The sequence below is a fragment of the Paraburkholderia domus genome (assembly GCF_905220705.1).
Taxonomy (GTDB): Bacteria; Pseudomonadota; Gammaproteobacteria; order Burkholderiales; family Burkholderiaceae; genus Paraburkholderia; species Paraburkholderia domus.
Map to the genome: position 1 here is coordinate 1 of NZ_CAJNAT010000016.1, position 163,259 is coordinate 163,259.

A 163,259-nucleotide genomic window follows, 5' to 3' on the forward strand; every position below is an offset into this window, starting at 1 on the left:
TGTCTCATCCAGTGGTGGCCGCAAGCAGGCGTATTCGAATACGTTTACGGCGATCCCGTCCGACCGGGTCTGGCGTACGCCGGTCATTCCGGCCGCGCGACCGGTCATCAACGGCATCCTGCCGGCACGCATCACATCGCCCGGGGACTACACGCGGGCGTACCTGACGGAGGAAGGCTGGTATGTGATCCGGCTGCCGTTCGACCTCGATACGTGGAGTCCGGGCGGCACGAGCCGCCCCGTGCGGCTTGCGAAGCCGTACAGCGGTGACAACTACGGCCATCACTTTCCGCTGATTGACGGCGCGGAGGTGGCGGTGATTCACACCGACGGGGATCCGGATCGACCCGTGATTATCGGGGCAATGCACGACAGCCTGCATCCGGATCTGGTCAACAACCTGAACCACACCCGTAACCTTATCCGTACCGTCGCGCAGAACGAGATGCGCATGGAGGACAGGGAAGGCCACGAGCACATCCATCTGACCACGCCGTTCCAGACCAGTGAGCTGAACCTGGGGCACATGGTCGACGGTGACCGCAAGGAGCGAGGACAAGGCGCGGAGCTGCGCACCGACGAACATGTGGCGGTACGGGGTGCGAAAGGTGTGCTGGTGTCAGCCGAAGCGCAACCCGGAGCCACCGGTCAGCAGCTTGACATGGAGCCGGGCATAGCACTCTTCGAGCAGGCACTGCAGCAGATGCAGGCCCTTGCTGACGCGGCCGAGGCTGCCCAGGCAGTCGCCGCTGATTATACGCAGCAAAAGGCACTCCTTGAGGACACGCTCAAAGACCTTAAAAAAGCCGGGATCCTTGTGAGCGCGCCGGCTGGTGTCGGGATCGTCTCAGGCGGGCATTTGCAACTGAGCGCGGAGCAGAACCTGATTGCGACCGCTGGCGGCAATGCCGACGTCGGCGTCATGAAGCGCCTCACGGTCGCTGCGGGTGATTTGTTGTCGTTCCTGGCTCAAAAGTCCGGCATAAAGATCTTCGCAGCGAAGGGCAAGGTGGAGATCCAGGCGCAGGGCGATGAGATGGCACTGGCTGCGCTGAAGGACATCACTATCAGCAGTACAGACGGCAGGCTTGTGTTGACCGCGGCCAAGGAGGTCTGGATCGGCGCAGGGGGATCGTACATCCGGATCAATGCCGAACGTATCGAAAACGGCACTCCGGGCGACATACTTGAGAAATGCGCGTACTGGGGCAAGCAAGGACCTCAAACGCAATCCCTTGCAGCGAACGGGTGGGAGGGAACCCCCTTCAATGAACATTTCCGCGTCCAGTTGCCCAACGGTGAAGCTGCGAAAAACAGGGCGTACATCCTGACCCGTGCCGACGGCGGCGAGATTCATGGCGTCACGGATGCAGAAGGCTTGATCGGCCTGCAGCAAGGCGTATCTGTGGAAGGTCTGCGCATTCGCTTTCCTAACTCATCCAATGGAGGGATCGCGTCATGAGCGATAGTGATCAAGCGAGGTACGCGCCTGGCGGCCTTGGGACTGACGGAGGGCATGAGTTCCGCTGGCAGTTGACCTCCACTCGATTCGCCGATCCGGTCATCCTGGAATTGCCGCCGGACCACGTGCTACCGGTGATCTTTGTGCCGGGCATTATGGGATCGAATTTGCGTGATACAGAGCAGAAGACTCCGGTGTGGAGGCTGGACGGTTTTGTTGGAGCGCCCGGAAAACTTGTGTGGGACATGTCCGGGAAGAACTCTGGAGAACGTCAGAAGGTGCTGGATCCTGCGAAGGTGGAGGTGGACCCGGGCGGCGCTGTGCCGAAACAACCAGCGGGATCAGTTTACGATCCGAAATCGTACACGGCTCGTGGCTGGGGGGAGGTTGGCGAGACTTCTTATAGTGGCTTTCTGGTTTGGCTTGAGCAGGTTCTCAATGGTCAGGGTTTTAACCCGGCGAAATGGCCGCAGTTTTCTTATGTTGCTGTTAGCGCCACTCCCGTGCCGGGTCACTCGCGCGACGTCCCGCCGTTGACAGGCGGCATCTGCATGTCTATGCGTCAGCTTGACGGGTTGTCAAAGCTGGCTGAGAAGGGCTCTGCTGATCTGTATTCCGATGATCTGATCGCACGCGCACGGTTTCGGATGCCAGTGTATGCGTGCGGCTATAACTGGCTAGACGACAATATCGTGGCAGCGCAGCATTTGAAAGATCGAATTGTTGCGGTGATCAAGGAAAACAACAGGCGCAAGTCGCGCTGTTCGCAGGTAGTACTGGTGACGCACTCGATGGGCGGTCTGGTGGCGCGGGCCTGTCAGCAACTTGACGGCGTGCACGAGTTGATCGCGGGTATCGTTCACGGTGTGATGCCGGCTATCGGAGCCCCGGTGGCGTATCGGCGTTGCAAGGTCGGCATGGCAGACGAGAGTCAACCTTCCTGGTTGCACCCGAACGACAAACTCAAGGCTCACGTGGGAGCTCGCACGATCGGGTACACCGGGCCCGAGATTACGGCCGTTTTCGCACAGGCACCGGGAGCGCTACAGCTATTGCCAACAGCTCAGTACCGTCCCGGGTGGCTCACCATTGACGGGCCGTCGGGAAAGTCCGTAGCGAGCGAACCTGGTACGGGTGACCCGTACCAAGACATCTATATGCGCGAGGACCGGTGGTGGGGATTGATCCGCAAGGAATGGCTGGCTCCTCAAGGCGGGACTGGCCTGAAATGGGGCGCATATTCATGGAACCTCAAATTTGCCAAGGATTTCCACGACTCCATAAAGGACGCCTATCACCCCAGTACCTACGTCTTCTACGGGAAAGACAAGGACGTGCCCAGCTTCGCGGGCGTGCACTGGAAACTGAAGCGTAGCATGCTTCCTCCCGACGCGAAGACGCCACCGACACCTCAACAGGTAAGTAATATGGGTTTTGGCGCCGTACGAGATGAAGGGGTTAATCCGCTTCATGTGGGAGGGGGGATCGCGGTGCTACCAGGTTTGGAGAGTCCCAATGTTGTGAATACGAGCTATTGGGATCTCGTTTGTGCGAAACAGGACGGCGGCGGCGACGGTACGGTGCCGGCCAACTCGGGAGCATTCCCCGTTCATAGTGGTGGAGCATCGATTAAGCAGCAGTTCGGCTTGACCGGCATCGAGCACGAGCCAGCCTATCAAGACCATACCGCACAACTGGTCACGCTGTATGCACTGCAGAAGATCGCCTCAAAGGCTAAGGCGGATACATGAGACGAACCCTCCAAGCAGCAGTAACTGTTGTGATGGTTGCATTGTTGCTGGGATGCGGTCCCACTGAGAAGGAAAAGAAAGTGATCGAAGAATTGACCTCAAACATGAAAACGGTCTGCATGGGTCGGCTCATGATGGACGTCCCACAAGACGGAAATGTCGGTGGACGTGTCAAGCTGTTTTACGGCTTGGACGAGAGTTTCAAGACTGTTGATGTTTCAATCGAAGCGCCCGATAGCACGGTGGAGTCGATGAGAGCGACGGTAGACGCTGAGGCCGAGAAGATCGACAAGGGTGACAAGAACTGGAAAACCAAGGGGTCGATGTTGATCGACTATCGTGTGATCGATAATCGCACGCTTTACCTGCGGCAATATGGTGCGCTTACGAGCGCGGCTGGCAGCAAACACGAATTGCATCTGCTGGTTGGAAAGACGCAACTCGTGCTAACCGCCGATTCCTATGAGGGAGTCCCCGAGGCAGGGCGATTCGAGCCAGGGGGCAAGGTAGAGTCGCCGGAGCAGGTGGCTGCCCGACTGTTAAAGATCGCACGCGAGGTCCGCGCGTACGACAACCCTGAGAAAGCCGGTCCGGGCTACTGCCTCGGACCGGTCGTGATCGACAGCGACCAGGATGAAGAAGAGGGGAACACCTACATGACCCTCGACCGGTATCCGGACTTTCTCCTGACAACCTATAGCAGAGGACTCGTGCCAGATCAACCTTCGGATCAATTGGCGCAGCGCGTCAAGGCTACCGAGGGTTTCCCGGAAATCCATGTGTTTCGAAACCGGGATGCAACGCTGGGAGGAATGAAGGCGCACGAGTGGTTGGCTAGGAGGACGGACAGCGACCATGACGACATCACGCTACTAAAATTTGTGGCGGAATCGATGCGTCCTGATCCAGCGCTGATGCGGCCTTATTTGAATATCAACCTCAATACAGGGGGGCAGTTGACTCGTGGGCCCGAGGCGGGGACGTATGTCAGTTCTTCTCTAACGCCCAAGGAAGCGATGGGCCTGTGGGACGCCATGATTCCCTCGATCCGCTTGAGACCGGATGCGATGCGTCTGAAGGGGAACGGAAACTGGACGTCGCCTTGAAGCGAGCCTGCCTGTCATGGTCGAACCGCACACCTCGTCGCACTGTACTCGCTGCCGAAAATCGCGGCACAGTCGGGCGCATGAGGCGAGTCGCCGCCATAGCAATGGCCTCCATCGTCGTTGCAATGTTGCTGGGATGTGGTCCCACCGCCAAGGAGAAGAAAGTGATCGAAGACTTGACCTCGAAAATGAAGACGGTTTGTGTTGGCCGGTTCCTGATGAACGTTCCGCACGACGTGAAAATTAATGGACAAGTCAAACTGTTTTACGGCCTGGACGAGGCTTTCAAAACTGTTGATGTCTCGATCGAAGCGCCCGAGAGCACGGTGGCGACGATGAGAGCGACAGTAGACGCTGAGGCGGGGAAGGTGAACAGTGACAAGAATTGGATGACAAAAAAGTCTATGTTGCTCGAGCATCGGGCGATTGACGATCATTCCATTTACCTAAGAAAGCAATATTCGTTCGAAAGCGAGGCTGGCAGCAAACACGAATTGCATCTGCTGGTGGGAACAACGCAACTCGTGTTAACTGCCGATTCTTATGAGGGAGTCCCCGATGCGGGGCGCTTCGAGCCAGGGGGCAAGGTGGAGTCGCCGGAGCAGGTGGCTGCTCGACTGTTAAAGATCGCACGCGAGATCCGTGCGCATGACACCGCTGAGAACGCGGGACCGGGCTACTGTCTTGGGCCAGTCGTGATCGACAGTGACCAGGACGAAGAAGAGGGAAACGCCTACATGACCCTCGACCGGTATCCGGACCTTCTCCTGACAACCTATAGCAGAGGACTCGTGCCAGATCAACCTTCGGATCAATTGGCGCGGCGTGTTAAGGCTACCGAAGGTTTCCCGGAAATCCACGTGTTTCGAAACCGGGATGCAACGCTGGGAGGAATGAAGGCACACGAGTGGTTGGCTCGGAGGACGGACAGCGACCATGACGACATCACGCTACTAAAATTTGTGGCGGAATCGATGCGTCCTTATCCAGCGCTGATGCGGCCGTATTTGAATATCAACCTCAATACAGGGGGGCAGCTGACTCGTGGGCCCGAGGTGGGGACGTACGTCAGTTCTTCTCTAACGCCCAAGGAAGCGATGGGCCTGTGGGACGCCATGATTCCCTCAATCCGCGTGAGACCGGATGCGATGCGTCTGAAGGGGAACGGAAATCGGACGTCGCCTTGAAGCGAGCCTGTCTGTCATGGTCGAACCGCACACCTCGTCACGCTGTACTCGCTGCAGAAAATCGCGGCACAGTCGGGCGCATGAGACGAGTCTCCGCCATAGCAATGGCCTCCATCGTCGTTGCAATGTTGCTGGGATGTGGTCCCACCGCCAAGGAGAAGAAAGTGATCGAAGACTTGACCTCGAACATGAGAACGGTCTGCATGGGTCGGTTCGTGATGGGCATCCCGAAAGAGGGAAAAATTGGTGGGCGTGTCAAGTTGTTTTACGGTCTCGATGAGAGCTTCAAGACAGTCGATGTTTCAATCGAATCTCCTGACAGCACGATGGCGTCGATGAGAGCGACATTAGACGCTGAGGCCGAAAAGACTGACAGGGATGACAAGAACTGGAAGACAAAAAAGTCCATGTTGCTCGAGTACAGAGTAATTGACGATCACACGATCTACCTGAGGAAGCAGGACTCGATCGAAAGCGCGGCCGGCAGCAAACATGAATTGCACCTGCTGGTGGGAACAACACAACTCGTGTTAACTGCCGATTCTTATGAGGGAGTCCCCGATGCGGGGCGCTTCGAGCCAGGGGGCAAGGTAGAGTCGCCGGAGCAGGTGGCTGCTCGACTGTTAAAGATCGCACGCGAGATCCGCGCGTACGACACCCCTGAGAAAGCCGGTCCGGGCTACTGCCTCGGACCGGTCGTGATCGACAGTGACCAGGACGAAGAACAGGGGGATAGCTATATGACGATCGACAAACACCCAGACCTTCTCCTAACCGCCTATAGCAAGGGGCTCACGCCAGATCAACCTGATGATCAACTGGCGCAGCGCGTAAAGGACGCAGCCGATTATTCGCAAATTCATGTGCTTCGCAACGGAGATGTGGCGCTGGGTGGAATGAGAGGGCACGAATGGATAGCGCGGGTCACTGATGAACACGACGATACGCTGCTTTGGCTCGTCGCGGAATCGATGCGCTCTGATCCCGCGCTCGTGCGGCCGTATCTCTCTGTCAATGTTCACACGGGCGGACAGCTAGTCAGAGGACCGGATGCCGGGACGTACGTCAGTAGCTCTCTAACACCCAAGGAAGGGATGGCACTGTGGGATGCCATGATTCCCTCGATCCGCTTGAGACCCGATGCGATGCGTCTGAACGGGAACGGAAACCGGACGTCGCCTTGAAGCGAGCCTGTCTGTCACGGTGTGAACCGCACACCTCGTCACTTTGTATAGCTATTTGAAGAGAAAAAATCATGGCAGAACTTATTCGCCTAGGCGATGCGACGGACCACGGCGGCAAGGTCATCAGTGCGTCGCTGACGATGGACTACGACGGGCGCCCCCTTGCGCGCAAAGGAGATGAGGTCAGTTGCCCAAAGCATCCCGAAGTGCGCCCCAACCTGATCATCGATGGCGATGAGTCAACGACCGACGACGGTGTGCCGCTCGCGCGACATGGCTACCGCGCCATGTGCGGGTGCCGGTTGATCTCAAGCCTCATCTGAAGAGTAAGTCATGGCGGTAGAACTTCCTGTATCCAAGCTCGGTGGAGCGACGCCCACGCCACCTCGTCCGTTCGTGTGGCTGACGCTGTTCGTCGTTTTTATGCTGGTTGGGGTCGTTAGCACCTTGTTGTTGTGGCCTAAGACTGAACCAACTGGCTCGCTATGGTTCTGGACCCGGCTGCTTGTGCTCCCTGCCCTGGCGTGGTGTATCGCATTTGGCCTACGTCTGCACTATTTTGATGAAGAGAACGATCGACTCCGCGCGGAAGAAGAAACAACCGAGGTGGATCGCGCTACCGCGCTACGGTTCGCGCAGGAACCTCTTGCTGTGCTTGGGTTCGCCTATATCAGTGCGCTGGGCCGGGCCAATGCGGGTGGCCGAATCGTTCTCGGAGAGAAAGCTCTCGCTGCAGTAACGCCGCACTCTGGTGGTAAGGCGATCCGACACACTGCTGTGAAAGTCTCGGTCAAAGACAAGGATCCCGAACGATATCGTGCATGTTTCGTCGACCTGCTTGAGCAGATGTCTAAAGTCCTAGCCGAAATTCCCTGCACAGTACCCCTGAACGTTCGCCTCCATTTGCCCGAAAATATTGATAAGAAGCGCTTGCTTGATCTGTGGAAAGCGTGCTGGCGCCAGGCTGAACGCCGTTCTGCGCCAGCTTCATTGCTTTCGGGTGATCAGGGAGTGATGGCGCTCGACGAGTGGCTGGACATTAAAGGCGGCCCTACGCTCGAAAAGTTCACCTTGTTTGTTTCTGTCCAGTTGCACGACAAGCCGCCCGAAAACAGCGCGGAAGCCGCGGTTGCAATCCTGCTGGGATGGGCGCCGCTGGCGGAGCGACGTGGCCTGAGGCCGCTCGGCATGCTGCATCGGCCGGTCGAGACGGGCGATTTGCCATTAAACGGCGCGATATCGAAAGCATTGCTTTGGGGCAAAGCGGACGCGGCCCAGATCAACAATCTTTGGCAAGCTGGACTGGAAAAAAATGACAAACCGGCGTTGATCAACAGCGCGTCGGATCTTTCACTCGGCCTTGCAAAGGCCGACGACTTTGCCGGTATCCATGACCTCGACGTCGCTTTGGGTTGCCCCGGCATTGCCGCCGGATGGCTCGCGACGGCCCTTGCAATTGAACACGCAGCGCAAACCAACGGGCCCCAACTAATCGCATGGCGGGAAGGATCGTTGCGGCTCGCTATTGCACAACCAATGACACCAGCAGGTGAAGCGGAATCCAGAGCATGAGTGGACGCAAGATTTCGGGATACTGGATTTTCGTTATCGCCGCCACGGCGACAGGCGTGATTCTCGTTTACTTTTTCGGTGCCAGCCTCGACCCCTCGCCTTTCCGTCGCATTGGCGGTGTGGTTATGGTGGGTGCCTTTTTGGTGCTTCTACGCGCTCACTTCTCCGCGGCATGGCGGTTCGCCGCTAGACACGCACCGGGTCGCAAGCCGGACCGGTATCAACGCGATCCCATGGCCAGAGTCGGTGCCGGAGGACAACAGAACAGTGCTCTTGTCGCGAATCGCCTCGACAGCCTCCGCATGACCCTGCAGGACCGCCACGGCTGGCGCTGGCGATATCGCGACCGTTGGGTCGTGGTGGCTGGAGACGAGCCGCTTGTCGAGAGACTGGCGCCAGGCCTGACCGCGGCCGGGTACGCAATCGCGGGCAACACCGTGCTCCTGTACGCAAACCAGATTGGTGAGCGATTCGACAAAACGTGGCTCGACCAGATCCGCCGTCTGCGCCGGCGTCGCCCGGTTGACGCCATCGTGGGGGTCGTGCGGACAGAGACTTCGGGCAGCCAGCCATTAGACGGGGAGCGCACAGCGCAGCGGCTTGCGCGCCATGCCCGTGCACTGCGCTGGGCTGCGCCGGCTTATCTGCTGAATGCGACGGACTTCGGCATCGACACCACCGGGCCGGACGAGGTGATCGGTTGTACGTGGTCAAACGCGCGGACCCGCCTGGAAGAGATCTACGGCTCATTGCGTGCTCTTTCGACCGATCTGGCTGATGCGGGCGTCGTCCGTCTCACGAAAGATCGGACAGACCGGTATGCGGGAGAATTGTCCGAACACATCGCGCGATATGAGCGATTGTTATCCGAACTAGTCGTGCAGATTGGCCAGTCGCGTATCTGGCGCAGTGCCGTGCATGGCGTACTATTTGCCCCCCTCTTCAAGGAGCGCACTGCAACGGCTGTTGACGCCGCGAGGGATGAGGAAAAAACGAATGACGATGCAACCGTTGACGGCCCACAGAGCCATGTTGAGGAACATGCCGTCCCCCGTGGCGTCTGGCAGACGATCGCTGAGCACAGCCGCCACATCCACGGCCGCCGCTTCGGCTTCTCGTTCTCGACGACCGCCGCGTGGATAGCGACCGCGCTGGTTGGCCTATGGATCGCGGGCACCATGCTGTCGGGCTTCACGAACCGCTCGGCGATTGCGGGCGCCGCCAACACGGCTTCGAACCTCTCGACCATACAAGACCCTACCCAGGCCGCGTTAGCCCTCGACGCCCTGCAAAAGCAGCTCGACACCCTCGAAGTCCGCCAGCGCGACGGCGCACCTTGGTACACCCGCTTCGGTCTGAACCGCGGCGCGGCACTCTTCGCTATGCTGTGGCCAAGCTACGAAAGGGGAGCAAGCAGCATTGTCGTCACTCCCATACGCGCGAAGCTTGAAGAGCGCCTGCGGCAGCTCGCGTCCCTGTCGGATGCGGAAATTGCGAGCGGCGGGGCTGCACAGATCAAGTCGGCGTACGACACGCTAAAGACGTACCTGATGCTCGCGAAGCCTGAACATGCCGATGCGAAATTCCTCACGCCGCAACTGTTCGCTACCGGCGAGCCGACTCGCCCGGTCGACTCGACCCTGAGCGAAGGAGCATGGCAGGATCTGCGTCAGCATCTCGTGGTGTTCTACGCGAACCACCTCGGACAACGCGTATCAGCCATCGGCACGTCGCTCGTGATCATCGCTGACGCATCGCTCGTCGGCGGTACGCGACAGACGGTCATCGGCGTGAGAGGCATCCAGAACTCGACTGACACCCTCTATCAGCAAATCATCGATGACGCAAAGCCCAAGTATCCGCCGGTGTCCCTTTCGACGCTGTTGGGCGACACCAGCAGTCGGGGGCTGTTCAGCACAACAGCGACCGTACCGGGCGTTTTCACACGCGCAGCCTGGGATGAACGGATTTCGAAAGCAATCGACGAGGCGAGCGAACAGAGCAGCGTCGCCGGAGACTGGGTACTGTCCGACACCCGCACCAGTTCGCCAGCGACGGCGTCGCTGAAAGCCGAGCTACGGCAACGCTATTTCGACGATTACGCACGCGCATGGCAGGAGTTCCTAAACAACATCCGCTGGCAGCCGACACCAACGCTCTCCGGCACGGTCGATCAGTTGACGCTGCTCGGCGATCCGCAACGCTCGCCGCTCGTCGCGTTGATGAATGTCGTTGTGTACCAGGCTGGCGCCGGCGCAACGACACAATCGCTCTCGGACACGCTGCTCAGCAAGGCGCAACAACTCGTCGGTACCGACGAAAAGGATCCCTCGAAGGTTGCCCAGCCGCAAAACGTTGCACCGCTCGCTGCCGCCTTCGGTCCCCTGTTGCGGCTGACGGGCAGCGATCTGGCCACCGGAAGCGCCAGCAACGGCAAGGCCTCTGTGCAGATGGCCGCGACAGGCGATCTGAGCCTTGCGCGTTTCCTGGAACGCGTAACCGCAATGCGCCTGAAGCTGCAGCAGATCATGATGAGCAACGACCCGGACGCAATGTCACGCGCCGCGGCACAAGCCGTGCTGCAGGGCAAGACCTCAGACATCGCCGACAGCCGCGACTACGCAAGCCGCGTGGCTGCGAGTCTAGGCCAGCAATGGGCGGGCTTCGGCGACCTGTTCCAGCAGCCGCTCGATCAGACGTGGCAGGTCGTGCTACAGCCGGCGGCCTCGAGCCTGAACGACACCTGGCGCACCGGCATTCTCACCGACTGGAATCGGAGCTTCGGTGGCCGCTACCCGTTCGCCGACTCCGACAACGATGCCTCGCTACCTGAAATGGCCCGCTTCATGCGTCCCGACAGTGGCGTAATCACCCAGTTCGTAACAACGCAGCTTGCGGGCGTCGTCGAGCGCCAGGGTGACCGTTGGGTAGCCGCGCAGGGATCAGGCCATAACTCGCTGACGATCGACCCGGCCTTCCTCACCGCGTTGAACATGCTCATGCGCGTGTCGACCTCGCTCTTTCCATCTGGCGATGCGCGCGTGCGCTTCGAACTGCGCGCAGTGTCGATGCCGGGCGTCACCGACATGAAGTTCGTGCTGTCGGGTCGGGAGCTGCATTACTTCAACCAGAAGGAAGAGTGGGCGCCGTTCATCTGGCCGGGCGACACACTGGAGAACATCTCGCGCATCGAATGGCAAACGCAGGACGGTGGCCTGCGCTCGGCCCTCGATACGCAGGGCCGGTTCGGGCTGATCCGGCTGCTCGAACGCGCGACGGTCACGTCGCAGGACAACGCGCGCTATCTGCTTGCCTGGACGCCGGACCAGAGTCAGGGCATCCCGCTGAAAGTGCAACTGCGCAGCGAAGCCGGGGCGGGGCCGCTCGACGTGCTCGCCCTCCGGCACTTCTCCCTGCCGCAGCGGATTTTCCTGACGGGGCAGCCAAACGGCGCCCAGAGGCAGGCGCTCAGCGGGCTTCCGCCACTGCCGGCAGCGATGCTGGAATCAGCAAGGCTTGCGGAGGTGCCGCTCCCCTCGGGCTGGCCAAGCGGCATCAGCCAGATCGGCAACGCTGACACCGTCTCTCTGAATACAAGCCCCCATCCGGCAGCAACGGTCAGTGCACCGAAGCAGGCCCAGCAGGTCACGCCTAAAGTCACGGAAAGCCGCGCAAAGCCTGCGGCCAGCGAGGCGGCAGCGGTGACGGCGACGTCGATGGAATCCAGCGAGGGCAGGCCGCTGTCCGATTCGAAGCCCCCCCGGGCACGCCGGTCGAAAGCGGGAGTGACCCGCGCGAATGGTCTGCTGGCCGATGCATTTGTTTATTGAGGTCAACCGGTGCTGACTCATTTCGTCAAGAATCTGCTGGGCACGAACCCGGCTCCTTCGTTGCCTCCCGCACGGGCCGACATCTGGTCGTCGTGGCTCGTGCCATTTCCCGGGGAACATCCCTGCGGCCGCGATCCCGGTTACGAGGACGCGTTCTTCGAACTGAAGGACGAAGCCGCGAAGCTCGGGGACATAGATGACGCCCTGATCGTGCGTTCGTGCGAGCAGTTGATCAGAGAAACGGGCAAGGATCTGCGCGTGGCCGGCTACTACACCTTCGCGCGATTACGCCAGGACGGACCGGCGGGCTTTGCGGACGGCCTGGAACTGATCGCGGCGTTGGTCGATCGCTTTGGCGATGCGCTGCTGCCGGCACGTGCCGAAACGAAGAAGGGTGCGCTTGAGATACTCGCGACCACGCGCATGGTCGATCTGCTCGAAAGCCGGGGCGAGTTCGTGCCGGCAGACCTTGAGCGCGCGATCGCGGCGCTCGACCTGCTCGTCATGCGTACCGGCGAGTGGCCCGAAGCGGCGCGTCCGAACCTGCAGCCGCTCGTCGCACGCTTTGAACGCAACGGCGAGTCGTCGCGCAGTGCCGATCAGGATGCGGACTCACCCCAGCAGGCAGCGCAAGGCGCCACGGGCAAGGCAACAGGCACCGTGTCTTCAACGCGCGATCTGCTCGATCAGGCGCGCACGATGGCGACATGGCTGCGCGATCAGGAAAACGGCTACCTGCCGTCAGTGCGGCTCGTGCGCAGCGTGCGCTGGGACACGCTGCACGAGGTGCCGCCCGCCGACGTGCAGTTCCGCACGCGCCTCGTCCCCCCGCGCGCTGAACTGCGCCAGCAGATGAAGCGGCTCGTGTTGCAGAAGCACTGGCACGAACTGCTCGAACGGGTCGAAGGCGCATTCATGGAAGGCGTGAATCACCTGTGGTTCGACCTCCAGTACTTCCAGCACGTCGCGCTCGACCATGTCGGCGCACCGTATCACGCCTGGCGCGAACTGTTGCGGGCTGACTTCGCGCTCTTTCTTGAACGCCTGCCCGGCGTCGAACGGCTTGCCTTCAACGACGGCACCCCGTTCGCGGACGACACCACGCTCGAATGGATCGCCCGGCACGCGGTCGTACGCAACCTCGAAGCGGGCGAGACGGTCGCGCCACTACCGGTCTCGACCGACAGCGACAACGATGCGACCGGTGACTGGCCCGAGATCGAGGCACAGGCGAGAGATCTCGCCGCGAGCCAAAGCCTCGAGGCCGCGTTCGTGTGGCTGGAAGCGCTCCCCGGCCTAAGGACCGAACGCCAGCGCTATCTGCAACGTTTCGTGATGGCACGCATCGCTGATCACGCAGGCCGCACTGATGCCGCGTTGCCGCTGCTGACCGAACTCGATGCCGCCACGCAAACGGTGCCGCTCGTACGCTGGGAGCCGGCGCTCGCCTTTGAGGTGAAGCGCCAACTGATCAAGGCGCTCAAGGCGATGAGCAACCGCAAGGACGCGGACAGGTCCACGCTCGCCCGCCGCATCGACCAACTCCAGGGCGAGCTGACGGTGCTCGACCCTGCGCGAACCCTCGCGCTATAACAACGACGAGTTTCCATGGACCAAGACGATTCAATCCTGCGCTACTACGAAGCCGAAATGCGCTACCTGCGTGAGTCCGGCAAGGAATTCGCGCAGGCACATCCCGACCGCGCGCGCATGCTCAACCTCGATCGCGTCGGCGATCGCGATCCCTCCGTCGAACGACTTTACGAAGGCTTCGCGTTCCTGACGGGGCGTCTGCAGCAGAAACTCGACGACGAACTGCCTGAGCTGACCGAGGGGCTGGTGAGTCTGCTGTGGCCGCACTATCTGCGCATGATTCCGTCGCTGTCGATCGTGGAACTGTTTCCGCTTGCCGAAAAGCTGCAGAAAACGGAAACGGTGCCCGCCGGCGTGCCGGTACGCTCGGCGCCGATCGTGACGCCACCGCCGCCCGGCATGGAAGGCACGACACCGAAAACGGTGCAATGCGTCTACCGTACGACGCAAGCGGTGGCGCTCCAACCGGTGCGCCTCGCGCATGCGGGACCTGACGTGCGCCACGACGGCCGTTCGGTGATCCGGCTGCGCTTCGACATCGACCACTCGGCGCAGCGTGAAGCGACCGATCTGTCGAGGCTGCGCCTATACCTGAACGCGGATCTGCCGACGGCGTTCGCAATGCACCTCGCGCTCACGCGCCAGGTCGACTCGATCGACTGGCGCATTCCTGAGGCACATCAGGATCGGGCGGCCGGCCAGGCACGTCTGCTGGAAGGCGTGAGCGTCGAACCCGCTGGCTTTACCACTGAAGAGCGCCTGTGGCCAAAAGCAGAAGCCGCCTTCTCCGGCTACCAGCTGCTGCTCGAATACTTCACGTTCCGCGAGAAGTTCCTGTTCGTTGATCTGTGCGGTCTGGATATCGCGAAGCTGCCGGCCAACGCGTTCAGCTTCGAACTGGAAATCCTGCTCAAACACAGCTACCCGTCCGGCCAGCGCTTCACGGCGGAGAACGTGCGGCTCTTCTGTACGCCGGTCATCAACCTGTTTTCGCTCGACGCCGAACCGATTGACGTCACCCACCACGAGACGGAATACCGGGTCGTGGCCGCCGGCCACCAGGGGGCCAACGTCGAAACCTACTCGGTCGACGCGATCGAATCGTTCGATCACGCCAGCGCGCAGCGTTACGAGTATGTGCCGTTCGCCACGTTCCGGCACCGCGGCGGGATGCTGCGGCATGAGGCACCGGAGCGGTACTTCCATACCCGTGTCAGGCAGGGCGTGACAGGCCTGCGTGACACGTGGGTCATCCTCGGCGGCCACGCGTGGGAGTCGATGGAAGATCTGCCGGCGGAAAACCTGTCGCTACGTGTGACGGGCACGAACGGCATGCTGCCGCGAAAGGGTCTGCGCGAAGCGAGCATCAACGAACTGGGTGAGAGCACGCCGAACGTTTCGGCCGTGCGCAATCTGGCCGCACCGACGCTGCCGCTTTATCCGCCCACCGGCGACCGCTTCCAATGGCGGGTGCTGTCGCACCTTGCGCCGAACTTCCTGTCGATGATGGACGCGGAAGTGCTGCGTGGCGCACTGGCGCTCTATGACTGGACCCACGACGAGCTGAATCGCCGCCGCCTCGCAGGCATCCTGCACGTGTCGGAGGAACTGCTCGAAGAGGTATCGGGTGGTTCGGTTGAACGGGGTGTGCTGATCGAGGTCACGCTCGACAGTCATGCATTCGCGGGCGAGGGCGACGTGATGCTGTTCGGTGAACTGCTGCACCGGTTCTTCGCGCTGTATGCGGAAATCAACCTGTTCACGAAGCTCGCGATCGTGAGTCTGCCGTCGCAGCAACGCACTGAATGGCCGCGCAGCAAGGCGCTGCGCTCCCCGCTATGAAGCTCAGAGCACTACCTGACCTGGAGCCGCTGGTCGCGTCGCTGCTCGCACGCGCTCCGATGATGAACTTCATGCAGTTGTGTCGGCTGCTCGAAGTGCGCGTACCGGAGGATCCCGACTTCGGCACGCGTGACACGCCCGAACACGAACCCGTACGATTCCGCCCGCGAGCTCGGGTCGGCTTTCCTGCCGGCGAAATCGCCTCAGTCGAGTTCGACGAGGCGGATTTCACACACGGACCCGGCGTCCCGCCGACCGTGCGCACGACGTTCATGGGTCTGTACGGCGTGGACGCGGCAATGCCGTCGCATATGATCGACGACATCGTGCTGCGAACGGAAGGACACGAAGCGCTCGAAGCGTTTCTCGACCAGTTCAATCACCGGTTTGTCACGCTGCTGTATCGCGCGTGGAAGAAGTATCGCTACCCGATCGGCTTCCGTCCTGGCGGCACCGATGCCCATTCGCGCAAGCTGCTGTCGCTGGCAGGTTTCGGCTGGGGTGAGAAACCCGCGCGCGCCGGATTGCCCGATTCGCGCGCACTCGCGCTGCTGGGACTGCTGATCCAGCGCACGCGCACGCCGGAAGGTCTTGCCGGAGTCGTCGCACTCGCCGTGCCCGGTGTGGACGTTCGTGTCGACGAGTTCTTCCCGACCCTCAAGGGCGCGGGCAAGCCTCAACCGCTCACGTCCGCGGGCAGTGCCGGCAGCGCACAGGGCAACGGCAGGCGCCGGGGCATCGGTGGCGGCTACGTGCTGGGCACGCGCCTCGCGTACCGGAGCCGGGCTGCCCGCGTGACATTGCGGCCAGCGAGTGCGGAACAGGCTCACGACCTGTTGCCCGGCGCGTGGCTGCATCGCGAGCTGATGGCCTTTATTCGCCTTTACGCGGGTACGAAGGCCGACGTGTTCCTGCGCATGGAAGTGTCGTCGCGAATCGCACCCGCGCCGCAAATCGGCACGGCGCACGATGGTCCGGCGCCGCGTCTTGCGTGGACCACGGTCCTGCCTTCAGGCGACGAACGTCTGATCATCATTCCGCTCGGTTCTTATGAAGCATTTCCGGCGCCGGGACCGAACCCATTCCTCGCGTCACCCGCCTGAATCTGGAGTACCTCTATGCCCATCCGTTTAACCACGATCGTCCTTGCCGCCAGTCTGCTGCTCAGTGCATGCGGTGCGTGGCAGAGTGTGTCGGACTCGACCTCGAGCGCGTATCACGCGGTCTTCTACAAACAGGTCAAGGTGCTGAACGTCGACCTGACCGCGCGTGGCTCGGTCAATCCCGACGAAGCGATGCGATCCACTTCGGTCGCAGTGCGCGTGTACCAGCTCAAGGATCGAAAGCGCTTCGACAAGGCGTCGTATGACGATCTGCTGAAGAACGACAAGACCGTCCTCGCCCAGGATCTGCAGGCCAGCATTGCGACGGTAGTCAGTCCGGGCGCTTCCGCTAGCGTGTCGCAGCCGATGCAGCCCGACACGGAATACGTGGGCATCGTGGCGTTCTACCGTGACCCGGATTCGAATGGGACCTGGCGTCGTGTGGTCCCGAAGAAGAAACTGTCGGCAGATGTGCCACTGAAGCTCGAACTGGTCGACCGGGAGCTGGTCGCGTTGAGCGACGTGGCAAAAGAAAGGCCTACGCAGTGAGGCGGGCGGCGCCGTGTCAACGTTTTACCTGCCTTACCAGCCTTGAAAGCGCCTCCACTCGACACTGTTGCCATCCGCCGAAACCGCGTGATACTCGGGGAACTGCGCGCCGGTCGCGCACGCATGATTCGGCAGGATGCGCAGCTTCATGCCGATCGGAAAGCGCTGCGCGATGTCGTCGACATGCGCGCCTTCCTCCGATGACGACAGTATTCCGTGCTCCTGATTGGCGCCGCTCACCATAAAACCGCCAAGCGGTGTTCCATTCAGCAGGCATGGCTGGCCATAGCCGAAATCGTGCGGCTGCTTCGAGGTGCCGCGATCGCGGCTCATCGCCATCCAGCCTGCGTCGAGAATCGCCCAGCCTTTATCCGCCTGATGGCCGATCACGGTGGCGAGCACGCTGAGCGCGATATCTTCAAGCGCGCACACGCCGACGTTGTGCATGACCAGATCGAAGAACACGTAGACACCCGCTCGCACTTCGGTCACGCCGTCCAGTTGCTCGGCGGCCAGCGCCGTGGGCGTCGAACCGACGCTGACGGCTGGGCACGGAATGCCCGCGTCGCGCAGCCGCTCCGCCGCGCGCACGCAGCCCGCGCGTTCCTGCTCTGCTAGTGCGGCGAGCGCCTCCGGTGTATGAAGCTCGTAGCTGGAGCCGGCATGGGTCATCACGCCACCCACCTTGACCCCGTTCTCATGCAGAATCCGGCCGACTTCGAGCAGCGTGTCCTGTTCCGGCGTGATACCGGAACGGTGACCGTCGGTGTCCACCTCGATCCACACGTCGAAGGTTTCGCCGTGCTGGTCCGCAAATGCGGCGATGGCTGCGGCAGCGGTCGGATTGTCCACCACCAGCTTCAGATCGCAACCCTGGCGGCGCAGCGCCAGCGCTCGCGGCAGCTTTGAAGGCGCGATGCTGACCGCGTAAAGGATATCGCTGACGCCAGCCGCAAAGAACGCCTCCGCTTCTTTCAGGGTCGAGACCGTGATGCCGCGCGCACCGGCGGCGATCTGCGCACGGACCACGTCGATGCACTTGGTGGTCTTGACGTGCGGACGGAAAGCGACGCCCAGTGTGTTCATATGACCCTGCATTCGCGCGATGTTCTTCTGCATCCGGGGGATGTCGATCAGCGCGGCAGGGGTGTCGATGTGGTCGAGTTTCATACTTTCACCGGGGAGTAGAGTGGCTTTGCGCGTGGCCGAAACGGCTGAGCCACGGGACCAGCGGGTCGAGCGTCGGCGCTTCGATTTCGGGCGGCTGTGCGCCCGCCACCAGCGGCAGACCCACGCGGTTGTGCCAGTATGTCCGCAAACCGACCGCGGCCGTGCCGAACATATCGTAGCTGGAGCCGGCCACGAACGCGGCCTCATGGGCGCCTACGCCGAGTTTGCCGAGCGCGAGCCGGTAAGGCAACGGGTCCGGCTTGTACATGCCGGCTTCTTCAGCAGTGACGATAGCGTCCCAGTTGATCGGGAAAAGGTTGGCGGCCTGCGTGCCGAGGTGGATGGAGCAGTTGGTGACGATCGCCAGTTTGCAATGCGGGCGGAGCGCCTGCAAGGCGTCGAGGGCACCGCTCCATGGCGCAAGTTTCAGCCAGTCTGCTTCGAGCGCGAGCGCGGCGGATTCCGGCAACCCAACTTCGGCGGCTGCCTCGCGCACCAATTGTTCATACGCAATGTATCGGCCGCAGCCGTAGGTCAGGCGCAGATAGGCGGCACGCCACGCGCGGCCTGCCTGTTCGGAACCCGCGGCGTGATTCCATGAGGTCCACGAGTCGAGCAGGGCGGTCAGGAGATCGAAGAGAACCGCCTTGGGGTACGCGGTTGGGGGCGAGATGGAGGTCATGATTAAACCGGCGATGGACGGTAAGCCGATTATAAAGTTTCATTACCCGCGCGGCGTTCAGACAGCGTAACTCTAAGATTCAGTTTCAATGAACGCGCCATTCACGACCTGATTCACCAAGTTTCACGCTCTATCTTCTCCACGGCGGCAACGGTCTGAATCTGCCCTGCAGATACTGCATGAAATGCCGCGTGCGCGCCGGCAGTCCCGCCCGCTGATGCGTCAGCGCGATCACGTTGGCATCCGGTGTTTTCCAGCCCGGCAGCAGCCGCACGAGTCTTCCCTTCGCGATGTCGTCGGCCACGTCCCATTCGGAGCGCAGGATCACGCCGCGGCCTTCGCAAGCCCATTGGCGGATCACGTCGCCGTCGTTGCAACTCAAATGTGAAGAAACACGCACGCTGCGACGCGTGCGGCCCTTGCTGAACTGCCACAGCGAGACATCCTCGTTGTTCTCGCGCAGCACGATACACGGCAGCTTGCTCAATTCATCCGGCGATTCCGGCTGGCCAAACCGCTTGAGCAGTGCCGGCGCGGCGCATACGAAGCGCGCATTCGGTGCGATCGTATAGCCGACCAGATTCGATACCGGCAACTCGCCGATATGCACGACGATGTCGAAGCGGTCTATTGCCTCAGTCAACGGCTGGTCGGACAGCGTGAGCGCGACATCGATATCCGGGTTCTGCTGCTGGAAATCGGCGACGGCCGGCGCCAGGTGGCGCCGGCCGAATCCCAGCGGCGCATTGATTTTCAGGGTGCCGATCAGACCGCCCCGGCGCGTCTGCAAGTCTTCGAACAGCGAGTCGAACTGCTTGACCAGTTCGGCGCCGCGTTCACACAGGAGCGTACCTTCTTCCGTGAACTGCAAACGGCGCGCCGTTCGATTCACCAGTTGCGTGCCCAGTTTCTTTTCGAGTTGCTGCAGCCGCTGGGTTACCGCCGAAGGCGACAGTCCCAGTTTTCGCGCTGCGGCGATCAGGCTGCCACTTTCGCGGATGGTCAGCAGAAACCGGATATCGGCCGAGTCGTTCATGGCAGTAACGCTAGAGTTCGGGAGTCTGGCAGCTTAAAGCGTTTGGATGCGCTGTTCCAGTGCATCACAAGGCGTTGTGCAAGGTAAACTGACCCATCCGTAACGAAGCCGACAGCTTGACCCGCTAAAGTGTGCGTTTGAGCCAGGTGGGGCAGGCTGCACCTGCCGTCCATCGAGTCGTTGTCGCTTCCATTTGAAGAGAAGTCCAAATGCCGTTGCCACATGGACCGTCGAGCGGTCCCTCAGGTCCATCAAGCGCCGCTGGCGGATTGACCAGCATATCGAATGATCCGGCTGGCAGTCCGGGCGATGCCTCGCAGAAAAGTGCCCGGAAACAAGGGGTATTTCTCCACACGGGCTGGCGCAGTGCGGGAACGTGGATCTGGTCGCGTCTGCGCGCACTCGATTCCGTGACCGGATTCTATGAACCGTTCAGCAACGTGCTCGCCGATCTGAGCCTCGCCGACGTTTCCGCGTCCCGTCCTACGCTAACCTCTGGACACCCGCCGCTCGCTGCACCGTATTTCGAAGAATACCGGCCGTTTCTGCAAGAGGGCGCGAGAGGTGTAGCCGGATACAGGAAGCGCTTCGGCACCGATCGCTTCTCACCTGTACCCGACGCGGAATTCCCCGCATTGCAGGCCTATCTGACCAATCTGTGCGAGCGCACCGCCGAGCACGGCAACGTGCCCGTCTTCAAGTTTTGCCGGTCGTCGGGCCGGCTGCCGTGGCTCAAGCGCGCCTTCCCGCACGCCATGCACGCGGCCGTGCTGCGCAATCCCGCATCGCAGTTTGCCTCGGGGTGGCTGCTCAATCAGCAATGGAGCAACCCGTTCTTCGTGGCGGCACCGTTTCGCGTGCTGGGGCTGAATCAGTCGGAGCCGTTGGTCCGGCAAGCCATCGAAATCTGCGGCGTGAGCTTGCCGCCTGTTGTGCCGGCTTCGGATGACGCCTACGCCATGGCGTGCGAGCAATATGCGCGCACGGCGGAAGGCAACAACGCGTATCGGGCGTTTGTCGCGCTGTGGATCCTCTGTGCGGCCCGGATGGCGGATGGCGTCGATCTGACGATCGACGTCGACCGGTTGGGGCAGTCGCGCGAATACGCGGCTGGATTACGCGCCGAGTTTCAGGCGCAGAGCGGTTTGTCACCTGACTTCGGCAGTGCGCGCGATCTGGTCGAGGAAACACGTCGCAGCGCGGCCCGCATGGTGGGGATCGACGGCCGCTCGATGCGAGCCGTTCATTCCGCAGCGCTGAAATTCCTCAAGTCGCAGAACGCAGCGGATGCCGGCTTTACCGAACTCGTGCGGGAAAAGATGGTGCTGGCCAACGAATTGACCGAGCAATGGCGCTGAGCCTGCGTAACGGTTCCGTACTGCGCGGGGTCGCGCTTGCCAGACATGCTGGACGCGTGCGTCGCGTGCGGAGACCGCCCTGGCATGGGATAGGCGTCCTTTCCTGAGGTTGCGCCAACCTCGCCGGCCAATACAGTTGCCGCGCAAAAAACAATACAGTGAGGCGCGGTTTTATTGTGCTGTATCGGGAATATGACCGGCGCCGTCGATACAGTTGGCGGGTCAACTCTTGCGGCCTATCCCGAACACGAGGTAACGAAATGAATGCAGTGAACGAACAAGCGAAGCTGTCGGTGCAGCAACTGGGCCATTACATCGGCGGTGCGCCGGCTGCATCGGCCAGCGGCCGGTTCAAGGACGTGTTCAATCCCGCCACCGGCCAGGTGACCGGCTCGGTCGCATTGGCATCGGTCGAGGAAGTGGACGCGGCGGTCAAGGCTGCGAAGGCCGCGTTCCCCGCCTGGAGCGAAACCGCGCCGATCAAACGCGCTCGCATTCTGTTCAAGTTCAAGGAACTGCTGAACAAACACCACGACGAACTGGCGATGCTGATCACGCGTGAACACGGCAAGGTGTTCACGGACGCGCAAGGCGAAGTGGTCCGCGGTATCGAGGTCGTCGAATTCGCGTGCGGCATTCCGAACCTGCTGAAGACCGATTTCACCGACCAGATCGGCGGCGGCATCGACAACTGGAATCTGCGGCAGGCGCTGGGCGTGGTGGCGGGGATCACGCCGTTCAATTTCCCGGTGATGGTGCCGATGTGGATGTTCCCGGTTGCGCTCGCCTGCGGCAACACGTTCGTGCTGAAGCCGTCGGAGCGTGATCCGTCGGCGGCGTTGCGCATTGCTGAACTGTTGAAGGAAGCCGGTTTGCCGGACGGTGTGTTCAACGTCGTGAACGGCGACAAGGTAGCCGTGGATGCGCTGATCGAACACCCGGACGTCGCGGCGCTGTCGTTTGTGGGTTCCACGCCGATCGCCGAATACATCTACACGGAAGCGTCGAAGCGCGGCAAGCGCGTGCAGGCTTTGGGCGGTGCGAAGAATCACCTCGTGGTGATGCCGGACGCCGATCTGGATCAGGCTGTCGACGCATTGATCGGCGCCGCCTACGGTTCAGCAGGCGAGCGCTGCATGGCGATCTCGGTCGCGGTGGCGGTCGGCAATGTCGCTGATGAACTGATCGAACGCCTGGTGCCGCGCGTGAAGTCGCTGGTGATCAAGAACGGCGAAAACCTCGACGCTGAAATGGGTCCGTTGGTTACCGCCGAACATAAGGCCAAGGTGGCCGGTTATATCGACTCGGGCGTGGCGGAAGGCGCGAAGCTGATCGTCGATGGCCGTGCGCACCCGGTCACGAACGAGGACGGCTTCTTCATCGGCGGTACGCTGTTCGACCAGGTCGGCACCGAGATGAAGATCTACAAGGAAGAAATTTTCGGCCCGGTGCTGGCGGTGGTGCGCGTGCCCGATTTCGCGAGTGCGGTCGAACTGATCAACGCACACGAGTTTGGCAACGGCGTGTCGCTCTTCACGTCGGATGGCGGCGTGGCGCGTGCGTTCGGCCGGCAGATTCAGGTGGGCATGGTCGGTATCAATGTGCCGATTCCGGTGCCGATGGCGTGGCACTCGTTCGGCGGCTGGAAACGTTCGCTGTTCGGCGATCACCACGCGTATGGCGAAGAAGGCGTGCGCTTCTACACGCGCTACAAGAGCATCATGCAGCGCTGGCCGGATAGCATCGCGAAGGGTGCGGAATTCACGATGCCGGTCGCGAAGTAAGCCATCAAACGGTATTGCTGTAGTGAAAGAGCCGCGCCTGATTTTTTCAGGTGCGGTTTTTTTTTACAGTGTGTCGGCAGCGTTCGCGCGGCGCGCAGCGCCAGCCGACAAACAATCAGGCCTGGTTCAGATACCAGCGCCAGTCCTGCTCACCGACCTCGCTCATGAACTGACGGTACTCGGCGCGCTTGATCGCCATGAAAACCTTGAGGAATTTCGCACCGAATACGTCCTTCGCCCAGTCCGATTGTTCGAGCGCGTTCAATGCGCTGAGCCAGTCGGTCGGCAGCAGCGTCGTGGCTTGCGCGTAGCCGTTACCTTCGATCGGGGCGCCCGGATCGAGCCGTTCGCGAATGCCGTGATGCGAGGCCGCGAGAATCGCCGCTGCCGCGAGATACGGATTCGCATCGGCGCCGCACACGCGATGTTCGACATGCCGGCTCGGCGCCGGACCGCCCGGCACACGCAGACTGACGGTGCGGTTATCGACGCCCCACGTCGGCGTGAACGGCGCGTAGCTGTTTGCCTGGAAGCGGCGGTACGAGTTCGCGTTCGGGCAGAACATCAGCATCGAATCGAGCAGGCCATGCAGCATGCCGCCCACTGCCTCGCGCAGCAGCGGCGTGCCGGCCTTGTCTTCGGAGGCGAACAGGTTGTCGCCGGCTTCATTGGCGAGGCTCACGTGCATGTGCATGCCCGAACCCGCGATGTCGGCGAACGGCTTCGCCATGAAGCACGCGTTCATGCCGTGCGCGTTGGCGACGCCCTTGACGATGCGCTTGTAGCGCACGGCGTGATCCATCGCTTCGAGCGCGGGACCGTGTTCGAGTGTGATCTCGACCTGGCCGGGTGCGTATTCGGAAATCGCCGTGCGCACCGGGATGTTTTGTTCACGGCATGCGTCATACAGGTCTTTCAGGAACGGTTCGATCTGTTCGAGTTCGCGCAGGCCATACACCTGGGTAGTGCGCGGACGGCGGCCGTCGGTATCGAGCGCGGGTTGCGGACGGCCCTGTGCATCGAGCTTGGCGTCGAGCAGATAGAACTCGAGTTCGCACGCCATCACCGGATAGAAGCCATCCGCTTGCAGACCGTCGACGATGCGCGCAAGCAGTTGTCGCGGATCGGCGACGCCCGCGGGCAGACCTTCTTCGGGATGCATCTGCACCTGCACGGCGGCGGTCGGCATCTTGCGCCACGGCAGGCGCACGAGGCTGCCTGGCAACGGATAGGCGCGGCAGTCGATATCGCCGACGTCCCAGACGAGGCCGCTGTCTTCGGTGTCGTCGCCGTTGATAGTCAGATTCATGATCGCGCTCGGCAGCGGGCGGCCGCTGCGATACACGGCGAGCAGTTCCTCGCGATGCAGCAGCTTGCCGCGCGGCACGCCGGCGGCGTCGACGATAAAGAGTTCGAACAGATCGATGTCGGGGTTCTGTGCGAGGAAATTCAGCGCTTCCTGTTCATGGGCGAATTGCATGTCGGTTCTCTCTGCGCGTTGGCGCGTGCGTCGTCCTCCGCATCAGGCGTGCGGAGTGACGAAAAAATCGGAAGGGCGGCGCGGATGGCGGCCTTGGATTCAGCTCAGACGAGCGGATGCAGAGAGAGCAGCGGAGGGCGCGCGTGACGGCAATGCCAGATCGCCCAGAAAGCGAGAATCACGTTCAGCAAAGGATTGAGGCGCGCCATGGCGAGGCGCACGCGCGCGCACGCCGGATCGGCGTGGTGACTGCGGCTGATGCGGCTGAGTGACAATGTGGCGCGCTTCATGATGCTGCTGAGTATAGCTGCGGGGCGCGCGCGCCGCTCGATGAATTGACCGGGCACTTCACCGCGCCTCACGCAGCGACCCTTAAACGCCAGCGGATGAATCCTCTTCCGCTTCACTCAGCACGGCATTCTGCACTGCCGTGACGGGACTGACATAAGGCGGCGCCTGGCGCGGGTCGTCGATGCTGTAACGCAACCGGCCCGACTCGACATACACGCGCAACTGGCGATACTTGACCAGATACATCAAACCGACGATCGCCGCCGCGAAACCCGATGCAGCGCCGACCCCGAGCGCCCAACGCGGGCCAAAACGATCCGCGACCCAGCCCACGACCGGCGCGCCGAGCGGCGTGCCGCCAAGCGCGATGGCGAGCAGGATCGCGATGACCCGGCCGCGCATGGCGGGTTCGGTGGAGATTTGCACGAGGCTGTTCGTCGAGGTGTTGAACGTCTGCGTCGCCGCGCCGACTACGACGAGTGCCAGGCCGAACAGCACATAGTTCGGCATCAGCGCGGCCACCGTGCAACTCACGCCGAAAATCGCCGCTGCGCCAAGCAGTATCGCCATGCGAGGTTTTGCTCTGCGTGCGGCGAGCAGCGCACCGGTCACCGAGCCAATCGCCATCGTCGAGCTCAACACGCCGTATTGACTCGCGCCCGCATGAAACGCGGTGACCGACATGGTCGAGATGAAGATCGGGAAGTTCAGCCCGAAGGTGCCGATCAGAAACAGCATCAACAGCGCGGCCTTCAGATCGGGACGCGTCCACACATACTTGAAGCCTTCCACGAAACTGCCACGCGTGCGTGTCGCACGCGGTTTCAGATTCAGTTCGCTGAGGCGCAGCGTGCGCAGCGAAAAGAGCACGGCGATGAAAGAGAGCGCGTTGATCAGAAACACCCAGCCGGTGCCTACCGAGGCGATCAATAGCCCTGCGACGGCGGGCCCGATCATGCGCGCCGCGTTGAACGAGGTGGAGTTCAGCGCGACCGCGTTCGACAGATCGGCTTCTCCCACCAGATCGGAGACAAAGGTTTGACGCGCCGGTGAATCGAACGCGGTGACGCAGCCGAGCAACCCCGCAAACACATAGACCTGCCATAGCTGAACGAGGCCGGTCACGGTGAGAATCCCGAGACCCAACGCCAGCGAACCCATTGCCGCCTGGGTGGCGAACAGCAGCTTGCGGCGGTCGAAATGATCGGCCGCATAGCCGGTTAGGGGCAACAGGAGCATTTGCGGCCCGAACTGCAGCGACATCACAATGCCCACGGAGGTTGCATTGTGATGCGTGAGTTCCGTGAGCACGAGCCAGTCCTGCGCCGTGCGCTGCATCCATGTCCCGATGTTGGAGACGATCGCGCCGCTGGCCCAGACCCGGTAGTTGAACGTGCGCAGCGAACGGAATGTGCCACTCATCGGAACATCCCCGTGTGGACGATCTGCGCCATGCAGCGGTTCAAACGTCGGGTCATACGCGCGATGTTTCGAGCAGATCGAGGACGTCCTGCGTCGTGCCGGTTTCACCGAGGCGCGGGAAGATTCGCGCGATGCTGTTGGTATGCGCGTCGAGGTTCATGTCCGTCATTGCGTCGACCGCGAACGTGACGTTGAAGCCGAGTTCGTGTGCGAAACGCGCGGTGGATTCGACGCCGATGCTGGTGGCCACACCGACGAGCACCACCTGCGTGACGCCTTGTTTGCGCAGATAAGCTTCGAGGTCTGTATTCGTGAACGCGCCCCAGGTGCGCTTGGTCACCAGATGATCCGACGGCTGCCGATTCAGTTCAGGAACGAGGTCAGCGAAGCCGGCGGGGAAGTCACCGGCAGGACGCGACTGTTCCGCGCGGCCGGGCGCGCCGCCCGCCACATTGACGAGTACCACGGGCAGACCGTGACGGCGAAATGCATCCGCCAGACCAACGGAGCGCTTGACGACTTCGCCGGTGGGGTGGGCGGTGGGCAGCGCGACGATGCCTTGCTGCAAATCGATGACGACCAATGCGGTGTTTGCGTCGAGCGTGGTGAGGGCCATGGTGTTTTCCTGGGAGTTACGAGTCGATGAGACGTTTGAGCAAGTCGACGCCAATCGCGAGTTGTTTCTGTTCAGCGGCGCTGAAGCGGGTCTGGATGCTACGGAATAGCCAGTCTTCGCGTGCCGCGCGGCTTGCCTTGATCTTTTTGCGGAAGGCCGGCGTGAGGGACAGAACGGTTTGCCGCCCGTCGTTTGGGTCTGGTGCGCCGCTCACGAGTCCGGCAGCTTTCAGAACCGAAAGCGTCTCGCCCATGGATTGCGGACGCATGCCATGGAGGCGGGCTAGCGTAGTGACCGTTGCCGGACCTTCGCGTTCCAGCAGGAGGAGAACCTGCACCTGCGACGGCGTGAAATCGCCCACATGCGCTTCTTCGCGCAACCGGCGGCGCAACTTGCCGACGAGGACGCGCAAGTTTTCCGCCGTTGCGTGCAGGGCGTCGGGATCAGAGAGGGGCCGTGCGGGCTGAGTGTCGTTGCTGGACATACCGGCAGATGTGAAGGTTACCTTCGTAGGTTACCTTCGCATCTGCCGGGAGTCAAGTTGACTGAGTTGACGGTGGAGTGCGGGGCGAGCCGCGCATTCCATGTCTGGCTTGAGTGTTGGAGTCGAAGCGTGGCGCGGCGTCTAGAACTTATGGCGAAGTGCCACGCGCGCCACGACCTGATTTTGCGTCGACGAGGGAGACTGTGTGCCTGGGATGAACGCGTCGTCGAGAATCGAATTAGTCGAACTGCCGGCGACCTTCTGGTACTCGCCCTGAACGTAGACGTCTGTGCGTTTGGACAGGTTGTAGTCCGCCATCAGTCCGACGGAGTGGATTTTGGGTTTCACGCTGCCTGTCGACGCGTCGTAAGTCTCCATCGTGTAGACATACTGTGCGCCGACAAAGAACGCTGGTGTGATCTGGTATTTGCCGTTCACTTCGAAGTTCTGGTATTTGAGCGTATTCAACAGGACCCCGTTCGCGGCGAGCGGAATGCCGATATAACCGTTGCCGGTGGGATCTTTGTAATTCGAGTTGGTATACGCGAAGCCAACGGTAGCTGAGCCGAACGTGTAGTTGATCCCGCCGCCGAACACGCGCATGCGGCCGGCGATGAAACTTGCGTCGTTTGCGGTGATTGCACCGTTCGACCCGGCGCCGGGATTATTCGCTTGCAAATAGGCTGCGGCGAGGAGCAGACCGCCGTTTGCGTATTGAGCGCCGAAGCTGTACTGACGATTGTTGGCGAAATTCGTATCGTTGCTGAAGCTATAGGTGCCCCCGAACTGGAACCCCGAGATATCCGGGCTGGCGTATTTGATGGTGTTATCGACACGGAACGAGTTATCGGTATTGTCGTTGTCGTAGGGGTGGGCGAACAGATAGCCTGCCCAATTGCCGTTGGCGGTGGTCTGCGCGAGATAGTCGACCACCGAGTCGTACTGGCGGCCTAGTGTCACGCTACCGAAGCGGTCGCTGCTCAGACCCACATAGGCTTGCCTGCCGAACATGCGGCCACCCTGATTGAGTCGCCCGGAATTCAGATCGAAGCCGTTTTCGAGTTGAAAGATTGCTTTGAGGCCACCGCCGAGATCTTCCGAGCCTTTCATGCCCCAGCGACTGCCTTGTGCGTAGCCGCTTGCGAGTTCCACGACGCTACCGTGCCCGACGTTATTGGTGTAGTCGATACCCTCATCGATGACCCCGTACAACGTCACACTGCTCTGTGCGAAGGCGGGGGAGGCGACGGCACTGACCAGGGCGATAGCGATGACTTTCTTTTTCATAAGATCTCCAGAATAGTTTGGCAAGTAGCCGACGCACGATTTTCCGGCCAATACTTTTTGCAAAGCGAGGAATTCTGATGGCATCAATCGGAAACGCCGATGGAGCAAGCACCGGAGCGCTCCAACCGAATAGCGGCACATTTGCGATCCGAATTACTCGGAGGGCAAGGGAGATCGAACAACGCGCGAAGTGGGGCGCAGCGAAGCGTAGTGCACCGAAACGAGATGAGAGAGGGGAAGCGAAGCAGACGGTTTAAGAAAATGCGCATCGGCGCGCGCAGCGCCGCCGGAAGCATGACGGCTTTGTCACCAGGGCTGAATGTGCGAGAGCACAGATTCCAGATGGACCACTACCGCGCTGTGCGGGGGACCCGCTTAAGAGCTGGCGGTTTGAGCCGCTTTCTTTTGCCTACTTTTCTTTGCGGCAGGCAAAGAAAAGTAGGTGCCGCCCCGCACAGGGGCAACGCTAATAGACCACTAACAATTCAAGGAAAGGCCAAAGAATCCAGATCAAGGAACCACCAAAACCGCAAAACTAGGCGGTAATAGGAACCGCCACATTCCGCCTCTCCTCCACCATCTCCTCAATCAAACCCGCGAGCACATCCACAGCCGGATCCCGATTAACAGAAGCCCGATGCAACTCCAGATCCGCCGCAGGCAAAACCGGCAACCCATCCTGAACCCCAAGCACCCGCCAGTTATCCGGCAAAGTACACCGATCGATAATCGTGACGGCAGCGCCGTGATTAACCGCAACCTTAATCCCAGTAGGACTCTGACTCGTATAAACAACCTGATACTGCCGATCAAGCGCGGCAAGCGCTTCAAGCCCCCGCTGCCGATAACAGCAGGTTTCAGGAAACAAAGCCAGTGGCACAGGCGCGTCAGCCTCCAGAACAAAATCCCGATGCGCCGCCCACACCACCTCCTCACGTCCCAGATGCCGCCCGCTGGTCTGCGACCCATGCCGCACCACCAAGGCGAGATCCAGCTCCCCAGCCTGCAAGCGCTCCAGCAATTCCAGCGACATCCGGCAATGAATATGCGGCCGCGCGCCCGGCCTCAGCGCATAAAACTTCTTGAGCAACTCAGGCAGCCAAAGCTCGGCATAGTCCTCGGGCAAGCCAAACCGGATGACCCCATCGCTACTACACCGGTTCAGTGCGGCGATGGCCTCGTTCTGCACCTGAATAATGCGCCGCGCGTGAATTAGAAAATTCTCGCCATCGCGCGACAAGGCCAGCCGCCGGCTGTTACGCAGAAACATATGCGTTTCCAAGCGCTCCTCCAGCGTGCGGATCCGCAGACTGATCGTGGATTGTGTGCGGTGCAGCAGTTTGGCCGCCGCGGTAAACCCGCCGCTATCGACCACGGCAACGAACGCCCGCACCAGTTCGGGATCCAGAGAACTCAGTTTTGACCAATCGGGTCCGCTGATGGAAGCCATCGGAATTACTCGCTTTCCAAAGAAATTTGGCGATCAAAACATGGGGGCGTCAGTGAGGTGATTGTTGTCGAAAACAATTCGCGTCACAAATCAGTCCGAACCCCTATCTGGAGTCCCGCCGTGTCAGTCCGTCTTCCTCTTGCCGATGCCGAATGCAACGATTTGAGCGACATCGTCGATACCGGGCGCTATCCCTTGCACGATCCGGACCATCCCCGCATGCGCGAGCTGATCGCGAGCTGCCGCGCCCACCTGGCGGGCAACGGCAGCGCCGTGCTGCACAACTTCCTGCGGCCCGAGGCGCTGGCCCAGGCGCGGGCCGAGGGCGTGGCGCTGGCGGCCAAGACCTACTTTTCGACTCGCAAGGTCAACGCCTACTTCACCGCGGATGATCCGTCGCTGCCCGCCGATGATCCGCGGCGCGTCTTCATGGACCGCACCAGCGGCTTCGTCACCCGCGATGTGATTCCCGCCGACGCGATTGTGCACCGCATCTACGTGGCCCAGGCGATGAAACGCTTCGTTGCCGCTTGCCTCGGTGAAGCGCGCGTCTGGGAATACGCGGACCCCTACGCCGGACTGGTGCAAAACGTCATGCCGCCGGGCACCGAGCAGCCGTGGCACTACGACACCAACGAATTCATCGTCTCGATGATGACGCAACAGCCGGAAGCGGGCGGCGATTTCGAGTATTGCCCGAATATCCGCTCGCCCCAGGGCGAGAACTATGGCGACGTGGGCAGCGTGGTGCGCGGCGAAACGCGCGCGCCGATCAATGTGATCACGTTGCAGCCCGGCGATCTGCAACTGTTCAAAGGACGCTTTTCGCTGCACCGCGTCACAAAGGTGCAAGGCGGAATCGACCGGCATACGGCGATCTTCGCGTATTCGCAGAAGCCGGGCGTGATCGGCCGCCTCGAACGCACGCGCCAACTGTATGGCCGCGTGTCCGAAATGCATCTGGAAGCCGAGCAGCGCCTCGTGCGTGCCGACAATCTGGTCGATTGAAGCTGTCCTCTCATATAACCCACGTCCCCTCAAAAAACATGACGATTATTCGCCCGACCCACCGCCCGGAAGATTGCGAACCGACTGCCGAGGAAATTGCCCAGATTCAACGCGACCGCCTTGCCGCCGTGCGCCGCGAGCTGAAAAAGCGCGATCTGACCGCCGCGATCCTGTTCGACCCCACGCACATGCGCTATGCGACCGGCTCGCGCAACATGCAGGTCTATTCGATGCGCAATCCCGCGCGCTACCTGTTCGTGCCGGCCGAAGGCAAGGTCGTGCTGTTCGAATACGCCGGCTGCGATTTTCTTGCCGACGGACTCGACACGGTCGATGAAGTACGGCCCGCCACCGCGATTTCCTATTACTTCTGCGACGATATGCTGGGCCGCGTCACCGAACGCTGGGCCGATGAAATCGATGAACTGGTCAGGCAGAGTGGCGGTGGCAAACGCATCGCGATCGAAAGCGCGACGTCGGCTGCTGCCTTTGCGTTGCAGGCACGCGGCTATCAGATCAGCGACGCGCAGGAACCGCTCGAACGGGCACGCTCGATCAAGGTGCCCAACGAGATCAAGATGGTCCGTTCATCGCTGCGTGCCGCCGAAGAGGGTGTGCGTAAGCTGGAAGCGGCACTCGTGCCCGGCATCAGCGAAAACGAACTGTGGTCGCATCTGCACAAGCACATCATCGAAACGGACGGTGATTACGTGGAAACACGTCTGATCAGCTCGGGTCCGCGCACCAATCCATGGTTCCAGGAGAGCAGCCCGCGGAAGATCCAGACCGGCGAACTGGTCGGACTCGACACGGACGTCGTGGGGCGCTTCGGCTATTACGCCGACTTCTCGCGCACCTTCCTGTGCGGCGACGCTCCGGCCACGGCGGCACAGAAGACGCTCTACAAGCTGGCCTATGAACAGGTGCATTCGAACATGGAGAACGTGCGCGCCGGCACGACCTTCCAGGACTTCATCGCGAAGGCGTGGAAGATTCCTGGTCCCTATCAGGCGCGCCGCTATTTCGCGCTCGCGCATGGCGTCGGCATGACCGGCGAATATCCGTACATCGTCCATCGCGAGGACAACGACGCCAAGGGCTATGACGGCGTGATCGAGCCTGGTATGACGCTGTGCATCGAAAGCTATATCGGTCATGAAGACGGTGGTGAAGGCGTCAAGCTGGAAGAGCAGGTGTATGTGCGCGACGACGGCCGCGTGGAACTGCTGTCCGACTATCCATTCGAGAAGCGCCTGCTCGCTTGAGCGCACGACGTGTCCTCACCGGCATGTGAGGCAGAGGTTTGGCCTCTCGCGCATGTCGACTCAATGCAATTCAACACTCCAAGGGTGATCGACGATGCAATTCAGACAACTTCGGGTGGTACTGTGCGCCGCCGCCATGGCTTTGACCGGGACGGCCGCGCACGCTGCGGATAGCTGGTGCGCGCAAGGCAAGACGGTGCATTTCGCAGGCATTACGTGGGAAAGCGGCTCCTTCGCAACCGAGGTGCTGCGGCAGATTCTGGAAAAGGGCTACGGCTGCAAGACCGATGTCGTGCCGGGCAGCACCGCGGCCACCGAAACCGCGCTCGCACACAACGACGTGCAGGTGTGGGCGGAACAATGGACCGGGCGCAGTGAGATCACCGCGAAGGCCGTGGCCTCGGGCAGTGTGAAACTGGTCGGCGACACCTTGCCGGGTGGCACGAAGGAAGGCTGGTTCGTGCCGGAATACGTGGTGAAGGGCGATCCGAAACGCGGCATCAAGCCGGTCGCCGCGGGCCTCGTTTCGGTAACCGATCTGCCCAAATACAAGAGCGTATTCGCTGACGACGAGGAACCGGACAAGGGCCGCTTTCTCAACTGTCCGACGGGTTGGGATTGCGAACGCGTCAACACACGTTTGCTGAAGGTGTTGAATCTCGACGCGAGCTACACCAATTTCCACCCAGGCACCGGTGCCGCCCTCGATGCCGCTATCGCTTCCGCGTATCAGCGCGGGGCGCCGATCGTGTTTTATTACTGGGGACCGGCTGCATTGATGGCGAAGTACAAGTTCGTCGAATTGAAGATGCCTGCCTATAACGATGCATGCTGGAAGACGTTGCGCGACGAGAGCAGCACCTCGCAATGCGCATCCTCGTACATGGTCTCGCATGTCACGGTAGGTGTATCTACACCGTTCTACGACGCCGACCCGCAACTCGTGGCGATGCTCGGCAAGGTCAAGTTTCCGATGGACTTCCTCAATAGCACGATCCTCGAAATGAGCACGAAGAAACTCGACGGCTCAGCCATGGCCACGCAATTCCTGCGCGAGCATCCGGAGATGTGGAAACAATGGGTGCCTGCCGACGTCGCGTCGAAAGTGCAGGCCGGACTGGCGGGCGTCTGACGGGCAGTAACGTCAGGCAGATTTCGACGGCACGAGGTCTTGATACCTCGTGCAGGACAGCAGGTGTCGTACAGCCTGTTGTCCACCTGCAGTGGAGGGTTGATCATGAGTTCGTTTTTTCTGCATCTTTCGATTGCCGATTGGGTGAACGATGCCGTGCAATCGTTCGTTACCCGCTATGGCGACAGCTTCCATCAGTTCAGCATCACAGTGTTGCGCTATGTGCTCGTGCCACTCGAAGGCGCACTGCGCGCGTTACCGCCATGGCTGATCCTGCTGGCGGTCGGCGCGGTGACGTGGAATGCGACGCGGCGCCTGAGCATTGCCGGCTTCTTCATGCTGCTGCTCTATGCGATCGGTTGCTTCGGCCTGTGGGAAAAGCTGATGCAAACCCTCGCGTTGATGCTGGTGGCGACGGTGCTATCGGTCTCGCTCGGTGTGCCGCTCGGCATTCTCACCTCGCGTAGCGCATGGCTGCGGCGCGTGCTGTTGCCGACACTCGACGTCATGCAAACACTGCCGAGTTTCGTCTATCTGATTCCTGTGCTGATGCTGTTCGGCCTAGGCAAGGTGCCGGCGATTCTCGCCACGATCATCTATGCGTTGCCGCCGCTGATTCGCCTGACTGATCTCGGCATCCGTCATGTGGATAGCGAGGTGGTCGAGGCGGCGCGTGCGTTCGGCACGACACGCTGGCAATTGCTGGTGAATGTGCAGATGCCGCTGGCGCGGCCCAGCATCATGGCCGGCATCAACCAGACGACGATGATGGCGCTCTCGATGGTGGTGATCGCCTCGATGATCGGTTCGCGCGGGCTCGGCGAAGACGTACTGGCGGGCATTCAGACGCTCGACGTGGGCAAAGGAATGCAGGCGGGGATTGCCATCGTGATTCTCGCGATCGTGATCGATCGCATCAGCCAGGGCTATGGCCAGGACCGCCGCACGCGACGTCTGGTCGCGCAGCGCAGAAAGGCCAAGGCTGCCTCTCGCATTCCGTATCGCGTGAGCACCACGAATACGGATGAAACGTCGACGGCTGACGGTGGGCTCGAAACCCGTACGGCCAAGTAACAGGAAAAAGCGAGGAGAGCGACATGGCAGCGATTGAAGTCAACCACGTGTACAAGCTTTTCGGGCCGCCGACCAGTCATGCGCGCGTGCTGGATCTGTTGCGAAACGGCAAGGGCAAGGCGGACGTGCTGGCCCAGACCGGTTGCAATGTCGGTCTGAACGACGTCAGTTTGCATATCGGCGCCGGAGAAATTTTCGTGATCATGGGACTGTCCGGCTCCGGAAAGTCGACCCTGGTGCGCCATTTCAACCGGCTGATCGAGCCGACGGCCGGCGAGATCGTGATCGACGGCTCGGACGTCATCAAGCTCGGCGCACAAGGTTTGCGTGACCTGCGGCGCTACAAGGTCAGCATGGTGTTCCAGAATTTCGGACTGTTGCCGCATCAGACCGTGCTCGACAATACGGCGTACGCGCTGCGTGTCCGTGGCGAAAGCAAGTCTGAGGCTAATGAGAAAGCCCGGGTCTGGCTCGGCAAGGTGGGCTTGAACGGTTACGACGAACACTATCCGGACGAGTTATCCGGTGGTATGCGCCAGCGGGTCGGGCTGGCCCGTGCGCTTGCCGCGGATACGGACGTGCTGCTGATGGACGAAGCATTCTCCGCGCTCGATCCGCTGATTCGCACGGAAATGCAGGATCAGCTGCTGCAACTGCAGGCTACGCTGCAAAAGACCATCGTGTTCATCACGCACGATCTCGACGAAGCACTGCGGATCGGCAACCGCATCGCGATTCTGCGCGACGGCAAACTCGTGCAGGAGGGTACGCCCAACGAGATTCTGACGCGCCCTGCGGATGATTACGTGAGGCGCTTTGTCGAGCGCCGTTCGGATCGCGGCACGGCTAGCCATTGATGCTTACTTCGTCTGCGCATCGACGCGCGGACGCCGGGTTTCACGGCGCAACCTGCGCGAAGTCGGGCAAGCCATCTCCGGGCGGGAGCCTGTCGTCGACCGAGAGGCCGCTGCAATCCGGTACCGGAGCGGCCTTCGTTGCAACGGTCTCGATTCCGGCGTGGCTATCCGGGTTGGCAACCCGGATCGTTTCAGCTTGCATGGCGACGCTGCAACCGAGCGCCTCGAGTAGTGAGGTCGAGTTAGTCGCGCGGCATTCCTCGTGCAGGTTGTCGGCCCAGCTCGCATAGTCGAGGAGCTTGCGCCGTTCTTTCTGATCCCCGAATAGTTCGGCATACCTGGCATAGGCGAGTCCCGCGTGTGTCGGATCCATCTCGATGGCGCTCACGTATTCTCGGCGCGCGCCCTTGTCGTCGTCGAGCAGCTTGAGCGTTTCCCCCAGATTGACGTGTGCCTCCTGGTAGTCCGGTTTCAGGTAAACCGCTACGCGGAAATCGTCGCGCGCGTTTTGCAGGTCGGTTCTGGCCTCGGTGGAATGACGGTCCGGCGCCTGTCTGGCGAGTGCCAGCCACGCGCGGCCAATGGCATTGAACGCAGCCTCCCGGGACGAACGCAAGGCGATGGATCGCTCGAATGCGCTGATCGCCATCTTGTGACAACCGAGTTCGCCGAGTGCGACGCCCCAGTTATAAAAGCTCCAGGACGAAGGGTATTCGGCGGAGAGGCGGCTGACCGCGTCGATTTCGCCGTTGTAATCGTGGTACGCCTCATCGATCTTCGATAGTGCGAGCAGGGCCCATTTGTAATTCGGCTGTTCGTCTCCAGCGTCGACAATGCTCGACAATACCCGCTCAGCCTCGGAGAAGTCGCAAACTCCCTTACCGGTGTAGCAGCGCGCCTGAGCTTCGGCCGACTCATACGACGCGTAGATATAAGGGCTGTGCTTCTTCAGCACATCGAGGGCGAGATTGGAAAGATTCTGCTCCAGATCGGCGATCGAGCCTTCGGGCGTGTCAAAACGATACACCGCGCCGCGCTCCGCCAGGACCAGATGCAAAACGTAGTGATCCGGATTGCCGGTTACGCTGCCCGAAATGGTCGAGACCGGAAGCGGCAGCGCCTCGCGCACGTATTGCAGGATCGTCTTTGCGGAAATGGACGTGCCGGGCACCGAGAAATCCGGCATGTCGGAATCGAGCTTGATTTCTTCCTTGGCCGAGGCGGGTATCACATCTGCCGCGCGCTCTTCGAGAGCGATCAGATGGCCCGCAACGAACGACTGGAACGCCTCGCCGGAATAGCCGATTCTGGTGAACGCCTCCGGCACGTCGATGTTTTCAATGAGCGTCTCGCGTGCGAATACCAGCTTCCACAGCATGGCTGCGGCAAGACATGCGCCGATAAGCAGCAGCACGTTCATCGACACCATGCGCAGGTCGGTCGTGAAGGTGGCGAGCTTCGCGAGGCGGCCTTCGTGCGAGGTGCTCGTTTTCTTCGGCGTCGGCTTTGGCTTCTGTTCCGGCTCGGGCCCGGCTCCGGGATGCGCTTGATCGGTTGGCTTGACCGCTTTCAGATGCGAGGGGCGATGAACTCCGCGATGATGTTTCTGTGCGTGCACGCTGCCTCCCCTCGATGAGCCGGCTTCAACAAAACGAACCGGCAGGGCGGGGATTTAACAATTGAGCGGATGCAGCGAGAGTGTTTCCCTAATCAGCTTTGCAAGCTTCGCGCACGATGCCGAAATGTTGATTGAGCCCATCCCATCCGAGCGTTGTGATGGTCACCGACCGCGTAGTGGGCGACCTGCGCATCCAGCCCCACGCAAGGAACGCGTCCATGAGCCGGGCGCCTAACGGCCCCGCGACGTGATACTGCCGCTCGGTCCAGTCGAGACATTGGCGTGCGTGTTCCGGTTTGTCGAACGCCGGATCTCCCATGTCGATGCCAAGTTGCTGCAGCCATTCGCGACCGGTCGTGGTGAGTGCATAGTGACGCTCGCCGGCCTTGATGATGAGGCCCCGCGTGAGCATGCCCTGAGTCACCGCGACGCCGATCTGCCCCGCCAGGTGGTCGTAGCAGCAGCGTGCAAAACGCAGCGCCTGGGCCGAGCGACTTGGTGTGTTGCGCCACGCCGGCGTGACCGGCCCGACCGACGCGAGGCTTTCAAGCAAGTGCGAAACGTGCGCGCCGGCGAGCCGGTAATAGCGGTGCCGGCCCTTGCTCTCCACGCTCAGCAAACCGCCGTCGAGCAGCTTGGCGAGATGTGAGCTGGCGGTCTGCGCGGTCACGCCTGCCGCTTCCGCCAGCGCGCTGGCCGACAGGGCGCAGCCGTCGGAGAGTGTGATCAGCATCACCGAACGAACTGGCTCTGCGATCAGGTGCGCAACGCTCGAAATATTGTGCTGGCCCATTTTCTGGAACGTCCGTCGTTGATGCGTGGTTGGTCGCTGCTGGCAGGCAAAAAACCGTTGAGTGGAACACTTCGATACAGCCCGAAGCATTCTCGGTGCGGGCCACCTTATAGTCAACGGTGAACCGATAAATAGGGGCTGGAACTCTTGAACAATGAACGTGAATATCAGAAGCGGGTACTCATCGCGACGAGCCTCAGCTACGTCATTGTCATACTCGATACGTCGATCGTAAACGTCGCGCTGGAGCCGATTGCAGCCAGTCTGGGTTCGGATATCAGCGGCCTGCAATGGGTGGTCAACGCCTATACGCTGACATTTGCCAGCCTGCTGCTGAGCGGCGGCGCATTGGGCGACCGGATCGGCGCGAAGGCGGTCTATCTCGCCGGATTGTTGATTTTCGCCGGCGCGTCCGCGTTATGCGGGGGGGCGCCGGATTTGCAGATTCTGGTTGCCGCCCGCGTCGCGCAGGGCGTCGGCGCGGCATTATTGGTCCCGTGTTCGCTGACCCTTATCAATCATGCTTTTCCGGTTGCGCGGCAACGAGCCAGCGCGATCGGGGTGTGGGCCGGATGCGGCGGGATCGCGATGGCGGCGGGGCCCCTCGCCGGTGGTCTGCTGATTCACCTTCTCGGCTGGCGAAGCATTTTTCTGGTGAACGTGCCGATCGCGCTGATCGGCGCCTGGCTGACCACGCGCGTCGATTCGGTCCGTCCGGCCGCGTCGGGCCGGTCGATGGATGTCATCGGTCAGATGCTCGCCATCGTGGCGCTTGGCGCGTCGGTGGCCGTGCTGATCGAGGGAGCGAAGCTCGGGTGGCACGCTGGCGTCATACGCACGGGCACCGTGATTGCGCTCGCCGCCTGGATTGCGTTCGTGCTGGTCGAGACAAGGCGCAAACAGCCGATGCTGCCACTGGGCTTCTTTCGGAGTCCGGTATTTTCGGCGTCGGCGTTCGTTTCGCTGATTTCTGGCCTGGTCTTCTATGGGTTGTTTTTCCTGCTGAGCCTGGTCTTCCAGTCGGCTCGCGGATGGACGCCGTTGCAGACCGGCCTGGCCTTCCTGCCGCTGACCGCGATGGTGACGATTGGCAGCTTCGCATCCGGCGCGTTGAACCGGGCGTATGGCGCGCGAGTCCTCGTCTGGCACCATCGAAAGGACGCCGCTGGCACTACGCGAAGTTTCGGAATACTGCGACGATACCGGCCCTCTCCTGAAGATGTCGTCGTGCGCGAAACGTAGCAATCGATCTGACTCTCGATTCTCCGTTTAATGCGAACCAACGACTCATGAATGTTGCCGATACTCCTTCCATACTGGGGTGCCTTGCCCTGGTGACTTTGGTGGCGGGCATGGCAAAAGGTCTCACCGGTTTCGGCGGCGCGCTCGTCATGGCGCCGCTGTTCGGCCTGTTGATGCCCGCGCCCGAAGCCGGCGTGCTGATTGTCCTGATCCATTTTGCGACCTCGCTGCAAGGCGTGTGCAGCTGGGCGAGCGCGGTGCGCTGGCGCACTGTGATTCCGCTTGCGTTGGTCGCCATGGGTTGCACCGCCGTCACGACCCTGTGGATGGCGAGTGAGAACGCGGTCGAGCTTCGGCGGCTCGTAGCGGTCGCTGTTCTCGCTTCCACGGTGATGCACATGAGGGGCTGGCGCTGGCTCCACAATAGCGGCTGGCGACCGACCTTCACAGCAGGTGCAATGAGCGGCGCGCTGACCGCGCTGGGCGGTATCGGCGGCCCGCCGGCCGTCTATTACTTCAACGGCATCGGCAAAGGTTCGACGCTGCGCGCCAATCTTCTCGCTTATTTCGCGGTGCTCTACGTGGGTGTGGTGGCCCTTTTTGTGGCCGAACATCAGGTTCACACGCCCCAGCTCGGCTCGCTGGCGCTACTCGTGCCGGTGTTCGTGCTCGGCGTTTCCATGGGGGAGCGTCTGGGTCCACGCGTGCCTGTGCGCCGGCTCGAACATCTCGTGAGCGCTTTGCTGCTGTGTTCCGGGCTGGTCGCCCTGGTCACGTAAAAGCGCGTAAAAACGACCTTGCCACGTCCCTGCGAGCGGGTGCAATACCCGCTCATGGTCCCGCATGTGGACCAGGCGATTTATTATCGCTGGTACTAGTCAGGTGCATTTTCGGCCACCGATACTGAATTCGTCTGCTATGGCCGCTGTGCCATATCCGCCAGCCGCGGACCGCTACTGCCAGGTCCGGTCGTTCAATAACAGGCGGATTCAGCAGACATGATTTCATCGACCACGAAAAGCAGACGGAGAATTCATGCTCAAGTTCCTGATCGGGATCGGCATCCCCTACATTGGCGTGATAGGCCTGCTGCCCTGGGTCGCTTCGGTCGATCGATTCGTCCTGGGTGTGCCGTTCATCTATGCGTGGATTTTCGCGTGGTTTGTCCTGACGTCGCTCTGCCTGCAGGTGTGCTGGCGTCTGTTCGATCGCCGCGCGGACGATGCAGATCCGCAAACCCACTGACGCAGCAGGAGAGCCAGGATGTCCACCGTTGTCTTTCTCGGTTTGATTCTCTTCTCGCTGTATCTGGCGATACGGTCCAAAAAAGGGCATGGCGCGCAAAGCGTTCATGACTTCTTTGTTGCGTCCCGGCAGTTCGGCGCGTATCTGGTCTTTTTCCTCGCCGCGGGCGAAATCTACAGTATCGGCACGATGGTCGGCTTTCCAGGCGGCATCTATGCCAAGGGACCTACTTATGGGGTCTGGTTCCTCGGATATATCCTGCTGGCGTATCCCGTCGGCTATTTCATCGGGCCGAAAATCTGGGAGGCCGGCAAGCGCTATAACGCCATTACGCTGCCCGACCTGTTCAAAGGCTATTTCGGCAACCGCGCGCTGGAGGTCATCGTTGGCGGATCGGCGATCCTGTTTTTGCTGCCTTGGGGTGAGTTGCAATTCACGGGGCTCGTTGCCGCGTTCAAGGGCCTCGGCTGGAATTTCCAGCCGCTCTATCTGATTCTGATCTCGGCGATGCTGGCCTTCACCTACATCGCCATTTCGGGGGTGCGTGCGTCGGCCTACATTGCGATCCTGAAGGACGTGCTGATGGTCGTGGCGATTGTGATCACCGGCCTCGCGGTTTCGTGGGAATCCGGCGTCACGGAAGTTTTTCACGCCGCGAGCCTGCACGTCAGCAACAGCATGAACGCCAATCAACTGACGTTCTCGATGAGCACCATGCTGTTCCAGTCGTTAGGGTTCTACGTGATGCCGTTCGCCGTGCAGGTTTTCTTCACGGCCACCAGCCCGAACACGATCCGGCGCACCCAGGTTTGCATGCCGCTGTACATGCTGATGTATCCGTTTCTGGTCATCGCTTCGTACTATGCAATCAGTCAGAACCTGCACCTTGCGTCGCCGAATGAAGCGTTCTTCGCGGCGGCGATCCGGCTGCTGCCGAGCTGGTTGCTGGGTCTGGTCGCGGCCGGCGCCGCGCTATCGGGGTTGCTGGTGCTGACGGGTATCTGCCTCGCCATCGGCCCGCTCGTGACGCGCAATCTGTTACCGAAGATGCCCGAGAGCAAGCAGAAAGCCACCGCGAAAACAGTGATCGTCATTTACCTGCTGGTCTCGATCGTGATGACCTTGCTGACGCCGAATCTGATGCTCACGCTGATCAATACCGCGTACTACGGCGTGACCCAGTTTTTCCCGGGCGTGATGATCATTCTGTTTTCGCTTCGAGTCAAACCGGCCGCCGTGGCAACGGGTATTCTGACCGGCCAGATACTCGCGATTATCCTTTACCTCTTTCATGCCGAGCTCGGTGGATTCAACCTGGGCCTGCTGTGTCTCGTGATCAATATCGCGGTGACTGCCTTGTTGAACCATAGCTGGAAGCGTAAGCCGGTGCATGCTCTGTCCTAATCATTCGGGGCCGCGTCCTGAATCAAAGAACACTATCTATGAATCCAATTGAACGAGGTCCCATCACCGTCTTCGTCGCCAGAAAGATTCTGACGATGAATCCGGCTCAGCCGCAGGCCACGCATGTTGCTGTGCGCGACGGCAAGATTCTCTCCGTCGGCGCGCTGGAGGACGTCAGTCAGTGGGGCGAGGCTGAGATCGTCGACACGTTCCAGGACAAGGTGTTGATGCCGGGTCTCGTCGAAGGGCATTGCCATCTGATGGAAGGCGCCATGTGGGACGCCGTGTATCTCGGCTACTACGACCGACGTGGTCCCGACGGTAAGGTGTGGCGAGGTCTGAAAACGCTGGACGAGGTGATCGGGCGGCTCACGGAAGCGCAAAGCGCCATGACGGACGCGGCGGCGCCGCTGCTCGCGTGGGGCTTCGATCCGATTTTCTTCGGCGCGAGCCGCTTGTCGGTCAAGGAACTCGATACCGTTTCGACCCGCCGGCCCATTGTCGTGCTGCACGCGAGTGTGCACCTGATGAACGTCAACACCGCCATGCTGGCGCTCGCCGGTATCGACGAGAACACCGACATTGACGGGATCGACAAAGACGAAGACGGCCAGCCGACCGGCGAACTGCAGGAATTCGCCGCCATGTTTCCCGTGTATGAGGTGATCGGCAGCCAGCTGTCCATCGCGGCGAGTGAAAAGACCGAGGCCATCTGGAATTTCGGCAAGGTCGCCCAACTCGCCGGCGTGACCACCGCGACGGATCTGGTCAACGATCTGTCGGCGCTGGGCAATCGCAACCTGCGCGAAGTCACGGCCGACCCGCAGTATCCGGTGCGAATCGTGCCCGCGTTTGCACCGCAGCGAAGCCCCGACGGCGGCGTCGAAAAAGTGCTGTCGGCGATTCGCGACAGCACGGAGAAATTGACGTTCGGCCCGGTCAAATTCATCGTCGACGGGTCGATTCAGGGTTTCACGGCGCGGCTGAAGTGGCCGGGGTATGTCGGCGGGCAGCCAAACGGGTTGTGGCTGATTCCGCCCACCCAGTTGGAGGCGGTGTTCACGCCGTTTCACCGCGCCGGGCTGCAGCTTCATATTCATACGAACGGAGATGAAGCGACTGAGGTCGTCTTGAGCGCCATCGAGAAGATGCTCGACGCCTGTCCGCGCAGCGATCACCGTCACACGCTGCAGCACTGTCAGATGGCCGACGCGAGCCAGTTGGCCCGTGCGGCGAAACTCGGCATGTGCATCAACTTTTTCTCCAACCATATCTACTACTGGGGCGACGCGCATTACGCGCAGACCATGGGCCCCGACCGGGCGAACCGGATGAACGCGGCGGGAACGGCGCGGCGACTGGGCATTCCCTTTGCTTTTCATTCGGACGCACCGATCACACAGTTGAGCCCGTTGTTTACCGCATGGTGCGCGGTGCAGCGCAAGACCGCCACCGGTCGCGTGCTAGGCGCGAGCGAGTGCATTCCCGTGGCGGACGCGTTGCGCGCGATCACGCTGGGTGCGGCCTATACGCTCAAGATGGATCATCTGATCGGCAGTATCGAGGTGGGCAAGTTCGCGGACTTCGCCGTGCTGGCGGACGATCCGACCGAGGTCGCGGCGGAGAAGCTGAAAGACGTCGAAGTGTGGGGGACGGTGCTGGGCGGCCGCGTGTTCCAGTCGCCGGAAAAATGAACGACGCTGCGCAGTCGACGGTCCGGCCGCCCATTCCGCTGGTAGTGCTAGGCGGTTATCTGGGGGCGGGCAAGACAACCTTGCTCAACCATGTGCTGTCGATGGCGGGGCAGCGCCGGGTGGCGGTGCTGGTCAACGATTTCGGCGATATCAATATCGACGCCGCGTTGATCCGCGAACGCACGGATGATGTGATCAATCTGGAGAACGGCTGCATCTGCTGTTCCATCGGAGGCCGCCTCGTTGACGCGCTCGTGAAAATCAGCGCACGTCCCGAGCGTCCCGAGTTGTTGATCATCGAAGCCAGCGGCGTTTCCGATCCCGTGAAAATCGCGCAGATCGGTCTGCTCGATAGGGCGTTCAGGCTATACGGGATCATTGTTGCCGTGGATGCCGAGCGAATCGGCGCAACTTTGCTCGACCCGTATGTCGGCGATATTGTGCGCCGGCAGATCGGCGGCGCAACAGCCCTTGTGCTCACCAAGACCGACCTCGTGACAGAGCAGGAAAAGATCACGGCAACGGAAGCAGTGTTGGCGCTCGCGACCACGTCCATCCTGCTCGAGTCGGTCAATGGGCAGATACCGCCCGCGTTGATTTTCGACGCGAGTGTGGTGCCGCGCCACCGCGCGGCTGGGCTCGGCGTGACGACGGGAGGCGCTTCGAACCGGCATCTGGATATCTGTAGTTTTTCCTTCCGGTCGGACTTTCCTCTCGATAGCAAGAAACTCAGAGCGGCGCTTCGCAACCTGTCCGCAACGCTACTGAGAGCGAAGGGCATCGTCTGGCTGGGACACGACGCCTCACCTCAGGAACTCCATGTGGTTGGCGGCCGCATTCTCATCACGCCCTTTGCGGGTCACGCAGCGGCGGAATCGACGATTGTCCTGATCGGCCGTTTCACCGACGAAGACGAGCGCGCGATAAAGCGTTGCCTCGAAGGCACGCAAGCGCTGAACTAGCACCCACCTCGCGCCAGCGTGCCACGCTCATCGCGCTAATGGCGCCAGGCGTATCGATCGCACGGATCACACCAGACATACCAGCGGCCCGAATCCGAAAAACCGGTTCGAGGGCAGTCAACCCGCGTCTTCTCGACCCACGCTGCACCAGGCGAAACCAGCGCACTGGCCCTACCGTCGAGTGGACACGAAACTTACACTTTTCCATAAGAGATCGCCACTTAGGCAAGCTCACGAGTCTCACCCAATTCACTAAGCAGGAGACATGCATGGCCACAACAGAAACGTCCGCATCAAAGGTCACCGCGGACACGCTCGCCGCATTTTCCGCTGCGTTCAATCGTCATGATGCGAACGCGCTGATGGGCTTTATGACCGAAGACTGTGTGTTCGACGCCGCGGGCGGAAGCGAAGTCTATGGTGCACGCTTCGTCGGTCGCGACGCGGTGCGCGCAGCGTTCGAAGCGGTCTTCAAGACCTTCCCGGATGCACATTGGGGCGACGGCCGTCATTACGTCATCGGAGAGCGTGGCGTGTCCGAATGGGTGTTCACGGGGACGCATGCAGAAGGCTGGCGTATTGAAGCAGAAGGCTGCGATCTCTTCGAGTTCCGCGATGGTCTGATCGCAGTCAAGCGCGCGTTCCGCAAGGAACGCCCGAAGCAGAACGTTTGACGCCGACGAGGAGCTTCACATGGCGCAAAGTGTCATCACACGGGTCGGCGAAGGTCTCTCTGCAGAGCGGGACAGCGCGACACAATATGACCCGAGATACGACCCGCTGGTCTCACCGGGACCGGGCCACGGCAAGCAATACGCACCGACCTACTGGGCCGCGACTGCCGGCACGCCGCCGCCCGACGATGGTCCGATCACGAAAGACATCGACGTGGACGTGGCGATCATCGGCGGCGGGTATACGGGGCTCGCAACGGCGCTTTGTCTGGCGCGCGATCACGGCATCAAGGCCGTGGTGCTCGAGGCCAACAAAACCAGTTGGGGCTGCAGCAGCCGCAATGGCGGGCAAGGGCAGAACGCGTCGGGCCGTCTGTCGCGCTCCCAATGGATCGAGCGTTGGGGTAAAGACGTCGCGTTGAAAATGCACGACGAGATCCAGGAAGGCTTCGACAACTTCAAGTCGCTGGTGGCCGAAATCGATTGCGATCCGCAGCCGGGCGGCCACTTTCTGATTGCGCACCGGCCGCGCATGATGGCCAAGCTCGCCGCCGAAGCCAAGGTCTGGAAAGACGTGTTCGGGTACCCGTCCGAGCTTATCGACCAGGCCACGTTTCGCCGCGAGTATGTCAACGATTGCGAGGCGGCCGGCGCGCTTCACGAACCGGAGGGTATCGGCATCCACGCGCTGAAACTCGCGTTCGGTTATCTGCGACTGGCACGCGAAGCGGGTGCGCGCGTCCATCCGGCGAGCCCGGTAATCGGCTGGGAAACCATCAACGGCATTCATCATCTGCGTACGCCGGGTGGCATTGTGCGGGCACGGTCCGTGGGTATCGCGACCGGCGCGTATACGGCGCAGAACCTGCATCCTTCGCTGACGAGCAAGGTGATGCCGATCCTGTCGAATTCGATGGTGACGCGTCCGCTCACGCAGCAGGAAATCGCCGACTGCAATTTTCGAACGACCCAGGTGCTCACCGATACGCGCACCTTGCGGTTCTACTATCGCTTCCTGCCGGACAACCGGCTGCAGATCGGCAGCCGTAGCGCGATCACCGGTGCGGATGCACCGAATCCGCGCCACTACGAGTTGCTCGTCGAAGGAATGGGGCGCAAGTTCCCGGCGTTGCGCGGTGTGCAGATCGACTACTCGTGGTGGGGCTGGGTGGATGTGAGCCACGACATGATGCCGCGGGTGTGCCAGCCGGATCCGAAGCAGTCGGTGTTTTACGCACTGGGTTACGGCGGCAATGGCGTGTCCTATTCCCAGCAGGCGGGGCGCCGCCTCGCCGAACGGATAGCGGGTAAAGGGGCGAAGCAGACGCTGCCGATCTTTACTACGCCGTTGCCCGGCCATCCTTTCGCACCGTTCCGTCGCATCGGACAACGGATGCTCTACCAGATGTATTTCCGGCGCGACGAGAAGCCTTGAGCGCGCTCTGCGTGCCGCGCCACCCGCGGCACGTCATTCGCCAGTCGTCGTGCCCCACGGGCACGGCGCTGCGCAGCCAGACAGGGCTGCGCGTTAAGTCATATGAAAAGATACGATGAAGCGAGGCGCGCAAGCGCCCTCGCTCGATCCGAATTGGCGGCGCTCAGGTTCCGGGAATGCACGCAACTCCGCATGCAGCCCCGCGCGACCGGCGCCGACATCAACAGGATGTGGAGGTGACATGGAAGTATCGAACAAGAGTGAACTGAAGACCGGCCTCAAGGAGCGCCACATGACAATGATCGCGCTGGGCGGCGTGATTGGCGCGGGCCTCTTTGTCGGCAGCGGTGTGGTGGTCCAGCAGGCCGGCCCAGCGGCGGTTCTGTCGTTTCTGATTACGGGCGGCCTGATCGTGCTCGTGATGCGCATGCTCGGAGAAATGGCGTGCGCCATGCCGGCGGTGGGGTCGTTCTACGAATACGCGCGGCTAGCCTTTGCCGGCAAGCGCGGGCCGGGCAAACTGGCCGGCTTTCTGACCGGGTGGATGTACTGGTATTTCTGGGTCATCGTGGTGGCCGTCGAGGCGGTGGCCGGCGCGAAGCTGGTTCAATTCTGGCTGCCGGATACGCCGGCGTGGGCAATCAGCCTTGTCTTGCTGGTCGTGTTGACCGCGACCAATCTGATCTCTGTAGGCAGTTACGGCGAGTTCGAGTTCTGGTTCGCGTCCATCAAGGTAGCGGCGATCGTCGTGTTTCTGTTCCTCGGCGGGCTCTATGTACTGGGTCTGTGGCCCGCGTCGATGCATACCACGGCCGTGATGCCGACGTTGCTTTCGCACGGCGGGTTGATGCCGAAGGGGATCGGACCGGTGCTGAGCGGGGCCGTCGCGGCGACGGGTTTCTACTTCGGCGCGGAGATCGTCACCATTGCCGCTGCGGAAGCGCATGAGCCGGTCAAGGCTGTCGCCAAAGCCACCAATTCGGTGATCACCCGCGTGCTGATTTTCTATGTCGGCTCGATCCTGCTCGTGGTTGCGCTGGTACCGTGGAATTCGCCGGGCATGGCAACGCCGTATGTGAGCGCGCTCGATGCAATGGGTATCCCGGCCGCGGCCAATGTCATGAACGCGATCGTGTTGACCGCGGTGCTGTCCGCACTCAATTCCGGCCTTTACGCGGCGTCGCGGATGATGTTTGCGCTGACCCGCCACGGCGATGCGCCGGCTGGGCTCGCCAAGGTCAATCGCCGCGGCGTTCCCGTTCGCGCGATCCTGATCGGCACCTTGTTTGGCTATGTGTCGGTCATCATGTCTTATGTATCGCCCGACACGGTGTTCGCATTCCTAGTTAATTCTTACGGCACGGTGGCCATTTTCGTCTATGTGCTGATCGCCGTGTCGCAACTGAAGCTGCGCGCGCGGCTCGAGCGCGAGGCACCTGAGAAGTTGCGTGTGAGGATGTGGTGCTACCCGTATCTGACCTGGTTCGCGATCGTTGGCATGATCGGCATTCTGGTTGCGATGGCGTTCATACCGGACCAGCGCACGCCGCTGTGGCTCGGGGTGGTGAGCCTCGGCGTGCTGCTCGTGGCGTATGCGTGGCGGGCCCGGAAACGGGGCGCGGCTTCAACTGAACCGGAATTCGTGGACTATCGGCCTCGTACCCATTGATGCCTGCCTGACGCTTGCTGTTTGATGTGCAGCGGTTGATCGTTCGAGATCTCCGCTGCACCCATGCTAATGCCAGGGTGGCGGCGCGTTGTCGCTATTTCGACATGGCCATTGCGGCCGCCGTTGCGGGCTGAAGCAGCGGTCCGATGCGCACGGCTATTTCCTTGAGCTTCGGCACCGCTTTCAACAGATCCTCCAGACTGGCCCGCGCCGTAGGGGAGTGAACGGCCAGCGCCGCGAGCACACGGCCATCCTCGACGTTGCGCACCGGCACCGCGACCGCCACCATCCCGCGCACGAATTCCTCGTTGTCGACACCGATGCCGCGCATGGCGAGGCGGTCGAGTTCCGCTTCCAGCAGATCGACATCGGTCAGGGTGCGATACGTCATCGATTTGAGCGGCAAGCGCCTGATGACTTGTCCGCGCTCGGTCGCGTTCATCTGCGAAAGAAACAGCTTGCCGCTGGCGGTGCAATGCAGCGGGACGCGCGTGCCCGGTTGCAGATGCAGACGCAAGGGTTCGCTCGTCTCGACGCGCTCGACGTACAGCACGGTATCGCCGTCGAGCACGGTGAGATTGCAGGTCTCGCCGAGCGCGTCCACAAGCGTGCGCAGCAACGAGCGGCACGCACGCGTAAACGTGCTGTTCGCGAGCGTGGTCAGGGCGAGCTGCGTGGCGCGCGGCCCGAGCGCAATGGCGCGATCGGCCCCGCGCGAGTCCGGCATGTGCGTGACGTAACCGCGTGCTTCGAGCGACTCGATCAGCCGCATCAAGGTTGCCTTCGGAATCTGCAGACGTAAGGACAACTGGGAGAGTGAAGACGGTTGTCCGGCGGAGGCAAGTTGTTCCAGCACGTTGAGCGCGCGCAGGACGCGGGTGTCGTCGGCGGGCTCGTGAGGGGGTGAGGGGAGATGCGTGGTGTCTCTCATTGTCCTTCCCGAGGCGGATGAAGGTGATTGCAGCCCGAACGGATCAGTGACAACCCGGATAAACGCGCACGGACAGATTGAATAGTGAAACGAAAAAGTCGGTTTTCGTACCGGTTCATTCAATCCTAACCGGATTTGCTTGAAGTCGAAACTCTCATCCAATAAATTGAGACGAAATGATCCGGTTTTAAAAAACAACGGCATCGGCTCGGAGACATCAATGGTACGGAGTTTCGACTACGTGGTCGTCGGCGCGGGATCGGCTGGCTGTGTATTGGCCAACCGACTCTCTGAAGATGGCCGTTACTCGGTATGCCTGCTCGAAGCGGGGCCGCCAGACCGCTTCCTGTGGATCCATATCCCGATCGGTTACGGCAAGACCATGTTTCATCCGGTCTACAACTGGGGCTTTTACACCGACCCGGATCCGAACATGCACGATCGCAAGCTCTACTGGCCGCGCGGGCGCACCTTGGGTGGCAGCAGTTCCATCAACGGGCTGATCTACATTCGCGGTCAAAAAGAGGATTACGACCACTGGGCCGCACTCGGCAATCGCGGTTGGAGCTGGAATGAGTGCTTGCCGTACTTCCGGCGGCTCGAACACAACGAGCTCGGCGAGTCGCCGACACGCGGCGTGGACGGCCCTTTGTGGGCCTCTACCATCAAGCAGCGCCACGAACTCGTCGATGCGTTCATTGCTGCGTCGAATCGCCTGGGCGTCCCAACGGTCGACGACTTCAATCAGGGTGATCAGGAAGGGGTCGGCTATTACCAGTTGACCACGCGGCGCGGCTGGCGTTGCTCGACTGCCGTCGCTTACCTGAAACCCGCGCGCAAGCGTCCGAATCTGCAGATCGAGACTGACGCGCTGGCCTCGAAGATCCTCTTCGAAGGCACACGTGCGACGGGTATTCGCTATGTGCAACACGGCAAGGTGCATGAAGTGCGCGCGCACCGTGAGGTGGTGCTGACGGCAGGCGCGCTGCAGTCGCCGCAATTGCTGCAGGTGTCGGGCATCGGGCCGGCGAAATTGCTCAATGAATTCGGTATTCCGGTGGTCGCCAATCGAGCCGGTGTTGGGGAGAATCTGCAGGACCATCTGCAAGTACGCCTGACCTATGAAGTGACGCGGCCGATCACGACAAATGACTTGCTACACTCCTGGACGGGCCGCGCGAAGATGGGTCTGCAATGGGCGCTGTTTCGCGAAGGGCCGCTGTCCGTCGGCATCAATCAGGGCGGCATGTTCTGCCGCGCATTGCCGGATGAGGCGAAAACGCCCGACATTCAGTTCCACTTCTCCACGCTCTCAGCCGACACCGCGGGTGGCGATGTTCACGCGTTCCCCGGCTGCACCTATTCGATCTGCCAGTTGCGGCCGGAGTCGCGCGGAAGCGTGCGGATCCGCTCGAGCGACATGCACGACGCGCCGTCGATCCAGCCGAATTATCTGGCGACCGATCTCGACCGCCGCACGACGGTCGCGGGTGTGCGTTTCGCGCGCCGCGTCGCCGCCGAGGAGCCCATGGCATCCCTGATGAAACGTGAAGTGCGTCCGGGCCGCGAAGCGCAGAGCGATGAGGAAGTGTTGGATTTTTGCCGCGAATATGGCCAGACGATTTTTCATCCGTCCGGCACCGCGAAGATGGGCGTCGCGAGCGATCCGGGCGCGGTGGTCGACGAACGATTGCGCGTGTATGGCACGCAAGGATTGCGGGTGGTCGATTGCTCGATCATGCCGACCCTCGTTTCCGGCAATACCAACGTACCGATTGTGATGGTCGCCGAAAAGGCGTCCAGCATGATTCTCGAGGATGCCCGTGCCGGCGACCGGCCGGCTGGGCAAGTGCAGTCGCGGAGCACGGAAGCGCATTACTGACGCAGAAGCAGAAGCAGAAGCAACGAACCGAAGTCGCTTCAAGAAGTAAATCGATTGCTACCTGACTCGCTGCACTCGAAGTCGATAAAAGCAGCGTGCAGGCAGTGAAATTCGTGCCCCAGGAGGAGACAGACAGGGGCTCAAAGACTGCTGCGTTGCCGGGACGGCGCGCGGCCACCCATCGGAGGAGACGCTATGGCAATCGATAAGCGAGTTATTCGCCGCGTTGCATTCGCGAGCGTGATTGGCGCGACGGTCGAATGGTATGACTTTTTTCTATACGGCGTCGTCGCCGGCATTGTGTTCAACAAGCTTTACTTTCCCGCTCACGATCCGCTCGTCTCGACGATGCTGGCCTACGGCACGTTCGCCGTCGGCTTCGTGACGCGACCGCTCGGCGGCGTGATCTTCGGTCACTTCGGCGACAAGGTCGGACGCAAGTCCGCGTTGATCTGCACACTCATCATCATGGGGATTTCGACGGCGGGGGTCGCCTTCGTGCCGACCTTTAACCAGATCGGCATCTGGGCGCCCATTCTGCTGCTCTTCCTGCGCGTGTTGCAGGGCATCGGGCTCGGTGGCGAATGGGGTGGCGCGGTGCTGATGGCCTATGAATATGCTCCGCCGAACCGGCGCGGTCTGTTCGCAAGTTTGCCGCAGATCGGCCTGGCGATTGGTTTGTGTCTTGCGTCGGGCATCGTCGCGGGCATTTCCCGGCTGCTGCCGGAAGCGGCGTTCCTCTCATGGGGGTGGCGGCTCGCGTTCGGCGCTTCGTTGCTGCTCGTGGTGCTCGGCCTCTACATCCGCCTCAAGGTGATGGAGACACCCGAGTTTCTCGCGCTCAAGCGCAATCGCCGCGACGTGAAAATCCCTTTCGTCGACATGATCACGCGCTATCGCAGTTCGGTGCTGCTCGGCATGGGCGCGCGCTGGATCGACGGGGTGTTTTTCAACATCTTCGCGGTGTTCATGATCGGCTACCTCACGCAACGTCTTTCGATGAGCCGCACGGAAGCACTCACTGGTGTGATGATCGCGGCGATGGTGATGTGTTTCTTCATCCCTGTCTTCGGCAGGATGTCGGACCTGATGGGACGCGCGCGCGTGTATCGCTGGGGCTCGCTGATCTGCGGCGCCTCGGTGCTGCCGGCGTTCTGGCTGATGGAGACGCAGGCCGGCAACACGCTGGCCATCTGGCTCGGTGTGGTGATCCCGTTCGGCATCTTCTACGCCATGGTCTACGGACCGGAAGCTGCGCTCTTTGCCGAACTGTTCGATCCTGAGGTGCGCTATACGGGCATCTCGTTCGTGTATCAGTTTTCGGGCATCTTCGCGAGCGGCCTCACGCCGATCATCGCGACGGCGCTGCTGCGGCTCAATGGCGGCAAGCCCTGGTACGTGTGCGTCTACGTGATTTTGTCGGCGCTGCTGTCGGCATGGGCGGCGCGAGCGATGGAACGGCGCGCGAAACCTTTCGACGAGATGGCGGCCGCGCGTTGACGGCGTAGCCCGCCGGGTGGACGCGGACAAAGCGCCGCTCAAGGTGCGAGATTCTGTTTATAATAAAAACGGAACAAATCGTACCGAAAATTGACGCCGCCCGGCGGCCGTCAAACGATGCCCCGGAGTGGGGAGGAGAATGAAGTGACTGATATCGTGACTGGCAAACCCGACAGAATGGTCGCGGTACGCACCGTTTTCGGCATCGATTCGAGCCTCATGGTGCCAGCTTTCAGTGAGCGCGACGACCATGTGCCGGAGATCGACGAGGTCTACCGCTTCAATCCGGAGGTGACGCTGGCGATTCTGGCCGGCTTCAGCCGAGACCGCCGGGTGATGGTGCAGGGCTTGCACGGGACTGGAAAGTCGACGCACATCGAACAGGTTGCGGCCCGCCTCAACTGGCCGTGCGTGCGTGTCAATCTCGACGGCCATATCAGCCGCCTCGATCTGGTCGGCAAAGACGCGATCGTGGTGCGTGACGATCTGCAGATCACCGAGTTTCAGGAAGGGATCGTGCCATGGGCGTTGCAGCGCCCGGTCGCCCTGATCTTTGACGAATACGATGCGGGGCGTCCGGATGTGATGTTCGTGATCCAGCGCATTCTCGAGCGCGACGGCAAGTTCACCTTGCTCGACCAGAATCGGGTGATTCATCCGCATCCGTACTTCCGCATGTTCGCCACCACCAACACGGTGGGGCTGGGCAATCTGAACGGTTTGTATCACGGCACGCAGGTGCTGAATCACGCGCAGATGGACCGCTGGAACGTGGTGGCCACGCTCAACTATCTGCCGCGGGCGGAAGAGGCCGGTATCGTGCTCGCGCGCGTACCGGAACTCGCTGACGAGGCGGGACGCGCGCTGATCGAATCGATGGTGAGCGTGGCGGAACTCACCCGCAAGGGTTTCGCCAGTGGCGATCTGTCGACGCTGATGTCGCCGCGCACGGTGATCAACTGGGCCGAGAACTGCCAGATCTTCCACGATCCCGCGATGGCGTTTCGTCTGACCTTCCTGAACAAGTGCGATGAGGCCGAGCGCTCGATCGTGGCCGAGTATTTTCAGCGCTGCTTTGGCACCGAACTCGAGGCCGAAGCCAACGTTGAAAACCACGCGGCGGGCATCCGTTGATGACGCTGGACAAGCAGGTGGCCTCGCGGCAATCGGACCGGGGTGAGGCGGCCCAGCGGCAAGCGCCCGCGAGCCAGGCAGCCCTTCAGCAATCGGACCAAGACCCGGCGACCCAGCGGCAAGCAACCCTGCGCGCGGAGCAACGCGAGGCGCTGTGCGCAGCGACCGTGCGCGCCCTCACCGGCGACGCCGCTTTGCACTACCGCGAAGGCCGGTTGTGCCGCGATCTGCGGCCTTTGCCGTTGCACGCGCCACATCTGCGCACCGACCCTCAGCAGGACGATTTCGCGTCCCTGCGCGGCGCCGCCGATGGCGCGGCTCTGCGACTCATTCACTCCGACGCGGCGCTGCACAGCCGGCTATGCCCGACCGATCCCGTCGAGCGCCTGGTGTTCGAACTGCTCGAGCAGCTGAGGTGCGAGACACAGACACCGCCTGGTATGCCAGGCCTGGTGCAGAATCTGCGCGATCGTTTCGAGGCATGGTCGCGTGCCTTCTATCGCTCCGGGCTTGCCGAGGACCACCTTGGCATTCTCCTGTACACCGTGGCACAGATTGCGTGGTCGCGCCTGACGGGCTGGCCCGTGCTCGAACAGACCGAAGGCCTGATCGAAGCCACGCGCGCGGCCATCGTGCCGGTGTTGGGCGTGTCGCTGGCGGGCTTGCGCCGGCATCGGCAGGAGCAGGGCGCGTTCGCTGTCCATGCGCTGGAACTGGCGAGGCTGGTGGCCGAGATGATCCGCGCCGCCCGTGCCGAGGCGCTGGACGATGCTCAGGATGACCCGCAGGAGAGCGACGACAAAACCCCGCGCACGGCGTTCTCGCTCTGGTTCGACGTCGAGGACGACGAGTACAAGGACATGGCCGTTGCGCTCACCGGCAAAAGTCGCGTGCTCGAAGCCTCGGAACAGGGTTATCGCGCCTATACGACGCGCTATGACCGCGAGATTTCCGCGGGCGCGCAGGTGCGCAAGGCGTTGCTCAGCGAGTTTCGCGAGCGGCTCGACGAACGCGTCGCTGCCCAGGGCATCAACGTAGCGCGGCTCGCGCACGCGCTCAAGGCGGCGCTGGCGATACGGCAACGCGATGGCTGGTCGTTCGGTGAAGAGCATGGCCGCATCGATGGGCGGCGCCTCGCACAACTGGTCAGTTCTCCCGCTGAACGGCGTCTGTTCAGGCTCGAGCGGAACACGCTCATGGCGGACTGCGTGGTCGGTTTTCTGATCGACTGCTCGGGCTCGATGAAAGCGCATATCGAACCGGTGGCGATCGTGGTCGATATCCTCACGCGCGCGCTTGACCAGGCGGGTGTAACCACCGAGGTCCTGGGTTTCACCACCGGCGCCTGGAACGGCGGCCGGGCGCGGCTCGACTGGCTGGCACAGGGCCGCCCTCATCATCCGGGCCGGCTCAATGAAGTGTCTCATCTGGTCTTCAAGGATGCGGACCGAAGCTGGCGACGCGCCCGCGCTGACATTGCCGCGCTCTTCAAGGCGGACCTGTTTCGCGAGGGTGTCGATGGCGAAGCGGTCGACTGGGCCTGTGTGCGTCTCGTCGCCCGTCCTGAGGCGCGGCGGATCCTGATCGTGATCTCGGATGGCAGTCCCATGGACAGTGCAACGGGCCAGGCTAACGACGCCTTCTATCTCGACAACCATCTCAAGGCCGTCGTGGCGCGCCATGAAGCCTCGCGCGACGTGGAGGTGCTGGGGTTGGGTGTCGGGTTGGATCTCAGTCCGTATTACCGCCGCTGCCTGGCGGTGGATCTCACCGTGCCGCCGGACATGAAGCTGTTTGCGGAAATCGTAGGATGGATTGGTGGGCGCGGGCAGGCTGGCAGGAGGTAGCCGGTCCCGCAGCCTTGCAGGAATAGCTTGCACAGAGAACACAGGATAAAGAGCGCAATCGATCACAACCAGCACGCCGAACCCACGGCGCCGCTATTGTGACCAGCGCGGACACGGCGAGCGTGGCCTGTTTCCACACGCCGGCGCGCAGTGGTCCGTTTTACGCGCCGAATAGCGAATGCGTGGTCGAAGTTGCCGTAAACACGCGTCGTGTTATGACGCGAGCGGCGTCGTGTGTGCGTCCTGCGACGCTTCTGCGGTTTGCGCCTGCACGGCGGTCACCGCGATCACGTAGAAAATATCGTCCGCGCTACAGCCGCGCGAAAGATCGTTGGCCGGCTTTTTCAGGCCCTGCAACAAGGGGCCGATTGCCTTCGCATCGCCGATCCGCTCAGCCAGCTTGTAGCCAATATTGCCCGCTTCCAGGCTCGGGAAAATCAGCACGTTGGCGTGTCCCTGCACCTGTGAATGGTCGATTTTGCGCATGGCGATCTCGGAGACGAGGGCCGCGTCCAGTTGCACGTCGCCGTCGATCGCCAGATGCGGGCGCGCGGCTCTCACCTGGCGCGTCGCTTCCACGACCTTGTCGACGGCCGCGTGCCGTGCGCTGCCACTGGTCGAAAACGACAGCATGGCCACGCGCGGCTCCTCCATCAGCAGGCTTTGCGCGCTATCGGCCGCCGCCATCGCAATCTGAGCGAGTTCACCAGCATCAGGGTCCACCACCAGCCCGCAGTCGGAGAAAATCAGGCCGCCTTTGAGCGTGTGGAAGGGCTCGCACAACATCATCAGGAAGAAGCTCGACACGAGCTTGAACGACGGATGAATACCGATGATCTGGATCGCCGTGCGGACCACGTCGGCGGTCGTGTGGACGGAGCCGGCCACCGAGCCGTCGGCATGACCGAGCCGCACCATCAGGTTGGCGAAGCAGAGGGGCTTGATGATTTCCTGCCTGGCTTCCTCCAGCGTCATGCCTTTCTTGCTGCGCAGTGCGAAGAGCGCTTCGGAAAACGACGGGGCGAGCGGCGAGGTTGCAGGATCCACCAGTTCCATGCCGGACAGGTCGATGTTTTGTTCGGCAGCGGCCGTGTGAATGCGCTCAGCCGGACCGACCAGCACGATGCGGGCGATGCCTTCACGCGTGGCGCGTTGCGCGGCCTCCAGCATGCGGGGATCTTCCGCTTCGCAGAGCACGATGCGTCTTGGCGAAGTGCGAGCGCGCTCGATGATGCGATTGATGGCTTTCATGGCACTGGGCAGTGGTCACGGTTGAAATCACGTTGAAAAGCGGGAGTGGCAAACAAAGAGACCGGAAACGGCAGGGGAAACCCCGTTTCCGGCCCGCCGGGCAGCGGGAATGCATCTCCCGGCGCCCGGACCGTCAGACAACGGTTGGGTCAGACATAGTCCTTGTACTTGTCGAGCAGGCGCACGGGCTTGGCCAGCGCATCGCGGCGGAACGGATCGCCGAGTTCGCGGGTGCACATGATCTCGATGATGGTGGTCTTGCCGTGGTTCATCTGTGCATCGATCGCCCGCTTCAACGCGGGGCCGACGTCCTCGAGCCGGTCCACCGTGATACCCTCCGCGCCCATCGCGCGAGCGATGTCGGCGAAGCTCTGGTTGTCGAGTTCACCGGCGACGAAGCGGCGGTTATAGAAGTCGACCTGGTTTTTCTTCTCGGCGCCCCATTGGCGGTTGTGGAAGACCACCGCGGTGACCGGAATGTTGTGACGCACGCAGGTCATGGTTTCCATCAGACTCATGCCCCAGGCGCCATCGCCGGCGTAGGAAACAGCGGGGCGATGCGGTGCTGCAACCTTGGCGCCGATGATGGTCGGGAACGCGTAGCCGCAGTTGCCCCAGCTCATCGCGGCGAAGAAGCTGCGCGGCTTGTTGAAACGCAGGTAGCTGTTGGCCACGGAGTTGATGTTGCCGATGTCGGTGGAGACCATCACGTCTTCCGGCATGGCCTTTTCGAGTTCGCGCAACACCTGGCGCGGATGCAGATAGTTGCCGCCGCCAGGCGTGCGCTCGTTCTTCTGCTCCTCGATCATGTCCAGGCTGTAGGGGTCGCGCTCATGCGTCCAGCCGTCCAGTTCCTTCTCCCATGCAGCCTTCTCGGCGGCGATCTGGCCGGCGCGCTCTTCACGCGTGGCGTCGCAGGCGAGGGTGCGGCCGTCGAGGCGCTGCGTGAGCGCAACCGCGGCGGCCTTGGCATCGCCGCAGATGCCCACGGAGATCTTCTTCACCAGGCCGAGCATCTTGTGGTCGGCATCGATCTGGATGATTTTGGCGTTCTGCGGCCAGTAGTCCATGCCGTGCTGCGGCAGCGTGCCGAACGGTCCCAGACGTGAACCGAGCGCGATCACCACGTCGGCGCGCTGGATCAGCTTCATCGCAGCTTTGGAGCCTTGATAGCCGAGCGGGCCGCACCACAGCGGGTGGCTGGCGGGGAAGGAGTCGTTATGCAGGTAGCTGTTGACGACCGGCGCGCCCAGACGCTCGGCCAGCGCCTTGCATTCCTCGATCGCGTCGGCCATGACCACGCCGCCGCCGGAGATGATGACCGGGAACTTGGCCTCGGCGAGTAGTTCGGCCGCTTCGTTCAGGCGTTGATCGCCACCGGGGCCGCGGTCGAGACGCTGCGGTTGCGGAATCTCGGCCTTGATCTGGCCGTAGAAGTAGTCGCGCGGAATGTTGAGCTGGGTCGGGCCCATCTCGGCCAGCGCGCGGTCGAAGCAGCGGCCGGTGAATTCAGCCATGCGCGCAGGATGGGTGACGTGGCCCTGATACTTGGTGAACTCCTGGAACATCGGGAGTTGCTTCGCTTCCTGGAAGCCGCCCAGACCGATGCCCATGGTGCCGGCCTCGGGCGTGATCATGACCACGGGGCTGTGCGCCCAGTAAGCCGCGGCGATGGCGGTCACGCAATTGCTGATGCCCGGGCCGTTCTGGCCGATCACCACGCCATGGCGGCCCGACACGCGGGCATAGCCGTCGGCCATGTGGCCGGCGCCCTGCTCGTGCACCACGGGGATGAGACGGATGCCGGCGGGCGCGAAGATGTCCATGGCGTCCATGAAGGCCGAGCCCATGATGCCGAACATATCGGTCACGCCGTTTGCGGCCAGGGTTTCGACGAATGCTTCCGACGGGGTCATGGCCTGCGGGCCGCTGATGGGGGTGTGATCGCTCATGAGGCTTGTCTCCGCTGTTTAATGAAACCGGAACATTTTGTTCCGAAAAGTGGTTATCTAAAATGTAGAGCATGCACCCGTGATGGTCAATAGGTGATGCTAGATAAATGGAACAATTCGTCTCGAAAATTAAAGAATGCGATGCTGCGGAAGATGCATGGGGCGCGGCTCAATCCCAAGGCAGCGAATAGGTCTTCACGTTGGTGAAGCTTTTCATCGCTTCCTGGACCCCTTCCTTGTAGCCAAGACCCGAATCCTTGATGCCGCCGAACGGCGTCAACTCGAGTCGGTAACCCGGCACTTCGCGCACGTTCACACTGCCCACCTCCAGTTCGGCGATAAAGCGCGTGATGTAGTCGAGGCGATTCGTGCAGACCGAAGACGAGAGCCCGTAGTCAGTCGAATTGGAAATCCGGATCGCATCGTCGATATCGCGAAAGCGGATCACCGGCGACACGGGACCGAAGGTTTCGTATTTGACGAGCGGCATGTCCGGGCTCACATGATCGAGAACCGTCGGCGAATACAACGCGCCTTCGCGAAGGTTGCCCAGCAGCAACGTCGCGCCGCGGCTGATCGCATCGTTCACCTGAGCTTCGAAAAATTTCGCTGCCGCTTCGTCGATGACGGTGCCCATGTCGGTCGCCGGATCGGTAGGGTCGCCGTAACGTATGGCCCGGCTCTTCTCCACGAGCAGTTCGACGAAGCGGTCGGCCACTGCCTCGTGCACCAGAATTCGCTTGACCGCGGTACAGCGCTGGCCGGAGTTCTTGTAGGAGCCGGAGACGGCGAGCGTGCTGGCTTCTTCCAGGTCGGCGTCTTCCATCACGATGATCGGATCGTTGCCGCCGAGTTCGAGTACTGCGCGTCGATAGCCCATCTTGCTGGCGATATATTTGCCGATCTGCACGCCGCCCGTGAACGTGATCAGATCGACGTGTTCGTTTGTGATCAGTTCGTCGGCGATGTCTTTCGGGTCGCCGGTGATGACCTGCAACATTTCTTGCGGCAGGCCGGCCGCGTAAAAGATATCCGCGAGCAGGAAGGTGGACAGCGGCACCTTTTCGGAGGGCTTGACGACGATGCGGTTGTTGGTCGCGATGGACGGCACGATTTTGTGCGCAACCTGATTCATCGGATGGTTGAACGGGGTGATTGCGGAGATGACGCCGAGCAGGGGATCGCGCTGGGTGTAGACGCGGCGCTTCTTGCCGTGCGGCGTGAGATCGCAGGAAAACACCTGGCCGTCGTCCTTCAGCGCTTCATTGGCGCCGAAAGTCATGACGTCGGCGACGCGGCCTGCTTCGTACAGCGAGTCTTTCTTGCACAGGCCGGACTCGGCGGTGATCAGATCGGCGATTTCTTCGGTACGCCGACGGACCATGTCCGCAGCACGCAGCAGGATCTGTGAGCGCTCGTAGCGCGTGAGCCTCGCCCGATATTGGTGTGCCCAGGCAAACGCGTGTTGCACGTCGGCCAGTGTCGCCTTGGGCACCGTGCCGACCAGTTCGCCGTTATAGGGATTGAAGACTTCGATGATCTCCGTGCGCCGGATCTTTTCTCCGCCGATACGCAGCGATTCATGACGGACCTGCAAACCCGGTACTTCCGCAATCGAATTCATGTTGCCTCCAGCGATAACAGACAGCTGAAGTATTGCGGAGGGCACCACTAGCGGAGTAGTGCCAGCCGCCGCCAATCGCTGAGTCCAAGCTGGCGTGGGGCGCTGTATGGCGCCGACGCTAATTCCCCCTCGCCGCGGTGTGCGCCTCGAACGCGATCAGCTGGGAGACGCCCCGCACCATGGGACGAAAGCGGCCGCTATCGGGCCGCTCTCAATCGATTGCACTCGCCACTCGCCGGTTACACGCGGCCTTTCCACGGCACCAGCACGCGCTCGAGGTGGCGCATCAACAAGTCAAAGCACAAAGCAAAGAAGCCAATCACGACGATGCCCATGATCACCACGTCGCTGGCAAGGAACTCTGCGGCGTTGAGCACCATGAAGCCAAGGCCGCTCGTCGACGCCACCATTTCCGCGGCAACCAGTGTCGTCCAGCCGACGCCAATGCCTATGCGCATACCCGTGAAGATCTCCGGCAGCGCGGATTTCAGAATCACATACAACACGACCTGCGTGCGCGAGGCGCCCATCGAATAGGCCGCGTGAATCTGCTCGATCGACACGGAACGTACGCCGGATCGTGCGGCAATGGCGAGAGGCGCGAAGATGGCGAGATAGATGAGAAAGACTTTGGAGAATTCACCGATACCAAACCAGATGATGATGAGCGGCAAATAGGCGAGCGGCGGAAGCGGCCGATAAAACTCGATCGGCGGATCGAAGATGCCGCGCGCAAAACGCGAGACACCCATCATCACGCCGATTGGAATCGCGGTCAGACAGGCGAGCGCGAAGGCGCCGAACACGCGCAGCAAGCTGATACCGGTGTGCTGAATGAGCGTGGAGCCGGCGAAACCCTCGGTGGCGACAAACACGAACTTTGCATACACCGCTTGCGGCGATGGCAGAAAGAGCGGCTTGATCCAGTGAAGGTTCGTCGCGACAAACCACAGACCGATGAATAGGCCAACGGTCACGAGGCTCGCGACGATGCTGCTGCCTTGACCCGGCACGCCGAATGTATCGCCTGGCTTGGCGGGTTTCTTGGCGAGAAGCCGTGGACGTCGACCGGGCGTGCGTGGTGGCTCGACCTGCGTGTCGGATCCCAGCGGGGCGTGATGGCCGTGCGCAAGGACATGAGCCCGTTTTGAACTAAACATGTGTCACCTCGGCCTCGGCGGTGTGCATTTTCTCGTCGCCGTAAATGATGCTGAGCACGCGCTCGCGCATCTCGATGAAATCGGGGCTCGACTTGATCGCGCGCGCGTCGCGTGTTTCGAGAAAGCGTCGATTGAAATCCAGCTCGTAGGTGTGCGTGATGCGCCCGGGACGCGGCGACATCACGACCAGGTGGCTGGCCAGAAAGAGCGCCTCCTCGACGCTGTGCGTGATGAAGAAAAACATCTTGTTGGTCTTCGTCCAGACGTCGAGCAGCAGCTCCTGAATGGTTTCACGGGTGAGCGCGTCGAGCGCGGCCATCGGCTCGTCCATCAGCAGCATGGCGGGGTCGCAGGTCAGCGCGCGGGCGATGCCGACGCGCTGCTGCATCCCGCCGGAGAGCTGATAGATCATGTGCTTGTGAAAGTCCTGCAAGCCGACCAGCGCCAGATTGCGCGTGGCGATGTCGCGCCGCTGTGCTTTCGGCACGCCCTGAAGCTTCAGGCCGAACTCGGCGTTATCGATCACGTTGAGCCACGGCAACAGGGCGTGCTTCTGGAACACGACGCCACGGTCGGCGCCCGGTCCGGCGATCGGCGAACCGCCGAGCAGCAGCTCGCCGCTGGTCGGCGCGATGAAGCCGGCCATGAGCGAGAGCAGGGTGGTCTTGCCACAACCCGATGCACCGAGCGCGACCACGAAGTCGCCCGAGTTGATCGTCAGATTGATGTTGTCGAGCGCGTGCACCGTCTGACCGGCCTTGCGGCCCGGAAAGACCACGCTCACATTCTTGACTCTCATGCTTTCCATGTTGCCTCCTGATTCGACAGAACCGGCTTAAGTCGCTTAAATCATTTGAGTTTCATTGCCGCTTCGGCATAAGCGGGGGTCACGAACTTCGAGTAATCGGGCAACACCGCGCTGATCTGTTTCTGATCTTTCAGGAAGTTGGCCGTGTCCTTCAGCGCAAACGTCGCGCGGCCCGCACTGCCGCCGCCCAGCCATTGCGAGGACGCCTGCTCCTGGAGCGTCGGGAAGGCATAGAGCGAGAGCGATTCCGGCACGTCGGCCGGCGAGCCGCCGATCATCTTCGCGATAGCGGCTGCCTGCGGCGAAGTGGCATTCCATTGCGCCGGATTCTTGCGGTACTGTTCGTCCGCGTCGGAAATCGCTTTCACGAGTTTTGCCATGAAGTCCTTATGCGCCTCGCCCCATTGGCGATCGACAGCAATACCGTCGAATGTCGGCTTGCCGAGCTTCGACAGGTCGCCGGAAGTAATCAGGACCTTGCCGCTCTTCTTCAATTGGGCGAGCGCCGGATCCCACACGTAAGCGGCGTCGATATCGCCGCGCTCCCATGCCGCGACCAGCTGGTTCGGCTGCATGTTGAGGATCTTCACCTCGGACGGATTGATGCCCCAATGTTGCAGCGCGAACATCGTGTGATAGTGCGTCGTCGACACGAACGGTACGCCGATTGTTTTACCCTTTAGATCAGACGGTTTGTTGATGCCGGAGCCGTTGCGTACGACCATCGCTTCGGCCTGGTTAATGTTGTCCAGAATCCAGAAGAGCTGCAGGTCGAGACCCTGGCTCACCGCTGCGGCGAGCGGGCTCGAACCGATCACGCCGACCTTCACGTCGCCTGAGGCCATGGCGGTCGCGACCTTTGCGCCGGATTCGAACTGCCGCCAGTTGATCTTGTAGCCCGTCTCTTTCTCGATGGAGCCGTTGGCGATGGCAACGACCCATGGGTCGACGATCTGCTGATAGGCTATCGTGACCTCCTTGTCCTGCGCGTGGCTGGCTGGCGCCACCATGCAGGCGAGCGCGGCGAACGCCGCGACGGTCACACGGCGCGTCAGAGCGCCGAACCAGCGGGACAACTTCGGTTGCATGTCGCTTTTCATTGTAGGTCTCCAGAATGGCCTTGTGGGTACGCGAGTACACGTGAATCCAACGCCCGCCGACGGGGACTTGTCCCAATCGCCGGCAATGGGATGATGCGAGTATCGTCAGTAAAAAATGTTGCAGGTTAGGGCCAGACGTGGCTGATCGTTGAGTCCACACCGCTGCACCGGAATGGGCCGCGGCGCCAGTCCCGCCCGCAGCCGCCTCGGGGCGGCTGGCAGGCGCTTTTTTGCACGTCCACAATGCCGGTGTCCGCCTTCGTGCGGGCGGGCTCCGCCTACAAAAATCAGGAGAAAGCATGGCAAGTCGCACCTCGGTGGCCCTATGGAGTCAGCGGTTCCAGCGTTCACACGACTCAAATATGAGCCTCCAGGGCCAAATCCGCCAGATGCTGGTTGCCGCGATTCTGGACGGCCAACTGCTGCCGGATCACGCATTGCCGTCCAGCCGCGAGTTGGCCGACCAGCTGAGCGTTGCCCGTAATACGGTCGTGCTCGCTTACCAGCAACTGGTTGAGGAGGGCTATCTGATTTCGCGTGAACGAAGCGGGCATTTCGTCAATCCAGCCATCCTCGAAGGGCGGCACAAATTTGCGCCGCTGCAGACAGTGCCCGGCCAGGCGGCCAATGAGGCGCTTGCAAAGCCGGACTGGGACCAGCGCCTCAGAACACGGCCGTCCTCGCAGCGCAATATCGTCAAGCCGGGCAACTGGCTGAGTTACGAATATCCCTTTGTCTACGGACAGTTCGACCAGTCTCTGTTTCCGACCAATGACTGGCGCGAATGCTGCATGAAAGCGCTGTCGGTGATGGAGATCCGCAATTGGGCGCCGGATTTGATCGAGCGCGACGACGACACGCTGATCCAGCAGATCCGCACCCGCGTGCTGCCGCGGCGCGGCGTGTTTGCCATGCCGGACGAAATCGTCGTGACGATTGGCTGCCAGCAGGCGCTCTATCTGATCGCGGATCTGCTGGCGAGCGAACGGACCACGATCGGTTTTGAAAACCCCGGCTATCCGGATGCCCGCAATATCTTCGAGAACCGCAATGCGCGGCTGCAGCCGCTGCCCGTCGATAGTGGCGGCGTGCGCCCGGTCGAGGACGCCGATCTGGTCGCGCAATGCGACTACGTCTATGTGACGCCAAGCCACCAGTGCCCAACCACGGCCACCATGCCGATCGAGCGGCGTCATGCGCTGCTGGAACAGGCGCAAGCCCATGACTTCGTGCTGATCGAAGACGACTACGAGAGCGAAAACAACTTCTCAGGCATGCCGCATCCCGCATTGAAGAGTCTGGATACGGCGGATCGGGTGATCTATATCGGCAGCCTCTCGAAGACGTTCGCGCCTGGACTGCGGTTGGGTTATATCGTCGGGCCGCGTGAACTGGTTCGCGAGTTGCGCGCCTTGCGGCGTCTGATGGTGCGGCACCCGGCAGCCTATATTCAGCGCGCGTTCGCCACTTTTCTGGCACTCGGGCACCACGATGCGCTGCTGCGACGGCTCGCTCACGCCTATCGGGAGCGCGCTCAGGCGTTGATGACGGCGCTCGACACGCACCTCCCCGAAGCGCGCTATTTGCCGGTGGGGGGCGGCGCGTCGTGCTGGGTCGAGGGGCCGCCGTGGCTCGATGCGACACGCCTCGCCGCGGATGCGCAGGCACACGGCATCCTGATCGAACTGGGGCGAGTCTTTTTCATGACCGGACTGGAGCAGAACCACTGCTTCCGAATGGGCTTTTCGGCCATCAAGCTCGAAAAGATCGATGAGGGCGTGCGCTTGCTAGCGGAGCTCGTGCGCGCGCAGGCGCCCGAGGAATAGGCGGCTGAACGAGCGGCGCCGCAAGCGCCGCAATCAGCATCGCCACAAACGGCACAACAAGCGGGCTAGAACGTTTTGGCGAGCTGCTGAGCGGCTTCCTGCAGACGCGGCACGAACTCGAGGGCGCGCGACAGCGGCGCCCGCGAGACCGGCGCATGAACGGCGATTGCCGCGATGCAGGTGTTGTTCTCATCCATTACTGGCGCGGCCACGCACGCGATACCGGCGACAAATTCCTCATTGTCGATGGCGATGCGCTTGTGCGCGGTGCGGTCGAGTTCCGCTTCGAGCAGTTCGGGATCCGTGATGGTATTCGGCGTGAAGCGTTCGAGCTTCAGCGTGCGGACGAGGGCGCTGCGTTGTTCGCGTGGCAGCATGGCCAGCAGCAGCTTGCCGCTCGCGCTGCAATGCGCCGGCACGTGCGAGCCGGGCTTGAGATCGAGCCGCAACGGCCAGGGCGCTTCAAGCCTGTCGAGATACAGCACCTCGGTTTCGTGCAGCATCGTGAGGTTGCAGGTCTCGCCCAGATCGGCAACCAGGTTCGACAGGATGGCATGCCGCAGCCGGCGGGCACCCGAGTGCATCATGACGCCCAGACCGAGTTGTGCGAGACGCGGGCCGATCACGTACGCGTTTTTTTGACCCGGTTCGCGGATCACAAGGCCACCGGCCTCGAGCGAAGCCAGCATGCGGTGCAGCGAGGCCTTCGGCAGGTCGACGTCCTGGGCAATGTCGGCAAGCGACACCGGACCTTCGGCGCGCACGAGATGCTCGAGCAGGGCGAACGCGCGCAGGGTAGGAGTATCCGCTTTAGTCATGTCTGCCGTTCCGGAAAATGGATCGGCATCATTGTAGCGCGTGGCCTTACCGGTGGTGGTTTTGGCGGGGCTGGGGCGGTTTCGGGGCGTAATTTCAGCGCGGATCATCCCGTTTTTCGGAATGTGGTGCGGCGCGACAGCACGGGGTGTGAATGCGCGTTTGAAGGGGGGGCGGAGGGGTTTCCGGCCCTGCGTTGCGGGTCGCTACTCCTATTTCGGCCGCCATCTCCTGCGCGCTACTGCCGGAATGTCTTGGCGGTTTCCTCCGCGGCGAGCCGCAAATCGGGCAGGAAGGCCAGCAGATCGTCGAGTACGACCCGCCCGACCGGCGCCTGCACGGCGATGGCCGCGCAGGCGCGATTGCGGTCCAGCATGACCGGCACGGCGATCGCGATGAGCCCTTGTAAGTGTTCCTGATTGTTGATTGCGAGCTGGCGCCGTCGCGTGATGGTCAATTCCTTGCGCAACTCGCCTCTGTCCGTAATCGTCCGCTCGGAATAGGCGCGCAGCGGCAAGGTTTCGATGACCCGTTCGCGCCTGTCCTTGGGAAGAAAGCTGAGCAACAGCTTGCCGCTTGCCGAACAGTGCAGCGGAACATGCGAACCCGGCTGAAGGTGCATGCGCAGCGGCCACTCCGTTTCCACCCGGTCCACATAGACTACGTCGTTGCCGGCCAGCATCGTCAGATTGCAGGTCTCGCCGATCTTAGCCACCAGTTGTTCAAGCAGCACATGGCGGGCGGCGGCCGGCCCCGCATGCATCAGCACATTGACCGCCAGCATGCGCACGCGCGGCGAACACTCGTACAGCCGGTCGCCGGCGCTGCGCGTGACCAGCCATGCATCCATCAACTGCACCAGAATGCGGTGCACGGTCTGCTTGGGCAGTTCGAGGGCATGGACGAGATCCGTCATGGAAAGCGGGCCGCTTGCCTCAGCCAAGGTTTCGAGTACGCGAAATGCACGTACGGCTGCCGCATTCGATTGATTCGACGTCGCCACGCTGCCTCCTCCATGTCGGATTTATAAGTTGGATTGTGCATCGGTCTGGTTAGTTTTCGGGACTATGGAAAGTCCCGAAAATTGCACTTTTCGATTCTCGCCAGCTTGGCGCGAGGGATAGTTCAGAAAACGGGACTCCGAAGCATGAACGGAACATTAGATTGGTATCAACACCCATCTTTTCCGTCCGGAGTGAATCGTATGAACGTCAGGGCCACAGAAGCCGAAGCCACACATGCCAGCGCGCACGGCGAAGTCGAGCGCGTCGTTGCGTCGCTGGTTGCGCGTGCGCGGGCCGCACAACGCGTATTCGAGGTCGCGGGACAAGACGTGCTCGATACCGCCGCCGCCGCCGCCGCGTGGGCGATCATGGAGCCCGCTCGCAACCGGCAGCTTGCCGAACTGGCGGTGCGCGACACCGGTCTCGGCAACGCGGACGACAAGTTTCGCAAGAACTACCGCAAGACGCTCGGCCTGTTGCGCGATCTGCGCGGGCAGAAGACCACGGGTGTGATCGAACGACATGACGCCACCGGCATCGTCGAGATCGCGCGGGCTGTCGGCGTGGTGGCGGCGATCACGCCGTCCACCAATCCGGCGGCCACGCCCATCAACAAGATCGTCAACGCCCTCAAATGCGGCAATGCCGTCATTGTGGCGCCGTCGCCCAAGGGCTATTCGTCGTGCGCGCTGCTGATCGATTTCATTCACGCGCAATTCGCCAGAGTCGGGCTCTCGGCCGACCTCGTCCAGATGTTGCCCACGCCGATCAGCAAGGCGGCCACCGCTGAACTGATGCGGCAGTGCGATCTGGTTGTGGCAACCGGGTCGCAGGCGAATGTGAGGATGGCCTACGCAAGCGGGACGCCCGCGTTCGGCGTGGGCGCGGGGAACGTGGCGTCGATCGTCACCGCGTCTGCCGATCTGCACGATGCAGCGCACAAGATTGCACGCTCGAAAACGTTCGACAACGCCACGAGCTGTTCATCCGAGAACAGCGTCGTCATCGAAGCCGCGGTGTACGCAGACATGCTGGCCGAGCTGACCGCCTGCGGCGGCGTGATGCTCGACGCCGCGCAAAAGGCACGGCTGCAGGCCGCGATGTGGTCAGACGGAAAGCTGTCGGCACACTGCACCGCGCGCTCGGCCACGGAGATTGCGCGGGCGGCGGGCCTCGACGACATTGCCGCACAGGAGCCCGCTTTCATGATGGTGGAGGAAACCGGCTTCGGCGCTGACTACCCCTTCTCAGGCGAGAAGCTCGCGCCGGTGTTGACCGTTTATCGCGCGGAAACCTTCGACGCCGCGTCCGACATCGTGCGCGGCATCTATGGCTACATGGGAGCAGGGCACTCGGTCGGCCTGCATTCCACCGACCCTGGACAGGCGGAGCGGCTCGGTTCGACGCTGCCGGTTGCGCGCGTGATCGTGAATCAGGCGCATTGCCTCGCAACCGGCGGCAACTTCGATAACGGCTTGCCATTCTCGCTCTCGATGGGATGCGGGACATGGGGCCGCAACAATTTCTCGAGCAATCTCAACTTTCACCATTACCTGAACATCACGCGCGTGGCCTACCCGATCGAGGAGCGCGTGCCCGAACTCGACGACGTACTCGGCGATTTCTTCGGGAGGTATGGAAAATGAAGACGCCTCGCACAATTCGCGCACTGATTGACGCGCGCGCTGCGCAGTATCCCGACCAGCCGTTCCTGCTGGCGGCCCCTGAATGCGCTGAGGACGGCGGCGCTTCCCCGCATGCCGATGTGTTGACCTTCGCGAAACTGCGCGACGATTGCCGCGCGCTTGAGCGGTACTTTCACGAAGCAGGCTTGCAGGCCGGCGATGTCGTTTCGGTTTATATGGGCAACGGTATCCATACGGCAAGGCTGCTGCTCGCGGCGATGTACAGCGGGCTCGTCGCCAACCCGCTCAATCTGTTGTGCCAGCCGTCGCAGTTGCGCTACATCGTGGAGCATTCGGACACGCGCATGGTCTTCGTCTCCAACGATACGCACGCGGCCATGGCGAGCGCGATCGCCGGGTTGCGCGAGCAGGGCATTACCCGCACCGTAGCGCTGATCCAGACAGCGCCCGATGCCACCGTTGCGCCTGCGCCGGCTTGCGTCGAACCCGCGCTGGTGGAAACGGCAGGGGCTGCCGTCGCGCACATGGCATCGACAGAGGATGTGCGTTGTGCGCCACCAATCGCCGCCGGGGATGTTCAAGCGTCGTCAACCGGCGAGCCAGATGCGAGCGATGTGGCGCTGCTGATGTATACGTCCGGCACCACGGGCGCGCCGAAGGGCGTCCTGCTGGCCCATCGAAACCTGCTGGCCAACGCGCGCAATATTTCGCACGAACACCGGCTCGGCACCAGCGACCGGGTCTTCGCCGCGTTGCCGCTTTATCACATCAACGGTCTCGTCGTCACGCTGCTTGCGCCGCTGTTTCATGGCGGCTCGGTGGTCATGACGCCGCGCTTTTCCGGCCGTACCTACTGGCGCGACGTTGCGCGCCACGGTTGCACATGGATCAACGTGGTGCCGACGATCGTCGCCTATCTGCTCAACAACGACGAACCGTGCACGTTCGACTTGTCCGCGCTGAGATTCTGCCGCAGCGCATCGGCGGCGCTGCCCGTCGAGCATCATCGCGCGTTCGAGGCACGTTTCGGGGTCGGCATCATCGAAACGATGGGGATGACCGAAACCGCCGCACCTGTGTTCAGTAATCCATATGAACAGGAGAGCCGAAAAATAGGCAGTATCGGCCTGCCTTCAGGTGGTGAAGCAAAGGTGATCGACCGTGATGGCCGCGAATGCGCGCCCAACGAATGCGGCGAACTGGTGTTGCGCGGCGAGCAGGTGATGAGCGGCTATTACAAACGCCCTGGGGAAACGCGCGAGGCCTTCACCGCCGACGGCTGGCTGCGCACTGGCGACCTCGGCTATCGCGACAGCGACGGTTACTTCTACATCAACGGGCGTGCGAAGGAATTGATCATCAAGGGTGGCGAAAACATTGCCCCGCGCGAGATCGATGAAGCGTTGCTCAAACACCCCGGCGTGCTGGATGCGGCGGTGGTGGGCGTGCCGGATGCCGCTTACGGGCAGGAGATCGTCGCTTTCATCGTGCCTCGCGCAGGGCTTGGGCAGGAGCAGGGCGCGCTCGATATCGCGGATCTGCGTGAGCATTGCGTGCGCGAACTGGGCCGCTACAAGACGCCGAAGGAGTTTCGCTTCGTCACGGAACTGCCTCGTGGACCCTCGGGCAAGGTGCAGCGCCTGAAGCTCGTGCCTACCTGACGGCACGCGGCGGCAAGCATAGGAGGAGGGCGCGCGTCTAGGCGCACGCGACTCGACGCAGTACGACGTGCGAATCGAACACCACAGACGCGAACGGCGTCACATAAGAGATACAGGAGACAGCATGCAAACGCACAAGCGGCGTGTGAAGACGCGCCACATCATCCTGGCCGTCATGTGCCTGATGTATTTCATCTCGTACATCGACCGTGTGAATATTGCCGTGGCCGGCCCTATCATCCGGCACGAAATGGGGCTGACGACGGTCCAGCTCGGCCTCGTGTTCTCGGCCTTCGCTTATCCGTACGCGTTCATGCAGGTCATCGGCGGCTGGCTGTCGGACAAGTACGGACCGAAGCTGGTGCTGACGGTGTTGTCGTTGATCTGGGGGGTGGCGACGCTCGCCACCGGATTCGCCGGCAGTGTGGCAATGCTCGTCGCGCTGCGGTTCGCGCTGGGAATCGGCGAGGGCGGTGCATTCCCGACGGCGACGCGCGCATTTACCTATTGGATGCCGGTGGCGGAGCGTGGTTTCGCTCAAGGCATCACGCATAGCTTCGCCCGCCTCGGCGGCGCGGTCACACCGCCGCTCGTGCTCGCCGTAGTGGTGGCGGGCGGCTGGCGCGACGCGTTCATTCTGCTCGGCGTGGCGAGTCTCGCGTGGACGGTGCTGTACCTCTGCGTCTTTACGAATTCGCCGGAACAGAACCGTCGCGTGACGCCTGAGGAAACGGCCGAGATCGGTTATCGCGCCGGCGACTGCGAACGCGCCAAGCGCGCGGCCACGCCGTGGCGCAAACTGATCCGTCGTATGTGGCTCGTGACGTTCGTCGACTTCTGTTACGGCTGGCTGCTGTGGGTCTATCTGACCTGGCTGCCTTCGTACCTGAAGGAGGCTCGTGGCTTCGATCTCAAACAACTGGCGCTGTTCACGGCGTTGCCGTTGCTCGCGGGCGTGATCGGCGATACCCTGGGCGGCGTCGTCTCCGATAAGCTCTACAAGCGCACCGGCCGGCTGCGCTTTGCGCGCTGTGTCGTGCTGGTGGTGGGCATGGGCGGCTCGCTCGTGTTCCTGCTGCCGATGGTGTCCGCGACCAATCCGCTGATGGCGGTGTTGTTCCTGTCGGCGTCGTTCTTCTTTCTGGAGATCACGAACCCGGTGTTGTGGACCTTGCCGCTCGATATCGGCGGTCGCTACGCCGGCACGGCGGGCGGCATGATGAACACGGGCTTCGGTGTCGCCGGCATGATATCGCCCGTGGTGTTCGGCTATCTGATCGAGACAACGGGCAGTTATAACGTGCCGTTCACGATTTCCGCATGTTTGCTAGGGGTGGGGATTGTGGCCGCGCTTTTCATCGATCCGGCCAAGACGGTCGAAGCCGACGAGGAGCGCGAGCGGCTCGAAGGCAGGCAACTGGACGGCATGCCCGGGTTAATTCCGGCGAGCGCCGCGGTGCGGCTGGAGCGGCACCATCTGCGCCGTCCGCTGCGCTGGCGCAGATAAGGCGTGCTTAGGCGAGTGGGCGGACGGCAGGCGCCCGCTCACTCGCCAACGCTCGCTAATCGGTACGCGCTAGGCAGCACGCGTGAGCTTGCGCAGACGCCAGATGAGACTCGAGGTGTCGTAGCGGTTGCCGCCCAGCGCCTGAACGTCGCCATAGAACTGATCGACAAGCGCGGTGACCGGCAGCGACACGCCGACGCGCTTCGCTTCGTCGAGACAGAAACCGAGATCCTTGCGCATCCAATCGACGGCGAAGCCGTAATCGAACTTGCCTTCGATCATTGTCTTGCCGCGGTTTTCCATCTGCCAGCTAGTCGCCGCGCCCTTGCCGATCACCTCGAGGACGCGGGCCATGTCGAGGCCTGCGTTCTCGCCGAAATGGATGGCTTCGGACAGACCCTGCACGATGCCGGCGACACAAATCTGATTGACCATTTTGGCCAGTTGGCCGGCGCCGGTCGCGCCGATTAGCGTGACGGCGGCCGCGTAATGGTGGAGCGTCGCTGCAGCACGGTCGAACGCCGCTGCGTCGCCGCCGCACATGATCGTCAGCTTGCCGTTTTGTGCCCCTGACTGGCCGCCGGAGACCGGCGCGTCGATGAAATGCAAACCTTGCGTGCCCGCGATGTCCGCGAGTTCCCGCGCGACGTTAGCCGAGGTGGTGGTGTGATCGACGAAGGGCGTGCCACGTGCCATGCCCGCGAACGCGCCCTGGTCGCCGAGGGTGATGCTGCGCAGATCGTCGTCGTTGCCTACGCATGCCAGCACCAGCTCGGCACCGTCCACGGCCTCGCGTGGCGTGCTCGCAGCGCGTCCGCCGTACTCAGTGACCCATTGCTCCGCTTTTTGCGCGGTACGGTTGTAAACCGTCACGTCGAGGCCCGCTTTTGCCAGGTGCCCGGCCATCGGATAACCCATGACGCCGAGGCCGAGAAACGCGACGCGGCGCACGGCATTGCTCGAGGAGGGGGCTGATGGATGGTTCATTGGGGTTCCTCAGTGCGGGGGAAGTGTGGGGAAATCCATTATGTCAGCGATGCCTGCGTGGTGCGAAGCGTCACTCGTCACTCGTCGCGAGTGCGTAGAGGCAGCGCAGTTTTGTACTCGACGCGACGCAGCGCGACTGACGTGTGAATGTCGCGTACGCCGTCGACCTTCGTGAGTTTGGTCATGACGAAGCGCTCGATTCCGGCGATGTCGGCCGCGACGACTCGAAGCATGTAGTCGAAGGCGCCGGTCATCAGATAACACTCCATCACTTCCTCGAAGTTGGCGATGGCGCGCTCGAATGCCGCGAGCCGTGTCTCGTTCTTCTTCTCGATTGCCACGGACACGTAGGCGTTGACGGGAAAGCCCGCCTTTTCCTGATCCAGCAGCGTGACGTATTGGGTGATGACGCCGGACTCTTCGAGCATCCGGATGCGCCGGTAAAACGGCGACAGTGAAAGACCCAGCGACTCCGCGAGGTCGGCTGCTTTCGTATGGGCATCGCGCTGCAGTGCGCGCAGGATCGCCACATCGGTACGGTCAAACTTCATTGGCTAATTTTCCCTGAGAAGGGTCGGAAACTGGCGTAGTTTGCCAAACTGGAGAAATTTTGCGGCTCAGTTTGGCACGAATTTCCTCTATCGGCTACCTAAAATGGCTTGCATGCCACCCCTACGGGCAGAGGAGACAAACAATGAATATGCGAGCAGTGGAGCTGGGGCGCCAGATCGACATGGAGTACGGTCTCGAGGACCGTTACCGCCGGGAGAACGGAACCGTTTTCCTGACGGGCACCCAGGCGCTGGTGCGAATTCTGGTTGAACAGGCGCGTAGCGATCGCGCTGCCGGCGTCCATACCGGCGGCCTGGTGTCGGGCTACCGTGGCTCGCCGCTGGGTGGCTTCGACCAGGAACTGTGGCGCCAGAAGAAACTGCTCGCCGAGCACGCAATCCGCTTCGAACCGGGCTTGAATGAAGACCTGGGCGCCACCATGCTGTGGGGCGCGCAACAGGTCGACGCATTTCCGGGCAAGCGTGTCGAAGGCGTTTTCTCGATGTGGTACGGGAAAGGTCCAGGCGTCGATCGAACCGGGGATGTCTTCCGTAACGCGAACATCATAGGCACGTCGCGGCAGGGCGGTGTGCTCGCCGTCGCGGGTGATGACCACGCGGCACAATCGTCGATGTTCCCGCACCAGACGGACCACGTTTTCGAAGGCGCGATGATGCCGATCCTCTTTCCGGCATCGGTTGAGGAATATATCGAGTTCGGCCTGACGGGTTACGCGATGTCGCGTTTTTCGGGCCTGTGGGTCGCTTTCAAGGCGATCACCGAAACCGTTGAAAGCGGGCGCTCGATGGCCGTGCAGACGCATGGTGCCAGCGGGGTGCCCCGCTTCACGCAACCCGTCGACATCCACGTGCCGGACGGCCGTGGTTTCAACTACGACCCGAATCTTCGCTGGCCGGCCGAGCGCAGCGAACTTGAACGACGCGTACTCGACGAGCGGCTGCCTGCCGCACTCGCTTTCATGCGTGCGAACCCGGTCGATCGCACTTTGGTGCGGCCGCGCGGCGCACGGGTCGGTATCGTCACGGTGGGTAAAGCGCACGGTGATGTACTGGCGGCTTTCCAGGCTCTCGGACTATCGCCGAAGGAGCTCGAGCGCCTGGGCATTGGCGTCTATAAAGTCGGGATGATCTGGCCGCTTGAGGCTGAGGGCATGCGCGCATTTGCACGCGGCATGCAGGCCCTTGTCGTCGTCGAAGAGAAGCGCTCTTTCGTCGAGCGTCAGATCAAGGAAGCGCTGTTCAATGTGCGCGCGGACGAACGTCCCGCCGTGTTCGGCAAGGATCTGGGCGAAGCAGGACCGCTGCTGCCCGCAGCGATGGAGTTCGCGCCGGAACAGGTGGCCGCCGCCCTCAAACTTTTCTTTGCCCACACCAAGGTTGAACTCACGGCACTCGCTCCGCGCGTTGCGCCGGTTCAACGCAGCGGTTCGCGCGTCATCCCGCTTACGGCCAGCAAGGATGAGCAGCCGCTGACCCGCAAGCCGTTTTTCTGTGCAGGCTGTCCGCACAATACGTCGACTAAATTGCCCGACGGCTCTTACGCGGCGGCCGGCATTGGTTGCCACATCATGGCCTTGGGCGAAGCAGGCGATACCGCCACGTTCTGTCAGATGGGCGGGGAGGGCGTGCAGTGGATCGGCATGTCCACCTTCATGGATATGCCGCACATGTTCGTCAATCTTGGGGACGGCACCTATCAGCACTCAGGGAGCCTCGCGATTCGCCAGTCCGTTGCGGCGAAATCGAACGTCACCTACAAGATTCTCTTTAACGACGCGGTAGCGATGACCGGTGGCCAGCCCACCGAAGGCAGTCTCACCGTTCAGCGCGTGGTGGCCCAGGTGATCGCAGAGGGCGTGGCCAAAGTGGTTGTCGTCTCCGACGAACCCGAAAAGTATGCCGGCCCACTGAGCCTGCCGGCCAACGTCGACATTCAACATCGGGATGACCTCGATGCACTCCAGCGAACGTTGCGTGCGGCCAAAGGCGTCTCGGTCATTGTGTACGACCAGACCTGTGCGGCCGAGAAGCGCCGTCGGCGTAAGCGCGGCAAGCTGATCGACCCGCCCCGGCGCGTGGTGATCAACCCGGCCGTTTGTGAAGGCTGCGGCGACTGCTCGGTGCAATCGAATTGCATCGCGATCGAACCGCTCGAGACTGAACTGGGTCGTAAGCGCGCCGTCAATCAGTCGAGCTGCAACAAGGACACGTCGTGCCTCAAAGGGTTTTGTCCCAGCTTCGTGACGGTGGAAGGGCTGCAGCCTAAACAGCCGGATCAGAAGCGCATTGGCGCCATCGAAGCCGAATGGCGCGCGAAACTTCCCGCGCCCGCGGCTGTGCCAGCGGATGTGGAGGCACATGCCAACATCGTCGTCACCGGCATCGGCGGCACGGGCGTCGTCACGATCGGTGCGATTCTGGCGATGGCCGCTCATCTGGAAGGCAAAGGGGCATCCACGCTGGATTTCACGGGTCTCGCGCAGAAGAACGGTGCGGTGATCAGTCATGTACAGATTGCGGCCAGCCGCACACAGATCGTGACGTCACGCATCGGCGCGCACGCCGCGAATGTTCTGCTCGGCTGCGATGCGGTGGTCGCGGCGTCAGCGGGCGCGCTTTCACGGGTCGCTTCGGGTGTAACGCGGGCAGTCGTGAATGAACGGATTACGCCGACGTCGGACTTTGTGCGCGATGGCGATTTGCCGGTTAGCAAAGCGATTCATCAGCGCGCGATCGAAGGTGCGATCGGTACGGGTTCATCCGTGTTCTGGGACGGCTCCGGTGCAGCAGAGATCCTGTTCGGCGATGCGATTGCATCGAACATGATGATGGTGGGGTACGCGTATCAACGAGGCCTGATTCCGCTTTCGGAAGCGGCGATCGGGCGGGCCATCGAGCTGAACGGGACGGCCGTGAAGATGAACGAGCGCGCCTTCTTCTGGGGGCGGCTGCTGGCTCACGACGCGACGGTGATCGAGCGGGTTACCGGCGCGGCTGCGGCCGCGCCCGGCGAGTTCGAACTTGAGCGTTTCGTCGCCGATCGCGTGCGTGATCTCGAGCTTTACCAGAACGCCGCATATGGCCGCCGCTTCATGGCGCTTGTCGATCGCGTGCAGCAAGCAGAGCAGCGCGTTTCTGGCGCTGCCGGCGAACTCACGGAAGCGGTAGCACGCAACTACTTCAAGGTGCTCGCATACAAGGACGAGTACGAGGTCGCCCGGCTTCATACCGACGGCAGTTTCGGCACCTACCTGTCGAGTGCCTTTGACGGCAGCGGCAAACAAACCTTCCACATGGCGCCGCCGCTTCTGACGCGTCGCGACCCTCGCACCGGCCGTAGAAACAAGATTGCGCTTCGTGGCGCATGGCTCACACCGCTTCTGCGCGTGTTGAAGCATGGCAAGGTTTTGCGTGGCACGCCTCTCGACCTGTTCGGTCGTCAGCCGGACCGCGTCATCGAACGCGCGTTGATTGGCGAATTCGAGGAAGACGTCAACCTGGCTGTTCAAAGTCTGACACCCGGGACGATTGAGGCGGCGGTTGCGCTGCTGCGCGTTCCGTCGTCGATTCGCGGCTTCGGTGTCGTCAAGGAGCGGAATTACGCCAATACCCAGCCGGTGCGTCAGCGTTATCGCGCGATGTTGCTGGCGAGCGGCCGGTAGCGAGCCACTGATTGCTGAATCAACCAACCACCTAACCCTCATTTGAGTTATTCCATGAACGCAAAAGTTGACGCGCAAAATCTTAATGCTGTTTCACGCCTGTTCGAGCTCGACGGTGAGCCGCCGCACGAGAAGGTCCTGTTCGTGTCGGATCCGAAAACTTCACTGAGGGCAATCATCGCCGTACACAATACGACGCGAGGGCCTGGGTTTGGCGGCTGCCGTATGTGGCAATACGCGAGCGATGAGGAAGCGCTTCGGGATGCGCTGCGTCTTTCGCATGGGATGAGCCTCAAGAACGCCATGGCCGATCTGCCATACGGCGGCGGCAAGTCCGTCATTATTCGTGGCGACCGGCAGCTGAATCGCAAGGAACTCTTCGAGGCGTTCGGCCGCGCGGTGCATTCACTCGACGGTCAATACATTGCGGGCGAAGATGTCGGAACGACCGTGGACGACCTGCTGGCCGTCAGGAGTGTGACGCCCTATGCAAGCGGTATTCCGCGCGACGGGGGATTCGGTGGCAATCCCTCACCGAAGACCGCTCTCGGGGTGTATGTGGCCATTGAAAGGGCAGCCAACGTCCTGCTCGGTGCGGCGTCGCTCGACGGCGTGACGGTGGCGGTGCAGGGGCTGGGCTCCGTCGGTTGGAATCTTGCCGAGCGCCTGCATGCCGCCGGCTGCAAGCTCATTGTGGCGGACATCGACGCTTCGAGGGTCGCTGCAGCGCAGACCCGTTTCGGGGCGCAGATCGTCGATGTGAATGAGATCGTGACGCAGCAGGCCGATGTGTTTGCTCCCTGCGCGCTTGGTGCCGTGCTCAACGTGTCCACCATCGCGGAGATGCGCTGCAAGATCGTAGCCGGCGCCGCGAATAACCAGCTGGCGATGACCGAAGACGCGCAACGCTTGCATCAAAGGGGCATCGCGTATTTGCCGGATTACGTCGTGAACGCTGGCGGTATCATCAGTTGCGTGCGCGAGTATGAAGGTAATGGAGACGATGCGGCAGTCGACGCTGAGGTGATTCGAATTGCCGACCGTATCGCAGATCTGATGGAGGAAGCTGGCGCCGAGGGTAAGTCAGTGGCTGATGTGGCCTATCAGCATGCCCGCCGGAAGATCGGTGCTCCCGTCTAAGCGGCAAGGTAACGTGCAGGGTGCCGCGGTGCCGCAATGCGACGCCCTGCGCGATGAACCGTCCTACTTCTAGAACCGCTCCACCCTGAACGGCCGCGTGTCCACCAGCGTCTCTTCAAGGGTCATCATCTCGGCGATCAGCCGGCCCGTGACCGGGCCCAGCGTCAGCCCGTGGTGCGCGTGGCCGAACGCGAACCACAAGTCCTCGTGATTTTTCGCGGGCCCGATGATCGGCATCATGTCGGGCGTGCAGGGGCGTCGCCCCATCCAGGGCTCGTCGTCGAGACGCGCGCCCAATGGAAACAGCGTGCGCGCAATCGGCTCGACTGCCGCGAGTTGCGTGGGCGTTTTAGGCGCATCGCAGTGCGCGATCTCCGCGCCTGTGGTCAAGCGGATGCCTTTTGCCATGGGCGCCAGCAGGTAGCCTTTCTCGACGTCCAGTACCGGATGATTCAGACGGGCCGCTGCCTGGGCGGCATAGTGCATGTGGTACCCGCGTTTGACGGCGAGCGGCAAGTGATAACCGAGCCGCGAACTGACGCGGTCCGACCACGGCCCCAATGCGACCACCGCTGATGAAGCCGTGATCGTTCCCTCTTGCGTATCGACCGCCCAACCCTCACGAAACGAGTCTGCATCGCCGATGAAAAATCGTCCGCCGAGCGCTTCGAAATACTTCGCGTAGGCCGTGACGAGCGCGTTCGGGTCGCTCACGGAATCGGACGCCGTGTAGCGCAAGCCGCCGGCCAGGGTCTTGTCGAGATGGGGCTCGTGCTGTTGAAGGCGCGCGGCGTCGAGCGCTTCGAACTCGACGCCATACTCCCGATGCCACTGTTCAGCGAGCCGGGTTTCCGCGTCCCGTGCCTTGTCGGTGCGAAACACCTTGATCCAGCCGGTGTGGCGCAATAACGCGCTCGCGCCGGCCGCGGCGGCCAGCGCGCGGTGCTCGTCCACGCAATGCTCGATCAGTGTCGCGTACGACTTCGCGATAGCGGCGTGTTTTGCCGGATGAGAGTTGCGCCAGTATTGCCACAGGAACGGCGCTGTCTTGAGCATGGCATCGGCATGGTAGCGGACGTCCGGCGACTGGTTGCGCGCGTACCGAAGCAAGGTGCCGAGGTCGCGTGGAAACGCATAGGGATACACGCCCTCGCGCTGGATCAGCCCGGCGTTACCGAACGACGTTTCGTTACCTGGCAGTTTGCGGTCGACTAGCGCGACGTTGCGGCCGCGTTTTTGCAGATGCACGGCAACGCATACGCCGACAATGCCCGCGCCGAGCACAACGGCATCGAATTTCATGGTGCTCATGAACTCACCTGTTGTTGATAAAAGGCCAAGCGGCGTGAGTCATCATAGGCATTTTCGGCAGGCGCGCAAGGCGCGCGGGCTGACATTGACGGCATTATCGGCGCGTTCGGGCATTGCGGTGTCGATGATCTCCAAGGCCGAGCGCGGTGATATCGCGCTGACCTACGACAAGGCCCCTGAGGCGTTACCGCTGCCGGAGGTCAGTTGCACGTCTGTAGTTTGGTTAAAAGACGCGCTGCAGCCATCGCCCACAAGACGTACCTCTTTTGGCATAGGCCGCATGTTTGCGCGATTCGCCGTCGTTTTGCTCGCGAGTTGGCTGCGAAGTGTCGCCGACACCCCGACAGGGTATGCAAATCGACGTCTGGCGCCTGATGTGTTGTGCAAGAAACGGACAGAACGATTGAGCCCTGGAGCCGATTTCGGATAGCCCTGTTACACCCGTCCCCCTAGACTTCTATCAACAGCAGTGCCATCCGGTTCCTGCCCGCAAACGCAGTAAGTGGGCGGTTGGCCGAGCGAAGACGCGAATGCGAACGGAACTGCGATAACGGCACCCAAGATTGGAGACAAGGTAATGAGCTTTGACATCGCGCTCAATTTCGAGGACGGCGTAACCCGCTTCATCAATTGCGGCAGGGCGGAATCCGTGGTGGACGCGGCATATCGCCAGGGAATCAACATTCCGATGGACTGCCGTGAGGGCGCTTGCGCCACGTGCAAGTGCCGTGTCGAATCAGGCGACTATTCGCTCGGCGACTATATCGAAGATGCCCTCAGCAGCAGCGAAGCGGACCAGGGCTACGCGCTGGCATGCCAGATGCGGCCGACGTCCGATTGCGTCGTGCTTGTGCCGACGAGCTCAACCGCGTGCAGCACGAGGCAGGAAAGCTACGTTGCCCAAATCAAAGAAGTGCGCCGACTCTCCGAAAGCACGTTCTCGCTCGCGCTTCAGGGCGATGGCCTGAAGGACCTGGTGTTCCTCCCGGGCCAGTACGCCAACCTGCAGGTTCCGGGCGAGGAGCACCGTCAACGTGCCTACTCGTTCAGTTCGATGACGGCGCGCGGCAACAGCGTGACGTTCCTGATCCGCAATGTCCCCGGTGGCCTGATGAGCAGCTTTCTCAAGGAGCGCGCGACGCCGGGGGGCGAGATGATCATGAACGGGCCGTTCGGGAGCTTCTACCTGCGCCCGCTGGTGCGCCCGCTCCTCATGCTGGCAGGCGGCACGGGACTCGCACCGTTCCTTGCAATGCTCGACAAGATCGTCGCGGCCGGCGGCAGTCCGTTCCCGATTCACCTGATTTATGGCGTGAACACCGACCGGGATGTCGTAGAGATCGACAAGCTCGAGACCTTCACGCGTCTCATCCCGAGCTTCACTTTCGAAGTCTGCGTTGTGGACGCAAACAGCGAGAGGCCGAAGAAGGGATACGTGACACATCACATTGAACCGGCGCACCTTAACGACGGCGATGTCGATATCTACCTTTGCGGCCCGCCGCCCATGGTCGAAGCGGTTGCCCAGCATCTACGCGACGTGAACGTGAAGTCAGCATCGTTTCATTTCGAGAAATTTGCCGCCAGCATCAGCTAGCTAACCTTACTAACCGGCCCGCGAGGTTCCTCGATCTGCCCGGGTTCGGGTTGCAAGGTCAGAAGGTACTACGCAGCGGGTTTAAAGCAGGAGTGCAGATGGATATCGCCGCCGATCTGGATTGGAACGACCGCTATTTGATTGGGCATCAGGGGATGGATGACAGCCATCGGGAGTTCGTGACGCTGGTCAACGCGATCCTCTGTGCGGACGATCAACAGCTCCCTGCAGCGCTGGAGGCTTTTGTCGGTCACATCGAAGAGCATTTCCGGTTTGAAGAGCATCTGATGAGGAAGTTCGGCTATCCGGCAACGGATTGCCACATCGAAGAGCACGAGAAGGTGCTGGCGTCAGTGCCCGAGGTGCGCGCGCTGGTGAACGCCGGCCAAGTCGGCGTAGGCCGCGAGCTGGCGCAGGCCCTGGCGGACTGGTTTCCGGGGCACTCGGATCACATGGATTCGGCGATCGCGGCCTGGGTCGTGAAGAAAACCTCTGGCGGCGCGCCCGTTGTGTTGCGCCGCGCAATGCAACTCACTTGACCTTGCCTGGTGAAGAAAAGGTAACGCCGGATGCGATCCCGGCACCAGGCATAGGCCGTTCAATCTATCGCAGCACCGTCATCGGCAGTTGAAAGGAGATTTCATGTCTATCGCACGAACAGAGAAGGAGTGGCGAGAGTTCGTCACAGGTTGCCTGGACTTCCGTCCGGATGACAACATCTATCGGGTGGCGCGCGCCATGTTCACCGAACCTGAGCTGTTCGAACTCGAGATGGAGATGATCTTCGAGAAGAACTGGATTTACGCCTGCCACGAGAGCGAGATCAGCAAGCCACATGACTACGTCACCATGCAAGCCGGGCGTCAGCCGATGATCATCACGCGCGGTGCGAATGGAGATCTGAATGCGCTGGTCAACGCGTGCGCACATCGGGGCGCGACGCTGACCCGGATGAGCAAAGGCCATCAGTCAACGTTCGCGTGCTCTTTTCACGCCTGGACGTTTCGCTCCGACGGCAAGCTGCTGAAGGTGAAAGCACCGTCCGAATACCCCCAGGGATTCGACCTGTCCCAGCGCGACTTGAAGAAGGCGCGCGTCGCGAGCTACAAGGGCTTCGTCTTCGTGAATCTCGATAACGAGGGCACGATGTCACTGGAGGATTACCTTGGCGACGCCACGGCTTTTCTCGACCTGATGGTGGCGCAGTCGCCAACGGGCGAGCTCGAGGTGCTGCCGGGCAAGGGTCACTACACGTATGCCGGCAACTGGAAGCTGCAGAACGAAAACGGCCTGGATGGCTATCACGTCAGCACCGTGCACTACAACTACGTCGCCACGGTGACGCATCGCATGGAGATCAATGCCAAAAATGGCTCGGACGTCAACGATACGCTCGACTACCGCAAGCTCGGTGCCGGCGACGACGCGACCGACGACGGTTGGTTCTCGTTTCCCAACGGCCACAGTGTGCTGTTCAGCGAGATGCCGAATCCGGAGGTGCGTCCTGGCTACGCGACCATCATGCCTCGCCTCGTCAAGGAATATGGCCAGCGGAAGGCGGCATGGATGATGAACCGGCTGCGCAACCTGAACGTTTATCCGAGCCTGTTCTTCATGGATCAGATCAGCTCGCAGTTGCGGATCATTCGACCCGTCGCGTGGAATAAGACCGAGATCATCAGTCAGTGCATTGGCATCAAAGGCGAGTCCGATGCGGATCGGGAAAACCGCATCCGCCAGTTCGAGGACTTCTTCAATGTTTCCGGTATGGGGACGCCCGACGATCTGACTGAGTTCCGCGAAGCCCAACGCGGCTTTCAAGGCCGGATGGAGCGGTGGAACGATATCTCCCGAGGCTGCGACAAGTGGATTACCGGCAGCACACCGAATGCCGAAACACTCGGTATCGCGCCTGTTCTCACCGGCGCCGAGCTGACTCACGAGGGGCTCTACGTCAACCAGCACAGCGCGTGGCGCGATGCCCTTGTCAAAGGGCTCGAAGCCAGGATCCGTAACGCAGAAGGAGCGAAACAATGATGGCCGATTTGCAGCGTAGCGTGGAACAGTTCCTGTACCGGAAGTCGGAACTGTGCGACCGGCGCCAATGGGTTGACTATCTGGAACTGTTCGACGAGAACTCGGAGTTCCACATTCCCCAGTGGGACTCCGAACATGTGTACACGACCGACCCGAAGCGCAGCATGTCGCTGATCTACTATGCGGACCGCGCGGGTCTGGAAGATCGCGTGTTCCGCCTCGGGACAGGCAAGTCAGCGGCGTCCACGCCGTTGCCTCGCACGCTGCACCAGATCAGCAACGTGATGATCCAGCAGGTTTCCGATTCGCAATTGGAGGCGAAGTGCAAATGGGTCACCCACGTTTATCGGTTCGGGCAGTCGTCGTATTTTTACGGAGATGCGACGTATCTGCTGAAACCGGTCGGCTTTAGCTGGGTGATCCTTAAGAAGCATGTCATTTTGCTTAACGACACGATCGATTCCGTCCTCGACTTCTATCACGTTTAAGCGGGCAGGGTGTGGCCGGCAAGAAGCGGATGCGACCCAGGCTCAGCGTTCTCGCCGTTTCTGGGTTTCACGCGGCAATTCATTAAATCGCGTGAAATAGTACGCGGAGAAGCGCCCGAGATGCCCGAAGCCGAACATCAGTGCGGTGTCCGTGACGCTCGCTGCGGCGTCGAGCAGCAGGCGGGCCCGGACGGCATCGAGGCGCATGTTGCGAAGCAACTCCATCGGCGTAACGCCGTGATAGCGATGACACATCACGTTGAGCGTACGAAGACTGACGCCGGTCACGCGTGCCAGATCTTCCAGCGATATCGGCGCGTGAAGGCGCGACTCGATATATTCGAGCATGGCGTCCATCTGCCTGACGCCGCCGTTGTGCGCTCCGGACTCGCTCCGCGTGCTGCTGGAGTCGGCGGGTAGGAGCGCTGCCTGCGACGTGGAGAGCGGGGCGTGATGGAGAAACAGGAACAGCGCGAGATTACGTTCGAAGTGATCACGCCATTCAGCCCGTATGCTGGGATCGCCGGACATTGACGAGATGTTAAGCAACGACTGAACTAACAGGTCCCATTGCGAGCCGAGGTGCCGTGGGAGAAGAAGGCCTGGCATGAGGCTGGTGGTCTCGTCCTCCACTTTCCCGGAAACCTGCTGGATGAGCGAATTGGGAATCCGGACGATCAACTGTTGGGTGCCTGCCATCCAGCGAAGCCGGACGTGCTGCTTGGGCGCCAGGACTGCCGTGCGGCCTTCGGAGACGCTCATGACGTGCCCGTCGCACTCGAATTCCGCGCACCCGGAGAGTGAGGTATGCAGCAGGGTGAAGCCGTCGAACGGGCGCGGCGTAACCTCTACTTCGGCGCCATACCGCAACTCATATATCTTCAGTTGATTCAATTCCCCCTTGAAGAGCGCCGCATCCCGTGCGCCTTGCTTCCAGCGCAGCACGTGATCGGTCAATTCCCGCGTGACATGGTCGTGCGTCTCCACGTGCTTGTCGGACCTGAATAGGCAGTTCCGGTGCAGCGCCTCGAGTACCTCGGTCTTGGGGGACAATGCCATGTTCGCTCCGCTGAGTTTCGAACTACAGGAGGCACCCGCACAGTCAGGGATGCTTGCCCGTTAGCTCAATAATTGCGCGCAAGGCTCCTATCCGGATCATAAGGTTTGTGCATGAGCTTGTCATAGATTCTGCAAATAATGGATAGGTCAGGATGTCGGGGCTGCACTATTCGGATAGTGAAAGCTAGTGTGAATTCCTAAGCTCCGAAGATCCCCATGCGGAGACAATGTCCGCGATCAATCGCTGATCAGCATATTTCAACAGTGCCGGTGCGCAGACGAAGCAGTCTATGTGCCGCCCGGCCAGGTGACGGTCGATAAAATGATGAGTATTCCTTTGAAAATAAGAGAATCAGATTATCTGGAAGGGTTTGATGGCGACGTGGGTCTTCACGGTCCCGACGGCGATCTGCAGGTCACGCGCGAACGCCGACCTGCAAAAGCGGCTCCGCAATGCATACGAGTACCGCGACTCGCTGCTCGGTTTCGTGCTGACTCATTTCACTCTCCTTGGCGTTGGCAAGTGACTTTGCCGTACCTTCATCTTTGCCGGGGAAGGCCGAAGCGTCGAGTTATCCGTTGTTGGTACTTGCGAGGCGCGCGTGAACCGGACCCCTCGTCGTACACGCTCCGCGGGAAATGGTGCTGGATAAGCCTCCCGGCAGTGCAGACTGCCGGTAGTCCCGTTAGATGTTGTTAGCGCGTTCGTTAGCGCGGAAAACGGGAGCGAACGTTTCATGGTTCGATGAACGGACAGTAGGGTAAGGGCGTCCTTGCCTTTTCGATTTGTTTAACTATAGTGTTAAATATTAACCGAAAGGTTTATCAATGGAGGTAATCATGAACGAGCCGTTTCATCGTCCTTCGCTGGGCGCGTCGGTGTACTACAAGGACCCGTTTGCCGCGCTCGATTGGCTCGAGAAAGCGTTCGGCTTCGAGCGTCAATTGGTGGTCACGGATAGCGACGGCCAGTTGGGCCACTCGGAAATGCGTTTCGGCGACAGCTACATCATGATCTGCCGCGAATGGTCGGAAGACGCGGCGAGCCCGGCTTCGATCGGCGGCAAGAATACGCAATCGGTGCACGTGCAACTGCGCGAGGGGATCGACGAACATTGCGCCCGCGCGTGCGCCGCGGGCGCTGTCATCACGCGCGAGCCGGCGGATCAGTTTTACGGCGACCGTGTCTACGCGGCGCGCGATCCGGAAGGGCACGTCTGGAGCTTCGGCCAGACCGTGCGAGAGGTGTCGCGCGAGGAAGCCGAGCGCGTGAGCGGCCTGAAAATCGAAGGATGGGTTTAAACCGATGGGTAAGCCGATGGCATTGCCTGCCAGCGCCTCGCTCGACCGTACGCTGGCCGCGCTAGCCGATCCGAACCGGCGTCAGGTGGTCGATCTGCTCAGCCAGCAGCCGATGCGCGCGGGCGAACTCGCGCAAGCCACCGGCCTTTCGCCGCAGGCGATGAGCCGGCATTTGCGTGTGCTGCGTTCGAGCGAGCTGATCGAGGAATCGCACGACGGCGTCGACGCGCGCGTGCGTCTCTACGTGCTGAGATCGGCGCCGATGAGCGAACTGAAGGCATGGCTCGAACAGACCGAAGCCTTGTGGTCCGAGCAATTGCTGGCGTTCAAGGCACATCTGGAGCAGCAGGAATGAGTTCGCGCGTGCAGGTGTCGCTACGCGTCGCGGCAACCCCGCTGCGTGCATTCGATGTGTTCACGCGCGAGATCGGCAGATGGTGGCAGGCCTTGCTGGCGTCTCTACGGACTGAAGTGCAAGGCACTGCGCCGCCACGCTGAAAGGCGGCGCGTTCTCTGTCCCATTCGCGTCAGCGTGTGGCGATAGCGGCGGCGACACCCGCCATGACCGTGGCACTGGCGCGGTTGGTGATCCTGACCGCGCGGCGGGTGCTCAGCAGCTTGCGCGCACGTGTGGCGAGCAGGGCCCAGCCGAAGTCGACGGCCATCAGCACGATCAGCATGGTGAGCGTCAGTTCGAACCACGCGACGGTGCCGATGCGTGACAGATCGATGATGGTCGGCAGCAACGCGAGATAGAACATCATGATCTTCGGATTGCCGAGCGTCACTAGCAAGCCGGCGACGAACATGCGCCACGGCGACTGGCCGCTCGGCAAGTCGCTGCCTTGCACGTCGGCCGGTGCGCGCCACATCTTCCATGCCAGGAATAGCAGATAGGCGACGCCGACGAATTTCAGCGCGATGAACACCATGCCGAAGCTGCGCGCGATCACCGCGAGGCCCGCCACGGCACAGGTGAGCCACAAGGCTTCGCCGAGCCACATCGCGGCGAGAAATGGCAATACGTCGCGAAAGCCGTTGGTTAGCACGCGCGCGACCAGCGCGGCGATGCTGGGGCCAGGTGTGCCGGCGGCGATAATCAGCGCCAGTGCGAAAACGAGCAAAGCAGACAGCGACATAGCGTTACTCCGCGAATTTCAGTGCGCGCGCGCAACCGCCGGTTTAGTGGGCTCGCAACCGCCGGTTTAGTGGGCTCGCAACCGCCGGTTGACGAAGCGCCACACGGCACTCACCAGCAACGATCCGACACCGAGCGAGACGCCCAGCAGCACGATCGAACTCATGTGGTCGCGCACCAGCGGCACGTTGCCGAACAGATAGCCGGCCGCCACCAGCGACACGATCCACAGTGCAGCGCCGGCCGTAACGAACGAGACGAAACGCGCAAACGTCATGCGCGAAACGCCGGCGACGAACGGCGCGAAAGTGCGCACGACGGCAATGAACGGCGACAGCAGAAAGGTCAGGCCGCCGCGTGCCTCGTAAAACGCGTGCGCCTTACGCAGCGCATTCTTGTCGAGCCACCGGTAGTCGGCGGTATAGACCTTTTCGCCGATCGCGCGGCCGATTGCGTAGCAGACGATGCTGCCGGCCACGGTGGCGGCGAACAGCACGGGGATCACGAGCCAGACGTTCAGCGCGCCGGTGGCGGCGAGGCCGCCGCAGATGAAAATCAGCGGATCGCCCGGCAAAAAGAATAGCGGCAGGAAGCCGATCTCGACGAACACTACGAGAAACAGCATCGCGTAGACGGCCGTGCCGTATTGCACGATCAGACCGCTCAGGTGCTGGTCGAAGTGCAGGGCGACCTGCAGCACATGCATGAGATCCATCTTGGTCCGAAAGGGATTTGGGTGATCAGGATTTTAGTCCCGCGGTGGCATGGGCACTTGTTTATTTCGCGGTCGCGATGTCAATATCGGGGCGAGTCTTCCAGATTTCCCCTAAAAAACCTACGAAACGCTTATGCAACACGCCTTCAACGTGACGTTCCGACTTGCCGCGCCGCACGATGCGAATGCTATCCGCACGATCGAATTCGAGGCCGGCCAGCGCTTTGTCAGCGTCGGCATGATCGGTATTGCCGATGCACCGCCGATGGAGCTGGAACTCGTCAACAGCAAGATCGATGCGCAGCAGATTGTCGTCGCCGTGGATGCCGACGAGACCTGTGTGGGGTTCGTAATGTTCGAGCCGCAGCCCGCGCGCTTCTATGTTCAGGAGCTCGACGTGTTGACTTCGCATGCCGGGCAGCGCATCGGCGCGGCGCTGATCGAGCAGGTCGCGCAACTTGCGCGCGCGCAGCAGGTGATGCAACTTATATTGTCGACGTTCCGCGAAGTGCCGTGGAACGCGCCGTACTATCGGCGCCTCGGATTTCGCGATATCGAGGAGGCCGATCTCGATGCGGCGCTGATCGCACGGCGCGACGCGCATATCGCGCGCGGACTCGACGAATCGAAGCGCGTGTTCATGCGGCGTGATCTGGCATGAAGGTGGGCGTGAGCGCCTGGTTTGCCTGTCGTGCGGGTAGCGTGCGCTGTACGCAACGGCCTGCTCATGAAAAAACGCGGCGGGTATGGCCGAATACCGTTCCGGTCACACCCGCCGCGTGGTCTTGCAGCGTACTACTGATAACCAGCCGCTTTAACGAAGCGATGCTGATTTCAACCGCTTATTCGACCGTTTCCAGCGTCGGATAATCGACGTAGCCGGTTTCGCCGCGTGCATAGTACGTTGCCGGATTCGGCTTGTTCAACGGCGCATTCGTCTCGAAGCGGCGCACCAGATCCGGATTCGCGATGAACAGTTGACCCCACGCCACCGCGTCCGCTTCACCTGCGTCGAGCACGTGCTGCGCGGTTTCCTTGGTGAACTTTTCGTTCGCGATGTACGGGCCGCCGAATGCTTTCTTCAATTGCGGGCCGAGGCGGTCGTCGCCGAGCGCTTCGCGGGCAGCGATGAACGCAATCTTGCGCTTGCCGAGTTCGTGTGCGACGTAACCAAAGGTGGCCGCGGGATCCGAATCGCCCATGGCGTGCGCGTCGCGGCGCGGTGCGAGGTGCACGCCGACACGATTCGCGCCCCAGACGTCGATACAGGCGTCGGTAATTTCGAGCAGCAGGCGGGCGCGGTTTTCGATCGGGCCGCCGTAGGCGTCGGTACGTTTGTTGGTGCTGTCCTGCAGGAACTGATCGAGCAGATAGCCGTTCGCGCCGTGTACTTCCACGCCGTCGAAACCGGCTGCCTTCGCGTTTTCAGCGCCCTTGCGGAACGCGTCGACCACACCGGCGATTTCATCGAGTTCCAGTGCGCGCGGCGTCACGTACGGACGCTCCGGACGCACCAGGCTCACGTGGCCTTGTGCCGCGATCGCGCTCGGCGCGACCGGCAGTTCGCCGTTCAGGAACAGCGGGTCCGAAATACGGCCGACGTGCCACAGTTGCAGGAAGATCTTGCCGCCAGCTGCATGCACGGCGTTCGTGACGATCTTCCAGCCTTCGACCTGTTCCTGCGACCAGATGCCCGGGGTGTCGGCGTAACCGACGCCTTGCGGTGTGACGGAAGTGGCTTCGCTGATGATCAGGCCTGCCGTGGCGCGTTCGGCGTAGTACTTCGCCATCAGCGCGTTCGGCACGCGAATGTCTTCAGCGCGTTGCCGCGTGAGCGGCGCCATGATGATGCGGTTCGACAACGTGATGTCGCCAATCTGGAGCGGGTCAAAAAGAGTCGACATATGAGTTCACCTTAGGTGGCGGGCGCGTGGCCCGAGCCTTAAAAAATTGCGTGATGAAAGAAGCGCGGCGATGCGGATGAAGCGCTCAGAGCCCGGTATTCATGTACTCGAGAAACGCCTGAATGACGGCCTCATTGCGTTTGAAAAACACCCATTGACCGACCCGCTTTGACGTGACGAGCCCCGCGCGCTGCAGCGCCGCGAGGTGCGCCGACACGGTGGACTGCGACAGGCCGCAGCGCGCGTCAATCTTGCCGGCGCACACGCCGTGATCGAGCGTGAACTCCTGATCGGCGAAATGCGCGTACGGCTCGCGCAGCCAGCCGAGAATTTCCCGCCGTACAGGGTTGGCAAGCGCTTTGTGGATCGCGTCGATATCGAGCGTCATGTGGGTCGGTTTTCAGGTCATCAACAACTGGCAGATGTGGCGCCGGTTAGCGGCCACGGATCTGCATCGCTACAGGACGAATCATATATCGGAATTTAACGATATGCAGGAAGCCACTACTCACAATGGGGTCGATAGTGTGGGCGCACAAATAAGCCTGCACTTTCAACATGGACCGCATTTCGCACAAAAAAGAACGCAGCTCCAATTCCATAACGTGAAATTCCGCTCGGAAATCACCTGCAGATGGGCCTAGGCGGTAGACAGTAAGAACTTTGGTTCTTGGGGGGCGCAGCGCGAAAAACACGACTCCAATACCAAATTAAATTCGGAATCCTATATTTAAGTCTGCACTTGGCAAGCTGGACAGACTAGTTCGCGATGATTTCATTTTGCTTCGTTTTTTCCGGTCAATCAGCGCGTTTTGCACGGCGATCACGCTCGAATCCCGATTCTGACGCTGTCTGCACGTCTGTTTTCCGCTGGCGGGATGGATGTGGGCATCGTGAGCTGATTAGACGTAATGCACGATGAAGCTGTGAACCTTGCGGCAGTTGTGGCTACGGGATTTACTAGGGCACGATGGAAAGCGACCGCGCAGAAGCGCTGCATTCGCAAATTCTTGCGGTTAAGGGGTAGGCCGCATCAGGCACAGACGTGTCGCTGCGCACAGAGTTATTCCGATTGAGCGGCCTCCAAACCCAGTCGAGGGTGTCGGACGCTTGCAGCTAGGTTGGACTCTGATCTGAACGATATAGAGTGCCACTCCAATGTCGTCAGCACCGGGGCGGGTGCATCCGTCTCTCGGCGCCTTGCCAAAACTTTTTGAAGCACGAGCCGACTAGTTACCTCGCCTATCAGGCTATTAAATCCTCTGTGCGTTATCAGGGTTGGAAGGGCGTAAAAAAATGGCCCGCACCTTCGCGGACCCGGTTCTGGCGGAGCAAGGACGGGCGGCCAGTCTCCCGCCAGCCCCGCCTTGCCCCGTTTTGCGGTCGCGTGTCGCTAGCACGGACCACATCTACATCATAGTCACTGCACCGGCACGCGGCAGGGTTTTTCATCCGCACCGCAGGCGGGCACCGACCTCAACCGTTCCTTAGGATGGGGACTTGCGAGGCATAGGGAATTGAGAAAAAACGCAAAAAATGATGTAAATGAAGGCCCCGATAGTCAGAACTACCATACCCTTCATTTCAGGACACTGGCCCTTACAGGAACCGCATGACATCTGGGGTGACGACGCTGTGCACCGACAGGTAGCCGGCGTGCGCGCCACTGGATCGCCGCGATGCGGCCCGGCCCCCGGACAGCATGCCAGGTGCAGACGCAAAAGGCGCGGATCGGAAGCAGGCGGTCCATCAGACTTACGCGACGGTGCGCGCGGATGTGCCGGGAGCGACCGCGTTTCCCTCCGATGCGTCGCCGGGGCGGTTGCGCCCACTCGTTCATCAAACCCGTACCACTGACACGGGTAATCGCCAGCACCATGATGCGCCTCGATGCGCAGGCCCGGTTTAACGGCGGCGTCATGCACCACTCACGCCTGGGACATGCGTGCAGTGCCCTGTGATCGCGGATCAGTTCGGCGCGCGCCAATTGCGCAAAGGCGCGCGGATCGGATAGGGTGGCGTCATTCACAACCACAAAGAGGAAAAGCAATGAACAAGCAGGAACTGGTGGATGCGGTCGCCGCGAAGACGGGTGAGAGCAAGGCAGCAACCGGCCAGACGATCGATGCGTTTATTGGCACAGTCACGGCCGCCGTCAAAAAAGGTGACACCGTGCAACTGATCGGCTTCGGGTCGTTTTCCACGGGCGCGCGCGCCGCGCGGGTCGGCCGTAATCCGGCGACCGGCGCCGAGATCCAGATCCCTGCTGCGAAGGGGGTGAAGTTCACGGCGGGCAAGGCGTTCAAGGACACGGTGAACGGCGCCTGAGACCGGACGCACGCCGTCGCCCGGATTGTTGCCAACGGCGCCGCTGCCGGGAGGGCCGCCGCTACAGGTGCTGGCGGCAGCAACAGCACGGAGTGATCGGGCAACGGCTGGACCTCGGCCAGCCGGCCTGGTAGCATCAGGGCGAGACGCCGCGACGTACCGCGGCCCCTGCGATTCGCTGCATGTCTCTATAGATAGCCGTATGGAAAAGAAACGATCGCGGACCGGGCGCGAAATCTCGTGCCCAACGATTGGTGCGTTACTGCGCTACCGGACGCGCATCGTGCGCGTCATTGCGGAAGCCCGCGGGCAACGCGCGATGATCGAATCGCTCGACACCACAGGCCGGGCCTTCGTGAGCACGGTGAAGTGGGTCAGCCTGTGTGAGCTGGGTAATCAGCTTTTCTGAAGCTGGATATCTTCGCGGGCCGAGCGGTCAGTCATTCCGGGATGCCTGCGGATCAGATACCTCGACTCTCCAGCGTCGATATGGCCGCCGGTGCCCGAACGTCGCACGCGCGTGCTCATCCCATCACACTGGATGCGGAAATTTGCTGCCCGTATATTGGCGCTGACATCGGGAAAGGAAAGAGTATGCGGCGCGTGATTGTCCGGCGGTCTCCAGTTCACGGCAAAGGTGTGTTCGCCATGCATGCGCTCGCGGCGGGCGAGCGCGTGCTTGAGTACAAGGGTGAAATCACTTCGTGGCGAAATGCGGTGCGCCGTCATCAGCGTGAAGGCGTCGAAGGCCATACGTTTCTTTTCGGCCTGTCGGATGGGCGGGTGATCGACGGCGGCCGTGGCGGCAACAGCGCGCGCTGGCTCAATCACGCCTGTGAGCCGAACTGCGAGACCATCGAGGATGAGGGACGGATTTTCATTCACACGTTGCGGGCAATCGAGCCGGACGAAGAACTGTTCATTGAATATCTGCTGTCGATTGACGATTCTGCGAATGAAGAGGTTCGGGCCCAGTACGCCTGCCGGTGTAAGGCATCAGGCTGCTGTCAGTCGATGCTGGCGGACGCAGCGTGAGCGAATTGGCTTAGGAAAGGAGGGGCGGCCCCGCCGCCTTCGAAGTGAGGTCGACCGTCCATCTCAAACCCCAGTTTTCCAGTGATCGCGCAACAGATTTTGCAATAACGGCACGGCCTGATTAAGCAACGGTCCATGCGGACGCTGGGCAGAGGTCGCTATCCACAGCGTGGTTTCCAAAGTGGGTTTCCGGATGGGGCGCACGTGAAAATCACCCTCCCGTCCGCTCGATCGAACTGCTTTTAGAGACAATATGGCGTGTACACCTTCGTCGCGTACAAGAGTCAGAATTGCCGGGATGCTTTCGATTTCGAGCGCGATACGTGGCTTCAGCGACGCTTGCGCCATCGTCGCTTCAACCAGCATACGAATCGAGTGCGGCCGGCTTGGCATAACGAGATTTCGCTCAGCGACTTCTGCCAGACTGATTTCGTCGTAATTTGGTGGGTCGGTTGGCGACGTTCCGGCTCCGCGGCCGGACACTAGATAGAGTTGTTCGTTAAGTACCGGCGCAAGTTCTACGCCCGAAGAAGTGGGGACCGTATAAACCACGGCGCAGTCAGCACGACCGATTGTCAGCCATTCCAGTACATAAGTTGACAGCCCCTCAAGCACGCAAAGCGTCGCTTTGGGGAAGCGCTCACGAAAGGCTCTTACCAGCGGTGCCGTCAGAATAAGGCTCACACTCGGCGGTAGCGCCACAACAAGGCGCCCTGTCGAGGCGCCCCGACCTTCCTCCATGTCGAGCTGGGCTCGTTCAATCTGTGAAAGAACGCCACGGCCGTGCTCCAGAAAACGCTTGCCCGCCTCGGTCAACGTCACGCCGCGACCATTGCGCTCCAGAAGTGCCTGACGAAATTCGATCTCCAGCGCGCGCACCTGCCGGCTGAGTACGGGCTGCGCGATGGAAAGGAAATTCGAGGCCCGCGTAAAGCTTCCTAGCTCTGCGACATGGACGAAGTATTCAAGTTGCCGAAGCTCCATGACGATCTCCAGAGTTGCATTTTATGCATATCTAATATATCGGATATGTCATTGCAGAATGGCAGATAAAGTAAAAAAATACAAGAACAACAACGGAGCCAGGTCAAGAAAGTCCATGCAACACGCCATATCCTGTCTGTTTATGCGCGGCGGCACGTCGCGCGGGCCGTTTTTCAATGCGGCCGATCTTCCGTCCGATATCGCTGCACGCGACCGCGTGCTGCTCAACGTGATGGGGTCTCCTGACCGTCGACAGATCGACGGGTTAGGCGGTGCACACCCGCTGACGAGCAAGGTGGGAATAGTCGGTCGTAGCAGCCGGCCAGGCGTGGATCTGGAGTTTCTGTTCGCGCAACTGCAGCCGGACGGCGATACGGTCGACACCACGCCTAACTGCGGCAACATGCTGGCGGCCGTCGTGCCCTTCGCGCTGGAAACCGGCTTGGCAACCTCACAGGGAGATGTCACGACGTTGCGCGTGTTGACGCTGAACACCGATATGGAATGCGATATCAGCGTGCAAACGCCGGATGGGCAGGTGCGCTACGACGGGGACGCCCGCATCGACGGCGTGCCCGGTACCTCGGCGCCGATCTCGATCAAATTCCTCGATACGGAAGGCTCGGTCTGTTCGGGTCTGTTGCCCACAGGGCATGTGCGCGATCACGTTCAGCTGGAGGCGACGTTGGCGATTGACGTGACCTGTATCGACAACGGCATGCCCATGGTGCTGCTGCGTGCCGATGCGGTGGGCCGAACCGGCCAGGAGTCGGTTGCCGCACTGAATGGTGACGTTGAGCTGAAGTCCACGCTCGAGGCGCTGCGCTTGCGGTGTGGTGAATTGATGGGTCTGGGTGATGTGACCTCAAAAACGTATCCCAAGATGTGCCTGATCGCTACCCCAACGGCGGGGGGGAGTCTGGCGACGCGGTGCTTCATCCCGCACGTGTGCCATGACGCTATCGGGGTGCTGGCTGCTGTGACTGTCGCGACCGCCTGCGTGCTCGAAGGCAGCGTTGCACAGGGCCTGGCATTGGTGCCGCCGGGTGTCATCAAGCAGATCTCGGTTGAACATCCGTCAGGCGAATTCAGCGTCGAGCTTGAGACCGATCCCGCCGATCCTCAGACAGTACGGCGTGCCGCACTGCTAAGAACGGCGCGCCTGATTATGCGCGGCGAAGTCATGGTGAGCAAATGGGCATTTATGGAAGGGGACACAGCATGATCATCGATTGCCACGGCCATTACACGACAGCGCCCAAGGCGCTGGAAGAGTGGCGTAACCGTCAGATCGCGGCGTTGAAAGATCCGGCCCAGAAACCGAGGGTCGCTGATCTGAACATCAGCGATGACGAACTTCGCGAATCTATCGCTAGCAACCAGTTGAAGAAGATGCAGGAGCGCGGAAGCGACCTGACGATTTTTTCTCCCCGTGCCAGCTTCATGGCGCACCACATCGGTAATTTCGAGACCAGTTCGACGTGGGCCGCGATCTGCAATGAGCTGTGCTATCGGGTTTCGCAGCTGTTTCCCGACAACTTCATTGGCGCTGCAATGCTGCCGCAGTCTCCAGGTGTCGATCCGAAGACCTGCATTCCGGAGCTTGAGCGCTGCGCCAAAGAGTACGGCTTTGTTGGCATTAACCTGAACCCTGATCCATCAGGTGGCCATTGGACTTCACCGCCTCTGTCGGATCGCCACTGGTATCCCATCTACGAGAAGATGGTCGAGTACGGCATCCCGGCGATGGTCCACGTTTCGACCAGTTGCAACGCCTGCTTTCATACCACGGGCGCCCATTATCTGAACGCCGACACAACAGCATTCATGCAATGCCTGACCTCGGATCTGTTCAAGGATTTCCCTGAATTGAAGTTTGTGATTCCGCATGGCGGTGGGGCTGTCCCGTATCACTGGGGGCGCTTCCGGGGCCTTGCTCAGGAATTGAAAAAGCCTTTGCTGAAGGAGCATCTGCTCAACAACATCTTCTTCGATACCTGTGTCTATCACCAACCCGGCATTGACCTGCTGACCAAGGTCATACCGGTCGACAACATCCTGTTTGCCAGCGAAATGATCGGTGCCGTACGCGGCATCGATCCCGAGACCGATTTTTACTACGACGATACCAAACGCTATATCGAGGCATCGACGATCTTGTCGCCGGAGGACAGGCACAAAGTCTACGAAGGCAATGCCCGACGCGTTTATCCGCATCTCGATGCCGCACTCAAACGCAAAGGACTGTGAGCACCATGACTGATACCAACCTTGGCACACAGCTCGGCGTTGTCAAACGCAACATCGTTCGTACTGACGCAACCGTCGTCAGGCAGCTTTCAGGTTTGGGCGTTGCGACCGTTCACGAAGCGATGGGCCGTATGGGGTTGATGAAGACCTACATGCGTCCGATTTACGCCGGCGCACACGCTTGCGGCACTGCGGTAACCGTGCTTCTACATCCGGGCGACAACTGGATGATGCATGTCGTGGCCGAGCAGATTCAGCCGGGCGACATAGTCATCGCTGCAGTAACGGCCGACACCACGGACGGATTTTTCGGCGATCTGCTCGCTACCAGTTTTCAGGCACGTGGCGCCGTAGGCCTGGTGATCGACGGCGGATGCCGCGATGTCAAAGACCTCACGGCCATGAAGTTTCCCGTGTTCTCCAAGGCAGTTAGCGCAAAGGGGACAGTCAAGGCAACTATCGGCTCGGTGAATATCCCAGTCGTTTGTGCTGGAGCACTGGTCAATCCTGGCGACGTGGTGGTTGCCGACGATGACGGTATTGTCGTCGTCCCGATCGGCCTGGCCCAGAAGGTCGCCGAAGCAGCTGCCGCGCGTGAGGCAAACGAAGCCGAGAAACGACGGAAGCTCGCGGCCGGTGTGCTTGGCCTTGACATGTACTCGATGCGCGAGCCGCTGGAACGGGCTGGTCTCAGGTACATCGACTGACCTCCGATTGCGCTAACCGTGCGCAGCATTTTCCTGCATGGGCTGACAGCGATCTGTCGGCGTTGAAGGGTATGCAGAAATCAATTCAAAAATAGCTTGGGATGGTGCGAGAAAGAAGATGACTGAGCGTTTCGAAAAAACACCTGGCTGGCTGGACTGGTACCAGGGCCCCTCCAGACCGCGGTTCCAGCTGCCGGCCGGAGCAGTGGATGCCCACTGCCATGTTTTCGGTCCGGCCGGGCAGTTCCCCTATGCGCCTGAGCGTAAGTACACCCCCTGTGATGCTGGCAAGGAGCAACTGTTCGCGCTACGCGATCACCTGGGCTTTGAGCGCAATGTAATCGTGCAGGCCACCTGTCATGGCGCGGACAATCGTGCGTTGATCGACGCCTGCGTGAGTGCTGGCGGTCGGGCGCGTGGCGTTGCGACCGTCAAGTGCGACGTGAGCGATCAGGAACTGCAGGAGTTGAATGCCGCTGGCATACGTGGAGTGCGGTTCAATTTCGTCAAGCGACTGGTCGACTTCACACCCAAGGAAGAACTGATTGAGATTGCGCACCGCATCGCCAAACTGGGCTGGCACATCGTTGTCTACTTCGAGGCTGTAGATTTACCCGAACTGTGGGACTTCTTCAGCTGTTTGCCAACTGGTCTGGTCGTTGATCACATGGGGCGCCCCGATGTTTCCAAACCCGTAGACGGTGAAGAGTTCGAATTGTTCGTGAGATTTATGCGTGAGCATCCCAACGTGTGGTCAAAGGTAAGTTGTCCAGAGCGTCTATCGGTGTCAGGAAAGCCGGCACTCGACGGCGAACAAGCCGCCTATCACGACGTGGTGCCTTTCGCCCGGCGGCTGGTTGAAACGTTCCCCGATCGAGTGCTCTGGGGGACCGACTGGCCTCATCCCAACCTGAAAAATCACATGCCCGACGATGGTTTGCTTGTGGACTTCATCCCTCGAATCGCCACTACGCCGGAGCTCCAGCGCAAGCTCCTTGTGGATAATCCTTTACGACTGTATTGGGGGAAATCATGAATGCACCCACCGGGCGTGACTATCGCCAGATTCCCGGCACATACGTATTCGATGGCGAACATTGCCGCAAAGGATACGCGTTGAACATGTTCTGCAAATCGCTGGACTCGGAGAGCAACCGCATGGCTTTTCGGGCCGATTCCACAGTCTATCTCGACAAATTCGAACTGAGCGTCGATCAGCGCCGTGCGGTACTCGATCGCGACTGGATCGCGATGCTGCGTTTGGGCGGCAACATTTACTACACCTTCAAGCTCGCCATTTTCGACGGTTTGACAATGCAACATGTGGGGGCCGCCATGTCGACTGATGGGATGTCCGTGGACGAGTTTCGCGCAATGATGATCTCCGGTGGCCGCCCGATCAAGGGCAATCGCAACGTGGAGGAGTGGTCCCATGGCTAGGTTTGTTGGAGGCGTCGGTACCTCACATGTGCCGTCGATTGGCGCAGCCATCGATCACGGCAAAACTCAGGAGCCGTACTGGAAGCCGCTATTCGATGGGGTGAAGGCGGCACGCGACTGGATCGACGAGGTCAAGCCCGACGTGGTCATCGTTGTCTATAACGATCACGCATCCCGATTCGGGCTCGATGTGACGCCCACATTTGCAATCGGCGTGGCCGACCAGTTTCCACCGCACGACGAGGGATATGGGCCTCGGCCCGTACCGGCATGCCAGGGAGATCCGGCGTTGGCGTGGCACCTGACCGAATCGCTGATACTGAACGACGAAATCGATTTGACGATGGTCGGCGAGATGTCGGTAGATCACGGTCTCACTGTGCCGCTGTCGCTGCTATTTGGTCAGCCGGATCTGTGGCCCTGCCGCGTGATTCCCTTGTGTGTCAACGTGATCCAGTATCCGCAACCGACCGCCCTGCGTTGCTTCAAGCTCGGACAAGCGCTCCGACGGGCAATAGATTCGTATGGTCCCGACATCAAGGTCGCGGTGCTTGGAACCGGTGGCATGTCGCATCAACTGCAAGGGGAGCGTGCCGGACTGATCAATGCACCTTACGACAATCAATGGCTCGACGGCATGGTCAGCGATCCGCTATCGCTGACGAAGATCGGACATACCGAACTGCTGCGCGAGGCGGGATCGGAGGGGCTTGAGATCATCATGTGGCTAATCATGCGCGGCGCGATGAATGAAACAGTGCGTCAGATTCATCGTTTCTATCACGTGCCTGCGTCGAACACGGCCTATGGCCTGTTAGTGCTGGAGGACGCGTGACGAGGCCGCTGAAGGTCGCACTTGTCGGTGCCGGCGCGTTCGGAATTCAGCATCTGGATGCGATCTCGAGCCTGGGCGGCGCGGACGTGGTGTCGCTCGTGGGTAGGGACCTGCAAAAGACGCGCGAGATTGCTGAGCGCTACGGGATCGCGCGTGCCTGCGTCGAACTGGACGACATTTTGACTCAGCCTGAGATAGAGGCCGTGATCCTGTGTACGCCGACGCCGTTGCACGCAGAGCAGGCAATCGCTTGCCTGCGGGCTGGAAAGCACGTGCAAGTCGAGATCCCTCTGGCTGACTCCCTCGTGGACGCTGAAACGGTGGCGCTGTGGCAGCAACGCACGGGCATGATTGCAATGTGCGGACATACGCGACGTTTCAATGCGGGGCATCAATGGTTGCGCGAGCGCATATTGACCGGAGAGTTCACATTGCGCCAGCTCGATGTGCAGACGCATTTTCTGCGTCGCTTCAATACGAATGCACTGGGTCAACCACGAAGCTGGACTGATCATCTGTTGTGGCATCACGCGGCTCATACGATAGACCTGTTTCAATATCAGACCGGCGAAGAGGTGATCGCCGCCAATGTACTGGAGGGACCGATCCATCCAACGCTGGGGATTGCGCTCGATATGTCCATCCAGCTCAAAAGTCTTGGTGGCGCGTTGTGTACGCTATCGCTTAGCTTCAACAACGACGGACCACTGGGATCGACATTTCGATATATTGGCGACGGCTTGACCTATATCGCCCGCTATGACCAGTTGACCAACGGCATGGGCGAAAGCCTTGACCTTGATCTGCCCGAGCCCGCACTGAGCGGAGTAGCGCGGCAAGATCGGGAATTCTTCGCCGCGATCCGCGAGCGCCGCGAACCGAATGCGAGCGTGGCAAGTGCGCTTCCGTGCTATCGCGTATTGGACCAGCTTGCCCGGCAACTGGGCTGAATTCCCAGTTTATCGTTCGCACCTGACATGGCCGATCGGTTCATTTGATGGTGCTGACATAGCAGTTATGCAAGTCAAACGATTTATCCGGCGACGTTATCCGAATACTGTAATTCATGTCGTATCGGCGTAATGATTAGTACGACAAAAAATCAATGGATCGTCAGGCTGTCTAGTCCGAACGCGATACGGACTTCCCCGTCGTGCCGGTTATGTGGTTGGTACGTAGAAGTGACTCCCGCTCCATGCTCGCGAGTCACGAAAATATAAAAAATATTTTTCTAAAGGATTGGAGACATGAAAAAAGTTCTGAGCGCGGCGATACTCGCAACCGCCCTCCTGGTGTCCGTTCAGGCCCATGCACAGGGCAGCGTGACACTTTACGGAATTATCGATACCGGTGTGGATTGGGAGAGCCAGGCGGCCAAGGCACCGGGTCAACAGAGCGCGTCCGGCTCGGCTGTCAGGATGACTTCGTTATCCGGCTCGCTCCCTTCGCGATGGGGATTGCGTGGCAAGGAAAACCTCGGCGCGGGACTGAACGTCATTTTCGAACTGGAGAGCGGCTTTGCGCCGAATTCCGGCGCGCTTCAGAACGGTAATCGGCTTTTTGGCCGGTCTGCGTGGGTGGGACTTGAAACGCCTTACGGCACGGTTCGCGCGGGTCGTCAGATCAACATGACGTACATCGCGTTGATGAAATCGACCGTCATGGGGCCAGCCCTATACTCGTTGGCGGCGCTCGACCCGTACCTGCCCAATAGCCGCTCGGACAACGCCTTAAGCTACTTCAATGATTTCCATCATTTCGTGATTGGGGCGACTTACAGCACGGGGCGAGATGCTGCAAGTAGTCCCGGAAGTGCGGCGGTGAATGGAGGGGCGACATTTAATCCTGGCGCCACGAATTGTCCGGGCAATGTTGCAGGAAGCTCGACAGCATGCCGTCAGATTACAGCGCTGGCCGGGTATTGGGGACAGGAGTTTGGTCTGCAGTTTGTTTACGATCAGTTGCGCGGTGGGCCCGGCTTGTCGCCCGGCAGCGTCTCCTATGACCCGTCGATGCCACTATTGCTCCCGAGCGCCAGTGCGAAGACTACTCGCTATATGGTCAGCGGTTACGTTCAATTCGGTGATCTGTCAATTCGCGGCGGTGCAATCCATCGAATGACGACTACGGCAACGGATTACCAGACGAACATTTTTTACGGCGGCGCATCGTATATGCTCGCGCCGGATGTAGAGCTGGACGGCGAGATATCGAGAATTGCCACGACGGATCAGAAGAACGCCAACTACTATGTGATGCGCGCGACGTATCTTTTGTCTAAACGAACCTCCATCTACACGATGCTCGGCTTCATGCAGAACAATAGTCGTGCGTCATATTCCGTTGGTGCGGGCTATTACACGGTGGCGAACGCGAAACAGACCGGCGTCCTGTTCGGTATTCAACACCGCTTTTAAAAAGCTACCCGTCGCCCCCGGCACGGGGGCTTCGGTACGACACGCGGTGTCGCGAGTGACGTCATGCGTCTATGGCTTTCTCGACATCTGCGTGAAATTGCACGAGCTGCTGTCGAACGACGTCGCGCACCAGCGACGTCCCTTGCCCGATCAGCGAGTCGTTTAGCGCGCGCACCGGGGTCGCAACGGAAAGACTACAACGTAAAAGAGGTTTGCGGATGCGATGCAGCCGCAACTTCGGGTCGCCGATACACGGGTGCACCCCACTCAACGGAATCACGGCGCACCCATAGCCCTTGCGGACCAGGTCGAGGATCGCCGTGAGGTTCTCGATCTCATGCGCAACTTGCGGCTTCAGACCGAGCGCGGCCATCGCGGTCGCGAGTGCCGCGTGCACGGCGTTCGTGGTACCCGCCGTCACCAGCGGCAAGGTGGCCACGTCTGTGAGTGTCAGCGAACGCGGCAGCGCCTTTCCCGCATGCTCGATCAGCGGCCCGGAGACGAGGTACAACTCCTCGTCAGCCAGCAGCCGCAACTCGGCGACATCGCTGGGCGGTTGGTTATAGACCACGGAACAGTCGAGCTTGCCGGTACCGACCAGCTCAACCAGATGGGCCGACAAACCGTCAACGGTGCGCAGCGTCACTTCAGGCAAGTGCTCGCGGAAGGCATCAATTAGCGGCACGACGACCGTACGTGCAAGGCTAGGTGGCAGTCCGAGCACCAGAGCGCCCTGTACCGGACCAACACTGCCTCTGACCGCGCGTTCGGCAAGTGCAATCTGACGAAGGATCAAGGGGACGTGGTCAAGCAGTCGCTGACCCGCCTCGGTCAGGACAAGTCCGCGGCCGTTGCGCCGGAATAGCTCCGTGCCGAGTTCCGCTTCGAGTTGTGCGACCTGGCGGCTCAGGGCCGCCTGGGTCAAGCCGAGGACGCTGGCCGCCCGTGTCAGATTGCCAATCTCAGCGATGCGTGAGAAGTGTTGGAGCTGTTTGATTTCCATGCGTCGACCCCTACCGAAAGGGCATAGCAGATATGCCAAAAAGACGATTTTTTTAAATCAGATATCAATATATCTTAACACTCGTTGACGCCGAGTGAACTGGCAATGGATCTGCAGCGATGGATCATTTTATGGCGGCGCGGCCGGACAGTTATCAGGATGGGGCTGTCCTGCTCATTTCTGACCTGCCTCGCGGGCACGCTGCTCAATGCGCTCGGAGTTCTAACGACGGCGCGTAGACCTGCCAGTTCCAGTCGGGTGCACCGACCTTTTACTTCGATTGCCCTTTGAACAGAACATAGGAGACATCATGGACACCTCCACTCATCCGATCACGATCAAACCGCGTCCGCGCGGAGCTGATCGTTACCAGTACCTGACGCAGACGAATGCAGGCACGCCTGCTGGTGAATTGCTTCGCCGTTACTGGCAGCCGGTGGCATTGATCGATTCATTGCCGGCCGGCGCTGCGCCACAGCCGATCCGCATCATGGGCGAAGACCTGGTGTTATTCCGCGATGAGGATGGCCGCGTCGGTCTGATCGACCGGAAATGTGCCCACCGCTGCACCGACCTTGCGTTGGGTCGCATCGAATCTGGCGGTATTCGTTGTCCCTATCATGGCTGGTTGTTCGACGTGAATGGCCGCTGTCTGGATCAGCCCGCCGAAGCTTCAGCGACCGCCAAAGACCGGATCCGGATGAAGTCCTATCCGCTTCATGAGGCGGCCGGGGCGTTCTGGGCGTATATGGGTCCTGGCGAACCACCGCTTTTTCCGAATTATCCCGCGCTTGCCGGCGGTAGCGAATATCGCTACACGACGCGCTGGTTCGGCGACTGCAACTGGATGCAAGCGAGCGAAGGCAATATTGACCCGGTTCACACGTCCTATCTGCATCAGTTGGAGCTGTCTAGCGCTGATATGCAAGCCCGCTGGGGCGTGTTTTCGAATCAGGCCAGACCGGAGCTGGCTGTCGAAGACACTCGCTTTGGGGTGAGGCTATACACGCTGCGCAAGATCGAAGGTGCCGACCGGTCGTCGATTCGCATTACCAACTTCGTGATGCCTAACGCCTGTGCTGTTGGCGGCTTCGAGGGCTACCTGGGTGACGGTGGCGTCACGATGCTGTGGGACGTTCCTATCGACGATGAACATCACTGGCGCTGGGAGTTCATCTTTCATCGCAGCGGCAAACTGGATAAGGCTGCACTCGAAGAGCAATACGAATCCGAGAAGGCCGAAGGTGATCGCATGCGACGCGCCAAGGACGACCTGTATTCGCAGGATCGTGCATCAATGGAGCGCCAGGCCTACCTGGGTTTGGGTGAGTGTTTTTCAGTGCACGATATTGCGATCACTCAGTCGCAAGGCACGATCCACGAACAAAGCGGTGAGCATCTTTCGTCGTCCGACATCGCCATCGTGCGCGCGCGTCGCATGCTCGATGAGGCGGCACAGGTCGTCGCCGAAGGGGGAGATCCTCGCGGCGTGGTTCGCGACCTGGCGGACAACGATTTCCGGGACATGGTCGTGATAACCGGAGAGATCGGCACTGGGGAGTCGAAGGAAGCGTATTGCGCCGGTTACAGCGAGAGCGCGGAGTTGTTCACGCTGCAACCAACCACGGCGTAACGTAGCGCCGGCGCGTCTCGCCGTTTCGTCCGGCGGGACGCGAGCAGTCTTTGCCGCAATGACTTCGTCTTTGTGTTACCCGAATCTTCCTGAAGTATCTTGCCATGAATACCATCCCCGTTCGAGTCGTAGCCGCCGAAACCATTGCAGAAGGGATCCGCTTGCTGAAGCTGGCGCCCCAGGACGGATCCATGTTGCCAGCGTGGGAGCCTGGCTCGCATATCGATTTGCATCTTGGGCAGGGGATCACCCGACAGTATTCGCTGTGCGGATCGTATGCCGACACATCGACCTACGAGGTTGCCGTCAAGCGGGAAGCCGAATCGCGCGGTGGATCGAAGATTGTCCATGAAGCGTTGCGCGTCGGCAGCGAGCTAACCATCTCTGCGCCGCGCAATCATTTCACGATGAGTGACGAAGCGGGCCACAGCCTGCTCGTGGCTGGCGGGATCGGCATTACACCGATTATCAGCATGGCGCGCCAGTTCCACGATCGGGACCATACGTTCGAGTTACTGTATTTCACCCGATCCGAAACCCACACGGCATTCCGCGACGAACTGGCCAATGGGCCGCTCAACGCCTCGTGCCGGCTGCTGTTCGGCCAGGAGCGCGATGCCGTCGAGGAGACGCTGGACAATGCGCTTCGCAAGCGTCGAGATGGTGGGCACCTGTATCTGTGCGGACCTCAACCGTTCATGGACACGGTTCGCATGGTCGCCGCGCGTCATGGCTGGCCCGACGACGCGGTTCATCTCGAATACTTCGCCGCTGCGCCGTCGTCGGACACCGAGCCGAAAACGTCATTCGACCTGAAACTTGCACGATCGGACAAGACGTTCACGATCCCTGCCGACAGGACGATTGTCGATGTGCTCCGTGAGCATGGGACGGACGTCGAGACGTCCTGCGAGCAGGGGGTCTGCGGAACCTGCGTCGTGAAGGTACTGGAAGGATCCCCCGACCATCGCGACTGCTTTCTCACCGCGCAGGAGCACGCACGGGGAGATTGCATGGCCGTGTGCGTATCACGCTCGCATTCGAAGTTGTTGGTCGTCGATCTGTAAATCGGGGCGAGAGCGTGCAAAAGCTGGGGAGGCTCCCAAGGAGGGCCGGTTATTCTTCCGGTAGCAGCATCGGTTTCGTCTGGAGTAGGCTGATCAGTCTCGCAACGGTGGGAGCAAGCCATGCGGTTGATCATCGAAGCAAGGTTGGCCGACGGAGACAATGATACGGTCGAGGAAGGTGACGGAGTTCTGGCGGTGATTGAGCGTCCTGATTGCTGTCTTGCCGAGCTGGGCCTGACTCTCGCGGAAGGGCGGTCGCTGCTTGCAAAGGTGCAGGCCGGGTTCATTTCGAAACAGGTGCAGTCATGGCTCTCAGGCCAGATCCATTGTCGGAGCTGCGGTGCGGCCTTGAGTCATAAGGATAGTCGCTCTACGGTGCTGCGCACCGTGTTCGGCAAAGTGATGGTGAAGAGTCCGCGGCTGTGGTCGTGTGCTTGCCAGCGAACTGCGCGGACGCCGCGGCGTGTGGTGCATCCCTTGTCCCAAACCCTAACCACGCGCGTTACACCGGAACTGGAATATCTTCAGGCGAAGTGGGCAGTCCATCTGCCATACCGGCAGGCCGCGGCCATGCTCAAGGAAGTGCTCCCGCTGGACAAGGGCATTTCGTTCAGTGGCACCCGGGATCGGATTCACACTCTTGGAAAACAGCTCGACGCTGACATCGAACGTGACATCGCGAAGCTACCTCAAGCCGTTGCAGACGTGCAGGTTCGCGAATCCAGCCATGTCGCGGCCGTGAGTGTCGACTCGGCGTGGTTGCGTAATTGCGACTCAGGGAGAGGCCCTGGCCGCCACGTGAATATCGTCGCCGGGCGGGCGACGTTCACCGATGGTCCTCCAAAACTTTATGCGTATGTGCATAGGGAAGTCACCTCGGCTGCAGCGCGACTCGATCAGGTCCTCAGCCGGAACGGTGTGGCGAGCGATGAACGCGTGACCGTGATCAGCGACGATGCTGGTGAATTTGCAAAGACCGTCGAGGGCAGTCAGCTGGCTCGCGGCCGGATCCTCGACTGGTTCCACATCGCGATGAAGTTCCAGGCGGTGGAGCGTTCCGTATTCGGCAGCAAGATGATCGACTCGATGGACCAGGAGTCGGTGGAGACCGAAATCACCCACGCGAAGTGGTTGGTCTGGCATGGCAAGGGCAGCAAGGCGGTGGAGCGGATCAGGGCACTGGACAGTCGGCTGCTTGCGAGAGAGGGATACGAATTCAAAACGCTGTGGTGGAATCTGAACACCGTCTCCAGTTATCTGAGGAACAACGCGCACACGTTGGTCAACTACAGCGCCCGGCATCGCAAAGGTCTCCCGATCAGCAGCAGCATTGCCGAGTTCGCGGTGAACCAGGTCGTCAGCCACCGTATGGCCAAGAAGCGACAGATGCGCTGGACCGACGAAGGGGCGCACTGCATGGCACAGGTCAGAGTCGCGGTTCTGAACGGGGAATTCTCGTCCCATCGCATTCTGGCGCTCAAAATTGCCGACTCGCGTTACGGGAAATGCATCGGGCAAACGTCGGCAGGCGGGCGCCGACGAACGGCCAGAACAGAGAGTGCAGTCATGTCGTAAGCCAGGGGTGCCTGACGAAATGCACCTCCCCAACTTTTGCACGCTCTCCTGCGATGCGTGTGCAATTGGGCCTTGGTCCTATTGCACACTGCACTGTCGCGCGCAAGATGTTGAATCGCCAAGTGTGTGACCAGAAACGGAGGACTGCAGGGTGAACCACCTCGTCGACGCGGCAATCGTATTCGCATGCGTCTTTGGCAGTGCGCTGCTCGGCTCGTATCTGCGCCGCGTGTTGCCGCAGCACCACCTCAGCGATGAATCCATCGGTGTCGTCAAACTGGCGACCGGCCTTGTCGCAACCATGGCCGCATTGGTGCTAGGCTTACTGATTTCGTCGGCAAAAAGCTCGTTTGACACCACGAATACGGAGCTTTTGCATAGCGCAGCCGCTATCGTTCGCCTCGATCGTGTGCTGGCTCACTATGGTCCGGAGACGCAGGAGATTCGCAGTGCGCTTAAACGTACAACCGAGGCTTCGGTCGCGGCGATGTCTTCCGGCGATCCGGCACAACTGGCCAAACTGAGCAGCCCCGAAGTGGTTACCCGCGGAGAAGCATTCCAGCGTCAAGTGGAGGAACTCTCGCCGCACACCGACTTGCAGCGTCAGTTGCAGGCTCGGGCGCTACTAATCGTCGACGATGTACTCGCTACGCGGTGGCTGGCGCTTCTTCAGCAAACCGGCTCGATTCCGGTGCCTTTGCTAGTGGTCCTGGTATTCTGGCTGGCGATCCTCTTCGGCACGTTCGGCCTGGTCGCGCCCCGCAACGGCACGACAATGACGGCGCTCGTGATGTGTGCGCTGTCGACTTCCGGTGCGATCTTCCTGATCATGGAGATGAATACACCGCTCGGCGGGGTAGTCAAATTATCCTTTACACCGATGCGTGCGGCGCTCGATATTCTCGGGCATTAAGCGCGGAGCGCCGCGCTTTGCGCGAATCCGTGACATAGGCCAGCGTGCCTGACCGGGTTCAACGATTGAACCAACGGTATTGAAGCGCGATCGAGATGGTCTGGAAATTGCCGCCCACACGCGTTACGAGGCCACGCGACCACGCGAGCTTGGCGGACCATTTCGCGGCCAACGGAACGGATAGCGTGACACCGTATCGCGCGCTGAGTTGATAGTCCTGATCCTCGACACCGTCGACGTGGGTGCGCCCACCCGTAAAGTACGTCACATCCGCGGCGAGCCATAGTCCGGGGCGCCACGTATAGCCTCCGTGCCATTGGAAAGTCGGCATCGGATCCTGGCTGCGCCGATGGCCGCCGAAAAAATCGTCGTTGGCGGTGAAGAGCCACACGCCTGCCGCTGCGTCCATGAACCAGTTGCCGAAGGGTTGGGACAGCCCGACCTCGGGTTTGAACGACCAGCGGTTGGCGCCGATGTTGATGAGACGGGCGGGCACGTACTGGCCCGTCGGCGCCACCACGCTCAGACTGACGCCGAGGACGGTGCTGGGTGTGCGTCGAGCGAATTCCTCCGGAGAGAGCGCCGGGTCGCCGAGCAGGTTCGCTGCGATCCTGAAGTGCACGTCGCCGAGGCCTGAGCGGTATTGCTGCTGATAAATACCCTTTACGTCGCCACTTACATTGGCGTTCGCATACGGCTCCGATACCGCAACACTCACGGTATGTCCCGCGACGCCGAAACTGTGCGAATACCCGAGCGAAAAGATGTTGATATGCGCCTGCACGTTGGTGATCGGCAACGACGGATCGAATGACACGTCGCCGCTCGATCGCTCATAGTCGAACACCACGAAATTGGTGCCCACCGGCACAGCCGAATAGGTGCGTGGCTCCATCTCCTGCGCGTGAAGCGGGGGGGCGGACATCGAATACAGCAGAGCGGCACCGAACCACGCGAGCCGAAAGCAGCGTGATCGTGGGACTGTGCGGTTCGAATCGATCAATGCATGCGGCATTGTGGTCAAGTCCGAGACTCTGGTTGCCTGATGGGCCGGACGACGCGCTGCAAGCTGAGGCGTGCAGGCGTTGAGCCAGCGCTCCCGCTGCGGAACCCCCTCCATGAGGCGGCTGGAATGTCGTTGCTTGCAATAGGGCCAAGGTCCGATAGGCACGCGAGCGGATGCGGCTAATCTGAAAGACGAGGCAGGCGAAAGCCGTGCCTGTGCCTGCTGCCTCAGGAGACGACCATGAAAGTGTTGCTCGTGTTGATAGCGTTTGCGCTGTCTTCCCGCGTATTCGCGGAATGCGCCACAAACGCGCGCGGTATGACCGAATGCAACAACGGGCAAACAGCCGGCGGGTACAACCCGAACACCGGCAACGCATGGAAGGCGCAAAAGAATCAGAACGGTGTCACGACCACAACGACGAGCAAAGGCGGCGAAGCCAAGACCAAAAACGGTAAGGGTGTATATAAGAGTCCAAGCGGAAAGACCTGCTATCGCACAGCCAATGGTCAAGGCTGCAATTGAAGGGATTCGAGATGGTGTCTGACGCGCCCGCTAAACGGTCAGGTCGTAGACGTGAACGCCATTGCCCAGATCGGTCGCTTCCTGCCATTTTGGATCTGAGAGCGACTTCTGTGCGTCGCGATATCCGAAGTCCCATAGTTCCGTGACAGTGGCGCGTGAGAACTCGTAATCCTTGAAGTTTGACGATTGCGTGGTGTGCCTGTTGATGAAATGGACAAGAGCGACCGCGCCCCGTGTACTGATTGCGTCGAGCTTCTGCACATCTGCGTCGGTCTTGAGAGAATCAGGCAATTTGTCCAGCACGCGGCGCAGCGAATTGCGAAGTGCCTCGATCTCGCTGATTCGCGTGGTATTGAAACGTGTCTTGCTGGCGTATTGAATGTCCTTGCAGCGCTCCTGTACCTTTCTGAGGTTGGTAGGCAATGCCCCGGCGCCACTGAACACGTCCACCTGCAGAATCAATGCACTCATTCTGAAATCTTCGTCGAGCACGTACCAAAGCGGTGAATTACACGCGATGCCGCCGTCCCAATACCATTGCCCATCTATCTGCACAGCGGGAAAACCCGGAGGCAGCGCGCCGCTTGCCATGACATGCTCAGGACCAATCTCTGTTTTTGTATTGTCGAAATAGACCGAGTTACCGCTCTGCACGTTAACCGCGCCGAGAGACAGGCGCACGGCATGCTGGTTGATTAATTCGAAGTCGACCAGTTCTTTGAGTGTCTGCCTGAGCGGATAGGTGTCGTACATACTCAGCGTTTCGATACTTGCCTGCGGCGCTACAAATGGCCCCGTCGTTCGTGGCGCAAAAAAGCCCGGCACACCGAAGGCAACACTGGACGCCGCGCTCATGAAGTTCAGGAGCGGGCGGATGGGATCGAGCGACGGCGATGGCACGAAAGGAGCGTGAGCCGATATGCGCTGCCAGAATTCGCGCAGGCGCTCGACGCGTCGCTCAGGCGGATTCCCGGCTATCAGCGCGGCGTTGATCGCGCCAATCGACACACCGGCAATCCAGTCGGGCGCAACTGCCGCTTCGGCGAGACCGGCGTAAACACCGGCCTGATAAGCACCGAGTGCGCCACCGCCCTGTAAGACCATGACGGTATGGTCGAATTTCCCCCAATTCGAGCGGGTGTCAGGATGGTCCGTTTCGCGTGCCTTGCGCATGAGCATCTCGCAATCGGATAACGATTGTGTCGGCGACTTCGGCCAGAAAGGCGAACCGTCGGGTAATCAAATCTATCGCCAGCGAAGCACACGGACAATCGGACTTTGGTCTCATTCGCCGGTTGAGATGAAATATGTGCAAAAGAAATGCCTCAATTCACGTTTACATGTTCAACTGTCCGTACTACGATTCATTTTGCCGGTTGGAATTCCCCCTGGCTGTGACCCTTACCGGTGCGCTCGCTCAGCCGGCATTCACATTCAGAGCGCGTCTTCGTTAATTCGTTAACTGTCTAACGAGACGATGAGCCTGCTGTACAAGAGGCATAGTCTCACGCCGGTGTTCAGCACGACTTTTGGCAGCCAATCTCGCAGTGCCGAATCTTGAGAGGCCGTTCGGTCATGAGCATCGTTATGCCTGCGATTGTCATTTTGCAAACAGCGATCATTCTTGGATTACTGGCGATCGGATTGCGCCATCGCGCTTCGGCGCCGCTCAGCAGTGCTTATCCGCCAATTAACGGAGCGAATTATCGCCAACGCGGGATGTCCGGTGGACGTGCGGCGCATGCGGCGCTGCGCGAATTTGCGGATAAAGCGGGTCTGCACGAATCCTTGAATCAACCTCGCCAGTCGGAGCGTCCGCGTCCCGAGCATCTTCCCACCTCTCCCGAGATGTCCGGCGCGCCGGACAGCGGTTTGCCAGCATCGCGCGCGAGAGCGCGCGCGGATTTCGGGCGGCACGGTGTCGGGCATCGGTACCCTGATCTCCGGGTCGTTCATCGGCATGGACGTGGGCAGCTCACTCACGCCCCGGCGCGACTACGTCGGGCTCGAGTCGCCGCCGGTGTTCGCGAGCGGTGTGCCGGGCCGTGAGTTCATCCTGAAGGGCGCCGACATGGGGTCGCTCGATGTCGGCTCGCCGATCTTTTTCAGACGCTTGCAGGTCGGCCAGGTCACGTCGTACAAGCTCGATGACAACGGTAAAGGGGTGACGATGCATGTGTTCGTCAACGCGCCGTACGACAAGTACGTGCAGAACGACACGCGCTTCTGGCAGGCGAGCGGTATCGACGTCTCGCCCAATGCAACCGGCGTGAAGGTCAATACGCAATCGCTGGTGGCCATCCTGATTGGCGGCCTCGCTTTCCAGGCGCCTGACGATGCGGTTGGTGGGCCGGAGGCGGATGCCCGCACTGAGTTCGCGCTGTTCTCCGATAAGACCGAGGCGATGAAACGTCACGACACGATCATCGATAACTACATGCTCAATTTCAAGGAGTCGGTACGCGGTTTGACGGTCGGTGCGCCGGTCGATTTTCTCGGCATCGTGGTAGGTGAAGTCTCAGGGATTCGTACACGATTCGATCCGATCACGAAGCAGTTCAGTATTCCTGTTGATATAAAACTGTACCCAGAACGGTTCACGTCGCGCTATGCATCCGGCGCACCCGCCGCACCCGGCGGCAGGGTCGTTACGGATCGGCGGCAGCTGGCGAAAGCGCTTCTGGATCACGGGTTGCGCGCACAATTGCGAACCGGCAATCTGCTGACGGGGCAACTATACGTCGCGCTCGACTTCTTCCCGAATGCGCCCAAGGCGGAGATGGACTGGAGCGTGACTCGTCCTTCGATGCCGACCGTGCCAGGCGGGCTGCAATCGCTGCAGGATTCGGTGACGGCGCTCATCGCCAAGCTGAACAAGATCCCATTCGAAGGCATCGGCAAGGACGCGCAAAAGACACTAGCCGATGCGGATGCGTTGCTCAAGGAGTTGCGCACCGAGGTCATGCCGCAGGCGCATGACACACTCGCAGCCGCGCAGACGGTTCTGAATTCGGCGAATAACGCGTTGCAGCCGGACTCCCCGCTGTCGCAGAACACCGGCGACGCAATGAAGGAACTGGCGCGCACGGCGGCGGCCTTCCGTACGCTTGCGGATTATCTCGAGCGCCATCCAGAGGCACTGATCCGCGGCAAGCTGGAGGATAAGAAATGATGCGCTCATCCTTGAGCGTAGCCGTGGTGTTGGCGCTCGCCGCGTTGTGCGGTTGCGCTTCGTCGCCCAAGTCGGACTTCTACACGTTGAGTTCAGCCGCGCCGCAGACGGGCAACCCGCCCGCCGCGCCGATCGCGGTGCTGATCAGCTCAGTGACGGTGCCCGAACTCGTCGACCGGCCGCAGATCGTGGTGCGAAACGGTGACAACACGGTGAATATCGACGAATTCGCCCGCTGGGCCGATCCGTTGAAAAGCCAGATCCCGCGCGTGGTGCGCGCCGATCTCGGGCAGTTGCTGAACAGCGCGCTGGTGTCCACCTATCCGATGGGTGGCGATCTGGCGTCGGCTTACCGGGTCCAGCTCGATATCCAGCGCTTCGATGCGGCGCTCGGCGATGCGGTGACGGTCGACGTGCTGTGGTCGGTTGCGCCACCCGGGAAGAAGCCACCGCTAAGCGGCCGGAGCACGGTCCACGAACCTTGCGGCGCCGCCGGTTACGATGCGGTGGTGGCGGCATATAGCAGGGCGCTCGGAACGGTGAGCCGCGATATTGCCACCACAATCCGACCGGCGTCGCCTTGATGCGTGCTCAGGCATGACGTCGCGCGTAGGGCGCGGCATCGGTGAATCGTACGCCTTGGCGGCGTGATGCGGGGGAGGTACCGTGAAACGAGTGGGAAATCGGTGTTGTAGCGGCGTGCTTCTCAGCCTTGTGCTGATGGTATGCGCCAATGCACGCGCTCAATCCGCGGTGGCGGGGCTGATCGAAGAGCAACACTGCATGTTCTGTCATACCACCGAAGGGGCTGACCTCGCTCCGTCATTCCCCAAGATCGCACAACGCTATCGCACGTCGCCGCAGGCGAGTGTCATGCTGGAAAAGAAGCTGCTGGCCGGCGGAAAGCCCCACTGGGGCGATATCACCATGCCGGAGGCCGATCCGGTTCCGCCGCTTTCAAGTGCCGATGCCCACCTGCTCATTCAGTGGGTGTTGCGCCAATGATCTCATGACAAAGTTGCTGATCGATGTGGTCATTTTTCTCATCGCGGCGCTGATCGCCGTTCCGCTCGCGACGCGGCTCGGTTTCGGCGCGGTGCTCGGCTATCTGGTGGCACTGAAAGCCATCGCGATGCTTGGGATCGTGCTGGTGGGGGGGCGCTATGTACTGAAAGCGGTGTTGCCTTTAGTTTCGCGCACCGGTGTGCGTGAGATCTTCACGGCGTTTGCACTACTCTGGGTGATCGGCATCGCGCTGCTCATGGAGAGCGTGCATCTATCGATGTCGATGGGTGCGTTTGTCGCTGGTGTGATGCTCGCGGACTCCGAATTTCGTCACGAGATCGAAGTCGATATCGCACCGTTCAAGGGCCTGTTGCTCGGCTTGTTCTTCATCGCGGTGGGCATGTCGATTGATTTCGAAGTGCTGGCGCGCGAACCCGTGCGGGTTGCGGGGCTGGTGGTGGCACTGGTCGGTATCAAGACGATCGCGCAGTGGTTTCTGGCGAGCCGCTTTGACGTACCGTCGGCCCAACGCGGCTATTTTGCGATTCTGCTTTCGCAAGGCGGTGAGTTCGCCTTTGTGGTTCTGGCGGCGTCACTGGCGGCGCGTGTCGTGGATCAGCGTCTTTCCTCGCTTGTAACGCTGGTCGTCGCGCTCTCGATGGTCTCTACGCCATTGCTGCTGCTTTTGCAGCGCCGCTTCTCACGTTTCGGCGGTGATGACGGACTGGAAACGGCCACTGAGCGCAAGGCCTAGACGCGTTCAACACGCAATGGACGCAAATCTTCACGCGCCCTGAATCTTCACTTCCTTGCGATAGTCGCTCGGCGAAACGCCTTCCCAGCGCTTGAACGCGCGCGTGAAGTTGCTCGAGTCGCTAAACCCCAGCAGGAAGGTAATTTCAGTAATTGACAATGCCGATTGCTGGACATAGCTGGAGGCCAATTCCTTGCGGGTTGCGTCGAGCAGCTCATTAAAATTCGTATCGTGCTGCGAGAGCTTGAACTGCAATGTTGTCGGACTGATGCACATGGCGTCGGCAACCTTGTCTCTCGAGCAGTCGCCGTTGGGCAGATATTCGATGATTTTCTGCCGCACCGTGCTCACCACATCGTGTTTGTCGAGGCGGGCGATATAGCTGGTGGCGAGGTTGTCATGCAACTGCGCCAGCTCAGCACACGCACCGGCTAGCGGCTGGTGCAAATCCGATTTGGAAAACACGAGTTCTGGCGAAGCCTGATCAAACTCGACAGGGGAACGAAACAGTTTCTCGTACGGGGTGCTGCCTTCGCGCGGCATCGCGTGAGAGAACGCCACGCGAAGCGGATTGAAATCGGCGTGGTAAAGCTGGCGCATGGACAGCACGACAAATCCCATCAACGCATCTTCCGTTTCAGCGCAGACAGGTACCAGCACTCTCGTGCGCAGCGAGACTTCGGCGCCGTTGTCGATGAGGTTGATTTCGCAAGCCTGGGAGGCGAGCCTGAAGAAACGTTCCAGCCGTTGGCAGAATGCCATCAGGTTCGAACTGGCGGCGAGCGCGTAGCCGAGCGCGTGCAAATTCGAAACGTGAATGAACCTGGCGACCGTCAATCCGAAGTAGGGGTTATGCGTCACGTCCACACAGACTTTATAAAGCCTGGCCATCGTGGCGACCGGCAGCCGCGTCATGGGATCGTTCTTCATCAGCGACGGTTCGATGCCGGCCGCATGAAAAATCCGGGCGCTATCGATCCCATTGTGCTCGAGGGCGCGCGAAATGGCGAGCGCGTAGCCGCCGATCGTCGTGAGAACGGCGTCGCTGTCGAAGCGGGAGGGAGCGGGTTTCTGCATGATGGACGGCAATCATTGCTGGGCCGGCGTGCTGTGTATCACCGGCAGGCAGGCTGTGGGAGAAATACGTCTTGAGAGACGGTGCGATCGCTACGCTATCACGTCAATGTCGCGATAGCGTAGCCGCGATTGCACCGCAAACTCCATCGGCGTAAATGCCAGGTCAGCGATCGTCACGCGCGTTACGGGCTATTTTGCACCAAGGTCAAACCGCCTGACATGCGTTTTGCGCGAAGCGTGCAAACCGCTTGCATGCATCTGACTTACGCTCCGTGTTTACCCGTCTCGAGCGCCACGTTGCGCGCAACGCAACGCGCAAGACCACTGGATTGTCTTCAAAGACCAGCGTCTCGCGAGTCGCCGTTCATAAAATGCCTCCGATTTGTCTATGACCCGAGAGACCCGCGATCCGGCGGCTGGCGTCACGTAAGAGACATGACAGGAGACCCTCATGACCCGCGAATTCAACCCAGCGGCATCCGATTCCGCTCCGACGGAGCCGTCTTCCGAAGAGACGGGCACCGTCGAGCAGCCCCGTCTCACCGGTACGGCTGTAGCAGGAACGCAGGATCTGCCGTTTCCCAAAACGCCGACAGCCAGTCTCGCCGCGCGTACGCTGGCTGAGTCGAAGCACCAATGGCGCAGCAAAGCCACCCATCTGCGCGCTGACGCGCCGAACGTACTGATCATCATGCTGGACGACGTCGGCTTTGCGCATGCCGATACCGTTGGTGGTGCGATTCATACGCCGACACTCAGCCGCATTGCCGATTCCGGCGTGCGCTACAACGCGTTTCACACCACGGCTATCTGCTCGGCGACCCGCGCGTCGCTGCTGACGGGGCGCAACCACCATCGCGTGGAATCCGGAACGATCACCGAACTGGCGAGCGATTTTGACGGCTACACCGGCGAGATTCCGAAGACCTCGGCGACCATACCGGAAGTGCTGCAGCACTATGGCTACAGCACGGCTGCATTCGGGAAGTGGCATAACACGCCGGCCCAGGACGTCTCCGCAGCAGGACCTTTCGACCGCTGGCCGACCGGGTGCGGATTCGACCATTTTTACGGGTTTATGGGGGCGGAGTCCTCGCAATACGAGCCGAATCTGTATCGCAACACCACACCGATCGAGCGGCCCAACGATCCGAAGTATCACCTGAGCGAAGACCTGGCGACTCAAGCCACAAGCTGGTTGCGCCAGCAACATGCGCTCGCGCCGGACAAGCCATTTCTGATGTACTGGGCGCCGGGCGCGGTGCATGGCCCGCATCAGGTCTTCGGCGAATGGTCGGATAAGTACAAGGGACAGTTCGACGGGGGGTGGGATGTCTACCGCGCGCAGGCCTTCACGCGTCAGAAGGCGCTTGGCTGGATTCCTGCCGACAGCGTGCTGACGCCGCGCCCGGACACGATGCCCGCGTGGGATAGCCTCAGCGACGATGAAAAGCGGTTTCAGGCGCGCCTGATGGAGGTGTACGCCGGGTTCCTCGAGCATGCCGACACACAGGCCGGCAAGGTCGTGGATGAGCTTGAGCGGCTGGGTCTGCGTGACAACACGCTGATCTTTTACGTGCTGTCGGATAACGGCGCCTCCTCGGAAGGCTGGAGTGGCACCATCAACGAAATGCTGACGCTCAATGGCGTGCCGATGCCTTTCGCGCAGCAGATGAAAATCCTCGAAGAGGAATATGGCGGCCTGCCCGCGTTGGGCGGTCCGAAGGTGGCGAACATGTATCACGCCGGCTGGGCCTGGGCTGGCGAAAGTCCGTTCCAGGGCACCAAGCTGGTGGCGGGATATTTCGGTGGGACCCGTGTGCCCATGGCAGTTTCCTGGCCCAAAGGCATCAAGGCGGATGCCAACGTGCGTGGGCAGTTTCACCATGTCAACGATATCGCGCCGACTATCTACGACATCATCGGCATAACGCCACCTGAGTCGGTCGATGGCCTGAAGCAGGATCCGCTGGATGGTGTGAGCCTCGCGTATACGTTCGCCGACAGCGAGGCGGCTACGCAGAAAACGCATCAGTACTTCGAAGTATTCGGCAGTCGCGGGATCTACTCGGACGGCTGGATGGCGTCTGTTTTCGGACCGCGCGTGCCATGGTTGCCAGGCGCCTATGCCGCCTACGCGAACTGGAATCCGGATGACGATGTGTGGACGCTCTACAAGCTCGACGACGACTACTCCCAGTCGAACGATATTTCGCGCGATTACCCGCAGAAGCTCGCGGAATTGAAGCAGAAGTTCGATAGCGAGGCGCGCGCCAATCACGTCTATCCGATCGGCGCGGGGTTGGGGCCGCTTCTCAATCCCGATGCGCGTGTCGGAACGACGCAGACTGAATGGCACTTCAATACAGAGGTCACGCGCCTGCCCGAATTCTGTGCGCCTAATCTGCGCGCGCGCAACAACCGGGTAACGGTCGACGTCGAGGTGGCCGCCGCGGGCAGTGGCGTGCTCTATTCGCTGGGTGCGGTAGCCGGTGGTCTGGTGCTCTATATGGACGACGGTTACCTCCACTACGAATACAACTTCCTGGGCGTGGTCAGAACGCGCTTGCGTTCAGCTGACCGGATCGCGCCGGGTCCGCATCGGTTCGATCTCGAAACCGTGATGAGCGGACCGGCACCAGGAGGGGCTGCAACGTTGGTGATGGGCGTCGACGGTGCGGAAGTGGCGCGGGGCACGACACCGTTCACCGTTCCGCTAGCGTTCAGCGCGAGCGAAACCTTTAACGTCGGCGTCGACCTGGGTTGTCCGGTGACGCTGGATTATCGTGACCGTGCGCCGTTCCGGTTCGATGGCCAGATCAACGATGTCCATATCGTCTACCTGCCATGATCGATTACATCGTCATTGGCGGCGGGTCGGCGGGCTGTGTGCTGGCAGCCCGCTTGAGCGAGGACCCCCAGGTTCAGGTTTGCCTGCTCGAAGCTGGCGCATCGGATAACAACCCATTGATTCAATGTCCGGCCGGTCTCGCCGCGTTGATCCCGTATCCGATCTTCAATTGGGCGTTCAAGACGATTCCGAATCGCGGGATGAACGGCCGGATCGGCTACCAGCCGCGCGGCAAGGCGCTGGGCGGGAGTAGTTCGATCAACGGGATGATGTATATCCGCGGTGACCGGACCGACTACGATCAATGGGCTGAAGCGGGCAATGTCGGGTGGAGCTATGCCGAGGTGTTGCCGTACTTCAGGAAGTCGGAGAACAACGCGTTCTGGGGCAGCAATGCGTATCACGGCGCGGGCGGCCCGCTCAACGTAGCGGATGTACTGGAGCCGAGCGTCTATGCAAGAGCGTTCGTCGAGGCCGGCTTGCAGGCGGGTCATTTGCCCAATCCTGACTTCAACGGTGATCATCAGTTGGGCGTCGGACTGACGCAAGTCACGCAAAAGAACGGCGAACGCTGCAGTACGGCCAAGGCTTTCCTGACACCGAATCTCGGCCGGCCGAACCTGAAGGTCATCACCGGTGCGCAGGCGACGCGAATTGTGATGGAAGGCAAGCGTGCGGTCGGCGTCGAGTATCGACAAGGCAGCGCAATCAAAGTCCTGAAAGCCACGCAGGAAGTGTTGCTGTCGGCCGGCGCATTGCAGTCACCCCAGATTCTGATGCTGTCAGGCATAGGACCTGCCGCGAATTTGCAGCAGCACGGCATTGACGTGGTCCACGATTCACCGGGCGTCGGTCAGAACCTGCAGGACCACATCGATATCGTTCACAGCTATGAAGCCGGTGCGTCGCGCGGGCTGTTCGGACTGTCGCTGTCAGGTGTGTGGTCTGTGGCGAAGGGCATTCGCACCTGGGCGAAATATCGGCGCGGTGTGCTGACGTCCAACTTCGCCGAGGGCACGGGTTTCGTAAAGACGCGGCCGGAAGAAGCGCGCCCGGATGTGCAGCTCGTATTCATCGTTGCAAAGCTGATGGACCACGGCCGGAAGATATTGCTCGGCAATGGCTATTCGGTTCACTGTGGCCTGTTGCGTCCCAAATCCCGCGGCAGCGTTTCATTGGCGAGTGCCGACCCGTTGGCGCCGCCGTTGATCGACACGAACTTCCTCTCCGATCAGGATGATGTGAGCCGTCTGATTAGCGCGCTCAAACTCACGCGCGTAGTAATGCGTCAGCCGGCTCTGGCGCGATTTGGCGGCAAGGAGTCCAGAAACTCGGCGCGCGCACAGACCGACGCACAGATCGAAGCGTTCATTCGTAATCACGCTGACTGCGCCTATCACCCTGTCGGAACCTGTCGCATGGGTAACGGTGCGCTCGATGTGGTCGACGATCGGTTGCGCGTGAAAGGGGTGCAGGGTTTGCGCGTTGTCGATGCGTCGATCATGCCGAACATCGTGTCCGGCAACACCAATGCACCGACCGTCATGATCGCGGAGAAAGCCGCCGACATGATCAAGGCGGCGGCATCGGCGGCGACCCGAGAGGGAACATGCTGCGCGTCCTGAAGGCGGCTTGCCTCGCGATCTATGGATTTGCGCTGGCAAGCCTCGTTATGCCATTCGCCAGGCGCTGCGACGGCTCATCATCTTTATCTCCAAAGGAGCAGAACCATGGGTGTTCTCGACGGCATTCGCGTCGTGGAAATTGCCGGAATTGGCCCGGGGCCATTTTGTGGCATGTTGCTCGCTGACATGGGTGCCGAAGTCATCCTGATCGAGCGCGCCGACGCCAACGATGGCGGCATGCTCGATCTCGGCAAGAGCGCTATCGTCAATCGTGGCAAACAGTCCATTGCGCTGAATCTGAAGGACGCGCGCGCGATCGATGCCGTCCTGCGGCTTATCGAGGGTTCGGATGCGCTGATCGAAGGGATGCGCCCAGGTGTGATGGAACGGCTCGGACTCGGGCCGGACATGTGTTTGGCGCGCAATCCTCGCCTCGTGTACGGGCGCATGACGGGATGGGGGCAGACGGGGCCGTTGGCACAAGCCGCCGGACACGACCTGAATTACATCGCGCTCTCGGGCGCGCTGTGGTTCGCGGGCGAACCCGGCAACCGCCCTATGCCACCGCCCACGCTAGTGGGCGATCTGGGCGGCGGCGCGCTGTATCTTGCGATGGGCGTACTTGCCGGCATCCTGGGCGCTCGCCGTACCGGTCATGGCCAGGTGGTGGACGCAGCGATCGTAGACGGCAGCGCCAATCTGATGAACCTGCTCCTGTCAGTGCATGCCGCGGGGCATCAGCCGATCGAACGCGGCAGCGGCCTTCTGGACGGTCCGCACTGGAGCGGCACCTATGCGTGTGCCGATGGCCACTTTGTCAGTGTGCAGGCGCTGGAGCCGCAATTCAATGCGCTGCTCTTCAATAAACTCGGGCTCGGTGACGATCCGGATTTCCGGCAGCCGTATCACCCGCACCGATGGCAGGCCCTGCGTGAACGGTTGGCCGCCGTGTTCGCGACGCAACCCCGCCAGCATTGGGTTGACTTGCTCGAAGGCAGCGATGCCTGTTTTGCACCGGTGCTAACACCGGTCGAAGCCATGACGCATCCGCATATGGCCGCTCGCGGCGTCTATGCCGAGCGCGACGGCGTGTTGCAGGCCGCCCCGGCACCGCGTTTCTCCGCGACGCCGTCCGGCGCCTCTAACGCGGTACCGCAGCGTGGCGAGCATGGCGCTGCGATTCTCCGGACCATTGGTCTCAGCGAGAACGAAATCGCGCACCTGCTCTCCGTTCACTGAGGCCAGATCACACGCGACATATCGCCGGGACCTGCGACTTCATTCCAATGACCTGTCGCAAGTCGCAGTTCTCCATACGATCAGTACATTCGCCAATTTCTTGAGACCGGCGCATTCGTCGAGTGTCCTGATCACTAAAAAAGTATGGAGATGTCGTGAACGAAGACGTTTTGCTGTACGACGTCGATGGGTCCGTTGCCCGTTTGACGCTGAATCGCCCGAAGGCGATGAATTCGCTGAACCTGGCCGTGCTGGCTGAGCTGGATCGCCGTCTGACGCAGATCGAAGCCGACGATGAAATGCGCGTGCTGGTGCTCACCGGTGCTGGCTCCGCTTTCTGTGCCGGCGCGGACCTGAAGGAAGTGCTGGCGGGCCAAAGCCTCGGTCCCGGTGAAGCGGATTTTCTCGACCGTGCGAACCAGGTATTTGGCCGGCTGCGCAATTTCCCCAAACCCGTGATCGCCGCACTGAACGGCGTCACGATGGCGGGCGGTCTGGAACTGGCCATGTGCGCGGACCTGGTGATCGCCGCTGAAAGCGCCACGCTCGCTGACGCGCATGCCAACTTCGGCGTGTATCCGGGCGCAGGCGGCGCGGCCGTTCTGCCGCGGCTCATTCCGCTCAACATGGCGATGTATCTGCTGCTGACCGGCAAGTCCCTGTCGGCCACCGAGATGAAGGCGTGTGGTCTCGTCTGCGAAGTGCATCCGGATGCGGAGCTGGCCGAGGCCGTGCAGAAACTCGCCTCGCACATCGCGCGAAAGAGCCCCATCGCATTGCGCCGCATGAAAGAAGTGGCGCGGCAATCCGCCGACAAAACGCGCGACGACGCCCTGCTGCACGAGCAGGTGATGCTGCGCCAGCACATGCGCACATTTGACTTCCACGAAGGCTTGCAGGCCTTCGCCGAAAAACGCGCGCCCCGGTTTCAAGGCCGCTGATTCACATCGTAACGAGAACGGAAACATGAGTGATATTTATGTGGTCGGCGTCGGCATGACTGCCTTTGGGCGTCTGCTTGAAAAGTCCGTGTACGACATGGTCGGAGAGGCCGTAGGGCTCGCGTTGAAAGACGCTGGTTGCGACGCGGCCGACATTGGCTCCGCGTATTACGGGACCATGACGAACGGCCTGTTTCAGGGCCAAACCGCCATCCCCGGTCCGATTGCGATGCGCCGCCTCGGCATTGAAGGCGTGCCGGTATTCACGGTGGAAAACGCCTGCGCCACGGGTTCATCGGCGTTCAATCTGGCGACGCTGGCGTTGCGCTCGGGCACCTGCGATATCGCGCTGGCTGTCGGCGCGGAGAAGATGAATATCCCGGACAAGGCCAAGATGTTCTCGGCGTTCGACGGCGGCTGGGATGTGTCGACGGTGGAGCGGAACAAAGCAACGCTGCTCGCCATGGGCGAGGGTGTGACGCCGCCGCCAGGCACCATGTCGGAGCGTCCGTACAGCGTCTTCATGGACGTGTACGCCGCCATCTGCCGCAACCACATGCTGCGTTACGGCACCACGCAGCGGCAGATTGCTGCGGTTGCTGCGAAAAACCATCAACACTCGGTGCACAACCCGCTGGCGCAGTTTCAGCAGCCCTTCAGCATCGACGAGGTATTGGCGTCACCGCCGATCGCCTATCCGTTGACCACTTTGATGTGCTCTCCCATTAGCGACGGCGCAGCGGCGGTCGTGCTGTGCAACGCAGCGGGCTTGAAGCGCCTCAACGGCGCGGCTCGCCGTGCGGTGCGCGTGCTCGCCAGCGTCGTGCAAACCGGCACCACGCGCGGCCTCGATGAGCCGCACAAGATCATTGCCCATCTCGCGGCCAAGAAGACCTACGAACAGGCCGGCGTGGCGCCTGCAGACGTCGATGTCGCGGAAGTTCACGACGCGTCCGCGATCGGCGAAATTCTCAATGCCGAGTCGTTGATGCTGGTGCCTTTCGGCGAAGGCGGACCGGCAGCGGAGCGGGGCGAATTTACGGTCGGCGGGCGCATGCCGATCAACCCGTCCGGCGGCCTCGAATCGAAGGGGCACCCCATCGGCGCAACCGGCCTCGGCCAGATCCACGAACTGGTGACCCAGTTGCGCGGCGAAGCGGACAAGCGCCAGGTGGACAACGCGCGCATTGCGATCCAGGAAAACGGCGGCGGTCTTTACGGTATCGAAGAAGCCGTGGTGGCCATCACGATTCTCGCCAAACAGTAAGTCATAGAAGGAACCTGAGAGATGGGATACGTATTCAGAACGGAAGAGCAACAAGGCGCGGTAGACGGACTGCGGCGCTATCTGGCAGACAAGGCCGATCCGCTGTTCAACAAGGAGTATCGCGACCGGTTCATGCCGAAGGAGCAGATGGGTGAGTTCATGCGTGAGCTGAGCGAATTCGGCCTGATCTCGGGTGTCGTGGGAGAGGAGCACGGTGGCCTGGGCCTCGATTGGCTCACCATGATCATGTTGTTCGAAGAAGTCGCGGCCACCTCGATCGATTTGTCCGTGCCGGTGTTGATCAACAGCTTCGGTGCGCAGATGATCGCGAGGCTGGCTCCTGCGCACCTGCGCGAGCGCTATCTGCCGGGATTGCTCAAGGGTGAACTGTTCTGCAGCGCGGGTATCTCCGAACCGGACGTCGGCTCTAACGTGCTGGAGATCAAGACCCGCGCCCGGCGAGATGGCGATCATTACATCATCAATGGCGAGAAGACTTGGATCAGCAATGGCTCTTACTCGGACATTCTGATCTGCACGTGCCGGACCGGTGACGATCCGCGCCGCGGCCTGACGCACTTTCTGCTCGACCGCAAAGAGCATCCGTATGAGGTCCGGGACATTCATAAGATCGCCTGGAACAGCCAGTCGACCGCGCAGATTTTCCTCACCGACGTCCGTGTTCCGGCCAGCAACATGCTCGGCAACGAAGGCGAAGCGCTGAAGAACACGCTTACGATGTTCGAACGCTCGCGCGTTTTCGTGGCCGCCCAGGGTTTGGGTATTGCCCGGCGTGCGTTGGAAGAAGCGACGCGTTACGCCACGGAGCGCAAGCAGCACGGCAAGGTGATCGCCGGGCATCAGCTGATCTCAGCGATGCTGGCTGAAATGGCCACGAACGTCGATGCGGCGCGTCTCTTGACGCAACGCGCGGCGTCGATGATCGAAGCGGGTGTGCCCGCCGAGATGGAAGCCGCTATGGCCAAATATTTTGCCTGCGAGGCCGCGGTGACAATCGCCCGCCAGGCGGTGCAGATTCACGGCGGCAATGGGGTCACCAAGGAGTTCCTGGTCGAGAAGCTGGCACGCGAAGCGATTGTTGCGCCGATTCCCGAGGGCACGACCCAAATCCAGCAACTGATCATCGGGCGAGCGCTGACTGGGGTCAACGCGTTCTGATGCGTGGCGGCGCTCACGGCGCCGTCAGTACCCGACACTTTCAAATTCTCAATTTCTATTCGGATATCCCATGCGTATTCAGGACAAAGTCGTCGTTATCACGGGCGGCGCGTCGGGGCTTGGCTTGGCCACTGCGCTCTACCTCACACAGGAAAAGGGCGCACGTGTCGCTATTTTCGATTTGAACGTAGAGGCCGGTGAAAAGGCGGTAGCCGACATCGGCGCCGATCGCGCGATGTTTGTACATACGGACGTCAGCAGCGAAGAGTCGGTGCAAAAGTCCGTCGGCGAGGTGATGGCCCGCTTCGGCGCGATTCATGTCTGTATCAACGGCGCCGCAGTACCGACTCCGTTCAAGGTGCTAGGCAAGGACGGCAAGGCCGCACCGCTCGCCAGGTTTGCGCAGACGACCGCGGTCAATCTCAACGGCGTGTTCAACGTCATGTCCAAATGCGCGGAGCAGATGGCGCAGAACGAAGCGGAATGCGGCGAAGAGCGTGGTGTGGTGATCAACGTCTCGTCTGGCGCCGCGTACGAAGGCCAGATCGGGCAGAGCGCCTATGCGGCGACGAAGGCAGGCGTGATCGGTCTGAACATGCCGGCCGCGCGCGAACTTGGCGCGATTGGCGTTCGCGTCAATGCGATCGCCCCGGGCCTGTTCCTGACGACCATGGTGGCAGGGCTCGACGAGAAGGTGCTGACGATGCTCAAGGAGCAGATGGAAGCGCCGAAGCGTTTAGGCGACATGCGCGAGTTCGCTCACTGCTGCGCGTTCATCATTGAAAACGCGTACCTCAACGGTGAAACCATTCGTCTCGATGCTGCGTCGCGCATGCGTGCGAAATAAGGATCGGTTGATCCCGAACGTTTCAGCGTTGGTGCTGGAGGAGATTGAAAGAATGAGATTGGCAGACTATTTCGATGCGGTAGCGCAGCTTCACCCGGACAACCTGGCGTTTGTCGACGGTGCCACCCGCATGACGTACGGCGAGGCGCAAAAATACGTTCATGCAGTCGCACATGGCCTGACTCGCGCGCGCGTGGCGGGCGCGCATGCGGCAATTTATGCGCCCAACGACTATCGGGTCAGTCTTCTGCATCTGGGTATCAACCTGGCTGACTCCGCCTGGTTGTCTGTGCACATTCGTAATTCGGTTGAGACCAATGCCGAGGTGCTCGAATACTTCGACACCGACATTGTGTTCTTTCACAGTTATTTTGAAAGCAGCGTTCCGGTGCTGAAAGCGACGCTATCGAAAGCCAGACTGTATGTCTGTATCGACGGTGCGTCAGAGCATGGGGTATCGATGGACGAATGGTTGAAGGATTGCTGGACGCCATTCCGCAATCAGCCGGAAGACCCGGCCACGCGCGCTTTCCTGCAGCCGACTGGCGGCACCACCGGGCCGTCCAAGGGCGCGGTGCACACGCATCGAAGCCTCGAATTCATGGGGCTGGGGCTGGCTTCGGCTTTCGGCATTTCATCCAGTTCGCGTCACTTGTGCGTGGCGCCGCTGACGCATGCCGCCGGCTTGCTGGCGCTTGGCTTCACGATCAAGGGCGGTGTCAATATTCTCATGCCGGGTTTCGATCCAGATGCCTTGTTGAACTTGATCGAAACGGAAAAGGTCACTCACCTCTACCTGCCGCCCACCGCAGTCTACGGCCTGCTGGCGCATCCGAAGACGAAGGAGACGGACTTCTCGTCGCTGCAGGCGTTCATCGTGGGCGCGGCGCCGATCGCTCCGGACAAGTTCAAGGAAGCGGTGCGCGTGTTCGGCCCCATCATGTATGAAAGCTTCGGGCAGACCGAGACGCTGGTGCCGATTCTGGTCAAAGGCCCCGCCGACTATCTGAAGCAGGACGGCAGCTTCGACGAGGACGTGGTGAAGGCGGCAGGCAAAGCAGTCGACGTCGCATGCCTCGCCATCATGGACACGGAAGGCAACCTGTTGCCAGCGGGCCAGCGTGGCGAAATCGTCGTGCGCTCGTCGATGGTCATGCAGGGCTACTACAAGAAGCCTGACGACACGGCCGCCGTTTCAGCGTTCGGCTGGCACCACACCACGGACGTCGGCGTGCGGGATGCACGGGGCTACGTCACCATCGTGGACCGCATGAAGGACATGATCGTCACCGGTGGCTTTAATGTTTTTCCCGTCGAAATCGAGAAGGTCATCCAGGGCCATCCCGCCGTTCTCGACTGCATTGTGATCGGCGTGCCGGATGACAAATGGGGCGAGGCGGTGAAAGCGGTGGTTCAGCGCAAGCCGGGGCAGAGCGTTTCCGAAGAAGAGATCATGGCGCTCTGCAAGGAACATCTGGGCAGCACCAAGACCCCGAAGAGCGTCGAGTTCTGGGCCGACCTGCCGCGCAGCGCCGTGGGCAAGTTGCTCAAGAAAGACGTGCGGGAAAAGTACTGGGACGCGCAGTGGCGCTCGGTGTGAGTGCTGTTGTACCGATGCTGCGGCTGCATCGCGGCTGAAGCGCAAGGTGCGGCGGGATCAGGTACTCGAAGGAGCGCGAGCGAGAGCGCGTCGAGAACGCGGGTGAACGGGAAGGCCAAGATGAAAGACGCGATTGAGAATCTGCGGGACGTGTTGTCCCGGCAACGTGAGGCATGCCTCGCCAGCCCCTATCCTGAACTCAGCCAACGCAGACGCACGTTGAGAGAGGTGCGAGAGGCGCTGAGCCGCTACCAGGACCAACTCGCTGCGGCGATGAGCGACGATTTCGGTCGCCGCTCCGAGTTCGAATGCAAGACATTGGACGTGATGTTTCCTGCGTTGCAGATCGACCACGCGCTTGCCAACCTGCGGCGCTGGATGAAGCCGCAACGGCGGCGCACGGACCTGCTGTTTCGCACCAACATCGCCAAGGTGGTCTATCAGCCTAAAGGCGTCGTCGGCGTGATCGCGGCATGGAATTTCCCGATCGTCGAGGCGATGGGGCCCATGATCATGGCGCTAGCAGCGGGCAATCGGGTGATGATCAAGATGTCGGAATTCTCACCACGCAGCACAGCCGTCCTGCGCGAGATGCTGGCCGACATATTTCCAGAGGATCAGGTGGCGGTGTTCGGCGGCGGCGTGGAAGTCGCTCAGGCCTTCGCGAGCTTGCCGTTCGATCACATCGTGTTTACCGGTTCGCCTGGTGTCGGCAAGGAGATCATGCGTGCGGCGTCAGCCAATCTGACACCTGTCACGCTGGAACTGGGCGGCAAATCGCCGGCTATCGTTGCGCCGTCTGCGAGCATCGCAGCCGCAGCGCGCTCGATCGCGCACGGCAAGGCATTCAACGCCGGGCAAGCTTGCGTCGCGCCGGATTACGCCCTGGTGCCGCGCAATCGGATCGACGCGTTCGTCGCCGCCGCGGTGAGCGCGTTTCAGCGCATGGTGCCCGACCCGGTCCACGATCCTGAGTACACCTGCATTGCGTCCGACCGCCACGCGAAACGCGTGCATGAACTGCTCGACGATGCGCGCGCCAAAGGCGCCACGGTGACCTCGTGCGGCACCGGAAACGGCTGGCGAGTCGTGCCCATGCAAATCGTGACAAATGTGACGCCGGATATGCGCATCATGCAGGAAGAGCTGTTCAATCCGATCCTGCCCGTGGTGGCCTGCGATTCGTTGGACGAAGGCATCCGGTACATCACAGCGCGGCCTCGTCCTCTGGCGTTGTACTACTACGGTACGGACGCGGGCGAAATCAAACGATTGGAACAGGACGTTCACGCCGGTGGTATGACGGTCAACGATTGGGCATGGCATGTGTTCCAGAGTGACCTGCCGTTCGGCGGCACCGGCAATTCGGGAATCGGAAGCTGGCGTGGACCGGAAGGATTCCGGGCGCTGTCGCACGGTAAGTCGGTGTTGAGGATGAAGCCCTGGTTCCCGATCGGTCTGTTTCGTCCGCCATACGGCACGCGCGTTCAACAACTGGTATCGACGCTATTCCTTGGACATGCCGACCCGGCGTTGAACATTCCGTGTTCGGCTGGGAATGAACCCCGCCGGTATGGCTCGACGGCGCAAGACACGACGAGGGAGTCGACATGAGAGCCCTGCATCTGATCCAGACCCGTGGGGTTTCCGGCGCCGGCGCGTACCAGGGCTCGAAGACCTATGCGTGGACCGTGTTCGCATTGAGTTTCGGGTTGATCCTCTCGGACTACCTGTCGCGTCAGGCGGTCGGTGCCGTATTTCCGTTTCTCAAACCCGTGTGGGGCGTATCGGATTCGCAACTGGGCGCGCTCGTCAGTGTCGTGTCGCTGGTGGTCGGCGTGATGACCATTCCGTTGTCGCTGATCGCGGATCGTTGGGGCCGCGTCAAAAGCATTACGCTGATGGCGTTTGTCTGGTGTTTTGCCACCATCGCGTGCGGCCTCGCGACCAGCTACACGCAGATGCTCGTGGCGCGTGCCATGGTGGGCTTCGGCGAGGCCGCTTACGCGGCGGCGGGCGCGGCTTTGCTCGCCCACACTTTCCCGGAGAACAAACGGTCCGCGGTGCTGGGGGCATTTCAATCGGGTGGCGTGTTCGGCTCCGTCATGGGCGTGGTGATTGGCGGTGCGGTCGCGAGCCAGTTCGGCTGGCGTTACGCCTTTTTCGCTGTCGGCGCACCGGGCCTGCTGCTCGCCGTCCTTTACCCCTTCTTTGTTCGCGATTACCAGACTCCTGCCTTGCAACAGGGTGCTTCCGGCCATGACGTCAAGGGGCGGCTGCGGTTTGCCGAAGTATTCAAAAACGTATTCGCCGCACGCTCCGGCAACTTTACGTTCGCCGCGTTCGGTCTGCAGATGGGGATTCCCGCCATTCTGATCGCCTGGGTGCCGACGTACTTCAATCGCTTCTACGGCTACGACCCGAAGAAGGCGAGCATGATCGCGGCGGCGGTGGTGCTCGTGCTGGGCTTGGGCATGCTCTTCGGCGGCGGCGTGGCCGATCGGCTGAGCAGGGGGCGGCCGCGTTATCGGGCGCTCGTGCCCGCCGCATACGCGCTGCTTTCCGCGTCGATGCTGTTTGCGGCGTTCGCCTTGCCGCCTGGCGTAGCGGGGCTTGTGCTGCTGCTCGGCGGCGCGCTCTTCGCGGCGGCGCATGGGGGCGCCGCGGTGGCGATGCTGATCGACGTCACCCATCCCGCCGTTCACGCCACCGTGACGGCAACCGCGGTGTTGGGCGCCAATTTGCTTGGCACGGCGCCGGGTCCTTATCTGGTGGGGCTCCTTTCCGACGTCGCGAATCTGCGGACAGCGCTCACTGTTGCGCCGTTGATGTCGCTGGCCGCGGCGGTTCTATTTCTGCTTGCCGCGCGCTACTACGAAGCGGATATCGCCGCGAGGAAGGCTGCCGGTTAGGACCGGCAGCCGTCTCTGCCCGCGCCGCATGCCAGGTGCCACATGCGGTACGTCGCGCGATTCTGGCAACACTCTGAAAGACCACTCTATTGGCCGCAATGACAGGCGCGGGATCTGCTCGCCCCGTACGATGAATCATCGATGCAATACCGCCGGAACCGGCTGGTTTGCGGGCTGATTTAGCCAAATCTCAAGCGGGTTGCTTGTTCGTCCAAGGTCATCGCCATGATTTCTACTTCGCATTTCCGGGTGGCCTACGGCTGCTGTCAATCATGAATGCCGACACCGCGGTATCGCTGACTGGCATTCATCTGATGGCGAAGCCCATCGGCGCGCTCTGCAATCTGGATTGCGGCTATTGCTTTTACCTTGAGAAGCAAAACGCGTTTCCTCCGCGCGAGCGCTTTCGCATGTCCGATGAAGTCCTCGAAGCCTATGTCCAGCGATATATTGCGGCCCAGTCGGCGCCGGAGGTCGAATTCACGTGGCAGGGCGGTGAGCCGACCTTGCTGGGGCTGGAATTCTTCGAGCGCGCCGTCGCATTGCAGCGCAAGTTTGCTCGGGGCAAGCTGATTCGCAACACCTTGCAGACCAACGGCACCTTGCTCGACGACGAGTGGGCTGCGTTTCTTCGACGTGAGGGTTTCCTTGTGGGCGTCAGTCTGGACGGTCCGCGTGCCCTCAACGACGTGGCACGCCCTGACAAGCGCGGCCATTCGAGTTACGACGATACCGTGCGTGGCTTGGCCGCCTTGTCGCGTCACGGCGTGGATTTCAACGTGCTGGTCACGGTGTCCAGCGCCAATGTGCATCAGCCGCTGGAGATCTATCGTCATCTGAAGGAACTGGGGGCGAGTTTTATCCAGTTCAATCCGGTCGTCGAGCGCACAGCGCAGCCGGAGGAAAAGATTATCGGACTGCATTTTGGCGTTCCCCCGGCGCTTAGTTTGCCTGCCGTAGCGAAAGCGAAGCCGGTGGCGCGGGTGGCGCGGACGGAAACAGCCGTGACGCCGCACACGGTGAACGCGCTTGCGTACGGCACATTCCTGTCCGCAGTATTCGATGAATGGGTTCGCCACGACGTCGGTACGATTCACGTGATGAACTTCGAATGGGCACTTGCGTCGTGGTGCCAATTGCCCGCGGGCGCGTGCATTTTCAGCCCGCGTTGCGGCAAAGCTGCCATCGTCGAGCACGACGGCAGCGTCTACGCTTGCGACCATTTCATGTACCCGGAATATCGCCTCGGCAACGTCATGTCCGACGAGCTGGGCAGCATGATGTCCTCGCAGGCGCAGATCGACTTCGGCATGGCGAAGGAAACCTCGCTCCCAGGCGAATGTCTTCGCTGCGAATTCCGCTTTGCATGCCATGGCGAGTGCCCCAAAAACCGCTTTATCGAAACGGTGGATGGCGAGCCCGGCCTCAACTATCTGTGCGCCGGCTATAAGGCCTACTTCCGCCATATCACGCCTGCGATGAACATCATGGCGCGCTTGCTGGGGCAGGGGAAGCCGGCAGACGAGGTGATGGAGATCATCCGGTCCTGACGCCGAACCCGTGGTGTCTCGCCGACGATCGCGGCGGGACGTCCGGTTTGAATGACCTTCCGATACCGCTGACGAGAATGACTTCAGGCGCGTATCGGACAGCGGTGCTTTGACGATCTGTCGTGCGGCGCTGCCCGTCGAGGGCTGATGAGCGGCTTACACAAGCCGTTCGATGGCTGACTGCTGACCACGAGTCTCGCAGGTTGCCGGTTTTAGAAATTAATGCAGCACAAAAATTTCTGGTTGCCACGTGGACGCCGGATCGGGTAACCCAAGGAGACAAAATGAAAAGAGGTTTTGCAGCAGCAATCGCATTGGCAACAGTTGGTAGTACTGCGCATGCACAATCGTCGGTGACAATGTATGGAGCAGTGGACACGGGGTTGCTTTATCAGAACACGTCAGCGGCTTCGTACAGTCCGCTCGCGCCGAATACCGGCCATCTTTTCAAAATGAAGGACGGCGGTATTTATACCAGCATGCTCGGGTTTAAAGGAACGGAAGACCTGGGAGGCGGGTGGAAAACCAACTTCAAATTGCAAGGCGCGTTTGACAGTACCAGTGGCAAATTTGGCTTGAGCGGCACCGCCGGCGCGACGGCGCAATTCAATCAGGAGGCGTCGGTTGGTCTCGCTGGCCCGTACGGGTCGCTCACCATGGGCCGCCAGATTATCCCGCTGACCTACGCGATGGCCTACACCGATGTGCGCCAGGGTGGCTACTTCGGCAGCATCTTTACCGCGCTGGTCAGCATGAATTCCGCTGCCGGCTGGCCAGGGACCAGTACGAACGCACAGCTCGGGGCGGTGTTCGACGACAACGCCATCGTCTATGTCTCGCCGAATTTCGGCGGCGTGACGGCGAGCCTCGAATACGCACCGGGTGGTGTAGCGGGGCAGGCACAGGGCAGCACGCGCGAATCGGCGGTTTTGCAATACGACAACTACGGACTGAAACTCGCGGCCGCCTATTACAGCGGGCACGATACCAATCCCACTCCGACAAGCGTGGCGACCGGATTGGACAACAACCGGTTCTACTACCTCGGCGCGCTGTATGCGATCAACGGCTTTACGGTCAGCACATCGTTTAGCAACGGCCGCAATCCCGCGCATCCGAAGACCACCAATTTCGACATGATCTCCGGCGGCTTAGGCTATCGGTTCACGCCGGCTTTCGAGGTGACAAGCGGCGTTTATTACATCAAGGACGAGAATAATTCAGCGAACAAATCGACCGAATTTGTGCTCGGCGCGAACTACAGTCTGTCCAAGGCCACCACGGTGTATGCGCAGGTGGGCTACGTGGACAACCAGGGCAAGATGAATCAGTCGATTGAATATGGGCAGCCTGTCGCGCCAGGTCTCAATACGACGGCGGCGATGATCGGCATCAGAAAGCGGTTCTGACGGCAACTGCTTACGTATTCCTGGGAGGGGCGCGTCAAGGGGCTCCTCCCAGTTGCCGTCATGATTCGCTTATGCAAGCAGACGGAGCGCCGTGGTGCCTGGTTCACGGGCAGTCGGGCGGCCTGGTGGGGCACCGTTAGCCTCCCCGTGTTGCGCCGGACAACATTGCGCGGGGTTATCCACAGAAAATGTTCATATCCTTGTGGACAAGTCGTGGCCATACCCGCCAAGTGATTGAACGCAGAGCGATTTCCCGATTGAACCGGCGAACATGCGCATCCAGGCAGACAGCCGGCAAGGTGCCGGTCATTGCGCCGCAGAGGCCAGCAGCGAAACCGGCACGCCATGGCAGCTGACCTTGGCCACGAGCGCCGCGCCGAGGTCTGCGCTCGTTTTCATGTGAGCGTCGAACAACGGCGTTTCCCTGTCGACCCGCAGAATGTTGATCGGCCACGATGCCCGGGAGAGCCGCTCGTGCGCGAACGCCCCAACCCACAGCGGGGTGGCTGACGCGCCGTTTTGCACGGCATAGCCGCTCGGCCAGAAGCGCAGAACGTCGCGTTCGTCGCGGGACTCGCCGGGACGCATGAAGACGAGCGACGAAGGCACGCCATTGTTCAGCTTCGGCAACACCGGCAGCGACACCGCCGCGACGTTCGGCGAAGCGAGCGAGAGCAGGCTGTGCGCGGACAGGTCGGTGCCCTCGATCCACCCCTGGGCGCGCAGTTGCCCCTTGATCGAATCGAGGTTCGACACCCATTGCAACGTGAGCGGTTCCTTGTGATCGCCGCCCATGTCCGAGCGATAGCATGGCAGTCTCTTCCACAAAGAATCCGTCCACTGCGCCTGCGTGACCAGCATGGGCGACGGGCGCAGCATGTTGTCCGGGGGCGCTGCCGGTGGATTGACGCTCAGTTGCACCCCCACGCTCCCGAGCATCACCAGCAGAATCACGACCGGCATGAAGCCGCGTGAAGGCGGCACTTCCGGATGCCGCAACATTGCCGTCAGCGAGACGATGGCCACCCAGATGTACGCGAGCGCGGCACCGCCGATTGCGTCGGAGACCCAGTACCTGCCGAAGTAAAGTCCCGCCAGCGCGACCAGAATCACGACGACCGTACTCGCGGTCGCCACGAGCAATCCCCCCAGCATGCCGACCCGTCGCGCGAGCAGGAACGCGAGGAAGCCGTAGACGATCACCGTCGCGGCGACGTGATTGCTCGGAAACACGTAGGCGTCGGCCATGAGTTCATTGGGCGGCGCGCGGTGCATCGCGAACTGCAGGGCGAAAATCAGCAATTGGGAGAACACAACGGCGGCGAGCCAGTAGCCGATAGTGCGCCAACGCCGTTCCAACAGCATCCACGCCACCACCGTCACCACCAGCGCCGTCAACGTGAAGACGCTGCCGAGCGTCGCCAGTCCGGCGAGGACCGTGTCACTCCACGGCGTGCGCACCGATTGCAGGAAGTGATAGACGGACAGATCGACGCTCACGAGCGGATCGCCGCTGATTACGTCTTCGAGGACCCCGAAGAACAGCGCGCCCGACACCAGCACGATCAGCGACGTCACCACAATGCTGCTGGCATCCGGTTGTTCGGGGTCCAGCAGCCGCCGCGCGAGACGGCCGAGCGGTCCTGGGTGGCAGTAAGCCCAGTTTCCCAGGTAGCGGCCCGCGGCGCTCGACCACGCACTGGCATGCGAGAACAGGAAACCTGTCGCGCGAAAGCTCAGCCAGACGATACCCACTAACAACACGATGATGACGACGAGTCGGAACGACACTGCGCCGGCCAGCAGCATCGAAGCGCCGAATACCACGCCCGGCAGGATATGCGCGGGCGCCCATAGCACCGCCGAGAGTACGTTCATCGCGTAGAAGCGCAACGGCGTCATGCCCAGCATGCCCGCCACCACCGGTACGATGGCCCGCACTGGTCCGATGAAGCGGGCGAACACGACGCTCCTGGCGCCATTTTTCTGAAAGAAGCGGTGGCCCGCGTCGAGTATCTGTGGGTGTGTGCGGAACGGCCAGAGCTGGACGATCCTGTCCTTGTAGCGGTTGCCGATCCAGAAGCTGATGCCGTCCCCGGCGATGGCGCCGGCGATCGCCCACAGGAGCGCCCAGCCGAGGCCCAGTGAACCTGTGCCGACCAGCGCACCGGCGAGAAACATGGCCGTGCTGCCAGGGATGAAGGTGCCGATGACGGCGATGGATTCCAGGAACGCAGCAAGGAAGACGACCGTGAGCGTCCAGGCCGAGTGGCCGGCAAGCAGGTGCAACAGGTGGATGTAGGCGTGCTCCATCGTGCGCGTTTTGATCAGCCGTTCTGGCGTAACGGTTGATCATAACGCGCACGGCGCGGCCCCACATTTTTGCAAACCGGCATCCGGTGAGATGCCTGCGTAAAACCTCACGACGCCGTCAGCGAATCGCCGGATACGTGGACTCGCTCGCCGATCTGGACGTCCGGCTGCGTTGGGTAGCTGAAGTTGCGGTAGCTGCCGTCCTGCATGTGTACCTGGACCTGATAGGTGGTCTGCTTGCGCACGGCGTGCTCGATTCCGTTGCCGGCAAGACCTCCGCCGACAGCGCCCGCGATGGTGGTGAGAATCTTGCCACGTCCGCCGCCGATCTGATTGCCGACAAGGCCGCCCGCGACTGCGCCACCTAACGCGCCGAGCCCGGTGGTCTGCTCAGGCGTCTGCACCGTGTTGATGGCGACGACTTCGCCTGCATAAGGGGCGGCGACCGGCCGTGCCGGTGTGGATTCATACGGTGCCTGGTAGCCCTGATTGTTTGCGTACCTTGGCGCGTCCGCGGCGGGCGCGCTGTGCGTGTGATGGACGCGCGGCCGTGCCGGTGCGGCTTGCTGGACCGTTTGCTGAACCGGGGCCGCCTGGGGCACGGCGAGCGGTCCGCTCGCAACTTGCGCCGCGACCGTGGTGGCCGGCTGCGCGGACTCGGTAACGACGTGCGAGGTAGGCAGAAGGCCCGTCATCGCGGCGATGCCAGTAGCGCTCGCAAGAATGACTGCCACCGCCGCGCCGGCGACCAAGGGGTGAATGCGGCTGCGTTGCGGATTGCTGGAAGTGAGGTTCGTGTTCATTGCGGGCTTCGCGGGTAGATGCCTGCAATAACGCCGCAGCGGCGCGGGCGGTGCACGTCAGACATATGCTGCTTTGTAAGCATTTGTACAACTTGCCGACGGAGATGCGGCCCGCTCAGATTTCGTCGGTAAATTCGTCAAGGAAGCGCTGCAAGCGGTCGTGGCGAATCTTCGCCAGACGCGCGCCGGTTGCCGTCTGGAATCCGGATGCCAGTTTCAGCAACTTTGTGTGGAAGTGATCGAGCGTGTACGCCGTGTCGTCCAAAGGACGCGCCGTCGCGTGCGGGTCGGCCGGGTCGTACAAGGCGCGGCCCATCCGGCCTGCCACGTAGAAGCAACGCGCGACGCCCAGCATGCCGATCGCATCGAGCCGGTCGGCATCCTGCAGCGTTTTTGCTTCGAGCGTGATCGGCGTTACGCCGGCTGAAAAGCTATGCGCCTCGATGGCATGCGCCGCGGCCTGAACTTTCGTGTCCGGCCAGCCTAGCGACGCCAGCACGCGGGCGGCTTTTTCCGCCGACAGGCGTGAAGCCTGCGCGCGCAGCGGTGAATTCTTCTCTACCGCGACGCAGTCATGCAGCAGCGTCGACGCGAACAGCACCTGCGCGTCGCCGCCTTCTTCCGCCTGGATGGCTGCCGCGTTTTTCCAGACACGCTGCAGATGCGAGGTGTCGTGCGAGCCATCGCCGTTGTCGTCGTATGCGTGGGGCAACAAGCTTGTGGCCAGGTCATGGAATGGGGCGAAGGCGGGTTTCGTCATGGGTGTCGGGCGAGAAAAGGAGCCGCAGATTATCGCCGATCGTCGATTAATCCCTGATTTTCGACGATGAACAAACGCGACCGGCAGCCAGTCTTACTCTTTGACCGGCTTCGTTCATGAGCGTCGTTCGCTCGATATCGCTACGATGGCGTGAGTAGTTCGGTCAGGCAATTCGACGGTATGACGGAGTGCGCTATGAAGATCGTGACAAAGGGTGTTTTGACGTCGGCGCTAGTGATGGGTTTGACGAGTGCGGCATATGCCCAATCGGCAAATCTTGGCGCGACTGGAATGTACGGTTTGCAGGCAGGCGGGACCAATGGCGCGGGCGCGGGGCAGGGAGGCCTGAACCCAACGCCCGGCTTGGGTACGGTGGGCACCCCTGCGATTGGGGGAACCGGCGGTGTGGGATCAGGCCCGGCGCTCAGCAACATGCGCGCGAACGGCACCAGCCTGAATATGAGCCCGGACCCTCGAGCGCCGAACGTGACGGGAAAAGCGTTCGGACAGTAGCCGTCACTCAGCCCGAACCCGTTGCAGCACGATACGCTTCGCCGACGCGAGATGTTCCACTGTCATCGATCGCGCGAGGCGTGCGTTACCGGTTTCGCATGCTTCGAGAATCTTTAGATGCTCGTCCTGGAAGGCCGCTGTATCGGCGAGCAGCGTGCTTTGCAATCGTTCGTAGCGCTCGACCTGGGCGCGCAACTCGCGGATCGTTTTCAATTGCCGTCCGTTTGCACATGGGCGATATAGCAGTTCATGAAACTCGCGATTCAGTTCACCCTGTCTTTGCGCCGTGTCGGCGTCTCCCAGAAGCCGATGAACGAGTTCGGCGCGCGATAGCGTCTCACTGTCCATGCGTTTGACCGCGTGGAAGATGGCGTCTCCTTCGAGCAACATGCGCAGGCTGTAAATCTCGTCCACGTCGGACTCCGTCAGAGTTCGCACGACGGCTCCGCGATTGCGCATGAGCTCGACCAGTCCTTCACCTTCGAGCTTTTGTATGGCCTCTCTCATGGGCACCCGGCTCACCCCGAATCGATCGGCGAGTTCGCGCTCGATCAGCCGTGCGCCGTCTTCCAGTTCGCCGGCCGCGATCAGTTCGCGTAGTGAGACGGCAATGGCGTCGGCCGTCGAATCCAGTTTGTGTTCCATGCGTGTGGGTCCCTGTCGTTTGGAATAATGGTATACCAAAACGGCCACCCGCATATAGAATCCGTGTGTTGCGAATTTAATTCCGGGTCAACAGCAAAGGAGATCGGCATGGCGCATGGCGAGCATAAATACACGGTGTCGGTGCAATGGACGGGCAACCGCGGCAGCGGCACCTCGGGATACCGTGAGTACGGACGGGACCACATCATCACGGCGGGAAGCAAGCCCGACATTCCCGGATCATCGGACGCGGCGTTCCTCGGCGACGCGAACCGGTGGAATCCGGAAGATCTGCTGGTCGCCTCGGCGTGCGCCTGCCACAAGCTCTGGTATCTGCATCTTTGCTCGGACGCCGGCATCGTTGTCCTCAGCTATTGCGACAACGCCGAAGGCACGATGCTCGATAGTCCGGAGCAGGGCCGCTTCTCGCAGATCGTGCTACGCCCGCGCGTTGTCATTCGGGCTGGCGGCGACCTCGATTTGGCCGAGCGTTTGCATCACGTGGCGCATGAGAAGTGCTATATCGCGAACTCGGTCAACTTCCCGATTCTGTGCGAGCCAGTTATCGCGACGGATGGGGCGTGATGGATGCGAGGCCGTCACCGGCATTCGCTGGAGAGATCGCAGCGCAACGGATCAGGTAAAGCCGTGTGGTCTGTAGTGCTGAGCCAGCCGCTTGCCCGCCGCTCACCGAAACAGCCGGGAGCAGGCGGGCAGCATCAGGGTGACGGGCGGTCCGGCCTTTCGATAATTCGATTTCCGGACGCCAATACGCAACTAACGGTCAAGTCCAGCTAGCGTCTCCGAATGACGCGACGGCCGCCTCGATGGAAGCTGAAGACGGCCGCCGCTCGCGTCCTACGCAGCAGCTATGCAGTGAAGAGACCGGCTATGCCACTCAACGGTTGCCGTCAAGCAGATCGCCAAGCAGTTCGTCGAATGCGGCTTGGGCGTCTTCGAGTTCCTGCAGCGCAGCGTCGAAAGTTTGCAGCGCGAACTGCGAAGGCTGGCCGCTGCCGGCGGGCGGGAATTGCGATTGCAGCGACGCGAAAGCCGCCTGTACCCGCTGCGTTGCGGTCAATACGCGCGCCATCGCGGCTGTTTCTTCGGCTCTTGCCTTTTCGTGATCCATGAAAACTCCGTGCTCGTCTGGTCGGCTCGCGCCGTATCAAATGCGTGACTATGCCATGTCCGCGTTCAGGACAGCGGCAGGCCGCCGTTAGCCTTGACTTCACGTAGCGACAACGCCGACTCCACCGACGTCACGCCTGGCAGGCTGCGCATCTCGTCGCGCATGAACGTGCCGTAGTCGTCGAGATCCCGCGCGACCACTTGCAGGATGTAGTCGGCGCTGCCGGACACGTTGTGGCACGCCAGAATTCGCGGGATTGCCTGCACCTCACGTTCGAAACGGGTGGCCACCGCGCGGTCGTGCACGGCAAAGCGCACGTAGACGAACGCGACGACGCCGAGGCCGAGAGCGGAACGCGAAAGCATCGCGCGGTACTGGTCGATATAGCCGTCGTTTTCAAGGCGCTTGAGACGTCTCGCGCAAGGCGTCTCGCTTAGGCCAACCATGTCGGCGAGCCGTGCATTCGACATGCGGCCGTCTTTCTGCAGCGCGGCGAGGATCGCGCGATCTGTTTTATCGAGGTCGGTTGTCATGGCTTTGGGGGTGCTTACTGCGCGTTAGAGGAAAACATGACTCGGGGATTGAATGTTAGCGCATTCCTCCAAAGATAATGCACTTTCCCCTGTATTTCGCCAGCAAACCCTCCGCCGACGATAGCAAGATAGAGCCCTTAAAAACAAGAGGCATCTATGATTTCCGCACACCTTCTGGTCGTCTATATCGCTGCACTGTTTGTGGTCTATGCGGTGCCAGGACCCGACATGGCGCTGGTTCTGCAGACTAGTATCGGACGCGGCGCGCGCAGTGGCTTCGCGGCGGCCGGCGGGCTGGGGTTAGCGCGTGCAACGCACGTCACGTTGTCGGCATGCGGGGTGGCAGCGCTGCTGCGCAGTGCGCCGTGGCTGTACGACGTGGTGCGTTACGGCGGCGCGGTCTATCTCGCGTGGGTCGGTATCCAGATCTTCCGTTCACCCGTGTTCGCGTTGCCCGAAGGCGGTGCGGTGGGTGTCGAGTCCCAGCCGTTGCGGACCGCTTTCGTGAAGGGTTTGCTGACCAATCTGTTGAACCCGAAGGCGCTATTGTTCTGCTCGGTGCTATTGCCGCAGTTTGTGCGCCCTGAAGCGGGGCCGGTTGCACTGCAGATGGTCGAACTGGGTTTGGTGCTGCTCGCCATCGGCGCGTGTTTCGACGCCATGTATGCAATCGGCGCGTCGCGGATCGCCGACTGGATGCGCGCCCATCCGCTTGCGCAGACACTGCAGCGGTGGACTTTCTCAGCGGCGCTGATCGGCTTTGCGCTGCGGCTCTCGTTGGACTGATACGCGATTGCGAACCGGCGCGCTGCTGACTTGCTCAACTTATGCTCAGGGCGCGCGCAATCCTTCACGACAGGTAGCGAACAGGAATCAGATGCGACGGTTGTCGCATGTGCCATGCCCGCGCGCAAAGTGATTGTGTTAATAAAGCAGATAGACAGCCGCGCGCGGTCCCGCGGCAACACAACCACTCGCTTCTATCTGTCGATGAAAACTTTTCTGCTTTATGCCGTGACCGCCATTGCCGAAATCGTCGGGTGCTATTTGCCCTGGCGTTGGCTGAAGGAGGGGGGCTCCATCTGGCTGCTGGTGCCCGGCGCGCTTAGCCTCGCATTGTTTGCCTGGCTTCTGACGCTGCACGGCACCGCCGCAGGCCGCGTGTATGCGGCTTACGGCGGTGTGTACGTGGCGGTGGCGATCGCGTGGCTATGGTGCGTCGACAAAGTGCGCCCCACGCTGTGGGATGCGGCCGGCGCAGCATTCACGTTGGCCGGCATGGCGATCATCGCGTTCCAGCCGCGCGTTTGATGCCGCTGCGCACTGCTCATGCGCGATTCATGCCTGGTTCGCGCACGACTCAAATGCAGTCCACGTGCTGCTCATGCCGCAATCACGTGGCACTCATGCTAAAGCATGCCCGCCGTCTTACTTGATGCCGCCCAGATAGTCGAGCTTGCCGAGTTCGACGCCGTTGTGACGCAGAATGTCGTACGCCGTCGTGACGTGAAAATAGAAATTTGGCAGCACGAAACCGAGCAGATAGGACAGCCCCGTGAACTCGATTGGGCCGCTGCGCATTTTCAGCGTGATCGGACGTTCTTCCGATCCGTCGATCTGTTGCGCATTGAATTCCTTCAGATAGTCAATCGTCTTTTGAAGGCGGGCATCGAGCTCGTCGAAGGTCTGTTCGACGTCGTCGTACTTCGGCGCTTCGACTCCAGCCAGACGCGCGGCGCAGCCCTTCGCCGTATCGCTCACGATATAGACCTGGCGCAGCAGCGGCAGCATGTCCGGCGCTAGCCGGGCGTTCGTAAGCACGGAGGGGTCGATCTGCTTCTCGGCAGCGTGCGCCTCGGCCTTGCCAAGGATGACCTGCAGGTTGGTCATGCCGCGCACCAGCACGGGCAATGACGCTTGATACATCGAAATGGACATGGGGGTTCCTCTGATTCTTTGATCGTGCGCGCGGGCGGCGCGCGAGGCGCTGCAACGGCTGGATTGCCGCTTCAGCATCATAGCGCGGGTGCTGCACGATGCGCATTGATCCAAACCGCGTTAGCCATTCGGACAACTGCCGCGCACTCCGGAACTGTGTTCGAATGCAAAGGTCGGACGGTTTGGCGAAGTCCTTGAAACAGCAACCCGCCGCTGGTCGCGAGGCGGTGAGTTCGTGCAGGCGCGTGCCGTGAGCAGAGTCCGCTTTGCGCCCCGCGCCGTCACGCTAACAGGAGAATCGACACCATGGTCAACAGACAACCGCTGCCGGGAAGCGAGCGAACGGCAGAACAAGGTTCGACAGTCGTTGGGCAATGCGATCCAGCAGAACGGATCGAGGTTTTCGTGATATTGCGCCGTCAGCGGCAGGCGCAGTTCGACGCACTGATGAGCAAGATCGAAGCGGGTGACCCGAGCGTCAAACCGCTGTCGCGTGAGGCGTTTGCAAAAGATTACGGCGCTTCGCCGGACGACATCGCCAAGGTCAAAGCCTTTGCCGTCGCACACGGCTTGACGGTGATGCGGGAAGATCCGGCCGCGCGCCAGGTGTTACTGAGTGGCACGATCGCTCAGTTCCAGACCGCGTTCGGCGTCAAGCTGGAACATTACCAGCATCACACCGCGGGCCAGTTCCGCGGCCGCACCGGCACGATCAGCGTGCCGGACGATCTGCACGGCATCGTGCAAGCCGTACTCGGACTCGATAACCGGCCTCAGGCGCGGCCGCACTTTCGCATCCGGCCGCCGTTCCAACCGGCCAAGGGGCATCCGGTGTCCTTTACGCCGCTGCAGCTCGCGTCGTTATATCAGTTTCCGCAAGGCGACGGCAGCGGCGAATGCGTCGGCATCATCGAACTCGGCGGTGGGTACAACACGTCCGACCTCAAGAGTTACTTCGCGAGCCTTGGCGTGGCTTCACCAAAAGTGACACCGGTCGGCGTCGATCAGGGTAGCAATCAGCCGAGCGGCGACCCGAATGGGCCCGACGGCGAAGTCACGCTCGACATCGAAATCGTCGGTGCCATCGTGCCTGGTGCGGCAATCGCGGTCTATTTCACGCAGAACAGCGACGCCGGATTCATCGACGCGGTGAGCCGCGCAGTGCATGACACGACCAACAATCCCTCGGTCGTCTCGATCAGTTGGGGTGGCCCGGAGTCGAGCTGGACCAGCCAGTCGCTGCAAGCTTTCAACAGCTTGCTGCAAACAGCGGCGGCCCTCGGTGTGACGGTCTGTGCGGCGTCGGGCGATAGCGGTTCGAGCGACGGCTCCGGCAGCGATCAGGTCGACTTTCCTGCGTCGAGTCCTTACGTGCTGGCATGCGGCGGCACGAACCTGAGCGCGTCGGGTACCTCGATCTCGCATGAGGTGGTGTGGAACGACGGTGCGCAAGGCGGCGCGAGCGGTGGTGGCGTGAGCCGGACCTTTCCGGTGCCGGTGTGGCAGCAAGGTCTGTCGGCCACTTCATCGCATGGCGGCAAGACCGCGCTCAGCGGGCGCGGCGTGCCGGATGTGGCGGGCGATGCGTCGCCTGTCACGGGCTACAGCGTGCTAATCGACGGCACGCAGACGGTGGTCGGCGGCACCAGCGCGGTCGCACCGCTGTGGGCGGCGTTGATTGCGCGGATCAATGCGGCGAAGGGCCACCCGGTCGGTTTCATCAACCCGAAGTTGTACAAGGTGCCGGGTGCGTGTAACGACATCACCCAGGGCAACAACGGCAGCTTCGCCGCGTCGCCGGGCTGGGATGCGTGTACGGGACTCGGCAGTCCCGATGGTCAGAAGGTGGCGGCGGCACTATAGTCTGATGAGTCGCGGACCGGTTCGGATGGCGCCTGGCTGACCGGCAACTCAGGCGCTCACCTGCCGCCCGCGCTTAGTCCCGAGGTGCGCTGCTTTCAGGCCGCAGGCGGTATGGTGCATAGCTTCAAGAGACGCAAGCAGCACAGGACACACAAGAGACATCAAGACGTTAACGTACCCATGGAGCGATCATGACGAACACCGAGTCAGCTTCCGTTAGTCCGCAGTCGTCACACAATACGCATGCTGCGGCCGCAACGGCCGCCGCCGGCGCGTCGCACAAAGCAGGGGATCAGCCGTTCTTCGATCCGGTTGCCTATGGCAACGGGCCGGACGATTCCGTCACCGATACCACTGAAACCGCCGCGATTACGCACCATTCGATCGTGATCGGCGGGCAGAAGATCAACTACACGGCGACTGCCGGTCACCTCGTGATTGTCGACCCGAGCAGTTCGCAGCCTGAAGCCAAGATGTTCTACGTCGCGTTCACGCAGGACAATCAGAAGGAGGAAGCCCGTCCGGTGACTTTCTTCTACAACGGCGGCCCGGGTTCGTCTTCGGTGTTCGTGCTGCTGGGCTCGTTCGCGCCGCGCCGCATCAAGACGTCGATGCCGGGCTTTACGCCGCCCGCGCCGTACTCGATGGAAGACAACCCGGACAGTCTGCTCGACAAGAGCGACCTCGTCTTCATCAATCCGGTCGGCACGGGCTACTCGGCTGCCATTGCGCCGAAGACGAACCGCGCCTTCTGGGGTGTCGACCAGGACGCAGACTCGATCAAGCAGTTCATCAAACGCTTTCTCACCAAGAACAATCGCTGGAATTCGCCGAAGTACCTGTTCGGCGAGTCTTACGGCACGGCGCGCAGTTGCGTGCTGGCGTACCGGCTGCACGAAGACGGCGTCGATCTGAACGGCATCACGCTGCAATCGTCCATTCTCGATTACACGCAATCCGGCAACCCGGTCGGCGCGCTGCCCACAGCCGCCTCGGATGCCTGGTACCACAAGAAACTCGGTATCGCGCCGCGGCCGACCGACCTTGGCACGTTTGCCGAAGAAGTGGCGCAATTCGCTCGCACCGACTATCTGGCGGCGCTGCGCAAGTTTCCGACTACGGATTCCGCAACGGTCGAAAAGCTTAGCGAATACACCGGTATCGACAAAACCACCTTGCTCGCCTGGAGCCTGGATATCTCATCATACGACAGCCGAGGTAATTCGCTGTTTTTGACCACGTTGCTGAAATCGCAGGGTCTCGCGCTCGGCGAATACGACGGCCGCGTGACGGCGATCAACACCGGCATCGCCGGTAAGATCGATCCGAATTCCGGCGGCAACGATCCAACCATGACGGCGGTGACCGGCGTCTACACGACGATGTGGAACGTGTATCTCAACGAGCAGTTGAAATACACGTCGAATTCGGCGTTCACCGACCTCAACGATCAGGCGTTCCAGTATTGGGACTTCAGTCACATCGATCCGACCGGCGCGCAAAAGGGGCTCGACGCGAAGGGCAACATCATTCTGTACACCGCCGGTGATCTTGCCGCCGTGATGGCGCTCAATCCTGACCTGAAGGTGCTGTCGGCGAACGGTTTCTTCGATTACGTCACGCCGTTCTATCAGACTGTGCTCGATCTGCAGCAAATGCCGCTTCTCAGCCAGCAGGTCCGGCAGAATCTGTCGGCGCGTTTTTACCCGTCGGGGCACATGGTCTATCTCGACGGTGGCTCGCGTACCGCGCTCAAGGGGGATCTTGCCAAGATGTATGACGCAACGGTGTCCAATACTCAGGCGCTCGGGCGTATTCGCGCCTTGCAGGCTCGGGTGGTGCATCAGGCGAAGTAGTTTGCTGCCGAAGCTTTGCGTGAGCGGCACGCGGGCAGAGGCGTGTGCCTTTATCCAGCGGTTCGGTGCGGGCTTGCAATGTGGCTTCAAGCACGGCAAGACCGCGCCGGCAATCACCTGCGAGCGCATCTGGACGCATCTTCACCAACCTGTGCAAGTGCGCGTTCTTCACGCGAGAATATTGAATGTGTTTTAATTAGTCTGCGAATAGAACTATTGCGTGCCGCAGCCGGCGCGCCGACGAATGAACGCAGGCATTGCAGACAGGCGTCGCATCATCCATTACGGCGACGCAACCAGCAGTACATACCAGGCGATTCCGCCGACGCTCGCGCGCCGGTGCGGCGCCGCGCGTCCTGCCCGCAAGATGCGCGTTGTGCTCCTGCTCGGCTTCGCCGCGGTACTTGCATTGCGCGTCGGTGAAGCCCACGCCCAGGTTTCAGCGATGCTCGACGAGCGCGTCACGCAGGAGTCGGTCGGCGAAACGATTTGCCGGCCCGGCTACGCCGACACGGTCGCACCGCCGTTCGACGAGCTGATGGCGCACAAGGAGCGCATGCTTGCCGCGCGTGGCATCGACGCCGATAACGGTTTCGCTTTCGCGCTGGACAGGCGCGTGCCCATTGTGCTCGGCGGCTCGCCGAATGCCCCCTCCAATCTCGATCTTCTGCCGTGGGCAGGCCAGCAGGGCGAGCGTCGCAAGGCGCGCGCCGCGGTCATGCTCAAGCGCTGCGTTTGCGAAGGGAAGCTGAGCCTCGCGGAGGCGCAAGCCGCGATTGTCGGTAACTGGTCGGTGGTCTATTCGGGCTTCAGCCAGACGTCTTGCGACGTGAGCCGTCTCGATGTCGCGACCGGCGACAGCAACGGGCGAGGTGACGGTGGCGACAACGCACCATGATGCCGCCCGTGTTCGCCTGCGTTGCCTTCGTGGGTCGTTCGCGCGTATTCAGCCGCGCCGCTCGCAGCGCGCTGCCCCAACTTATTCCCGGAGAATCACCATGATCCATTCACGCCTTGCCGCATTGGCGCTCACGGTCGGCTGTTTGTCCGGCAGCGTAGCGGCGCTTGCCGCCGAACCCGTGCGCTGTGGCGGCGCCGACTCGCTACGGATTCGCGGCGACGTGCCCGCGGCAATCAGTTTCGACGTTTACCAGCAATTGCAGCCGGCGAACGCGCAGCGCGTCGCGCTGTTCCAGGCGGCAGGCGAGGTGAAACGTCTGTCGGACGGGTTGGCGGTGTGTGAAATTGCCGACGACGGCGTCGACGATCCTTCCGCGGTGCTGGTTCACGTGCCTCAAGGCAAGAATGCGTGGTGGGTGAGCGCGGCCAACGTGCAAGCGGCGGACTGATCCCGACGATCAGCCCGCCCTTTGCGCACGTCCCCCGCAGGATGCCAGCGGCGATGCGTATCGCGGCCCGGTTTTTTCGCGTCCAGCGTCCGCGTCGGGCGCGTGCGCCGGGTCTGCACCACTGAATGAACATGTGTTTTGCTATTTTTACCGCTGCTTATTCAGGTACAGTGCATAAACGGAAGTTTTAAAGTCCGTTTTTACGACTTTGTGTCGCATCGCTTTTGTTGTCGATTGTGGCTATCCTGAAAACAGGACGAATTTCGAAGGGGAGATTTAAATGGTTGCCTTCTATCTGACATTGGCTGCTTTGGGTGCGGCTGGTGCTGCATTGATCCGCCAGCTCGCGGCTGCTCAGGCAAAACAGCGTGCCGCGCTGCGCCCGGTGCGTGTGCATGCCGCGGATCGCAGTACGCGCCGAGGGTAGGCGGCATGAACCTGATCGTGCGCAATATCGCGGAATCGTGCAGCGAGCAGGAAGTGCGGGAATTCCTCAAGCGTGAGCTTGGGCATTACGCGAAACATGTCGAGGTGGTCGACGCCGGCAAACCCAGCGCCTACGCGACCGTCGAGTTGGACGCGGACGTGCCGTATGTGGGCGAGGTGATCGCGCGGCAGATTCAAGGCAAGCATTTGGGTGGCCTGGCGCTCGAGGCGAGCGCCGATCTGTTTAGCGACGACGCATCGCCGCCTGCTCACTGAGCCGGTCGCCGCTGCGTTCGCCGAACGCGTCGGATGCGTCGAATGCGTCAATTTGGAGAGAAAGCGCGGCGTCTGGCGTATTCATGACGCGCATCCTCTCCGCGCATTCCGGTTGTTACATTCCCTTTCTCATTCCCCATTTGCCTTCAGCGGCCAATCGAACGGCGTGTAGGGCAACGCCCGCTTGTGCCGAGTGACATCGTAGAAGCGCAAAACCGTCTCGCGCGCGGCGTCGCTCACGGGTTTGCCCTCCAGAAAGTCGTCGATATCGTCGTAAGGGATGCCGTACGCGTCTTCGTCCGGCCGTAGTGGACGCAACATTTCCAGGTCGGCGGTCGGCACCTTGTGCGCCAGCGCTTCGGGCGCGCCCAGGGCTTTGGACAGTGCCCGCACACGGCGTTTGTTCAGTCCGGTGAGCGGCAGAACATCGGCGCCGCCGTCGCCGAACTTCGTAAAAAATCCCATGACCGATTCGGCCGCGTGGTCCGTGCCGATCACCACACCGGCCCTGGCGCCGGCTACCGCGTATTGCGCGATCATTCGCTGCCGCGCCTTGATATTGCCGTGGATGAAATCCTGCTGTGAATCGTCGTTAAATCGCACGCCGCTGTTATCCAGCGCGGCGAGCATTGCATCGGCGGCGGGTTTGATATCAATGATGAGATTTTCGTCGGCGCGAATGAAACTCAAGGCCAGCAGCGCGTCGGCTTCATCTTTTTGCACGCCGTAGGGTAAACGGATCGCGACGAAACGCGCGTCGTAATGTTCGGCGCGCAGCCGTTCGACCGCGAGTTGTGCAAGCCGCCCGGAGGTAGTCGAATCGACGCCGCCGCTGATGCCGAGCACGTAGGTTTTCAGGCCGTTGCTGCGCAGATAGTTCGCCAGAAAAGCGACCCGGCGCTCGATTTCCCGTGCGGGGTCGAATTCCGCGGCAACGTGCATTTCCGCTGCGATGCTTGCCTGGCGTGCGGCTGGGTCTTGTTGCGTCATATTCCTCTTTCCTCCGTGTGCGATGTCGCGGGTGTCGACCACGAACGCTCGCGCGGATTGCACGAGCGGCCGACCGACGAACGGGCCTGTTCTGCGGGCGTGATAAAGCGAATCAGTTTCACGGTTTTATCGCGGCTATTGGCTTTACGTTCACGTTGCGCTGCTTTTAAACCGCTGCGCAGCGAGTTAAATATTGCCGGCCTTTGCAGTGATACTGGTGAATTAGCCGATTCTTCATCGACAGATGCCAATGTGCTTAGTAACATCCTCGTTCCGAGCGCCGCATGAGCCGGCGAGCAGTCAATAATAATCAGGTTTGCTCAAATACGCGATGAACTACCCCAATCGGCCTGGCCCGCCTGCACCGGACCGCAGTACTTCTGCGTCCGTAGATCGTCGAAGCGAAGTAGTGTCTATGTCGGATTTACTCTCTGCGCCGTGTTCCGCGCGCGCAGTTCGTTCAGTACGCTATCTGACGCGCGCGTTGGGGGCCGTCTTTTGTGCGGTGTCGTGTGGCGTCGCTATTGCGGCATCGGGCGCGGCTTCGGCTTCAGGCACCGCGTCCACCCGGGCATCGGCATCCGCAGCGGCGAACCACCCGGCGCGCGCCATCGACGCGTCGGCCGTTGCCGCGGCCGACGCGGTCGGCGTGGTCGACCCGCGTCGCGCGTTCCTGTTGCGGGACATGTTCGCGCAAGACGTGACGCGTCGGCTGAAAGTGCCGGCTGCGGAGCAGCGCGCCTATGCCAACCGCCTGCAAACGGCGCTGGGCGAGCATATGCTCGGCAATCTGTCGGGCGAGTATGTCGTGATGGTGGATCGCAACGCCAACGTTCAGGCGCTGTTCATCTATTTCCGGGCAACCCCGGCCGATAGCTGGCAGATGATCGGTGCGTCGCCGGTTTCAACGGGCCGGCCCGGTGAGTACGATCACTTCATCACACCGCTCGGCGTGTTCGAACATACGCCGTCCAACATGGATTTCCGCTCCGAAGGCACGCTGAACGAGAATCACATCCGCGGCTACGGCAAGCGCGACATGCGGATCTTCGACCTTGGCTGGGCCGAGGGCGAAAGGGGTTGGGGCAAGGGCGGCATGTCACAGATGCGTTTCCAGATGCACGCCACCGATCCGGACCGGCTCGAGCCGCTGCTCGGTATTCGCCATTCGAAGGGCTGCGTGCGGATTCCCGCGTCGCTCAATGCATTTATCGACCATTACGGCATTCTCGACGCCGAATATGCAGCGCTCGTCGAGTCAGGCAAATCGCTGTGGGTGTTGAAAAGCGATCGTCAGGTGACGCCATGGGCGGGGCGCTACATCGTCGTGGTGGATTCGGAACGCAAGAGCCGCCCAGCCTGGGCACCGGCCCCGGGCAGCAAAGTGCGCGCAAAAGTGCCGGCCGGCGCCGATACGGCGGATTGATCCGCGAGTTGACGGACGGGCCCAACAACCCCTCACGACCGCGCCAGCAGCACACCCACCAGCGCCACGGCAAATCCGGCGATCTGCACCGGCAGTAGCGTTTCGCCGAAGCCGACATACCCTTCGAGCGCGGCGAGCGGCGGCGCGAGAAACATTAGCGCGGTTGCGCGCGCAGCGTCGCCGCGCCTGACCATCCACACCAGCAAGGTGACGCTGACCCCGGACAGCATCACGATGCCCCACGCAAGCGACCCCCATAAAGTGACCGATGCAATCCAGCGATGCTCGCCGAGTGCCATCGCAAGAGTCGCCGCAACGACCGCAGCGCCGAAATTCTGCACCGCACTTGCGCTACGGATATCGGCCCTTGCCAGCGACGTCTTCTGAAACAGCGTGCCGGCGGTGATCGCGCCGATCGCGACGATCGAGATGAAGACGACCAGCCAGGGCGGCGCGTTGCCATGTTGGGTGGACGGTGCAGCCGCGGCGAGTTTCGGTTCGAGAACCAGCACGACGCCGGCAAGGCCGAGTGCCATCCCGGTCCAGCCGCGCCGCGACAGGCGCTCGCCAAACAGAGGCGCCGCGACGGCAGCCGTTGCGAGCGGCTGCAGCGCGCCGAGCAAGGCCATCACACCGGCGCTCAAGCCCTGTGCGACGGCCCAGTAGCCCGCGCCGAGATAGACACCTTGCAGCAGCGCGCCCGCAAGCAGATGCTTGCCGAGATCGCGCCCGGTTGGCCACGCGGCACGTGCGGCGAGCGCGGCAAGCGCGAATATCAGCGCGGTGCCGCCAAAGCGCGCGAGCAGGAACAGATTGGGATCGGCATAGGGTGTGATCGCCCGGGCGACCACGAAACCGGTCGACCACAACACGACAAATACGGCGGCGATTGAAAAAGCGAGCATCTGGAACGGGTAGCGTCGAAAGCGGCCATGTTGCCGGGACACGCGCGGCGCGTCTTGTTCGAAGCTGCAATCATCACCACATCAACAACACCGTCCCCGCGCCGAGCACCCCGCCGCACACCGCGCATGCCCACAGCAGGATACGAGTACGCCGATACTCGCGGCCGATATCCAGCATCAGCTGTGCATTCTGTTGCGGCGTGCGGGCGCGATCGTGCTCATGCTGCAGGTAGCGCACGGCCAGTTGCGGCACGCGCGGCAGCATATGCGCCAGGTGCGGTAATTCGCGCGCGATGTGTTTGATCCAGCCGCGGTGATCCATGTCGCGCCGCGCAATTCCCGCCAGCACGCCCCGTGCGACATTCCACGTATCGACGCCCGGATGCAGCGCGCGCGCCAGCATTTCCGCCTGCTGGAACGAGCGCTGCGCGGTGGCGAGCCGGCCGGGCACGGCGCCGTCGAACGGATGGACCGCGTGCAGCAGATGATGAAACAGCGAACCCGCCGACCGGTCTTCCGGCTCGGCCGCGAAGTGCGCTTCGGCGCGTATGCGCAACTCGGCTTCGAGCATCTCCGGGCGCGTGTCGTGCGGCACATGCCCAGCGTCGCGATGGAGTTCAGCGAGCCGGCCGTAGTCCTGGTTGAAGAGTGCGGTTGCGCCGTGCACGAAGAATTCACGCTCGCCGGTGGACAGGCTCGACATGATCGAAAACTCCGCCAGCACGAGGCGTCCCAGCGTGTCCGGTTCGATGCTCACGCGCACCCGGCGCGCATCGAGCGTCGCGTGAAAGAAGCCGTGCTCGAACGCCTGCTCAGTCACCACCTCGACGATATGCGCGGCCAGCGGCGCGAGCTTGATGTGATGCGCGTGCAGGCCGGGCGGGTCGCTTGCCGGCAGGGTGCTGACGCGTTGCATCGTCAGCGTGTGGTCGGTGCAGAGGTCCCAGATCACATCCGGCACGACGATGCGCGCATCGCCGTCGAAATGATGGCCGGTCTGGCTCAGATTGGCGGCTTCGGCGCGCAGATCGAAGCGGCGCAGGATATCGTCGGTGAAGGTCTGCGCCAGCGTACGCACTTGCAGGCGGCGGGCAGAGCCGGAAAGCTTCTCCAGCCAGCGCGCGACCCAGCGTAGAAGCGCGAGTTCGTCGCCGATCTGTTGCAGTTGATCGGCGCGCACCAGCTTGATGGCCACTTCGCTATGGCCGTTGACCGGTACGAGGAGCCGCGCGAAGTGCGTCTGTTCGGCAAAGCCGCCGCGTACCGGCACCAGATCGACCGCGCTGAAAATCGTGGCGAGCGGCCGGCCGAACGCGCGTGCCAAGGCCTGTTCGGATTCCTGCGGTGGCAGCGGGGCTTCGAGATGATCGATCGCGTCGATGGCATCGTGCAGGGTGCCGGTCGCAAGTTCGGGCCGTTCAGCCAGTGTCTGCGCGAAGCGGCTCGCGAGCGGCCCGAGCGCGGGCAGCACGCCGTGCAGGCTCTCGCTGCGCCCGGACGCATGCACGCGGCTGACCAGGTCGATCATCCAATGCAGTTTGTGGTCGGGCGGGGCGGCCCGCCAGAGCAAGCGCGCGCCATAACGCAATGCGTGGGACAGCAGCAGTAAACGGCGAAACAGTGGCGGCATCGGCAGTTCGGTTGATGGACTACGCGGCATCGACAGGTGCCGGGCGCGCAGCCAGGGCGTTCAGGTTAGCAGGTAAGGGCGGCAAGAGGAGCATCCCCGCGCCGCGCGTAATACAATACGCCGGCCTTTCAACCGTGGCGAAACCTAGGCGCGCCGGCTTCCGGCCCTCAACAGATGCTCGCAGAACAACGTCACCAATACATCCTGGCGCAAGTCGCCAAAACCGGCGCGCTCTCGGTCGCTGAACTGGTGCGCGAATTGAATGTGTCGCGCGAGACGATCCGCCGTGATCTGAATGCGCTGGCCGGGCGCGGCCTGCTGGTCACCACCCACGGCGGCGCGCTCTCCAGCGACCGGCGCGAGCCGGACCTCGATACACGCGAAGCCGCCAACGCCGGCGCCAAGCGGGCGATCGGCGAACGCGCGGCCGAGTTCGTACCGGACGGCGCCTCGCTGATCATCGACTCGGGCAGCACCACGCAAGCGGTGGCCCGGGCGCTGCTCGACCGGCATCGTCTGTCGGTCTATACGAACGATTGGCGTATCGCGCTGCTGCTCGGCCGCCGCAACGATAACCGCGTGACGCTGCTTGGCGGCGAACTGTCGGATATTGAAGACGCCACCTTTGGCCTCGACACGGTCCATCAGTTGACGCAGTACCACGCGGACTTCGCCTTCATCGGCGCGGGCGGCATCTCGCCGGATGGCTATCTGACCGACTACAGCCGCATGGCGGCCGAAGTGCGCAGCCGGATGATCGCCGCCGCCGACATGGTGGTGATCGTCGCCGATCACTCGAAGTTCGGCCGCGTGACGCCGGTGCGCATCAACGGCATCGAATCGGCGCGTTATCTGGTCACTGAACTGGCGCCGGAGAAGGCGCTCGGCAAGGCGATCACGGCGCATGGGCCGGAAATCCTGATCGCCTGAGCATCGAGGGGTGACGGGCTGAGTGCATAAGCGAATGCCTTGTGCGCCTCATGCATCACGGGTTCTCCGCGGCGTCCGCGTCACTTCACGCGAATCCCAAGCCGTTTCAGCGTACGGTCGATCGCCGCTACCGCGTTGTGCAGTTCGTTCGCGTCGATCGCGCCGATGCAACCCACACGGAATGTTTCCACCTGCGTGAGCTTGCCCGGATACAGCACGTAGCCGGCCTCGCGCACGGCAGCATAAAAGTCCGCAAAACGCCACGCGGGGTCACGCGGCGCGTGGAACGTGACGATCACCGGCGCCTGCACTTCAGGCTTAAGAAACGGCTCGAAACCGAGTGCTGTCATGCCGCTTACCAACGCCGCACAGTTCTGCGTGTAGCGCGCGCCGCGCGCCGCTTGTCCCCCTTCCGCGATGAACTGATCGAGCGCTTGACGCAAAGCCGCGACCACATGAGTCGGCGGCGTGAAGCGCCATTGCGTCGTCTTCTCCATATAGACGTATTGATCGTGCAGATCCAGCGCAAGCGACGGTGAGCGTCCTTCGCACTGCTCCAGCACGCTGCGCCGCACAATCACGAATCCCATCCCTGGCACGCCTTCCAGGCATTTGCCGCTTGCCGAGATCAGCGCGTCGATGCCGCCGCGCCGTAAGTCGATCGGCAACGCGCCGAACGAACTCATCGCGTCGACGATCAGGCTCTTGCCGTGGCGCTGACATACCGCGGCGATATCGTCGAGTGGATTGAGCAGGCCGGCGCTCGTTTCCAGATGGACTTGCGCGACGTGGCTGATGCGCGAGTTGCGGTTGAAGGCGTCTTCAATGGCGGCGGCGCTGACCGGTTCGTCCTCGCGCAGCGGCAGTTCGACATACGCGATCCCCATCCGCTGCAATATTCGGATCAGACGGGCACAATACGCGCCGTTGTTCGGAACCAGCACACAGCCTTGACGCGGCACCAGTGTGCCGAGCGCCGCTTCGACGGCAAAGGTGCCGCTGCCTTGAAGCGGCACGCATACATAGTCACTTTCGCCATGTACGATCTTCACGAGTTCGGCGCACACGCTATGGGTCATGCGGTTGAACGCGGCGTCCCACGAACCCCAGTCGCGCAGCATCGCCTCGCGGGTTTGCGGCGAGGTGGTGAGCGGCCCTGGGGTCAACAGGATTGGGTCGTTTCCAAGAATCACACAGCCTCCGTCATCAGATGAATGTTCGTCGCCCGGGCGGGGTGACGAAAAGATGGGTTTGGATATTATTGGCGAATTGTGTCAATTTTTGGAATTCGACAGAATAGTCATGGCGTTGTCATGGAAACCTGTAATCCTTGCTGTGCCCGATCAGGCATGGCAGGCAGCGCGAGTGTCGTAGGTGAGCTGTAAGTCAGGCTGGAGAAGAAGCAGCAAAGTTGTCGGCAATCTGCAATCCGCACGAATCTGCACGGCAACTGGCTGCGGGCAACACGCAAGCGGCACGGCGCTACCGCCGTTCAATCACAACAGGTATCGGGTTATCCCGACCGTCTGGTTTTTTGCCTTTCGGAGAGAGCGACATGACAAAGACGAATTCCCTTCACGCCACGGCTGGCCTCGCACGCAAACTGTTGCCGGCGCTGATCGCCGCTGCAGCGTTCGGCGGCACGGCAATGCAGGCCCATGCGGCTGACGCAGTGGTGCTGTACACCGCCGACGGCCTCGAAAACCTCTATAAGGATGTGCTGCCGGCCTTCGAAAAGAAGGAAGGCGTGAAGGTCAACATCGTCACGGCAGGTAGCGGCGAAGTGGTGAACCGTGCCACGATCGAGAAGGATCAGCCGAAGGCCGACGTGATCGTCACGTTGCCGCCGTTCATCCAGCAAGCCGATCAGGCCGGCCTGCTGCAGGCTTACCAGAGCGCCAACTACAAGAACGTGCCGGCGATCGCCAAGGCGCCGAACGGTTCGTGGGCGACTTTCGTGAACAACTACTTCTCGTTCGCGATCAACCCGGACGTCACCAAGAACCAGCCGAAGACGTTCGCTGACCTGCTGCACCCGGACTACGCCGGCAAGGTCGCCTATTCGAACCCGGCCACGGCTGGCGACGGCATGGCTGTGATCATCCTGACCACGTCGCTGATGGGTGAAGACAAGGCGTTCGACTATCTGAAGAAGCTCGAAGAGAGCGCCAAGTTCCACACCAAGGGCACGGGCTACCTCGACGTGCTGCTCTCGCGTAACGAAATCGCCTTCGCCAACGGCGACCTGCAAATGGATCTGGACGATGCAGCGAACGGCGGACTGTCGCTCAAGCCGATCTTCCTCGCAGCCAAGGCGGGCGACAAGCCGACCACCTTCCAGTTGCCGTACGCGATTGGCCTGATCAAGAACGGTCCGAACCAGGCAGAAGGCAAGAAGCTGATCGACTACCTGATGTCGACCGACGTGCAAGCCAAGGTACCGGACATCTTCGGTATCCCGGGTCGCACCGACGTGCCGCTCGCAGGCAAGAACGGCGAAGCGGTCAAGCAGGCGATCGCCGGTGTGAAGCTGATTCCGGTGGACTGGAACCATGTGATGGCGAAGAAGGCTGACTGGACGGCGCGTTGGAAGAGCGACGTGATCGGTTCGTCGGGCAAGCAAATCGAAGTGGTCAAGCCGAAGTAAGCCGCAGTTCGCAATTGAGTCAGGCGGCGTCCCTTGCATTCGCATGAGGCGCCGTATCAGCATTAATCTAGTTGGAGGATGAACCCGGTGAATACGGCCAGTCTTGCTCACCCAGGCGCGCTCGGCGCCTCACCGGACGCGCTCGACGCCGCGCGTTCGAACACGCCGGGCGGCGTGCAGATCGACCATCTGACCGTGCGCTTCGGTTCGCGCACCGTGCTCGACGATCTGTCGCTGACCATTCAGCGCGGCGAATTGCTCACCGTGCTCGGCCGCAGCGGTTGCGGCAAGACCACGCTGTTGCGCTTCATCGCCGGGTTCATTGAAGCGGACGGGCTGTCCGGCACGCTGACCGTTGCCGGTCACGACCTGACGCACGTGCCGCCGCATAAGCGCAATCTCGGCTTGCTGTTTCAGAGTTACGCGCTGTTCCCGCATCTGTCGGTGTTCGAAAACGTGGCTTTCGGGTTGCGCGCGCGCCGCACGCCGGCGAAGGATGTCGCGCGACGTGTCGCCGATGCTTTGAAACTCGTGCAACTGGGCGACGCCGGGCATGTGATGCCCGCGCAATTATCGGGCGGCATGCAGCAGCGCGTAGCCTTGGCGCGCGCGCTCGTGATCGAGCCCGATGTGCTGTTGCTCGACGAACCGCTTTCCGCACTCGACGCCAATCTGCGTGCTTCGGTGCGTTCCGAACTGAAGACACTGCATGAGCGCCTGCCGAATCTGACGATCGTCTGCGTGACGCACGATCAGGACGACGCGTTAGTGCTTTCCGACCGCACGCTGCTGATGCGTGAAGGCCGCATCGCGCAACTCGGCACGCCGCAACAGTTGTACGACACGCCGAACGATGGTTTTGTCGCGCGTTATCTGGGTGCGGCCAATCTGTTGCCGCCGCAGGTTGCATTCAGCATGGGCGATGTGCGCTACAACGAGCGTGAGCGGGTCGCGTGCCTGCGTCCGGAAGCGCTGCGTATCGTGCCGCTCGGCGAAGGGCAGTTGCATGGCGCGATTACGTCAGTCGAATGGTACGGCGCGGTGCTGTCGGTGTCGGTCGTTCTCGACGCGATGCCCAACGAGCCGGTGCTCGTCACCATGCAGCGCGGCAACGGCATGATGCCGGAGAAGGGCGCGCGTGTTTCCCTGCGTTATGAGGCTGACGATGTCGTCCTTATCAACCCCTGATACCCCCAATCCGCTCAGCGCCGCTGCCGCCGAGGCTCGCCGTGCCGCCAGCGCGGCCTCGCATACGGCCTCGGTGAAGCGCCGGGAACGCGCCGCGCAATGGCATCTGCTGTTCATCGCGGTAGTCGTGCTCGGTCCGCTGGTCATTTATCCGCTGGTGCGGCTGGTGCTATTGAGTTTGACCAGCCAGCACGGTTTGAGCCTGCAAGCGTACTCGGCGTTCTTCGGCAACCCGGAAACGCGCGGCGTAGTAGGCACGACGCTGTGGATCCTGTTTGTCAGTGCCGGCCTCGCCTCCTTGCTCGGCGTCGCGTTGGCGTCGCTATTGTTCTTCAAGCCGTTTCCCGGCGCGCGGATGATCACGCGTTTCCTCGAACTGTTCGTCGCGTTCCCGTCGTTCCTGGTCGCGTTCACGCTGATCTTTCTGTACGGCTCGCAGGGCTCGGTCAGCATCGCCTTGCAGCAGCTGTTTCATCTCGAAGCGCCGCCGCTCAATTTCCTGTTCGGCGTGGGCGGCGTGATTCTCGCGGAAGTGGTCTTCTACGCGCCGTTTGTCGTGCGTCCCACGCTTGCTTCGTTCGCCACACTCGATATGCGTTTGATCGAGGCCGCCCGCAGTCTCGGCGCAAGCGGCTGGATGGTCGCGTACAAGGTGATTTTGCCGCTCGCGTGGCCGGGCATCGCCGCCGGCACGATCCTGTGTTTTCTGCTGACGTTGAACGAGTTCGGCATTCTGCTCGTGCTCGGCAGCGCGCATCTGATCACACTGCCGGTCGCGATCTACAGTTCCGCGACCGTCGACCTCGATCTGCCGACCGCCGCCGCCGGCGCGGTCGTGATGCTGATCATGTCTTTGTCGCTGTACGCGTTGTACCGCCAGGTCAACCGTCGCAAGGTGAAAGGAGCGGGCCATGGCCGTTGAACTCGACCCGACCGTTTTGCCGGTCATGCACAAGAAGGCGCGGCCGGTCCGGCACAACCTGCTGGTGCGGATGTTGGGCGGCCTGTTTCTCGGCTTTGCCGCGTTACTGTGCTTCTGGTTGTTCGTCTTGCCGGTGCTGGTGGTCGCGCTATCGAGCGTGGCCGGGCACTGGTCGGGCACGATCCTGCCGGACAGCCTCAGCATGCGCTGGTTCGAACGGCTGGGTTCCAGCGACTTCGACGCGCTGACTACGAGCCTCGAAATCGGCATGGGCGTCGCCGTGCTCGGCACGATTCTCGGGTTGTGGCTGGCGTTGGCGCTCGAAGGGCGCGACCGGCGTGGTCTCGGCGCGTTCGTCGACACCATCGCGATGATGCCCAACGGCGTGCCGAGCGTGGTGCTCGGGCTGGCCGTGCTGATTGCGTACCACAAGCGTCCGTTCGATCTGTCGAGTTCGGCCGCGATCGTCGTGTTCGTGCAGCTCGCACTCGTGCTGCCGTTTTGCTACCGCTGTGCGGCCGCCGCGTTGCGTCCGGAGCTGACCATTTTGCGCGAAGCGGCAGCCAGTCTGGGTGCGCCGCCGTCGATGGTGCTACGCCGCGTCGTGCTGCCGCAACTGGTGCCGGCGATCCGTGCGAGTCTCGCGCTGGGCTTCGCGCTCTCGCTCGGCGAACTCGGCGCCACACTGACTGTGTACCCGCCGGGCTTTGCGACGGTGCCTATCGTTGTGGTTGGGCAGGTGGAGCGTGGTTACTACCTGCCAGCCTCCGCGTTGTCGCTGATTCTGCTGATGGTCTCGCTTGCCGCGCTGTTGCTGATCGCGGCGCGTGTCCCGCGTCGCCGGGCGGACTGACGAGTATCTTCTGATGGTGGTGTTTGCGTGCCTTGAAGGCGCGCAAGCGCATACCCATATCGATGTGGCGAAATTTGTCAAAATGACCGAATATATGCAAACTGCTTCTGTCGATCCGATTGAGGTTGTGCGCAGGCATTCGCTGACGACGCTGGTCCGCGACGAAATCGAACGACACATCATCGATGGGGCGCTCACGCCCGGCGACAAACTCAACGAAGCCGACTGGGCCGCGCGTCTGCAGGTATCGCGCGGACCGGTGCGCGAGGCGTTTCGCGCGCTGGAACAAGCGGGCCTTGTGCGCACCGAGAAAAACCGCGGTGTGTTCGTGCGAACGGTATCGCTGGCGGAAGCCGACGAGATTTACGCCGTGCGCGCGGTGCTTGAAGAAGCGGCGTGCCGGATGCTGGCTTCGAGTATTGATGCGAAGAAGCTTGCCGTGTTGCGCGAGTGGCTCGACGCGATGCGCGGCGCGCTCGACGCGCAGGATCACGATGCTTATGCACGCGCTAATGTGGCGTTTCACGACGCGATAGTGGCGGCGTCGGGCAACGTCAAACTGTACGAGACCTATCGGCGGCTGGTGAGCGAGTTGAGCCTGTTTCGCCGTGCCGCGCTGGTGGTGCATGCCGGCGCGATGGAGCGCTCGCTCGCCGAGCATCGCGCGATTCTGACGGCGCTGGCCTCGCGCGACGCCGAACATGCCGCCGCGTTGATGCACGCGCATGTGAACGGCGGCCTGAAGCGCGCCCGTGAGGCGTGCGAACCGGCGGGGACGTTGGGCGCGGTGCAGATGTCGGCGGCATCGAACGATTGAAACTGGTTGCAACAGATTGACTAGAGCACACGTGCTCTTAACGCATGGAAGGTAATGATGGCAAACGCAAGCGAACGTACAATCGAAGTCAATGGCCGCAGCTACCGGCTGCCCGCGCAACCGACTGTCGTGGTGTGCGTCGACGGGTGTGAATACGATTACCTGGAAGCCGCGGTTGCGGCGGGCGTCGCGCCTTTCATCGGCAAGATGCTCAAAAGCGGCGCGGCTTTCAAGGGCGACTGCGTGATTCCGTCGTTCACTAACCCGAATAATCTCTCGATCGTGTGTGGTGTACCGCCCTCGGTGCACGGCATTTGCGGCAACTACTTCTGGGACCCGGACGCGAACGGCGGCGAAGGCGCGGAAGTGATGATGAACGATCCCGCCTATCTGCGCGCCGGCACTTTGCTGGCCGCCGCAGCGGAGGCAGGTGCCGCGGTCGCTGTGGTCACCGCGAAAGACAAGCTGCGCCGGCTGCTCGGCTGGCAATTGAAGGGCATCTGCTTCTCGGCGGAAAAAGCCGACAAGGTGACGCGCGAAGAAAACGGCATCGACGAAGTGCTCGATCTGGTCGGCTTGCCGGTGCCCGACGTGTATAGCGCCGGTTTGTCCGAGTTCGTGTTTGCCGCCGGCGTACGGCTTGCGGAAACCCGCAAACTCGATCTGATGTACCTGTCGACCACCGATTACATCCAGCACAAATGGGCCCCGGGTACTGAAGGCGCAAACGCGTTCTACGCGATGATGGACGGCTATCTCGCGAAGCTCGACGCGTTGGGCTGGGTGATCGGCCTGACCGCTGACCACGGCATGAACGCCAAGCACGATCCGCAGACCGGCGAGCCGAACGTGATCTATCTGCAGGACGTGCTGGACGATTGGCTTGGGCACGGAAAAGCGCGCGTGATTCTGCCGATTACCGATCCGTATGTCGTGCATCACGGCGCGCTCGGTTCGTTCGCGACGATTTACCTGCCGCACGATGTGAGCGTCGCGCAGGTGATCGAACGGATCAGTGGTTTGCAGGGCATGGAAGCCGTGCTCGACAATCGCGCCGCATGTGAGCGCTTCGAGCTGCCGAACGACCGTGTCGGCGATATCGTCGTGGTCAGTACCCGGCATGTGGTGCTCGGCACGCGTCGCGATGAGCACGATCTGTCCGGACTGACCGTGCCGTTGCGCTCGCACGGCGGCATCTCTGAACAGGAAGTGCCGCTGCTGTTCAATCGTCGCGTCGAAGGATTGCCCACCGACAAACGGTTGCGCAACTTCGATATCTTCGACGTCGCGTTGAATCACGTGTCTGCATTATGAACGCCGTGTTGCTGGATCATCCGGCATTTCGCGCAGAAGCGCTGCGGCTCAAAGGCGAGCGAGCGACGCGCTCGCGCACGCTCGACGTGTCCGATCCCTTTACGGGGATGCGTGTGGGCACGGTCCCGCTGGCGAGCATCGACGACGTGCGCGCCGCGTTCGACTATGCCGCCGCGTATGAGGCGAAGCTCACGCGCTACGAGCGCTCGCAGATTCTCGAACGCGCCGCGGCATTGCTGCGGGAGCGGACCGAAGAGGCCTCGGACCTGATTTCGCTCGAGTCGGGTTTGTCGAAACAGGATTCGCGCTATGAGATCGGGCGCGTCGCCGATGTATTCAAGTTCGCCTCGATCGAAGCCTTGCGCGACGACGGCCAGAGCTTCTCCTGCGATTTGACGCCGCATGGCAAGAAGCGGCGGGTGTTTTCGCAGCGCGAGCCGCTGGCGGGTGTGATTGTCGCGATTACGCCGTTCAACCATCCGATGAACCAGGTCGCGCACAAAATCGCGCCGGCTATTGCGACCAATAATCGTGTCTTGCTGAAGCCGTCGGAGAAAGTGCCGCTGTCGGCACTCTATCTGGCCGACGTGCTCTACGAAGCGGGCCTGCCGGCGCCGATGTTGCAGGTGCTGACCGGCGATCCACGCGAAATCGCCGACGAACTGATTACGCATCCATTGGCGGAGCTCGTCACCTTCACGGGCGGCGTGGCGATCGGCAAATACATTGCGGCGAAGGCGGCTTACCGGCGTGTCGTGCTGGAACTGGGCGGCAACGATCCGCTGATCGTGCTCGAAGATGCCGATCTCGAACGCGCGGCGACGCTGGCCGTGCAGGGCTCGTATAAGAACTCCGGGCAGCGGTGTACTGCAGTCAAGCGGATGCTGGTGCAGAAGAGCATTGCAGCGGACTTCACCGATCTGGTCGTGGAAAAGACGCGCGCATGGACCTACGGCGATCCGTTCGACGCGTCGAATCAGATGGGCACCGTGATCGACGTCGCCGCGGCCCAACTATTCGAGGCGCGCGTCAACGAGGCGGTCGCGAGTGGCGCGCGCTTGCGCATCGGCAACCAGTGCAACGGCGCGCTGTACTCGCCGACGGTGCTGGATGGCGTTGACCCGTCGATGGCACTGGTGCGCGAGGAAACGTTCGGCCCGGTGTCGCCGATCATCACCTTCGACACGCTCGACGACGCGATTCGTATTAGTAACGGGACGCCGTTCGGATTGTCGTCCGGTGTGTGCACGAACCGGCAGGACGCGATCACGCGCTTCATCAACGAATTGCGCGTGGGGACGGTCAACGTGTGGGAAGTGCCAGGATACCGGATCGAGTTGACGCCGTTCGGCGGCATCAAGGATTCCGGGCTTGGCTATAAGGAAGGCGTTCAGGAAGCAATGAAGAGCTTCACCAACCTGAAGACGTTTTCATTACCGTGGGAGTAAGAGCGTGGCACTGAGTCTGAACGACATCCGTTCGTTATTTGAGCAATACGGCAATCTTGCCTATAGCGGCGAGCCGGTGACCCAGCTTGAACATGCGTTGCAAAGCGGCGCGTTGGCGGAGGAGGCGGGCGCTCACGATGAGCTTGTTGCCGCTGCGTTTCTGCACGACCTCGGCCATCTGTTGAATCTGCAAGGCGAAACGCCGACGGAGCGGGGTATCGACGATCTGCATCAGTATTTCGCTCTGCCGTTCTTGCGGCCGGTGTTGTCGGACGCGGTGCTGGAGCCGATCCGGCTGCACGTCGACGCCAAGCGCTGCCTATGCGCCATCGACGATGCGTATTTTGGCCAGCTTTCCGCCGACTCGGTGCGGAGCCTGGAATTGCAAGGCGGCATCTTCAGTAAGGAAGAAGCGGAGGCGTTCCTGCAGAAGCCCTACGCGGAAGACGCATTGCGCCTGCGCAAATGGGACGATTGCGCAAAAGAAGAGAACCGCGCGACGCCGGACCTCGATCACTATTTGAGCGTAGTCGAGCGCGTGATGCAGAGGCGCGCGACCGCCTGAACGAGGTGGCTTTCGGTTGATCTTTGGGTGAGCTTGTTGCGCCATCTTCGCACCATTTCTGGCGCAAATCATGCGTATCAAAATAACACTTGCAAGGCACGGTCCGGCTCGCTAGAATCTCGCTCTTTCGTGCTTCGGACACCGGGGCACGGGAGGCGGGAGAGCCAGCAGTGGCAAGGCTTTCAGCGAAGTGGGCGGG

General features: G+C 61.4%; 144 protein-coding genes and 2 pseudogenes. 100 read left to right on the forward strand and 46 right to left on the reverse strand.

Annotated features, from left to right (window positions below; all coding sequences use genetic code 11):
* The 12 genes from KHO31_RS24000 to tssJ all read left to right on the forward strand — a co-directional run.
* The coding region (locus KHO31_RS24000; RefSeq protein WP_211624264.1) for a DUF2345 domain-containing protein at positions 1-1,462 on the forward strand (1,462 nt) is incomplete at its 5' end.
* Positions 1,459-3,213 (forward strand): esterase/lipase family protein, encoded by a 1,755-nt coding sequence (locus KHO31_RS24005; protein ID WP_211624266.1) that lies wholly within the window; start codon positions 1,459-1,461, stop codon positions 3,211-3,213. The genes KHO31_RS24000 and KHO31_RS24005, both read left to right, overlap by 4 nt.
* Positions 3,210-4,319 (forward strand): T6SS immunity protein Tli4 family protein, encoded by a 1,110-nt coding sequence (locus tag KHO31_RS24010; protein WP_211624268.1) that lies wholly within the window; start codon positions 3,210-3,212, stop codon positions 4,317-4,319. Before KHO31_RS24005 ends, KHO31_RS24010 begins: the two co-directional genes overlap by 4 nt.
* Before the next feature lie 104 nt (positions 4,320-4,423).
* On the forward strand, positions 4,424-5,506 hold the full coding sequence (locus tag KHO31_RS24015; protein ID WP_211624270.1) for a T6SS immunity protein Tli4 family protein: 1,083 nt from the start codon (positions 4,424-4,426) through the stop codon (positions 5,504-5,506).
* Positions 5,507-5,610: 104 nt separating this feature from the next.
* Entirely contained in the window at positions 5,611-6,690 is a 1,080-nt protein-coding gene (locus tag KHO31_RS24020) for a T6SS immunity protein Tli4 family protein (protein ID WP_211624272.1), read from the forward strand.
* A 71-nt stretch (positions 6,691-6,761) separates the two neighbouring features.
* Positions 6,762-7,013 carry a PAAR domain-containing protein gene (locus KHO31_RS24025; RefSeq protein ID WP_201082338.1) on the forward strand — a complete coding sequence of 84 codons (252 nt, stop codon included), beginning with the start codon at positions 6,762-6,764 and terminating at the stop codon, positions 7,011-7,013.
* A 10-nt stretch (positions 7,014-7,023) separates the two neighbouring features.
* The gene (locus KHO31_RS24030; protein WP_201082340.1) at positions 7,024-8,262 is read left to right on the forward strand and encodes a hypothetical protein; all 1,239 of its coding nucleotides are present in this window, start codon (positions 7,024-7,026) and stop codon (positions 8,260-8,262) included.
* Positions 8,259-12,092, forward strand: coding sequence for an ImcF-related family protein (locus tag KHO31_RS24035; protein ID WP_211624273.1), 3,834 nt, complete (start codon positions 8,259-8,261; stop codon positions 12,090-12,092). The genes KHO31_RS24030 and KHO31_RS24035 overlap by 4 nt, the downstream gene beginning before the upstream one ends.
* Positions 12,093-12,104: 12 nt before the next feature.
* Positions 12,105-13,685 carry a type VI secretion system protein TssA gene (gene tssA / locus KHO31_RS24040; RefSeq protein WP_236555790.1) on the forward strand — a complete coding sequence of 527 codons (1,581 nt, stop codon included), beginning with the start codon at positions 12,105-12,107 and terminating at the stop codon, positions 13,683-13,685.
* Between the two features lie 15 nt (positions 13,686-13,700).
* Positions 13,701-15,527: a type VI secretion system baseplate subunit TssF gene (gene tssF / locus KHO31_RS24045; protein WP_201123797.1), complete on the forward strand. Its 1,827-nt coding sequence runs from the start codon at positions 13,701-13,703 to the stop codon at positions 15,525-15,527.
* Complete coding sequence (gene tssG, locus KHO31_RS24050) at positions 15,524-16,630, forward strand: type VI secretion system baseplate subunit TssG (RefSeq protein ID WP_236071415.1); 1,107 nt, start codon at positions 15,524-15,526, stop codon at positions 16,628-16,630. Before tssF ends, tssG begins: the two co-directional genes overlap by 4 nt.
* Positions 16,631-16,645: 15 nt before the next feature.
* Positions 16,646-17,179, forward strand: coding sequence for a type VI secretion system lipoprotein TssJ (gene tssJ / locus KHO31_RS24055; RefSeq protein WP_211624275.1), 534 nt, complete (start codon positions 16,646-16,648; stop codon positions 17,177-17,179).
* A gap of 33 nt (positions 17,180-17,212) precedes the next feature.
* Here tssJ and KHO31_RS24060 read toward each other — a convergent pair whose 3' ends face one another.
* The 3 genes from KHO31_RS24060 to KHO31_RS24070 form a co-directional block, all read right to left on the reverse strand.
* Positions 17,213-18,349, reverse strand: coding sequence for a DSD1 family PLP-dependent enzyme (locus KHO31_RS24060; protein ID WP_201108621.1), 1,137 nt, complete (start codon positions 18,347-18,349; stop codon positions 17,213-17,215).
* A gap of 4 nt (positions 18,350-18,353) precedes the next feature.
* Complete coding sequence (locus KHO31_RS24065) at positions 18,354-19,031, reverse strand: HAD family hydrolase (RefSeq protein WP_211624276.1); 678 nt, start codon at positions 19,029-19,031, stop codon at positions 18,354-18,356.
* 130 nt (positions 19,032-19,161) lie between these two features.
* Entirely contained in the window at positions 19,162-20,067 is a 906-nt protein-coding gene (locus tag KHO31_RS24070; RefSeq protein WP_211624277.1) for a LysR family transcriptional regulator, read from the reverse strand.
* Positions 20,068-20,477: 410 nt separating this feature from the next.
* Between KHO31_RS24070 and KHO31_RS24075 the strand changes: the two genes are divergently transcribed.
* Positions 20,478-21,425, forward strand: coding sequence for a hypothetical protein (locus KHO31_RS24075; protein ID WP_236061744.1), 948 nt, complete (start codon positions 20,478-20,480; stop codon positions 21,423-21,425).
* A gap of 260 nt (positions 21,426-21,685) precedes the next feature.
* Positions 21,686-23,209, forward strand: a complete 1,524-nt coding sequence (locus KHO31_RS24080) for a CoA-acylating methylmalonate-semialdehyde dehydrogenase (RefSeq protein ID WP_201082384.1) — start codon at positions 21,686-21,688, stop codon at positions 23,207-23,209.
* 115 nt (positions 23,210-23,324) lie between these two features.
* On the opposite strand, the gene KHO31_RS24085 is transcribed toward KHO31_RS24080, so the two are convergent.
* The 7 genes from KHO31_RS24085 to KHO31_RS24115 form a co-directional block, all read right to left on the reverse strand.
* The gene (locus KHO31_RS24085; RefSeq protein WP_201082386.1) at positions 23,325-24,689 is read right to left on the reverse strand and encodes a glutamine synthetase family protein; all 1,365 of its coding nucleotides are present in this window, start codon (positions 24,687-24,689) and stop codon (positions 23,325-23,327) included.
* 104 nt (positions 24,690-24,793) lie between these two features.
* A complete protein-coding gene (locus tag KHO31_RS24090; RefSeq protein WP_201082388.1) occupies positions 24,794-24,979 on the reverse strand; it encodes a hypothetical protein in 186 nt (61 codons plus the stop codon).
* 82 nt (positions 24,980-25,061) lie between these two features.
* Positions 25,062-26,402, reverse strand: a complete 1,341-nt coding sequence (locus KHO31_RS24095; RefSeq protein WP_201082390.1) for an MFS transporter — start codon at positions 26,400-26,402, stop codon at positions 25,062-25,064.
* A 52-nt stretch (positions 26,403-26,454) separates the two neighbouring features.
* The gene (locus tag KHO31_RS24100; RefSeq protein WP_201086070.1) at positions 26,455-27,018 is read right to left on the reverse strand and encodes an isochorismatase family protein; all 564 of its coding nucleotides are present in this window, start codon (positions 27,016-27,018) and stop codon (positions 26,455-26,457) included.
* Between the two features lie 16 nt (positions 27,019-27,034).
* Positions 27,035-27,502 (reverse strand): MarR family winged helix-turn-helix transcriptional regulator, encoded by a 468-nt coding sequence (locus tag KHO31_RS24105; RefSeq protein WP_211624278.1) that lies wholly within the window; start codon positions 27,500-27,502, stop codon positions 27,035-27,037.
* A gap of 141 nt (positions 27,503-27,643) precedes the next feature.
* Positions 27,644-28,789 (reverse strand): porin, encoded by a 1,146-nt coding sequence (locus tag KHO31_RS24110; RefSeq protein WP_201082402.1) that lies wholly within the window; start codon positions 28,787-28,789, stop codon positions 27,644-27,646.
* A 535-nt stretch (positions 28,790-29,324) separates the two neighbouring features.
* Positions 29,325-30,239, reverse strand: coding sequence for a LysR substrate-binding domain-containing protein (locus KHO31_RS24115; protein WP_201082404.1), 915 nt, complete (start codon positions 30,237-30,239; stop codon positions 29,325-29,327).
* A 120-nt stretch (positions 30,240-30,359) separates the two neighbouring features.
* Between KHO31_RS24115 and KHO31_RS24120 the strand changes: the two genes are divergently transcribed.
* The 5 genes from KHO31_RS24120 (at position 30,360) to KHO31_RS24140 (ending at position 35,575) form a co-directional block, all read left to right on the forward strand.
* Positions 30,360-31,247 carry a HalD/BesD family halogenase gene (locus KHO31_RS24120; RefSeq protein WP_201086071.1) on the forward strand — a complete coding sequence of 296 codons (888 nt, stop codon included), beginning with the start codon at positions 30,360-30,362 and terminating at the stop codon, positions 31,245-31,247.
* Positions 31,248-31,285: 38 nt separating this feature from the next.
* Positions 31,286-32,512 (forward strand): M24 family metallopeptidase, encoded by a 1,227-nt coding sequence (locus KHO31_RS24125; RefSeq protein ID WP_201082408.1) that lies wholly within the window; start codon positions 31,286-31,288, stop codon positions 32,510-32,512.
* Positions 32,513-32,606: 94 nt separating this feature from the next.
* Positions 32,607-33,644: an ABC transporter substrate-binding protein gene (locus tag KHO31_RS24130; RefSeq protein WP_201108616.1), complete on the forward strand. Its 1,038-nt coding sequence runs from the start codon at positions 32,607-32,609 to the stop codon at positions 33,642-33,644.
* A gap of 105 nt (positions 33,645-33,749) precedes the next feature.
* Positions 33,750-34,718, forward strand: coding sequence for an ABC transporter permease (locus KHO31_RS24135; protein ID WP_201086072.1), 969 nt, complete (start codon positions 33,750-33,752; stop codon positions 34,716-34,718).
* Between the two features lie 23 nt (positions 34,719-34,741).
* Positions 34,742-35,575, forward strand: a complete 834-nt coding sequence (locus KHO31_RS24140; protein WP_201082415.1) for a quaternary amine ABC transporter ATP-binding protein — start codon at positions 34,742-34,744, stop codon at positions 35,573-35,575.
* Between the two features lie 40 nt (positions 35,576-35,615).
* Here KHO31_RS24140 and KHO31_RS24145 read toward each other — a convergent pair whose 3' ends face one another.
* On the reverse strand, positions 35,616-37,193 hold the full coding sequence (locus KHO31_RS24145; RefSeq protein WP_201082417.1) for a tetratricopeptide repeat protein: 1,578 nt from the start codon (positions 37,191-37,193) through the stop codon (positions 35,616-35,618).
* Between the two features lie 88 nt (positions 37,194-37,281).
* Positions 37,282-37,986, reverse strand: coding sequence for an ArsR/SmtB family transcription factor (locus tag KHO31_RS24150; protein WP_211624279.1), 705 nt, complete (start codon positions 37,984-37,986; stop codon positions 37,282-37,284).
* A gap of 147 nt (positions 37,987-38,133) precedes the next feature.
* Here KHO31_RS24150 and KHO31_RS24155 point away from each other — a divergent pair, with 147 nt between their 5' ends.
* From KHO31_RS24155 to KHO31_RS24195, 9 genes are all read left to right on the forward strand, one after another.
* Positions 38,134-39,228, forward strand: a complete 1,095-nt coding sequence (locus KHO31_RS24155; RefSeq protein WP_236071417.1) for an MFS transporter — start codon at positions 38,134-38,136, stop codon at positions 39,226-39,228.
* Positions 39,229-39,275: 47 nt separating this feature from the next.
* Entirely contained in the window at positions 39,276-40,007 is a 732-nt protein-coding gene (locus tag KHO31_RS24160) for a sulfite exporter TauE/SafE family protein (RefSeq protein ID WP_268962509.1), read from the forward strand.
* A gap of 256 nt (positions 40,008-40,263) precedes the next feature.
* Positions 40,264-40,473 carry a DUF3311 domain-containing protein gene (locus tag KHO31_RS24165; protein ID WP_172170407.1) on the forward strand — a complete coding sequence of 70 codons (210 nt, stop codon included), beginning with the start codon at positions 40,264-40,266 and terminating at the stop codon, positions 40,471-40,473.
* A gap of 18 nt (positions 40,474-40,491) precedes the next feature.
* On the forward strand, positions 40,492-41,877 hold the full coding sequence (locus tag KHO31_RS24170) for a sodium:solute symporter family protein (protein WP_201086073.1): 1,386 nt from the start codon (positions 40,492-40,494) through the stop codon (positions 41,875-41,877).
* Between the two features lie 38 nt (positions 41,878-41,915).
* Positions 41,916-43,571, forward strand: a complete 1,656-nt coding sequence (locus KHO31_RS24175; RefSeq protein WP_211624280.1) for an amidohydrolase — start codon at positions 41,916-41,918, stop codon at positions 43,569-43,571.
* Positions 43,568-44,533, forward strand: a complete 966-nt coding sequence (locus KHO31_RS24180) for a CobW family GTP-binding protein (protein WP_201082427.1) — start codon at positions 43,568-43,570, stop codon at positions 44,531-44,533. The genes KHO31_RS24175 and KHO31_RS24180 overlap by 4 nt, the downstream gene beginning before the upstream one ends.
* 269 nt (positions 44,534-44,802) lie before the next feature.
* A complete protein-coding gene (locus KHO31_RS24185) occupies positions 44,803-45,207 on the forward strand; it encodes a nuclear transport factor 2 family protein (RefSeq protein WP_201082429.1) in 405 nt (134 codons plus the stop codon).
* 19 nt (positions 45,208-45,226) lie between these two features.
* Entirely contained in the window at positions 45,227-46,642 is a 1,416-nt protein-coding gene (locus KHO31_RS24190; protein WP_211624282.1) for an NAD(P)/FAD-dependent oxidoreductase, read from the forward strand.
* Positions 46,643-46,883: 241 nt separating this feature from the next.
* The gene (locus tag KHO31_RS24195; protein ID WP_201086076.1) at positions 46,884-48,311 is read left to right on the forward strand and encodes an amino acid permease; all 1,428 of its coding nucleotides are present in this window, start codon (positions 46,884-46,886) and stop codon (positions 48,309-48,311) included.
* Between the two features lie 94 nt (positions 48,312-48,405).
* Here the strand turns inward: KHO31_RS24195 and KHO31_RS24200 are convergent, their stop codons facing one another.
* Complete coding sequence (locus tag KHO31_RS24200; RefSeq protein WP_211624284.1) at positions 48,406-49,242, reverse strand: IclR family transcriptional regulator; 837 nt, start codon at positions 49,240-49,242, stop codon at positions 48,406-48,408.
* A 220-nt stretch (positions 49,243-49,462) separates the two neighbouring features.
* Between KHO31_RS24200 and KHO31_RS24205 the strand changes: the two genes are divergently transcribed.
* From KHO31_RS24205 to KHO31_RS24220, 4 genes are all read left to right on the forward strand, one after another.
* Complete coding sequence (locus KHO31_RS24205) at positions 49,463-51,124, forward strand: GMC family oxidoreductase (protein ID WP_211624286.1); 1,662 nt, start codon at positions 49,463-49,465, stop codon at positions 51,122-51,124.
* Between the two features lie 195 nt (positions 51,125-51,319).
* Positions 51,320-52,624 carry an MFS transporter gene (locus KHO31_RS24210; protein WP_201082438.1) on the forward strand — a complete coding sequence of 435 codons (1,305 nt, stop codon included), beginning with the start codon at positions 51,320-51,322 and terminating at the stop codon, positions 52,622-52,624.
* 117 nt (positions 52,625-52,741) lie between these two features.
* The gene (locus tag KHO31_RS24215; protein WP_201082446.1) at positions 52,742-53,758 is read left to right on the forward strand and encodes an AAA family ATPase; all 1,017 of its coding nucleotides are present in this window, start codon (positions 52,742-52,744) and stop codon (positions 53,756-53,758) included.
* Positions 53,758-55,605, forward strand: a complete 1,848-nt coding sequence (locus KHO31_RS24220) for a cobaltochelatase CobT-related protein (protein ID WP_211624288.1) — start codon at positions 53,758-53,760, stop codon at positions 55,603-55,605. The genes KHO31_RS24215 and KHO31_RS24220 overlap by 1 nt, the downstream gene beginning before the upstream one ends.
* A 213-nt stretch (positions 55,606-55,818) precedes the next feature.
* On the opposite strand, the gene pta is transcribed toward KHO31_RS24220, so the two are convergent.
* From pta to tauA, 6 genes are all read right to left on the reverse strand, one after another.
* Positions 55,819-56,856, reverse strand: coding sequence for a phosphate acetyltransferase (gene pta / locus KHO31_RS24225; protein ID WP_201082450.1), 1,038 nt, complete (start codon positions 56,854-56,856; stop codon positions 55,819-55,821).
* Positions 56,857-57,005: 149 nt separating this feature from the next.
* Positions 57,006-58,808 carry a sulfoacetaldehyde acetyltransferase gene (gene xsc / locus KHO31_RS24230; protein WP_211624290.1) on the reverse strand — a complete coding sequence of 601 codons (1,803 nt, stop codon included), beginning with the start codon at positions 58,806-58,808 and terminating at the stop codon, positions 57,006-57,008.
* 169 nt (positions 58,809-58,977) lie between these two features.
* Entirely contained in the window at positions 58,978-60,432 is a 1,455-nt protein-coding gene (phnY, locus tag KHO31_RS24235) for a phosphonoacetaldehyde dehydrogenase (protein WP_201082460.1), read from the reverse strand.
* Positions 60,433-60,671: 239 nt separating this feature from the next.
* Entirely contained in the window at positions 60,672-61,592 is a 921-nt protein-coding gene (locus KHO31_RS24240; RefSeq protein ID WP_201082462.1) for an ABC transporter permease subunit, read from the reverse strand.
* Positions 61,585-62,400, reverse strand: a complete 816-nt coding sequence (locus KHO31_RS24245) for a taurine ABC transporter ATP-binding protein (RefSeq protein WP_201082470.1) — start codon at positions 62,398-62,400, stop codon at positions 61,585-61,587. The genes KHO31_RS24240 and KHO31_RS24245 overlap by 8 nt, the downstream gene beginning before the upstream one ends.
* Before the next feature lie 41 nt (positions 62,401-62,441).
* The gene (gene tauA, locus KHO31_RS24250; RefSeq protein WP_201082476.1) at positions 62,442-63,500 is read right to left on the reverse strand and encodes a taurine ABC transporter substrate-binding protein; all 1,059 of its coding nucleotides are present in this window, start codon (positions 63,498-63,500) and stop codon (positions 62,442-62,444) included.
* 299 nt (positions 63,501-63,799) lie between these two features.
* On the opposite strand from tauA, the gene pdxR reads away from it, so the two are divergent.
* The gene (gene pdxR / locus KHO31_RS24255; protein ID WP_211624292.1) at positions 63,800-65,326 is read left to right on the forward strand and encodes a MocR-like pyridoxine biosynthesis transcription factor PdxR; all 1,527 of its coding nucleotides are present in this window, start codon (positions 63,800-63,802) and stop codon (positions 65,324-65,326) included.
* A gap of 65 nt (positions 65,327-65,391) precedes the next feature.
* On the opposite strand, the gene KHO31_RS24260 is transcribed toward pdxR, so the two are convergent.
* On the reverse strand, positions 65,392-66,144 hold the full coding sequence (locus KHO31_RS24260; RefSeq protein WP_074288001.1) for an IclR family transcriptional regulator: 753 nt from the start codon (positions 66,142-66,144) through the stop codon (positions 65,392-65,394).
* 236 nt (positions 66,145-66,380) lie between these two features.
* Positions 66,381-67,145 carry an IclR family transcriptional regulator gene (locus KHO31_RS24265; RefSeq protein WP_097393753.1) on the reverse strand — a complete coding sequence of 255 codons (765 nt, stop codon included), beginning with the start codon at positions 67,143-67,145 and terminating at the stop codon, positions 66,381-66,383.
* A gap of 201 nt (positions 67,146-67,346) precedes the next feature.
* Between KHO31_RS24265 and sauS the strand changes: the two genes are divergently transcribed.
* The 3 genes from sauS to KHO31_RS24280 all read left to right on the forward strand — a co-directional run bounded on the left by sauS (position 67,347) and on the right by KHO31_RS24280 (position 71,960).
* Positions 67,347-68,792, forward strand: a complete 1,446-nt coding sequence (sauS, locus tag KHO31_RS24270) for an acylating sulfoacetaldehyde dehydrogenase (protein WP_211624294.1) — start codon at positions 67,347-67,349, stop codon at positions 68,790-68,792.
* Positions 68,789-70,453, forward strand: coding sequence for an AMP-binding protein (locus tag KHO31_RS24275; protein WP_211624296.1), 1,665 nt, complete (start codon positions 68,789-68,791; stop codon positions 70,451-70,453). Before sauS ends, KHO31_RS24275 begins: the two co-directional genes overlap by 4 nt.
* 124 nt (positions 70,454-70,577) lie before the next feature.
* On the forward strand, positions 70,578-71,960 hold the full coding sequence (locus KHO31_RS24280) for an MFS transporter (protein ID WP_201082485.1): 1,383 nt from the start codon (positions 70,578-70,580) through the stop codon (positions 71,958-71,960).
* A 69-nt stretch (positions 71,961-72,029) separates the two neighbouring features.
* Here KHO31_RS24280 and KHO31_RS24285 read toward each other — a convergent pair whose 3' ends face one another.
* Together KHO31_RS24285 and KHO31_RS24290 are read right to left on the reverse strand one after the other, a co-directional pair.
* On the reverse strand, positions 72,030-72,947 hold the full coding sequence (locus KHO31_RS24285) for an NAD(P)-dependent oxidoreductase (protein WP_201082487.1): 918 nt from the start codon (positions 72,945-72,947) through the stop codon (positions 72,030-72,032).
* A 77-nt stretch (positions 72,948-73,024) separates the two neighbouring features.
* Positions 73,025-73,498 carry an Lrp/AsnC family transcriptional regulator gene (locus tag KHO31_RS24290; RefSeq protein ID WP_201082489.1) on the reverse strand — a complete coding sequence of 158 codons (474 nt, stop codon included), beginning with the start codon at positions 73,496-73,498 and terminating at the stop codon, positions 73,025-73,027.
* 143 nt (positions 73,499-73,641) lie between these two features.
* Here KHO31_RS24290 and KHO31_RS24295 point away from each other — a divergent pair, with 143 nt between their 5' ends.
* Positions 73,642-77,181: an indolepyruvate ferredoxin oxidoreductase family protein gene (locus KHO31_RS24295; protein WP_236071421.1), complete on the forward strand. Its 3,540-nt coding sequence runs from the start codon at positions 73,642-73,644 to the stop codon at positions 77,179-77,181.
* Positions 77,182-77,235: 54 nt separating this feature from the next.
* Positions 77,236-78,321 (forward strand): Leu/Phe/Val dehydrogenase, encoded by a 1,086-nt coding sequence (locus KHO31_RS24300; protein ID WP_211624298.1) that lies wholly within the window; start codon positions 77,236-77,238, stop codon positions 78,319-78,321.
* Between the two features lie 69 nt (positions 78,322-78,390).
* Here KHO31_RS24300 and KHO31_RS24305 read toward each other — a convergent pair whose 3' ends face one another.
* Positions 78,391-79,623, reverse strand: coding sequence for an NAD(P)/FAD-dependent oxidoreductase (locus tag KHO31_RS24305; protein WP_201082526.1), 1,233 nt, complete (start codon positions 79,621-79,623; stop codon positions 78,391-78,393).
* A 7-nt stretch (positions 79,624-79,630) separates the two neighbouring features.
* Here KHO31_RS24305 and KHO31_RS24310 point away from each other — a divergent pair.
* The 5 genes and pseudogenes from KHO31_RS24310 to antB all read left to right on the forward strand — a co-directional run.
* Positions 79,631-79,804: pseudogene (locus KHO31_RS24310) on the forward strand (helix-turn-helix domain-containing protein); the annotation flags it as partial.
* Between the two features lie 405 nt (positions 79,805-80,209).
* A complete protein-coding gene (gene benC, locus KHO31_RS24315) occupies positions 80,210-81,229 on the forward strand; it encodes a benzoate 1,2-dioxygenase electron transfer component BenC (protein WP_201082493.1) in 1,020 nt (339 codons plus the stop codon).
* A 98-nt stretch (positions 81,230-81,327) separates the two neighbouring features.
* Positions 81,328-81,768, forward strand: coding sequence for a bacteriohemerythrin (locus KHO31_RS24320; protein ID WP_236071423.1), 441 nt, complete (start codon positions 81,328-81,330; stop codon positions 81,766-81,768).
* A gap of 103 nt (positions 81,769-81,871) precedes the next feature.
* Positions 81,872-83,266 (forward strand): anthranilate 1,2-dioxygenase large subunit, encoded by a 1,395-nt coding sequence (gene antA / locus KHO31_RS24325; protein WP_201086080.1) that lies wholly within the window; start codon positions 81,872-81,874, stop codon positions 83,264-83,266.
* Positions 83,266-83,754: an anthranilate 1,2-dioxygenase small subunit gene (antB, locus tag KHO31_RS24330; RefSeq protein WP_201082530.1), complete on the forward strand. Its 489-nt coding sequence runs from the start codon at positions 83,266-83,268 to the stop codon at positions 83,752-83,754. Before antA ends, antB begins: the two co-directional genes overlap by 1 nt.
* A gap of 42 nt (positions 83,755-83,796) precedes the next feature.
* Here the strand turns inward: antB and KHO31_RS24335 are convergent, their stop codons facing one another.
* Positions 83,797-84,813, reverse strand: coding sequence for an AraC family transcriptional regulator (locus KHO31_RS24335; protein WP_201082497.1), 1,017 nt, complete (start codon positions 84,811-84,813; stop codon positions 83,797-83,799).
* A 374-nt stretch (positions 84,814-85,187) separates the two neighbouring features.
* On the opposite strand from KHO31_RS24335, the gene KHO31_RS24340 reads away from it, so the two are divergent.
* From KHO31_RS24340 to KHO31_RS24355, 4 genes are all read left to right on the forward strand, one after another.
* Positions 85,188-85,340, forward strand: a complete 153-nt coding sequence (locus KHO31_RS24340; protein ID WP_201082499.1) for a hypothetical protein — start codon at positions 85,188-85,190, stop codon at positions 85,338-85,340.
* 313 nt (positions 85,341-85,653) lie between these two features.
* Positions 85,654-86,115 (forward strand): VOC family protein, encoded by a 462-nt coding sequence (locus KHO31_RS24345; protein WP_201082501.1) that lies wholly within the window; start codon positions 85,654-85,656, stop codon positions 86,113-86,115.
* Positions 86,116-86,119: 4 nt separating this feature from the next.
* On the forward strand, positions 86,120-86,470 hold the full coding sequence (locus tag KHO31_RS24350) for an ArsR/SmtB family transcription factor (RefSeq protein ID WP_236061734.1): 351 nt from the start codon (positions 86,120-86,122) through the stop codon (positions 86,468-86,470).
* Positions 86,467-86,613, forward strand: coding sequence for a hypothetical protein (locus KHO31_RS24355; RefSeq protein ID WP_201082503.1), 147 nt, complete (start codon positions 86,467-86,469; stop codon positions 86,611-86,613). The genes KHO31_RS24350 and KHO31_RS24355 overlap by 4 nt, the downstream gene beginning before the upstream one ends.
* Before the next feature lie 29 nt (positions 86,614-86,642).
* Here KHO31_RS24355 and KHO31_RS24360 read toward each other — a convergent pair whose 3' ends face one another.
* Together KHO31_RS24360 and KHO31_RS24365 are read right to left on the reverse strand one after the other, a co-directional pair.
* Complete coding sequence (locus KHO31_RS24360; protein WP_201082505.1) at positions 86,643-87,254, reverse strand: LysE family translocator; 612 nt, start codon at positions 87,252-87,254, stop codon at positions 86,643-86,645.
* A gap of 66 nt (positions 87,255-87,320) precedes the next feature.
* Positions 87,321-87,968, reverse strand: a complete 648-nt coding sequence (locus KHO31_RS24365; protein WP_201082507.1) for a VTT domain-containing protein — start codon at positions 87,966-87,968, stop codon at positions 87,321-87,323.
* Between the two features lie 133 nt (positions 87,969-88,101).
* Between KHO31_RS24365 and KHO31_RS24370 the strand changes: the two genes are divergently transcribed.
* Positions 88,102-88,629, forward strand: coding sequence for a GNAT family N-acetyltransferase (locus tag KHO31_RS24370; protein ID WP_201082510.1), 528 nt, complete (start codon positions 88,102-88,104; stop codon positions 88,627-88,629).
* Between the two features lie 181 nt (positions 88,630-88,810).
* Here the strand turns inward: KHO31_RS24370 and KHO31_RS24375 are convergent, their stop codons facing one another.
* Together KHO31_RS24375 and KHO31_RS24380 are read right to left on the reverse strand one after the other, a co-directional pair.
* Positions 88,811-89,872 carry an alkene reductase gene (locus tag KHO31_RS24375; RefSeq protein ID WP_211624300.1) on the reverse strand — a complete coding sequence of 354 codons (1,062 nt, stop codon included), beginning with the start codon at positions 89,870-89,872 and terminating at the stop codon, positions 88,811-88,813.
* A gap of 85 nt (positions 89,873-89,957) precedes the next feature.
* The gene (locus KHO31_RS24380; RefSeq protein WP_201082514.1) at positions 89,958-90,260 is read right to left on the reverse strand and encodes an ArsR/SmtB family transcription factor; all 303 of its coding nucleotides are present in this window, start codon (positions 90,258-90,260) and stop codon (positions 89,958-89,960) included.
* Between the two features lie 1,553 nt (positions 90,261-91,813).
* Between KHO31_RS24380 and KHO31_RS24385 the strand changes: the two genes are divergently transcribed.
* The 3 genes from KHO31_RS24385 to KHO31_RS24395 all read left to right on the forward strand — a co-directional run bounded on the left by KHO31_RS24385 (position 91,814) and on the right by KHO31_RS24395 (position 93,235).
* Entirely contained in the window at positions 91,814-92,200 is a 387-nt protein-coding gene (locus tag KHO31_RS24385) for an HU family DNA-binding protein (protein ID WP_211624302.1), read from the forward strand.
* A 202-nt stretch (positions 92,201-92,402) separates the two neighbouring features.
* Positions 92,403-92,609 (forward strand): hypothetical protein, encoded by a 207-nt coding sequence (locus KHO31_RS24390; protein ID WP_201086082.1) that lies wholly within the window; start codon positions 92,403-92,405, stop codon positions 92,607-92,609.
* A gap of 185 nt (positions 92,610-92,794) precedes the next feature.
* Positions 92,795-93,235, forward strand: coding sequence for an SET domain-containing protein (locus KHO31_RS24395; RefSeq protein WP_201084394.1), 441 nt, complete (start codon positions 92,795-92,797; stop codon positions 93,233-93,235).
* A gap of 63 nt (positions 93,236-93,298) precedes the next feature.
* Here KHO31_RS24395 and KHO31_RS24400 read toward each other — a convergent pair whose 3' ends face one another.
* A complete protein-coding gene (locus tag KHO31_RS24400) occupies positions 93,299-94,219 on the reverse strand; it encodes a LysR family transcriptional regulator (RefSeq protein WP_201084393.1) in 921 nt (306 codons plus the stop codon).
* A 115-nt stretch (positions 94,220-94,334) separates the two neighbouring features.
* On the opposite strand from KHO31_RS24400, the gene KHO31_RS24405 reads away from it, so the two are divergent.
* The 8 genes from KHO31_RS24405 to KHO31_RS24440 all read left to right on the forward strand — a co-directional run bounded on the left by KHO31_RS24405 (position 94,335) and on the right by KHO31_RS24440 (position 101,868).
* Positions 94,335-95,444, forward strand: a complete 1,110-nt coding sequence (locus tag KHO31_RS24405; RefSeq protein ID WP_211624331.1) for a 4-oxalomesaconate tautomerase — start codon at positions 94,335-94,337, stop codon at positions 95,442-95,444.
* Entirely contained in the window at positions 95,441-96,469 is a 1,029-nt protein-coding gene (locus tag KHO31_RS24410) for an amidohydrolase family protein (protein ID WP_201086084.1), read from the forward strand. The genes KHO31_RS24405 and KHO31_RS24410 overlap by 4 nt, the downstream gene beginning before the upstream one ends.
* Before the next feature lie 5 nt (positions 96,470-96,474).
* On the forward strand, positions 96,475-97,176 hold the full coding sequence (ligK, locus tag KHO31_RS24415; protein WP_201084391.1) for a 4-carboxy-4-hydroxy-2-oxoadipate aldolase/oxaloacetate decarboxylase: 702 nt from the start codon (positions 96,475-96,477) through the stop codon (positions 97,174-97,176).
* A 118-nt stretch (positions 97,177-97,294) separates the two neighbouring features.
* A complete protein-coding gene (locus tag KHO31_RS24420; RefSeq protein WP_211624304.1) occupies positions 97,295-98,212 on the forward strand; it encodes an amidohydrolase family protein in 918 nt (305 codons plus the stop codon).
* Complete coding sequence (gene ligA, locus KHO31_RS24425; protein ID WP_201084389.1) at positions 98,209-98,616, forward strand: protocatechuate 4,5-dioxygenase subunit alpha; 408 nt, start codon at positions 98,209-98,211, stop codon at positions 98,614-98,616. Before KHO31_RS24420 ends, ligA begins: the two co-directional genes overlap by 4 nt.
* A complete protein-coding gene (locus KHO31_RS24430) occupies positions 98,609-99,451 on the forward strand; it encodes a class III extradiol dioxygenase subunit beta (RefSeq protein ID WP_201084388.1) in 843 nt (280 codons plus the stop codon). The genes ligA and KHO31_RS24430 overlap by 8 nt, the downstream gene beginning before the upstream one ends.
* On the forward strand, positions 99,448-100,401 hold the full coding sequence (locus KHO31_RS24435) for a Gfo/Idh/MocA family oxidoreductase (protein WP_211624306.1): 954 nt from the start codon (positions 99,448-99,450) through the stop codon (positions 100,399-100,401). Before KHO31_RS24430 ends, KHO31_RS24435 begins: the two co-directional genes overlap by 4 nt.
* A gap of 297 nt (positions 100,402-100,698) precedes the next feature.
* The gene (locus KHO31_RS24440; protein WP_211624308.1) at positions 100,699-101,868 is read left to right on the forward strand and encodes a porin; all 1,170 of its coding nucleotides are present in this window, start codon (positions 100,699-100,701) and stop codon (positions 101,866-101,868) included.
* 61 nt (positions 101,869-101,929) lie between these two features.
* Here KHO31_RS24440 and KHO31_RS24445 read toward each other — a convergent pair whose 3' ends face one another.
* The gene (locus KHO31_RS24445) at positions 101,930-102,871 is read right to left on the reverse strand and encodes a LysR family transcriptional regulator (RefSeq protein ID WP_211624310.1); all 942 of its coding nucleotides are present in this window, start codon (positions 102,869-102,871) and stop codon (positions 101,930-101,932) included.
* Between the two features lie 310 nt (positions 102,872-103,181).
* Between KHO31_RS24445 and KHO31_RS24450 the strand changes: the two genes are divergently transcribed.
* The 4 genes from KHO31_RS24450 to KHO31_RS24465 all read left to right on the forward strand — a co-directional run bounded on the left by KHO31_RS24450 (position 103,182) and on the right by KHO31_RS24465 (position 108,059).
* Positions 103,182-104,504 (forward strand): Rieske 2Fe-2S domain-containing protein, encoded by a 1,323-nt coding sequence (locus KHO31_RS24450; protein WP_201084384.1) that lies wholly within the window; start codon positions 103,182-103,184, stop codon positions 104,502-104,504.
* Between the two features lie 104 nt (positions 104,505-104,608).
* Entirely contained in the window at positions 104,609-105,571 is a 963-nt protein-coding gene (locus KHO31_RS24455) for a PDR/VanB family oxidoreductase (protein ID WP_201108834.1), read from the forward strand.
* A 120-nt stretch (positions 105,572-105,691) separates the two neighbouring features.
* Entirely contained in the window at positions 105,692-107,146 is a 1,455-nt protein-coding gene (locus KHO31_RS24460; protein WP_211624312.1) for an ISKra4 family transposase, read from the forward strand.
* 151 nt (positions 107,147-107,297) lie between these two features.
* Entirely contained in the window at positions 107,298-108,059 is a 762-nt protein-coding gene (locus KHO31_RS24465) for a bestrophin-like domain (RefSeq protein WP_201083478.1), read from the forward strand.
* Positions 108,060-108,117: 58 nt separating this feature from the next.
* Here the strand turns inward: KHO31_RS24465 and KHO31_RS24470 are convergent, their stop codons facing one another.
* Complete coding sequence (locus KHO31_RS24470) at positions 108,118-108,984, reverse strand: transporter (RefSeq protein ID WP_201108726.1); 867 nt, start codon at positions 108,982-108,984, stop codon at positions 108,118-108,120.
* Between the two features lie 321 nt (positions 108,985-109,305).
* Between KHO31_RS24470 and KHO31_RS24475 the strand changes: the two genes are divergently transcribed.
* Complete coding sequence (locus tag KHO31_RS24475; protein WP_211624314.1) at positions 109,306-109,590, forward strand: hypothetical protein; 285 nt, start codon at positions 109,306-109,308, stop codon at positions 109,588-109,590.
* Between the two features lie 30 nt (positions 109,591-109,620).
* Here the strand turns inward: KHO31_RS24475 and KHO31_RS24480 are convergent, their stop codons facing one another.
* On the reverse strand, positions 109,621-110,763 hold the full coding sequence (locus KHO31_RS24480) for a patatin-like phospholipase family protein (protein WP_236071427.1): 1,143 nt from the start codon (positions 110,761-110,763) through the stop codon (positions 109,621-109,623).
* A 721-nt stretch (positions 110,764-111,484) separates the two neighbouring features.
* Between KHO31_RS24480 and KHO31_RS24485 the strand changes: the two are divergent.
* The 4 genes and pseudogenes from KHO31_RS24485 to KHO31_RS24500 all read left to right on the forward strand — a co-directional run.
* Positions 111,485-112,762: pseudogene (locus tag KHO31_RS24485) on the forward strand (PqiB family protein); the annotation flags it as partial.
* A complete protein-coding gene (locus KHO31_RS24490; protein ID WP_211624316.1) occupies positions 112,759-113,346 on the forward strand; it encodes a PqiC family protein in 588 nt (195 codons plus the stop codon). The pseudogene KHO31_RS24485 and the gene KHO31_RS24490, both read left to right, overlap by 4 nt.
* A 115-nt stretch (positions 113,347-113,461) precedes the next feature.
* Entirely contained in the window at positions 113,462-113,767 is a 306-nt protein-coding gene (locus KHO31_RS24495) for a c-type cytochrome (protein ID WP_328822735.1), read from the forward strand.
* A 4-nt stretch (positions 113,768-113,771) separates the two neighbouring features.
* On the forward strand, positions 113,772-114,521 hold the full coding sequence (locus KHO31_RS24500; protein WP_201083470.1) for a cation:proton antiporter domain-containing protein: 750 nt from the start codon (positions 113,772-113,774) through the stop codon (positions 114,519-114,521).
* A gap of 30 nt (positions 114,522-114,551) precedes the next feature.
* On the opposite strand, the gene KHO31_RS24505 is transcribed toward KHO31_RS24500, so the two are convergent.
* Positions 114,552-115,598, reverse strand: coding sequence for an AraC family transcriptional regulator (locus KHO31_RS24505; RefSeq protein WP_201083462.1), 1,047 nt, complete (start codon positions 115,596-115,598; stop codon positions 114,552-114,554).
* 451 nt (positions 115,599-116,049) lie between these two features.
* Here KHO31_RS24505 and KHO31_RS24510 point away from each other — a divergent pair, with 451 nt between their 5' ends.
* The 12 genes from KHO31_RS24510 (at position 116,050) to KHO31_RS24565 (ending at position 133,018) form a co-directional block, all read left to right on the forward strand.
* Positions 116,050-118,449: an arylsulfatase gene (locus KHO31_RS24510; RefSeq protein WP_211624317.1), complete on the forward strand. Its 2,400-nt coding sequence runs from the start codon at positions 116,050-116,052 to the stop codon at positions 118,447-118,449.
* Positions 118,446-120,074: a GMC family oxidoreductase gene (locus KHO31_RS24515; RefSeq protein WP_201083458.1), complete on the forward strand. Its 1,629-nt coding sequence runs from the start codon at positions 118,446-118,448 to the stop codon at positions 120,072-120,074. Before KHO31_RS24510 ends, KHO31_RS24515 begins: the two co-directional genes overlap by 4 nt.
* Positions 120,075-120,179: 105 nt before the next feature.
* A complete protein-coding gene (locus KHO31_RS24520; protein WP_201083456.1) occupies positions 120,180-121,313 on the forward strand; it encodes a CaiB/BaiF CoA transferase family protein in 1,134 nt (377 codons plus the stop codon).
* 155 nt (positions 121,314-121,468) lie between these two features.
* Complete coding sequence (locus KHO31_RS24525; protein ID WP_201086092.1) at positions 121,469-122,254, forward strand: enoyl-CoA hydratase/isomerase family protein; 786 nt, start codon at positions 121,469-121,471, stop codon at positions 122,252-122,254.
* Positions 122,255-122,279: 25 nt separating this feature from the next.
* Positions 122,280-123,521, forward strand: a complete 1,242-nt coding sequence (locus tag KHO31_RS24530; protein ID WP_201086093.1) for a thiolase family protein — start codon at positions 122,280-122,282, stop codon at positions 123,519-123,521.
* A 21-nt stretch (positions 123,522-123,542) separates the two neighbouring features.
* Complete coding sequence (locus KHO31_RS24535; RefSeq protein ID WP_201083450.1) at positions 123,543-124,700, forward strand: acyl-CoA dehydrogenase family protein; 1,158 nt, start codon at positions 123,543-123,545, stop codon at positions 124,698-124,700.
* Between the two features lie 70 nt (positions 124,701-124,770).
* The gene (locus KHO31_RS24540; protein WP_201086094.1) at positions 124,771-125,547 is read left to right on the forward strand and encodes an SDR family NAD(P)-dependent oxidoreductase; all 777 of its coding nucleotides are present in this window, start codon (positions 124,771-124,773) and stop codon (positions 125,545-125,547) included.
* A gap of 52 nt (positions 125,548-125,599) precedes the next feature.
* Complete coding sequence (locus KHO31_RS24545) at positions 125,600-127,147, forward strand: class I adenylate-forming enzyme family protein (RefSeq protein ID WP_201086095.1); 1,548 nt, start codon at positions 125,600-125,602, stop codon at positions 127,145-127,147.
* A gap of 120 nt (positions 127,148-127,267) precedes the next feature.
* A complete protein-coding gene (locus tag KHO31_RS24550; protein ID WP_201086096.1) occupies positions 127,268-128,761 on the forward strand; it encodes a coniferyl aldehyde dehydrogenase in 1,494 nt (497 codons plus the stop codon).
* Positions 128,758-130,059, forward strand: coding sequence for an MFS transporter (locus KHO31_RS24555; protein ID WP_201083436.1), 1,302 nt, complete (start codon positions 128,758-128,760; stop codon positions 130,057-130,059). The genes KHO31_RS24550 and KHO31_RS24555 overlap by 4 nt, the downstream gene beginning before the upstream one ends.
* Positions 130,060-130,331: 272 nt before the next feature.
* On the forward strand, positions 130,332-131,609 hold the full coding sequence (locus tag KHO31_RS24560) for an anaerobic sulfatase maturase (RefSeq protein WP_236061758.1): 1,278 nt from the start codon (positions 130,332-130,334) through the stop codon (positions 131,607-131,609).
* Between the two features lie 284 nt (positions 131,610-131,893).
* Positions 131,894-133,018: a porin gene (locus KHO31_RS24565; protein WP_201083492.1), complete on the forward strand. Its 1,125-nt coding sequence runs from the start codon at positions 131,894-131,896 to the stop codon at positions 133,016-133,018.
* A gap of 306 nt (positions 133,019-133,324) precedes the next feature.
* Here the strand turns inward: KHO31_RS24565 and KHO31_RS24570 are convergent, their stop codons facing one another.
* From KHO31_RS24570 to KHO31_RS24580, 3 genes are all read right to left on the reverse strand, one after another.
* Complete coding sequence (locus KHO31_RS24570) at positions 133,325-135,331, reverse strand: bifunctional DedA family/phosphatase PAP2 family protein (RefSeq protein ID WP_201083434.1); 2,007 nt, start codon at positions 135,329-135,331, stop codon at positions 133,325-133,327.
* 107 nt (positions 135,332-135,438) lie between these two features.
* Positions 135,439-136,134 (reverse strand): glycine zipper 2TM domain-containing protein, encoded by a 696-nt coding sequence (locus KHO31_RS24575; protein ID WP_211624319.1) that lies wholly within the window; start codon positions 136,132-136,134, stop codon positions 135,439-135,441.
* 115 nt (positions 136,135-136,249) lie between these two features.
* Positions 136,250-136,894, reverse strand: coding sequence for an HD domain-containing protein (locus KHO31_RS24580; protein ID WP_211624321.1), 645 nt, complete (start codon positions 136,892-136,894; stop codon positions 136,250-136,252).
* 195 nt (positions 136,895-137,089) lie between these two features.
* Between KHO31_RS24580 and KHO31_RS24585 the strand changes: the two genes are divergently transcribed.
* Positions 137,090-137,407, forward strand: coding sequence for a hypothetical protein (locus tag KHO31_RS24585; RefSeq protein WP_201083428.1), 318 nt, complete (start codon positions 137,090-137,092; stop codon positions 137,405-137,407).
* Between the two features lie 3 nt (positions 137,408-137,410).
* Here the strand turns inward: KHO31_RS24585 and KHO31_RS24590 are convergent, their stop codons facing one another.
* The gene (locus tag KHO31_RS24590; RefSeq protein ID WP_201086100.1) at positions 137,411-138,052 is read right to left on the reverse strand and encodes a GntR family transcriptional regulator; all 642 of its coding nucleotides are present in this window, start codon (positions 138,050-138,052) and stop codon (positions 137,411-137,413) included.
* 108 nt (positions 138,053-138,160) lie between these two features.
* Between KHO31_RS24590 and KHO31_RS24595 the strand changes: the two genes are divergently transcribed.
* Positions 138,161-138,637 carry an OsmC family protein gene (locus KHO31_RS24595; protein WP_201083424.1) on the forward strand — a complete coding sequence of 159 codons (477 nt, stop codon included), beginning with the start codon at positions 138,161-138,163 and terminating at the stop codon, positions 138,635-138,637.
* Positions 138,638-138,950: 313 nt separating this feature from the next.
* On the opposite strand, the gene KHO31_RS24600 is transcribed toward KHO31_RS24595, so the two are convergent.
* Both KHO31_RS24600 and KHO31_RS24605 read right to left on the reverse strand, forming a co-directional pair.
* Positions 138,951-139,184 carry a hypothetical protein gene (locus KHO31_RS24600; RefSeq protein ID WP_201083422.1) on the reverse strand — a complete coding sequence of 78 codons (234 nt, stop codon included), beginning with the start codon at positions 139,182-139,184 and terminating at the stop codon, positions 138,951-138,953.
* A gap of 65 nt (positions 139,185-139,249) precedes the next feature.
* Positions 139,250-139,717, reverse strand: a complete 468-nt coding sequence (locus tag KHO31_RS24605; protein WP_201083420.1) for an Lrp/AsnC family transcriptional regulator — start codon at positions 139,715-139,717, stop codon at positions 139,250-139,252.
* 156 nt (positions 139,718-139,873) lie between these two features.
* On the opposite strand from KHO31_RS24605, the gene KHO31_RS24610 reads away from it, so the two are divergent.
* Positions 139,874-140,503, forward strand: a complete 630-nt coding sequence (locus KHO31_RS24610; RefSeq protein WP_201083418.1) for a LysE family translocator — start codon at positions 139,874-139,876, stop codon at positions 140,501-140,503.
* Between the two features lie 204 nt (positions 140,504-140,707).
* Positions 140,708-141,028 (forward strand): YnfA family protein, encoded by a 321-nt coding sequence (locus KHO31_RS24615; protein ID WP_201083490.1) that lies wholly within the window; start codon positions 140,708-140,710, stop codon positions 141,026-141,028.
* Positions 141,029-141,145: 117 nt separating this feature from the next.
* On the opposite strand, the gene KHO31_RS24620 is transcribed toward KHO31_RS24615, so the two are convergent.
* Complete coding sequence (locus KHO31_RS24620) at positions 141,146-141,655, reverse strand: DUF1993 domain-containing protein (protein ID WP_201083416.1); 510 nt, start codon at positions 141,653-141,655, stop codon at positions 141,146-141,148.
* 306 nt (positions 141,656-141,961) lie between these two features.
* Here KHO31_RS24620 and KHO31_RS24625 point away from each other — a divergent pair, with 306 nt between their 5' ends.
* The 6 genes from KHO31_RS24625 (at position 141,962) to KHO31_RS24650 (ending at position 147,425) form a co-directional block, all read left to right on the forward strand.
* A complete protein-coding gene (locus KHO31_RS24625) occupies positions 141,962-143,518 on the forward strand; it encodes a S53 family peptidase (protein ID WP_201083414.1) in 1,557 nt (518 codons plus the stop codon).
* A gap of 191 nt (positions 143,519-143,709) precedes the next feature.
* On the forward strand, positions 143,710-145,374 hold the full coding sequence (locus KHO31_RS24630) for a S10 family peptidase (protein ID WP_211624323.1): 1,665 nt from the start codon (positions 143,710-143,712) through the stop codon (positions 145,372-145,374).
* 244 nt (positions 145,375-145,618) lie between these two features.
* Entirely contained in the window at positions 145,619-146,272 is a 654-nt protein-coding gene (locus KHO31_RS24635) for a hypothetical protein (protein ID WP_201083410.1), read from the forward strand.
* 100 nt (positions 146,273-146,372) lie between these two features.
* Positions 146,373-146,723, forward strand: a complete 351-nt coding sequence (locus KHO31_RS24640) for a hypothetical protein (protein ID WP_201083408.1) — start codon at positions 146,373-146,375, stop codon at positions 146,721-146,723.
* Between the two features lie 280 nt (positions 146,724-147,003).
* A complete protein-coding gene (locus KHO31_RS24645) occupies positions 147,004-147,150 on the forward strand; it encodes a hypothetical protein (RefSeq protein WP_201083406.1) in 147 nt (48 codons plus the stop codon).
* A 5-nt stretch (positions 147,151-147,155) separates the two neighbouring features.
* Complete coding sequence (locus KHO31_RS24650) at positions 147,156-147,425, forward strand: RNA-binding protein (protein WP_201083404.1); 270 nt, start codon at positions 147,156-147,158, stop codon at positions 147,423-147,425.
* Positions 147,426-147,554: 129 nt separating this feature from the next.
* Here KHO31_RS24650 and nadE read toward each other — a convergent pair whose 3' ends face one another.
* Together nadE and KHO31_RS24660 are read right to left on the reverse strand one after the other, a co-directional pair.
* Positions 147,555-148,415 (reverse strand): ammonia-dependent NAD(+) synthetase, encoded by an 861-nt coding sequence (gene nadE, locus KHO31_RS24655; RefSeq protein ID WP_201083402.1) that lies wholly within the window; start codon positions 148,413-148,415, stop codon positions 147,555-147,557.
* Entirely contained in the window at positions 148,412-148,681 is a 270-nt protein-coding gene (locus KHO31_RS24660; protein ID WP_201083395.1) for a hypothetical protein, read from the reverse strand. The genes nadE and KHO31_RS24660 overlap by 4 nt, the downstream gene beginning before the upstream one ends.
* 149 nt (positions 148,682-148,830) lie before the next feature.
* On the opposite strand from KHO31_RS24660, the gene KHO31_RS24665 reads away from it, so the two are divergent.
* Positions 148,831-149,841, forward strand: coding sequence for a L,D-transpeptidase (locus tag KHO31_RS24665; protein ID WP_236071429.1), 1,011 nt, complete (start codon positions 148,831-148,833; stop codon positions 149,839-149,841).
* 32 nt (positions 149,842-149,873) lie between these two features.
* On the opposite strand, the gene KHO31_RS24670 is transcribed toward KHO31_RS24665, so the two are convergent.
* Entirely contained in the window at positions 149,874-150,746 is an 873-nt protein-coding gene (locus tag KHO31_RS24670; RefSeq protein WP_201083488.1) for a DMT family transporter, read from the reverse strand.
* Between the two features lie 73 nt (positions 150,747-150,819).
* Entirely contained in the window at positions 150,820-152,376 is a 1,557-nt protein-coding gene (locus tag KHO31_RS24675) for an ABC1 kinase family protein (protein WP_201083386.1), read from the reverse strand.
* 174 nt (positions 152,377-152,550) lie between these two features.
* Between KHO31_RS24675 and KHO31_RS24680 the strand changes: the two genes are divergently transcribed.
* Complete coding sequence (locus KHO31_RS24680; RefSeq protein WP_115777751.1) at positions 152,551-153,306, forward strand: DeoR/GlpR family DNA-binding transcription regulator; 756 nt, start codon at positions 152,551-152,553, stop codon at positions 153,304-153,306.
* Between the two features lie 80 nt (positions 153,307-153,386).
* On the opposite strand, the gene KHO31_RS24685 is transcribed toward KHO31_RS24680, so the two are convergent.
* Positions 153,387-154,499 (reverse strand): 2-aminoethylphosphonate--pyruvate transaminase, encoded by a 1,113-nt coding sequence (locus KHO31_RS24685; protein ID WP_407945962.1) that lies wholly within the window; start codon positions 154,497-154,499, stop codon positions 153,387-153,389.
* A 362-nt stretch (positions 154,500-154,861) separates the two neighbouring features.
* Between KHO31_RS24685 and phnS the strand changes: the two genes are divergently transcribed.
* From phnS to KHO31_RS24725, 8 genes are all read left to right on the forward strand, one after another.
* A complete protein-coding gene (phnS, locus tag KHO31_RS24690) occupies positions 154,862-155,953 on the forward strand; it encodes a 2-aminoethylphosphonate ABC transporter substrate-binding protein (protein WP_201086104.1) in 1,092 nt (363 codons plus the stop codon).
* A gap of 87 nt (positions 155,954-156,040) precedes the next feature.
* Positions 156,041-157,141, forward strand: a complete 1,101-nt coding sequence (gene phnT / locus KHO31_RS24695; RefSeq protein ID WP_201083382.1) for a 2-aminoethylphosphonate ABC transport system ATP-binding subunit PhnT — start codon at positions 156,041-156,043, stop codon at positions 157,139-157,141.
* Positions 157,119-158,063: a 2-aminoethylphosphonate ABC transporter permease subunit gene (locus KHO31_RS24700; RefSeq protein WP_211624326.1), complete on the forward strand. Its 945-nt coding sequence runs from the start codon at positions 157,119-157,121 to the stop codon at positions 158,061-158,063. Before phnT ends, KHO31_RS24700 begins: the two co-directional genes overlap by 23 nt.
* Positions 158,053-158,916, forward strand: coding sequence for a 2-aminoethylphosphonate ABC transport system, membrane component PhnV (phnV, locus tag KHO31_RS24705; RefSeq protein WP_201083378.1), 864 nt, complete (start codon positions 158,053-158,055; stop codon positions 158,914-158,916). The genes KHO31_RS24700 and phnV overlap by 11 nt, the downstream gene beginning before the upstream one ends.
* 82 nt (positions 158,917-158,998) lie before the next feature.
* Positions 158,999-159,733 carry a phosphonate utilization associated transcriptional regulator gene (locus tag KHO31_RS24710; protein WP_211624335.1) on the forward strand — a complete coding sequence of 245 codons (735 nt, stop codon included), beginning with the start codon at positions 158,999-159,001 and terminating at the stop codon, positions 159,731-159,733.
* A 57-nt stretch (positions 159,734-159,790) separates the two neighbouring features.
* Complete coding sequence (gene phnA, locus KHO31_RS24715) at positions 159,791-161,047, forward strand: phosphonoacetate hydrolase (protein WP_211624327.1); 1,257 nt, start codon at positions 159,791-159,793, stop codon at positions 161,045-161,047.
* Positions 161,044-162,495, forward strand: a complete 1,452-nt coding sequence (phnY, locus tag KHO31_RS24720; RefSeq protein WP_201083375.1) for a phosphonoacetaldehyde dehydrogenase — start codon at positions 161,044-161,046, stop codon at positions 162,493-162,495. Before phnA ends, phnY (KHO31_RS24720) begins: the two co-directional genes overlap by 4 nt.
* Positions 162,496-162,499: 4 nt before the next feature.
* Positions 162,500-163,060 carry a phosphonate degradation HD-domain oxygenase gene (locus KHO31_RS24725; RefSeq protein ID WP_201083368.1) on the forward strand — a complete coding sequence of 187 codons (561 nt, stop codon included), beginning with the start codon at positions 162,500-162,502 and terminating at the stop codon, positions 163,058-163,060.
* Positions 163,061-163,259 lie beyond the last annotated feature (199 nt).

Excerpts from the sequence above, each read along its gene's own strand:
- KHO31_RS24700 (WP_211624326.1), top strand. The coding sequence starts at position 157,119 with ATGTCGTCCTTATCAACCCCTGATACCCCCAATCCGCTCAGCGCCGCT.
- KHO31_RS24515 (WP_201083458.1), top strand. The coding sequence starts at position 118,446 with ATGATCGATTACATCGTCATTGGCGGCGGGTCGGCGGGCTGTGTGCTG.
- pdxR (WP_211624292.1), top strand. The coding sequence starts at position 63,800 with ATGGCAAGTCGCACCTCGGTGGCCCTATGGAGTCAGCGGTTCCAGCGT.
- KHO31_RS24440 (WP_211624308.1), top strand. The coding sequence starts at position 100,699 with ATGAAAAAAGTTCTGAGCGCGGCGATACTCGCAACCGCCCTCCTGGTG.
- KHO31_RS24475 (WP_211624314.1), top strand. The coding sequence starts at position 109,306 with ATGAAAGTGTTGCTCGTGTTGATAGCGTTTGCGCTGTCTTCCCGCGTA.
- KHO31_RS24400 (WP_201084393.1), bottom strand. The coding sequence starts at position 94,219 with ATGGAGCTTCGGCAACTTGAATACTTCGTCCATGTCGCAGAGCTAGGA.
- KHO31_RS24170 (WP_201086073.1), top strand. The coding sequence starts at position 40,492 with ATGTCCACCGTTGTCTTTCTCGGTTTGATTCTCTTCTCGCTGTATCTG.
- KHO31_RS24630 (WP_211624323.1), top strand. The coding sequence starts at position 143,710 with ATGACGAACACCGAGTCAGCTTCCGTTAGTCCGCAGTCGTCACACAAT.
- KHO31_RS24010 (WP_211624268.1), top strand. The coding sequence starts at position 3,210 with ATGAGACGAACCCTCCAAGCAGCAGTAACTGTTGTGATGGTTGCATTG.
- KHO31_RS24020 (WP_211624272.1), top strand. The coding sequence starts at position 5,611 with ATGGCCTCCATCGTCGTTGCAATGTTGCTGGGATGTGGTCCCACCGCC.
- tssJ (WP_211624275.1), top strand. The coding sequence starts at position 16,646 with ATGCCCATCCGTTTAACCACGATCGTCCTTGCCGCCAGTCTGCTGCTC.
- KHO31_RS24150 (WP_211624279.1), bottom strand. The coding sequence starts at position 37,986 with ATGGGCCAGCACAATATTTCGAGCGTTGCGCACCTGATCGCAGAGCCA.
- KHO31_RS24420 (WP_211624304.1), top strand. The coding sequence starts at position 97,295 with ATGACTGAGCGTTTCGAAAAAACACCTGGCTGGCTGGACTGGTACCAG.
- KHO31_RS24430 (WP_201084388.1), top strand. The coding sequence starts at position 98,609 with ATGGCTAGGTTTGTTGGAGGCGTCGGTACCTCACATGTGCCGTCGATT.
- KHO31_RS24600 (WP_201083422.1), bottom strand. The coding sequence starts at position 139,184 with ATGGATCACGAAAAGGCAAGAGCCGAAGAAACAGCCGCGATGGCGCGC.
- KHO31_RS24280 (WP_201082485.1), top strand. The coding sequence starts at position 70,578 with ATGCAAACGCACAAGCGGCGTGTGAAGACGCGCCACATCATCCTGGCC.
- KHO31_RS24345 (WP_201082501.1), top strand. The coding sequence starts at position 85,654 with ATGAACGAGCCGTTTCATCGTCCTTCGCTGGGCGCGTCGGTGTACTAC.
- KHO31_RS24405 (WP_211624331.1), top strand. The coding sequence starts at position 94,335 with ATGCAACACGCCATATCCTGTCTGTTTATGCGCGGCGGCACGTCGCGC.
- KHO31_RS24090 (WP_201082388.1), bottom strand. The coding sequence starts at position 24,979 with ATGAAGCGCGCCACATTGTCACTCAGCCGCATCAGCCGCAGTCACCAC.
- KHO31_RS24410 (WP_201086084.1), top strand. The coding sequence starts at position 95,441 with ATGATCATCGATTGCCACGGCCATTACACGACAGCGCCCAAGGCGCTG.
- KHO31_RS24350 (WP_236061734.1), top strand. The coding sequence starts at position 86,120 with ATGGGTAAGCCGATGGCATTGCCTGCCAGCGCCTCGCTCGACCGTACG.
- KHO31_RS24535 (WP_201083450.1), top strand. The coding sequence starts at position 123,543 with ATGGGATACGTATTCAGAACGGAAGAGCAACAAGGCGCGGTAGACGGA.
- KHO31_RS24030 (WP_201082340.1), top strand. The coding sequence starts at position 7,024 with ATGGCGGTAGAACTTCCTGTATCCAAGCTCGGTGGAGCGACGCCCACG.
- KHO31_RS24625 (WP_201083414.1), top strand. The coding sequence starts at position 141,962 with ATGGTCAACAGACAACCGCTGCCGGGAAGCGAGCGAACGGCAGAACAA.
- pta (WP_201082450.1), bottom strand. The coding sequence starts at position 56,856 with ATGAAAGCCATCAATCGCATCATCGAGCGCGCTCGCACTTCGCCAAGA.
- KHO31_RS24615 (WP_201083490.1), top strand. The coding sequence starts at position 140,708 with ATGAAAACTTTTCTGCTTTATGCCGTGACCGCCATTGCCGAAATCGTC.
- KHO31_RS24380 (WP_201082514.1), bottom strand. The coding sequence starts at position 90,260 with ATGACGCTCGATATCGACGCGATCCACAAAGCGCTTGCCAACCCTGTA.
- KHO31_RS24300 (WP_211624298.1), top strand. The coding sequence starts at position 77,236 with ATGAACGCAAAAGTTGACGCGCAAAATCTTAATGCTGTTTCACGCCTG.
- KHO31_RS24125 (WP_201082408.1), top strand. The coding sequence starts at position 31,286 with ATGACGATTATTCGCCCGACCCACCGCCCGGAAGATTGCGAACCGACT.
- KHO31_RS24210 (WP_201082438.1), top strand. The coding sequence starts at position 51,320 with ATGGCAATCGATAAGCGAGTTATTCGCCGCGTTGCATTCGCGAGCGTG.
- sauS (WP_211624294.1), top strand. The coding sequence starts at position 67,347 with ATGAACGTCAGGGCCACAGAAGCCGAAGCCACACATGCCAGCGCGCAC.
- KHO31_RS24520 (WP_201083456.1), top strand. The coding sequence starts at position 120,180 with ATGGGTGTTCTCGACGGCATTCGCGTCGTGGAAATTGCCGGAATTGGC.
- KHO31_RS24140 (WP_201082415.1), top strand. The coding sequence starts at position 34,742 with ATGGCAGCGATTGAAGTCAACCACGTGTACAAGCTTTTCGGGCCGCCG.
- KHO31_RS24180 (WP_201082427.1), top strand. The coding sequence starts at position 43,568 with ATGAACGACGCTGCGCAGTCGACGGTCCGGCCGCCCATTCCGCTGGTA.
- KHO31_RS24585 (WP_201083428.1), top strand. The coding sequence starts at position 137,090 with ATGAAGATCGTGACAAAGGGTGTTTTGACGTCGGCGCTAGTGATGGGT.
- KHO31_RS24035 (WP_211624273.1), top strand. The coding sequence starts at position 8,259 with ATGAGTGGACGCAAGATTTCGGGATACTGGATTTTCGTTATCGCCGCC.
- KHO31_RS24105 (WP_211624278.1), bottom strand. The coding sequence starts at position 27,502 with ATGTCCAGCAACGACACTCAGCCCGCACGGCCCCTCTCTGATCCCGAC.
- KHO31_RS24635 (WP_201083410.1), top strand. The coding sequence starts at position 145,619 with ATGAACGCAGGCATTGCAGACAGGCGTCGCATCATCCATTACGGCGAC.
- KHO31_RS24340 (WP_201082499.1), top strand. The coding sequence starts at position 85,188 with ATGGCGACGTGGGTCTTCACGGTCCCGACGGCGATCTGCAGGTCACGC.
- phnV (WP_201083378.1), top strand. The coding sequence starts at position 158,053 with ATGGCCGTTGAACTCGACCCGACCGTTTTGCCGGTCATGCACAAGAAG.
- KHO31_RS24260 (WP_074288001.1), bottom strand. The coding sequence starts at position 66,144 with ATGACTAAAGCGGATACTCCTACCCTGCGCGCGTTCGCCCTGCTCGAG.
- KHO31_RS24080 (WP_201082384.1), top strand. The coding sequence starts at position 21,686 with ATGAATGCAGTGAACGAACAAGCGAAGCTGTCGGTGCAGCAACTGGGC.
- KHO31_RS24670 (WP_201083488.1), bottom strand. The coding sequence starts at position 150,746 with ATGCTCGCTTTTTCAATCGCCGCCGTATTTGTCGTGTTGTGGTCGACC.
- KHO31_RS24215 (WP_201082446.1), top strand. The coding sequence starts at position 52,742 with ATGCCCCGGAGTGGGGAGGAGAATGAAGTGACTGATATCGTGACTGGC.
- benC (WP_201082493.1), top strand. The coding sequence starts at position 80,210 with ATGAGCTTTGACATCGCGCTCAATTTCGAGGACGGCGTAACCCGCTTC.
- ligA (WP_201084389.1), top strand. The coding sequence starts at position 98,209 with ATGAATGCACCCACCGGGCGTGACTATCGCCAGATTCCCGGCACATAC.
- KHO31_RS24160 (WP_268962509.1), top strand. The coding sequence starts at position 39,276 with ATGAATGTTGCCGATACTCCTTCCATACTGGGGTGCCTTGCCCTGGTG.
- KHO31_RS24570 (WP_201083434.1), bottom strand. The coding sequence starts at position 135,331 with ATGGAGCACGCCTACATCCACCTGTTGCACCTGCTTGCCGGCCACTCG.
- KHO31_RS24480 (WP_236071427.1), bottom strand. The coding sequence starts at position 110,763 with ATGCGCAAGGCACGCGAAACGGACCATCCTGACACCCGCTCGAATTGG.
- KHO31_RS24530 (WP_201086093.1), top strand. The coding sequence starts at position 122,280 with ATGAGTGATATTTATGTGGTCGGCGTCGGCATGACTGCCTTTGGGCGT.
- KHO31_RS24290 (WP_201082489.1), bottom strand. The coding sequence starts at position 73,498 with ATGAAGTTTGACCGTACCGATGTGGCGATCCTGCGCGCACTGCAGCGC.
- KHO31_RS24285 (WP_201082487.1), bottom strand. The coding sequence starts at position 72,947 with ATGAACCATCCATCAGCCCCCTCCTCGAGCAATGCCGTGCGCCGCGTC.
- KHO31_RS24590 (WP_201086100.1), bottom strand. The coding sequence starts at position 138,052 with ATGGAACACAAACTGGATTCGACGGCCGACGCCATTGCCGTCTCACTA.
- KHO31_RS24200 (WP_211624284.1), bottom strand. The coding sequence starts at position 49,242 with ATGAGAGACACCACGCATCTCCCCTCACCCCCTCACGAGCCCGCCGAC.
- KHO31_RS24085 (WP_201082386.1), bottom strand. The coding sequence starts at position 24,689 with ATGCAATTCGCCCATGAACAGGAAGCGCTGAATTTCCTCGCACAGAAC.
- KHO31_RS24500 (WP_201083470.1), top strand. The coding sequence starts at position 113,772 with ATGACAAAGTTGCTGATCGATGTGGTCATTTTTCTCATCGCGGCGCTG.
- tssG (WP_236071415.1), top strand. The coding sequence starts at position 15,524 with ATGAAGCTCAGAGCACTACCTGACCTGGAGCCGCTGGTCGCGTCGCTG.
- KHO31_RS24220 (WP_211624288.1), top strand. The coding sequence starts at position 53,758 with ATGACGCTGGACAAGCAGGTGGCCTCGCGGCAATCGGACCGGGGTGAG.
- KHO31_RS24015 (WP_211624270.1), top strand. The coding sequence starts at position 4,424 with ATGGCCTCCATCGTCGTTGCAATGTTGCTGGGATGTGGTCCCACCGCC.
- KHO31_RS24460 (WP_211624312.1), top strand. The coding sequence starts at position 105,692 with ATGCGGTTGATCATCGAAGCAAGGTTGGCCGACGGAGACAATGATACG.
- KHO31_RS24645 (WP_201083406.1), top strand. The coding sequence starts at position 147,004 with ATGGTTGCCTTCTATCTGACATTGGCTGCTTTGGGTGCGGCTGGTGCT.
- KHO31_RS24110 (WP_201082402.1), bottom strand. The coding sequence starts at position 28,789 with ATGAAAAAGAAAGTCATCGCTATCGCCCTGGTCAGTGCCGTCGCCTCC.
- KHO31_RS24660 (WP_201083395.1), bottom strand. The coding sequence starts at position 148,681 with ATGTTACTAAGCACATTGGCATCTGTCGATGAAGAATCGGCTAATTCA.
- KHO31_RS24205 (WP_211624286.1), top strand. The coding sequence starts at position 49,463 with ATGGTACGGAGTTTCGACTACGTGGTCGTCGGCGCGGGATCGGCTGGC.
- KHO31_RS24665 (WP_236071429.1), top strand. The coding sequence starts at position 148,831 with ATGTCGGATTTACTCTCTGCGCCGTGTTCCGCGCGCGCAGTTCGTTCA.
- tssF (WP_201123797.1), top strand. The coding sequence starts at position 13,701 with ATGGACCAAGACGATTCAATCCTGCGCTACTACGAAGCCGAAATGCGC.
- KHO31_RS24555 (WP_201083436.1), top strand. The coding sequence starts at position 128,758 with ATGAGAGCCCTGCATCTGATCCAGACCCGTGGGGTTTCCGGCGCCGGC.
- KHO31_RS24355 (WP_201082503.1), top strand. The coding sequence starts at position 86,467 with ATGAGTTCGCGCGTGCAGGTGTCGCTACGCGTCGCGGCAACCCCGCTG.
- KHO31_RS24545 (WP_201086095.1), top strand. The coding sequence starts at position 125,600 with ATGAGATTGGCAGACTATTTCGATGCGGTAGCGCAGCTTCACCCGGAC.
- KHO31_RS24365 (WP_201082507.1), bottom strand. The coding sequence starts at position 87,968 with ATGGATCTCATGCATGTGCTGCAGGTCGCCCTGCACTTCGACCAGCAC.
- KHO31_RS24360 (WP_201082505.1), bottom strand. The coding sequence starts at position 87,254 with ATGTCGCTGTCTGCTTTGCTCGTTTTCGCACTGGCGCTGATTATCGCC.
- KHO31_RS24605 (WP_201083420.1), bottom strand. The coding sequence starts at position 139,717 with ATGACAACCGACCTCGATAAAACAGATCGCGCGATCCTCGCCGCGCTG.
- KHO31_RS24575 (WP_211624319.1), bottom strand. The coding sequence starts at position 136,134 with ATGAACACGAACCTCACTTCCAGCAATCCGCAACGCAGCCGCATTCAC.
- KHO31_RS24450 (WP_201084384.1), top strand. The coding sequence starts at position 103,182 with ATGGACACCTCCACTCATCCGATCACGATCAAACCGCGTCCGCGCGGA.
- KHO31_RS24070 (WP_211624277.1), bottom strand. The coding sequence starts at position 20,067 with ATGAACGACTCGGCCGATATCCGGTTTCTGCTGACCATCCGCGAAAGT.
- KHO31_RS24610 (WP_201083418.1), top strand. The coding sequence starts at position 139,874 with ATGATTTCCGCACACCTTCTGGTCGTCTATATCGCTGCACTGTTTGTG.
- antB (WP_201082530.1), top strand. The coding sequence starts at position 83,266 with ATGGCCGATTTGCAGCGTAGCGTGGAACAGTTCCTGTACCGGAAGTCG.
- KHO31_RS24370 (WP_201082510.1), top strand. The coding sequence starts at position 88,102 with ATGCAACACGCCTTCAACGTGACGTTCCGACTTGCCGCGCCGCACGAT.
- KHO31_RS24135 (WP_201086072.1), top strand. The coding sequence starts at position 33,750 with ATGAGTTCGTTTTTTCTGCATCTTTCGATTGCCGATTGGGTGAACGAT.
- ligK (WP_201084391.1), top strand. The coding sequence starts at position 96,475 with ATGACTGATACCAACCTTGGCACACAGCTCGGCGTTGTCAAACGCAAC.
- nadE (WP_201083402.1), bottom strand. The coding sequence starts at position 148,415 with ATGACGCAACAAGACCCAGCCGCACGCCAGGCAAGCATCGCAGCGGAA.
- KHO31_RS24510 (WP_211624317.1), top strand. The coding sequence starts at position 116,050 with ATGACCCGCGAATTCAACCCAGCGGCATCCGATTCCGCTCCGACGGAG.
- KHO31_RS24095 (WP_201082390.1), bottom strand. The coding sequence starts at position 26,402 with ATGAGTGGCACATTCCGTTCGCTGCGCACGTTCAACTACCGGGTCTGG.
- KHO31_RS24710 (WP_211624335.1), top strand. The coding sequence starts at position 158,999 with ATGACCGAATATATGCAAACTGCTTCTGTCGATCCGATTGAGGTTGTG.
- KHO31_RS24640 (WP_201083408.1), top strand. The coding sequence starts at position 146,373 with ATGATCCATTCACGCCTTGCCGCATTGGCGCTCACGGTCGGCTGTTTG.
- antA (WP_201086080.1), top strand. The coding sequence starts at position 81,872 with ATGTCTATCGCACGAACAGAGAAGGAGTGGCGAGAGTTCGTCACAGGT.
- KHO31_RS24195 (WP_201086076.1), top strand. The coding sequence starts at position 46,884 with ATGGAAGTATCGAACAAGAGTGAACTGAAGACCGGCCTCAAGGAGCGC.
- KHO31_RS24240 (WP_201082462.1), bottom strand. The coding sequence starts at position 61,592 with ATGTTTAGTTCAAAACGGGCTCATGTCCTTGCGCACGGCCATCACGCC.
- KHO31_RS24395 (WP_201084394.1), top strand. The coding sequence starts at position 92,795 with ATGCGGCGCGTGATTGTCCGGCGGTCTCCAGTTCACGGCAAAGGTGTG.
- KHO31_RS24175 (WP_211624280.1), top strand. The coding sequence starts at position 41,916 with ATGAATCCAATTGAACGAGGTCCCATCACCGTCTTCGTCGCCAGAAAG.
- KHO31_RS24245 (WP_201082470.1), bottom strand. The coding sequence starts at position 62,400 with ATGGAAAGCATGAGAGTCAAGAATGTGAGCGTGGTCTTTCCGGGCCGC.
- KHO31_RS24335 (WP_201082497.1), bottom strand. The coding sequence starts at position 84,813 with ATGGCATTGTCCCCCAAGACCGAGGTACTCGAGGCGCTGCACCGGAAC.
- KHO31_RS24060 (WP_201108621.1), bottom strand. The coding sequence starts at position 18,349 with ATGAAACTCGACCACATCGACACCCCTGCCGCGCTGATCGACATCCCC.
- KHO31_RS24320 (WP_236071423.1), top strand. The coding sequence starts at position 81,328 with ATGGATATCGCCGCCGATCTGGATTGGAACGACCGCTATTTGATTGGG.
- KHO31_RS24550 (WP_201086096.1), top strand. The coding sequence starts at position 127,268 with ATGAAAGACGCGATTGAGAATCTGCGGGACGTGTTGTCCCGGCAACGT.
- KHO31_RS24595 (WP_201083424.1), top strand. The coding sequence starts at position 138,161 with ATGGCGCATGGCGAGCATAAATACACGGTGTCGGTGCAATGGACGGGC.
- phnY (WP_201083375.1), top strand. The coding sequence starts at position 161,044 with ATGAACGCCGTGTTGCTGGATCATCCGGCATTTCGCGCAGAAGCGCTG.
- tauA (WP_201082476.1), bottom strand. The coding sequence starts at position 63,500 with ATGAAAAGCGACATGCAACCGAAGTTGTCCCGCTGGTTCGGCGCTCTG.
- KHO31_RS24620 (WP_201083416.1), bottom strand. The coding sequence starts at position 141,655 with ATGTCCATTTCGATGTATCAAGCGTCATTGCCCGTGCTGGTGCGCGGC.
- KHO31_RS24190 (WP_211624282.1), top strand. The coding sequence starts at position 45,227 with ATGGCGCAAAGTGTCATCACACGGGTCGGCGAAGGTCTCTCTGCAGAG.
- KHO31_RS24065 (WP_211624276.1), bottom strand. The coding sequence starts at position 19,031 with ATGACCTCCATCTCGCCCCCAACCGCGTACCCCAAGGCGGTTCTCTTC.
- KHO31_RS24650 (WP_201083404.1), top strand. The coding sequence starts at position 147,156 with ATGAACCTGATCGTGCGCAATATCGCGGAATCGTGCAGCGAGCAGGAA.
- KHO31_RS24390 (WP_201086082.1), top strand. The coding sequence starts at position 92,403 with ATGGAAAAGAAACGATCGCGGACCGGGCGCGAAATCTCGTGCCCAACG.
- KHO31_RS24445 (WP_211624310.1), bottom strand. The coding sequence starts at position 102,871 with ATGGAAATCAAACAGCTCCAACACTTCTCACGCATCGCTGAGATTGGC.
- KHO31_RS24675 (WP_201083386.1), bottom strand. The coding sequence starts at position 152,376 with ATGCCGCCACTGTTTCGCCGTTTACTGCTGCTGTCCCACGCATTGCGT.
- KHO31_RS24540 (WP_201086094.1), top strand. The coding sequence starts at position 124,771 with ATGCGTATTCAGGACAAAGTCGTCGTTATCACGGGCGGCGCGTCGGGG.
- KHO31_RS24305 (WP_201082526.1), bottom strand. The coding sequence starts at position 79,623 with ATGAAATTCGATGCCGTTGTGCTCGGCGCGGGCATTGTCGGCGTATGC.
- KHO31_RS24375 (WP_211624300.1), bottom strand. The coding sequence starts at position 89,872 with ATGTCGACTCTTTTTGACCCGCTCCAGATTGGCGACATCACGTTGTCG.
- phnS (WP_201086104.1), top strand. The coding sequence starts at position 154,862 with ATGACAAAGACGAATTCCCTTCACGCCACGGCTGGCCTCGCACGCAAA.
- KHO31_RS24490 (WP_211624316.1), top strand. The coding sequence starts at position 112,759 with ATGATGCGCTCATCCTTGAGCGTAGCCGTGGTGTTGGCGCTCGCCGCG.
- KHO31_RS24115 (WP_201082404.1), bottom strand. The coding sequence starts at position 30,239 with ATGGCTTCCATCAGCGGACCCGATTGGTCAAAACTGAGTTCTCTGGAT.
- KHO31_RS24470 (WP_201108726.1), bottom strand. The coding sequence starts at position 108,984 with ATGTCCGCCCCCCCGCTTCACGCGCAGGAGATGGAGCCACGCACCTAT.
- KHO31_RS24275 (WP_211624296.1), top strand. The coding sequence starts at position 68,789 with ATGAAGACGCCTCGCACAATTCGCGCACTGATTGACGCGCGCGCTGCG.
- KHO31_RS24580 (WP_211624321.1), bottom strand. The coding sequence starts at position 136,894 with ATGACGAAACCCGCCTTCGCCCCATTCCATGACCTGGCCACAAGCTTG.
- KHO31_RS24130 (WP_201108616.1), top strand. The coding sequence starts at position 32,607 with ATGCAATTCAGACAACTTCGGGTGGTACTGTGCGCCGCCGCCATGGCT.
- KHO31_RS24505 (WP_201083462.1), bottom strand. The coding sequence starts at position 115,598 with ATGCAGAAACCCGCTCCCTCCCGCTTCGACAGCGACGCCGTTCTCACG.
- KHO31_RS24680 (WP_115777751.1), top strand. The coding sequence starts at position 152,551 with ATGCTCGCAGAACAACGTCACCAATACATCCTGGCGCAAGTCGCCAAA.
- KHO31_RS24025 (WP_201082338.1), top strand. The coding sequence starts at position 6,762 with ATGGCAGAACTTATTCGCCTAGGCGATGCGACGGACCACGGCGGCAAG.
- KHO31_RS24185 (WP_201082429.1), top strand. The coding sequence starts at position 44,803 with ATGGCCACAACAGAAACGTCCGCATCAAAGGTCACCGCGGACACGCTC.
- phnA (WP_211624327.1), top strand. The coding sequence starts at position 159,791 with ATGGCAAACGCAAGCGAACGTACAATCGAAGTCAATGGCCGCAGCTAC.
- KHO31_RS24295 (WP_236071421.1), top strand. The coding sequence starts at position 73,642 with ATGAATATGCGAGCAGTGGAGCTGGGGCGCCAGATCGACATGGAGTAC.
- KHO31_RS24455 (WP_201108834.1), top strand. The coding sequence starts at position 104,609 with ATGAATACCATCCCCGTTCGAGTCGTAGCCGCCGAAACCATTGCAGAA.
- xsc (WP_211624290.1), bottom strand. The coding sequence starts at position 58,808 with ATGAGCGATCACACCCCCATCAGCGGCCCGCAGGCCATGACCCCGTCG.
- KHO31_RS24100 (WP_201086070.1), bottom strand. The coding sequence starts at position 27,018 with ATGGCCCTCACCACGCTCGACGCAAACACCGCATTGGTCGTCATCGAT.
- KHO31_RS24560 (WP_236061758.1), top strand. The coding sequence starts at position 130,332 with ATGAATGCCGACACCGCGGTATCGCTGACTGGCATTCATCTGATGGCG.
- phnY (WP_201082460.1), bottom strand. The coding sequence starts at position 60,432 with ATGAATTCGATTGCGGAAGTACCGGGTTTGCAGGTCCGTCATGAATCG.
- KHO31_RS24565 (WP_201083492.1), top strand. The coding sequence starts at position 131,894 with ATGAAAAGAGGTTTTGCAGCAGCAATCGCATTGGCAACAGTTGGTAGT.
- KHO31_RS24385 (WP_211624302.1), top strand. The coding sequence starts at position 91,814 with ATGCGTGCAGTGCCCTGTGATCGCGGATCAGTTCGGCGCGCGCCAATT.
- KHO31_RS24165 (WP_172170407.1), top strand. The coding sequence starts at position 40,264 with ATGCTCAAGTTCCTGATCGGGATCGGCATCCCCTACATTGGCGTGATA.
- KHO31_RS24005 (WP_211624266.1), top strand. The coding sequence starts at position 1,459 with ATGAGCGATAGTGATCAAGCGAGGTACGCGCCTGGCGGCCTTGGGACT.